179 protein-coding genes and 4 pseudogenes (1 of these 183 cut by a window edge) are annotated in these 230,686 nt (G+C 63.9%); 101 read left to right on the plus strand and 82 right to left on the minus strand.

The features are described from left to right. Positions 1–72: 72 nt before the first annotated feature. The 6 genes from AC07P1_RS14480 to AC07P1_RS14505 form a co-directional block, all read right to left on the minus strand. On the minus strand, positions 73–576 hold the full coding sequence (locus AC07P1_RS14480; protein WP_494696474.1) for a nucleotidyl transferase AbiEii/AbiGii toxin family protein: 504 nt from the start codon (positions 574–576) through the stop codon (positions 73–75). Beyond that, on the minus strand, positions 573–1,061 hold the full coding sequence (locus AC07P1_RS14485) for a helix-turn-helix transcriptional regulator (protein WP_494696475.1): 489 nt from the start codon (positions 1,059–1,061) through the stop codon (positions 573–575). The genes AC07P1_RS14480 and AC07P1_RS14485 overlap by 4 nt, the downstream gene beginning before the upstream one ends. 723 nt (positions 1,062–1,784) lie before the next feature. After that, complete coding sequence (locus tag AC07P1_RS14490; protein WP_494696476.1) at positions 1,785–2,279, minus strand: heme-degrading domain-containing protein; 495 nt, start codon at positions 2,277–2,279, stop codon at positions 1,785–1,787. Between the two features lie 10 nt (positions 2,280–2,289). After that, complete coding sequence (locus AC07P1_RS14495; RefSeq protein WP_494696477.1) at positions 2,290–3,213, minus strand: TolB family protein; 924 nt, start codon at positions 3,211–3,213, stop codon at positions 2,290–2,292. A gap of 38 nt (positions 3,214–3,251) precedes the next feature. Continuing rightward, on the minus strand, positions 3,252–4,421 hold the full coding sequence (locus tag AC07P1_RS14500) for a Gfo/Idh/MocA family protein (protein WP_494696478.1): 1,170 nt from the start codon (positions 4,419–4,421) through the stop codon (positions 3,252–3,254). A 508-nt stretch (positions 4,422–4,929) separates the two neighbouring features. Continuing rightward, on the minus strand, positions 4,930–6,558 hold the full coding sequence (locus AC07P1_RS14505; RefSeq protein WP_494696479.1) for an MFS transporter: 1,629 nt from the start codon (positions 6,556–6,558) through the stop codon (positions 4,930–4,932). 572 nt (positions 6,559–7,130) lie between these two features. Here AC07P1_RS14505 and AC07P1_RS14510 point away from each other — a divergent pair. The 4 genes from AC07P1_RS14510 to AC07P1_RS14525 all read left to right on the plus strand — a co-directional run bounded on the left by AC07P1_RS14510 (position 7,131) and on the right by AC07P1_RS14525 (position 11,853). After that, positions 7,131–9,110, plus strand: coding sequence for a flavin-containing monooxygenase (locus tag AC07P1_RS14510; RefSeq protein ID WP_494696480.1), 1,980 nt, complete (start codon positions 7,131–7,133; stop codon positions 9,108–9,110). 87 nt (positions 9,111–9,197) lie between these two features. Beyond that, the gene (locus tag AC07P1_RS14515; RefSeq protein WP_494696481.1) at positions 9,198–10,349 is read left to right on the plus strand and encodes a serine hydrolase domain-containing protein; all 1,152 of its coding nucleotides are present in this window, start codon (positions 9,198–9,200) and stop codon (positions 10,347–10,349) included. 18 nt (positions 10,350–10,367) lie between these two features. Continuing rightward, positions 10,368–10,931 carry a cupin domain-containing protein gene (locus AC07P1_RS14520; protein WP_494696482.1) on the plus strand — a complete coding sequence of 188 codons (564 nt, stop codon included), beginning with the start codon at positions 10,368–10,370 and terminating at the stop codon, positions 10,929–10,931. A 49-nt stretch (positions 10,932–10,980) separates the two neighbouring features. Beyond that, complete coding sequence (locus AC07P1_RS14525) at positions 10,981–11,853, plus strand: isocitrate lyase/PEP mutase family protein (RefSeq protein ID WP_494696483.1); 873 nt, start codon at positions 10,981–10,983, stop codon at positions 11,851–11,853. 53 nt (positions 11,854–11,906) lie between these two features. Here AC07P1_RS14525 and AC07P1_RS14530 read toward each other — a convergent pair whose 3' ends face one another. Then, positions 11,907–12,839, minus strand: a complete 933-nt coding sequence (locus AC07P1_RS14530; RefSeq protein ID WP_494696484.1) for a LysR family transcriptional regulator — start codon at positions 12,837–12,839, stop codon at positions 11,907–11,909. Positions 12,840–13,245: 406 nt separating this feature from the next. On the opposite strand from AC07P1_RS14530, the gene AC07P1_RS14535 reads away from it, so the two are divergent. From AC07P1_RS14535 to AC07P1_RS14575, 9 genes are all read left to right on the plus strand, one after another. Continuing rightward, positions 13,246–14,286, plus strand: coding sequence for an NAD-dependent epimerase/dehydratase family protein (locus AC07P1_RS14535; RefSeq protein WP_494696485.1), 1,041 nt, complete (start codon positions 13,246–13,248; stop codon positions 14,284–14,286). A 33-nt stretch (positions 14,287–14,319) separates the two neighbouring features. Continuing rightward, positions 14,320–15,744 (plus strand): MmgE/PrpD family protein, encoded by a 1,425-nt coding sequence (locus AC07P1_RS14540; RefSeq protein ID WP_494696486.1) that lies wholly within the window; start codon positions 14,320–14,322, stop codon positions 15,742–15,744. A 46-nt stretch (positions 15,745–15,790) separates the two neighbouring features. Beyond that, positions 15,791–16,558 (plus strand): glucose 1-dehydrogenase, encoded by a 768-nt coding sequence (locus AC07P1_RS14545; RefSeq protein WP_494696487.1) that lies wholly within the window; start codon positions 15,791–15,793, stop codon positions 16,556–16,558. Continuing rightward, positions 16,558–17,181: a carboxymuconolactone decarboxylase family protein gene (locus AC07P1_RS14550; protein WP_494696488.1), complete on the plus strand. Its 624-nt coding sequence runs from the start codon at positions 16,558–16,560 to the stop codon at positions 17,179–17,181. Before AC07P1_RS14545 ends, AC07P1_RS14550 begins: the two co-directional genes overlap by 1 nt. Then, positions 17,178–18,656, plus strand: coding sequence for an NAD-dependent succinate-semialdehyde dehydrogenase (locus tag AC07P1_RS14555; RefSeq protein WP_494696489.1), 1,479 nt, complete (start codon positions 17,178–17,180; stop codon positions 18,654–18,656). The genes AC07P1_RS14550 and AC07P1_RS14555 overlap by 4 nt, the downstream gene beginning before the upstream one ends. A gap of 369 nt (positions 18,657–19,025) precedes the next feature. Continuing rightward, positions 19,026–21,239, plus strand: a complete 2,214-nt coding sequence (locus AC07P1_RS14560) for a TonB-dependent receptor (RefSeq protein WP_494696490.1) — start codon at positions 19,026–19,028, stop codon at positions 21,237–21,239. 134 nt (positions 21,240–21,373) lie between these two features. Continuing rightward, on the plus strand, positions 21,374–23,500 hold the full coding sequence (locus AC07P1_RS14565; protein ID WP_494696491.1) for a beta-glucosidase family protein: 2,127 nt from the start codon (positions 21,374–21,376) through the stop codon (positions 23,498–23,500). A gap of 234 nt (positions 23,501–23,734) precedes the next feature. Next, complete coding sequence (locus tag AC07P1_RS14570) at positions 23,735–24,994, plus strand: MFS transporter (RefSeq protein ID WP_494696492.1); 1,260 nt, start codon at positions 23,735–23,737, stop codon at positions 24,992–24,994. 459 nt (positions 24,995–25,453) lie between these two features. Continuing rightward, entirely contained in the window at positions 25,454–25,915 is a 462-nt protein-coding gene (locus AC07P1_RS14575) for a cache domain-containing protein (RefSeq protein ID WP_494696493.1), read from the plus strand. 415 nt (positions 25,916–26,330) lie between these two features. Here AC07P1_RS14575 and AC07P1_RS14580 read toward each other — a convergent pair whose 3' ends face one another. Then, positions 26,331–27,275, minus strand: a complete 945-nt coding sequence (locus tag AC07P1_RS14580; RefSeq protein WP_494696494.1) for an AraC family transcriptional regulator — start codon at positions 27,273–27,275, stop codon at positions 26,331–26,333. Between the two features lie 228 nt (positions 27,276–27,503). Here AC07P1_RS14580 and AC07P1_RS14585 point away from each other — a divergent pair, with 228 nt between their 5' ends. The 4 genes from AC07P1_RS14585 to AC07P1_RS14600 all read left to right on the plus strand — a co-directional run bounded on the left by AC07P1_RS14585 (position 27,504) and on the right by AC07P1_RS14600 (position 30,959). Next, entirely contained in the window at positions 27,504–28,469 is a 966-nt protein-coding gene (locus AC07P1_RS14585) for an alpha/beta hydrolase (RefSeq protein ID WP_494696495.1), read from the plus strand. Positions 28,470–28,515: 46 nt separating this feature from the next. Then, positions 28,516–29,580, plus strand: coding sequence for an NAD(P)-dependent alcohol dehydrogenase (locus AC07P1_RS14590; RefSeq protein ID WP_494696496.1), 1,065 nt, complete (start codon positions 28,516–28,518; stop codon positions 29,578–29,580). 89 nt (positions 29,581–29,669) lie between these two features. Then, complete coding sequence (locus tag AC07P1_RS14595) at positions 29,670–30,221, plus strand: YbhB/YbcL family Raf kinase inhibitor-like protein (protein WP_494696497.1); 552 nt, start codon at positions 29,670–29,672, stop codon at positions 30,219–30,221. A gap of 78 nt (positions 30,222–30,299) precedes the next feature. Continuing rightward, positions 30,300–30,959: an NADPH-dependent F420 reductase gene (locus tag AC07P1_RS14600; protein WP_494696498.1), complete on the plus strand. Its 660-nt coding sequence runs from the start codon at positions 30,300–30,302 to the stop codon at positions 30,957–30,959. Positions 30,960–30,988: 29 nt separating this feature from the next. Here the strand turns inward: AC07P1_RS14600 and AC07P1_RS14605 are convergent, their stop codons facing one another. From AC07P1_RS14605 to AC07P1_RS14615, 3 genes are read right to left on the minus strand one after another with little or no spacing between them, the layout of a single operon-like run. Further along, a complete protein-coding gene (locus AC07P1_RS14605) occupies positions 30,989–31,879 on the minus strand; it encodes a haloalkane dehalogenase (protein WP_494696499.1) in 891 nt (296 codons plus the stop codon). Between the two features lie 39 nt (positions 31,880–31,918). Then, positions 31,919–32,659, minus strand: coding sequence for an SDR family NAD(P)-dependent oxidoreductase (locus tag AC07P1_RS14610; protein ID WP_494696500.1), 741 nt, complete (start codon positions 32,657–32,659; stop codon positions 31,919–31,921). A gap of 13 nt (positions 32,660–32,672) precedes the next feature. Next, entirely contained in the window at positions 32,673–33,083 is a 411-nt protein-coding gene (locus AC07P1_RS14615; protein ID WP_494696501.1) for a DoxX family protein, read from the minus strand. A 94-nt stretch (positions 33,084–33,177) separates the two neighbouring features. Between AC07P1_RS14615 and AC07P1_RS14620 the strand changes: the two genes are divergently transcribed. Continuing rightward, positions 33,178–33,564 carry a winged helix-turn-helix transcriptional regulator gene (locus tag AC07P1_RS14620; protein ID WP_494696502.1) on the plus strand — a complete coding sequence of 129 codons (387 nt, stop codon included), beginning with the start codon at positions 33,178–33,180 and terminating at the stop codon, positions 33,562–33,564. A 30-nt stretch (positions 33,565–33,594) separates the two neighbouring features. On the opposite strand, the gene AC07P1_RS14625 is transcribed toward AC07P1_RS14620, so the two are convergent. From AC07P1_RS14625 to AC07P1_RS14675, 11 genes are all read right to left on the minus strand, one after another. Next, a complete protein-coding gene (locus tag AC07P1_RS14625; protein ID WP_494696503.1) occupies positions 33,595–34,530 on the minus strand; it encodes a LysR family transcriptional regulator in 936 nt (311 codons plus the stop codon). Positions 34,531–34,592: 62 nt separating this feature from the next. Continuing rightward, a complete protein-coding gene (locus AC07P1_RS14630) occupies positions 34,593–35,081 on the minus strand; it encodes a cupin domain-containing protein (RefSeq protein WP_494696504.1) in 489 nt (162 codons plus the stop codon). A 120-nt stretch (positions 35,082–35,201) separates the two neighbouring features. Next, positions 35,202–36,173, minus strand: a complete 972-nt coding sequence (locus AC07P1_RS14635) for an ABC transporter permease (RefSeq protein ID WP_494696505.1) — start codon at positions 36,171–36,173, stop codon at positions 35,202–35,204. Between the two features lie 7 nt (positions 36,174–36,180). Then, entirely contained in the window at positions 36,181–37,254 is a 1,074-nt protein-coding gene (locus AC07P1_RS14640) for an ABC transporter permease (protein ID WP_494696506.1), read from the minus strand. After that, positions 37,251–38,780, minus strand: a complete 1,530-nt coding sequence (locus AC07P1_RS14645; protein ID WP_494696507.1) for an ABC transporter ATP-binding protein — start codon at positions 38,778–38,780, stop codon at positions 37,251–37,253. The genes AC07P1_RS14640 and AC07P1_RS14645 overlap by 4 nt, the downstream gene beginning before the upstream one ends. 2 nt (positions 38,781–38,782) lie before the next feature. Continuing rightward, the gene (gene xapA, locus AC07P1_RS14650) at positions 38,783–39,622 is read right to left on the minus strand and encodes a xanthosine phosphorylase (protein WP_494696508.1); all 840 of its coding nucleotides are present in this window, start codon (positions 39,620–39,622) and stop codon (positions 38,783–38,785) included. Positions 39,623–39,697: 75 nt separating this feature from the next. Further along, a complete protein-coding gene (locus tag AC07P1_RS14655) occupies positions 39,698–41,956 on the minus strand; it encodes a TonB-dependent receptor (RefSeq protein WP_494696509.1) in 2,259 nt (752 codons plus the stop codon). Between the two features lie 45 nt (positions 41,957–42,001). Beyond that, on the minus strand, positions 42,002–43,186 hold the full coding sequence (locus AC07P1_RS14660) for an adenosylhomocysteinase (protein WP_494696510.1): 1,185 nt from the start codon (positions 43,184–43,186) through the stop codon (positions 42,002–42,004). A 732-nt stretch (positions 43,187–43,918) separates the two neighbouring features. After that, on the minus strand, positions 43,919–45,319 hold the full coding sequence (cuyB, locus tag AC07P1_RS14665) for a cysteate racemase (protein ID WP_494696511.1): 1,401 nt from the start codon (positions 45,317–45,319) through the stop codon (positions 43,919–43,921). 586 nt (positions 45,320–45,905) lie between these two features. Continuing rightward, positions 45,906–47,066 carry a ThuA domain-containing protein gene (locus tag AC07P1_RS14670; RefSeq protein ID WP_494696512.1) on the minus strand — a complete coding sequence of 387 codons (1,161 nt, stop codon included), beginning with the start codon at positions 47,064–47,066 and terminating at the stop codon, positions 45,906–45,908. Positions 47,067–47,263: 197 nt separating this feature from the next. After that, on the minus strand, positions 47,264–47,968 hold the full coding sequence (locus tag AC07P1_RS14675) for a glycoside hydrolase family 3 C-terminal domain-containing protein (protein WP_494696513.1): 705 nt from the start codon (positions 47,966–47,968) through the stop codon (positions 47,264–47,266). 581 nt (positions 47,969–48,549) lie between these two features. Here AC07P1_RS14675 and AC07P1_RS14680 point away from each other — a divergent pair. Next, positions 48,550–48,896: pseudogene (locus AC07P1_RS14680) on the plus strand (nuclear transport factor 2 family protein). A gap of 101 nt (positions 48,897–48,997) precedes the next feature. Here AC07P1_RS14680 and AC07P1_RS14685 read toward each other — a convergent pair. After that, positions 48,998–49,417 carry a winged helix-turn-helix transcriptional regulator gene (locus AC07P1_RS14685; RefSeq protein WP_494696514.1) on the minus strand — a complete coding sequence of 140 codons (420 nt, stop codon included), beginning with the start codon at positions 49,415–49,417 and terminating at the stop codon, positions 48,998–49,000. A 133-nt stretch (positions 49,418–49,550) separates the two neighbouring features. Between AC07P1_RS14685 and AC07P1_RS14690 the strand changes: the two genes are divergently transcribed. The 5 genes from AC07P1_RS14690 to AC07P1_RS14710 all read left to right on the plus strand — a co-directional run bounded on the left by AC07P1_RS14690 (position 49,551) and on the right by AC07P1_RS14710 (position 52,747). Next, complete coding sequence (locus AC07P1_RS14690) at positions 49,551–50,399, plus strand: NAD(P)H-binding protein (protein WP_494696515.1); 849 nt, start codon at positions 49,551–49,553, stop codon at positions 50,397–50,399. Between the two features lie 14 nt (positions 50,400–50,413). Next, on the plus strand, positions 50,414–50,827 hold the full coding sequence (locus AC07P1_RS14695) for a DoxX family protein (protein WP_494696516.1): 414 nt from the start codon (positions 50,414–50,416) through the stop codon (positions 50,825–50,827). A gap of 87 nt (positions 50,828–50,914) precedes the next feature. After that, complete coding sequence (locus AC07P1_RS14700; protein WP_494696517.1) at positions 50,915–51,067, plus strand: hypothetical protein; 153 nt, start codon at positions 50,915–50,917, stop codon at positions 51,065–51,067. Next, positions 51,064–51,846: an NADP-dependent oxidoreductase gene (locus tag AC07P1_RS14705; protein WP_494696518.1), complete on the plus strand. Its 783-nt coding sequence runs from the start codon at positions 51,064–51,066 to the stop codon at positions 51,844–51,846. The genes AC07P1_RS14700 and AC07P1_RS14705 overlap by 4 nt, the downstream gene beginning before the upstream one ends. 4 nt (positions 51,847–51,850) lie before the next feature. Further along, positions 51,851–52,747, plus strand: a complete 897-nt coding sequence (locus tag AC07P1_RS14710; RefSeq protein ID WP_494696519.1) for an SDR family NAD(P)-dependent oxidoreductase — start codon at positions 51,851–51,853, stop codon at positions 52,745–52,747. Between the two features lie 392 nt (positions 52,748–53,139). On the opposite strand, the gene AC07P1_RS14715 is transcribed toward AC07P1_RS14710, so the two are convergent. Genes AC07P1_RS14715 through AC07P1_RS14725 form a run of 3 tightly spaced genes read right to left on the minus strand, consistent with a single transcriptional unit; the run spans position 53,140 to position 57,131 of the window. Then, positions 53,140–54,060 (minus strand): intradiol ring-cleavage dioxygenase, encoded by a 921-nt coding sequence (locus AC07P1_RS14715; RefSeq protein ID WP_494696520.1) that lies wholly within the window; start codon positions 54,058–54,060, stop codon positions 53,140–53,142. Continuing rightward, positions 54,047–54,913, minus strand: a complete 867-nt coding sequence (locus AC07P1_RS14720; protein WP_494696521.1) for an IclR family transcriptional regulator domain-containing protein — start codon at positions 54,911–54,913, stop codon at positions 54,047–54,049. Before AC07P1_RS14720 ends, AC07P1_RS14715 begins: the two co-directional genes overlap by 14 nt. Before the next feature lie 10 nt (positions 54,914–54,923). Further along, positions 54,924–57,131 (minus strand): beta-glucosidase family protein, encoded by a 2,208-nt coding sequence (locus AC07P1_RS14725; RefSeq protein WP_494696522.1) that lies wholly within the window; start codon positions 57,129–57,131, stop codon positions 54,924–54,926. Between the two features lie 133 nt (positions 57,132–57,264). On the opposite strand from AC07P1_RS14725, the gene AC07P1_RS14730 reads away from it, so the two are divergent. Further along, complete coding sequence (locus AC07P1_RS14730) at positions 57,265–59,427, plus strand: outer membrane protein assembly factor BamB family protein (RefSeq protein ID WP_494696523.1); 2,163 nt, start codon at positions 57,265–57,267, stop codon at positions 59,425–59,427. Positions 59,428–59,447: 20 nt separating this feature from the next. On the opposite strand, the gene AC07P1_RS14735 is transcribed toward AC07P1_RS14730, so the two are convergent. The 5 genes from AC07P1_RS14735 to AC07P1_RS14755 all read right to left on the minus strand — a co-directional run bounded on the left by AC07P1_RS14735 (position 59,448) and on the right by AC07P1_RS14755 (position 63,490). Continuing rightward, positions 59,448–59,609: a hypothetical protein gene (locus tag AC07P1_RS14735; RefSeq protein ID WP_494696524.1), complete on the minus strand. Its 162-nt coding sequence runs from the start codon at positions 59,607–59,609 to the stop codon at positions 59,448–59,450. Then, positions 59,606–59,926, minus strand: a complete 321-nt coding sequence (locus tag AC07P1_RS14740) for a hypothetical protein (protein WP_494696525.1) — start codon at positions 59,924–59,926, stop codon at positions 59,606–59,608. Before AC07P1_RS14740 ends, AC07P1_RS14735 begins: the two co-directional genes overlap by 4 nt. A gap of 136 nt (positions 59,927–60,062) precedes the next feature. Continuing rightward, positions 60,063–61,337, minus strand: a complete 1,275-nt coding sequence (locus AC07P1_RS14745) for an ABC transporter substrate-binding protein (RefSeq protein ID WP_494696526.1) — start codon at positions 61,335–61,337, stop codon at positions 60,063–60,065. After that, positions 61,334–62,752 (minus strand): sensor histidine kinase, encoded by a 1,419-nt coding sequence (locus AC07P1_RS14750; RefSeq protein WP_494696527.1) that lies wholly within the window; start codon positions 62,750–62,752, stop codon positions 61,334–61,336. Before AC07P1_RS14750 ends, AC07P1_RS14745 begins: the two co-directional genes overlap by 4 nt. Before the next feature lie 9 nt (positions 62,753–62,761). Beyond that, on the minus strand, positions 62,762–63,490 hold the full coding sequence (locus AC07P1_RS14755; protein ID WP_494696528.1) for a response regulator transcription factor: 729 nt from the start codon (positions 63,488–63,490) through the stop codon (positions 62,762–62,764). A 199-nt stretch (positions 63,491–63,689) separates the two neighbouring features. On the opposite strand from AC07P1_RS14755, the gene AC07P1_RS14760 reads away from it, so the two are divergent. From AC07P1_RS14760 to AC07P1_RS14790, 7 genes and pseudogenes are all read left to right on the plus strand, one after another. Beyond that, positions 63,690–64,988: a sugar MFS transporter gene (locus AC07P1_RS14760; RefSeq protein WP_494696529.1), complete on the plus strand. Its 1,299-nt coding sequence runs from the start codon at positions 63,690–63,692 to the stop codon at positions 64,986–64,988. A 148-nt stretch (positions 64,989–65,136) separates the two neighbouring features. Then, positions 65,137–67,368: a TonB-dependent receptor gene (locus AC07P1_RS14765; protein ID WP_494696530.1), complete on the plus strand. Its 2,232-nt coding sequence runs from the start codon at positions 65,137–65,139 to the stop codon at positions 67,366–67,368. After that, positions 67,368–69,131, plus strand: a complete 1,764-nt coding sequence (locus tag AC07P1_RS14770) for a tannase/feruloyl esterase family alpha/beta hydrolase (RefSeq protein ID WP_494696531.1) — start codon at positions 67,368–67,370, stop codon at positions 69,129–69,131. The genes AC07P1_RS14765 and AC07P1_RS14770 overlap by 1 nt, the downstream gene beginning before the upstream one ends. 71 nt (positions 69,132–69,202) lie before the next feature. Beyond that, complete coding sequence (locus AC07P1_RS14775; RefSeq protein WP_494696532.1) at positions 69,203–72,586, plus strand: glycosyl hydrolase; 3,384 nt, start codon at positions 69,203–69,205, stop codon at positions 72,584–72,586. Continuing rightward, entirely contained in the window at positions 72,587–74,692 is a 2,106-nt protein-coding gene (locus AC07P1_RS14780) for a beta-galactosidase (RefSeq protein WP_494696533.1), read from the plus strand. It begins immediately after the preceding gene. A 31-nt stretch (positions 74,693–74,723) separates the two neighbouring features. Then, a complete protein-coding gene (locus AC07P1_RS14785) occupies positions 74,724–75,227 on the plus strand; it encodes a nuclear transport factor 2 family protein (RefSeq protein ID WP_494696534.1) in 504 nt (167 codons plus the stop codon). 379 nt (positions 75,228–75,606) lie between these two features. After that, positions 75,607–75,798, plus strand: a pseudogene (locus AC07P1_RS14790) (hydroxymethylglutaryl-CoA lyase-like TIM-barrel protein); the annotation flags it as partial. A gap of 23 nt (positions 75,799–75,821) precedes the next feature. Here AC07P1_RS14790 and AC07P1_RS14795 read toward each other — a convergent pair. Together AC07P1_RS14795 and AC07P1_RS14800 are read right to left on the minus strand one after the other, a co-directional pair. Next, positions 75,822–76,025, minus strand: a complete 204-nt coding sequence (locus AC07P1_RS14795; protein ID WP_494696866.1) for a hypothetical protein — start codon at positions 76,023–76,025, stop codon at positions 75,822–75,824. Between the two features lie 200 nt (positions 76,026–76,225). Beyond that, positions 76,226–76,552: pseudogene (locus tag AC07P1_RS14800) on the minus strand (helix-turn-helix domain-containing protein); the annotation flags it as partial. Between the two features lie 92 nt (positions 76,553–76,644). On the opposite strand from AC07P1_RS14800, the gene AC07P1_RS14805 reads away from it, so the two are divergent. Both AC07P1_RS14805 and AC07P1_RS14810 read left to right on the plus strand, forming a co-directional pair. Then, positions 76,645–77,781, plus strand: coding sequence for a TonB-dependent receptor (locus tag AC07P1_RS14805; RefSeq protein WP_494696535.1), 1,137 nt, complete (start codon positions 76,645–76,647; stop codon positions 77,779–77,781). Between the two features lie 90 nt (positions 77,782–77,871). Beyond that, the gene (locus AC07P1_RS14810) at positions 77,872–79,422 is read left to right on the plus strand and encodes a DUF1593 domain-containing protein (protein WP_494696536.1); all 1,551 of its coding nucleotides are present in this window, start codon (positions 77,872–77,874) and stop codon (positions 79,420–79,422) included. Between the two features lie 78 nt (positions 79,423–79,500). Here AC07P1_RS14810 and AC07P1_RS14815 read toward each other — a convergent pair whose 3' ends face one another. Next, entirely contained in the window at positions 79,501–79,842 is a 342-nt protein-coding gene (locus tag AC07P1_RS14815; RefSeq protein ID WP_494696537.1) for a hypothetical protein, read from the minus strand. 199 nt (positions 79,843–80,041) lie between these two features. Here AC07P1_RS14815 and AC07P1_RS14820 point away from each other — a divergent pair, with 199 nt between their 5' ends. From AC07P1_RS14820 to paoC, 4 genes are all read left to right on the plus strand, one after another. After that, positions 80,042–81,427 carry an MFS transporter gene (locus AC07P1_RS14820; protein WP_494696538.1) on the plus strand — a complete coding sequence of 462 codons (1,386 nt, stop codon included), beginning with the start codon at positions 80,042–80,044 and terminating at the stop codon, positions 81,425–81,427. A 118-nt stretch (positions 81,428–81,545) separates the two neighbouring features. Beyond that, complete coding sequence (paoA, locus tag AC07P1_RS14825) at positions 81,546–82,184, plus strand: aldehyde dehydrogenase iron-sulfur subunit PaoA (RefSeq protein WP_494696539.1); 639 nt, start codon at positions 81,546–81,548, stop codon at positions 82,182–82,184. Beyond that, positions 82,181–83,134, plus strand: a complete 954-nt coding sequence (locus AC07P1_RS14830) for an FAD binding domain-containing protein (protein ID WP_494696540.1) — start codon at positions 82,181–82,183, stop codon at positions 83,132–83,134. Before paoA ends, AC07P1_RS14830 begins: the two co-directional genes overlap by 4 nt. A gap of 3 nt (positions 83,135–83,137) precedes the next feature. After that, entirely contained in the window at positions 83,138–85,369 is a 2,232-nt protein-coding gene (gene paoC, locus AC07P1_RS14835; protein WP_494696541.1) for an aldehyde oxidoreductase molybdenum-binding subunit PaoC, read from the plus strand. On the opposite strand, the gene AC07P1_RS14840 is transcribed toward paoC, so the two are convergent. After that, on the minus strand, positions 85,357–86,250 hold the full coding sequence (locus AC07P1_RS14840) for a LysR family transcriptional regulator (RefSeq protein ID WP_494696542.1): 894 nt from the start codon (positions 86,248–86,250) through the stop codon (positions 85,357–85,359). The genes paoC and AC07P1_RS14840 overlap by 13 nt on opposite strands. Before the next feature lie 112 nt (positions 86,251–86,362). On the opposite strand from AC07P1_RS14840, the gene AC07P1_RS14845 reads away from it, so the two are divergent. After that, the gene (locus AC07P1_RS14845; protein ID WP_494696543.1) at positions 86,363–86,839 is read left to right on the plus strand and encodes a (R)-mandelonitrile lyase; all 477 of its coding nucleotides are present in this window, start codon (positions 86,363–86,365) and stop codon (positions 86,837–86,839) included. Further along, on the plus strand, positions 86,817–87,584 hold the full coding sequence (locus tag AC07P1_RS14850) for a carboxymuconolactone decarboxylase family protein (protein WP_494696544.1): 768 nt from the start codon (positions 86,817–86,819) through the stop codon (positions 87,582–87,584). The genes AC07P1_RS14845 and AC07P1_RS14850 overlap by 23 nt, the downstream gene beginning before the upstream one ends. Positions 87,585–87,624: 40 nt before the next feature. Here AC07P1_RS14850 and AC07P1_RS14855 read toward each other — a convergent pair whose 3' ends face one another. Continuing rightward, on the minus strand, positions 87,625–88,650 hold the full coding sequence (locus AC07P1_RS14855; protein ID WP_494696545.1) for a glycoside hydrolase family 43 protein: 1,026 nt from the start codon (positions 88,648–88,650) through the stop codon (positions 87,625–87,627). A gap of 168 nt (positions 88,651–88,818) precedes the next feature. On the opposite strand from AC07P1_RS14855, the gene AC07P1_RS14860 reads away from it, so the two are divergent. The 10 genes from AC07P1_RS14860 (at position 88,819) to AC07P1_RS14905 (ending at position 105,779) form a co-directional block, all read left to right on the plus strand. Further along, positions 88,819–89,745, plus strand: coding sequence for an alpha/beta hydrolase (locus AC07P1_RS14860; RefSeq protein ID WP_494696546.1), 927 nt, complete (start codon positions 88,819–88,821; stop codon positions 89,743–89,745). Positions 89,746–90,069: 324 nt separating this feature from the next. Beyond that, the gene (locus tag AC07P1_RS14865; RefSeq protein WP_494696547.1) at positions 90,070–93,060 is read left to right on the plus strand and encodes a TonB-dependent receptor plug domain-containing protein; all 2,991 of its coding nucleotides are present in this window, start codon (positions 90,070–90,072) and stop codon (positions 93,058–93,060) included. 1 nt (position 93,061) lies between these two features. Beyond that, a complete protein-coding gene (locus AC07P1_RS14870) occupies positions 93,062–94,489 on the plus strand; it encodes a glycoside hydrolase family 43 protein (protein ID WP_494696548.1) in 1,428 nt (475 codons plus the stop codon). 155 nt (positions 94,490–94,644) lie between these two features. Beyond that, the gene (locus AC07P1_RS14875; RefSeq protein WP_494696549.1) at positions 94,645–96,903 is read left to right on the plus strand and encodes a TonB-dependent receptor; all 2,259 of its coding nucleotides are present in this window, start codon (positions 94,645–94,647) and stop codon (positions 96,901–96,903) included. Next, the gene (locus AC07P1_RS14880) at positions 96,903–98,798 is read left to right on the plus strand and encodes a serine hydrolase domain-containing protein (RefSeq protein WP_494696550.1); all 1,896 of its coding nucleotides are present in this window, start codon (positions 96,903–96,905) and stop codon (positions 98,796–98,798) included. Before AC07P1_RS14875 ends, AC07P1_RS14880 begins: the two co-directional genes overlap by 1 nt. Before the next feature lie 20 nt (positions 98,799–98,818). Further along, a complete protein-coding gene (locus AC07P1_RS14885; RefSeq protein WP_494696551.1) occupies positions 98,819–100,801 on the plus strand; it encodes a serine hydrolase domain-containing protein in 1,983 nt (660 codons plus the stop codon). A 28-nt stretch (positions 100,802–100,829) separates the two neighbouring features. Beyond that, positions 100,830–102,317: a M81 family metallopeptidase gene (locus AC07P1_RS14890; protein WP_494696552.1), complete on the plus strand. Its 1,488-nt coding sequence runs from the start codon at positions 100,830–100,832 to the stop codon at positions 102,315–102,317. 77 nt (positions 102,318–102,394) lie between these two features. Then, positions 102,395–103,093, plus strand: coding sequence for a helix-turn-helix domain-containing protein (locus AC07P1_RS14895; protein WP_363509066.1), 699 nt, complete (start codon positions 102,395–102,397; stop codon positions 103,091–103,093). A gap of 214 nt (positions 103,094–103,307) precedes the next feature. Beyond that, positions 103,308–104,441, plus strand: a complete 1,134-nt coding sequence (locus AC07P1_RS14900) for an NAD(P)/FAD-dependent oxidoreductase (protein ID WP_494696553.1) — start codon at positions 103,308–103,310, stop codon at positions 104,439–104,441. 39 nt (positions 104,442–104,480) lie between these two features. Then, positions 104,481–105,779, plus strand: a complete 1,299-nt coding sequence (locus tag AC07P1_RS14905) for a peptide MFS transporter (protein ID WP_494696554.1) — start codon at positions 104,481–104,483, stop codon at positions 105,777–105,779. 41 nt (positions 105,780–105,820) lie between these two features. Here AC07P1_RS14905 and AC07P1_RS14910 read toward each other — a convergent pair. Both AC07P1_RS14910 and AC07P1_RS14915 read right to left on the minus strand, forming a co-directional pair. Beyond that, positions 105,821–105,934: pseudogene (locus AC07P1_RS14910) on the minus strand (helix-turn-helix domain-containing transcriptional regulator); the annotation flags it as partial. 319 nt (positions 105,935–106,253) lie between these two features. Beyond that, the gene (locus AC07P1_RS14915; RefSeq protein ID WP_494696555.1) at positions 106,254–106,859 is read right to left on the minus strand and encodes an NAD(P)H-dependent oxidoreductase; all 606 of its coding nucleotides are present in this window, start codon (positions 106,857–106,859) and stop codon (positions 106,254–106,256) included. Between the two features lie 199 nt (positions 106,860–107,058). On the opposite strand from AC07P1_RS14915, the gene AC07P1_RS14920 reads away from it, so the two are divergent. Next, the gene (locus tag AC07P1_RS14920) at positions 107,059–107,964 is read left to right on the plus strand and encodes an AraC family transcriptional regulator (RefSeq protein WP_494696556.1); all 906 of its coding nucleotides are present in this window, start codon (positions 107,059–107,061) and stop codon (positions 107,962–107,964) included. Positions 107,965–107,973: 9 nt separating this feature from the next. Here AC07P1_RS14920 and AC07P1_RS14925 read toward each other — a convergent pair whose 3' ends face one another. Then, on the minus strand, positions 107,974–108,438 hold the full coding sequence (locus AC07P1_RS14925) for a cache domain-containing protein (RefSeq protein WP_494696557.1): 465 nt from the start codon (positions 108,436–108,438) through the stop codon (positions 107,974–107,976). Positions 108,439–108,726: 288 nt separating this feature from the next. On the opposite strand from AC07P1_RS14925, the gene AC07P1_RS14930 reads away from it, so the two are divergent. From AC07P1_RS14930 to AC07P1_RS14945, 4 genes are read left to right on the plus strand one after another with little or no spacing between them, the layout of a single operon-like run. Beyond that, on the plus strand, positions 108,727–109,935 hold the full coding sequence (locus AC07P1_RS14930) for an ABC transporter substrate-binding protein (RefSeq protein ID WP_494696558.1): 1,209 nt from the start codon (positions 108,727–108,729) through the stop codon (positions 109,933–109,935). Between the two features lie 37 nt (positions 109,936–109,972). Further along, positions 109,973–111,655 carry an AMP-binding protein gene (locus AC07P1_RS14935; RefSeq protein WP_494696559.1) on the plus strand — a complete coding sequence of 561 codons (1,683 nt, stop codon included), beginning with the start codon at positions 109,973–109,975 and terminating at the stop codon, positions 111,653–111,655. Next, positions 111,652–112,320 carry a glutathione S-transferase family protein gene (locus AC07P1_RS14940; protein ID WP_494696560.1) on the plus strand — a complete coding sequence of 223 codons (669 nt, stop codon included), beginning with the start codon at positions 111,652–111,654 and terminating at the stop codon, positions 112,318–112,320. The genes AC07P1_RS14935 and AC07P1_RS14940 overlap by 4 nt, the downstream gene beginning before the upstream one ends. Positions 112,321–112,343: 23 nt before the next feature. After that, positions 112,344–113,036, plus strand: coding sequence for a Crp/Fnr family transcriptional regulator (locus tag AC07P1_RS14945; RefSeq protein WP_494696561.1), 693 nt, complete (start codon positions 112,344–112,346; stop codon positions 113,034–113,036). Between the two features lie 135 nt (positions 113,037–113,171). Here AC07P1_RS14945 and AC07P1_RS14950 read toward each other — a convergent pair whose 3' ends face one another. The 3 genes from AC07P1_RS14950 to AC07P1_RS14960 all read right to left on the minus strand — a co-directional run bounded on the left by AC07P1_RS14950 (position 113,172) and on the right by AC07P1_RS14960 (position 116,304). Further along, entirely contained in the window at positions 113,172–114,755 is a 1,584-nt protein-coding gene (locus AC07P1_RS14950; protein ID WP_494696562.1) for a tannase/feruloyl esterase family alpha/beta hydrolase, read from the minus strand. 39 nt (positions 114,756–114,794) lie between these two features. Continuing rightward, on the minus strand, positions 114,795–115,880 hold the full coding sequence (locus tag AC07P1_RS14955; RefSeq protein ID WP_494696563.1) for a porin: 1,086 nt from the start codon (positions 115,878–115,880) through the stop codon (positions 114,795–114,797). A 217-nt stretch (positions 115,881–116,097) separates the two neighbouring features. After that, positions 116,098–116,304, minus strand: a complete 207-nt coding sequence (locus tag AC07P1_RS14960) for a hypothetical protein (protein WP_494696564.1) — start codon at positions 116,302–116,304, stop codon at positions 116,098–116,100. A 238-nt stretch (positions 116,305–116,542) separates the two neighbouring features. On the opposite strand from AC07P1_RS14960, the gene AC07P1_RS14965 reads away from it, so the two are divergent. The 10 genes from AC07P1_RS14965 (at position 116,543) to AC07P1_RS15010 (ending at position 128,846) form a co-directional block, all read left to right on the plus strand. After that, positions 116,543–117,388: an SDR family oxidoreductase gene (locus AC07P1_RS14965; RefSeq protein ID WP_494696565.1), complete on the plus strand. Its 846-nt coding sequence runs from the start codon at positions 116,543–116,545 to the stop codon at positions 117,386–117,388. Between the two features lie 116 nt (positions 117,389–117,504). After that, positions 117,505–117,978: a (2Fe-2S)-binding protein gene (locus AC07P1_RS14970; protein WP_494696566.1), complete on the plus strand. Its 474-nt coding sequence runs from the start codon at positions 117,505–117,507 to the stop codon at positions 117,976–117,978. Between the two features lie 10 nt (positions 117,979–117,988). Continuing rightward, complete coding sequence (locus AC07P1_RS14975) at positions 117,989–120,223, plus strand: xanthine dehydrogenase family protein molybdopterin-binding subunit (RefSeq protein ID WP_494696567.1); 2,235 nt, start codon at positions 117,989–117,991, stop codon at positions 120,221–120,223. Positions 120,224–120,406: 183 nt separating this feature from the next. After that, positions 120,407–121,558, plus strand: a complete 1,152-nt coding sequence (locus AC07P1_RS14980; RefSeq protein ID WP_494696568.1) for a DegT/DnrJ/EryC1/StrS family aminotransferase — start codon at positions 120,407–120,409, stop codon at positions 121,556–121,558. Positions 121,559–121,701: 143 nt separating this feature from the next. Beyond that, positions 121,702–123,345 carry a glycosyltransferase family 39 protein gene (locus AC07P1_RS14985; protein ID WP_494696852.1) on the plus strand — a complete coding sequence of 548 codons (1,644 nt, stop codon included), beginning with the start codon at positions 121,702–121,704 and terminating at the stop codon, positions 123,343–123,345. Continuing rightward, positions 123,342–124,355 carry a glycosyltransferase gene (locus AC07P1_RS14990; protein ID WP_494696569.1) on the plus strand — a complete coding sequence of 338 codons (1,014 nt, stop codon included), beginning with the start codon at positions 123,342–123,344 and terminating at the stop codon, positions 124,353–124,355. Before AC07P1_RS14985 ends, AC07P1_RS14990 begins: the two co-directional genes overlap by 4 nt. Then, on the plus strand, positions 124,352–125,305 hold the full coding sequence (locus tag AC07P1_RS14995; RefSeq protein ID WP_494696570.1) for a formyltransferase: 954 nt from the start codon (positions 124,352–124,354) through the stop codon (positions 125,303–125,305). Before AC07P1_RS14990 ends, AC07P1_RS14995 begins: the two co-directional genes overlap by 4 nt. Beyond that, positions 125,302–126,354, plus strand: a complete 1,053-nt coding sequence (locus tag AC07P1_RS15000; RefSeq protein ID WP_494696571.1) for a bifunctional UDP-4-keto-pentose/UDP-xylose synthase — start codon at positions 125,302–125,304, stop codon at positions 126,352–126,354. The genes AC07P1_RS14995 and AC07P1_RS15000 overlap by 4 nt, the downstream gene beginning before the upstream one ends. After that, positions 126,354–127,316 (plus strand): polysaccharide deacetylase family protein, encoded by a 963-nt coding sequence (locus AC07P1_RS15005; protein ID WP_494696572.1) that lies wholly within the window; start codon positions 126,354–126,356, stop codon positions 127,314–127,316. Before AC07P1_RS15000 ends, AC07P1_RS15005 begins: the two co-directional genes overlap by 1 nt. Positions 127,317–127,403: 87 nt before the next feature. Continuing rightward, a complete protein-coding gene (locus AC07P1_RS15010; protein ID WP_494696573.1) occupies positions 127,404–128,846 on the plus strand; it encodes a UDP-glucose dehydrogenase family protein in 1,443 nt (480 codons plus the stop codon). A 72-nt stretch (positions 128,847–128,918) separates the two neighbouring features. On the opposite strand, the gene AC07P1_RS15015 is transcribed toward AC07P1_RS15010, so the two are convergent. Genes AC07P1_RS15015 through AC07P1_RS15025 form a run of 3 tightly spaced genes read right to left on the minus strand, consistent with a single transcriptional unit; the run spans position 128,919 to position 131,765 of the window. After that, positions 128,919–130,304 carry a sensor histidine kinase gene (locus AC07P1_RS15015; protein WP_494696574.1) on the minus strand — a complete coding sequence of 462 codons (1,386 nt, stop codon included), beginning with the start codon at positions 130,302–130,304 and terminating at the stop codon, positions 128,919–128,921. Further along, on the minus strand, positions 130,273–130,959 hold the full coding sequence (locus AC07P1_RS15020; RefSeq protein WP_494696575.1) for a response regulator transcription factor: 687 nt from the start codon (positions 130,957–130,959) through the stop codon (positions 130,273–130,275). The genes AC07P1_RS15015 and AC07P1_RS15020 overlap by 32 nt, the downstream gene beginning before the upstream one ends. Beyond that, positions 130,959–131,765, minus strand: a complete 807-nt coding sequence (locus tag AC07P1_RS15025; protein ID WP_494696576.1) for a MipA/OmpV family protein — start codon at positions 131,763–131,765, stop codon at positions 130,959–130,961. The genes AC07P1_RS15020 and AC07P1_RS15025 overlap by 1 nt, the downstream gene beginning before the upstream one ends. A gap of 158 nt (positions 131,766–131,923) precedes the next feature. Between AC07P1_RS15025 and AC07P1_RS15030 the strand changes: the two genes are divergently transcribed. Genes AC07P1_RS15030 through AC07P1_RS15040 form a run of 3 tightly spaced genes read left to right on the plus strand, consistent with a single transcriptional unit; the run spans position 131,924 to position 137,734 of the window. Beyond that, a complete protein-coding gene (locus tag AC07P1_RS15030; RefSeq protein WP_494696577.1) occupies positions 131,924–133,453 on the plus strand; it encodes an efflux transporter outer membrane subunit in 1,530 nt (509 codons plus the stop codon). Next, a complete protein-coding gene (locus AC07P1_RS15035; protein ID WP_494696578.1) occupies positions 133,453–134,595 on the plus strand; it encodes an efflux RND transporter periplasmic adaptor subunit in 1,143 nt (380 codons plus the stop codon). The genes AC07P1_RS15030 and AC07P1_RS15035 overlap by 1 nt, the downstream gene beginning before the upstream one ends. A gap of 13 nt (positions 134,596–134,608) precedes the next feature. Beyond that, positions 134,609–137,734: an efflux RND transporter permease subunit gene (locus AC07P1_RS15040; protein WP_494696579.1), complete on the plus strand. Its 3,126-nt coding sequence runs from the start codon at positions 134,609–134,611 to the stop codon at positions 137,732–137,734. Between the two features lie 12 nt (positions 137,735–137,746). Here the strand turns inward: AC07P1_RS15040 and AC07P1_RS15045 are convergent, their stop codons facing one another. From AC07P1_RS15045 to AC07P1_RS15060, 4 genes are all read right to left on the minus strand, one after another. Continuing rightward, a complete protein-coding gene (locus AC07P1_RS15045) occupies positions 137,747–139,558 on the minus strand; it encodes a tannase/feruloyl esterase family alpha/beta hydrolase (protein ID WP_494696580.1) in 1,812 nt (603 codons plus the stop codon). 157 nt (positions 139,559–139,715) lie between these two features. After that, positions 139,716–142,235: a TonB-dependent receptor gene (locus tag AC07P1_RS15050; RefSeq protein ID WP_494696581.1), complete on the minus strand. Its 2,520-nt coding sequence runs from the start codon at positions 142,233–142,235 to the stop codon at positions 139,716–139,718. 86 nt (positions 142,236–142,321) lie between these two features. Beyond that, entirely contained in the window at positions 142,322–143,260 is a 939-nt protein-coding gene (locus tag AC07P1_RS15055; RefSeq protein WP_494696582.1) for a FecR domain-containing protein, read from the minus strand. 58 nt (positions 143,261–143,318) lie between these two features. Then, the gene (locus AC07P1_RS15060; RefSeq protein WP_494696583.1) at positions 143,319–143,816 is read right to left on the minus strand and encodes a sigma-70 family RNA polymerase sigma factor; all 498 of its coding nucleotides are present in this window, start codon (positions 143,814–143,816) and stop codon (positions 143,319–143,321) included. A 351-nt stretch (positions 143,817–144,167) separates the two neighbouring features. On the opposite strand from AC07P1_RS15060, the gene AC07P1_RS15065 reads away from it, so the two are divergent. Next, positions 144,168–146,672: a PAS domain S-box protein gene (locus tag AC07P1_RS15065; protein ID WP_494696584.1), complete on the plus strand. Its 2,505-nt coding sequence runs from the start codon at positions 144,168–144,170 to the stop codon at positions 146,670–146,672. 60 nt (positions 146,673–146,732) lie between these two features. On the opposite strand, the gene AC07P1_RS15070 is transcribed toward AC07P1_RS15065, so the two are convergent. The 3 genes from AC07P1_RS15070 to AC07P1_RS15080 form a co-directional block, all read right to left on the minus strand. Then, on the minus strand, positions 146,733–149,267 hold the full coding sequence (locus tag AC07P1_RS15070; protein WP_494696585.1) for an ATP-binding protein: 2,535 nt from the start codon (positions 149,265–149,267) through the stop codon (positions 146,733–146,735). A gap of 107 nt (positions 149,268–149,374) precedes the next feature. After that, positions 149,375–149,602: a 2-hydroxymuconate tautomerase family protein gene (locus tag AC07P1_RS15075; RefSeq protein WP_494696586.1), complete on the minus strand. Its 228-nt coding sequence runs from the start codon at positions 149,600–149,602 to the stop codon at positions 149,375–149,377. A gap of 35 nt (positions 149,603–149,637) precedes the next feature. Then, positions 149,638–150,378 (minus strand): SDR family NAD(P)-dependent oxidoreductase, encoded by a 741-nt coding sequence (locus AC07P1_RS15080; RefSeq protein WP_494696587.1) that lies wholly within the window; start codon positions 150,376–150,378, stop codon positions 149,638–149,640. Positions 150,379–150,659: 281 nt separating this feature from the next. On the opposite strand from AC07P1_RS15080, the gene AC07P1_RS15085 reads away from it, so the two are divergent. Next, positions 150,660–151,580, plus strand: coding sequence for a LysR family transcriptional regulator (locus tag AC07P1_RS15085; RefSeq protein WP_494696588.1), 921 nt, complete (start codon positions 150,660–150,662; stop codon positions 151,578–151,580). 317 nt (positions 151,581–151,897) lie between these two features. Here AC07P1_RS15085 and AC07P1_RS15090 read toward each other — a convergent pair whose 3' ends face one another. Beyond that, positions 151,898–152,023 carry a hypothetical protein gene (locus AC07P1_RS15090; protein ID WP_494696589.1) on the minus strand — a complete coding sequence of 42 codons (126 nt, stop codon included), beginning with the start codon at positions 152,021–152,023 and terminating at the stop codon, positions 151,898–151,900. 119 nt (positions 152,024–152,142) lie between these two features. Here AC07P1_RS15090 and AC07P1_RS15095 point away from each other — a divergent pair, with 119 nt between their 5' ends. From AC07P1_RS15095 to AC07P1_RS15110, 4 genes are read left to right on the plus strand one after another with little or no spacing between them, the layout of a single operon-like run. Beyond that, a complete protein-coding gene (locus AC07P1_RS15095) occupies positions 152,143–152,469 on the plus strand; it encodes a GntR family transcriptional regulator (RefSeq protein ID WP_494696590.1) in 327 nt (108 codons plus the stop codon). A 14-nt stretch (positions 152,470–152,483) separates the two neighbouring features. Beyond that, positions 152,484–153,395, plus strand: a complete 912-nt coding sequence (locus AC07P1_RS15100) for an ABC transporter ATP-binding protein (RefSeq protein WP_494696591.1) — start codon at positions 152,484–152,486, stop codon at positions 153,393–153,395. Further along, positions 153,392–154,081, plus strand: coding sequence for a hypothetical protein (locus tag AC07P1_RS15105; protein ID WP_494696592.1), 690 nt, complete (start codon positions 153,392–153,394; stop codon positions 154,079–154,081). Before AC07P1_RS15100 ends, AC07P1_RS15105 begins: the two co-directional genes overlap by 4 nt. A gap of 8 nt (positions 154,082–154,089) precedes the next feature. Beyond that, positions 154,090–155,160, plus strand: coding sequence for a serine hydrolase domain-containing protein (locus AC07P1_RS15110; protein WP_494696593.1), 1,071 nt, complete (start codon positions 154,090–154,092; stop codon positions 155,158–155,160). Positions 155,161–155,215: 55 nt separating this feature from the next. Here AC07P1_RS15110 and AC07P1_RS15115 read toward each other — a convergent pair whose 3' ends face one another. Next, positions 155,216–157,510, minus strand: coding sequence for a TonB-dependent receptor (locus AC07P1_RS15115; protein ID WP_494696594.1), 2,295 nt, complete (start codon positions 157,508–157,510; stop codon positions 155,216–155,218). Positions 157,511–157,676: 166 nt separating this feature from the next. Between AC07P1_RS15115 and AC07P1_RS15120 the strand changes: the two genes are divergently transcribed. Beyond that, the gene (locus tag AC07P1_RS15120) at positions 157,677–159,794 is read left to right on the plus strand and encodes a LamG-like jellyroll fold domain-containing protein (protein WP_494696595.1); all 2,118 of its coding nucleotides are present in this window, start codon (positions 157,677–157,679) and stop codon (positions 159,792–159,794) included. Positions 159,795–159,924: 130 nt separating this feature from the next. Here AC07P1_RS15120 and AC07P1_RS15125 read toward each other — a convergent pair whose 3' ends face one another. Next, the gene (locus tag AC07P1_RS15125) at positions 159,925–161,469 is read right to left on the minus strand and encodes a cryptochrome/photolyase family protein (protein WP_494696596.1); all 1,545 of its coding nucleotides are present in this window, start codon (positions 161,467–161,469) and stop codon (positions 159,925–159,927) included. A 134-nt stretch (positions 161,470–161,603) separates the two neighbouring features. On the opposite strand from AC07P1_RS15125, the gene AC07P1_RS15130 reads away from it, so the two are divergent. Then, positions 161,604–161,825, plus strand: a complete 222-nt coding sequence (locus tag AC07P1_RS15130; protein ID WP_494696853.1) for a TIGR02450 family Trp-rich protein — start codon at positions 161,604–161,606, stop codon at positions 161,823–161,825. 227 nt (positions 161,826–162,052) lie between these two features. Here the strand turns inward: AC07P1_RS15130 and AC07P1_RS15135 are convergent, their stop codons facing one another. The 3 genes from AC07P1_RS15135 to AC07P1_RS15145 form a co-directional block, all read right to left on the minus strand. Further along, positions 162,053–162,478, minus strand: a complete 426-nt coding sequence (locus tag AC07P1_RS15135) for a BLUF domain-containing protein (RefSeq protein WP_494696597.1) — start codon at positions 162,476–162,478, stop codon at positions 162,053–162,055. A 17-nt stretch (positions 162,479–162,495) separates the two neighbouring features. Next, the gene (folE, locus tag AC07P1_RS15140; RefSeq protein ID WP_090320107.1) at positions 162,496–163,203 is read right to left on the minus strand and encodes a GTP cyclohydrolase I; all 708 of its coding nucleotides are present in this window, start codon (positions 163,201–163,203) and stop codon (positions 162,496–162,498) included. 64 nt (positions 163,204–163,267) lie between these two features. Beyond that, positions 163,268–164,233, minus strand: coding sequence for a MerR family transcriptional regulator (locus tag AC07P1_RS15145; RefSeq protein ID WP_494696598.1), 966 nt, complete (start codon positions 164,231–164,233; stop codon positions 163,268–163,270). Between the two features lie 153 nt (positions 164,234–164,386). Here AC07P1_RS15145 and AC07P1_RS15150 point away from each other — a divergent pair, with 153 nt between their 5' ends. Next, entirely contained in the window at positions 164,387–165,379 is a 993-nt protein-coding gene (locus tag AC07P1_RS15150) for an NAD(P)/FAD-dependent oxidoreductase (protein WP_494696599.1), read from the plus strand. Here AC07P1_RS15150 and AC07P1_RS15155 read toward each other — a convergent pair. From AC07P1_RS15155 to AC07P1_RS15165, 3 genes are all read right to left on the minus strand, one after another. Further along, a complete protein-coding gene (locus AC07P1_RS15155; protein WP_494696600.1) occupies positions 165,357–167,519 on the minus strand; it encodes a TonB-dependent receptor in 2,163 nt (720 codons plus the stop codon). The two genes, AC07P1_RS15150 and AC07P1_RS15155, sit on opposite strands and share 23 nt — an antisense overlap. A gap of 78 nt (positions 167,520–167,597) precedes the next feature. Beyond that, positions 167,598–169,802: a hybrid sensor histidine kinase/response regulator gene (locus tag AC07P1_RS15160; RefSeq protein WP_494696601.1), complete on the minus strand. Its 2,205-nt coding sequence runs from the start codon at positions 169,800–169,802 to the stop codon at positions 167,598–167,600. A 6-nt stretch (positions 169,803–169,808) separates the two neighbouring features. Then, the gene (locus AC07P1_RS15165) at positions 169,809–170,960 is read right to left on the minus strand and encodes a pyridoxal phosphate-dependent aminotransferase (RefSeq protein WP_494696602.1); all 1,152 of its coding nucleotides are present in this window, start codon (positions 170,958–170,960) and stop codon (positions 169,809–169,811) included. 123 nt (positions 170,961–171,083) lie between these two features. Here AC07P1_RS15165 and AC07P1_RS15170 point away from each other — a divergent pair, with 123 nt between their 5' ends. Further along, a complete protein-coding gene (locus AC07P1_RS15170) occupies positions 171,084–172,259 on the plus strand; it encodes a branched-chain amino acid ABC transporter substrate-binding protein (protein WP_494696603.1) in 1,176 nt (391 codons plus the stop codon). Between the two features lie 89 nt (positions 172,260–172,348). Here the strand turns inward: AC07P1_RS15170 and AC07P1_RS15175 are convergent, their stop codons facing one another. Next, positions 172,349–174,634, minus strand: coding sequence for a TonB-dependent receptor domain-containing protein (locus AC07P1_RS15175; RefSeq protein WP_494696604.1), 2,286 nt, complete (start codon positions 174,632–174,634; stop codon positions 172,349–172,351). A gap of 238 nt (positions 174,635–174,872) precedes the next feature. Here AC07P1_RS15175 and AC07P1_RS15180 point away from each other — a divergent pair, with 238 nt between their 5' ends. The 4 genes from AC07P1_RS15180 (at position 174,873) to AC07P1_RS15195 (ending at position 178,945) form a co-directional block, all read left to right on the plus strand. Beyond that, positions 174,873–175,262 (plus strand): OsmC family protein, encoded by a 390-nt coding sequence (locus AC07P1_RS15180; protein ID WP_494696605.1) that lies wholly within the window; start codon positions 174,873–174,875, stop codon positions 175,260–175,262. Between the two features lie 152 nt (positions 175,263–175,414). Continuing rightward, positions 175,415–175,837 carry a post-PEP-CTERM-1 domain-containing protein gene (locus tag AC07P1_RS15185; protein WP_494696606.1) on the plus strand — a complete coding sequence of 141 codons (423 nt, stop codon included), beginning with the start codon at positions 175,415–175,417 and terminating at the stop codon, positions 175,835–175,837. Then, a complete protein-coding gene (locus AC07P1_RS15190; RefSeq protein ID WP_494696607.1) occupies positions 175,827–177,239 on the plus strand; it encodes a PA domain-containing protein in 1,413 nt (470 codons plus the stop codon). The genes AC07P1_RS15185 and AC07P1_RS15190 overlap by 11 nt, the downstream gene beginning before the upstream one ends. 125 nt (positions 177,240–177,364) lie before the next feature. Continuing rightward, the gene (locus AC07P1_RS15195; protein ID WP_494696608.1) at positions 177,365–178,945 is read left to right on the plus strand and encodes a RecQ family ATP-dependent DNA helicase; all 1,581 of its coding nucleotides are present in this window, start codon (positions 177,365–177,367) and stop codon (positions 178,943–178,945) included. On the opposite strand, the gene AC07P1_RS15200 is transcribed toward AC07P1_RS15195, so the two are convergent. From AC07P1_RS15200 to hmpA, 11 genes are all read right to left on the minus strand, one after another. Beyond that, entirely contained in the window at positions 178,911–180,077 is a 1,167-nt protein-coding gene (locus AC07P1_RS15200) for an esterase-like activity of phytase family protein (RefSeq protein WP_494696609.1), read from the minus strand. The two genes, AC07P1_RS15195 and AC07P1_RS15200, sit on opposite strands and share 35 nt — an antisense overlap. A gap of 47 nt (positions 180,078–180,124) precedes the next feature. Beyond that, the gene (locus AC07P1_RS15205; RefSeq protein WP_494696610.1) at positions 180,125–181,618 is read right to left on the minus strand and encodes a DUF3526 domain-containing protein; all 1,494 of its coding nucleotides are present in this window, start codon (positions 181,616–181,618) and stop codon (positions 180,125–180,127) included. Further along, positions 181,615–183,114, minus strand: coding sequence for a DUF3526 domain-containing protein (locus AC07P1_RS15210; RefSeq protein ID WP_494696611.1), 1,500 nt, complete (start codon positions 183,112–183,114; stop codon positions 181,615–181,617). Before AC07P1_RS15210 ends, AC07P1_RS15205 begins: the two co-directional genes overlap by 4 nt. Next, the gene (locus AC07P1_RS15215; protein WP_494696612.1) at positions 183,074–183,778 is read right to left on the minus strand and encodes an ABC transporter ATP-binding protein; all 705 of its coding nucleotides are present in this window, start codon (positions 183,776–183,778) and stop codon (positions 183,074–183,076) included. The genes AC07P1_RS15210 and AC07P1_RS15215 overlap by 41 nt, the downstream gene beginning before the upstream one ends. Before the next feature lie 19 nt (positions 183,779–183,797). Beyond that, complete coding sequence (locus AC07P1_RS15220) at positions 183,798–186,008, minus strand: TonB-dependent receptor (RefSeq protein WP_494696613.1); 2,211 nt, start codon at positions 186,006–186,008, stop codon at positions 183,798–183,800. Positions 186,009–186,126: 118 nt separating this feature from the next. Beyond that, positions 186,127–187,398, minus strand: a complete 1,272-nt coding sequence (locus AC07P1_RS15225; RefSeq protein WP_494696614.1) for a GTP-binding protein — start codon at positions 187,396–187,398, stop codon at positions 186,127–186,129. Positions 187,399–187,527: 129 nt separating this feature from the next. Further along, entirely contained in the window at positions 187,528–187,959 is a 432-nt protein-coding gene (locus AC07P1_RS15230) for a Fur family transcriptional regulator (RefSeq protein ID WP_494696615.1), read from the minus strand. A gap of 60 nt (positions 187,960–188,019) precedes the next feature. Beyond that, positions 188,020–188,760, minus strand: a complete 741-nt coding sequence (locus tag AC07P1_RS15235; protein ID WP_494696616.1) for an ABC transporter ATP-binding protein — start codon at positions 188,758–188,760, stop codon at positions 188,020–188,022. Continuing rightward, a complete protein-coding gene (locus AC07P1_RS15240) occupies positions 188,757–189,617 on the minus strand; it encodes an ABC transporter permease (protein ID WP_494696617.1) in 861 nt (286 codons plus the stop codon). Before AC07P1_RS15240 ends, AC07P1_RS15235 begins: the two co-directional genes overlap by 4 nt. A 13-nt stretch (positions 189,618–189,630) precedes the next feature. Next, positions 189,631–190,623, minus strand: a complete 993-nt coding sequence (locus AC07P1_RS15245; RefSeq protein WP_494696618.1) for an aliphatic sulfonate ABC transporter substrate-binding protein — start codon at positions 190,621–190,623, stop codon at positions 189,631–189,633. 93 nt (positions 190,624–190,716) lie between these two features. After that, entirely contained in the window at positions 190,717–191,898 is a 1,182-nt protein-coding gene (hmpA, locus tag AC07P1_RS15250) for an NO-inducible flavohemoprotein (RefSeq protein WP_494696619.1), read from the minus strand. Between the two features lie 150 nt (positions 191,899–192,048). Here hmpA and AC07P1_RS15255 point away from each other — a divergent pair, with 150 nt between their 5' ends. Beyond that, positions 192,049–194,148 carry a TonB-dependent receptor family protein gene (locus AC07P1_RS15255; protein ID WP_494696620.1) on the plus strand — a complete coding sequence of 700 codons (2,100 nt, stop codon included), beginning with the start codon at positions 192,049–192,051 and terminating at the stop codon, positions 194,146–194,148. Positions 194,149–194,511: 363 nt separating this feature from the next. Further along, a complete protein-coding gene (locus tag AC07P1_RS15260) occupies positions 194,512–195,285 on the plus strand; it encodes a Crp/Fnr family transcriptional regulator (RefSeq protein WP_494696621.1) in 774 nt (257 codons plus the stop codon). Between the two features lie 18 nt (positions 195,286–195,303). Here AC07P1_RS15260 and AC07P1_RS15265 read toward each other — a convergent pair whose 3' ends face one another. Then, complete coding sequence (locus tag AC07P1_RS15265; protein ID WP_494696622.1) at positions 195,304–195,531, minus strand: hypothetical protein; 228 nt, start codon at positions 195,529–195,531, stop codon at positions 195,304–195,306. A 204-nt stretch (positions 195,532–195,735) separates the two neighbouring features. On the opposite strand from AC07P1_RS15265, the gene AC07P1_RS15270 reads away from it, so the two are divergent. Continuing rightward, on the plus strand, positions 195,736–197,184 hold the full coding sequence (locus AC07P1_RS15270; protein ID WP_494696623.1) for a SulP family inorganic anion transporter: 1,449 nt from the start codon (positions 195,736–195,738) through the stop codon (positions 197,182–197,184). A 111-nt stretch (positions 197,185–197,295) separates the two neighbouring features. Here AC07P1_RS15270 and AC07P1_RS15275 read toward each other — a convergent pair whose 3' ends face one another. The 4 genes from AC07P1_RS15275 to AC07P1_RS15290 form a co-directional block, all read right to left on the minus strand. Next, complete coding sequence (locus tag AC07P1_RS15275; protein WP_494696624.1) at positions 197,296–198,735, minus strand: catalase; 1,440 nt, start codon at positions 198,733–198,735, stop codon at positions 197,296–197,298. 148 nt (positions 198,736–198,883) lie between these two features. Continuing rightward, positions 198,884–199,417 carry a peptidoglycan-associated lipoprotein Pal gene (gene pal, locus AC07P1_RS15280; RefSeq protein WP_494696625.1) on the minus strand — a complete coding sequence of 178 codons (534 nt, stop codon included), beginning with the start codon at positions 199,415–199,417 and terminating at the stop codon, positions 198,884–198,886. A gap of 113 nt (positions 199,418–199,530) precedes the next feature. Next, entirely contained in the window at positions 199,531–201,702 is a 2,172-nt protein-coding gene (locus tag AC07P1_RS15285; protein WP_494696626.1) for an ATP-dependent helicase, read from the minus strand. Positions 201,703–201,705: 3 nt separating this feature from the next. After that, on the minus strand, positions 201,706–202,854 hold the full coding sequence (locus tag AC07P1_RS15290) for a LacI family DNA-binding transcriptional regulator (RefSeq protein WP_494696627.1): 1,149 nt from the start codon (positions 202,852–202,854) through the stop codon (positions 201,706–201,708). A gap of 211 nt (positions 202,855–203,065) precedes the next feature. On the opposite strand from AC07P1_RS15290, the gene AC07P1_RS15295 reads away from it, so the two are divergent. From AC07P1_RS15295 to AC07P1_RS15305, 3 genes are all read left to right on the plus strand, one after another. Further along, positions 203,066–204,316, plus strand: coding sequence for an Hsp70 family protein (locus AC07P1_RS15295; RefSeq protein WP_494696628.1), 1,251 nt, complete (start codon positions 203,066–203,068; stop codon positions 204,314–204,316). A gap of 24 nt (positions 204,317–204,340) precedes the next feature. After that, the gene (locus tag AC07P1_RS15300; RefSeq protein ID WP_494696629.1) at positions 204,341–204,961 is read left to right on the plus strand and encodes a 3'-5' exonuclease; all 621 of its coding nucleotides are present in this window, start codon (positions 204,341–204,343) and stop codon (positions 204,959–204,961) included. A gap of 116 nt (positions 204,962–205,077) precedes the next feature. Next, entirely contained in the window at positions 205,078–206,475 is a 1,398-nt protein-coding gene (locus tag AC07P1_RS15305) for a tetratricopeptide repeat protein (protein WP_494696630.1), read from the plus strand. 15 nt (positions 206,476–206,490) lie between these two features. Here AC07P1_RS15305 and AC07P1_RS15310 read toward each other — a convergent pair whose 3' ends face one another. Continuing rightward, a complete protein-coding gene (locus tag AC07P1_RS15310) occupies positions 206,491–208,290 on the minus strand; it encodes a GGDEF domain-containing protein (RefSeq protein WP_494696854.1) in 1,800 nt (599 codons plus the stop codon). A gap of 241 nt (positions 208,291–208,531) precedes the next feature. Here AC07P1_RS15310 and AC07P1_RS15315 point away from each other — a divergent pair, with 241 nt between their 5' ends. The 6 genes from AC07P1_RS15315 to AC07P1_RS15340 all read left to right on the plus strand — a co-directional run bounded on the left by AC07P1_RS15315 (position 208,532) and on the right by AC07P1_RS15340 (position 219,063). After that, positions 208,532–209,140: a cupredoxin domain-containing protein gene (locus tag AC07P1_RS15315; RefSeq protein ID WP_494696855.1), complete on the plus strand. Its 609-nt coding sequence runs from the start codon at positions 208,532–208,534 to the stop codon at positions 209,138–209,140. A gap of 15 nt (positions 209,141–209,155) precedes the next feature. After that, positions 209,156–211,549, plus strand: coding sequence for a putative bifunctional diguanylate cyclase/phosphodiesterase (locus AC07P1_RS15320; protein WP_494696631.1), 2,394 nt, complete (start codon positions 209,156–209,158; stop codon positions 211,547–211,549). Between the two features lie 224 nt (positions 211,550–211,773). After that, complete coding sequence (locus AC07P1_RS15325) at positions 211,774–212,856, plus strand: DUF5694 domain-containing protein (protein ID WP_494696632.1); 1,083 nt, start codon at positions 211,774–211,776, stop codon at positions 212,854–212,856. Positions 212,857–212,945: 89 nt separating this feature from the next. After that, entirely contained in the window at positions 212,946–215,165 is a 2,220-nt protein-coding gene (locus tag AC07P1_RS15330; protein WP_494696633.1) for a prolyl oligopeptidase family serine peptidase, read from the plus strand. Further along, positions 215,162–217,666 carry a zinc-dependent metalloprotease gene (locus AC07P1_RS15335; RefSeq protein WP_494696634.1) on the plus strand — a complete coding sequence of 835 codons (2,505 nt, stop codon included), beginning with the start codon at positions 215,162–215,164 and terminating at the stop codon, positions 217,664–217,666. Before AC07P1_RS15330 ends, AC07P1_RS15335 begins: the two co-directional genes overlap by 4 nt. A 194-nt stretch (positions 217,667–217,860) precedes the next feature. Then, positions 217,861–219,063 carry an ammonium transporter gene (locus AC07P1_RS15340; RefSeq protein ID WP_494696635.1) on the plus strand — a complete coding sequence of 401 codons (1,203 nt, stop codon included), beginning with the start codon at positions 217,861–217,863 and terminating at the stop codon, positions 219,061–219,063. A 25-nt stretch (positions 219,064–219,088) separates the two neighbouring features. On the opposite strand, the gene AC07P1_RS15345 is transcribed toward AC07P1_RS15340, so the two are convergent. Then, positions 219,089–219,664 (minus strand): helix-turn-helix domain-containing protein, encoded by a 576-nt coding sequence (locus AC07P1_RS15345; protein ID WP_494696636.1) that lies wholly within the window; start codon positions 219,662–219,664, stop codon positions 219,089–219,091. Between the two features lie 191 nt (positions 219,665–219,855). On the opposite strand from AC07P1_RS15345, the gene AC07P1_RS15350 reads away from it, so the two are divergent. From AC07P1_RS15350 to AC07P1_RS15360, 3 genes are read left to right on the plus strand one after another with little or no spacing between them, the layout of a single operon-like run. After that, positions 219,856–221,061 (plus strand): glycine C-acetyltransferase, encoded by a 1,206-nt coding sequence (locus AC07P1_RS15350; RefSeq protein WP_494696637.1) that lies wholly within the window; start codon positions 219,856–219,858, stop codon positions 221,059–221,061. Positions 221,062–221,078: 17 nt separating this feature from the next. Then, positions 221,079–222,047 (plus strand): NAD-dependent epimerase/dehydratase family protein, encoded by a 969-nt coding sequence (locus tag AC07P1_RS15355; RefSeq protein WP_494696638.1) that lies wholly within the window; start codon positions 221,079–221,081, stop codon positions 222,045–222,047. Between the two features lie 43 nt (positions 222,048–222,090). Continuing rightward, positions 222,091–223,482, plus strand: coding sequence for an L-serine ammonia-lyase (locus AC07P1_RS15360; protein ID WP_494696639.1), 1,392 nt, complete (start codon positions 222,091–222,093; stop codon positions 223,480–223,482). A 9-nt stretch (positions 223,483–223,491) separates the two neighbouring features. On the opposite strand, the gene AC07P1_RS15365 is transcribed toward AC07P1_RS15360, so the two are convergent. After that, positions 223,492–226,635 carry a bifunctional diguanylate cyclase/phosphodiesterase gene (locus tag AC07P1_RS15365; protein WP_494696640.1) on the minus strand — a complete coding sequence of 1,048 codons (3,144 nt, stop codon included), beginning with the start codon at positions 226,633–226,635 and terminating at the stop codon, positions 223,492–223,494. Positions 226,636–226,901: 266 nt separating this feature from the next. On the opposite strand from AC07P1_RS15365, the gene thrC reads away from it, so the two are divergent. Genes thrC through moaD form a run of 3 tightly spaced genes read left to right on the plus strand, consistent with a single transcriptional unit; the run spans position 226,902 to position 229,875 of the window. Then, positions 226,902–228,380, plus strand: coding sequence for a threonine synthase (gene thrC, locus AC07P1_RS15370; protein WP_363509300.1), 1,479 nt, complete (start codon positions 226,902–226,904; stop codon positions 228,378–228,380). A 2-nt stretch (positions 228,381–228,382) separates the two neighbouring features. After that, complete coding sequence (locus AC07P1_RS15375) at positions 228,383–229,621, plus strand: molybdopterin molybdotransferase MoeA (RefSeq protein WP_494696641.1); 1,239 nt, start codon at positions 228,383–228,385, stop codon at positions 229,619–229,621. Then, positions 229,621–229,875 carry a molybdopterin converting factor subunit 1 gene (gene moaD, locus AC07P1_RS15380; RefSeq protein WP_315219077.1) on the plus strand — a complete coding sequence of 85 codons (255 nt, stop codon included), beginning with the start codon at positions 229,621–229,623 and terminating at the stop codon, positions 229,873–229,875. The genes AC07P1_RS15375 and moaD overlap by 1 nt, the downstream gene beginning before the upstream one ends. A gap of 41 nt (positions 229,876–229,916) precedes the next feature. On the opposite strand, the gene AC07P1_RS15385 is transcribed toward moaD, so the two are convergent. Beyond that, positions 229,917–230,135, minus strand: coding sequence for a hypothetical protein (locus tag AC07P1_RS15385; protein WP_494696642.1), 219 nt, complete (start codon positions 230,133–230,135; stop codon positions 229,917–229,919). 50 nt (positions 230,136–230,185) lie between these two features. Between AC07P1_RS15385 and AC07P1_RS15390 the strand changes: the two genes are divergently transcribed. Further along, positions 230,186–230,686 carry the 5' portion of a TIGR03862 family flavoprotein gene (locus AC07P1_RS15390; RefSeq protein WP_494696643.1) on the plus strand. 759 nt of this gene lie beyond the right edge of the window, so only the first 501 of its 1,260 coding nucleotides appear in the window; its start codon is at positions 230,186–230,188; its stop codon lies off the right edge, out of view.

Raw genomic sequence — 230,686 nt, forward strand, 5'->3', positions numbered from 1 at the left:
TCTTCATGCAGAACTTTCAAAAATCTGAGTTTGGAAAATTCTACTTTTAAACGCGATCATTTGGTGGGGGGATTACCGAAGGTCTTCGGGTGCGAATTCGAGGACCATCGCCAGATCGAAGAGGTCCCGAGCTGTGGCTTGCTCTCCTCGGTGATACATTTTTTTTGCGACGATTTCGCCGGCAGTTTCCACCTTCACTTCGCGCCCATAGAGGCTCCAGACCTCGAACGCGTGGGGCGCCGCTAAAAGGTTCGGTGACGCAACAAAGTCGATCTCGCCTTCGTCCAAGTGCAACTTAACGTACGAGTCGCCGGAAGTATATTGGTCGTTGCATATCTCGGCGGCGACGTCGCTGAGCCTCGGATTTACATAACCTAGGCTCTGGGGATCGGGAACAAAGATATCGATATCCTTGCTGAAGCGGTGCCGGTAGCGCAACATCAAGACGGTACCACCACCGAAGGTAAAAAAAGGTTCTGATACCCCGCCGTGCTTAGCGATCTCGTCCATCAAGGTCAAGGCGTGAGGAAATAACTTCTTCCATATACCGTCGGGTAACGTTTCCATGTCTGTCATGTCCACATCCCTTTTCGAGCATCGGCCAATTCTTCAGCAAGCTGTGCCACATGTTCCCAAATTTCGGATGGCGGGGTTTGTTTGGCTTCAGCTACTTCCTCGACGGCCATCACAATCAACTCGACAGGTGCTTCTTCGAGAAGATGACCAATATGTGCTTCGTACCCTGGGGGGGCTTTTCCGGTTGCGAGCGATTTTCCTAGCATGGCGCTGGTGAGCTCTCCCCGATAGCGTATGCTAGAGGTCTTTGCGGCCATCCATAGGCCTCTTTTTTTTGGGGAATCCACAGTTACCATCCCTAACTGCATGCCGAGCACATTGAGTAGCCGTGCGATCCGTCGAAAGCTAAGATCGCTAATCGTACCGGCTTCGAGCTTTTGCACGGTTTGACGAGACAATTCCGCAAACTTTGCGAGGCGGGCTTGAGTTAAGCCTACCTCGAGCCGGCGCATTTTGATCGCGTCTCCTAGCGTTAACATGTCCATAGGTATACCCGCACGATGTTGAGCAATCGATTTCTACTGAATGTACAAAATAGTGTACATGATTGGGTGAGGCATTGGATGTTCTGCATACATTCACGTGCCCTTGTACCCCTCAACAACCGTTCCGAACATTTATCTACCACTGCGCCCGCATTCTTCTTCTATATGGGACACAATTCACCTTGAGGGTATTCTGCGGCAATGTCGGCCGCTCTGCATAGCGATCATCTTCTCAAACTGGTGTTCGGTTTTCAATCGCAGCTGACTCTGGCGGTCTCGCCAGTGGAAAGTCTACATCTGTTGCAAGTGATTCTCTTACTGAAAAGACCGTTCAGGGAGGCGTGCAAATTGGCTCGTTGCATGTGGAGGTACGGGAACGCCAGCGGCTTTGTCACCATGTTCAGTAAAGCTGTCGCCATCCCGTCGGCGCGCTAACCTCGCCGATCGCATCGCTTCACCCGCCAATTTCAGAGCGGAACTGTCCGGTCGAGGTATCGACCATCAGCTCAGGCACTGTGTTTCGCTGCCCGACTGATTTCTCAGGATGGTGTCCGCTCACGTGAAACAGCCCCCCGCACGCCACCTCACCGGTGATGATGGATCGCCGGGCGGGAGCGGCCGTTCCAGTGGCGCGTCGTCGCGGTCGCGCGATGCGAACATCGAATAAATCGCGCCCGCGCGGAAAATCGCGCTGAGGCGACGCTAGCGGCAGAGATGGCTTGATCAATCCTTTAAATGAATTGATGGATCATCCACGCCCAGCATTTCGCAGAGCACATCAACAATCAGATTGTGATCCGCACGCGAGACCAAACCGGAGACCGTGACACAAGCAAGCATGCCGCTTCCCTGAACATTGATGGGAAAGGATCCGCCGCCCGCCGCATATTCGTCATAAGGAAGACCGTAGCGCTCAGCCAGCGTCGTATTCGCCATCCTCATTTCTTCTTCAATAAAATAACTGCTGCGGCCGAAGTGCACGACAACGTTTCGTTTTTTGCGGCACCAGTCCTGGTTGTCATAGCTCGCGCCAGGCATCGCAACGAAGAAGAGCTGTCGCTCAAGGCGAGTAATGTCGATCACAATCGGCAACTGTTCCTGTAAGGCTCGCCTCTGTAACGCATTCCCGAGCTCCCAAGCTTCCGATTCAGTAAACTTCGCAAAGCTTAGCGTTGCCTCTTGACGAGCGATCAGGTCTAGGTTTGTACTAGCATCCATTGGCATCCCCCTATATCGAAGTACCGGTTGCATCAATATGGACTCGATCGCTGGCAGCCATGGGATATGCAACGTAGGCCAGACTGCAATTGTCCGGCGACCAGCTGTTGACGTTCAGGGTGCCTTGGCCGCCAAAGACGGAAGCCAGCACCGTCGCTTTTCCGCCGGCTGCAGGCATGAGTTTGATAAGTACATCCACGTCAGCCGGGTGACCAACTGTTTCGGGCGGGAAGCTAATGAAGGACAGCCATTTGCCATCTGGAGAAATATGAGGGAACCAATTCGAGCGTTCGTCTGAAGTTAGTTGCTCCAACGCGCCATCGGCGAGTGAAAGGCGATAAATCTGATGTTTGGAATCACCAGCACTGGCGGCAGCCATATTGAAATATATCCATCGCCCATCCGGCGAATACTCTGGCCCATCCGCGAGGTTGTCCGCACCGGTGTAGAAACAGTCTGTATGTGTGTTCAAATCCAAAGTCGCGATCCGCCGGACTCCGAAGGCGTCCTGACCATCAGTTTCAACAGCAACATACGCAAGTTGCTTTTCATCCGGCGAGATTCCGTGCAAAAAATATTGGAAGGCGCGGCTGGGGTGGTGATCGTTGGAAACTTGACGGGCCACGCCCCCGAGGATGGGAAGCTGATAAATATGTCCGCTTGCGCTGCCATAAATATGCCGGCCGTCAGGGGATATGACATGGTCGTTGTTGAAGGTATATACGTTTTCCACCTGGATCTTGTCAGGTTTCCCTGGACGAGCGGCGCCGATTTTATACAGCGCTCCCTCGGAATTAAACACGAGGAAGTCTCCGTCCGGTGTCCAGTTAGGGGCTTCAATTAAGCCTGCGGTTTCGAAAAGGATGGTTGGTTCCGTCCCATCAATGCGGACGGTCGTCAGTTGCGAACGCTGATTTTTCTGAAGTTTTCTCATGGTCTTGAATAAAAATGTGAAGGTCGATGCAACCTGACTTAGGCGCCAAATACCGTCTGATCATGTCCGCGCGACAGTGGGGTCGGGCGCTCGACCTTTGTGGTAATGCGTTGAAGTTGGCCGTTTTCCGTAGCGCGCTCTATTGCGATGAGCACCTCCAAAACATGGAGTGCGAGTTCGGCACTGGCCCGGTGAGGTCGCCCAGCCTTTATGCTTGCTGCCATCTCGATCACACCGAGGCCCCGATGATAGGCAACCATCTCACCATTGGGCAGCTCATAATTCGCTTGCCCAAACGCCCATTGCTCGGTGGGGGCGTCGCTCCAAGACGAGGAGTCGGTGCAGACCTGAACCCTACCGTCAAAAAAATTGGGGGAGGGGCCTACCAGGCAACCCTCGGTTCCCAATAGTTCCAGGGACGGTCCCTCTTGGTGGGCAATGGCATCCCAGGAAGCCGAGAAATTAATCACCGCACCGGTTTGGAATCGCAGGACCGCATAGATGGTCGTCGGTACCCGGACCGCGATTGCTGCGCCTCGGTCAGGGCCACTTCCAATGGTCCGCGTCTTCCGCCCGATACGTCCCATCGCCACCACTTCGGCAACCGGCCCGAGCAAGTGAACTAACTGGGTAACGTAGTAAGGGCCCACATCGAGAATTGGGCCCCCGCCTGGCTCGAAAAAGAACTGCGGATTGGGATGCCAGGATTCCATCCCGTTGGAATATACCTGAACGCTTCCTCCTACTACCTCGCCAATCACCCCCGCATCTATTTCAGCGCGACAGGCTTGGTGCGAAGCGCCCAGGAAAGTGTCTGACGCGCATCCTATGCGTAAGCCAAGCCGATCCGCTTCCGCGATCAGCAATTTGGCATCATCAATGTTCGTGGCCAAAGGTTTTTCCTGATAGAGATGCTTCCCTGCACGAAGGATCTGCAACCCCACTTCCGCATGGGCGGCAGGCGGAGTGAGATTCACAATGATGTCGATGTTCGGGGAAGTGAGCAAATCCTGAATGGTCATATAACGCAGCCCATGCTTTTCTGCGAGGGCGCGCGCCGCTTCGACCTTGCGGTCGGCACACGCAACCAAGCGGATATGAGGCGAGTCACTCAGTCCTTTGCAGTATGTATCGCTGATTGCACCACATCCAAGAATGGCAACGTTGAGCGTGTGTTCTTGATCCAACGTCGATTCTTTTGTATTCATTCCGTCTCCTTGTTCGATATTGCAGCCGACCACGAGGTTTGACCTTCAAGATAAATTTACCGGAAAGATTTTCAAATCATCCATCGTAAAACTCCGGCGTGATTGCAGGTTGTTCTAGATTTCTTCGAATGCCGGCTCTCCCGCTCGCCCAATTTTCTGAAGCGTCTCGCGGGAGCGGGGCGATTGCTTTCGCGCTCAAGCGGGATAAGATGCAGCGTCAAAAGTCTATCATTTAGGATTTGGAATCGGGTCGCGAAGTGGCATGCGTACGTCGCAAATCATTTTTGCGATGGACGCGGTGTTCGCGGGAATGGTGGTACGTTACCGCTCAAATAGCGATTGCTATCGGCCACTCGAAAGCGGCGAATTGGCTTCCGCGAGCAGTGTTCATATAAGATGGATCGACTGCGCGCCAGTCAGGAAAATCGAAAATGGGAGCTCGATGAACGCCGATGATTTGAGGAGCGAAAATACGATGCGTTGACGGAATCACCGACTCGCAGTTTTTTCAGTTGGGTGCACCGAAACGTGCCGCAGACAACTCGTCGTCGTCGTCGTGCTGTAGCGTGCCTAGCGATCGTTCCACCATACGGCGGATGGGCGGGTCGCCCGGCGAGATGTACATATCTCTAAGGGCACTGAAATTGGCTTCGTCTGACTTGGTCCTCCTGTTGTTGAGGCGGAGGTAGTCGAGCCAAGTCGGGATGCTATATCTTTCGATCCAAAGCTCGGGCTCCTCCAGATCACGAAACAGGGACCAGCTGGACGCACCGTCACGTAGTCGGAGGCGCCGGCGTTCTTGCATGACCGTGAGGAACGCGGCGACGCTCCCTTCGGCGATTCGATGTTCGATGCTTATGGCGATTGGACCGCTGCGCATTCGGATCTGCACATTGGTGCTGGGCTCACGCCATGCATCGCTGGGCGCGAGGTTCTCACTGTTGAAGTCGGTCATGGGGAAAAGCACACCGGCAACGATTAGCACCATATCAAAACCCGCCGCAATCGACAGCGATGCCGACGCTCCCCACATGCCGGCCATGACACCGGCAATGCCGCTGCCTACGGCCATTCCCAAATAGACTGCAATTTGATAGGTCGCCAGTGCGCGGGCCGTTACCCAACGCGGCGACGCCAACTGGATGCTTACATTGAGCGTAGCAAAAGCCATCAACCAGCCTGCGCCGGCGAGCGCCAGTAGCGGTGCCATGAGCCATAGACTGTTGAGCCATGCCGCACCCACTCCGCCGGCCGCAGCAAAAATGGCGGTCAACTGCATCATCTGCGCCGGACTAAAACGTTTGCGCAGATGCTTCAGCAACAAGGCGCTCGCCACCGCTCCTGCCCCAAAGCTTCCGAGAAGCATGCCATAGGTAAATGGACCACCTCCGAGGTGATCGCGCGCCACGATCGGCAGCAACGCGAGCAGCGGACACATCGCCAAGCTGAAGAGTACCGTGCGAACCAGCGATGCGCGCAAATGCGGTGACATCGCGGTGTAGCGCAACCCGGCCGCCATGGCTTCCCCAAGCCGCTCTGGAGGCAGCCGACGTGTTGGCCGGCGGGGCCGCCAGCAAGCGAGTGCGGCTAGCAGTCCAATGGTGCACACGGCACTGATGGAAAAGGCAGCGGTACTCCCAGCCAACGCGACGATTATGCCACCCAACGCCGGTCCCACGCTTCGGGCAGCATTGATGGCCACGGCGTTGTATGCGACAGCGGCGGGCAGCACCGGCTGCGGCACCATGTCACCCACGGAAGCTTGCCACGCAGGACCGTTTAGCGCGTTGCCGCATCCCACCAAGAACGTGAAGGCGAGCAAGGTCCAAGGAGAGATCGGGCCTGTTGCGGAAAGTAGCGCCAGTATGCTGGAGACTATCAGCAGAAAGCCCTGCGCTATAAGGAGCACCGTGCGCCGATCGCGGTTGTCGGCGATGGCGCCGGAAGGCAGTCCCAGCAGGACAAAGGGCAGACTAGTCGAGGCCTGCACTAGCGCGATGATGTGCGGTGGCGCATGCGATGCAACCATGAGCCAGGAAGCACCGACAAGTTGAATCACCGAGCCGAAGTTCGATACGGCGTTGGCCATCCACATCGTGCGGAACACCGGATACGATAAAGGGTGAGAATTGTCCACTCGCTTACTCTACCCGAATACCGGCGGCAGGAACATCCCTCGAAACCACGCAATCGAGCAGGCGCCGAAGGCTGCGCCTGCGTGTGAATTCCTTGCTGCGATTGGGCTCGTTCAGCGCGGAACGATACACCATCCGCTACTTTTGATTACGACGCAAAACTCTATTGCGTATGGCAATCGCAGCGGCAAGTGGCGCTCTCATGAAGACGACATGCGTTACCCCTACTTCTGATTTTGACCACGAACCCGTTCGCCTAGCTGAGGATGGTCGAGGCAAGGTTGGACACGCTTGCCGAAACCCGGGTGGAACCTTCAGTTTTGCGCCCCACGCAAATGCGCTTGCACACTTTCGGCCGTTGTGGAGCCAATGATGTTTCCTATAGCATCGATCTGCGCCAATTGAATGACTTGCTTGACAGCTTTTGGCGTCATCAAGTTAGTGCTGCAAAACTTTGAACGGTTTGATTCATTTTTGGCGAATCTGCATAGTCGCATAGCCTTCCCCGTGGCAGACGTTTGCGTCCCACATTGGCGGGAGACAAACGGTACGGTGTACCGAACAAGAAAGATAGGTGAATACATTGAACATAGAATCTAAAGCCGTCGCTGATACCGGTTCTTCCGAACTTTTTAGACAGCGTATTGCACAAGCCCTGCCGTCAGCGAACATCCCGACGCTACTTTTGCTGCTCTACCAATTCACCGGCGACGATTACTGGATTAAAGCGCCGTTCGAACCCAAGAAAAGCCGTTGGGATGATAACGATTCTGGCGGGTTGTCACCCGAGCTTCAGGAAGAAATTCGTGAGGCCGCGCTAAAAGCCATCGTCGCATGGCGAGAGGGTACATCGATCGCCAAGGCGGACCTCACTTCTGAAGAATTGATTCAGATGATGACCGTGTCTGAAGCGGAGCCGATTCCTCCGGAGTATGGTGAGATGATTCTTCACAAGCTGCGGCGCTATTCAGGATCGGTGCCGGCCCCTGTCAACTTGCCGCCAGGGTTCAAGATCTTGATCGTTGGTGCCGGCATGTCTGGCATTGCCACAGCCGTCCGGCTGAAGCAACTTGGTGTGCCATATATTCATATCGAAAAGCAGGACAGGACTGGCGGGGTATGGCATTCGCACCATTTTCCCGGATGTGGCGTCGACACGCCCGGCCACCTGTATTCATATACGTTCGCAAGTGGGAACTGGACGAAATTCTTCCCGATGCAGCGCGAGCTCGACGATTACTTCAGCCGCGTGGCCCGTGATTTTGGCGTCGAGGATTCAATCCAATACGGTACCGAATGCATGGAAACCCGTTACGACGAAGCCGCCCACAAGTGGACTTCCGTGCTGCGCCATGCGGATGGCAAGGTCGAATCGATCGAATCCAACGTCGTAATTTCTTGTGTTGGAGGATTTACCACTCCCAAATGGCCGAATGTCGAAGGACTGATGGACTTCGATGGACCAGTGGTTCATACGTCGAATTGGGACCCTGCGGTGGTGATCGAAGGCAAACGCGTGGCTGTGCTCGGTAATGGCGCATCCGCGATGCAAGTTGTGCCGGCCATTGCGGGGATGGTATCGGAGATGACCGTTTTCCAACGCTCGCACCAGTGGGCCGCACCATTTCCCAAGTTGCGCATGCCTGTACCTGAGCCGGTTCGTGTTCTGTTGCGCGAGGTTCCGCACTACGAGTGGCTGTATCGCCTTCGCCTCAGCTGGATTTTTGACAGCCAGGTTCATGATGCCCTGCAGCGAGATCCTGATTGGCCGCATCCGGAACGCTCGGTTAACAAGGCAAATGATGGGCACCGGGAGGCCTATACAAAATACATTCAAACACAACTCGCCGACCGGCCTGATCTGATTGCCAAAGTCGTTCCTACCTATCCGCCGTTCGGCAAGCGAATGCTGTTGGATAACGGCTGGTATGAAACGTTGAAGAAGCATCATGTGTCATTGGTGGACAGCGCGGTCGAGCGGGTTGAAGGAAAGTCCATCATTGCTGCTAACGGTGAATCCCGCGAGGTCGATGTGTTGGTCGTCGCTTCGGGCTACGACGTCTCTCGCTTCCTGTTACCGATTAATGTGTATGGTCGCGGTGGCGTGAGTGTCCGCGAAGCTTGGAACGATGTGGACTGCCAAGCCTATTTAGGAACCGTTGTGCCAGGCTTCCCCAACTTCTTCATGCTCTATGGACCGAACACCGCCCTTGGTCATGGGGGCAGCTTCATCTTTACTGTCGAAAGTCAGATTGACTATATCTTGTCGGTGCTGCGCGAAATGGGCAACCAGAATCTCGCTGAAGTCGATTGTAAGCAGGATGTCTATGAGCGCTACAATCAGACCATCCAGGACATGCATAGCAAGATGATTTGGAGCCATCCCGGCATGTCGACGTATTTCCGGAACGACCATGGGCGCATCGTCACCAACAGCTCGTGGAGGTTGATCGATTATTGGAATATGACCAAGGACGTCAATTTGGATGACTATTCGGTCGTGCCTATGCGGACCAGCATTCGTGTAGCCAATGTGAGGATTGTTTCGAAATAATCGCTCCAAGGGGATCGGTAGGGGGGGCTTTGAGACGGGTAATGCCCGCCAAAGGCCTGGCGTCGTCATCGTAAGGGAAGGCAAGCAATGAATCTGGAAGACAGGGTTGACAAGGCGGTCGCCAGCGCAATCGCGAAGAATGCGATCGCGGGGGCGGTGACCATGGTCGCGAAAGACGGCAAGGTGGTATATAGAAAAGCCGCAGGGCACTTCGATCGGGAGGCGGGCGTTCCAATGTTTCCTGAGGCGATTTTTCGACTCGCATCAGTCACTAAGCCGATCGTGTCTGCCACCGCGCTGGCGATGGTCGATGCCGGCGTCTTGCATTTGACGGACGTGGTGTCCGAGCACATTCCCTGGTTCAAACCGAAGCTGCCGGACGGATCGCAGCCATCAATAACCATCCGGCATCTACTCAACCACACGTCTGGCCTCACCTACGCAATACCGCCCGAAACAGGCGTAACTGCGGGTCTGGTGGATTCAAACCTCTCATTGAAAGAGAATTTCTCTCTTTACAGCGAGCGCATTAACTTGTTGTTCAAACCCGGCGAGGGCTGGGAATACGGCGTAAGCACTGATGTTCTCGGCGCGGTGATCGAACACGCTTCGGATGGCTCCCTGCATGACGCGCTCCAAAAATATGTGGGTATCCCCTTGGGTTGGAACGACACGGGCTTCTTGGTCCGCGACCAAGACCGCAGCCGACTGGCAATACCGTACACCAACGACGCCGGGAATCTTCGGCCCATCACCGCTGATTCGGAATTGATTTTTGACATCGATGGGAGTCCGTTCTTTTTTGTGTCGCCGCGGCGCGCGTTCAACGCCAAAGCATTTCAGTCCGGCGGCGCCGGCGCCGTTGGCACCGCCGACGAGATCCTGGCGTTTCTCGAGACCATACGCCTTGGCGGTGCTCCGATCCTCCAGGCCGACACCGTCGCGGCAGCGGTCAGCAATCAAGTCGGTGGCCTGACTCTCGGCGGCCGCGATGCCGGCCAGTGTTTCGGCTATCTCTCGGCTATCATTGTTGACCCGAAACCCAGTGGCCGAGTGCTCCCCAAAGGCACTTTACGTTGGGGAGGCGCTTGGGGGCACGAGTGGTTCTTGGATATCGCAAACGGGATCAGCGCCGTCATGATGACCAACACAACCGTGGAAGGTGTGGTTGGCGCCTATACGCGAGACATTCCGGCAGCGATCTACGGGCTCGAGAGCCCTGAGCCCCAAAAACCATAAATGAGAATTGGAGGAACCATGCAGCATCCCAATGCGAGTCGCGTCATTCTTACGCGTAACGAAGAAGACGGCTCGTCAGATTTTGAGATCCTTAATGTCAAAGCAGAGACGCCGGTAGACGACGCAGGAAATCCAGTGTTCACGGTGACGCAACTCTGGGGGACGGCCGACGGCATTCCGCAGGTTGGCTCCGGGGTCAATCCGGCGCAAGTGATCGAGCCATGGTTTCCAGCTCCCGGCGGCGTTCGGTTTCGCCTTTTCACGTTTTTGCCTGACCCGGTCAAGCAAAAAACGGCTGAGCTGGGTACGTCAGTGTCGCTTGATAAGGCGCAAGGGGAGGGGCTGTCCAGTTTTTCCGAGGCCTTTGATCCGGAACGCCCTGGCATGCATATCTCTGATTCCGTCGACTTCGTTCTGGTGCTATCGGGGGAGGTCGTCATGGAACTGGAGCGGCGGGAAATCCTGTTGAAAGAGGGGGATGTTTTCATCATGCGCGGGGGATGGCACAACTTCCGCAACGAGACCGACAAACCATGCACTGTCGTTTCATGCATGGTCGGCGCACACCGCGAAAGTACTTGATTCCGATTGCCACGATTGTCTTTACCGGAGATTTCAAAAAATGCCCAGAATGACCACTCGCCTGCGAGCCTTGCTGGCAAGGCCGCATGCGCTTCTGGCGCCAGGTGCTTTCGGCCCGATGCCAGCCAAGCTCGCGCAACGCGCTGGCTTTGAAGCCGTCTACTTACCGGGAGGTGGCACCGCACTCAACCGGCTTGGCGTTGCCGATGTTGGCACTATCACCATGACGGAAATGGTCGATGCCGCAGCAGCCGTCGCGCAATGTTTGAATGTCCCCGTGATTTGCGACGCGGACAGCGGTTTTGGAAACCACCTTAACATGCAGCGCACGGTGCGCGAATACGAACGGGCCGGCGTTGCAGCGATACACGTGGAAGATCAGGCGTTTCCGAAAAAATCGGGACATTCGACGGGTAAAATCTTGCTGCCGCTGGAGGAGGCCGCCCAAAGGATCAGGGCGGCAGTGGATGCCAGGACGGATCCCGACTTTATGATTATCGCGCGTTGCGATGCGATGTCAGTCGGAGGGTTGGAAGAAGTCGTCCGGCGGTGCACCGCCTACAAGCGAGCCGGGGCGGATATGCTTTTTGTCGAAGCACCCAATTCGTTGGAAGCGGTTACAGCCATTCCTCAATTAATCCCGGGCCCACATTTATTCAATATGTCGGCCGGTGGCTCAACACCTGTGCTAACGATCGAAGAGGTGGGGCGGCTTGGATACCGGTTGATGATCATGCCCAACTTCTCCGCGCTCGTGGCGATCAAGGCAATGCGTGAGATGTATGCCGAAATATATCGCACCGGTTCTGTCGCGACGATTAAAACGCGTGGCGTGTCATTCCAGGAGCTTCAAGAGCTCGGGGAGCTTGCGGACTACGAGGCATTGGACCGCAAATATAGTGCCGCACGGGACGCCGGTTAGTTCGTCTGCACTCACACAGGACCAGCGAATCCCGGGTGGGAGGGCGCCGCGGCTCACTCGTCGGCGACCGACCCGGCGGGCACCTGCGTTGCTCCGTCTGCCGCTGTGAAGGAAAATAGCTCGACGAGGAAATCCACGAATACACGGACCTTGCGCGACATGCCTCGCGTCGAGGACCACACAGCAAAAAGATCCGCATCGCCAGGATGCGGATTGACTTCATGCTCTTTCAACACGTGCACAAGCTTGCCTTGCGCCAGTAGATCTCGCACCATCCATTCAAATACGACGACGACACCGATGCCCGACAGTGCCGCATTCAATAAGCTCGGACTGCTGTCGGAAGAGAAGTTTCCGCGGATATCGATTTCTTCAATTTCATCGCCTTTGGAGAATCGCCACCGATGGGCATTAATCGGCGTGTAGTAGAGGCAGTTATGGGCGCGCAAATCGCCGGGGGCGGCAGGTATGCCCATACGCTCGAAATAGCCGGGTGAGCCACACACGACCCGCTTGCTTTTGCAAAGGCGCCGCGCCACCACGCTTTCCGGTAGCGGGGCCAGCCAGACGGCGACATCAATGTTATTCGCTATAAGGTCACGGCGTTCATCCGTGACGATAAAGTTAATCTTCAAATCGGGATGGGCAGCTAGCAATTTGTGCATGCTGGGTAACAGAATCATTGCCGCCGACTGCCGCAACGTCACGCGCAGTTGCCCGCGCACATCGTGCTGCAATGACTTGACTTCGGACACTGCAGCATCGAGGTCGGTCGACAGTCCGATCATTCGATCATAGAATGCGCGCCCGATCTCCGTGAGTGACAACCCGCGCGTGTTCCTGTGCAAAAGTCGCACACCCAGATCCTCCTCCAGCATTTTAACGCGACGCGTCACGGCACTGATCGACATCCCTTTTGCCGCACGTGAAAAACTGCCAGCCTCTACAACCTCAATGAATGTTTTAATATTCGCGAAATTTTCCATCCTGCCTTACCTTTTGTCGCGCAAACGAGCTGTTCACCGACATGGGTGATTGGAAGATGTCGGTGCAAAACGCGCCAATCTTAGCAGACGTTTCCTCTTCTGACCGTTAACTTTTTAGAATTGCCCCTGCCGCCATCCGCTCATCCTTCAAAAGGCGAGGCTTGCGCTGATATTGCACGCAACGCAAAACTGCTTGGCGGCGCGCCCAGTGGTTAGTGGCATGGAAAAGCTCTACACTTGGTCGGCCATTCCTGCCTGAGCGGGAAACTTGCAATGGAAGTAACGATGGGATCGGTTGCCGTCATCGGCGGCGCGGCTGCAGCAATGGGGGCCGCGATTTCTTCGTTTGGCATGCAAACCACCCCATCGGGTGACCGTTCACTACGAAACGTAAGGAATCCAGACAATGACAATAATGGTAACTGGCATCGGCTTTGTGGGCGCATACATCGTGCGCCAGCTGGTTGCCTCGGGGGAGAAAGTTGTGGTCTATGGCTTGTTCGGCGGCAGGCCCGGGCAAGCAGAACCTTTTCCTGACATCGAAAACGCCCAATACATGCTGGGAGCGGAGGCCTGGGCCAAGGTTTCCGTTGTCGTCGGAGATATTACCGACATCACGCTGCTGAACGATACGATCCAGCGATTCGGCGTCACGCGCATCATCCATATGGCCGCAATGGTGGCAGTCGCCTCGGAAGCCAACCTGTCGGCCGCAGTGAATGTCAATGTCGGCGGATGCATTGCACTTTTTGAGGCCGCGCTAAAACAAGGCGTCCGGCGCGTGGTGTGGGCCAGTTCGATCAATGTCTTCGGGCCCAAGTCCGTCTCCGCGCGGGGAACCATTTGCGACGATAGTCCACTTGATCCGACGGGTGCATATGGCGCCACAAAGGCCTTCGTCGAGATGCTCGCCAAGCGATATTTTGTCAACCACGGCTTGTCGGTGGTTGGACTGCGGCTTGGAAAGGTTTATGGATTTGGCGAGCATGTCAAGGCTGGCCGCGGCGGTGGCAATATGTGGTTCAGCAATCTTCTCGAAAATCCGGCGCGTGGGCGTGGGCCCAACATCGTGCCCTTCGCCGAACAACGGCTCGATTTCCAGTATGCCGAAGATGTTGCCTCGGCCTTTATAACCGCCGTAAATTCGACCGACGGTGCAGGCGAAAGCTTCCTCAATTCAGGAGACTGCCGGTATATACGCGAAGCTTTCGATTTCGTGCAGTCAAGCCTTCCGGAAGCACGAATGCAGCTGGTGGAGGGTGCGGAAGCGGCCGGCCTCAAACCTGGGGCACCCACAACCTGGATGCAGCAGTTCGATGGATTCCGAGGCCAGCAGGTACTGAAGCTTGCGCCGCGCTACCGTATGGAAGATGGTCTGCTTGCAACCATCAACGCCTATCGGCGCCTTGACGGGTTGCCGGAAGTTGCCGATCCCCGCACCCGCTGAAGCGAATCTGTCAACAATAGTTTGGAAATGAATATGACACAATCAATAGCCCAACAACTGGCCGCATTCACCACGGCGCAACGTTATGAGGATACTCCCGGCGACGTCGTCCACGAAGCCAAGCGCATCCTGCTGGATTCCATCGGCTGTGCGATCGGTGGCATCGCGCTACATAAAAGTCGAATCGCGGTGGATTTTGCCCGCATCCAAGCCCCGGGTGACGCATCTTGCACAATTTATGGGTCGCCGGTACGGGCTTCACTTTTTGGCGCTGCCTTCGCCAATGGCGAAGCTATCAATGCCCTGGACTTCGACGCCATTTTGCCACCAGGCCATGTCTCGCCGTATGTCCTTCCCGCAATGCTGGGAGTTGCCGAGATAAATGGTGTTTCGGGCCGTGAACTCATCATGGCCACCGCAATCGCCCATGAAATGACCAACCGGTTCGGCAAGGCCATGGATTACATTCGCGATATCGCTGACGGCAAGCACCGCATGCCGGATATCCTCGGCTACACCAGCTCGGTGTTCGGCGCCACCGCGTCGGTGTTGCGCCTTTGGGGAGAAAGTGCGGAAACCACCACGCACGCCCTGTCGATCGCAGCCGCCATCACGCCCGTAAACTCGCATCGTTCCTGGCTTGAACATACGCCGGTTTCGACCATCAAATACACCATGGCGGGACCGATAACGCAGGCGTGCCTGACGGCGGCCCACATGGCCCAGCTCGGCCACCGGGGAGATCCGGCCGTGTTCGATGACGCGACGTATGGATACCGAAAATTTATAGGCTCCGCGCGCTGGGAGCCCGAGCGGATGTTGAAAGAGATCGGCCAACATTGGTATTTTTCGAAGGAGAATTCCTTCAAGGTCTACCCGCACTGCCGCGCGTTGCATGGGCTGTTGGACCTCCTTGTGGAAATCCTCGATGGCAACGACATTGCGACCGATGAAATTGAGGCGATCCGGGCCTGGGGCGAAGGGCACACGGAACGCGCTTGTTGGACGACGCGCGACATTGCTGACCCTGTCGACGGTCAATTCAGCGCCGCGCACGGCTTGGCGGTTGGCGCGCAACGTCTTCCGAAATCAAATATCTGGCAATCGCCGGAGGTGGTGTTGGCGCCCCATGTGCTAGACCTGATGGGTAAGATCACCTGCCTCGTTCACCCGGATTGGGCGCGCCTGGTCGCGACCGATCCGGCTGCCAGACCGTCCCGCGTGGAAGTCGATGCGCGTGGCAAGACCTTCGTTGCCGAGTTGATGTATCCGCGCGGCACACCAGGAAGCGCAGGCGGGATTGGCATGTCCGACAAGGAACTCGCGGACAAGTTCCGTCTGAACGCCGATGGAATACTGCAGCCCTCCGTCATTGAACGGGTGATCGAAGGATTCTTTACGCTCGAAGATGCGTCGAATGTGGCGAGTCTGCTCAAGGCATGCGCCGCGCCGCAATAGCACCAACCCTGTATAGACCAATATAAAACATGAAATGGAGAAGAGGATGAACCCGAGCTACGATTTCACTGACCAAGTCGCCCTTGTCACGGGCGCCGGTTCCGGCATTGGACTTGCTGCGGCCCGCCAGTTCGCCCAATCGGGGGCGGCGGTCGTTCTGGTGGACATTAACGAAGATCTGGTCAGGGCCAAAGTCAAGGAACTGGAAGCCGCCGGTTACAGGGCGATGGGCTTGCGCTGTGATGTCTCCAATGAGAGCGAAGTCGAGGCTATGGTACGAACGGTGGTCGACGTCTACGGTCGACTTGATATGGCTTTCAACAATGCCGGCATCATCGACCCGCCAGCGGAAATTGCCGATGTAACAGCCGAAAACTTTGACCGGGTAAGCCAGGTCAATACGCGCGGCACCTGGGCTTGCATGAAATACGAACTTCGCCAGATGCGAAAACAGGGCAGTGGCGCCATAGTCAATTGCTCCTCCATCAGTGGTCTGATCGGTGGCGCGGGCCGCTCGACTTACCATGCTTCGAAGCACGCAATCATTGGTCTGACGACCAGCGCCGCACTGGAATATGCCGATCGGGGAATCCGCGTGAACGTCATCTGCCCAGGCACGATCGACACGCCCATGGTCGATGCCATGGTGGAGAAGGGGGAGTTGGACCGGATCCAGGCGGTCTCAAAGATGCCGATCAAACGCATCGCAACGCCGGATGAAGTCGCTTCCGTGGTGCTGTTCTTGTGCAGTCCGGGCGCCAGCTTTATCGTCGGTGTCGCACTGCCGGTTGATGGCGGCTTCGTGGTGCAGTGATGGGCATGCCGATGCGATTAAGCAGCCTCCCGAAGTCGCGACTCGATGCCACGCAACGCGCACTTTTTGAAGTGATCGCCGAGGGCCCGCGCGCTAAAGGCAGACAGTTGTTCCCGCTCGTCGATGCCGATGGCGCCTTGACCGGACCTTTTGGCATCCTGGTGCATTTTCCAGCGTTGGGGCTGCCCCTGCAGGAGTTGGGTTCCGCCATTCGGTATCAAACGGGCCTGAGCGACCGCGCCCGGGAAATTGCGATCCTGTGTGTCGCCCAATACAGCGACAGCGCCTTCGAGCGCTATGCGCATGAGCGGGTGGGCCGGGCCGCCGGCCTGTCCGAGACCGAATTGGTTGCTCTTGCCTCTGGAAATTTTGCCAGCGCCGACGCGTCCGAAACGGCAACGTATGCGTTGGCCCAACGCCTGCTTGCTGGCGACTTGCCGGTTTCCGACACCGCATACGCCGAACTGCGTGATTGCCTGGGAGAGGCGGCGATCTTTGAAGTGACGATCTTGGTCGGCTATTACCGGACACTGGCGCAGCTACTCCATGTGTTCGACGTAGGTATTCCCGCAGAGCCGCCCGCCCATCTAAATCATTTTGTCGAAAATAGGAAGCTTCCATGAGAACCATTTCATCCCGCCCCTCTGAGGTCTTTGAAAAAACGGCCTATCCCCGCATCGGGATGTATATCGACGGCGCGTGGATCTATGATCGCGATCCTTTACATGTCGTCCGCAATCCAAGCACTGAAAACGAGCTCGGACCGGTGCCGGCCGCGACGCCGCAAGATCTTGAGAACGCTTTGCGGTCGGCGGAGGCGGGGTTCTTGATCTGGCGCGATACGTCAGCGACGGAACGTGCTCGGACGATACTGTCGGCGGCCAAGCTGTTACGCGAAAGATTGAAAGATATCGCGTGCATCATTTCCCTTGAAAACGGCAAGACACTGGCGGCATCGGAAAGCGAGATAGACCGATGCTGCAATTTTCTGGAGTGGGAAGCAGGCCAGGCTCAACGCGCTTATGGCTTGATTGTTCCGGGTGAACCCGGTGCGCAGAAGCTGCTGCTCCGGCAGCCGATCGGCCCGGTCTTGGCGATCACGCCATGGAATGTTCCGATGAGCTCTGCGGCGCGCAAAATTTCGGCCGCGCTTGCCGCTGGGTGTTCCGTGATCTTAAAGCCCGCAGAGGAAACGCCAGGCACCGCCTGCGCACTGGTAAAGTGCTTTGAGGATGCGGGCCTCCCGGCCGGCGTGCTGAATCTGGTGACCGGAAATCCTGGTTTGATTTCGAGTACGCTGATCGCTTCTCCAGTGATCCGTCTTGTCGCGTTCACCGGCTCCACGGGGGTAGGCAAACATCTCACCGAGCTTGCTGCCAGGGCAATGAAGCCGGTCTTGATGGAACTCGGCGGAAATGCACCGGTGATCATCGGGCCTGATGTCGATGTAGAAAGAGTGGCCATCTTGTCGGCAGAAGCCAAATCGCGAATGAGCGGATTGATGTGCACGTCGGCCTCGCGTTTTATTATCCATCAAGACATTTATCGTGACTTCGTTGATGCGTTTGCCGATGCGTTGTCAAAGTACCGGGTAGGCGACGGATTCGATCCCGCAGCACAAATGGGACCGCTCGCCAACCGCCGCCGCATCGAATCAGCGGAATCAATGGTCCATGACGCGACGCGGCGCGGTGCCCGCCTGGCAACAGGTGGGAAACGCATCGGCAATAGAGGCCATTACTTCGAGCCCACAGTATTGGCGGATGTCCCTCTCGATGCCGATGCGATGACAATCGAGCCGTTCAATCCCATCGCGGCGTGCGTGTCGGTACCCGATCTCGGAGCCGCGCTGAAAGTTGCCAATAGTGTCCATGTTGCACTTGCCGGTTATGCTTTCAGCAACTCCCTTGTCGACGTCGAGCGATTGCAGCGTGATCTCGAAGTCGGAATGCTCTCAATTAATCATTTCGGCACGCCAGATGCCGACACGCCGTTTGGAGGCAATAAGGACACGGGTATCGGACGCGAAGGCGGGCCGTCGTCGCTCGACGCCTTCCTCGTCCAGAAGACGGTGCTTTTGCACGCCCGGCCGGTTTAGACGCTCATCACATACGTGCGGACGTCGTTGGACGTTCCGCACCTAACCTGCGGATGCCTGGGTGAACAGGCGTCGCGCAGCGCCCCCGCCACGTGCATGGCCGATCCAACCCTGCCACCGCCCATTCCTTCGGCTGCCGCCGTCCTGGCGCATCCTGCACCACTGCCCCGATCTCCGCCCGGTCAACCCAGGCTGCCCACTTCTGCATCCCCTGTCACGGGGGCGGAGGTCGTCATTTTTACGATCAATTGCGTGAAACGCAAAAATGTTTGACTTCCAGGTCCATTTTTGAATGTCATGAAAGTGGGTAGTATCGGTCAAATAATTGATGGGGCAGATTGGCTGCCCTGAATATAAAGGAGGAGACGAATGAAAGCCATAATTCTGGCCACTGGGGGTGTGCTGTTTGCGGGAAGCGCCGTCACTGGGGCTGCGGCTGATAATCAGCAATCGAACGATGTCGAGCGCGTTGTGGTGACGGCCAACCGGACCGAGACACTGCTGTCGCAAACGCCACTGTCAATGAGCGTTTTGTCCGGCAAGGAGCTTGTTCACGCCGGCATCACCGACCCTACCGCGTTGGCAGTCGAAGTGCCCAGTTTGTCGATCGTGAGGAACAACGGCCTGCAAATTACCATCCGCGGCGTCACGTCGTCCGACAACACCGAAAAGGGCGATCCGTCAGCGGCGTTCATGTTAAATGGCATCTATATCGCGCGGCCCCAGGAGCAGGAAGTGAGCTTCTACGATGTCGAGCGCGTCGAGGTGCTGCGCGGGCCCCAAGGGACGCTGTACGGCCGCAATTCGACCGCCGGTGTCATCAACGTTCTCAGCGTTAAGCCAAAATTCGTGTTCGGAGGATCGGTCGATACCTCGTACGGCAATTTTGGCGACGCCAATGCGACGGCGGTCATTAACACGCCCGTCAGTGAGACGGTGGCTGTCCGCATGGCGGTGAATCGCAGCAAACGGGATAACTACATCATTCACGGGAATGCTTCGGACGGCGTCACCCTCGATCCATTCAAGGACGACCTGTCCGGGCGGCTGTCGGTACTGTTCAAACCGAACTCGGCATTTAACGCGTTGATCGTCGGCGACTACAGCAAGATGAAGGGTGTCTACGATTACACGGTACCAACGAGTAATTTTTACGCCGATGTGAACCCCGGGGGGACTAGCTTTTCCACGGCGACCCACTTAGATCAAAGCAGCCGTGCTTACCGCACGAATTCGACCCCTTATGCTCAGCAAGGCAGGCGTGACAACGACAATAAGGGATTGATGGCCGAACTCAATTTCGACGCCGGCTTCGGTAAGTTCACCTACCTGGGCTCCCACCGTCAATTTGATCGGGCGGAGATCCAGAACTTCGGGACCGGGGCGATCATGGCCGACTTTAATGCCGCCTATCGCGAGAATTCACACGAACTCCGCTTGGTGGCCGACGTAGGCCCGGTGCAAGTCCAATCGGGCGTCTATTACTTCCGCGAGAAGTCCGCGCTCCAGCTATCGTTGTTCAACCTGCTCGGTCCTGACACCGGCTACCAGTTCTTGCGCAACCCAACGATTTCGGAGAACAAGTCCGCATTTACCCAGGCGACTTACGAGGCGACGCCTGAGCTCAGGCTGACCTTCGGCGCGCGATATTCGGAGGATAGGAAGTCGCGCGTAGGTTCGTCCGTTCAGAATAACTATTCGGCTGTGCCCAACGCCTACAACCTCGGGACGCTGTTAAGCTCCACGACGCTGGAAACGACCTCGGCCGACCGCACCTTCAGCAAGGCGACCTGGCGGGCTGGCGTCGACTATGACACGTCGCTGGGTCTTGTCTATGGTTCTGTGGCCACGGGTTACAAGGCGGGTGGATTCAACGATGGGTGCGAGGTTGGTCAGGGTAGCGGATGTTCGATGACCGCGAACGCACTCTATTACACGCCGGAGTCCCTGACCGCATACGAGGTCGGCTTTAAGATCCGTCCCGCCGCCTGGCTCCAGCTCAACGGATCCGCATTCCGCTACGATTACAAGGATCTCCAACTTTCGCAGTCCGAAAATATCTGTGGGCCGAGCGGCAATCTCCCTTGCACGGTGACGAGGAACGCCGCGTCCGCCACGATCGATGGCGTTGAACTGGACGCCAAAGCGAAGCTTTCCCAGAATTTCACGCTGAAGCTGGGGGTCAACCACCTCAATGCGCGTTACGACGATTATAAGCCGAGACCTGGCATCGATCTTTCCGGGCGCAAGCTCGATCGCAGTCCTGGCTGGACGGGCGAGGCGGGCATTATTTATTCGACCGCTGTGGGGACCGGAAAGCTGGCCGCGAATCTGAGCACGCGCTATAGCGGCAGCTACGACCTCACGGATGGCGGTAGCTTGGTATTCTTCAACCAGCCAAGTTTCACAAAATCGGACGCGTCGTTGACCTACAGCGCCGCGCGGGACGCGTGGTATGTATCGGCGTTCGTCAAGAACATCGAGAACAAGGTGACGGTGACCAATGCGACCGCCGATGGCTTCAATGGCGTGACCTTTTCCGATCCGCGTCTGTTCGGGCTGCGTGCGGGCCTGAAGTTCTGACACCTCGGCGCGTACCGAACTTGAAGGCTTGATCCACGGGGGCACATGCGATGCGATGCACGCGTCCCCGCCGGCAAGTCGATATTCCTTTGCCGCTGTAGAGCAGCGCATAGCAGACTGAAAGATCACTCCCCATGGATAGAAATGTAGATGAACGCGCCGACGAAGTCGTTGGTCGGATGTCACCTGAAGAAAAGGTTATGCTCACCCACGGGGTTCTCGCCGTCCCCATCGGAGCGGTATCGAGCGAGATTCCGCCCGGCGCCGTCCTGGGGGCCGGGTTCGTACAAGGAATTCCCAGGCTCGGGATACCAAACCTGACTGAAACCGATGCCAGTCTTGGCGTCTCCTATGTCAAGGGATTACGCAATGACGTTTCCACGGCGCTGCCCTCGGCACTGTCGATGGCTTCCAGCTGGAACCCGGATCTGGTGCGCCGGGGAGGGGAAATCATCGGTGCAGAAGCGCACGCCAAGGGATTCAATGTCCTCCTCGGCGGCGGCGTCAACCTGATGCGCGATCCGCGCAACGGACGCACGTTCGAATACTATTCGGAAGATCCCCTGTTGTCGGCGGTCCTGGCCGGACATGCGATTGCGGGCGTACAGTCCAACCATGTCATGTGCACCATCAAGCACCTCGCGTTGAACGGCCAGGAGACGGGCAGAAAATTCGCCGATGTGAAGATCTCGGACGCCAACGCGCGCGAGAGTGACCTGCTTGCCTTTGAGATGGGAATTGAGATCGGCCAGCCCGGCGCCGTAATGGGGGCCTACAATCGGGTCAACGGGGAACAGGCGTGCGCGAGCCATTACCTGATGAATGACGTATTGAAAGGCGGCTGGAAATACAAGGGCTTCGTGATGTCGGATTGGGGCGCCGTGCCCGGGCCGGAGGCCGCGCTGGCCGGATTGGACCAGCAATCTGGAGAACAACTCGACGGGGGCGTGTATTTTGGCGCGATGCTGGCTGAATTGGCGCGTTCCGACGCCCGCTATGCGGCACGCATCGACGATATGAATCGCAGAATTCTTCGTTCGATCTACGCGTGCGGACTCGACGCGCATCCCGCGAAACCCGGAGGAGAAATCGACTATGAAGGACACGCCCAAGTGGCCGAAACTTTGGCGGCACAGGGCATCGTCCTGCTTCGGAACCGCCAAAACACCTTGCCATTGTGCGAGAAGGTGAAAACCGTGCTGGTCGTCGGAGGACACGCCGACACCGGCGTGCTCTCCGGCGGAGGATCCAGCCAGGTTCACGGGGCGGGAGGGCCGGCACTGAACCTGCCGATCGGCGGCTCTGGCCCGTTTGCGAGTTTTATCACCGAACAGTACCACCAGTCGGTTCCGATCGAGGCCATCCGCAAACGGGTTCCGAATGCCGAGGTTCGTTTCCGCAGCGGATATTATCCGTCCGAGGCGGCAGCCCAGGCGGCGCGTGCGGACGCCGTCATTGTATTTGCCAACGTCTGGTGCGCCGAGGGCGTTGACTTGCCTGATCTGACGCTGCCGCGCGGCCAGGATGAATTGATTCGTGCGATCACGGCGGTCAACCAGAACACGATTGTCGTGCTGCAGACGGGTGCGCCGGTTCTGATGCCCTGGCTCGAAGGTGCGGCCGCCGTCGTGCAGGCATGGTATCCGGGCTGTCGTGGCGCGGAGGCGATTGCAGCCGTCCTGTTCGGCGACGTGAATCCCTCTGGCCGCTTGCCGATCAGTTTTCCCGCGAGCGAGTCCGATCTGCCGCGACCGCGGGTCGACGGCTTCGACAAGTTCGAGCCCAATCTGGGGGGAGATGCGCCCAACAAAGAAGCTGAACTGCCGATCGACTACGACATTGAAGGCTCTGATGTCGGGTATCGGTGGTTCGCCCGTGAAGGGATCGCGCCGCTGTTCCCGTTCGGGTTCGGACTCTCGTACACGACATTTTCTGCGACGGAATTGCGCATCGACGGGCTGGCGGTGACGTTCCTGGTCACCAACACTGGAACCCGGGCGGGCGCAACGGTGGGTCAGCTCTATCTCGTCACGCGCGCAGGTGTTGCGAAGCGGCGCCTGGTTGGCTTTGAACGGGTCGAGCTCGAGCCCGGGGCGTCGCGCAGGGTCATGCTCAGCATCGATCCACGCCTGCTTGCCGATTGGAGCGGCACGGACTGGAACATGCCTGCGGGCGAATACGTCTTCGCGCTGGGAGATGACGCGGTCGCGTTGGGTGAACGTGCGACGGCCGAATTTTCCGGCTGCACATGGGGGAGTTGATCGTGCACGGCGCGGTCATAGCCAATATGGCCGCGCGTCCCGATTCGAGGCAACGCTGGCCGTCGAGGTGGCAAGGCGACGCGCCGCGCAAGCTTCCCCCGCCCGTCTCGGAGCGCTACCACGAGTTGTTTTACATTCGGTCCGCCAGCGATCCTGACAGCAGGCCAGCCGCGCGGCGTGCTACGCCGAACCACGCCCGCGCAAAAGCACAATGAGACATTACAAGGTTAAATAATGAATAGCAAAAGTATCGCAGAAGGAGGTCGACCGCGCGCGGGATGGCCGGTAATGCTTGCCTATTGGCTTGCGCAGTTCGCCGCCTGGCTAGGTTTGTTGACCCCGGTTGTCATGACCTTGGCCATCCGAGTCGGCGAGGTCGCCGACTCGTCCGAAAAGGCGCGCTGGCTAGGTCTGATTACCGGCATCGGCGCGGTGGCTGCGGTGGCTGCCTCGCCCATATGGGGGCGTATTTCCGACCGTTCGGACTTCCGTATTGGAAAACGAAAGTTCTGGATCATTGTGGGCTCGCTCTCGTTGCTTACCGGCCTGGTGATCATGGCATACGCTCCCAATCCATGGTGGCTGCTGTGTGGCTGGCTGGTGTGTCAGGTGGGATCGAACGCGGGGCAGGCGGCGTTAATGGCAGTGATGTCCGATGTCATACCCGAGGAGCAGCACGGCATCATGTCGGCGCTCTTGGGCGTCGCGCCGACAGCCGCCATCATGGTGGGCGTGTTCATTACCCAATTCACCTCGGGAAACCAGGTTGCGATGTTCCTGGTTCCCTGGTTGCTGTCGCCGATCGCCGTTGCCATCTTCGTGGCAATCGTGCCGGAAGGCACAGTGTCGATCCGGCGTTTGGATGGACCGGACATGGCAGTCTCCACCCCGAGTCCGGACTTGAAATCCTACGTTGATTTCAGTTGGGCGTTCGTCAGCAGGTTTCTGGTTCTGTGCTCATACGCATTCCCGTTGACCTACCAGGTCTATTTCATGACCGACCATCTTCACATTCCGCAAAACGAGATCGGCTATTACATGACCATCACGACCTCGGTTGGCGGTGCCTTGTCGTTGCTCGTCTCATTCTTGGGCGGATGGCTTTCGGACAGATTTTTGCGTCGTAAGCCGTTCGTTATTGTTGCCGCCGTGGCGTTGGCGGTAGGGTCTCTCGGCTTGGCCTTCGCAGACTCTTTCGCGCAGATGCTGGTAGCCATGGTCGCGATTAGTGTCGGACAGGGCCTTTACTACGCCGTGGACATGGCGCTGTGTGTCGAAGTATTGCCAAATCGTGATAATGCGGCACGCGACCTCGGCATTCTCAACGCGGCAAGTACCCTGCCACAATCCTTTGCCCCGGCGGTAGCGCCGTTTGTGTTGGCAATTGCTACTGGCGCTTCTGTTGGCGCGAATTATCCGCTGTTATTCATGGTTGGGTTCGCACTCGCCCTGGTGGGTGCGCTGGCCATTTTACCTATTCGTCATGTCCGCTAACAAACAGCAAAACTTTACGCAGAGCGGCATCTCGGCTATTGATGTGCGCTTCAAGAAGAGGTTCGCTACCATTTTTCGCGCGAGGGCAATTGTTACCCCAATCCCGATCGAGCGTTCCGTGTGGGCTTAGGTTCATTAAAAACTTGGGCACACCAATTTGCAACGATCCAATTGTATTTGGTCGCCCTGAACAGCCCAGCAAAGAACTATTGTTGGTGACTCGGGAATATTGCTTGAATAATGGTCCATTAGTGGTTTTTCGCCTTCTTGACACGTACGTCCAACCTAGTCATTATCAGTATCGAAGCGCTCAGTAACGTGTCACTTGATACTACCTTAACGTTATCGAGTTATTCATCATTTCCTGTGTTGTTAATGTTCTGCGTGGTGCAGCTTATGGCAGTTTGAGGCTGGTATGCATTTCAGTCAATGGTTTAATCAATTTGAAAGAGACCGAAAATGAAAAAGCCATTCTTTGTAATCTTGTTGGGATTTTTAGCTGCTACCTTCAACGCTACGGCGGGCGAGGGCGGCCGCGGTTCGGCCGAGGAGGCGATTGCCTTGACCAAGAAAGCGATAACTTATATCAAGGAAAATGGAAAAGAAAAGGCTTTCGCCGAATTTAATAACCCTAACGGAAAGTTCCGCGATCGGGATCTATATATCGTTGTTTATGATATTACCGGGGTCAAGCGAGCGCATGGCGCCAATCTAAAAATGATCGGGAAAAACAATCTCGAATTAAAAGATATGGATGGTAATTATTTGATCAAGGATTTTATTAAGCTTGCTAATGGTTCCGGAAAAGGATGGGTCGATTATCGATGGCCCAACCCTACCTCCAAGGTGATCGAATCAAAATCTACCTATGTGGAAAGAGTGGATGATCTGGTTGTGGGCTGCGGTATATATAAGGGCTAGTGGTGGCCTTTCCGGCGGTGGCTTACATGAAGAGGCCGCCGGACTTGGGTGAATTCTTGATCAGGTGACGGTGTGGGAACATTCGAAATGCCCACGGAGCCGACATCGGTTTGCTGCGCCGGTCTTCACCGGAAGTTCAACCCCATCAGCAGGGTCAAAATGATCTGCGAAGGCACAGAGCGCATCTCGATTTTAGATATAGCGTTCATCCGCCGAGCAAGATCGTCATGGAAATTGCTCTCCACGACTTGATCGTTCTTGAAACTGATACCCCTGGTGGAACGCCACCCCAAATGCAATAGCGCCTTCCACCTGCGATTGCAATACCACCGATTTTGTGCGTATTTTGCGCCGTCTTCTTTAGCGCCAGCCCGCTTGGATGATCGCATGAGCGGAGATGGGCCGCACCGCCATATCAGTCACTTTTATCGCTCTGTCCGTGCGCTCCTCTTAGCGCCGCGACGTCCCGTTTGGGGGGAAGGCCGAATAAACGGCTGTACTCCCGACTGAACTGCGACGGGCTTTCATAGCCGACTTTGAACGCCGCCCGCGACACATCCAGGTGTTCATTTAACATCAAACGCCTCGCCTCGGCTAACCGTAGCCACTTTTGATACTGCAACGGGCTCATCGCTGTCAGCTGTCGAAAGTGCTGGTTGAATGTCGGCGTGCTCATTTGCACGCGGGTGGCGAGTTCCTCAATGCGAAGTGGCGAAGCGTAGTTCAGTTTAAGCCAGTCGATTGCCTTTGCGATGCGGTAGCCTTGGCCGTCGACGGAAGCAATTTGACGAAGTCTGGCCTCCTGATCGCTACTCAAAAGTCGATAGTGGATTTCGCGCTGTATGAGCGGCGCAAGTACTGAAATGGCCTGCGGCTCGTCCAGTAGCGCGATCAGCCTGGCGAATGGTTCAATGATCGCCGCCGTCGCTTCGCCAATACCGACGCTCGTGCCACTGCTGCGATTGCGTCGGGATGGCAAGTCGCCGTGAGCAATGAGTTCTGCTACGACGCGCAGGTCAAGCTTGAGCGTGATGCCCAAGCATGGCGTCAGCGCGTTGGCCGTTACGACTTCCGAGTCGGCCGGGAGATCCAATGACGTAATGAGAAGGCGGGATGTGTCGTATCGATAGGCCTGTCCGCCAAGCCAGAGCTGCTTGGCGCCTTGAACGACCACAACGATGCTGGGTTCGACCATACAGATCGTCGGGGCAGCAGGGACGTCGCGGCGAAAAAATGTCAGCCCGGGGATCGCGGTGGCGAAGTCCCCCGGTCCGGTGGTACGGGCGCCGATTGCCCTTGTCAAGCGCGTCAAGAGCGCTCCAGTTCCAGCGATGCTAAGCGGTGTAGAAGATGTGGACATATATATTTTTTCCTTTCGAACCGTCACTCTAGTACTTCGCGGACCGTCTGAGTCGGACTTTAGCGAGGTTCCATCGGATTAGGCATGAAATGCATCGGAATGCATCACTTTGAATGACGGTCTGGCCGGAAAATGCATCCGTTGATCACTTTTAAAGGAACCTCCATGAGAAAACTAATGTTGGCCTTCGGGCTATTGATTGCATCCCTCACCGCTATAGGAGCTGACATGTCAAACGGCGCAGACAATTTCTACAAAAGCGACAAGGTAACGGCCCAAAAGGTAACCTTCAAGGATCAGTACCAGATGAAGGTCGTCGGGAATCTTTTTCTCCCCAAGGGCGTTGATACAAAAGCTAGGAATCCGGCGATTATCGTTGGCCATCCGATGGGCGCGGTGAAGGAGCAGACCTCCAATCTGTATGCTCAGAAGCTCGCCGAGCAAGGCTTCGTGACTCTGGCAATTGACTTGCCGTTTTGGGGTGAAAGCGAAGGCCAGCCGCGCAACGCCGTCTTGCCGGAAATGTATTCGGAAGCTTTTAATGCCGCAGTGGACTTCCTTGGCACGCGTCCATTCGTCGACCGCGAACGGATCGGCGTGTTGGGCATCTGTGGCAGCGGCAGTTTTGCCATCAGCGCAGCCAAAATTGACCCACGGATGAAGGCCGTCGCCACGGTCAGCATGTATGACATGGGATCTGTCACCCGTAACGGCCTGCGTAAGGGCCAATCGATCGAGCAGCGCAAGGCGATGATCGCAGCGGCGGCGGAGCAGCGATACGTCGAATTCACCGGCGGGCCAACCAAGTGGGTTGACTACCTCCCGGTGCAGTTGCCAGCCGATGCCGACGGGCCTCGTCGGGAGTTCTATGATTTCTACCGTACGCCACGTGGCCAGTCCGTTCCGGCGGGCCGCACCGTTGAGCAGACCCAGAACCGACCGATCTCGAGTGAGGTGAAGTTCGCAAACTTCTACCCGTTTGAAGATATTGAGACCATTTCGCCGCGTCCGATGCTGTTCATAACCGGGGCTGAAGCCCATTCGCGCGAATTCAGCGAGGACGCCTACAAACGCGCTGGACAACCCAAGGAACTGTTCGTCGTTCCAGGCGCCGGCCACGTCGATCTGTATGACCGCGTGAACCTCATCCCGTTCGGCAAACTGGCTGAATTTTTCAGAATCAACTTGAAGTAATTGCTGCGCGCCCCGCTGCGATTGGCGGGGATCACTTGGAGTCTTAATGAAAACTTACGCATATGCCGCAACTGCGGCCAATACACCGCTGGCACCGTTTTCCTTCGAACGCCGTGCATTGCGCCGAAACGATGTAGCCATCGAGATTCTTTACTGCGGCGTCTGTCACTCCGACTTACACACGGCCCGCAATGACTGGTCCTGGACCAATTACCCTATCGTTGTGGGGCATGAAATTGTAGGGCGGGTGATTGAGGTCGGTCCGGATGTTACACGCCACAAGGTCGGGGACCACGTAGCCGTTGGTACCATGGTCGACAGTTGCCAGCATTGCGACCAATGCCACAAGGGTGAAGAGCAGCTCTGCCGAGAGGGCAATACACAAACCTTCGCGGGCGTGGACAGGATTACCGGCGAGCCAACCATGGGAGGCTATGCGAAGCACATCGTGGTGCGCGAGGAGTTCGTGTTACGCGTGCCAGCCGGACTCGATCTTGCCAAAGCGGGCCCGCTGCTGTGTGCGGGCGCGACCACCTATTCGCCCATGCGAACCTGGAATGTCGGGCCTGGAAGTCGCGTCGGCGTCATCGGAATGGGTGGCCTCGGTCACATGGCCATCAAGCTTGCCGTCGCACTCGGCGCACGTGTCACAGTGTTGAGCCGCTCTGCCGGCAAGCAAACGGATGCAAGCGAACTTGGTGCAGATCATTTCCTTCTCTCGGGGGATGCTCTTGCTATGGAAAAGGCCGCCTCCTCATTCGATCTCATCATTGATACGGTGCCGACCAAGCACGATCTCACGCCATATCTGCCACTGCTCGATGTGGATGGAACCTTGTGCGTGGTCGGCCAGATCGGCGCGCTAGACGAGCTGGACAGCCTGCCGCTTTTATTGGGGCGCCGGCGGATCGCCGGATCGGCAATCGCTGGTATTGCGCAGACGCAGGAAATGCTGGACTTTTGTGCCCGTATGAACGTTCTGCCGGAGGTGGAGATGATCCGGATCGACCAGATCAACGAGGCCTTCGAGCGACTGGAGCGTTCGGACGTTCGCTACCGCTTCGTCATCAACATGGCAACGTTGACAGAGTCGAAAACGGTAGCGTCATAGTTGGCAAGGCGACTGCATCCCCGCGTCGCCACAAACAAAATCGGCAATCCTAGCCCTTTACATATTTTCTTTTAAGCGAGTCAACTCAAATGAATAGATTGATGCTTAGCGTTGCCGTGTCGGTTTTATCTTTGTCCGCTCAGGCGCAAGGGTTTCGACTGACAAGCACCGATATACAACATGGCGAACAGGTGAAGGACGCTTATGTCTTGAACGGGTCCGGCTGTTCCGGAAAGGACTTGTCGCCTGAACTGTCGTGGTCTGGAGAGCCGGAGTCAACCAAGAGCTTTGCGGTCACCATGTTCGATTCAGATGCGCCAACCGGTAGCGGCTGGTGGCACTGGACGATCGTTAATATTCCCAAGAACGTACACAGCCTCGTACTAGATGCAGGCAACAAAAGCGGTGCGAATGTTCCTTCTGGCGCGGTCCAGGGGCGTACAGATTTTGGCCGGCCAGGCTACGGAGGGCCATGTCCGCCAGCCGGGGACAAAACCCATCACTATCACTTCAAAGTCTGGGCCATCAAGGTCGAAAGGTTGCCGATTGATAGTGAATCCAGTGGCGCTCTAGTTGGTTACCTGCTTAACACCAACAGTACTGCAACTGCGGAATTGGTTCCTATCTCTACACGGCAGTAGTACAGTTTTCGACGTCGAGGAGCACGTGGGCGGGCGGCACATCGCAAGATGTGCCGCTTGTATCTAAAGGAGCTACTTATGAAAATCGGCATTCTTGGGTCTGGCCTGATGGGAGCGACAATCGGTAGGGTTTTCGCCCGCATGGGACACGAAGTCATCTTCAGTTACGCGCGCAGCGAACAGAAGTTGCAAAACTTGGCTGCTGCTGCGGGGCCTGGCGCGCGCGCCGGTGTTCCGCGCGAAGCCGCCGAACAGGCGGAGGCGGTCGTGCTCTCCGTCCATTGGTCGCGCCTGGACGACGTCCTGGCGCAGGCCGGCGATTTGGCAGGGAAAATTGTACTGAGCTGTACCAATCCGCTCGATATGTCCAATCGCGAACTTGTAGTTGGCCACACCGACTCTGGCGCCGAAACCATCGCGCGAATGCTGCCCGACTGCCGGGTCGTTGCGGCTTTCCAAGCAACGCCGAGCGAGGTACTCGAGGACGTGTTCAACGCGCGCGAGGAGTCTCCCCGTCCTAGTTTGGTGTACCGCGGCGACGAGCGATCAAGCAAGCTGCGCGTGCATCAATTGATCGATGCATTTGGCTTTGCACCGATCGATGCGGGCCCTTTACGGATAGCACGCTATATCGAGCCGTTTGCGATGCTCGCTACCGCCCTTGCTTATGGCACGGATCAGGGCCCGGAATGGATCTATCGGTTCGAAAGATTCCATCGATGTAACGACGCGCGTTGAAGCGCGTCGCTTGCGATACGACTGCCGGTTTAGCCGCGCAGACCCCGGACGAAATCGGCAATCGCTGCGCCGACTTCATCCGGTGTGGTCTCCTGGATATAGTGGCCGCCCTTGACAGTCACCTCTGTCTGCTTAGGCCAGGCCTTCGCAATGTCATACAGCCGGTTGGTCAGAAGGTAGCCGGGTTCGGCGCGAATGAGCAGCTTGGGTATGTCGCTTTGAGCCAGCCAACGTGAATACTCCTCGGCGATTTTCACAGTGTGCGCCGGCTGCCCCTCCAGCGGCAAATCGAACGAAATCATTGGGCGGCGATCCTCGCCAGGATTGATGAAGGGCGCGCGGTACGTGGCTTTCTCCGCCTCGGAGAAGTCACGTGAGCGCAGCAGGAAACCTTCCAGGAAATCCAGCCCCTGCAGACTCGCTTCGAGTGCCTCGGGCGTGATGTGTTTGAGCTGTTGCTGGACATATTCGGGAAAATCGGACACTAGCAGCGGGGCGACGATCGACTCCATGTAGGCGATGCCCTGAACGCGCCCCCGATGCTGGTGCGCCCAATCGAACCCGAACATCGATCCCGTATCGTGCAGCACGAGTATGACCTCATCGCCGAGATCGAGGGCGTCCCACAGACCATGCAGATACTTGCGCTGTTCGTTGAAGCTGTAACGTGACGGACCGAGCGATGGATCGAGTTTCTCGGAATCGCCCATTCCCATAAAATCAGCCGCGATCAATCGTCCAAGCCCTTTGAGGTGCGGCATCACGTTGCGCCAAAGATAGGAGGAGGTTGGGTTGCCGTGCTGGAAAAGGATGGGTGGGCCTTCGCCCTCATCGATGTAGGCCATCGTATGGCCGTGAATGTCGAGGTATTTCTTGGCGGCGAAAGGCAACTCCAAAGATTTATTTTCATGATGCGTCATGATTTCTCCATTGTTTGTGAGGTTATGCGTAGCCGCAGCTTATCGCGCGGAATCGATGATCATTCCACCATCGGGCGTAAGGCTGTAGCCTGTGATGAACTGCGCGTCTTTGGTTGCGAGGAATAGGACGACTGGCGCTACATCCTCCTCCGGCGATCCGTATCGGGAAAGTGCGTTGGCCGGTGGTGGCATACCGGATGCGCCCCACGTGTCTGCAATCGGCAAAATATTGTTTACAGTGATTTTATCGGCACCCCATTCGCGCGCTGCGGACCGGGTCAGCGCGCGCACGGCCTCTTTAGCCATGTTGTAGGGGCCGTAGTCCACCATGCCAAGTATTCCTGCCAACGAGGCGAAGTTAATGACGCGACCTTCGCCACTGGCCTTAAGGTAGGGATAGCAAGCTTGCATCGTCCGCAGGTAAGCGATTGGCCCCATATCAAAATTGCGTTGTAGTTGCTCGACCGAGAGATCGAGAATGGAGGATGAAACCGAAGACGGATCGAAAGCATTGTTCACGAGGATATCGATGCGGCCCCAGGTACTGGCCACAGTGTCCACCGCGCTCTGGATCTGGTCTGCATCGCTGACGTCGCAACGCACGCCGATCGCCGTCCCGCCGGCGGCTTCGATGTCGGCCACTACAGCATCGATGTTCGCTTGCGTCAACGATAGAACTGCTACCTTTGCTCCTTCGGCGGCGAACAGTTTAGCTGTCGCACGGCCAATTCCGCGTCCGGCGCCGACGATAATTGCTACTTTTTCATTCAGTCGAGTCATAGAATGTCTTCCTTTAGTTGACAGGTGTTTGGATAATTGTCGCGCCCGGAGCATAGGGCGACTGCGGTTCGCGAGCCGTGTTTTGCGTTGCGAAGGAGAGCACCAAAAAGACGAGTCCGGCGGCTGCTGGAATTGCGCCTTTCGGCTTGCGAACACCCAGATGAGCCAGCCCCGACAGGATCAGGTGATAGAACATGCCGGCATAGGCGAGATCACTGAGCGCTACATTGAAATGCAGGAGAATCGCAGCAGGGCCGAGAATCTTCACCACGATCATGAATGGCACGAGGTTTGGTGCGGTGTAACCTAATTCCGCTTGCGCTTGTCTAACGAAGTCGCGCTTGGTGAGGTACATAAAAGCGGAGGCGAAGTAGAGTAGTGACAGCAGGGTGGTACTGATCCAGTAGGTGTATGTGACAGTCATGAGAATTTCCTAATCAAGTGTTTTAATTCGACATGCATGCAGGTTATCGACTAAGATGAATACCTACAAGTAGGATGAAAAAATGGGGCTTAGTATGGAAAACCTGACTAATGAGGGAGTTCCGGTGAACATGCATGAGGAGATGCGTCGAGCATTCTCCTTGCTCTCCGGGAAATGGAAGCTTGAAATCATGTGGTTGCTGAATCAGCGTCTATATCGTTTTGGTGAGCTTCGCAAGGAGATCCCGGGAATCACTCAACATATGCTGACTGCTCAGCTGCGGGAGCTGGAGGCTGATGGCTTGGTGTTGCGCACGGTGTTCGCGGAAGTGCCACCGCGAGTCGAATACGAGATTACGCAAAAGGCCCGGGGGCTTGGGCCGACGATGGAGGCGCTTACTGCCTGGTGGAGCGAGTATGGCAGGACCGTGCCGGACAGATCTGCCATGCGTGGTCGCAAAGCCAAGGTGACGAGTTCTTAGATTAATTGACTCGGCCGCGATGCGGGACTGCTACCCGGGCACAAAGATCTGCTCCACTTTCCTGTGGAAACGTTCAAGATAGGGATTGAAATCCTGTTTTCGTGACACCATGGCCAATTTAAGCTCAGCAAGGCCGGGAACGGTGGGTCTGATTACCACGCTGGCTGGAAGGTCCAAAGTCCCTGGCGCCACCAGGCAAACTCCGGACCCTGTTGAAGCAAGACCAATTTGTCCGGAAACATTGGTAATTCTGGCTGGATGCAAGACCGGTTCCACGCCGATATCCCGAAAACCTTTCATCTGATGATCGTAATGCATGGGATGCTGTTCGCGCGGCAGCAAGATGATTGGTACACCTTTGAGCTGTTCCGGGAGAATTTCCGATTTGCCGGCCAAGGGATGTGATTCGGCCAGACACAACTGATAAGCGACCTGGTGGATAATCCGGATATCTACGTCCGGGGGCAACTCTCTTGGACTCGGAATCGATAAAAATGCTGTGGTTATTTCGCCGCTTGCCAAGGCCACACACATTTGCTGCGCTGTCATTTCATGGATTTGTAGATCGGCTCCGGGACACTCCTGCTGGAATTCCCTGATTAGCAGCTGGATCTGCGGATACGATTGGTAACTAGGGACCGCGATACACAGTTTGTGCGGCGATGCCCCATGCATGGACGCGATGGACGTGGTGATCGAATTCAGGATGTCGGTTACCGTCGCTTGCAGTTGCAGGCCGCAGGGTGTGAGCACGGCACCGCTGCTGTTGCGATCCAATAAAATAAGCTCCAGGTTCTGTTCCAGTTGTGTCATTTGCTGACTCAACGTGGGCTGGCTGATGTTTAAATCGGCCGCTGCTTTTCTAAAGTTGCGAAAGTAGGCAAGGCGTTCAAAGTAGATGAGCTGTCGCAGGCTAATTCGGCGCAACAAGTGCAAATACCGTTCATCATTGCGCCTGAGGTTCATTGTACTGTTCACAGTCCATAGTTTGGTGTGTGCCGATTTAAGATCGCAACAGGTGTCGCTAACTACTTTGGCGCTCCAGCGGGCGCGCTCGTCAGTACGTCATCGTCACTACTCCAGGCGGGCGACGTGATCGCATAAAACTCCAGCGGTACGCCCTTCGTCGCCCGGATGGAGCGCACGATGTCTGGTTGGATAACGACGTAGGAACCGGGGCGGACAGGCTGGGCCGTGCCATTCGTCCAGACTTCGCCTTCGCCGTTGAGCACAAAAAATGATTCCTCGCCAACCTTGTTGTGACTCCACGCACTGGCCTTGCCAGGCTCCAGGCGGAACAGTGCGACACTGACTTTGTCGCTGCGCGCGCCGACCGGGGCGCTCCTCCCACTGAGTTCACGCAACGTTACGCCAGGGGCGCTTGCGATGACCGGCAAGCTGTCTGGATGTAATACCGGTGGCAACTCGGCTGCCGAAGTAACGGCTGGCGCCACTGCTAAAAGCAAAACCTGCAAGTTCTTATTCATTTTATTGAAGCGATATGTAATGGATAACAAGCATCACTGGTTGAACAGTGACGCCCACCGGTTGATTCTATCGAGTATTTACGGACCAGCCAACCGCTTCCCGCGCCCGATCTGTTCGCAAACTGAAAAGCCGCAGCTTATCAACGGCCATTAACGCGATTTAATGAACGGCGTGCCCACTGCTTTGGGCGCCACCGACTTGGCCATCAAACCGGCCAGCACGATCACGGTCAGCACGTACGGCACCATCTGGATCATCGCGCCCGGCAGGCGGCCGATGCCCGGCAGTTCCACGCCTTCGATCTGGATTTGCACCGCGCCGAAGAAGCCGAACATCAGGCAGCCCAGGAAGGTGTACAGCGGACGCCAGTTACCGAACACCATGGCCGTCAACGCCAGATAGCCGGCGCCGGCCGACATGTCGCGCAGGAAGAAGCCGCTCTGCACGATCGACAGGTAGGCGCCCGCGAACGAGCACAGGAAACCGGCGATCAGCATCGCCATGTAGCGCTGGCGCTCGACGCTCACGCCCGCCGCGTCGGCCGCGTGCGGGTTCTCGCCGCAGGCGCGCAGGCGCAGGCCGAAGCGGCTGTGATAAACGATCCAGTGCACCAGCGGCACCAGCGCGAAGGCCATGTACACCAGCACCGAATGGCCGCCGATCAGGTGCGCGTACACCCAGCCGATGACGGGGATGCCCTCGACCGCCGCCGTCCCCGGTAGCACCACGTCGAACAGGCGCGCCGACCCGAGGTCCGGCGTGCGGCCGCCCTGCTGGAAGATGTACTGCGCCACCACGAAGGTCAGGCCGCTCATGGCGATGTTGATGGCGATGCCGGCCACCAGCTGGTTGCCCTTCTGGGTGATGGCGATGTAGGCCTGCAGGCTGGCCAGCAGCATCGATACCACGATGCCGGCCACCACGCCGTACCACGGATTCTGCGTGGTGAAGGCGACGGCTGCCGAGACGAAGGCCGACGCCAGGATCTTGCCTTCGAGGCCGATGTCGATCACGCCCGAGCGCTCGGCGAACAGGCCGGCCATGCCGGCGAAAATCAGCACCGGCGCGTTGCGCACGGTCGATACCAGGATACTGCCGATATGGAGGTCGTCAAAAGTCATAGTGTCCTCACTTCTTCAGTTTGAGCATTGTGGCGATCACCGGCGCGTACAGGTTTTCCATCGCGCCGCAGAACAGGATGATCAATCCCTGCACCAGGATCACCGTCTCCGGCGGGATGTTCTGCTTCTCCAGCGACAGGTCGAAGCCGCCCTGGGTCAATGCGCCGAACAGCACCGCCGACAGGAAGATGCCGACCGGATGCTGGCGGCCCATCAGCGCGATGGCGATGCCGATGAAGCCCGCGCCGCCGACGAAGTTGAGCGACAGGTAGTGGGTCGAGCCCATGATGGGGTTGACCGAACCGAGACCGGCCAGCGCCCCCGAGATCAGCATGACGATGATGATCATCTTGCTGATGCGGATGCCCGCGTAGTGGGCGGCGTGTTTATTGAGCCCCGTGGCGCGCAGCTTGAAGCCCCACGAGGAGCGCGACACCACCACGCCGTAGATCACCAGCGCGATGATCGCCAGGAAGAAGCTGATGTTGAGCGGCGTCTCGCCCAGCGCCGGGAACCATTGGTTCAGGCGCGGCATTTCGGCGGCGGCCGAGAAGGCGCGGCTGGCCGGATTTTGCTCGCCCGGCGGCACCAGTTTGACGATCACGGTGTTCATCAGTGCGGCGGCGATGTAGTTGAACATGATGGTGGTGACCACCACGTGGCTGCCGCGCTTCGCCTGCAGATAGCCGGGCACGAAGGCCCACAGTGCGCCGAACAGCGCCGCGCCGATCATGCCGACCGGGATCAGCACCAGCGCCGGCAGGGTGCTGTCGAAGGTCAGCATGGCCAAGGTCAGGCCAAGGCCGGCGAAGTACATCTGGCCTTCGGCGCCGATGTTGAACAGGCCCGCCTCCATGGCGATCGACACGGCCAGGCCGGTGAAGATGAAGGTCGAGGCGTAGAACAGCGTGTAGCTCAAGCCCTCCGGATTGACGACGGCGCTGTTGATCAGGATCGCCAGCGATTCGGTCGGGCTCTCGCCCAGCAGGTGGATCACCAGCGCGGTCACCAGCAGTGCCGACAGCAGGTTCAGTAGGGGCAGGGCAAACGCGGTCGCCCAGCGTGGCAGGTCTTTGTTCATGATTTGTGCATTCCGCCCATCAGCAAGCCGATACGGGTCGTGTCGAATTCTTCAATTTTCAGTTCGCCGGTGATGCGGCCGCCGCACATGACGAGGATGCGGTCCGCCAGCGCGCGCACCTCCTCCAGCTCCACCGACACCAGCAGGATCGCCACGCCGGAGTCGCGCAGGGCCAGCAGCTGTTTGTGGATGCTCTCGATGGTGCCGATGTCGACGCCGCGCGTGGGCTGGCCGACCAGCATCAGCTTGGGCTGCGCCAGCACTTCGCGCGCGATCACCACTTTTTGCTGGTTGCCGCCGGAGAGCAGGCCGATACGCAGGTCGTGGTTATCGGGACGCACGTCGAAGCTTTTCAGCAGCGCGTCGCAGCGCGCCGCGATGGCTTTGAAGTTGAGCAGGCCCCATTTGTTTTTCAGCTTGTCCTGGTAGCCGAGGATGGTGTTGTGCATGACCGAGAAGGCCTTGACGACGCCGTCGCGCAGGCGGTCCTCCGGCACGTGGGCGATGCCCAGTTCGCGGAAGGTGCGCGGCAGGCCGTCCGGGTCGGAGCGGCCGGCGTAGGGCAGGTCCTTGCCGAGGAATTCCAGCTTGCCGGACGTCGGCAGGCGCATGCCCGACAGGATTTCCATCAATTCGCTCTGGCCGTTGCCGGAGACGCCCGCGATGGCGACGATCTCGCCGGCGCGCAGGGTAAAGCCGATGTCGGCCAGCAGCTTGACCTGTTGGTCATCGCTGAGCTGCAGGTTCTCGACGCGCAGCACCGGCGCGCCCGGGTTGTACGGCGCGCGCGGCAGGTTGTTCTCGATCGGCCGGCCGACCATCATGTTGGCCAGGGCTTCCTTGGTGGTGCCGGCGGTCGGCACGGCGCCGATCACGCGGCCGCCGCGCATCACGGTGACGGTGTCGGTGATGTCGAGGATTTCCTGCAGCTTGTGGGTGATCAGGATGATGGTCTTGCCCTGTTCCTTGAACAGGCGCAGGATCTCGAACAGCGACGCGGTCTCCTGCGCCGTCAGCACGGCGGTCGGCTCGTCGAGGATCAGGATGTTGGCGCTGCGGTAGATCTGCTTGAGGATCTCGACGCGCTGCTGCGCGCCCACCGACAGGTCGTGGATGGTGGCCAGCGGATCGACGTCGAGCTGGTAGCGCGCGCAGATCTCGCGCAACTTCGCCTCGACGGCGGCGCGCTTGGATTGAAGCTTGAAACCGCCCTCGCTGCCTAGCATGACGTTGTCGAGCACCGTCATGTTCTCGACCAGCATGAAGTGCTGGTGCACCATGCCGATGCCGAGGGCGATCGCCTCCTGGCTGTTGTGGATGCGGCGCGCCTGGCCGTCGAGCAGGATCTCCCCGCCGTCGGCGCGGTAGTAGCCGTACAGGATACTCATCAGGGTCGATTTGCCGGCGCCGTTCTCGCCCACCAGGCCGTGGATCGATCCCTTGGCGATGGCGAAGCTGACGTCCGTGTTCGCTTTGACAGCTCCGAAATGCTTGGAGATGCCGCGAAATTCCACCACAGTCAGCATGCTTACCGCCCGCCAGGAATTTGCGACAACCGATACAGGACGGCCAAGATCAATTTGACCAAGTCGCGGGCACCGATGGAGGCATACTTCAGGGTCTGCTCGTGAGATAGTGTAAATGGTGACAGACCTTCTGCCAGGTTGGTCACCACGGACACACCAATCACCTTCAGGGAACAATGACGCGCCGAGATGACCTCGGGTACGACGGACATGCCGACGACATCAGCCCCTAACTGCTTCATCATGCGTATTTCGGCCGCCGTCTCGAAGTTTGGGCCGGTGCACGCGAGATACACGCCCTCATGCAGGGTGATGGCGATCGCGGCCGCCGTTTCCTTCACGAACTCGCGCAAGTCGGCATCGTAGGCGTTGGCCAAGCTGAAAAACCGTGGACCGAAGCGGTCATCGTTGGGGCCGATCATCGGCGTGCCTGGTAACAAATTTATGTGGTCCGTCAGCAGCAACAGGCTCCCCGCATCGACTTCCGTGCACAGCGATCCGGCGGCGTTCGTTACGAGCAGGATTTCGCAGCCGAGCAGCTTGACGGTTCGCACGGCGCTGGTCATGACGCCCGCGCCATAGCCCTCGTAAAAGTGCGCTCTGCCCCTGAAGCAAACGACTTGTACCGTGCCCAGTGTTCCGAGTATCAGTTCACCGGCGTGCCCGTGTACCGTGCTGATCGGGAACCCTGGTAGCGCATCGTAAGGGATGACGACTGCGTCCGTCATCTGCTCGGCCAACATGCCTAAGCCCGAACCGAGGATCAGTGCGACACGGGGGGTGAAGCCTGGTTTCTTTGCGCGGATAATATCCGCAGCCTGAAAGGGGGTATTGGTCAGCATGCGATGTCTCATTTGTCGCGGGGATGAACCGCCGTTGTGGCGGGCACCATGCCCGCCGTGGTTTGGCCAAGTGGCTTAAAACGATGCCTTGAGCTGCAAACCGAGGACGCGCGGATCGTTGACGAAGGCGGTGCGGTTCTGAAAATCTATACCACCGACCGCCACCACTTTGTCGGTAATGTTGCGACCAAACGCGGCAATTTCGTACCTGCCATTGCGCCATTTATAACCGATTCTCAGACCGCCTTCGAGCAGGGACTTGCCGGTGAATTCGGTCGAGTTATACAGGAAGAAGTTCACACTGCTGCGATACGACCAGTCGGTGGAGACGAAGAACTCATCGCTATTGGCCAGCGGCACGCGGTAGTCCAGCGAAGCGTTGGCAATCCAGCGTGGCGCTTGTGGCAGGCTGTTGCCATCGACGGAATACAGGCCGGGGCGGACCTGCGAGCTGAGCATTGTACAGGCGGCGCAGCCAGCAACGAGTAAGTTCGGATCTTGGATTTGGGTAAAGTTATAGCTGGTCCCGAGTGTTAGGCGGAGACCTGGCGCCAGTTGTGCGTCGAGATCCATTTCCACACCATGGCCGGCCGTTTTTGCCGCGTTGACCAGTTGAATAGCGTTCGAAGCGCCGCCCACCGCAGTCAATTGCTGGTTTTTCACGCGATATCGGTAAACGCTGAAGTTCGCCCTCGCGCGCTTGTCGAACAGGTCCGATTTGATCCCTGCCTCGTAGGAGGTCAGCGTCTCCGCGTCGGCTACCGTGATCGGTACCGATGCCGATGGCGCAGCGATGCTCGGTGCGCGGAACCCGGTGGCGATGCGCGCATAGACGTTGACGTTGGGGCTGAGAGTGTAGACTGCGTTGGTGTCCCAGTTGAACTTGGACTTGCTTTTGCTGATGCTACCTGGACCGGTGAAGCTGATATTTTCGGCGCGTTGCGTACTGAAGTCCTTGTTATCGCGCGTGTAGCGCATGCCTCCGCTCAGTTTGAGATTTTCTGTGAGGTCATAATTCAGCGCGCCGAACACGCCATATGCCTTGTTCTTCTGGTGGTTTTGGAGGTAACCGGTACGCTGGTTAGTGACGCTGTCGAAGTCAATGTTCTCCGCGCTTACATCCTCATCGAAGTAGTACGATCCAGCTTGCCAGTTGAGTGCGTCGTCGTTCTTCGACTCGATTCGAAATTCCTGCGTGAACTGTCTGTGATCGCCCACACCGGCGCCCGACTGGACCTGGAAAGGGATAAAGCCGGGGCCGCTTGGGGTGCCGCCATCAATGTCGCCAACGGTCAGGTATTTTGCGATGGTTTCATAGCCGGTGATGGAGTAGAGCTTATAGCGCTCGATGTTCCAGCTAAGGTTGACGCTGCCGCCGGCGCTGCGGAGGGTTTGCGTGTTTTCGCCATTGGTTGTGATGCGGGCGGGATCGAAACCATCAACCAGGTCATTCGAGCCGAGCTTGATGGCGTTGGCGCGGAATAGTTGGGAGCTACCGTTCGTGGCTCGGCTATGCAGGTTGAACAGCGCGCGGAAAGCGCGGTCTGGGCGGTAAAGTACCTGCAGGCGCTCGGCATGTTCGTTATAGCCTGCCATCCGGGGGGGAGGGCCGCCGCCATCATTGCGGACCCAGTCATCGCGATGCTGCGCCAGCGCTGAAAAGCGCAGCGCCCATTGATCGCTGAGCGGGAGATTGATCGCGCCTTCCAGATTGGCGGTGTTGTGCGTGCCATCGGACACGCTGACATAGCCAGATTGCTTGCCCAGTACTGGTTTGGCCGAGTCGAACTTGACCACCCCGGCTGGAGTGTTACGTCCGAAGAGACTACCTTGCGGTCCGCGCATGACCTCGACGCCGGCGAGGTCGAACATGGGGAAGCCCTTCAGAATGGCGTTTTCCTGCACCACGTCATCCAGGATCAGCGAAACAGGCTGCGAGGCGAAAATCGAGAAGTCGGTGTTGCCGTAACCTCGGAGGTAGAAACGTGGAAAAGTGCGACCATTCGACGATTCAATGTTTAGGCTCGGAATTTTGGCCGCAAGCACACGGATATCCTGCCCGCCAGAGGTCAAAGTGTTGATGGTTTCTGGGGTCACCACCGACACGGATACCGGGACGTCTTTGATCATTGCTTCGCGCCGCTGCGCCGTCACCATCACCGTCTGCAATTGTAGCGGGCTGGATGCCTGTTCCAGCGCCGGCTCCGCCACGGGGGAGCTCTGGTTGTCCGATTGGGCTTGTGCCAACGTGGCCCAGAAAGGCAGCGCGGCGCCGACACTGAATACGATGGCTCTGGCGCGTATGGTTGCGCGCGGTTTGACACTCCGGTTCATTTCTTTCTCCAGTGAATAGCGGGAATTTTCTGAAACCGTCCGGTATCAGGTCCAGGCCTGTAGCGCCAAAAGGGCGATGTCTTGCTCGATATTAGAGGCGACCGGGTGTACTCCGCTGGTCAGGCCCCGTCCTTTTAAAGCCATTTGTTCGAGGCTTAGTGACTGAAGGGCCAAACCTAAATCCATGATTTCGATCGGGTTTCCATCCCCTGCGGATAGGTTGACCAGATTCCCGTCCGCGATAACAAATACACGACGTCCATCGACGAACTGGTATTCCTTGACGAACGGACGCAGGACATTGACGGAAACAGCCGCAGTAGTTAAAGCGGGCAAATCGATCTCGGACGAAAAATGTCCCGCATTCGCTATGATGCAACCGTTTTTCAATCGATTGAGTGAGTCGAGCGTCAGGGCGTTGTCTCTGCCGGTCACAGTGATCAGGATTTCCGCCGACTCAAGGCAATCCTCTAACGCTGCCGTTCGAAAACCTTCGAGATGCGCCTCGAGCCGGCGCATCGGATCTGAGTCAACAACTATGACGTGGGCTCCCATTCCCCGGAACCGCTGCGCGACGCCTGATCCGCAGTATCCATACCCCACCACCACCACGGACTTCCCGTGTAGCATGACATTTGTAGCGCGCATGAATCCGTCGACGACCGAACTCCCGACGCCGTAGCGATTTTCGACGATTTGCTTAGCTTGAGTATCGTTAATAACCCAAGTGGCGAATTTAAAGCTGACATTGTCTTCCCGTAGGCGGAATCCACCGGTCGTCGTCTCTTCAGTGCTGCCGCAAATAGTGCCGGACAACGAAGCGAATTCCTGCTCCTGATATAGCATCATTAAAAGGTCAGCCCCATTGTCCGCGATAATATCCGGACTTGAGCGCAAGACTGCTCGGCAATGAGCATCGTGCTCCTTGCGTGTATCGCTCTTTTTCCCCAATACATTAATGAGGGGGTTTTCATTGAGGGCGGCGGCAACGTCGTCTTGAGTTGTTCCCGGGCTGCCTGTAATAACAATCTCAGCGCCACCTGCGGTCAACGCATCTAGCCAAACTCCAGTCTTTGCCTCGACGTGGAGACAAATGCCGATTTTAAAGCCATCGAAAGGCTTCTCGGTTAAAAACCGCTGACGGATGCTAGCTAATATAGGCATGTGGGCGCGGGCCCATTCGATCCGGTCATTGCCGGACTTGACTAAATCTATATTTGATATGTTCATGTTTTATGTTCTTGTAAATATTTTTAGGCTAATTTAGAAGCTTTAGATGGTCTGTTGGCATGAATGGCTTTCCGTTATTTTTAAATTGAAATTTCAAAAATATTGAAGGACACCTAGCGACATATTTTGGCAACAACGCATATTGAGTATTTTTGAAATCAGCATGGAGACGTCGAGTTGTGATTAATAATATATCCGGTAATGGAAGTGCTTTCCACTTGTTATTTCCTAATGCTGATAGCCGCTATCTATCGCTTATGCTCCTCGACGGTATTGCAAATGGTGAGGGTTAGTCGATCTTTTGGTGGAATCATCGAATTCAATTAAGAAATCAGCCACAACAGCGGTTTTGCGCACTGCACTGCGTGAAGGCGTGCAGGATCGCCGCACCCGTATTGAATTTCACGGCAGCGTGAAAGCGTGGCGTGCTTCAGAAGAAGTCCCCGGCCCGTTTCCGGCGACGGTACCGACTCCGACTTCGACGCCGCACGTCGTGAACGTGCCTAATCAGTCGCGCGTCGTGCGTGGCGACATCCGGAGCGTCCCAATGGCCCGACACCTTGGGGCCGCGTGTCATATGTACATCCTGAGATGTATCTCACATGGAGAGAGCGACGCCACCGCATTTGATAGCCGGCGAGGATTCCGTTGTGGCAGTGGCGCTGACGGCCAAGAGTAAGGTGGCAAACAACAGCGTAGCGCGGCGGGCCGCGCTAACGAGGCAGAAACCAGTCAGTGGTCTTTGCCCGCTACGGCAAGCTCCACGCAGCGGCGAGCGAGGAGGGGGGTGGGGTCTAGCAAGACCAAGGACCGTCCATCGACGGCGAAGTCGCTGCACTCCGGCAGCAATAGGGGGAGCTCGGTACAGCCAAGAATGACAACAGTGGCGCCGCTATCGGCAAGATGCCAGAGCGCGCGCAACAGATTCGCCTTGCACTGGCCTTCCACGAATCCCGCTTTGACTCCCTGCTCACCGTAGATCGATTCCATAACCAGTGCTTGGTGCGGCGCGTCGGGAACGATCAACTCGAAGGGCGCGCCCTGTGCTGCACGGTGATAGACCCTGCTCGCGATGGTGCCGGTTGTCGCGAGAAGGCCAACCCTTTGATGCCCGGGGTGGTTCGCGAGAATATGGCGCACCGTTTCCGAGAGCATATTGACAATCGGAATCGATAGCCCAGGTGCCAAGCGGTCTATATAGGCGTGTGCGGTATTACACGGCATGGCAATCAGCGTAGCACCATTACGTTCAAGCCGTTTGCAGGCGGCGTACAAGGCAAGCATCGGGTCCATTCCACCGGCGACGAGGTTTGCAGTCCTGTCCGGAATTTGCGGATTGTGATCAACGACCAGGCGAATATGATCTTGGTCGCGCGTGGCACGTGTGTTGTCGATTATCTTGCGCATGAAATCGATTGTAGCGGCAGGTCCAATTCCGCCGATGACGCCTACCCTGAAAGCGGGGGGCAGGCGTAGGGTGCCGGCGGCGACCACGTGCTCCGCATAGATTCGGTGGCTATCCAGCACCGGCAGCCCACGCTGGCTCAACGCTTCTGCCATGACGGCGATTTCGCTGATTCCCGGAACGATGATGTCGGCACCACGCGCTAGCAGGTCCTGGCAGGCATGTTCGAGCATGCTTGCGACAGCATCGTCGGCCTTGCCCGCCAGCACGCCGTCCGCGCCATAGACAGCGGGTGCTACATGGCGGTCGTATGTCGCAGTCGATACATAGATCAGACTGTTTGAAGGAAAATATGCTTCGAACAGCCTGTGTTTTTGGACATAAGGTGTGCACAGTACGCCGACCTTTTTTCCCTCAACCATGGGATGCGCCGCCAAGGCCTGCATCATATTGAAGATCGGAACACATACCTCCTGCTGTAGCGCCGGCAAGAAAGTATGGCTAATAAAACACGGAAGCAAAATCGCGTCTACGTCGGAATGCGAAAGCCGAACTGCCGTGTCATAGAGATAGTGCATGCGACCGTTCGCTGCCTCAGTTCCGGCATCGAGATGCGCATCACGACGATAGCTATGCGGATCGAGGGCAAGTTGAAAATCCTTCGCACCATGCCGCTCGATGGCAGCAAGCAATTTGTCATAGAGGTCCGCCCCGGCGAGGTGTCCCATTCCACCAACCACGGCCAAGCTACGGGGTAGCGCGCTATATGTCATGTCAAAATCTCAATGTAGAAGTCCCATAATCATATGGGCACTGGGCGAACGGATTATGCAAGTATGGGCTAACCTTATTCCACTAGCGCATAATCCCGGAAGTCCCCAGGTCGCACAATTCGGCGGCAAGTTTCAGCGATTGCAATACCTTGCCTATATCGCAATCTCGCATTGCGGGGGCGACGTGTAGCGCATACAGTGGCGTGCAGGCGGTCGGCGCACTCGCAAACCTGTGCGAAAGCGATCTCCCAACACTACTTAATACCGTGGTGCTTTATGGCACCCAAGAACTGAGGAGGTGTAATGATTGACGTAGATGACGAAGCCGGGGTGACGCGACCGGGTATTCGCGTGTTCCTTACCATCAATAGCGAAAGCCAATGCTGGAGAGGCTTGGTACACACTGCACCCGCAAAATGCCTCGATGTCCGCGAAGCATGAGGCGATGCAGGACTCGAATCGCAATGGATGTTCACGTTCGGTAAACCATCTGCGCGATGCTTTTTGTGGAGGAGCCGATTGTGGTTTAGGAGTCGGGCGATTATCGTTGATTGCGACAAGCGGACGGGTCGCCGTGTGCCGCCCAAGCGATTCCTTGGGATAGCAACCGCACCGCAGAGGGCTCAATATAGCTTGCTGGCAAATGTCCGATTGCGGTATAGAACGACCTACCCGTTCCAACGCAACGCGTCCAAGCAATCGGATGATCCCCCATTCGGAGATCGCCAGCATAGCCCATCGGCACATAGCTACCTTCATCAAGCGTAACGAGCACGTTAGCGCCAGACGTCCTGGGGTTTGAGAAAAAGGAATACCACTCCTCCGTCATAGTCCAGCCCTTGCCTAGTCCTGCGACGATCTGACCGCCTGCCTCGTTGACAATCAGGCGTCCCGGCTGGAACTGCGGACTCGGCGGCTGACCCTCGCGCGGCGCGGGATGCCCTTTGAACCGAGCGCCAATTAACGTATCCACGTACCAGTCCCAGTAAGTTAGCGGATCCCCGCCGCTACCATGAATTCCCACGAAACCGCCGCCTCGTTCGACGTATGCACGGAACGCAGCGCGTTGGCTTAATGAAAGCACATCGCCGCTGACGTTGTTCCAGATAACTGCGTCGAATTGTGCGAGGTCGCGGCTATTGAAGCTTGCGGGGCGGTCTGTGAAAACTAGCTGCCATCCGTGTTCCCTCGCCATTGACCTGAGGGCGGAGGCGGCGGCATCGACCGACGGAACGTCGCGGAAACCATTGCTCTTATCGAAGACCAAAATGGCTGGGTGCTTGAGCGCTTTTGGCAGCGCGGGCGGCGGTGCCGCGTCGTACCGCGAACAGCGTCTTCTGTCATCGGCCACGGTGGTAGGAATGGCGCGCAATTCCATATCAATCTGCGCTGACGTTGGGCTGCCGGCGCTCGCGATCAGTGGTCGAAGAGGAATAATAGCGGACAGCGCGGGAAGGGTAGTTCCGGTGACTTGAGATGGCAGCGATTCGATGATGCCAGGTGCCAGACGGGTCACGGTTTCGCGCGCTTTCGCGGTCGTCAAAATGTCGAATAATGAGGATTCTATCGAGAGCTGATGGCCGGCCAGCGGGCAGTCAGCGACCCAAAATTCCACGCTTTCCGCAGGCGCGGTAGGCGCATCGGAGGCAACGATGATGGCGGCCGCAGCGATGATAGCCGCGAGGATGGTTTTAGTATGCATTGGCGACGTATGAAAGCAGAGTTGTTCAACTATTTCAAGATGGGTCTGAAGCAAGCAGTCAAAAATCTGACTGGTTTTTCATGGCGCCACCTAATTATGATTTCTATGACGATGGAGGTTATGGCCCGAACGCATGCTTGGGGAGCTCATACATCGGTTTGCCGAACCGATAGTGGCTCATCGAGCCGCCGGTCCATCTACGGGCTAAACGTCTGGGCGACCAGCTTCAGGTTGAAGCTGACTGTCAGCGTCTCGCCGCCGGCCACTTGCAGGTCGGACACCGCGAAGCTGGTGTAGGACAAGCCGTAGCGGGAACAGCGCACGCGAGCCGGTCCTGGCGAACCTGCGGTAGCCGACGTCGGCGCCTTCGTTGAAGGTGATGTCGTAGCGGGTGTCCGGCGGCAGGCCGGCGCCGCGCAGGGCGGGGCCGCAGCAGCAGCGCCTCCGATTGCGGGAACGTCATCCGCAGGCGTCCGGACGGATTGACCTGCGGGGATAGCACGTTGGCGATGGCCTGGGCGCTGTACTGTCCGGGATACCATGTCTGCAGCACCGCGGCGCTTTGCGACCAGCCATAGCATGCGCACCGGACTCCCGGTTTGTAGATCCACCACTGAGTGTGGATTGGCCGCCGCCACAGCCGCGATCAGCGCTTCCTGGCCTTGCGGCAGGCTCATGCCTGGAACATCCTTGTTCTCACCGTTCCACTGCGTGGCGAACAGCAGCACCACGTCAGCGCGCGTTGCTGCTGCGGCGGCCGACGCCGGATGGCGGCCATCGTCGAAGATCACCTCGGCGTTGGGCACGCGCTTGCGGATCGCCGCCAGCGGGCCCGGCGCGAACCAGGTGGTGCGGGGAAATAGCGCGTCGAACGGCGTGATGCGGTCCGTCTTGTGGGCCACGGGCGGCTCCGCCAGCGTCACCGCCCAGCACAATTTATTCGTTCGACCCTGGACCATCTTCACCCTCTCGCGGTGTAGCTCATGGAGTCAAACATTAACATATTCATTAAAAATTATTAATCAACTTAATGATTTATTTATGTGCGCGTCTACCCGGCGTGAGGCGTCTGGATGGGGCACTGATTGGTCACGGTTTCGTCCATTTCACCAATCATCCAGCCACGGAAAGAACATATAGGTGCGTTACGAACGCCTCTGTGCGTTCTTGCAAATATCGACCGCTGCTTGCATATTGACCGGAACATTTTGTTCCTGACGTTGGAAACCCGGAGCTGTGAAACCGGTATGAACCACGCCTGTGGTCGAACAAGGAGCCGCGTGAAGCGTCGTTATCGACGGCGAGCGTCCGACAAAAAACAGCAGCGGAACAGCTATGAATACCTCAACGGCACCGAGCCCGTCTCTGGGCGGGCGGTGCGACGCGGCCAAGCGTTTCGGTTGAAGCCCTGGGACGCCGCAATCATCGAAGAACTTTATTTCCACTTACACAAAAGGAAGCACGATGAACGAAAAAATTCCCGATGGCGGACCCCGCTGCTCTAGTGCTAATCGCCGCCATTTGCGCTCACGCCTACAGCCGGCAAGAGGAGGCCAACCGGCAGGCCGTGCTCGCGTTTCGTGAAAGGGGCCTCAACTAGAAGATGCAAACGCGGCGCTGAAATCCGTCGGCGATCGCTACATCCCAGCACTATCCATCCGCTGCCGACGGTCGCGAGGGCTTTCGCCAGCTATCGCGTCCCTGCGTGAGAAGGCCCCATTCGCGCGCCTAATCAGACGCTTCTTAGTCGATGGAGACTACGTCGCTGAGCACTGCGATGCGGTACAAGCGATTCCAGAAACCCCCGCCAACGCGAACACCACGTTCTAAAGCTTTCGCCGCGGAGCGGGCCAAGCGCGCCGCCAACAGAGCCAAGACGGCGCCTGATGGGCATCGCTTGTCGCGTATATCCATGCGGGGCGACCTGCCGATCAAGGCGAGTGGTTCCCGTCCGCCTCCCGCTTATCGTCGTTCGCGGCGCGGGCCGCCTCAATGGCGGGGAAATTTGTCTCGGCCCAAAATGACAGCGCGCTCAAAGGCTCGATGAGGGAGTTGCCAATCTCGGTGAGGCGGTACTCGACCTTGGGCGGGACCGTCGGATACACTTTTCGATGAACCAAGCCATCTTGCTCCAAGCCGCGCAGTGTCAACGTCAACATCCGATGCGACACGCCGCCAACGGTTCGCAGCAGCGCGTTGAACCGCAACGGCCCCTTCGACAGCGCCCCGACAACCATGATGGTCCACTTGTCGCCAATCCGGTCGAGCACGCTGCCCAGCGCCCTGCAGCGCCCATGATCGTCGTGAGCGCTCTCAAGCGCCGCCTGTTCCGCCTGCTGGAGATTTGCCATAAATTTCCCTCCGTCTTTCGTCATTACGAACAAAAGTGTTCCTTAGGAACCTAATTGTTCATTCTTGTGAATTTAAGCGATTACACGCATATTCACAATAACATTTTGTTCCTAACGATAGAAAGGTTATCTCATGAAGATCGGTATCAGTGGTGTAAGTGGTCAGCTCGGCCAACTAGTCGTGTCGCGCCTGGCGCAGCGCGGCAGCATGCATCGTCTTGTCGGAATATCCCGCAGTCCGCGCATCGCCGATGCAGCGGTCGCGGGCCGTTTTGGCGACTACGACCAGCCGGACTCGCTGGTGCAAGCGTACCAAGGCCTGGACCGCCTGCTCATCATCCCGAGTGCAGACCTTGCCCCCGGCGTTCGCGGGCGCCAGCTCAAGGCCGCCGTTGATGCAGCCAAGCATGCCGGGGTAGCGCAGGTTTTCTTGATGTCGGCAGTCGGTACGCACGAAGCAGTTGCCCCGTCACTGGGCGAAGCCTACTGGGTGGGCGAGCAGACCCTCATCGCGACGATCGGGCAATGGACCATTCTGCGCATGAATTACTACGCAGAGTCCATGGCGGACGAGATCGGGATGGCGTTGGGCGGCGGTGTACTCCCGGGGTTGGGCGATGAACGTGTCGCTTACGTGTCCCGTGAGGATGTCGCGGCGGCGGCGGCGGGTGCGTTGTTGAGCGAAGGTCACGCGGGGGCAATCTACAATCTGACCGGGCCGGCCGCCATCACGGGGCCGCAACGTGCGGCCATTGTTTCTGAGATCGTCGGAAAGCCGGTCAGCTTCGCCCTCGTCACCGTGGACCATCTGCGCATTGGGCTCGCCCAAGCGGGGCTGCCTGAGGTGGTTCGGGACGCAATCACGGAGATCAAAACCTCGTTTGTCAAAGGCAAGTTCGACATCGTGACACGGGATGTCGAGCGGCTTTCCGGCACGTCCGCGCGGACGTTGCGCGAAGTGCTAATGGCCAAACTGGCGTGAGAGAGGACTAAGACATGACCCGCAAATACTCCTACTGGATCAGCACGGCGCTGCTCTGTTTGCTCTATCTCGCTTCCATCACGATGTACTTGACGATGGGCGATAAGGTCCACCAGTCGCTCGCCGCGCTCGGCTACCCGAGCTATTTGAGAGAGTTCCTCATCACCGTCAAGATTCTGGGTGTCGTCGCTGTTGTGTCCCGGCGCAGCGTTGCGCTGAGCGATCTTGCCTATGCGGGGATGTTCTTTCATCTGCTGCTCGCCTTCCTGGCGCATATGCACGCAGCGGACGGCGGCTTCGCACCGGCGCTCGTGGGGCTCATCGCGCTGTTCGTTTCCTTCTACACGCAGAACGCGGCACGAGCGAAGCAGTCACCATATTCGCCACCGTCGATAGCGCCCTCGCGCCACCATCTGAAAGGCGCCTAGACAAATGTCGAGCCGAATCAGACTGGCCGGCGGCCTTGAGAAAAACGCCGCCCGGCGAGCGCAACAAAGAATGCAGGAACTACGTCCATGAAACGCATTCATTACCACCGTTATGGCGGGCCAGAAACCATGCAACTCGAAGAGTTCGAGATCGACGGGCCGGGCGAGGGGCAGATCCTCGTGCGTCTCAAGGTGGCCTCCGCCAACCCCGTCGACTGGAAATACGAAACGGCGTCATGAAGTTCATGACCGGGCGCCGCTTCCCCAAAGGCATGGGTGGCGACTTTTCAGGGACCGTGGAGGCGGTCGGTCCATCCGTCACGCGGATAAAGGTCGGCGATGAAGTGTTGGGCACCGCGTCGATGAAGGCAGCTGGCGCGTTCGCCGACCAATTGATGGCGGAAGAAAATTTCGTTGTCGTGAAACCTGAGGGGCTGTCGTTCGCGCAAGCTGCCGCGTTGCCCATCGTTGGGGCGACAGCGTGGTGCGGCCTGGTCGTCAAGGCGCAACTCAAGCCTGGACAGTCGGTCTTCGTGCACGGCTGCCTGGGCGGTGTCGGCCGTGCCGCCGCACAACTGGCGATCACAATTGGCGCCACTGTGGCCGGTAGTTGTAGGGGGGCTGCAATGACCGAGGCACGTGCCTTGGGCCTGCGTCGCGTCGTCGACTACCAGCGATTCGATGTTCGTCCGCTCCAACATCAATTCGATGTTGTCTTTGATACGGCAGGCACGCTTTCACTCAAGGAGGGGCGCGCCTTGCTTAAGCCGGGCGGGGTCGTTCTCGACATCAATCCAACACCAGCCAAGCTATGCGGAATGCTGCTGTCGGGACGCCACGAGATGGTTGTGGCGAAGCCGAACCCGCATATCTTGACGGAACTGGCCAAGCTGGCGGCCGAGGGAAAGCTAATGCTATCGATAGGCAAAACCGTATCGCTTGACAATGCCATTCCTGCACTCGCGGCGCTCGAACAGCGCAACACCCCCAAGGGGAAACTTGTCGTCATCTGGAACTAAAAATATGAAAAATTCGTTTAACGCCCGCTCCACCACCGACGATGTGCTGCAAGGCGTCGATCTTACCGGCAAGACGGTGCTGCTGACCGGCTGCAACTCTGGCCTCGGATTCGAGACGCTGCGGCAAATGACGGCCCACGGCGCGCACGTCATCGCGGCCGCGCGCAATCTTCAGACGGCGCAGGAGGCGTGCGCGAAAGTCGGTGGCAGCACCACGCCGCTGGCCTGTGATCTGGCCGACTTTTCGTCGGTGAAGGCGGCCCTTGCCACACTTCGCGCTAGCGGCCGACAGGTGGACATTGTCATCGCCAACGCGGGCATCATGGCACTTCCAAAATTGGAGCAACTATACGGGCTGGAAAAGCAATTTGTTGTCAACTATCTTTCGCACTTCATGCTTGTCACGGGCGTCGTCGACTTGATGCCTCATCATGCAGGCGCGCGCATCGTGATTTTGGCCAGCAGCGCGCACGATAAAGCGTCAAAGGAAGGGATTGAATTCGACAATTTGTCCGGTGATCGGGGCTACAGTCCTTGGGTATTCTATGGACAATCGAACGTTGCGAGGATCCTGTTCGCCCGGACGTTGTCGCGCCGTTTGAGTGGTGTCGGCATCACCGTCAACACCTTGCATCCGGGTATTATCGCCGACACCAATTTGGCGCGTAACCTTGGCCTGCTGATGCGGGCACTCGCGCCGATCGCCCGCTACTTCACGAAGACCATTCCGCAGGGCGCGGCAACGCAGTGCTATCTCGCCGCGCATCCTGAACCGGCCGGCGTGACGGGCCAGTACTTCAGTGATTGCAAAATTGCAGACCTGAGTCCGGCCGCGCGCAACGATGAATTGGGCGAGCGTCTGTGGATCTTATCCGAACAACTCATCGCTGTTCATAAATGAAGCGCCGTCCTGCCGGTTCCTTGGACGGCAGGAGTTTCGGCGCGCCTTGCCGTATGAGGCCAACATTGGTCTAGTCGCGACATTGTGGATGTGGCCGTGAATGTGGGCATATTTCTTGGAGGTGAAGGCAGCTCCGAGCGTTTTTTGTCATCGTGCGTCATGGTTGCTTGTTTGAGGTGCGATGCTTGGCCGCAGCTCATCGTGCAGAATCGATGATTCCTCCACAATCGGGTCTAAGGCTGTAGCCTGTGATGAACTGGGCGTCTTTGGTGGCGAGGACAGGACTAAGGGTGCCACGTCCTGCTGCGGCGATCCATGGCGGAAAAGTGCGTTGGCCGGTGACGGTATGCTGGCCGCGCCCAACTGGGCCGCCTTGCGCCGCCTCCCCGTTCTCAGGCCACCACGCCTATCGTTAGCGTCGCCACATAGCCATCGATGACGTTACCTGTGATGCTGACCATTTGCTGTGCGAATCCATCGCGGAATACCATGTCGGTGGAGAGGCTGATCGCCGCCATGTTGTTCACGCTGCCGCTGTAACCCGGGGTGGCGTAGACCGCATCGCTGGCCACCTCGGGGAAGGTCAACTGCGACGTCAGGATGCGATTGGAAACATTTCCTGCGGCAGCCAACGAACGATATATTTCAAGGTGCACATGCGGTACTCGGCCGGGGTAGCAGCCTGGATATATAGTGGTGAAGGACATGCTGCCGTTACTGTCACTAACCTGTACGCCACGCAGGAAATTCTGGTCGCTGGTGCCCGGTGAGTAAAGCGAGTAGTTGCCATCGCGGTCGCATTGCCAGATGTAAATCGCATAGCCGTCAAGGGCCGCGCATCCGCCGTTGGTGTTGACGACCTGCAACCGGATGGTGAGCGGTACACCGGCAGCCACGCCGCGTGCACCATTGAAGCTGGACCGAATATCGCTACGCACCACGCCCGACTGATTGAGTACATTGACAATGCGTCCGGCGGTTGAATTGGTTCCGTCGGCCGGGAATGGGCCGACGATTTCCTCAGGGGTCGCGGAACACGAGGTCGGCGTGCTAATGAGAGGGGGCGTAATCGGTGTGGTAGCCGGCGGTGGTGCCGGCGTGGTCGATACCGGCGGCGCAATCGGCACTGGCGCTGGGACCGACGCACTGCCCGAATCGCCGGAACCTCCGCCACAGCCGACACCAGGCAGCGCGGTTACGCTCGCCAATAACCAGCGCAAGATTTGTCGGCGGTCCCGACTGAGCTGGAGCATCGCAGGCATGTCGGCCGCTAGTCCCCCATCATGGTCATGGTTCGTTTTAGTCGTATGCATGGTTTTCTCTCTGTATATATTGCCAACTGCTTCGTGCGCCAGCAACTTGCAACACCACACTTGGCGGCAACAGTTCCGACAGTTCCAATGCTGCTAGCCGAAGCAGGGGTAGGGACAGGGTCTTCAAGCGCTCTGCGCCGGTGCTAGTGGTCAGCGCGTCGATGTGCATCGCCGCTAACGCCGTGCCGTTCGCCGCTTGCCGAATCGGCACGGCGATCGAATACATTCCGATTTCTAGTTGCTCGTCGTCGAGCGCATAGCCGGTCTGCCTGACTTCCGCCAGCAGGTCGCGCAAGCGCCGCTCCGATACCACGGTACGGTCTGTCATCACGGTCAAGGTGGTGCGCGCGAAATAAGCGTCCAGCTGCGCGGGGGGCAAGTAGGCCAGCAGCACCCTGCCCGAGGCCGTGCAGTACGCCGGCAAGCGTTCGCCCACGCTCAACTGCGCCGCCACCATCGGCGATGCGCCCGCGCGCGCCAGATGCATGACACTGTCCCCCTCTAGTATCGCCACCGAACTCGATTCGTTCAGCACGCGGCTAAGGTGGTTCAGGTAGGGTTGGGCCAGCGCCGCCAATGGCGTCGATGACAGGTAGGAATATCCCAGCGTCATCATTCTGGGCTCCAGCATGAAGCCGTTCATTTCGCCGCGGAGGTAGCCGAGCTGGCGCAGCGTGTACAGGCAGCGCCGCGCGGCGGCGCGCGAAATGCCGGTCTTCTCGCTGATCATGGCGATGGTTTGCGGCTGGCGCGCGTCGCACAGGGCCTGGATGACGGCCATGCCACGCGCCAGCGAGCGCATGAATTCCGGGTCGCCATGGCTGTCGGCGTGGACCGCGATGTTCGATTCCATGTGGACCCCGTTACGGCTTGATGGTCCGGGCCGCCAGCCTGGCGCCCCCTTCCAGCGCGGCGTCGTCGGCGTGCCGGCCGACGCTGACGCGGTAGTCGCCGGCGGCGATCTTCCAGCCGTTGGCGGCGACGTCGTAGCTGGCCAGCAGGCGCGGATCGGCCGCCACGCTGACGCGTTGTTGCTCGCCCGGCGCCAGCGTGACCTTGTTCCAGCCGAGCAGGCGCGCCAGCGGCTGGCCCGCCGCCGAGCGCAGGTACACCTGCGGCACGTCGGCGCCGGCGCGCGCGCCGGTGTTCTTCAGGTTGAAGCTGACGGTCAGGGTCTCGCCGCCGGCCACTTGCAGGTCCGACACCGCGAAGCTGGTGTAGGACAGGCCGTAGCCGAACGGGAACAGCGCCCGCGCGCCGGTCCTGGCGAACCAGCGGTAGCCGACGTCGGCGCCTTCGTTGAAGGCGATGTCGTAGTGGCTGTCCGGCGGCAGGCCGGCGCCGGGCAGGGCGGGGCGCGGCAGCTGCGCCTCCGATTGCGGGAACGTCATCGGCAGGCGGCCGGACGGATTGACCTGCCCGAACAGCACGTCGGCGATGGCCTGGGCGCCGTACTGGCCGGGATACCAGGCCTGCAGCACGGCGGCGCTTTGCGCCAGCCACGGCATCCGCACCGGGTTGCCGGTCTGGAGCACGACCACCGTGCGCGGATTGGCCGCCGCCACGGCCGCGATTAGTGCGTCCTGGCCTTGCGGCAGGCTCATGTCGGGAACATCCTCGTTTTCGCCGTTCCACTGCGTGGCGAACAGCAGCACCACGTCGGCGCGCGCGGCGGCTGCCGCCGCCGACGCCGGATAGCGGCCGTCGTCGAAAATCACCTCGGCGTTGGGAGCGCGTTCGCGGATCGCCGCCAGCGGGCCCGGCGCGAACCAGGTCGTGCGGCGGAACAGCGCGTCGAACGGCGTGGTGCCGTCCATCTTGTGGACCACGGGCGGCTCGCCGTACGGCGTGACCTGCGAGGAACCCGCGCCCGACAGCACGCCCAGGCTGGCGTTGCCGCCGATGACGGCGATGCGCTTGACATCCGTATTCAGCGGCAGCATGGCGTTCTCGTTGCGCAGCAGGACCATGCCCTCGGCGGCGGCCCGGCGCGCCACCAGGCCGTGGGCGGCGTAGTCGATCTTGCCGCCGCCGGCCGGGTGTTCGAACAGGCCGTTGGCGAACATCGAGCGCAGCATCCGGCGCACCATGTCGGCGATGCGCGCCGGCGCCACCCGTCCGTCCGCCACCGCCTGCCTCAGCGGCTCGCCGAAATACACTTCCTTGTCGAGCTGTTCGCCCGACTGGTGGTCCAGCACCTTGACGGCGTCCAGCGAATGCACCGCGCCCCAGTCGGACATGACCCAGCCCGGGTAGCCCCAGTCGCCCTTGAGCACCTTGCCCAGCAAGGCCTCGTTCTCGCAGGCGTAAAAGGCGTTGACCTTGTTATACGCGCACATGACCGAGCCGGGACGGCCGCGCTCGATGGCCAGCTGGAAGGCCAGCAGGTCGCTTTCGCGCAGCGGCCCCTCGGCGATGACGGCGTTGTGGGTGTTGCGCGAGGTTTCATACGGATTCAGGGCGAAGTGTTTGATGGTCGAGACCACGTGCTCGCCCTGGATGCCGGCCACGGATTCGCCGGCCATCACGCCGGCCAGCAGCGGGTCCTCGCCCAGGTATTCGAAGTTGCGCCCGCCGCGCGGGTCGCGCGTCAGGTTGGCGCCGCCGGCCAGCAGCACGTTGAAGCCCTTGGCGTGGGCCTCGCGGCCGATGGCGGCGCCGGCGGCGCGCGCCAGGCGCGGGTCCCAGGTGGCCGCCAGCGCCAGGCCCGAGGGCAGGGCGGTGGCGCTGTCGCCGGGACGGGAATTGCCGGGATTGGTGACACCCAGGCTGGCGTCGCTCTCCTGCAGCGACGGCATGCCCAGCCGGGCGATGCCGGCCACGTAGCCGGCCGCCGAGATGGCGCCGGCCGGCTTTTTGAACGGGCCGAAGTCGACCGCCATCGGGCTGTGGACCAAGCTCAAGCGCTCGTCCATCGTCATTTCGCGCTCCAGCAATCTGGCCCGTTCATCCGGCGACAATTGCGTGTTCATCCAGGGGCGCTGGCCGGCATCGGCCGCCCCCGCCTGTGTGGCCAAGGCCAGCGCCAGCGTCAGCGCCAGCGTCCAGCGCAATGTCATCCGCAATGTCATTGTATGGTGCTCCAACATGCTCGTCCTTTTTATGTGGTTGTCTCTTGCGCTAAAGATTAACACCAATATTAATATTTGTTAATCATATTAATGATATATTTACACCGGCTACACAACAATGAAAATCAACATCATGATGAGCAAAACAACCATGACCACGTCGACGCTGGGGATGGCCGCGCTGCTGGTGCTGGCCGCCCCGTGCGCCGGCGCGGATGACGTCAGTGCCGGCAACGATTGGCCTTACTACCACGGCAATCCGGGCGGCACGCACTACTCGAGACTTAAACAGATCAATACCGCCAACGTCGGCAAGTTGCAGCCTGCCTGGAGCTACGATACGGGCGACGCCACCGGCAACCCGGTGCCGGGCGCCGATATGCAGGTCAATCCGCTGATCGTCGGTGGCAGGCTGTATTTCGTCTCGCCGAAGGGGCGGGTGATCGCCCTCGACGCCGCCACGGGGCGGGAAGTGTGGGTGTTCGATTCCGCAGGCGGGCAACCGGTCCTGACGCGCCAGCGGTTGCGCGGCGTGTCCTACTGGCGCGACGGCATGCAGGCGCGCATCCTCGCGACATTCGGAAACCATCTGTACGCCGTCGACGCGGCCAGCGGCCAACCGAAGACCGATTTCGGCACGGGCGGGCGCATCGATTTGCGCGAGGGCCTGGGGCGCGATCCCGCCACGTTGTCCGTCTCTAATGTCACGCCAGGGGTGGTGGTCAAGGATCTGATCGTGATGGGCAGCACCGGCAACACCCCGGGCCATATCCGCGCCTTCGATGTCCGCACCGGCAAGTTGCGCTGGGTGTTCCACACGATTCCGCATCCCGGGGAAGCTGGCTACGAAACCTGGCCGGCGGACGCGTGGAAAACCGCGATGGGCGTCAACAACTGGGCCGGCATGTCCGTCGATCCGAAGCGCGGCCTGGTGTTCGTGCCGCTGGCGTCGCCCGGCATGGGCGACAAGGATTTCTACGGCGCGGACCGCCACGGCGACAATTTGTTCGGCAATTCCCTGGTCGCGCTCGACGCGGCCACGGGCAGGCGCGTCTGGCATTTCCAGACCGTGCGGCACGATCTGTGGGACCGCGATCTGCCGGCGCAGCCGACCCTGGTCACCGTGGTGCGCAACGGCAAGCGCATCGACGCGGTGGCGCAAATTACCAAGTCCGGCTTCGTCTATGTCCTCGAGCGGGACAGCGGCAATCCATTGTTCCCTGTCGCTTCCCGGTCCTATCCTTCCTCCGACGTGCCGGGCGAACTGGCGGCAAGCACACAAATATTGCCGACGCGCCCGGCGCCGTTCGCGCGCCAGCAGGTCACCCGCGACATCCTGACCGATCGCACCCCGCAGGCCCATGCCGCCGCCGCGAAGGTGTTCGATGGCGTCAGCAGCAGGGGTCAATTCGATCCGCCCAGCGAAAAGGGCACGATCATCTTTCCGGGCCTCGACGGCGGCGGGGAGTGGGGCGGCGCCGCGTTCGATCCTGAAACGGGCAACCTGTACGTTAATTCCAACGAAATGGCGTGGGTATTGCGCTTGAAGCAGCGTCCGCCGCTGGTGGCCGGTAACAGCGGCAGTGCCGTTTACTTGAACAACTGCGCCGCATGCCATCGGGAAGATAGAAGCGGCAGCCCGCCTGAGTTTCCGTCGCTGCTGGACGTCGCCGCCCGCCTGCCGGAGGAAGCCATGCGGCGTATCGTCCGCAAAGGCAACGGCCGTATGCCGGCGTTCGGCGCGCTGGGCGACGACGACATCAAAGCGGTGGTGCATTATTTGCGCCACCCCGGCGAAGCCGCCATGCCGGCGCAGCCGTCCGGGCTGGCGAACAAGCCCGACCTGGGCGGCGGCTACGTGTTCGAAGGCTATACCCGCTTCCTCGACCCAGATGGCTATCCGGCGGTCAAGCCGCCCTGGGGCACGCTCAGCGCCATCAACTTGAACAGCGGGGAGTACGCCTGGAAGGTTCCGTTGGGCGAGTATCCCGAACTGGCCGCCGCCGGTCTGCGCGATACCGGCAGCGAAAACTACGGGGGTGCGGTGGTGACGGCAGGCGGCGTGCTGTTCATCGGCGCCACCGTCTTCGACAACCAGTTCCGCGCTTTCGACAAGCGCACCGGCAAGCTGCTGTGGCAAGTCACCTTGCCGGCGGCCGGTCTGGCGACGCCGGCGACCTACTATGCGGGAGGGCGGCAGTTCGTCGTCATCGCGGCCGGTGGCGGCAAGAATCCGAAAGGGGCGGCGGGCGGCAAGCTGGTGGCCTACGCGCTGCCGCCTCCACCGTCCAATTAATGGCTTGGGCCGATGGAAGACTACTTTTCGGACAACGCGGTTTTTCCCTCGGCGGCAGGTCCCGTTAATTTGCGCACGACGATGTTTTTGAGGAACGCCTCGGCGCCCTCGGACTGGATCGAGAATTTGCCGTGCGTCAGGGGAATCATTTTACCGTCCACCAGTTGGCGCGAGTTGGTCACGCGCAGTACCTCGTGGCTGTTGACGATGTGGACCAGCGTTTGCCGTCGTCGATCACTTCCATCGTGTTCCATTCGCCGCTCGGCTTTTCAAAATCGCCCTTTTTCAGGATGCGCGCCTTGATGTCTTTGCGCAGCGTCAGGGACGGCTCGTAGCGATAGAACTTCCAGTCGCCCTGGTTGGCGTCGCCGACGTGCTCCTCGACCGCCATGCCATCGAGGCCGTGGTAGTCGGCGTCTTCATTCCCTCGGTGGTGGGTTGCATGCTGACCTGGGTGCTCCAGCCGCAATGGTCTTTGCCGTTGAAAAGCGATTTCCACGGAGCGGTTTCGGCGGCCGGCGCCGCGCAGCTCAGCGCGAACAGGCCGCCCAGCAAGGCGGTTTTGGTGAACAGGTTTTTGGTAAAGCGGTGATTGCCGATTTCGTTATACAAATATCCGACTTCCGGCATGGACTTCACTTGGCGGCGTCGCGCGCCTTCGCCTGTTTTTTGGCGATGGTCGCCAGCGTGGCCATGGCGTCCCTCGCGCTCATCGCGTCAAGGTTCCAGAATTGGCTGATCGCCTCCGACATCGCCGTCACGGCGGCCGACGGCAATGCGCCCTGGAGGGTGCTGGGCATCAGCGTGCCCCGCGCGGCGCTTTGCTTGAAATCCTGGCTGGAGCGTTTGCCGCAGTCGTCGAAGCGGTCCATCCTGACGTCCAGGCGCACCGGTATCGAACCTTTGGCCAGATTGAACGTCTCTTGGAAATCCTTGCTCATGACCGCGCGCAGCAGGTCGCGCTGCGCCTGTTTGTTTTCGGCGCTGACCTGGAACATGACGAAGGAATCGATATTGAAGGTGAAGGCTTTGGCCGTTCCCGGCGCCGGCGCGCACAGCACGTCGATGCCCGGCCGCTTGCCGGCCGCCTGAATCTCGGCCTTGGCCCAATCGCCCATCAACTGCATGCCGGCCTGGCCTTTGGCCACCATGGTCGTGGCGCTGATCCAGTCGCGCGACGCGGCGTTGGCATCGGTGTAGCGTTTGATGCGCTTGTAGGTCTCCAGCGACTTTTCCATCTGCGGGCTGGTGAATGCCTCCGGGTCCAGGTCGACGAAGGCGCGCTTGTAAAGATCGGCGCCGCCGACGCCCAGCACCACGTTCTCGAAGGTGCCGAGATTGAGCCAGGTCTGGCCGACGTAGGCCACCGGGATGATGCCGGCGTTTTTCATCGCCTCGGCGACGGCGAAGAACTCGTCCCAGGTGGCGGGCGGTTTTGCGTTGGCCTTTTTCAGCGCATCGGCATTAATCCAAAGCCAGTTGACGCGGTGGACGTTGAGCGGCGCCGCGACATAGCGTCCCTTGTACTTCATGGTGTCGCTGACGGTCTTGGGCAGCAGTTCGTTCCACTTGTCCGCCTCGGCCACGTCCTCGATGCCGGCCAGCTTGCCGCCGCGTGCCCAGTCCTGGATCGAAATGCCTTTCATTTGCGCGGCGGTGGGCGGGTTGTGCGAGGCGACGCGCGAGCGCAGCATCACCATGGCCAGGCCGTCGCCGCCGCCGTTGACGGTGAAGTCCTTCCAGGTATGCCCCTGGGCGCGCAACGTCGTCTTGAGTTTGGCGACGGCGCCGGTTTCGCCGTCGCTGGTCCAGTAGTGCAGGACTTCGATTTCGCCGCCGGCGCCACGCGCCAGTGGAGTAAGGCAGGCCAGGGCCACGATCAGCGCGCAGGTTCGCGGGCGGACGTTCATGCAGCCTCCGTGGCGGCTGATGGCAAGCGGATGATGGCACGCAGGCCGCGCGGCTGCGCGTCCTCCAGTATCACGGCGCCGTTCTGGCGCTCGACGATCTCCTTGACGATCGCCAGTCCCAGGCCGCAGCCGTCGCCGGCGTCGGTGGCGCGCACGAAGCGTTCGAACACGCGCTCGCGGTCCGCCGCCGCGATGCCCGGTCCGTCGTCTTCGATGATCGCCAGCGCGTGGCGCCCGTCACCGTCCGGGCGCACCTGGACGGTGACCACCGCGCCATGGCCGGCGTACTGGATGGCGTTGTCGATCAGGTTGCTTAGCGCCTCACGCAGCAGCAGCGCGTTGGCGCGCACGGGTACGGCGGCATCGCCATCGTCGCCGAAACCCAGGTCGACGCCGGCCCGCAGCGCGCGCGGCACCAGTTGCGCGACCAGCTCCTGGGCGAAGCGGCGCAAGTCGAAGCGCTCCAGCGGCACCTCGGCCTGGCCCGGTTCTGCGCGCGCCAGCGTCAATAGTTGCGCCACCAGATGCGCGCTGCGCGTGGCGCTTTGATGCACCAGCGCCAGGCGGTGGCGCTGGTCGTCGTCGGTGGCCGCTTCCAGCGCCAGTTTGGTCTGGCTTTTCAAGCCGGCCAGCGGCGTGCGCAACTGGTGGGCGGCGTCGCTGATGAAGCGTTTTTGCGCGCCGATCTGATGCTGGACGGCCGCCAGCAGATGGTTCAGCGCCCCGGCCAGCGATTGCAGTTCGGCCGGCGCCAGCGCCAGCTTGACCGGCGTCAGGTCGTCGGGCGCGCGGCTCTCCACCTCGCGCCGCAGCCGCGCCAGCGGCGCCAGTCCGGCCTTGATGCCGGCCCAGACGATAAGGCTCATCAGGACGATCAACGCCGACAGCGGTAGCAGGGTGTCGGCCAGGATGGCGTGCGCCAGGTCCTCGCGGTTGGCGCTGCTGCGGGCCACCTGCACCAGCATCGTCTGCCTGGGCGAGGCGCCGTCGCCGAAGGGGACGTAGAGCGCGGCGATGCGCATGCGTTTGGGCGCCTCCGTGCTGCCGGGCTCCGGCGGAATGACGCGGTCGTAGAAGTAGGGCGTGTCGAACTGGTAGTGGCTCACGGCCGGCGGCGGCAGGTTGCGGTTGCCGAGTATGAATTTGCCCGGCGGCGTGCTGACCATGTACATCAGGCGGTCCTTGGGGTCCGCCTCCAGCACGTCCTGCGCGGCGCGCGGGAAGTCGATCAGCAAGCCCTGGTCGATGGGTTTGACCTGGCGCAGCAGGGTGCGGGAGGTTTGCGCCAGGCTGGCGTCGATCGCCAGGTTGGCGTAGCTGACGGCCAGCCGGAAGGTGGCCGCGCCGCCGCCCAGCCATAGCACCAGCTGCGGTAGCAATAGCCACAACAGCAATTTACGGTGCAGGGAGACCATGGAAGGCGCTTAGCCGGCGCGGGGGATGGCTTTGCCGCCGGCCTTGCCGTCGGCTTCGAGCAGGTAGCCCAGGCCGCGCACGGTGCGGATGTCGACGCCGGAGCCCTCCAGCCGGCGCCGCAGGCGGTGGATATACACCTCGGTGGCGTTGCCGGCCCCAAGGCCGCTGCCGTCGCTGGTCCATGCCTGGGCGATCTGCTCCTTGGTCACCACGTTGTCGCGGTTGATCAGCAGCAGTTCCAGCAAGGTCCACTCGCGCGGACTCAATTCGATCTGCTCGCCGGCCACGCTGGCGCGGCGCGTCCTTGGATCGAACGCGAGGTTGCCGAAGCCCAGTTCGGGGGCGGTGGAGCCGGTGGCGCTTGCCGCCGCGCCGGCCGTGGCGCGGCGTATCAGCGCGCGCACGCGCGCTTCCAGTTCGGGGAAATCGAAAGGCTTGGTGATGTAGTCGTCGGCGCCCGCGTTGAGTCCGTCCACGCGGCTTTCCAGGCCGTCGCGCGCGGTCAGTACGATCACCGGCGTGTGCTGGTTGGCGGCGCGCAGCTGGCGCAGCACGGTGAGCCCGTCGACCATCGGCAGGCCGAGGTCGAGGATGGCCATGTCGAAGGTTTGCCGCTGCAGCAGGTATTCGGCCACGGGGCCGTTGGGCGCGAGTTCGACGGAGTAACCGGCGCCGCGCAGCTGTGCGCCAAGCGCGTCGGCAAGGATGGTGTCGTCTTCGGCTAGGAGAATATGCATGCGGGAAGTTTAACAATAAATGAATGCAAGCGCCAGCGTGATCACAGCCGTGATTAATTTCGGCGGATGATGAGGAAATTATTTGCGGTAAATTAATGTGGTGCTATATTTCATTAAGCTTAGTTAATGTTGAGTTAATGAAGCGTCGCACCGACGGTCTTGCTATCGGTGTTCGATCAGTACAACCGAAAGGACTATCGTGGCAAATTTTTCCCCAGCCCTAGACGCGGGCGATCCTTCGGCTGCGGCGAAGGGCGCCAATAGAGCGCTAGCGGTCATCACCATGCTGTTCTTCATGTGGGGTCTGCTGACCGCGTTGAACGATGTGCTGATTCCCCATTTGAAGTCGGTGTACGCGCTCACCTACGTCCAGGCCATGCTGGTGCAGTCGTGTTTTTTCGGCGCCTATTTCCTGGTTTCGGTGCCGGCCGGCGCGCTAGTGCGCCGCATCGGTTACCAGCGCGGCGTGGTGGTCGGCCTGGTGCTGGCTGCCATCGGCTGCGCCTTGTTCTATCCGGCTTCGCTGGGCGGCTATCCCTTGTTCCTGTTCGCGCTGTTCGTGCTGGCCAGCGGGATCACCATCCTGCAGGTCGCCGCCAACCCCTATGTGACGATACTCGGGCCGGCGGCCGGCGCTTCGAGCCGCCTGACCCTGGCGCAGGCCTTCAACGCGCTCGGCACAACCGTCGCACCGCTGCTGGGCGGGATGCTGATCCTGTCGGGCGCCGCGCTTTCCGCCGCCGAACTGGCGGAGCTGCCGGCCGCCGAACAACTGGCGAGCATGGCGCGCGAGGCTGCCGCCGTGCAGGGGCCTTATCTGGCGCTGGGCGGGGCGCTGCTGGTGCTGGCCGTCGTGGCCGCCGCCGCGCGCCTGCCGCGCGTCGATCAATGGGGGATCGATGGCCTGCACGCCGGCGCTAGCGCTGGTGAACCCGGGCTACTGTCGCACCAGCATTTGAACCTCGGTGTGATCGCCATCTTCCTGTATGTTGGCGCCGAGGTGGCGATCGGCAGCTTCCTGATCAACTTCCTCGGCGAAGGCGATGTCGCCGCGCTGGCGCCGGCCGCCGCCGCGTCCTACGTCAGCTACTACTGGGGCGGGGCGATGGTCGGGCGCTTTGTCGGATTCGCAGTGATGCGCCGCGTCAGTCCGGGCAAGGCGCTGGCTTTCAACGGTGCCTGCTCGGTGTTGCTGATCGTGTTCGCCATCGTCGGACGCGGCGATGTGGCGATGTGGGCCATCCTGGCGGTCGGCCTGTGCAACTCCATCATGTTCCCGACCATCTTCAGCATGGCCCTGTACCGGCTTGGAAACGCGACAGGGCAGGGCTCCGGTTTGCTGTGCATGGCCATCGTGGGTGGCGCTATCGTGCCGCTCGGTCAGGGGCTGCTGGCCGACCGCGTGGGCGTCCAGCTGTCGTTCCTGCTGCCGGCGGCTTGCTACTTATTCATTGTCTATTTCGGCCTGAAATACGCCGGCCTATACACGGAGGATTAGGCCGACCGGCGTGGGATTTATGCAACATCAATGCGGCATCGAAGGGCTTTGTCTGTGTTCCGCCATAACTGACAATGGCTGAACGGGGTCGATGGCAGTAAAGCGCTGTATGCGCGGTCAGAAAACAACTAAAACAATTGGAGACAAAATGAACAAGAATGCGAACAAAAACGTGTGGAGTTATTCCGGACCCTTATTGAAGCTGAACCTCGCCCTAAACCTGGCGCTGGGCATTGCCTATGCGCCGGCCGCCGCCGAGGAGGGGCAGGCGCAGGCCGACCAAGCCGCGCCCGTGGCCAAGGACCAGGTAATCCAGGAAGTGATCGTGACCAGCCAGCGGCGCGCGACCAAGGTGCAGGACATTCCGATCGCCACCACCGTGCTGACCGGCGACCAGCTGCGCTCCCAGGCCGTGACGCGGCTGGCCGACCTGCAAACGGCGTCGCCGGCGCTGACCATCATCGACTCCGGCCTGGTGTCGTCGGTGAACATTCGCGGCATCGGCCTGGCGAGCGGCTCGCCCAACGTCGCCAACGGCGTGGCCACCTATATCGACGGCCTGTTCCAGCCGCCGCTGGTCAGCGCGGCGAGCTACTACGACGTCGCCAATATCGAGATCCTGCGCGGCCCGCAGGGCACCCTGGTGGGCAATAGCTCGACGGGCGGCGCTGTGCTGATCACGACCCAGAATCCTAAATTGAGCGGCATGGAAGGCTACCTGGAAGCGGGTATCGGGAGCTACAAGGCGCGCAACCTGCAGGGCTCCTTCAATATCCCCGTTTCCGAGACGCTGGCGCTGCGCTTCGCCGGCAACCACCGCACGCGCGACAGCTACTATACCGATCGCGGCCCGTTCCACAACACGCCCGGTAAGCTCGATGAAAACGCCGCCCGCCTCGGCGCCCTGTGGAAGTCCGGCCCGTGGCAGGCGCTGCTCAAGGTCGACGACGTGCGGCGCCAGACCGGCGGCCTGGCCGGCAAACCGATCCCCGGCAGCGCCAACGATGTCGGCGTGACCGGCGGCATATACGACCTCAATTACAACAGCCCGACCAAGTTCGACGAGCATGGCCGCATGAATTCGCTGGAAGTGAAATACGACCTGGCCAATGGCGTCGTGCTGCGCTCGCTCAGCGGCTATCAGGACAAGAAGATCAGCGGCACCTACGACATGGACGCGACGACCGGCCGCAACAACTTCATGGGTCAGGACGTGCGCGAGCGGCAGGCGTCGCAGGAGATCAACATCATCTCGCCGACCAGCGGCCGCTTCAACTGGATACTGGGCGCCTACTACCAAGCCACCACCATCGACGTCGGCGTGCTGCAGACCAGCGACGGCCCGCAGGTCAATGTCGACGGTATCAACAAAAAGCGCGTCAACGGCGTCTTCGCGCAGACCGGTTACAAGCTGACCGACGACCTCGAACTGCAGGTCGGCCTGCGCCGCTCCGGCTTCAAGGCCGAGGCCAGCGGCGGCGTCTTCATCGGCCGCGGCCTGCCGATTTTCCCGGCTGGCGGCCTGCAGGTGGTTGACTTGGGCGCCGACTATGACGACAGCAAGCCGACCGGCAAGGTGGCGTTGAACTGGAAGGCCGACCGTGACAACCTGGTCTACGTCTTCGCCGCGCGCGGCTACAAGCCCGGCAACGCCAATTCGGCCACCACCAGCTTCAGGCCGGAGACGGTGATGAACTACGAGCTGGGTTGGAAGTCGACCATGGCCGGCGGTCGCATCCGCACCCAGTTCGACATCTTCTACAACAACTACAAGGACTTCCAGCTCGACGTGCTCGATACGTCGACGGGCCAGAACAACCCGGCCAACCTGCCGCGCTCCATCATCAAGGGCGCCGAGGGTCAGATCCAGGCCAGGCTGGGCGACTTCCGCGTCGACGCCGGCTTCGCCTATGTCGATTCGAAGATGGGCGCCATTAGCCTGGTCGACACGATTTCGCTGCCGAGCGGCCTGTTGGGGCCGCAGTGCGCGGCGGGCGTGCCATCCAACGCGCCCATCTGCTTCGACTACGCGCCGTTCAGCTACACCAGCCAGGGTGGCCCGAACCTGCTGTCGCCCAAGCTCACCTACAACTTCGGCGTCGAATACAAACTGGCCTTCGAGAACGGCATGACCTTGACGCCAAGGCTGAACCTGTCGCATATTGGTAGCAGTTATTTCTACGCGACTTACCGTCCCAATGCGTATCTGCCGGCGCGTAACACGGTGTCCGGCCAGATCACGCTGCGCCACGACGACTGGTCGGCGGAGTTGTATGGGACCAACCTCACCGACAAGCGCTACATCGCCGGTTCGAATCAAAACAATCTGATGTACGGCGCGCCGCGCGAATTCGGTATCCGTGTGACGAAGGAGTTCTGATGACCAAGCAATCCATTTTCCGTAGCCAGATTCGTGCCCGGGTCTCCCTCTACGGGCTGGCCGCCACGCTCGCGGCTCTGTGGTCAATGACCGCGCACGCGACCGCGGCGACCGGTGACCAAGCCTCGTGCGAGGCCTTCCAAACCAGGGCACTGAAGTTCAACGACCGCTCCGTGCGGCTGGTGTCGAGCCGCTTTGTCGCCGCCGGACCTCTGGTCTTTCCACCCAACCCCGGCGGACCGGGGCGCACGGTGCAACTGCCGTCCCACTGTGAGATCTTTGGCGTGATGCAGGAACGCACCGGCGCGAACGGGGAGAAGTTCGCGATCCGCTTCCACATGCGCCTGCCGGCCAACTGGAACGAGCGCTTCTTCTTCCAGGGCGGCGGCGGCAGCAACGGCGAGGTGGGCGACGCGGTCGGCCAAGTGGGGCCGGCCTTCGCACCGGCGCTGGCGCAGGGCTACGCGGTGCTGACCCAGGACTCGGGCCACGACAACGCCACAAATACCGACCCTGCCAGGAACGGGCCGCTGGCGTTCGGCTTCGATCCGACCTCCCGTTCCAACTACGGCGACCTATCGTTGAAGGCGGTATCGCAGACCGGCAAGGAGGTGCTCAAGCACTACTACGGCAAGAAGGCGCGCTATTCATTCTTCGTCGGCTGCTCCAAGGGGGGCCAGGAAGGAATGGTCTTCGCCCAGCGCTATCCAGAGGAGTTCGACGGCATCGTGGCCGCCGCGCCCGGCTTCTCGCTGCCGCGCGCGGCCCTGGCCGAGGCTTGGGACACGCAGGTATTCGGTTCGCTGGTCAAGGCGCCGAGCGCGGCAACGTTCGATGTCACGCAGCTGCACAAGGCTTACACCAACGGCGACCTCGAGCTGGTGCGCTCGGCCATCCTGCTCGCCTGCGACAAGGACGATGGCTTGGAAGACGGAATCGTCGGCGATTTCACCCGCTGCACCGATGCCAAGGTGCTGCCGCGACTGAGCGCCAAGTTATGCCCGCAGGGCCAGGACAAGGTCGAAGGGTGCCTGACTCAAGCCCAGGTCGACGCTCTGCAACGCTCGCGCCAGGGGCCGCGCGACAGCCAGGGCCGTGCCTTGTACAGCGACTGGGGCTGGGCGCCCGGTATCTCCGACGCCGGCTGGCGCATGTGGAAGATCGGCATGCCCACCTGGACGGCGCTGAACGTGTCGCTGGGCGCGCGCTCTCTGGCGTCGGTTTTCACCACGCCGCCGACGGTGGTCAAGGATGGCGACCAGGCCGCGGCCGACTACCAGAGCGCGTTCGACTTCGACCGCGACGCCGGCAAGATCTACGCCACCAACGCCGTGTTCAAGCGCTCGGCGTGGCGCGATGTCGGCGCCCGTTCGCCGGACCTGACGGCGTTCCAGCGTCGTGGCGGCCGCATGATAGTGCCGCACGGTGATTCGGATGCGGTGTTCTCGCTTAACGATACCCTGAACTGGTATCGCGAGGTCGACGGACAGGCCAAGGGCAAGGCGGCCAGCTTCGTGCGGGTGTTCCCGGTGCCGGGCATGTGCCACTGCACCGGCGGCCCGGCTACCGATAACTACGACGCCTTCGGCACGCTGGTGAAGTGGGTCGAAAGCGGCAACGCGCCGGAACAGATGATCGCCACCGCCGGTCCGGCCTCGCCGTGGCCGGGACGCGAGCGGCCGCTGTGCGCCTACCCTCAGGTGGCGCGCTACAACGGCAGCGGCGATCCTGAGAAGGCGGCCAGTTTCTCCTGCCGGATCTGATCCGGCGTTGACGAACTGGTGATCGGGGCCGCCGCCGTGAGGGCGCGCCCACTCCATACTGGAAGCTATTAATGAAGCCTATGACTTTATATCGCCTCGGCGCGTGCCGAGGAGCGTTCGCCCTGCTGGCCGCCACCACTGTCGCCGTTCCCGGCGCGCAAGCGCAATCGGCGCCCACGCCTGAGCCGCGCGGGCAGGACCCTCTCGTTGCCGGCTTCGCCAGCCCGCCGAATTCGGCGCGGCCGCGCGTTTGGTGGCATTGGCTGAACGGGAACATCACCAAGACCGGCATCCGGCAGGATCTGGAATGGATGTCGCGGATCGGCATCGGCGGCATGCAGAACTTCGACGCCGCGCTGAAGACGCCGCAGGTGGTCGAGCGGCGCCTGGCCTACATGACGCCGGAATGGAAGGACGCGTTCAAATACAGCGCCACGTTGGCGTCTTCGCTGGACCTGGAGATGGGAATCGCTGCCTCGCCGGGATGGAGCGAGACCGGCGGGCCGTGGGTCAAGCCGGCCGATGGCATGAAAAAGCTGGTCTGGAGCGAGACCTTCATCGTCGGCGGCAAACCCTTCAAGGGCAAGCTGGCGCGTCCGCCGTCGGCCACCGGGCCATACCAGGACATTCCCCGCGCACCGGCGTTCATGGAAACGTCGCAGCCGAAGAAGCTGCCGCAAATGTATGCCGATGTCGGCGTGTATGCGATCCCCGAATCTTCGGACTCCGGTAGGGCGCCACTGCCGCGCGTCGCCGCCGCCGGCAAAGCGCTCAACGCTAGGCTGCTGGCCGACCACGACGTTTCGAAGACGCTCGTGGTCAACGGCGGCACGCCGGAGCGGCCAACGGTCATCCGCTACGCCTACGACCGGCCGCAAACCATCCGCTCGGCGACGCTTTATTTCCCCGGCGTGTCGTCGATCTTTTTCGGCGCGCCGATCGATCCGGTGCTCGAGGCGAGCCAGGACGGGGAGCGTTGGGCGGCGGTCACCGACATCACGCTGGCCGGTGTGCCCACCACGGTCAGCTTCGCGCCGGTTACGGCCAGGCATTTTCGCATCGTCCTGCGGGTCAAGGCGGCCAGCGTTCCTGATATGTTCATGCCGGGGCCTGGTATCGCCGGCATCGGCTTCGGCGGACCACCGGCGCCGACGATCGCGATCGCCGAGGCGCGGCTGTCGTCGCAGCCCAGAATCAACCGCGCCGAGGCCAAGGCTGGGTTCTCGATCGCCGAGGACTACTACGCGCTGGACAAGTACACGCCCGACGAACCCGGCCGCGCGCCGGACGCCGTCGTCGATTTGACAGGCAAGCTGGCGGCCGACGGCACGCTGGACTGGACACCACCGGCCGGCAACTGGAAGATCATCCGCATCGGCTATTCGCTCACCGGGACCGAGAATCATCCCGCCACCGCCGAAGCGACCGGCCTGGAGGTCGATAAATACGACGCCCGCGCCGTGCGCGACTACATGACGACCTACCTCGAAATGTACCAAAAGGCGGTCGGTCCCGACCTGATGGGAAAGACCGGCCTGCGCGCCATCGTCACCGACAGCACCGAGGTCGGCGCCTCCAACTGGACGCCGCAACTGGTGGCGCAGTTCAAGCGCCTGCGCGGCTACGATCCCGGCCCGTGGATGCCGGCGCTGACCGGCGAGATCGTCGGATCGCGCAAACGCAGCGACGCCTTCCTCTATGACTTCCGCCGCACCCTGGCCGAGCTGACGGCGTCCGAACATTACGGTGTGGTGGCGGAGGTGGCCCGCGAGCGCGGCCTGACCGTGTACTCGGAGGCGCTGGAGGGCGGCCGCGTGAGCCTGGGCGACGACATGGCGATGCGCCGCCACGCGGACATCCCGATGGCGGCAATGTGGTCCTTCAAGAGCGACGCGGCGATGAGCAAGGTCAATCTGGCCGACATGCGCGGCGCGGCATCGGTGGCGCACGTGTATGGACAAAAACTGGTGGCGGCCGAGTCGCTGACGTCGGCCTTCACGCCGTGGGCCTACGGGCCGGGGGACCTGCGGCCGATGATCGATCTGGAATTCGTCTCCGGCATCAACCGTCCTGTGATCCACACCTCGGTGCACCAGCCCAGCGACGACAAGAAGCCGGGCCTGTCGCTGGAGATGTTCGGCCAGTACTTCAACCGCCACGACACCTGGGCGGAGATGGCCAAGCCATGGGTCGACTACCTCGCGCGCAGTAGTTTCCTGCTGCAACAGGGACGCTTCGTCGCCGACGTCGCCTACTTCTACGGCGAGGACGCGCCGCTGGTGGGCCTGTATCAAACCAGTCCGGTGGCCGACGCGCCGACCCGCTACGCCTACGATTTCGTCAATGCCGATATCGTCATGGACAAGCTGTCGGTGGACGGCCAGCGCCTGGTCGCCGACAGCGGCGCATCCTACCGGGTGCTGTACCTGGGCGGCTCCAGCCATACGATGACCTTGGCGATGCTTCAACGCCTGAAGGCTCTGGCAACGGCCGGCGCGACCATCGTCGGCCCGGCGCCGACCGGTGCGCCCGGCCTGTTGGACGACGCGCAAACCTTCGCCGCGCTGGTGGGCGAATTGTGGGCGCCGGGTGGCGACACGGCCGTCGGCAAGGGCAGGGTGATCGACAGCCGCGACATCGAGAAGGCGCTGGCTTTGCTGGGCGTCGCGCCGGATTTCAGCCACTCCCCAACCGCGTCGAACATTCTGTTCCTGCACCGTCAGCTGGACGACGGCGAGTTGTATTTCCTGACCAACCGTGGCGCGCCAGCGGACAAGGCCGAGTTGCGCTTCCGTGTCGCTGGCAAGACCCCGGCGATCTGGCGCGCCGACACCGGCCGCATCGAGCCGGTGTCGTTCCGGGTCGAGGGCGGGCAGACCGTCGTCTCTACCGACGTCGCCGCGCACGATGCTTTCTTCGTCGTGTTCCGCGATCCGTTGAGCGCCACGTCGACCGTGGTGCCGGCCAAAGCGTTCACGCAGGCGGCGGCGCTGGACCAGGGCTGGGACGTGTCCTTCGACGGCTTGGCGGCGCCCGCGCCGCTGCGCCTTGAGCGCCTGCGTTCTCTGAGCGGTGACGCCGATCCGAAGGTCAAGTACTTTTCGGGCACAACGAGCTACCGCACCGGTTTCACCCTGGCGCAAGCGGACGGCAAGACGCCGATGGTACTGGACCTGGGCGCCCTGGCCGACGTCGCCCACGTCTTCGTCAACGGCAAGGACGCCGGCTACGCCTGGCGCGCGCCGTACACTTTGGATGTGACGTCGCTGGTGGCGCCCGGCCGCAACACTATCGAGATCAAGGTCGCCAACCTGTGGGTCAACCGGCTGATCGGTGACGCCCAGCCGGGCGCCGCCAAGGTGGCTTTCACCACGTTGCCGACCTACCTCGCCAACGCCGCCCTGCGTCCCGCCGGTTTGCTGGGACCTGTGACCATCAGCATTGAGGGCAAATAAATGACGACGATACGATGCCTGCGGGTCGTCGCCGCCGCCGTGTCCCTGGCCTTGTCGCACGCAGCGCCGGCGGCGCCGGCGCTGCCGGACACGATCCTGTTCGGCGTGGCTTACTACGACGAATACACGCCGGCCGACCGCATCGGCGAGGACGCGCGCCTGATGAAAGAGGCCGGTATCACCGTCGTGCGCATCGCCGAATCGACCTGGGCCACGCTGGAACGCAGCGAGGGGGTGTTCGACTTCACCCACGTCGACCGCATGCTGGCCGCCTTTCACGAGGTGGGCATCAAGGTCATCGTCGGCACGCCGACCTACGCGATTCCGACCTGGCTGGCGCGCAGCCATCCCGACATCCTGGTGGTCACGCCGAAGGGCCGCGCCGAGTACGGTCCCCGGCAGAACATGGACATCACCAACCCCGACTTCCGGCGCGCGGCCGAACGCGTGATCGTCAGGTTGATCGACCACGTCAAGGACCATCCCGCCGTCATCGGCTACCAGGTCGACAACGAGGCCAAGGCCTATCTCACCAGCGGCCCGAACGTGCAGGCCGCCTTCGTCGAGGCGATGCGCAAGAAATTTCCCGACCTGGAACAGCTCAACAAGGCCTTCGGCCTAGATTATTGGAGCAACCGCATCAACAGCTGGGAGGATTTCCCGTCCGTGAACGGTTCCATCAACGGCAGCCTGTCCAACGCCTTCGCCGACTTCCAGCGTGGCCTGGTGACCGAATACCTGGCCTGGCAGGCCGGGTTGGTGCGCGCCCGCGCCCGCGCCGACCAGTTCATCACCCACAACTTCGACTTCAGCTGGAAGGACGGCACGCACGGCCTGCAGCCGGAGGTCGACCACTGGCAGGCGGCTAAGCCGCTCGACATCGCTGGCGTCGACATCTACCACCCCGGCCAGGACAAGCTGACCGGGGCCGAGATCGCCTTCGGCGGCGATGTGACGCGCTCGCTGCGCGACGGCCAAAACTACCTGTTGCTGGAGACTCAGGCTCAGGGCATACCGCAGTGGACGCCGTATCCCGGCCAGCTGCGCCTGCAGGCCTTCAGCCATCTTGCGAGCGGCGCCAACATGGTCGCGTACTGGCACTGGGCGAGCACTGCCAACTCGTTCGAGACCTACTTTCGCGGCCTGCTATCGCAGGACTACCAGCCCAACGAGGTCTACGCGGAGGCCAAAACCATCGGCGCCGACCTGCAAAGGCTGGGGCCGAAGCTGGTCAACCTGCGCAAGAAGAACCAGGTTGCCTTCTATGTCAGCAATACCGCGCAAGCGGGCTTCGACGCCTTCAAGGTGCGCGCCGACGACAAGATGTTGAGCTATAACGAGGCGATGCGCCCCTACTACGATGCGCTGTACCGCATCAACGCCGAGGTCGACATCCTGTCGCCGTCGACCGGCGCGCGGCTGTCGGACTATAAGCTGATCGTGGTGCCGTCGCTGTACGCGGCCAGCGACGCCGAGATCGCGAAACTGAACGAATACGCCAAGGCCGGCGGCCATGTGCTCTACACCTTCCGCAGCGGCTATGCCGACGAGAACACCAAGGTGCGCTACGCGGTGCAGCCGGGCGCCATCGGCGAGGCGGCGGGTGTGCGCTACAGCCAGTACACGATCCCGGTCGATGTCACGCTGGACGGCGACCCGTTCAAGGTCGGCAAGGCCGCCAACAAGCCGCAATGGTGGATGGAATTCCTGACGCCGACTACCGCCAAGGTGCTCGCGCGCTATCGGCATTCTTCATGGCCGGGCTACGCCGCCGTCACGCGCAACAGTTACGGCAGCGGCGAAGTGACCTACGTCGGCTTCATGCCGACCGACGCCGTGATCGAGAAGATCGTCACCGGCGCGGTGGCGCGCGCCGGCGTGGCTTTGCCGAAGGCGCGCTTTCCGCTGATCGTGCGCGGTGGTACGTTGCGCACCGGCCGCCAGGTCCGCTACGTGCTGAACTATTCCGCCAAGCCGCAGCGGATGCTGTACGGCGACGCCCACGGCACCGAGCTGTTGTCCGGCCGGCCCGTGCGGCGCGGCCAAGCGCTCGATCTGAAGCCGTGGGGCGTCGCGATCGTCGAGGAACTGCCCCGTGAAAAATAACCCCAACCACCACCAACCGCAAGGAAAGCACATGATCAAGAAAATCTCGATGGCGGGTATCGCCACGCTAGCGTTGCTGGGCGCGCCGGCCGCGTCCTGGGCGTATGGACCCAGCCAGCATGAGCAGGCCAACCGCCATGGGCCCCGTGGACACACACCGCAGGAGGAGGCCAACCGCCATACGGTGCTGGCGTTCTACGAAGCGGGCCTGAACCAGAAGGACGCCGAAGCCGCGCTCCAGTACGTCGGCGATCGCTACATCCAGCACAATCCCTTCGCCGCGGACGGCCGCGAGGGCTTCCGGCAGTTCATCGAGTTCCTGCGCGCTAACGCGCCCAATTCGCGCAGCGAGATCAAGCGGTCTTTGGTTGACGGCGATTTCGTGACGCTGCATGTGTATGCGCCGGGGCCTCCGGGCACCAGGGGCAACGCGATCGTAGATATCTTCCGGCTCGAACGCGGCAAGATCGTCGAGCATTGGGACGTCTCGCAGCCGATCCCGGAGACGTCGGCCAATTCGAACACCATGTTTTAACGGTTCTGTTCTCTATCACGGCGGTGTGGCCACGCATGTTCAGTGCGTGGAGCGTTTCGCCGGCGCAGAATCTCGATGCCGTGAGCGCTTGGCTTTGCGGTGCTGGCGCGGTAGCATACGCAGGGACCCAGCCGAGGTCACATGATTGGCGCGGCTGGGGCGGGCAGGTCGATCACGTCTGTATTCGGCATTACTGTCAACCCTTTTGTCGGGTAGGCGAGAAGCATAATCCCGCGAACGCGGATGAGCTATGTAGCCTCACTTGCACAGTTCCACAGCATCATGGCGTGGGCGGCCGGCACGACGATGCGAGTGAAGGGCACCATTGCCACCGCCTGCGGCTGTCCATTCGACAGCGAGCAGCCGCTTGAGCCGTTTTGTGGCCGCCGACGAGTACCTTGCGTTGGGTATACACAGTCTGACGCTCGCCGATGCCACCGGTACGGTCCATCCGCTCCAAGTCGCGGACTTTTTCCGCGCTGTGGGAAAACGCCTCCCCAATGTTCCGTTGACTGTACATTTCCGTCGCACACGCGGCATGGGGTTCGCAAACGTGATCGCGGCAGGCGACGCTGGTATTTTCAGATTAATACCTCACTCGGCGGTATTAGTGATTGTTAGCTTGCTCTTGGCGCGACTGGCAACATTTACGCGGAGGACACCGCACACATGCTTGAGGCCTGCGGCATTAATACCGGCATTGATCTCGACGCGGCGCTCGTACTCGCCGCTGGCCTGCCGGATCTGCTTGGCCATACTGCGCCGGGCCATTTGTTGCAGGCCGGTAAGCGCGCTCAATTGCGCTCCCGCAATATGGCTGCCTAAATTCTCAAAAAGTAGGGCTGGTCTCTGCAGCTATTCGGCGCACGCACAGCTCCTGCTCGCTTAAGAAATTATTTTCATCTATCGTCAGCCGGAGCGTTACTCCACCATCCAATGTTGGTTGAAGACTCCCATGTTCGTTTGCTCGCAGAATTGACCCACTCCGTTTGACCCGCCTTCCACTGCCTGGCAAACGCTGCAACGCGGTCGTATGACCCTTCATAGCCTAGCTCTTTTAGGTCCTCGTGGATCTGCTTCAAATTGCGTCGCTGCTTACGCGGCTTCGTCGTCTCGGCCTTGAGCCACCCCGATAACTGCACCGAGTATTTGTCTAGTCCGCTGGTAGATCGCCGCTCCGCATAGGAGGGCTCAGTAGTTTCCGACCGTAGATAGCGTCGAACGGTATTGCGAGAGATATCCAATCGCCTGGCGATTTCTCGAATTGGGATCTGGTCACGAAGGTGCCAGCGTCGAATGATGCCGAGTAGAGCCACGTTGATCACTCCGATCTCCTGCCGATAAGACAGGTGGAATTGTGCTACTAACGTGGGTCAGATTCCGTTGCAAATTCGTGGGGAAAGTGGGTCAATTTTCAGTGCAACTTAACACCCCGAAAGACATCTCGCACGAGCTGCGCATGGTTTCCAAGGGCGACAGCCGGTGGAAATGGCAGTTCGGCGGCTATTATTTCCAGGAGAAGAACGACCTCCTGGTTTACTACCAACGCTACAACGTCATCAATTCGCCGTTGAACTTGTTTACCTTCAACTACAACGTGCTGGCCCGCTCGAAAGCGCTGTTCGGTCAAACCTCCTATGAGTTGTATGATGGCGTGACCGTCGATCTGGGCCTGCGCCGCTCGCTGGACAAGAAAGTCCGCGGCGGCTACCAGAATACCGGCTCCGGTGATATCCCCCAGGCTGGTGAAACCGGCAATTCCAAAAACACCTATCACCTCGGTCTGAACTGGCAGGCCACGCCGACCAATCTGCTGTATGCCAAGCTCAGCACCGGCTACAAGCCTGGCGGCTTCACTACCGTCATCAGCAGCCTGGCCAGCGGCTCGACCGTGGTGCAGCAAACCTATACCCCGGAAACCATCACCGCGTTCGAGGTGGGCTCGAAGAACCAGTTCTGGCAACGACGCTTGCAGTTGAACGCCAGCGCCTACAAATACAACTACAAGGATCAACAGGTTTCCGTCAATAACGGTGGTACTTCCTACACCATCAACGCCGGCAAGTCCGACATCCATGGCGGCGAGCTTGAACTGCAAGTGCGCCCGACGGCGGATGATCGCATCGATGCGTCGGTCGCGTATCTGAAGGGCCGCTTCAAGGAACTGTGCGTGGCCAAAACCACCGCCGGCGTCTGCACGCGCAACCTGGCCGGCAACACCCCGATCCAGGCGCCGAAATGGCAAATCGGTTTGGGTTACGAACATAGCTTCGAAGTCCTGCGCGGCACGCTGACGCCACGCATACAAACCCACTTTGAATCCGAGTCCTACCTGGGTATCGAAAACTACGAGCGTCAGCGCCAGCGTAGTTACAACCGCAGCGATGCCATGCTCACCTACGCCGACAACGGCGGCAAATGGAGTGTGCAAGCCTATGTCCGCAATATTGAAGACACCAAAGTGATCACGGTGGCCAACGCCAACTTCGGTGCCTACAACTATGCGTTTTCCGCGCCGCGTACTTTCGGCACCAAGCTCTCCGTCAACTGGTAAGCGGGTTCGCCCTCCGATCGACAACGCGACAGAACCGCCGCGCAAGCTTAAACTGGGCAGCCATCTGGAATAAACCAACACGGAGTTCAATTGAAGACATTGACCGCGCTGCTGTTGTTCGGCCTGGGCCTGTCCGGCGCCATGGCCGGCGCCGATCCCCGCCAGCCCGATGGCGCCGCCGAGCGCCAGCGGGTACTGGTGCTGACCGACATCGGCAACGAGCCGGACGACCAGATGTCGCTGGTACGCCTGCTGGTGTATGCCAACGCGCTCGACATCGAAGGGCTGGTGGCGACCACCTCGACCTGGCAAAAGGAGCGCACCCGCGCCGACACCATCGCCGAACTGGTCGACGCCTATGCCGAGGTTCGTCCCAACCTGCTGTTGCACGCGGCCGGTTGGCCCGAGGCCGCCGCGCTGAAGGCGGTGATTGCCGCCGGTCCGCCCGGCTACGGTATGGCGGCGGTGCGGGCGCAGCGGCCCTCGGCCGGCGCGCTGCGGCTGATCGAGGCGGCCGACCGCGCCGACGGCCGGCCGCTGTGGATCAGCGTCTGGGGCGGCGCCAACACGCTGGCCGAGGCGCTGGCCCATGTGCGCGCCAGCCGCCCGGCCGACGCGCTGGCGGCTTTCGTCGACAAGCTGCGCGTGTATTCGATCTCCGATCAGGACGACGCCGGCCCGTGGATACGGCGCGAGTTCCCGGCGCTGTGCTACATCGTCCAGCCGTCGACGCCGGACGGCGCGGAGTATGGCCGCGCCGCCTGGACCGGCATCAGCGGCGACCGCTACTACCGCAACGGCGAGGGCGCCGACTTCACCACCGTCACCAACGAGTGGCTGGACGCGAACATACGCGCCAAGGGCGCGCTGGGGCGGCACTATCCGCGCTACCTGTACATCATGGAGGGCGACACGCCGGCCTTCCTGAACCTGCTGCCGAACGGGCTGGAAAGCTATCGCCTTCCGTCGTGGGGCGGCTGGGGCGGGCGCTATGTGTACCGCCAGCCGTATGGCGAAACCAGGCCGGTGTGGACCCAGGGCGGCGATTTGTTCGGCCGGGTTAACTCGGGCGACACCGTCACCGGCATCGACGGCTTGCAGCACACCTCCGACCAGGCGACCATCTGGCGCTGGCGCGGCGCGTTCCAGAATGACTTCGCGGCACGCATGGACTGGACCCACAAACCCTACCGGCAGGCCAACCACCCGCCGGTGGCGCGGTTGGCGCGGTGGGAGGGGGCGAGCAGTGTGGACGGGCGCGGCGTGGTCGAGCTGGAGTTGGCGGCCGACGCCAGCGTGGCGCTCGATGCCGGCGACAGTTCGGACCCGGACGGCGATCGTCTCGACTACAACTGGTTCCTGTACGGCGAGGCGGGTGGTCCTCCGGCCGGCTCGGCCCGCAGCGCCGGCCGCGTCGGCATGGCCGATGTGCGGGTGATCGCGGACGGCGCGCGGGCCACGTTGAGGGCTGTCGCCACCTGCCGTCCGAGCTGGTTGGACGTCGCGCCTTGCCCCGCGACCGGTATCGCTCATGTGATACTGGCGGTTACCGACAACGGCCAACCGGCCTTGACCAGCTATCGGCGCGTGGTGGTGCGCGTCGCGGGGGCGGTGAGGGCGGTGGCGCCCGCCGCCCAATAGGCGGGTGGGCGGGCCGCCGGCGCGCCCTTTTTTGCCCGGACAATCCGCAGTAGCGGCTATCCGTCGAACTAGGTGGGACTAGTTGCTGAACAGCTTGAGGAGGGAAGGCAGCAACTGCGAAATGAAGATCGCCCCGACCACCCACAGGATGATCGAGGTCTTCGCTTCCGCAATATCCGTCTTTATGGCGGCCATCGTCTCGACAATCTCAGCCTTAATGACGGCCCTTAATTCTGCAAGGTCAGCCCTGATGGCGGCCCCTAATTCTGCGAGGTCGGCCTTGGTGGCGTACCTTAACTCTGCAATATCAGCCCTAAAGGCGGCTCTTGATTCTGCAATAGCCGCCCTGATTGCACAGCCCGCAACTTCGCCGGCTTCAAATTCGTTTTTTCGTTCATCCGGCAAGGGCTGGCAACTCATTTTCTAACCTCCGGCTAGTCGTGTGTTTGATCCATCTGACCGTAAAAAATTCCTTCTAGCCGTAAATACAATGCAAACCCGACGACAGGTTAACTTCATTAATCAGTCCACCTTATAAGTCCATCCCGATTCACCCCACTTATCGAACGAATGCGATTGCCCTACAGTGTCACACCGAGTCACTGTCAGGAAACACCGCATGCCCACACCTTCCACCACGCCGCACAAAGCGGCGATCCTCGGCATCATCCTGGTCAGCTACGTGATGATCGTGCTCGACACGTCCGTCGTGCTGACCGGGCTGCCCAGCATCCACCGCGAGTTGGGATTCACCGATAACGGGCTGGCCTGGGTGCAAAGCGCCTATACGTTGACGTTCGGCGGCTTCCTGCTGCTGGCGGCGCGCGCGGGCGACCTGATCGGCCGGCGCCGCATGCTGGTGCTGGGACTTGGCTTGTTCACGCTGGCCTCGCTGGCGATCGGCCTGGCGCCGACGCCGGCCTGGCTGGTCGGCGCGCGCGCGGTGCAGGGCTTGGGCGCCGCGATCCTGGCGCCGTCCACGCTGGCGTTGCTGCAAACGACGTTTGCCGAAGGCGCCGAGCGCGTCCGCGCCGTGTCCTACTACAGCGCCGTGGCCGGCATCGCCGCCAGCGTCGGCCTGGTGCTCGGCGGCGTGCTGGCCGAGTGGCTGTCCTGGCGCGTGGGCTTCTTCATCAACCTGCCGATCGGCGCCGCGATGGTCTGGGCGGCCTTGCGCTATATTCGGGAAACCCCGCGCGGCAGCGGCAAGTTCGACGTGATCGGCGCGCTCGCCTCCACGGCCGGCATGACCGCCCTCGTATTCGGCTTGATTCGTTCGGCCAGCGCCGGCTGGCTCGACACGGTCACCCAGGCGGCGGTCGCCTCGGGCCTGCTGTTGCTGGCGCTCTTCATCGTCAACGAGCGTTCCGCGCCGCAGCCCATCATGCCGCTGCGCCTGTTTGCCGATCCAGCGCGCGCGGCAGCCTACGGTGCCCGCATGCTCTTTCTGGGCGCCATGATCGGCTTCTTCTTTTTCACCACCCAGTATCTGCAAGTGGTGATGCGGTATCCGCCGGCCACCACCGGCCTGGCGTTCTTGCCGATGACTACCGTTAATTTTGCCGTGGCGTTGCTGGTGCCGCGCCTGACGTCCCGGTTCGGTAATGGCCGGTTGCTGGCGGCCGGACTGGCCGTCTGCCTGGTGGGCATGGCGTGGTTGAGCCAGGTCTCGGCGGCCGACGCCTACCTGCTCGGCGTGGCGCTGCCGATGGTTTTGATCGGCGCCGGCCAGGGCATGACGCTCAGTCCTTTGACGGCGGCCGGCATCGTCGGCGTAGCGCCGAGGGACGCCGGGGCGGCATCGGGCATAGTCAACGTGGCCCACCAGCTCGGCAATTCGCTGGGGCTGGCGGCGCTCGTCGCGGTGGCGGCCTATGGCGCCGACGCCGCCACCGGGGCGGCCTTGCTGATGCACCGCGTCAACACCGCACTGGCGTGTTCCGCCGGTTTTCTGGTGCTGGCGCTGCTGCTGGTGGCGTGCTTTATTCTCCGCCCAAAACGATGAGAAGCGCCGGCTCTCGCCGCTATTCATCAGCCTGGCTAATAAGACCATGCGCATTTCAACCGTAGCCGCACGTTAGCGCAGCGGCTACATTGTAAGCTCTACAAAACGAGGACACACGATGGACTTCAGCGATCTTAAACTTACCCGCCGCGACGTACTGAAGGCGGGCGCCGCTTCGGCCACGGCCGTCGCCGTGCCTTCGTTTTCCGGCGCCCAAACCACTGCGGTGGGCGCCTCCCCGCCGGTGCTGGCCAACGTGGCGTTCTCCGTCAACGGCCAGACGCACTGGCTGGAGCTCGACACCCGCACCACCTTGCTCGACGTGCTGCGCGAGCACCTGCACCTGACCGGCACCAAGAAGGGCTGCGACCATGGGCAGTGCGGCGCCTGCACCATCGTGCTCGATGGCAGGAGGGTCAACGCCTGCCTGACGCTGGCGGTCATGCATGAAGGCGCGGCCATCACCACCATCGAAGGCTTGGGAACGCCCGAGCGCCTGCATCCGATGCAGGCCGCGTTCATCAAACACGACGGCTACCAGTGCGGCTACTGCACACCGGGGCAGATCTGTTCCGCCGTCGCGGTGCTCGACGAAATCAAGCGCGGCATTCCCAGCCACGCGAGCGCCAGCCTCACCGAACGCCCGCTAATGAGCGCTGAGGAGATCCGCGAACGCATGAGCGGCAACATCTGCCGCTGCGGCGCGTACGCCAACATCCTCGATGCGATCGAGGAAGTCGCGCGGGGGGCCGCATGAAGGCCTTCACCTACCAGCGCGCCGCCAACCCGGCCGACGCCGCCGCGGCGGCGGCGCGCACGCCCGGCGCCAGATTCATCGCCGGTGGCACCAATCTGCTCGATCTGATGAAACTGGGCATCGAATCGCCGGCCCACCTGATCGACGTGAATGGCCTGGGCCTGGACCGCGTCGAACCCACGGCCGACGGCGGCCTGCGCATCGGTGCACTGGTGCGCAACGCGGACCTGGCAGCCGATGAGCGGGTGCGGCGCGATTACGCCGTGCTGTCGCGCGCCTTGCTCTCCGGCGCCTCGGGGCAGTTGCGCAACAAGGCCACCACCGCCGGCAATCTGCTGCAGCGCACGCGCTGCGCCTATTTCTATGACACCAACCAGCCGTGCAACAAACGGGTGCCCGGCAGTGGCTGCTCGGCCATCGGCGGCGTCAATCGCCAGCACGCGGTCATCGGCGCCAGCGCCGCCTGCATCGCCACCTATCCCGGCGACATGGCGGTGGCCATGCGCCTGCTGGACGCCACGGTCGAGACCGTGCGTCCCGGCGGCGCCACCCGCGCGATTCCGATCGCGGACCTGCATCGCCTGCCGGGGGAGACCCCGCATGTCGACACGGTGCTCGAACCGGGTGAATTGATCACGTCGGTCGTGCTGCCCACACCGCTCGGCGGGGTCCACGTCTACCGCAAGGTGCGCGACCGCGCCTCGTACGCGTTCGCGCTGGTCTCGGTGGCGGCGGTGATCCAGCCGGACGGCGGCGGGCGCGTCGCCATCGGCGGCGTGGCCCCCAAGCCGTGGCGGATCGAATCCGCCGAGGCCCGCCTGCCGCAGGGCGCCAAGGCGGTCGCCGACGCCTTGCTGGCCGGCGCCAGGCCCACCGAAGAGAACGCGTTCAAGATCGTCCTGGTCGAGCGCACCCTGAACGCCGTGCTGGCCGCGGCCAAGCGAGGATAAGCGATGAAATTTACGACACCGGCAACCACCAACCCGATCGACAGCCTGAAAGTGGTGGGCAAACCGACCGCGCGCATCGACGGCCCGCTTAAAACAACCGGTAGCGCGCCCTACGCCTACGAACACCGCGCGCCGTCCGCCGGCGCCGTCCACGGTTATGTGGTGGGCGCCGGCATCGCCAAGGGCCGCATCGTCTCGCTCGACCTGACGGCGGCCCGCGCGGCGCCGGGCGTGCTGACCGTCATCACGGCGCAGGATGCCGGCCCGCTCGACGTCGGCGGTTTCTATGTGGCGCGCGCGCTCGCCGGCCCCGAGGTGCAGCATTATCATCAAGCGGTGGCCCTGGTGGTGGCCGAGACGTTCGAGCAGGCGCGGGCCGCCGCGCAGCTGGTGCGGCCGCGCTACGCGGCGGCGCCGGGCGCCTTCGATCTTGAAGCGCAACGGGCAAAGTTGCCAGCGTCCGCGCCGACACCGCCGGGGAGGGCGTCGTCCATCGGCGACTTCGAGGGCGCGTTCGCGCAAGCGGAAGTGACGGTGGACCAGATGTACACCACGCCGTACCATTCGCACGCGATGCTGGAGCCGCACGCCACCATCGCCGCGTGGGACGGCGACAAGCTGACCTTGTGGACCGCGATTCAGCTGGTGGGTTGGGGCGTGCGCGACATCGCCAAGATCCTCGGCATGCCGAAGGAAAAGGTGCGCATCGTGGCGCCCTACATCGGCGGCGGTTTCGGTGGCAAGGGCTCGATCCTGTGCGACGCGGTGCTCGCCGCGCTGGCGGCGCGGCGCACCGGCCGGCCGGTCAAGGTGGCGCTGCCACGCCCGCTCATGTTCAACAACACCACGCACCGCTCGGCGACCATCCAGCGCATCCGCCTGGGCGCGGGCAAAGACGGACGCCTGACCGCGATCGGCCATGAAAGCTGGTCCGGCAACCTGGGCGACCGGCCGGAGGCGGCCACCGCGCCCACGCGCCTGCTGTACGCGGGCGCGAATCGCATGACGCGGCTGCGGGTGGCGCACCTGGATCTGCCGGAGGCCAGCGCGATGCGGGCGCCGGGCGAAATGCCGGGCATGATGACCCTGGAAATCGCGATGGACGAGCTGGCGGAAAAGCTGGGCATGGACCCGGTGGCGCTGCGCGTGCTCAACGACACCCAGGTCGATCCGGAGTCGCCGGACAAACCGTACTCGCAGCGTCAACTGGTGGCGTGCCTGCGGCGCGGCGCCGAGCAGTTCGGCTGGAGCCGGCGCAGTGCGCGGCCGGCCGCGCGCCGCGAGGGACGCTGGCTGATCGGCATGGGCATGGCCTCGGCCATCCGTGGCGCGCCGGTGGTCAAATCGGCCGCGCGCGTGCGGCTGGCGCGCGACGGCCGGCTGACGGTGGAAACCGACATGACCGACATCGGCACCGGCACCTACACCATCCTGGCGCAGACGGCGGCCGAAATGCTGGGCGTGGGCCTCGACCGCGTCGAGGTGCGGCTGGGTGATTCGCTCTTTCCGCAAGGCGCGGGGTCGGGCGGCCAGTTCGGCGCGGCCTCGTCGACGGCCGGCGTCTACGCGGCCTGCGTGAAGCTGCGCGAACTGGTGGCCGCCCGCCTGGGGCTGAGCGGCACCGACATCGAGTTCGTCAACGGCCGGGTACGGGCGGGCGGCAACAGCCGGCCGTTGCTCGACGCCGTGGCCGCAGGCGAGCTGGCCGGCGAGGACGCCATGGAGTACGGCGACCTGTCCAAGCGCTACGCGCAGCAGACGTTCGCGGCGCACTTCGTCGAGGTGGCGGTCGACGGCGACACCGGCGAGATCCGCGTCCGCCGCATGTTGGCGGTGTGCGCGGCCGGGCGCATCATCAACCCGCTGGCCGCTCGCAGCCAGATCATCGGTGCCATGACGATGGGCGCCGGCGCGGCGCTGATGGAGGATCTGGTGGTCGACAAGCGTGCCGGCTACTTCGTCAACCACGACCTGGCCGGCTACGAGGTGCCGGTCCACGCCGACATCCCGCGCCAAGAGGTGGTGTTCCTCGACGAGGTGGATGCGACCGCCGGGCCGCTCAAGGCCAAGGGCGTGGGCGAGCTGGGGATCACCGGCGTGCCGGCCGCGATCGCCAACGCGGTCTACAACGCCACCGGCATCCGGGTGCGGCACTACCCGATCACGCTCGACAAATTGCTGGCGCACCTGCCGGCGATGGACGGCGCCGGCGCGGCCGACGGTCAGCCGGGATAGCGCAGCGCGTCGACCAGCAGCGTAAAGGCGGAGGAGGGGTGGCGCCGGCTCGGGTAGTACAGCCGGTAGCCGGACGACATCGAACACCAGTCGTCGAGCACCGCCACCAGGCGGCCCTGGTCGATGTGCTCCCGGACCTGGTCCTCCGGCAGAAAAGCCAGTCCCAGTCCGTCGAGCGCGGACTGCAAGCGCAGGGCCAGGTTGTTGAAGGTTAGTTGGCCGTCGACCCTGACCTTGACGTCCTTGCCGTCCCGGCAGAAATCCCAGATGTAAAAGCCGCCGTGCGTCGGCATGCGCATGTTGATGCAATTGTGGTGCGTCAGGTCTTGCGGCGTCACCGGCGGCCGATGGCGTTCGAAGTAGGCCGGCGCGCCGACCACCAGCCACCGCAGGTCGCCGCTGATGCGCACCGCGATCATGTCCTTGGCGACCTGATCGCCAAGGCGCACGCCGGCGTCGTAGCGGTCCGCGACGATATCGGTCATGCGGTTTTCGGCGATCAGTTCGACATGGATATCGGGGTAGAGCGGCAGCAGCCGTGCCAGCGCCGGCTGCAGCACCGTCAGCGCCGGGTGCTCGCCGGCGCTGATGCGGATGGTGCCGGAGGGCTTCAGGCGGCGTTCGCGCAGCATCGCCAGCTCGGCTTCGATCTCGTCGAAGCGGGGCGCCACCGTGCGCAGCATATGCTCGCCCGCCTCGGTGGGCGAGACGCTGCGCGTGGTGCGCACCAGCAGGCGCAAGTCGAGCCGTTCTTCCAGCGTGCGGATGGTCTGGCTGAGCGCCGATTGCGAGACCCCCAGTTTCGCCGCCGCCTTGGTGAAGCTGCCTTCCTTCGCCACCGCGATGAACGCCAGGATCTCGTTGTAATTGGAGAATTGCATTAATCAGTTCCGCTAATAAGTTTATCCCGACTTTAGCACCTATTCGCACAATTGCGCAGCCGGTACATTAGCAGGGAATTACAAGTTTTAAGCAACGGCGAAAGGGCTGGTCATGAAAATTATTACGGGGTTGCTGCTGGCTGGCGCGTTGTCCGGCGCCGGCGCCGGCGCGGAGGAGGGCGGCGGGGCGCAGACCATCGTCAGGGCGGGAACGGTGGCGTCCACGCCCGGCCCGCCGGAGTATTTCACCGGCCAGGTCCGGGTCGACAGGCTGTCGCCGGCAACGGCCGACATCAACGCTTCCACCGCCTATGTGACGTTTGAACCGGGCGCGCGCTCGGCATGGCACACGCATCCGAAGGGGCAATATCTGATTGTCACGGCGGGAGCCGGCCTGACGGGGCAGTGGGGCAAGCCGGTCCAGCGGATACGGCCCGGCGACGTCGTGTGGTGCCCTCCCGGCGTCAAGCACTGGCACGGCGCCGCCCCGGACGCCGCGCTGACCCACATCGCGCTGACCGGCGCCGACAACGGCAAGAGCGTGGAATGGATGGAGAAAGTCAGCGATGAGCAGTATCAAGCCCGTTAAAGCGCCGCGCGCCGGCCGCCTTAAGGTCGCCGCAGCCTTGGCCGTGGGCCTGGCGCTGGCATATGCGCCGAGCGGCGCCGAACCAATCAAGGAGAAACCTTCCATGCAAAACGAACAGACACTATCCGCCAGCCGGCAGGCGATCGGGCCGATCGCGGCGTTCGCGGCGGCCGGCGACATCGGCAGGCTAAAGGGCGCCCTCGAGCACGGCCTGGACGCGGGCTTGACCGTCAGCGAATGCAAGGAGATCCTGGTCCAGCTGTATGCCTATGCCGGCTTTCCGCGCAGCCTGAATGCGTTGACCGGGCTGATGCAGGTGCTGGAAGAGCGCAAGCGGCGCGGCATCGTTGACGCGCCGGGCAGCGATCCCGCTCCGGCCCTGACCGGCGAGGCGCTGCTGGCTTCCGGCACGGCGAACCAGACCAAGTTGGTCGGCGCTCCGGTCAAGGGGCCGGTATTTGAATTCGCGCCGGCCATCGACCAGTTCCTCAAGACCCACCTGTTCGGCGACATCTTCAACCGTGACAACCTGGACTGGCACAGTCGCGAACTGGCGACCGTCGCCGCGCTGGCGTCGCTCAGCGGACTGGAGGCGCAGTTGCAATCGCACGTGAGGGTGAGCATGAACGTCGGCATCAGCGAGGCGCAACTGCGGCAATTCATTCAGGTGCTGGCGACGCGCGTCGATACCGCGACGGCTCAACGCGCCCAGGCCGCGCTGGACGAGCAACTGGCCAGCCGCTGAGGTAAGCAAATACGAGTGGGCGAGCTTCCTAGCGCCTCGCTCAACGCGCCGGTGGCGGCACGCTGACGCCGGCGTCGGTCTGCACCACCGGCTTCATGGTGCCGTCGGCGTTGTATTGCAAATGTTCGACGGTGACCGCGCGGCGTCCGATCGCGCCGTTCATGTCGCCGATCGCCAGCGTGGCATTGTGCAGGAACAGATACCAGTTGTCCTTGAACTGGACGATGCCCGGATGGATCGTGAAGCTGTACTTGCCGGAGCCGGTCAGCAGGCCGCGATAGGTCCACGGGCCGGTGATCGAAGGCGCCGTCGAATACGACACATGCTCGTCGCGCTGCGTGGCGCGGTCGAGCGAGGCGTAGGTCAGGTAATACAGGTCGCCGCGCTTGTGCAGCCACGGGCCTTCTTCGAAGTGCGGCGGCGTGATCTCCTGGATCGGGCCGTCGAGCTCCACCATGTTGGGTTTCAGCTTGGCGATGTAGCACTGGCGGTTGCCCCACGCCAGCCAAGTGGTGCCGTCGTCGTTGGTGAACACGGTGGGATCGATGTCCTCCCAGCTGTGCGTGCCCTTGGGCGTCATCTTGTTGGTGACCAGGGCCGACCCGCGCGCGTCGACGAAGGGGCCGGTCGGCTTGTCCGATACCGCCACCGCGATCGCCTTGCCCGGATTGGTGGCGTCATGCTCGACGGCGGCGTAGAAATAGAACTTGCCGTTCTTCTCGATGGTTTGCGACGCCCAGGCGTCGGCCTTGGCCCATTTGAAATCCTTCACGTTCATGATGGGCGCGTGGCTGGTCCAGGTGCGCATGTCCTTGGTCGAGTAGACCAGCCACTCGCGCATGTTGAACATTTCGTCGCGCTGCGCCTCGTCATGCCCGACGTACAGATACAACGTATCGCCGACCACCAGCGGGGCGGGATCGGCGGTGAATTTGTCGCGGATGATGGGATTCGAGCCGGCGGCGCCGGGCGCGGCTTGCGCCGACGCCGCCAACGCCATGGACAGGGCGCACAGCGCCATCCAACCCCGACTTTTTCGCGGGCGCACTTTACCTTTGTCTTGCATCGTCGTCTCCACTATTTTGTTTTGGCGCAACTGCGGTAATCATTCCCTAACAAAAAATGATATGCGCTAACATTGGCGTGCTTTTATGGTAACTTGTGGTGGCACAGGATGTCCAACAATATTTCCCGGTGGCGGATCGCGCTGTCCGGGACCCATATGGAGCGGCAAATGATCTTGGTAAAACAACTGAAAATCCGATTCGCGTTGACGATACTGGCCTGCTCGCTGGCCGCCAACGCGCTCGCTGGCGAGGACGGTATGACACCGATCCCGGCGCCAGCCCAGCCCGACGCGATCACGCTGGACACGGGCGTCCTTCCGGGCGCGACGGCGTCGGAAAGCTGGCACCGTCAATACGGCAGCGTGTTCGCCCGCAACGTCACGGTCGCCACGTTGACGCCGGTCCTGCCGCCGGCGGCGAAGGCGACCGGCGCCGCCGTCATCGTCGCTCCCGGCGGCGGTTTCCGCACGCTGTCGATGGAGAACGAGGGCTGGGCGGTCGCCAGGGCGCTGGCCGACAAGGGCGTGGCGGCGTTCGTGCTGAAGTACCGCCTGAACCAGACGCCGGCGGACATGGCCGGCTTCGAGCGCTCGATGGCGGAGATGTTCTCGTCCACGGCCAAGCGGCCGCCGGCCCCGCAAGATCCGGCCGCCGCCTATGCGCCGCAGATCGCCGACGCCCGCGCCGCGTTCGCGCTGGTGCGCGCGCGCGCCAAGGGATGGCATGTGGACGCGGACCGCGTCGGCATGCTCGGTTTCTCCGCCGGCGCGATGCTGACCATGGCAACCACATTGCACGGGCAGGACGCGAAGCCGGCCTTCATCGCCAACATCTACGGGCCGCTGTCGACAGTGACGGTGCCGGCCGGCGCGCCGCCGCTGTTCGTCGCGCTGGCCGCCGACGACCCGTTCTTCGCCAACGGCGGCTTCGGCCTGATCGACAGTTGGCGCGGCGCCAAGCGCCCCGTGGAGTTCCACCTGTACGAGCAGGGCGGCCATGGATTCGGCATGTACCAGAAGACCGCCACCAGCACCGGATGGTTCGACGGGTTCACACGTTGGCTCGGCATGCACGGCTACCTGAAGCCGCGTTGAAAACTTCCGGCGTGGCCGCCTGACCACAGTCGGCCCGGTCGCGAACCACCTGCGGCGCGATGTTAGCGCTTATCATTTTATCGATAACGTTCTATGGCAACCATAAGTGGCGATATCGGTTTGGATATCGCAGTCGAAAAAAAAGTTATTGGTTATTCGATAATCAGATGGCTACATTCAATTTGTTAGTAAGTTAATTTCGGTGTTTTACTAAACATCAACGTGCCACGGAGGTGACCAACAACGACCCCTGCAGTATGAAAGCAGGGCGGCCGAGACGACCGCCCGCACCACGACACACTAAAAAAAATAGATGGAGACCAAATGAAATCACCATGTCAACGCAGCTTGATGAACCTCGCCGTCGCCGGCGCCTGCGCGATGTTCGCGATGCCCGGCCAGGCCCAGCAGACGCCGAATGAACCGCAACCTCCTGTTAGCGCTACCACCGTTCCTGGCGAGGTCAAGCCTGCCGACGCCGCCGCAGGCGCACCGACCGCCGCACCCGAGCCGGCGGCCGCGACGCCGGAAAACACCGTGGTCGTGTCCGGTTCGCGCATCGCCGCGCGCGGTTTCAACCAGCCGACCCCGACCACCAGCCTGACCAGCGCCGACCTCGACAAGGCGGCCAAGCCGAACATCTTCGAAACGCTGACCGAATTGCCTGCGCTGCAGGGCAGCACCGGCCGCACTGTCAACACCTTCAGCACTTCGAGCGGCCTGCAGGGCCTGTCGTCGCTGTCGCTGCGCGGCCTCGGCACCAACCGCACCCTGACCCTGCTCGACGGCCAGCGCGTGGTCGGTGCCAACGTCACCGGCGTGACCGACGTCAGCCAGTTCCCGCAACTGCTGGTCAAGCGCGTCGACGTGGTCACCGGCGGCGCCTCGGCGTCCTACGGGTCGGACGCCATCGGCGGCGTGGTCAACTTCATCACCGACAAGAAATTCAGCGGCTTCAAGGCCCATGTCGGCGGCGGCATGACCACCTACGGCGACGACAAGAACGGCACCGTGCAAGCTGCCTGGGGCAAGGCCTTCGCCGGCGACCGCCTGCACGTGACCGTCAGCGGCGAGTTCACCAAGCAGGGCGGCATCGATTCGCCCGGCTTCGGCGAGGTCGGCCCGAACGGGCGCGACTGGTACAAGAATCCGGCCTTGCAGGAATCGACCAAGGACATGCAGGCCGCCGGCCTGCCGCGCTACACCAGCATCCTGCACGCCCAGCACCAGCAGTACGCCAAATACGGCCTGATCACCGGCGGCGCGCTGCGCGGCACGGCGTTCGCCGCCAACGGCTCGCCTTATCCGTTCCAGTACGGCACCAACTGCGTCGGCAACTTCTGCGTCGGCGGCGACCTCTCCGGCAGCGTCGGCGCCGGCACCAACCTGGCGATGAACTTCAAGCGCAAGGTGGCCTACACCCGCGTGTCGTGGGACCTGGACGCGGACAACGAGATCTACGTCACCGGCAACTGGGCCGAGGTGACGTCGGTGTTCTCGCCAAGCCCGGGCGCGGCCAAGCAAGGCAACCTGGCCATCAAGTGCGACAACGCCTTCCTGCCGGCCTCGGTGGCGGCCGGTTGCGCCTCGGGCTATCCGGGCGGCACCATGCCGGTCGGCACCGCCAACGCGCAGTTCCCGGAGTTCATCAACGTCCATCCGACCCGCACCCAGCGCCGCGTGGTGGTCGGCGCCAACGGCAAGTTCGGCCTGTTCGGCAAGGAATGGTCGTACGACGCCTACGCCGAGCACGGCGAGAACACCACCGTGCTGCGCGTGCAGGACATCACGCTCAACCCGCGCTACAACTTCGCCATCGACGGCGTGCGCGACGCCGCCACCGGGCAGATCGTTTGCCGCAGCGCGGCCGCGCGCGCGGCCGGCTGCCTGCCGATCAACATCTTCGGCAACAACCCGATCGACGCCGCGACCTGGAACTACATCGCGCCGTCCAACGGGCCAAGGCAACACACCGATTCGAGTCAAAATGTAGTTAGCGCTAACATCAACGGTACGGTGGCCGAGGGCTGGGCCGGTCCGATCTCGATGGCGTTCGGCGCCGAATGGCGGCGCGAGAAATACTCGGTCTATGGCGACCCGTACGGCGCGGGCGTGGCCTACGAATCGCCGTACAGCGCCAGCTATCCGCAGGACCCGACCTTGTCGGCCACTGGCGACAACTGGTTCGCGGGCAACTACCACAACGGCAAGGGCTCGTTCAACGTCAAGGAGGCGTATGTCGAGTTCAACATCCCGTTCCTGAAATCGGCCACCTGGGGCGAGGCCAACCTGAACCTGGCCGACCGCGAGGAGAAGTACAGCACCGCCGGCAAGGCGCGCGCCTGGAAGCTCGGCGCCACCTGGCAGACGCCGATCGACGGCCTGCGCCTGCGCGCGGTCAGTTCGGCAGACGTGCGCGCGCCCAACCTGAGCGAGCTGTTCGCCGCCACCACGGTCACCAACCAGGCGGTCAACAACAACCAGGGCCAGTCGATCCAGGTGCAGCAACGCAATGTCGGCAACCCGGACCTGAAACCGGAGAGCGCCCGCAACAACTCGTTCGGCGTGGTCCTCAGCCAGCCGAGCTGGGCGCGTAACTTCAACCTGTCGATCGACTACTACGACATCAAGGTCAAGAACGTGATCAGTTCGTTGGGCCCGCAACAGGAGGTCGACCTGTGCTACGCCGGCTTCCAGCAGGTATGCTCGGCCGTGTCGATCAACGGGCCGGCCGGCACCAACTTCGTGTTGGCGCAAGCGTTCAACTTCGCCTCGCTGCACACGCGCGGCATCGACTTCGAGGCCGCCTACCGCGCCAATCTGAGCGACTACGGCGTGCCGGGTACGGTCACCTTGCGCGGGCTCGCCAGCCGCATGATCCACTCTCTCTCGGACCCCGGCCTGCCGGGCACGATCCCGAGCGAGGGCGCCGGCAACATGTTCGGTAGCACGCCGAAGTGGAAGGCGCTGCTGCAGCAATCGTGGGACTACGGCAAGATCGGCCTGACGTTGTCGCAGCGCTGGATCGGCGCCGGCGTGTACAACAACGAGTACATCGAGTGCCAAACCAACTGCCCGCTGCCGACGGCGGCGCACCCGACCATCTACGACAACCACATCCCGGGCGCGGTCTACGTCGATTTCGGCGCGACCTACAAGTACTCGCCGCAAATCACCGTCTACGGCAAGATCGACAACCTGGCCGACCGCGCGCCTGTGCTGCTGCCGCAGACCAACCTGAGCTACGGCATCAACCCGGCCATTTATGACGTGGTGGGCCGCACCTACCGCGCCGGCGTGCGGATGGCGTTCTAACATGGAGCGAACCTCATCACAGCGCGCGATCCCGCAAGCGTGGCGGGCGGCGTTGCTCATGGCGCTGGCCATGGCGACGCCGCCCGCCACGGCCGCCAACCCCATCGTCCAGACCAAATTTACGGCCGATCCGGCGCCGCTGGTGCACGACGGCGTGGTGTACCTGTACGCCAGCCACGACGAGGACGATGCCGCCGACTTCAAGATGCTCGACTGGCTGTTGTACTCATCCACCGACATGGTCAACTGGACCGACCATGGCGTGGTCGCCTCGCTGGCCACGTTCCCGTGGGCCGTGCAGAGTAACGACGCCTGGGCGCCGCAAGTGATCGCGCGCAACGGCAAGTTCTACCTGTACGCGCCCGTCAGCGTGGCCGGCTGGCCCAAGAACGTCATCGGCGTGGCGGTCGCGGACAACCCGGCCGGCCCGTTCAAGGACGCGCTGGGCAAGCCATTGATCGATGTGGCCGAGGGCTACTTCGACCCGACCGTCGCCATCGACGACGACGGCCAGGCCTATCTGTACTGGGGCAATCCGCATCTGTGGTACGTCAAGCTCAACGAGGACATGGTGTCGTACTCAGGCCCCATCGTCAAAAGCGACAGCAAGCCGGCCGACTACCAGGAGGGGCCGTGGTTCTACAAGCGTGACAAGCATTACTACATGGCCTACGCGTCCACCTGCTGCCCGGAGGGCATCGGCTACGCGATGGCCACGTCGCCGACCGGCCCGTGGCAGTACAAGGGGCCGGTCATGCGGGCGAACGCGGCGTCCACCGGCAACCATCCCGGCATCATCGACTACAAGGGCAATTCCTATGTCTTCGGCTTCAACTACGAGCTGAACTTCGCCCAGTCGCCGGTGCACCGGGAGCGGCGCTCGGTCACGGTCGCCAAGTTCAGCTACAACGCCGACGGCACCATCCCGGCGCTGCCATGGTGGGACCGGGACGGCGTCGAGCAGCTCGGGCGCCTCGACCCGTACCGCCGGGTCGAGGCCGAGACCATCGCCTGGACTTCGCGCATCAAGCAGGACGTGGACCGCCCGTTCGACTGGGCGCCGGGCGTGCGCACCGCCAAGGGGCCTGGCGCCGGCATGCACGTGGCCGACATCGTCGACCGCACCTACATCAAGGTGGCGGGCGTCGATTTCGGCGCGGCGGGGCCGAAGCGCTTCGCCGCCAGCGTGGCCAGCGGCGGCAGGGGCGGGCAGATCGAGCTTCGCCTCGGCAACGTGCAAGGCCCGGTGCTGGGCACCTTGACGGTGCCGAACACCGGCGGCTGGCAGAGCTGGCGCACCGTCGAAACGTCGGTCGGTGGCGCCACCGGCGTGCACGACGTGTTCTTCGTCTTCAAGGGCAAGTACCGGGCGCCGCTGTTCAACTTCGACCACTGGAGGTTCTTCGCCGGCGCCGCGCCCGCCGGCTAGCAGACAAGCCCCGGGTCGGGAGCCTGGTGCGGGGGTCGCGTGTTAATTTTCCACAATAGAAAAAAATATTCATATTTTCCATTTGTTCAAATTATGGAAAATAATGTAATATTTGGAAAACGGATTGACCGCGGTCCCATCTCCAGGAGTGCATCATGTACCCAAGCGTATCGAAGTTGTCGAAGTCCACCCCACACGACGTTGCGCAAAGGAATGCCCTGGCAGGCGGTCCGCCGCGCCGCCGCGCGCTCTCCATGGCCATGGCCTCGGTCTTTTCGCTTGGCTGCGCGCAAGCGTCGGCCCAGGCCGATGTGGCCGCGGGGGCGGGGCCGGCCGCCGCCGGCGCCGGGATGGAGGTCGTCACCGTGAGCGCGACGCGCCGCCGCGAACCGGTGCGCGACGTGCCGCTGCGGGTCGAAACGCTGGGCGCCGAGACGCTGGAGCGTTCCGGCGCCGCCTCGCTGACCGATTACGTCGGCTCGCTGCCGGGCGTGTACGTCGCCAGCGACGGCGGCCCCGGGCGCGGGCAGGTCAATATCCGTGGCGTGTCGGTCGGCAGCATGGGGGCGCCGACGGTCGGCATCTATGTCGACGAGGTGGCCTTCGGTTCAAGCACCAGCTTCGTCGGCGAGGCGGTGTCGGCGCTGGATCTGTCGCTGCTGGACCTGCATCATGTCGAATTGCTGCGCGGCCCGCAGGGCACCTTGTACGGCGCCGGCGCCATGGGCGGCCTGCTCAAGTACGTCACCAACGAGCCGGACGCCACGGGCTTTTCCGGCAAGGCCGGCCTGGCGCTGCGCGAGAGCAAGGGCGGCGGACTTGGCCACACCGAAAACGCCGTGCTTAACATTCCGCTCAGCGAGGGCGTGGCGGCGTTGCGCGTGGCCGCCTTCAACCAGCGCGACGGCGGCTACGTCCGGGCGACCGGCCGCGTCACGGGTGAGCACGTCAACGACGGCACCACGCGCGGCGCGCGCGCCTCGCTGCAATTCGATCCGAGCCGCGCGCTGCGCGTGCGCCTGACCGCCACCCAGCAAAACATCGAACGCAACGGCACCAACCTGGTCCAGTACGACGCCGGCACCGGCCAGCCGCTGTACGGCGACCTGACGCATCGGCTCTACCGGCCCGAGCCTTACACCATCAAGACCGGCCTGCTGTCCGGCGACATCGAGTACGACCTCGGCTGGGCCAGGCTCAACGTGATCGGATCGAGCCAGCGCTTCAAGGGCGCCACCGCGCTCGACGCCACCGAGATCCTCGGCGGCGAGGGCCTGAACTTCGGCGCGCTCGACAACGCCATCGAACTGCGCAAGCGCACCGCCGAAGTACGGCTGACGTCGGCGCGCGGACCGCTGGAATGGCTGCTCGGCTACTACCACAACAAGGAAACCGGCAGCCGCGAGCAACGGCTGTGGGCGCAAATGGAGGACAACTCCGAGTCGACCCTGGTCACGTCGGGCCAGCCGTCCAATTTCATCGAAAACGCCGTCTACGGCGACCTGACGTGGAATCCGACGCCGGCCTGGTCGGTCACGGTCGGCGCGCGCGCCGCCCGCAACCGCCAGGTCTACGGCACCGTCACCAACGGCGTCAAGGACTTCGAGTCGCCCGGCAAGGACAGCTCCAAGACCTATCTGGCGACCGCGCGCTATTCGCTCGACAAGGTCAGCAGCGTGTACGCGCGCGCCGCCAGCGGCTATCGCCCCGGCGGCCCGAATCCGCCCGCCATCGACCAGAACGGCAACGTGGTGCCGGGCGCGCCGCTGTCGTTCGCCGCCGACACCTTGTGGAGCTACGAGCTCGGTTACAAGGCCGATCTGCTCGACAAGCGCCTGTCGGTCGAGTTGGCGCTGTTCGACATCCGCTGGAACAAGCTGCAGCAGCCGATCGCCGTCGGCGCCACCACGCTCACCGGCAACGCCGGCAAGGCTGAATCGCGCGGGCTGGAACTGGCGCTGCGCTACCAGTTGAACGAGCGGTTCAGTGTCGACGGCAGCCTGGCCTACACCGACGCCAAGCTCAAAGAGGATGCCCCGGCGCTGGGCGCCTCGGGTGAGCGGTTGCCGAACTCGGCCCGGCTGTCGACGATGCTGGGCGGGCGCTACAACTTCGCGCCGGCCGGCAAGCCGGCCTACGTCGGCGTGACCTTGCGCCAGGTCGGATCGCGCAACGCCGGCTTCGACGCACCCACCACGTCGATCCCGAATTTCCGCATGGCCGGCTACACCCTGGTCGACCTGCAGATGGGCGTCGACCTCGACGGCTGGGAGCTTGGCGCCTATGTCCGCAACCTGGCCGACAAGCGCGCGCTGAGCGGCGCCGACACCGCGCTGACGTCGTTCGGCGGGCCGTTGCGCGCCTTCCCGGTGCAGCCGCGCACCTTCGGCATGAACCTGTCGAGGGCCTTCTGATGGCGCGCCCTTTGGTGGTGAAATGGCTGGCCGCGCTGACCTTGGGCGCCTGCTGCTCGTACTTACCGGCGCAGACGCCGCCGGCCACGGCGCCAGCGCTGACGGCGGCCGACGCCGAAATCTGGCTCGACGGCATGATGCCGACCGCCCTGCGCGTCGCCGGCGTGCCCGGCGCGGTGGTGGTGCTGGTCAAGGATGGCAAGCCGCTGCTGCAAAAAGGCTACGGCTACGCCGACCGCGACAAAGCGGTGCCGGTGGATCCGGCCGCGACCCTGTTCCGGCCCGGCTCGATCTCCAAGTTGTTCACGTGGACGGCGGTGATGCAACTGGTGGAGCAAGGCAAGCTCGACCTGGACGTCGACCTCAACCGCTATCTCGACTTCAAGGTGCCCTCACGCAACGGCAAGGCGCTGACCTTGCGCCACGTGATGACCCACACCACCGGCCTGGAGGAGGCGGGCCGCGCGCTGATCGTCTACGACGCGCCCACGCCGGATACCGGCAAGGTGCTCAAGGACTACATTCCGCCTTATCTGTACGAGCCCGGCACCACCGCCGGCTATTCGAACTGGGCCACGTCGCTGGCCGGCTACATCGTCCAGCGCGTTTCAGGCAAGCCGTTCGACGACTACATCGAACAGCACGTCTTCGCGCCGCTGGCGATGAGTCATTCGACGTTCCGCCAGCCGCTGCCGGCCGCGCTGCAAGACATGATGTCGCGCGGTTATCCGAGCGCCGACGATGCGCCGAAGGGCTACGAGGTGGTCAACATGCCGCCGGCCGGCAGCCTGGCGGCCACCGGCGCCGACATGGCGCGCTTCATGCTGGCCTACCTGGGCAAGGGCGAGCTCGACGGCAAGCGCATCCTGCGGCCCGAGACGGTCGAGCTGATGCAGACCAACATCACGCGCGCCATGCCTGACCTCAACGGCATCGGCCTGGGCTTCTACCAGCAGGACATGAACGGCCACCGCGCGGTCGGCCACGGCGGCGACACCAATATGTTTCATTCGGACCTGATCCTGCTGCCGGACGACGGCGTCGGCCTGTATATCTCGGTCAACTCGCCCGGCCGCCACGATCAGGGCAAGTGGCTGCGCGAACACTTATACCGGGAGTTCGCCGACCGCTACCTGCCCGACACGCGTCCGTCGCCGGGACCCGGGGTCGACCTGGCCACGGCCGAGTCGCACGCCGCCATGCTGGCCGGCGCCTACCGCACCACGCGGCGCGAGGACTCGACCTTCCTGTCGATGTTGCAGCTGCTCAGTCCGCTGCGGGTGGAAGCTATCGATAACGGCCGCGTCGCGATCCAGATCGGCGGCAGCCGTGGCGTGTTCCGCGAGGTGCGCCCGTTCCTGTGGCAGGAGGAGCACGGCAAGCGGCGCCTGCAGGCCATCGTCAAGGACGGCAAGGTCGTGCGCTGGGGGCTGGAACCTTACGCGTTCGCCTTCGTGTTCGAGCCGGTGCCGTTCATGGCCGGCACCGGCGCGCTGGTGCTGCTGTTGGGCGCGCTCGGCGTGGCCGTAGTGACCGTGCTGGTGTGGCCGGTCGCCGCGCTGCTGCGCCGCCGCCATGGCGTGGCGCCGCCCGCGCGTCCGGCGACCTGGGTGCGGGTGGCCAGCTGCCTGGTGCTGGTTAGCATCGCCCTGTGGACCGCCACCATCGCCATGACCGAGGAACTCGACCCCAGCGTGCTGCTGAGCTTGGCGCAGGCCTGCACCTTCCTGGCCTTCGTCGGCGGCCTGTTGGCGGCGCTGTGGCACGCCCGCGCCACCTTCACCGGCGGCGGCAAGGCGGCGAAGGCGCTGGCCATCCTGTGGGTGCTGTCGTTCGCCGTGCTGGTGGCGATCGGCTGGTATCACCAATTGTTGAGCTTTAATCCAAACTACTGATCCGCGCGAAGGACCTTTCGATGAAACTACGCAGCATTTTCCCAGCCGCCGTCATGCTTTGCCTGTCGCTGGGCGCGGCCGCGCAGAAGCCGCCCGTCGATCCGCAAGTGCCGCCGGCGCCACAAGCGTCGGCGCCGGATGGTGGCGGAACGGGCGCCGCCGCCGGCCGGACGCTCGACGCGACCGACCTGTCCGCATGGCTAGATGGCAGGGTGCCGTACGCGCTCAAGAGCGGCGAGATCGCCGGCATGGTGATCAGCGTCGTCAAGGACGGCAAGGTGCTGCTGCAGAAGGGTTACGGCCTGGCCGACGTCGCCGCCGCCGTGCCGATGGACCCGGCCACCTCGCTGGTCCGGCCCGGCTCGACGTCCAAGCTGTTTACCTGGACGGCCGTCATGCAGCTGGTGGCGCAGGGCAAGATCGACCTCGACCGCAGCGTCAACGACTACCTGGACTTCAAGATCGAGGAGCGCTTCGGCAAGCCGGTGACGATGCGCCACCTGATGAGCCACCGCGCCGGCTTCGAGGAGGGCATCAAGGATCTGCTCGGTTTCGATCCGGCGCAGGCGCAGACGACCGAGCGCTACCTCAAGGAACATCCGCGCCCGATGCTGTTCGCGCCGGGCTCGGTGCCGGCGTATTCGAACTACGGCGTCGCGCTGGCCGGCTACATCGTCCAGCGCGTCTCGGGCGAGCCGTTCGAGACCTATGTCGAGCGCCACATCTTCCGTCCACTGGGCATGCTGCATTCGACCTTCGTCCAGCCGCTGCCCAAGGGTTTCCCGGGCCGGCTGTCGAAGGGTTACCGCACGAGCGGCGAGCCGCCGTCCGAATTCGAGCTGGTGATCACGGCGCCGGCGGGCTCGCTGACCACCACCGCCGCCGACATGTCACGCTTCATGCTGGCCCACCTTGGCCAGGGAGCGGTGGACGGCGCCCGCATCCTCGACGCGGCCACCACGGCGCGCATGCACAGCCCCAGCGAATCGGCCGCTCCCGGTTTCGGCGTGATGGCGCACGGCTTTTTCCGTGGCACGCAGAACGGCCGCGACGTCATCGGCCATGGCGGCGACACCATTGTCTACCACACCGAAATGAACCTGCTGCCGGGAGAGGGCGTGGGCATCTTCTTCACCTTCAACAGCCGTGGCAAGGACGACGCCGTGTACGGCGCGCGCAAGGAACTGTTCGACGGCTTCATGGACCGCTATTTCCCCGCCGCGCCGGCCGCCATGCCGCCCGCGCTCGGATCGGCGGTGGCCGACGCGCAGCGCATCGCAGGCAGCTACCAGAGTTCGCGCCGGGTCGAACACGGCTTCCTGAGCCTGCTCTATCTGCTGCAACAGAGCGCCATCACGGCCCATCCCGACGGCACCATCACGGCGCCCGAGGCGACCGGCGGCATCGCCACCTACCGCGAAATCGGCCCGCAGCGCTGGCGCAAGGTCGGCGGCCAGCAGACGCTGATGCTCACGGAAGTGGATGGCGTCAAAACCGTCATCGACAGCGAGAATCCGGTGTCGGTGCTGCAGGAGGGGCCGGCGACGCGTTCGGCGGCGCTCAATCTGGGAGTGCTGGTGTTTTCCGTGGCGACGCTGTTGTGCGCGCTGCTGGCATGGCCGCTGGGCGCCATGCTGCGTCGCGCCGACCGCGCCACCAGCGGCGCCACGCCCGAGGTGCGAAGGCTGCGCGCGCTGCAACGCGGCGCCGTCGCCGTGGCCTTGCTGTACCTGGGCGCGTGGTTCCTGCTGATCATGCCCTTGCTCAGTACCGAAGTCGGCGTCTACCGCACGGCGATCGACTGGGTGGTCGGCCTGCTGGAGGTGAGCGGCCTGCTCGCCGTGGCCGCGGCCGGTGTCGGCGTCTGGGTGGCCTGGCGCATGCCGCGCGCCGGCGCCACCCGGCTGACGCGCGTCTGGGCGGCGCTGGTGGCGCTGGCCTTGTTAGGTGTGGTCTGGATCGGCGTGGTTGGCCAGTTGATGACGTGGAACCTGAACTATTAAAACCCGCCGACAGGCACCGGAGCAGCGCATGAAATTCTTTATCGCCCATTTCGCCACCGAGACCAACACCTTCGCCGCCGCGCCGACCGGCCTGGGCGACTTCGAGGGGATCGGTATCTTCCACGGCGACGCCAGCCGCCGCGATCCAGAGGGCACGGGCTCGTTCCTGCGTTTCCTGCGCGGGCTGGTCGAGGCCGACGGCGGCGAGGTCGTCGAAAGCCTGTGCACGCTGGCCCAGCCGGGCGGGCGCACGGTGCGCCACGTGTACGAGGCGCTGCGCGACGAGATCCTGGCCGACCTGCGCGCGGCGCTGCCGGTCGACGCCGTGCAGTTGCTGCTGCACGGCGCCATGGCGGCCGAAGGCTACGACAACTGCGAGGGCGACCTGGTGGCGCGCATCCGCGACATCGTCGGTCCGGACGTGGCCGTCGGCGTCGAGCTCGACCTGCATTGCCACTTCACCCGGCAGCTGCACGCGGCGGCCGACGTCGTCATCGCGTTCAAGGAATATCCGCACACCGACACCGAGGAGCGCGGGCGCGAGTTGTACCGGCTGCTGTCGGACACGGTGGCGCGGCGCGTGCGGCCGGTCACCGCCGTGTTCGACTGCAAGATGATGGGCCTGTGGCACACCACGCGCGAGCCGATGCGCGGTTTCGTCGCGCGCATGGGCGAGGCCGAGCGCGAGCCCGGCGTGCTGTCGGTCTCGCTCGGCCACAGTTTTCCGTGGGGCGACGTGCCGGAGGCGGGCGCCAAGCTGTGGGTCGTCACCGACAACGATCCGGCGCTGGCGCGCGCGGTGGCCGAGCGGCTCGGGCGCGAGTTCTGGTCGCTGCGCGAGCGCAGCGGGCCGGAGGTGGTCGGTATCGATGACGCACTCGACCATGCGCTTGAAGATAGGCTCGGCGGCGCGGCGGGCTCCGGTCCGGTGGTACTGGCCGACATCTCGGACAATCCCGGGGGCGGCGCGGCCGGCGACAGCACCTTCATCCTGCGCCGGTTGATAGAACGCGGCATCGCCAACGTCGCCCTCGGCGCAATCTGGGACCTGGGCGCGGTGCACATTTGCAGAAGCGCGGGCGTCGGCGCGCAGCTCGACTTGCGCGTCGGGGGAAAGTGCGGACCGGCGTCCGGCCAGCCGGTCGACCTGCGCGTGACCGTGCGCGCCGTCGTCGCCAACCACAGCCAGGGCGCGCTGGGCGCGCGCGAGCGGCTGGGCGACTGCGTCTGGGTCGAGGCCGCCAACGGCCTGCACCTGCTGCTGTCGTCGATCCGCACCCAGACCTACGGCACCGACGCCTTCACCGGCATCGGCATCGGGCTGGCCGACAAGGCCATCGTCGTGGTGAAATCGACGCAGCACTTTTACGCGGATTTCGCGCCGCTGGCGCGCAAGGTGTACTACGTCAGCACGCCCGGCGCGATGGATTTCGACTTCGCCGCCATCCCGTATCGGCTGTTCCTGCTCGACCACTGGCCGAGGGTGGCGAATCCGCATGGCGCGGCAGGAATTTAGCATCCTGGAAAAGCGGCGCGCCGAGTTTTCAATCCGGGCAAGGGCGTCTATAATAAGCGCTCTTACAGGGAATACGCATGGCCACTAAACGCGCGAGCACGCACGGCACGGAACGGGACGGCGATTTGGGCGAATCGCTCAGGCGCATCCGCAAGGAGCGCGGCATGACCTTGATCGAGGCGGGCGCCCGCAGCGGCATGCCGATGTCGACGATCTCCAAGATCGAAAACAACAAGATGTCGCTCAGCTATGACAAGTTGCTGCGCATCTGCAACGCGCTGGAGGTCGATATCTCGCAGCTGTTCAGCGGCGCGGCGGCGGTCGGCAAACCGGCGGCACCGGCCGCCAGCGGGCGGCGCAGCATCAACCGGCGCGGCACCGGCTACGCCATCAACACGCCGAATTATTCGCACCTGTACCCGGCGGCGGACCTGCTCAACAAGCGCGCCGTGCCCATCATCGCAGAGATCCACACCCGCTCGCTGGCCGAGTTCGGCGAGATGATCAGCCATCCCGGCGAAGAGTTCGCCATGGTCCTCGAGGGCACGGTCGATCTGTACACCGACCTGTACGCGCCGGCGCGGCTCGAGACGGGCGACTCGATCTATTTCGACAGCGGCATGGCGCATGCCTACATCGCCGTCGGCGAAGGCTGCTGCCGCGTGCTGTCGGTCTGCACCTCGGACGAGCCGAACCAGGAAGCCATGTACACCGCGCTGATGGAAGCGCCGCCGGCCCAGGCGCCGGCGCCGGTGGTCAAAAAAGCGAAGAAGTAGCGCCTCCGGAACGGGCCGGACGCGCGCCCGTTCAACCTTTCCAATTCCAAAAAATTCACCCGCCCCGCGTTCGCCGGATGGCCGATCGTGCCTGTCCACGCGGCCGGTGCGGACCCGGTGCGCGAAATTCCAAAAAACGCTTGCGCGCTTACCCGTACTCGCCTATCTTTCGTATATAGAATAATTTTCTTATTTTGAAAACTTGGGGAGTCGTATGAGTCAGGAAACGGCGGACTTCATCGTCATCGGCGCCGGCATCGGCGGCGCGTCGGTCGCCTACTGGTTGTCGCGCCAGGCGCGCGTGATCGTGCTCGAGGCCGAAACGCAGCCGGGTTATCACAGCACGGGACGCTCGGCGGCGCTGTTCATGGAAAGCTACGGGCCCGACCAGGTGAGGGCACTGAGCCGTGCCGGCATCGACTTCTTCAAGAATCCGCCCGCCGGTTTCTGCGAGCATCCGCTGTTGTCGCCAAGGGGCGCCTTCGTGTTTGCCGGCCCCGGCCAGGAAGCCGAGCTCGACGCCCACGAGGCCTCGGTACGCGCCACCTCGTCGGCGGCCCGGCGCCTGGACGCACGGGAGGCGCTGGAGTTTCTGCCGGTGCTGCGTCCGGAGCACGTCATCGGCGGCGTGCTCGAGCAGGACGCCTCGGACATCGACGTCGACGCGCTGTTGCAGGGCTTCCTGCGCGGCACGCGCCAACACGGCGGGCTGACCCTCTACGACGCCGCCGTCACCGGGCTGCGCCGCAGCGACGGCCAGTGGACCGTCACCACCGCGGGCCGCGTTTACCAGGCGCCGGTGGTCGTCAACGCCGCCGGCGCCTGGGCCGACGCGGTTGCCCGGATGGCCGGCGCGGACCCGGTCGGCCTGGTGCCCAAACGCCGCTCGGCCTTCCTGTTCGCGCCGCCCGAGGGCATCGCCTCGTCGCACTGGCCGCTATTTCTCGATGTACAGGAATCGTTCTACATCAAGCCGGACGCCGGAATGCTGCTGGGCTCCCCCTGCAACGCCGATCCCGTCACGCCGCACGACGTGCAGGCCGAGGAACTCGACATCGCCATCGCCATCGACAACATCGAACGCATGACCACCTTGCGCATCCGCCGTCCCACGCACGTGTGGGCCGGACTGCGCAGCTTCGTCGCCGACGGCGAACTGGTGGGCGGATACGACCCCAAAGTCCCCGACTTTTTCTGGGCGGCGGGCCAGGGCGGCTACGGCATCCAGTCGGCGCCCGGCGCCGGCCGCTATTACGCCTCGGTGCTGTTGGGCGAGGACGCCGGCGCCTTGCCGGCCTTGTCCGGCTTCGATCCGGCCCGTATCAGTCCGGCGCGCTTCCCATGCTGACGCGCGCCGCCATGCCCATCCCGCCCACGGACGACGATCATGCGTGACAACGACACCTGGTTCGGCCAGCCCAAGGGTTTGACGATACTGTTCCTGACCGAGATGTGGGAGAAGTTCTCGTTCTTCGGCATGCGCGCGCTGCAAATCTATTACATGACCAAGGAACTGCACTACACGCAGGCGTTCTCCTCGGTCGTGTTCGGCGCGTACGCGGCCGGCGTCTACCTGACGCCGATCTTCGGCGGCCTGATCGCCGACCGCTGGCTGGGCCGCAGAAGGGCTGTCGTCGCCGGCGGCGCGCTGATGGCCGTCGGCCACTTCATGATGGCGTTCGAAGCCTTGTTTTTCCCGGCCATGGTCGTCATCGCGATCGGCAACGGACTGTTCCTGCCGAATCTGCCCAGCCAGGTGCCGCTGCTGTACCCCCAGGGCGATCCGCGCGCCGGCGCCGCGTTCAATGTCTATTATGTCGGCATTAATCTTGGTGCCTTCCTCGCGCCGCTGATTTGCGGCACGCTCGGCGAGGTGTACGGCTGGCATTACGGCTTCGGCGCGGCCGGTATCGGCATGTGCCTCGGCCTGGCGATCTATATTTTGGGCGGCAAGCATTTGCCCGCCGAGGTCTCCAGGACGGGCGAGCGGTTCGAGCCGGTGGCGGCCGGCGACGGCGGCGGCAACATCCGCATGCTGGTCGCCGTCGCGCTCGCCGTCATGCTGTTCCGCGTCGCCTACGAGCAGACCGGCAACACCTTCGCCATCTGGGCCGACGCGGCGGTGGAGCGCCAGGCGTTCGGGTTGACGATCCCCGTCACCTGGTTCCAGTCGCTCAATCCGATGTTCGTCTTTCTGCTTAGCCCGATATTGGTGCGCGTTTGGACGGGCCGCGCCGCCAGGGGCCGGGCCACGCCGGCGCTCGAGCGCATGAGCAAGGGCGCCATCGGCGTCGGCGCCGCCTATGCCATGCTGGCGGCGTTGATCGTCGTCAGCGGCGCCGGCGGCTACGCCATCAGCTGGCTGTGGCTGGTGGCCTTCTTTGGCATCTTCACGTTGGCCGAGCTGTACATCCTTCCCGTCGGGCTCGGCCTGTTCGCCAGCCTGGCGCCCAAGCGCTTCGCCGCCACCACCATCGCCGCCTGGTTCTTTTGTTCGTTCACCGGCAATCTGCTGTCGGGGTTCGCCGGCGCCCTGTGGGAGCTGGTCACGCCGCAAGGTTTCTTCATGCTGATGGCGGGCATTTGTACCGTAGCGGGTTTGGCGCTGTATGCGATCCACCGGGCGCATCGGTCAAGCGCGGTCGTGTCTGCTGCGGCCGCGATTCCAGTCGATAAGCCGGCGTAAGGGGTACGACGGCCCGGCCGCGTCGGAAGGGGAAGTTGGAGTTACAAGCTGACTACGCGATGCACGCCTAATTTCAGGCCCGCAGCAGTGAGCACGGCCAGCAGCGTTTTCACGGTTGGGTTGCCATTCGGGGACAGCGCGCGGTAAAGGGAAGGTTTCTTCATGCTGACGGCCGCCATCTGTACCGTGTCGGGTTTGGCGCTTCCGGTCGCCACGACCATTAAGTCCGCCTGGCATTGACAGTCCCGGGAGACACGTAGGGCGGATTAGGCGGAACGCCGTAATCGGCCATGTATGAGCCGCCGACGAAGCATGCATGGCCGATTACGCTTCGCTAATCCGCCCTACGTGTTTTAGATTAATTCGAATTGTTGTGGGCAGGGGCGCCGCCGGTTGCCGCTACGCCGCCGGCACCGCGGCGCTCTGCAAAGCCTTGGCGGTGGCTATTAGCCGTTGATTAACGGCGCTTCCGTATCAGAGATGGTAGTCGAACCCGAGCACGGCGAGATGCTTGCGCAGCCGCGCGACGTCTCCCTCGACATCGGGCTGCTTCACCACATCGTGGCAGGAGAAGGAGGGCAGGATCTCGGCGCCGCAGAACTTGTAGTTGGCGGTGTTGGCGACGAAGACATCATCGACGGTTTTGCCGTCGAACAGCGATTGCCGAGGGTCGCCGAAGGCAGCGGCGGGCGCGTTCCACGTCAGCGACAGCATGTATTTTTTGCCTTGCATCTTCCCGCCGCTGCCGTATTGCTTGCCCGGATCGTCGCGGGTGCGTCCATCATCCGTCAGCAAGCTCTGCTGCACCAGTCCGGCAGTGAACACCTCGTCCACATATTTCTTGTAGATCCACGGCGTGCCGAACCAGTAGACCGGCGTTTGCAGCACGATCAGGTCGGCATCCACGTGTTTTTGCACTTCGGCGGCGATATCGTAGCCGTCCTGTATCGTCGTTTCCATGACCTGGTAGCGCCTCTGCGCCATTTCTTCCTTGATGACCGAGGCCATTTTCTGGTTTAACTTGCCGGGGGCGAAGCCTTCATAAAACTGGTGCGCGTTAATAACTAGTACTTTTTTCATCGTTGATCCTGGTGATGGCCGCATTCGCATGCGGCGGTGAATTGTTGCTGAGTGCCGACATTGTGGTGCCGCGCTGGTCAAAACCGGTTGCCGGATCCGATGGGCTTTTTGCCTGATTTGACGAGTCGTCACGCGGGCCGGAAAACAAGCCGGCATGCCGTGCTACGCTGTGGGCTATTGGCTTGCACGCGGGGATGCGATGAATGTTGGAGTGGAAACGCCGTCGGCGGCGGAAGACGATCTGGCCGACTTGATCAGTGAGGTTGCCCAAACCGATGGCGATTACGCCACCCCGGTCCCGGAGCTGATGCTGTACCGGCGCAGCGCCGCCACCGCCCCCATGCCCTGCATCTACGGCGTGGGCCTGGGCATGACGGTGCGCGGTGAAAAGCGGGTGACCCTGGGCAGCGACATCCACGACTTCATGCCGGGACAAACCCTGGTGACATCGGTCGACCTGCCGGTGGTCACCTATGTGACGCGCGCCAGCCCCGCCGAGCCGTATCTGGGCCTGTGGCTGCAACTCGACGCCCGCGTCATCGGGCAGGTGGCCGCTACCATGGATTTCCCCACGCCGGCGACGAGCGGCTCGTCCCTGGGGCTGACGGTGGCCACGCCGGATGCCGGTTTGCGGCGCGCGTTGATCCAGCTGCTGCGCCTGCTGCGGGAGCCGGCCCTGGTGCCGTTGGTGGGACCGCTGGTGCGGCAGGAGATCGTCGTGCGTCTGCTCACCGGCGAACACGGACCGACGTTGCGCCGCCTCGTCATGGCCGGCTCGCCGAGCCAGCAGATCGCCAGGGTGATCGCCTGGCTGAAGCAGCACTTCACGAAGAATTTTCCGATGGACGACCTGGCCACGCAGGCGCACATGAGCCCGTCCACTTTCCGCCAACACTTCCGCGAGGTGGCCGGCATGAGCCCCTTGCAATACCTGAAGCAGCTGCGCCTGCAGGACGCGCGCCAGTTGATGCTCAACGAGGATATCGACGCCGGCAGCGCCGCCATGCGGGTGGGCTACGAGAGCGCCTCCCAGTTCAGCCGCGAATACACGCGCCTGTTCGGCGCGCCGCCGCTCAGGGACATCCGGCGCCTGCAGGAGTCGTGACGGCCCGCTTTATTGTTTATAGATGCCGCAGCCGATGACCAGGTCGTCCACCTTCTCGACATAGGTCGATTTCGGTTCGATCGCCTTGGTGACCGGATGCGGCCACTTGTAGTCGACCCAGCCCTTGCCCTTGGTCTTGGCGACGTCGAGCATCGTCTTGATGAAGAGCTTGTCGTCCGAGTCCTTCAGGTTGGTCAGGTCCTTGCCGATCAGCTTGGGATTGGCGCCGTGCGAGAGCATCTTGCCGTTCATATCCATGACGAAGACATACAGGTCGCGGTCCTTGAACTGGCCGGCCGTGTCGTTGAAGGCGGCGTAGGATTTGGCCGGGCCGTTAGCCTTCAGGTACTCGGCGGCGCGCTGGACCAGCGCGGTGGCTTCGGCGGCGGTGCCGCGGTCGTCGGCCGCCAACACCGGGATATGGAGGGCCAGCACGCAGGCCGCGACGGACATCGACTTCAGCAGTTGTTTCATTCTCGTCTCCTTGAAAGATTGTCTTTATGCTCTTCGCGCCCGCACGGCAGCGGCTTTCTTCAGCGCGTTTTTAGCACGCCCTCTTATCGTAGTCCGTACATCGGCGCGGAAACGTAACGGCATCGACAATTCGCATCGGGAACGGAAAAACGTTGCAGCAAAACAACTCGACAAAAAACCGTCCAATTGTCGCCGCGCGGACAATCCGGGCCAACCATCGGTGCTACGCTGATTGTTGACTTACGTTTACGTAAGCGTAAAAAATAGAAAATATAACGGAGACAAACCATGAAGCTTACGCAGATGTCGCTGGCCGCCGCCATGCTGACCGCCGTCACGGCCGGCGCCACCGCCCAGGTTAGCAATAACACCGTCAAAATCGGCGTGCTCACCGATCTGTCCGGCCTGTACTCGGACCTGTCGGGGCAGGGCTCGATCGTCGCCGCCCGCATGGCGATCGAGGACTTCGGCAAGACCGTGCTCGGCAAGCCGATCGAATTGATCTCGGCCGACAGCCACAACAAGGCCGACGTCGCCGCCAACAAGGCGCGCGAATGGATCGACCAGCAGAACGTCGACGTGCTGATGGACCTGGTGCCGACCAACGCCGCGTTGGCCGTGATGGACATCGCCCAGCAAAAGAACAAGCTCGCCATCGTTGTCGGCTCGGCCTCCAGCGTCATTTCCAACGAAAAATGCACCAGCACCAGCGTGCACTGGATGTACGACACCTATTCCAGCTCGGTGGGCACCGGCAAGGCACTCCTCAAGCGCGGCGGCGACAGCTGGTACTTCCTCACCGCCGACTACGCCTTCGGCAAGTCGCTGGAGAAGGACGTGTCCGACGTGGTCACGGCCGGCGGCGGCAAGGTGCTCGGTTCGGCCAGGCACCCGTTGAACAGCAACGATTTTTCCTCCTATCTGATGCAGGCGCAGGCGTCGAAGGCCAAGGTCATGGGCCTGGCCAACGCCGGCGGCGACGCCGTCAACGCCGTCAAGCAGGCGGGCGAGTTCGGCATCGCCGCCAAGGGCATGGTGGTGGCGCCGCTGCTGATGTTCATCAGCGACGTCCACGCCATCGGCCTCAAATACGCGCAGGACATGTACCTGACCGAGGGCTTCTACTGGGACTACAACGATGGCACGCGCGCGTGGTCCAAGCGCTTCTTCGCGATCCAAAAGAAGATGCCGACGATGGCGCAGGCCGGCATGTATTCGGCCGTGACGCACTATCTGAAAGCGGTCAAGGCGGCAGGCACCGACGACACGGCCGCCGTCATGAAAAAGATGCGCGAGCTGCCCGTCAACGACGTCATCATCCCGAAGGGCACCTTGCGTGCGGACGGCCGAATGGTGCACGACATGCTACTGTTACAAGTGAAGAAACCGGCCGAGTCGAAATCGCCTTGGGATTACTACAAGGTGGTCGACGTCATCCCGGGCAACGAGGCGTTCCGCCCGCTGGCGCAGTCGGGTTGCCCGCTGGTGAAAAAATAGTTGAGACAGCGCGTGGCGCTAGCCACAAGGAGATTTTATGCAGGAAAATTTGAGCTACGTTCACGGCGCCCACGACGTGCCGCTCATCGGTGTGACGATCGGCCCGTATCTGGCCTCGGTCGCCGCGCGCCACGGCGACAGCGACGCCGTGGTGGTGCCCCATCAAAACGTGCGCTGGACTTACCGCGAGTTCGACGAGCGCGTGACCCGCGTCGCCGCCGGCCTGCTCAAGCTCGGCCTAAAGCCGGGCGACCGGGTCGGCATCTGGTCGCAGAACTGCGCCGAGTGGGTGCTGGTGCAGTTCGCCACCGCGAGGGCCGGACTGATCATGGTGAACATCAATCCATCGTACCGGCGCTCCGAGCTCGAGTACGTGCTCGACAAAGTGCAATGCAGCGCGCTGATCCTGGCGCCGGCGTTCAAGTCGAGCGACTACATCGCCATCGTGCGCGACGTCGTGCCGGCCATCCACCACGCCAAGCCCGGCGCCTTGCAGTCCGACCGGCTGCCGCATCTGCGCCATGTGATCCGGCTGGGCGACGAGCGCACCGACGGCATGTTCAACTTCAGCGAGTTGCTGGCCCCGCCCACGGGCGACCAGCTCGCGCATCTGGCGCAGGTGGAGGAGGCGCTGCAGTTCGACGACCCGGTCAACATCCAGTTCACATCCGGCACCACCGGCGCGCCCAAGGGCGCGACCCTGACCCACCACAACATCCTCAACAACGGCTTCTTCATCGGCGAGGCGATGCGCCTGGACGCCGACGACCGGCTGTGCATCCCGGTGCCGCTATACCACTGCTTCGGCATGGTGCTGGGCAACCTGGCCTGCGTCACGCACGGCGCCGCGATGGTGTTCCCCGGCGAGGGCTTCGAGCCCAAGGCTGTGCTGGAGACGGTGCAGGCGGAACGCTGCACGGCCTTGCACGGCGTGCCGACGATGTTCATCGCCATCCTCGATCATCCTGAGTTCGGCAACTATGATTTGTCGACCTTGCGCACCGGCATCATGGCCGGCTCGCCTTGCCCAACCGAGGTGATGAACCGGGTCATCGGCACCATGCACATGAACGAGATCACCATCGCCTATGGCATGACCGAGACGTCGCCGGTCAGTTTCCAAAGTTCGACCGACGACCCGGTTGCGCTGCGCGTGTCCACCATCGGCCGCGTGCATCCGCATCTGGAGGTCAAGATCGTCGACGGCTCCGGGCGCATCGTGCCGCGCGGCGTCAAGGGCGAATTGCTCACGCGCGGCTACTCGGTCATGCTCGGTTACTGGGGCGACGACGAAAAGACCCGCGAAACCATCGACGCGGCGCGCTGGATGCATACCGGCGACCTGGCCGTCATCGACGAAGAGGGCTATGCCACCATCGTCGGCCGCTCCAAGGACATGGTCATTCGTGGCGGCGAGAATATCTACCCGCGCGAGGTCGAGGAATTCCTGTACCGGCACCCCAAGATCCAGGACGTGCAATGCGTCGGCGTGCCGGACAAGAAATACGGCGAGGAGCTCTGCGCCTGCGTCATCCTGCGCCCGGGCATGCAAGCCGACGCCGAGGAGATCCGCGCCTTCTGCCAGGGTCAGATCGCGTACTACAAGGTGCCGCGCTACGTCGTGTTCGTGGACGCCTTCCCGATGACGGTCACCGGGAAAATTCAAAAGTTCGTACTGCGCGAACAGGTCGCCGGCGACCTTGGGCTCGCTGCGGCATGATCAGCTTGTATCACTGCGTCGCCGCGCGCTCGTTCAGGCCCTTGTGGGCGCTGGAAGAGCTGTCGCTGGATTATGAGCTGAAGATGCTGGCCTTTCCGCCCCGCGCGATCGACAGAAGCTATCTTCAGCTCAATCCGCTCGGCACGGTGCCGCTGCTGTGCGACGGTGAGCTGCGCATGACGGAATCGGCCGCGATCTGCCACTATCTGGGCGTAAAGTACGGTCCCTCAAGCCTGGTCGTCGCGCCGGAGGAGGGCGATTACGGTCCGTTCCTGAACTGGCTGCACTTCGGCGAAGCCACGCTGACATTCCCGCAAACGATCGTGCTGCGTTATGAGCGGCTGGAAGCGGCCGAGCGCCGCCTGCCGCAGGCCGTGGCCGATTACCGCCGCTGGTTCCTCGGCAGGCTGAGGACCCTGGAGCCGCTGCTGGCGGAACGGGACTGGTTGTGCGCCGGCCGCTTCACGATGGCCGACATATCGGTCGGCTATGCGCTGTTGCTGGCCGAGTATCTCGGGCTGGAGGCCGAGTTTCCGCAATCGGTGCGGTATTATTGGCGGAGATTGAAGCAGCGGGATGGGTACGGCCGAGCCCGTGCTGCGGAAATCGCCGCCGCCACTGTACAAGGTGTCAGCGTCGTTCCCGCTCCATTGCAGTCGCCGTGAACAGTAACCTTGAATTGTAGACAATGGCGAGTGAGCAGATCGAAGAATTCATAGCATCGTCCTTGTGGGGCCGTGGTTTGACGGCGGAGCAGTTGCGGCGGGTACTCGGCGATACGTCGGAGCTGATGGCGGAGGGCGGACAGACGGTCTGCCATCGCGGCGTGCGCGCCGAATACTGGTACGGCGTGGTCGAAGGGCTGGTGAAGGTCTCCAACGTCACGCGCGAGGGACGGCCGACGTCGCTGATCGGCATCCCCACGGGCGGCTGGTTCGGCGAGGGCTCGGTGCTGAAGAACGAGAATCGTCCTTACGACGTGGTGGCGCTGCGCGCGAGCCATCTGGCGCAGGTGCCGGCGGCGACGTTCCACTGGCTGCTGGGGTGCAGCCTGCCGTTCAATCGCTTTTTGATCGAGCAGTTGAACGCCAGGCTGGCGCAGTTTGTAATTCGCGTGGAGCATTTCCGTTCATCGGCGCCGGAACGGCACGTGGCGCATTGTCTGGCCGAATTGTTCAACGCCGAGCTGTATCCGGGCACGGCGACGATGCTGCGGATTTCGCAGGAGGAGATTGCGCTGTTGGCCGGTGTGTCGCGCCAGTTGGTGAACCGCGCGCTGCACCGGCTTGAGGACGCGCAGCTGCTGCAAGCCAGCTACGGCACGATCCGGATACTCGACATCGCGGCGCTGCGCGCCTTCGCCTCGGAGGCGGAGGCGTGAATATGGAGGGGCCTGTGGCCCGGGACGTCCGCATTATCGGGGAGACACGTAGGGCGGATTAGGCGGAACGCCGTAATCCGCCATGTATGCGTCAACGCGGCGCATGCATGGCGGATTACGCTGCGCTAATCCGCCCTACGGCTGCGTGCAAGAATAATTCGCCGCTAATTTCCCCGCCTGCGCATCGTTCGCCGGCCCCGTATACCTCGGGTACTGCGGATACGGACACAGCGGCCGGCTCAATTCCACCTTGCCGTCGCCCGCCAGCCTGGACGCGCTCAGCGTCGCCGGCGCGGCGTTCTTGTCCACCCAGTTATCGAGCGCGGTGAGCAAGTCGCTATTGTCCGCGCCCGGCCCGCCGGCGCAGTGGTCGACCGCCGGCGCCAGATAATACCGCGCGAACTCGTCGACCGCGCCGGCGCCGCCTAACCGTGTCTGCAAACCCTGGTAATACTCGGTCGTTGACTGGTAGCTCAACGCCGAGTCGTTGGTGCCGTGCCACAGGATCAGCTTTCCGCCACTGTTTTTAAACGGCCGCAGATCGGTGCTGGTGGCCGAGTTCAGCGCCTCCAGCGCGTACAGCGCGGCCTGGTTCTGATCGAACGGCCCGTAGGTCAGCGAATCGGCGCCCGGATTGCGCGCCAGGTAGTTCTTCACCGTCGTGTCCTGGAAGAGGAACTGCAGCGCGCCCTGCACGTTGCCGTTTCCCGTGACCCAGGCCGGCCAAGCGCCCGGATCGTCCTCGTTGCCGCTGAGCTGCCAGCCGGCGTTGCGGTAGGTCGGGCTGCCGCTGAAGACGGCCGGCGTGGTCCACGACCCCACCACGGCCAGCTGCGCGTCCGACAGGCAGGCGTCGCCAGCGTCGCCGCCGCCGGCGCAACGCAGCGACGCCGGATTGAAATCGGTGGCGGTGCAGGCGGCGGGATTGGAGACCATGCCGTCGACGATGCCATCCTTGCCGTCGCAGGCGTTGCGCACCGATCGCGCCAGCAACGCCAGTTTCGCGCTGGTAAACTGTCCGCCCGGGGCCGCCAACGCCACGGCGGTGCGGTTGAACGCGCCCATGAAGCCGACCCAGTTATAGGCCGGCGCGCGCGCGATGATGCCGTCGAACAGGTTGGGGTAGCGTTGCGCCGTCATTAGGGCCTCGCGCCCGCCGTTCGAGCAGCCCTCGAAATAGGCGCGCTTCGGCGCCGCGCCGTAGGCCGTCCTGACCATGTCGAGCGCCGACGACATCACGGTCGGAATGGAGAGGCTGCCGAACAGTTGCGCGGCATTGGTATCGTTGAGCGCGAAGGAGGCGTCCAGCGGCGAGCCCTGGTGGCCCGAGTCGCTGTTGACCGTGGCGTAGCCTTGCAGCAGGGCGTTGAGATTGAAACCGCTGGCGTCCGGGATGACGCCGTTGTATCCGCCGCCGCCACCGTAGTAGAGCTTGCCGTTCCAGCTGTCCGGCAGGCGCAGCTCGAAGTTCAGACCGGGCTCGATTTTTGCCGAGATCCTGCAATAGGTTGGGATCGTCGCCGCCGGCGCCACAAGGACGGCGGAGCCTATCGTCGCGCCGCCGAGGGACTGGCCTTTGAGCGCGTCGCAGGCTTGGCGGGCGGTGGGTTGCCGCGTGTCGGGCGTGATGTTGGCGCCATCGTTGCCGCCGCAGCCGGCCATGAGCAGCGTCGCGCATGCGAGCGTCGGGTTGAAAATATGCTTGATGTACTGTTTCATTTGATGTCCCCTGATATTTTTATTGAGTCGATCCTGCGGTCAGAAGTTGTGGTGCACGCCGACCCCGTAGTAGGTATAGCTGCCCAACACGTTCGGGCTGCCCGTCGGCGGGGTTTTCTTATTCGACAGATCGGCGTACAGGTAGGTGCGGGTAGACAGGTTGTGCTCGTAGCCGACCGACGCCTGCTTCACGTGCGGCGCGCCGTCCGGTACCCGCTGGCCGTAGCCCAGCAGGATCTTGCCGACGCCCACGGTGTAGTTCGCGCCCAGCAGCCAGGCCCTGGTGTCGGGGTTGACCAGCATGGTATGGCTCTGGTCCTGCTTCTGATACGAACCCATTAGCTTCAGATCGGGCGTCGGCCGGAACGACGCCGCCACGGCCCATATCTTCGATTCGACCGCGTTGCGCTCGTAGGCGGCCATCGCGCCGAAGCGGCCCAGGCTATAGGTCGTGCTGACCGAGTAGGGGTTGGCCGAGGGCGCGCTGTTGGCGGGGTATTGCGGCGCCAGCGCGGTGCCGCGTCCAATCAGCGCCGGGTTGCCGTTGGCCTCCTTGGCGCCGACCGTGAGGTTGACCTGGAAGCCGCCAAACACCGGCGAGTTGTAGAACACCGCGTTGGAGAGACGGTTGCGCGAGTTGCCCGCCGGTCCGAGCGCGTCGCTGGTATAGCCGGCCACGTGCAGGTCGGACTGGAAGCCCGGGCCGATGGCGCCGCCGGGTGAGCCGGGCACCACGGTTGGCAGGCCGTTCCACGGCTCGAACGGGATGCTCGACTCCTGGTACGCCGTCAGGCCGCGCCCCAGCCGCACGGTGCCGAAGCCGCCCTGCAGGCCGACCCGGCTCTGGCCCTGGAACAACGGACGCGAGCCCGATTCGACGGTGCCGGTGTCCGATTCGAAGCGGATCTCCAGTTGGAACAGCGCCTTCAGGTTGTTGCCGAGATCCTCGACCCCGCGAAATCCCAGCTTGTTGTTGTCGCGTTTCGAGATTTGCGCCGTCGCCCCCGAGACCTTGGCGATCCCCGCGTCCAGGGTGCCGTAGATGGCGACCGACGATTGCGCGTGCGCCCCCGCCATGGTTCCGCATACGCCCAGCAAAGTCAGTGTCTCCAATATTTTTTTCATTTTATTTTCCATTGATTGAAAGATGGTGTCGATCCGACCTCCAGCGTGCGGCGGCCCGCGGATCGCATCCAGGCCGGTTTTTCCAGCGTATGCGAGAACCATCGCCGACTTTGTCATGCTGATGACAATGCCGATTTTTTACCGTTGGCGGACAACGGTGGGCAGGAGAGGGGGAGGGGACCGGCGGCCGCCGGCCGGTGGCGGACTGTTTTTCGGGCTATTTTTTTTTGCGGCGCTCTTGCACGCAGGCCTTGCACTCATAGCTCACGCCGCCGCCGGAGACGTTGTAGAACTCCAGGTCCATCGGCCAGGGTTCGTTGCATCGGCAGCATAACTGCTCTTGTCCCAGTTCCGACATCAGTATGCGGCGGAAGCCGCCGCCGATGCGCAGGAATTCGAATGCGGGAACGTTCGCTGAACGCAAGGTCCTTCACCTTTCTTTATCGTCAATGGTGGCTAGCCTAGCACCGATGTCGTCGCCGAACTGTCCACCTCGTTACATTGGCGCCGTCGCGGACGGGGTGGCCATGCCCGGCGTGGCGCGACGGCGCAGAACCGTCGAATCGGGCAAGGACCGCGTCGGTTCCGGCAACGTGAATCGGTACCGGCCGCTTTACACTGGCACCGTTTTTACCATCTTCCACCCACGCAAAGGAACCCACATGACCGAGAAAAAAACATGGCTGATCACGGGAGCCGGCCGCGGCCTCGGCCTCGAGCTCGCCAAGGCTGCGCTGGCGGCCGGACATTGCGTCGTGGCCACTGGACGCGATCCGCGCAAGGTGGCCCAGGCGCTGGGCGAACACGCCGGTTTGCTCACCGTCCGGCTCGACGTGACCAACCCCGGCGAGGCCCAAGTGGCGGTGCGCGAAGCGGTGGAAACGTTCGGCGGCATCGATGTCGTGGTCAACAACGCGGGTAACTTCCACGCCGGGTTCTTCGAGGAGCTGAGCGCCGGCCAAGTACGCAGCCAGTTCGAGACGCTGCTGTTCGGGCCGATGAACGTCGCCCGCGCCGTGCTGCCGCTGATGCGCGATCAGCGCTCCGGCCTGCTGATCTCGATCTCGTCCACCGCCGGCATCGTCGGCTTTCCCTTCTGTAGCGCGTATGCCGGCGCGAAATTCGCCGTCGAGGGCTGGATGGAGTCGCTGGGTCTTGAGGTGGCGCCGTTCGGCATCCGGACGATGCTGGTCGAACCGGGTTTCTTCCGGACCAGCCTGTTGACCGACGACTCGACCACGTTCGCCGCCACCTCCATCGCCGACTATGCCGAGCGCACCAAGGAGACCGTGGCGGCATGGAAAAAGATGGATGGCACGCAGCCCGGCGATCCGGCCAGGCTGGCTGGCGCGATCATGCAGGTCGCCGCGCTCGACGCGCCGCCGACGCGTTTCGCCGGCGGTATCGACGCCGTGCAGGCGTTCGAGGCGCGCGCGGACACCTTGTTGGAACAAGCGAACACCCACCGCGCCCTGTCGTCCTCGTTGTCCTACGGCGACGTGTGGTGAGTTTGTTCGGAAAGATCGGCGGTTTAGGCAAGATATCGATCGGATTCGGCAACCGGTATCAGGGCGGTCGAAGTCATACTTCCAGTGGATAAAATTTCACTGGAGATACGCTTACCATGACCACACTCAATGTCAACGGCAGCGCGCGCGCCATCGATGTCGACGCCGAGACGCCCATCCTGTGGGCGCTGCGTGACACGCTCGGGCTGACGGGCACCAAGTTCGGCTGCGGCGCGGCGCTGTGCGGCGCCTGCACCGTGCACCTCGACGGCCAGGCGATCCGCTCGTGCGTCACGCCGGTCTCCGCCGCCGACGGCAAGAAGATCACCACCATCGAAGCGGCCACCGACGGCAGCGACCGCGTCGGCAAGGCGGTGCACGCGGCGTGGGTCAAGCACGACGTCGCCCAGTGCGGCTACTGCCAGAGCGGCCAGATCATGAGCGCGATCGCCTTCCTCAAAACGCTGCCGCGCGGGAAGCAGCCGACCGTCGCCGAGATCGAGTCCGCCATGGCCGGCAATATTTGCCGTTGCGGCACCTACGCCCGCATCCGCGCCGCCGTCGCCGACGCCGCCCGCACCCTCGCTTAAAGGAATCACCATGCTGACCAACTTCAATCCCACAGAATTGCCGCGCGCGCTGCAAAACATGATCGAGCGCGAACAGGGCACCGTCGTGGCCACGGCCAGCCCGCCGCGCCGCGCCTTCCTCAAGGTGATGGGCTTGTCCGGCCTGGCGCTGGGAACGTTCCCGGGCATGGCGATGGCGCAGGAGTCCACCGGCCTCAAGCCGACCGAGCAGCCGCTGGCCTTCGTGCGGATCGCGCCCGACGGCGTCGTCACGGTGACCATCAACCGGCTCGAGTTCGGCCAGGGCGTGCAGACCGGGCTGCCGATGATCCTGGCCGAGGAGCTCGACGCCGACTGGTCGCTCGTCACCGCGCGGATGGGCACGGACGATCCGGCGTATATCGATCCGGTGTTCGGCCTGCACATGACCGGCGGCTCCGGCGCGATCAAGCACAGTTATATCCAGTACCGCGAACTGGGCGCGCGCGCCCGCGCCATGCTGCTGACGGCCGCCGCGCAGCGCTGGAACGTCGATGTGGCGACCTTGCAAACCCGCGCCGGCAAGGTGCTGGGGCCTGGCGGACGCCAGTTAAGTTATGGCGAACTGGCGCAGGCCGCCGCCGCGCTGCCGGTGCCGCAAAAGGTGGTGCTGAAGGACCCCAAGGACTTCCGCATCATCGGCCGCGCCACCGGCCGCATCGACGCCAAGGCCAAGAGCAGCGGCAAGCAGGCGTTCGGCATCGATACCCGTCTGGAAGGCCAACTGACGGCGGTGGTCGCGCGGCCGCCGGTGTTCGGCGCCCGCATTAAGACGGTCGACGACGGCGCCGCGCGCGCCATCAAGGGCGTGCGCGCCGTGCTGCGCGTGCCGCTCGACCGTGGCGCGGAAGGCGTGGCCGTGGTGGCCGATGGCTACTGGAACGCCAAGCGCGGGCGCGACGCCCTGAAACTGGAATGGAACACCGACGACGTCGAAAAGGTCGACAGCGAAAAGCAGCTCGCCCGGTACCGCGAGCTGGCCGGCCAGCCCGGCAACCGCAAGTTCGACGCCGACATGGCGCCGCTGGCCGGCGCGCCGTTGAGCATTAAGGCGGACTTCGTGTTCCCGTATCTCGCCCATGCGCCGATGGAGCCGTTGAACTGCACCGTCAAGCTCGACGACGGCGCCGCAGAGGTGTGGACCGGCACCCAGATGCCTGGCCTGGACGCCGCCGCCGCCGCCCGCGTGCTGGGCCTCAAGCAGGACAAGGTCAAGATGAACGTGGCGGTGGCCGGCGGCGGTTTCGGCCGCCGCGCCGTCCCCACCAACGACTTCGTGGTGGAGGCGTGCCAGATCGCCAAGGCCGCCCGCGCGGCCGGTGTGATCGCGCCTATCCGCACGGTGTGGAGCCGCGAGGACGACATCCGTGGCGGCTACTACCGTCCGATGCACCTGCACCGCGCCCACATCGGCTTCGACGCCAGCGGCAACGTGCTGGCGTGGGACCACGCCATCGTCGGCCAGTCGATCACGGCCGGCTCGCCATTCGAACCGTTCCAGGTAAAGAACGGCATCGACGGCACCGCCACCGAAGGCATGCGCGATCCGTATCCTTTCCCGATGCGCCTGACCGTGCATCATCCGAAGCAGAACGTGCCGGTCTTGTGGTGGCGCAGCGTAGGCTCCAACCACACGGCGTTCGTCATGGAGACGCTGGTCGACGAGATCGCGCGCATGACGAAGCAGGACCCGGTGGCGTACCGCATGAAGCTCCTCAGCCCGAAGCAGGCGCGCCACCGCGCGGCGCTGCAGTTGGCGGTCGACAAGAGCGGCTACGGCAAGCGCCGCCTTGCGGCTGGCCGCGCCTGGGGCGTGGCGGTGCACGAATCGTTCGACAGCGTGGTGGCGTATGTGGTCGAGGCGTCGGTCAAGGAGGGCGAGCCGGTGCTGCACCGCGTCACCGCCGGCGTGCACTGCAACCTGGCGGTCAATCCGCGCAGCATCGAGGCGCAGGTGCAGGGCGGGGCGCTGATGGGATTGTCGATGTGCCTGCCCGGCGCGGCGATCACGCTCAAGGACGGCGTGGTCGAGCAAAGCAATTTCGGCGACTTCGCGGTGCCCCGGATGACCAGCATGCCGGCCGTCGATGTGCACATCGTGCCGAGCGCCGAACCGCCGACCGGCATCGGCGAACCGGGCCTGCCGCCGCTGGCGCCGGCCTTCGCCAACGCGCTGGCGCGGGTGACCGGCAAGCCGGTGCGCGACATGCCGTTCAAACTAGCGTGAGGGACGGCCGGGGGATAGTCAATCACTTCCCCCGGTAAGTGTTCAGTAAGTGAACTAGCCTGATTATGATCTCCCAGCCTCGGCACTCGGAGAAACAATCATGCGGTTCCCGCGTATTTTCACCTCGACCAAACAAGTAACCTTCACACCGGAACGCGCGCCCCGCGTTGGTGGCTATCGCCCATGACGCGCGAGTTGCCTTTCCTGCCGTTCTCCCGACCCACCATCGACGAGGCCACCATCGCCGCCGTCGGCGACGTGCTGCGCTCCGGCTGGATCACCAGCGGCCCCAAAGTACGCGAGTTCGAGGAGCGCCTGTCCGCCTATTTTGGCGGGCGGCCCGTATTGACCTTCAGCTCCGGCACCTGCACCTTGGAGATTGCCCTGCGCGTGGCCGGCGTCGGTCACGGCGACGAGGTGATCACGACACCAATCTCGTGGCCGGCCACCGCCAATGTCATCCTCGCCGTCGGCGCGACGCCGGTGTTCGCCGATATCGACCCGGCCACCCGCAACATCGATCTCGATCGACTTGAAGCCGCCATCACGCCGCGCACGCGCGCGCTGATCCCGGTTCATTTATCCGGCCTGCCGGTGGACATGGAGCGCCTGTACGCGATCGCCGCGCGCCACCGGCTGCGCGTGGTCGAGGACGCCGCGCAGGCGTTCGGATCGCACTGGCGGGGCCGGCCCATCGGCGCCTTCGGCGATCTGGTGTCGTTCAGCTTTCAAGCCAATAAGAACCTGACCACGGGCGAGGGCGGCTGCCTGGTGCTGAACGAGGCGGACGAGGCGGCGCTGGCCGCCAGGCACCGCCTGCAGGGCGTCACCCGAAGCGGGATCGACGGCATCGATGTCGATCTCCCCGGCGGCAAGCACAACATGAGCGACATCATGGCGGCCATCGGCCTGGGCCAGTTCGCCAACATCGAGGCCGTCACCGCGCACCGGCGCGCGCTGGCGCGCCACTATTTCGCCCGCTTCGGCGCTGGCTTCGAAGCCGCCAGCGGCGCCCGGCTGCCGCTGGCCGATTTCGACCACACCAACTGGCATCTGTTCCAGATCATCCTGCCCGACCGGGGGCCGTCCACGCGCGCCGATTTCATGGAGGCGATGGCGCGCCGGGGGATCGGCACCGGTTTCCATTACGCGGCGATTCATTTGTTCAGCCTGTACCGCGCGCGCGGCTACGCGGAAGGCATGTTCCCGGTCGCCGAGCGCGTCGGCCGCCTGACGGTGACCTTGCCGATGTTCCACGCGATGACTTTCGACGATGTCGAGCGCGTGGTGGCGGCCGTCGAATCGATCCTGATCCACCAGCGGGTGCCCCAATGAACCTCGATGCCATGCATGATACGGCGCGTCGGCCGTTCACCGGAGGCGGCGACGCACTGCTCGACGACGCCCTGGCCGCGCGCCCGGCGCCGCCGTCCAGGCGCGCCGGCGCCACGCCACCGCTGTCGACGGCGCTGCTGTGGATGCTGTTCGGCGGCTTCGTCCTGATCACGCTGGGCGCGCTCGGTGTGCGCACCCTGGTGCCGCCCGACGAGGGCCGCTACGCCGAGATCGGCCGGGAGATGTTCGTCAGCGGCGACTGGATCACCACGCGCTTGAACGGCATTAAATATTTCGAGAAACCGCCGTTGCAAGCGTGGATGAACGCGCTGACCTTCACCCTGTTCGGCCTGGGCGAATGGCAGGCGCGGCTGTGGACCGGCGTCTGCGGCATCGTCGGCGTGGTCATGACCGCCTGGGCCGGACGCGTTGTGTTTCCCCCCCGCGTCGGGCTGTATGCTGGCCTGGTGCTGGCGTCGACCCTGTTCTGGCTGGCGTCGGGCCAGATCAATTCGCTCGACATGAGCTTGTCGGGCATGATGGCCACCTGCCTGGCCGCCGTGCTGATCGCCCAACGCGATGGCGCCACCGTCGGCCAGCGGCGCGCCTGGATGCTGGTCGCGTGGGCGGCGATGGCGCTGGCGGTGCTGGCCAAGGGCCTGGTCGGCGTGGTGCTGCCGGGCGCCGTGCTGGTGCTCTACGGCGCCGCCGCGCGCGATTGGCGCGTCTGGACCCGTCTGCACATCGGCAAGGGATTGCTGCTGTTTTTCGCCGTCGCCGCGCCCTGGTTCATCCTGGTCGCCCAGCGCAACCCCGAGCAGCCGTATTTCTTCTTCGTCCACGAGCATTTCGACCGCTTCCTGAGCCCTGGCCACCAGCGCGAGGGGCCATGGTACGCCTTCATCATGCTGCTGCTGCCTGGCATGTTGCCCTGGTTGGGCTGGCTGCCGCACGCGTTGGCGGCCGGCGCCAGGCGCGCGCCGGGCCGGTTCCAACCGCGATTGCTGTTGCTGATCTGGTTCGCCTTCATCTTTGTGTTTTTCAGCATGTCGAGCTCGAAGCTGCCCGGCTACATCGTGCCGGTGTTCCCCGCGCTGGCGTTGCTCACGGCGCTGTGCCTGGACGCCGCCGGCCGCCGCCCGCACATGGCCGCCGCCGCGCTGCTGGCGGTGGTGGGCGCGGTGCTGGTGGTCGCGGTGCCGGTGGCGCTGGCGACGGGCGCGGGCGCGGTCGGCTCTGCGCCGCACAGCCTGCGCAGCTACCAGCCGTGGCTGATGTTCGCCGGCTGCATCCTGTTGGTCGGCGGTTGCCTGGCGTGGTTCCACGCGGCGCGCGTCCGGCGCGATTCGACCGTCCTGACGATGGCGGTGGCCGGCTTTCTCGCCACCCACCTGATCGTCGCCGGTTTCGAGGTGTACGGCAAGGACCGCGCGGGCACCGCGCTGCTGCCGGCGATCCGGGCCGAACTGACGCCGTCCACCAAACTGTATGCGGTCGGCCGGTACGAGCAGTCGCTGACCTTCTACCTGGGCCGGCCGGCGATCCTGGTCGAATACGTGGACGAATTCGCCTTCGGGCTGCGACAGGAGCCGCGACTGGCGCTGTCCGGGCTGGACGAGTTCGTCGCCGAATGGCGGCGCGACGCCGCCGCCGGCCGGCCCTCGATGGCCATCGCCAGCCAGGCCCTGTACGACCGGCTGCGCCAGCGCGGCGTGCCGATGCGGCTGGTGGCACGCGACGGGCGCCGGCTGGTGATCTCCAATCAACTGGCGAAAGGATTGCCATGACGCCCGAATTGTCCATCGTCGTTCCGGTCTACAACGAGGAGGCGGGACTGCCCGGCCTGTTCGAGCGCCTGTACCCGGCGCTCGACGCGCTGTGCACCGGTTATGAGATCGTGTTCGTCAACGACGGCAGCCGCGACGCCTCGGCGTCGTTGCTGGCCGAGCAGTTCCGGCGGCGTCCCGACGTCACCCGGGTGGTGCTGTTCAACGGCAATTACGGCCAGCACATGGCGATCCTGGCCGGCTTCCAGTCCGCGCGCGGCGAGATCATGGTCACCCTCGACGCCGACCTGCAAAACCCGCCCGAGGAGATCGGCAAGCTGGTCGAGCGGATCCGCGCGGGCCACGACTACGTCGGTTCGATCCGGCGCGTGCGCCAGGATGCGGCCTGGCGCACGCTGGCGTCGAAGGCGATGAACCGGATGCGCGAACGCATCACCCACATCCGCATCACCGACCAGGGCAACATGCTGCGCGCCTACGGCCGCAATGTCATCGACCTGGTCAATCAATGCGCGGAGGTCAACACCTTCGTGCCGGCGCTGGCCTACACCTTCGCGCGCAATCCGGCCGAGGTCGTGGTCGAGCACGAGGAGCGCGCGGCCGGCGAGTCCAAGTATTCGTTCTACAGCCTGATACGGCTCAACTTCGACTTGGTGACCGGCTTCTCGCTGATTCCGCTGCAACTGTTCTCGATGCTGGGCATGGCGCTGTCGGGCGCCTCCGGCCTGTTGGTGCTGGTGCTGTTGACGCGCCGGCTGCTGCTCGGCGCCGAAGCCGAGGGGGCGTTCACCCTGTTCGCGCTGCTGTTCTTCCTGATGGGCGTGATCCTGTTCGGCATCGGCTTGTTGGGGGAGTACATCGGCCGCATTTACCAGCAGGTGCGCGCGCGGCCGCGTTATGTGGTGCAAACCATCCTCGAGGAGCTGGCGCCGGCGGCGCGGCGGCAGGTGGCAGACGCCGCCAACGCGGCGGCCATCATGCCGCTGGAACAGCGCGGGGTGGGGCGGTGACGGCGCCAGGCGCGGCTCCCCGCGCCGTGGTGTTCGCCTACCACGAGGTCGGCGTGCGTTGCCTGCGGGTGCTGCTGGCCGGCGGCGTGGACGTGCCGCTGGTGCTCACGCACGATGATGATCCGGCCGAGAACATCTGGTATGGCTCGGTGCGGGCGCTGTGCCGCGAGCACGGCATCGCCACCGCCGTCCATGCCGATCCGGCCGATCCGGCGTTGCTGGCCTCGGTGCGCGCGGCGCGCCCGGATTTCCTGTTCAGTTTTTACTACCGCCACATGCTGCCGGCCGCCGTGCTGGCGGTGGCGCCGGCCTACAACATGCATGGCTCGCTGCTGCCGAAATTCCGCGGCCGCGCGCCGGTCAACTGGGCGGTACTGCACGGCGCCGACCGCACCGGCGCCACCTTGCACGAGATGAGCGTCAAGCCCGACGCCGGCGCCATCGTGGCGCAGACGGCGGTGCCCATCCTGCCCGACGACACGGCCTTCGAGGTGTTCGGCAAAGTCACCGTGGCGGCCGAGCAGACCTTGTGGGGCGTGCTGCCGGCGTTGCTGGCGGGCGCCGCGCCGCGCCGCGACAACGACCTGCGGCAGGGCAGCTACTTCGGCGGGCGCACGCCGGCCGACGGCCGCATCGACTGGCGCGCCGACGCCCGAACCGTCTACAACCTGCACCGCGCGGTGGCGCCGCCTTATCCCGGCGCCCACACGGAGGTCGACGGCGTGTCGTTGACCTTGGCGCGCGCGCGCCTGCTGCCGGGATCTCCGGCCTCCGGCATGGCGCCCGGCCTGGCGGTGCTCGACGGCGGGATCGTCGGCGTGTGCGGCGACGGCCGCATGCTGGCCATCTCCTCCTTGCTGGACGGCGCGGCGGAAGTATCGCCACAACAGTTACAAACCATGCTGGCCAGTTCGGCGGCGCAGATCGACATCACCCGAGTAAATCCATGAAAAAAGTCCTTATCCTTGGCGTCAACGGCTTTATCGGCCACCACCTGTCCAAGCGCATCCTCGAAACCACCGACTGGGAGGTGTTCGGCATGGACATGCACACCGACCGCATCACGGCCCTGCTGGAGAACCCGGCCTACAAGTCGCGCATGCACTTCTACGAGGGCGACATCACGATCAACAAGGAGTGGATCGAATACCACGTCAAGAAATGCGACGTGATCGTGCCGCTGGTCGCCATCGCCACGCCGTCGACCTACGTCAAGGAGCCCCTGCGCGTGTTCGAACTCGATTTCGAGGCCAACCTGCCGATCGTGCGTTCGGCCGCCAAATACGGCAAGCACCTGGTGTTCCCGTCGACGTCGGAGGTGTACGGCATGTGCCACGACGAGGAGTTCGATCCCGAAAACTCCGAGCTGGTGTGCGGGCCGATCAACAAACCGCGCTGGATCTATTCCAACGCCAAGCAGTTGATGGACCGGGTGATCTGGGGCTATGGCATGGAGGGCCTGAACTTCACGCTGTTCCGTCCCTTTAACTGGATCGGCGCGGGGCTCGACTCGATCCACACCGCCAAGGAGGGGTCGTCGCGCGTGGTGACGCAGTTCTTCGGCCATATCGTGCGCGGCGAGGCCATCTCGCTGGTCGACGGCGGCGCGCAAAAACGCGCTTTCACCTACATCGACGACGGCATCGACGCGCTGGTGCGCATCATCGCCAACGCCGGCGGCGTCGCCACCGGCAAGATCTACAACATCGGCAATCCGGTCAACAATTATTCGATCCGCGAGCTGGCCCAGATGATGATGGCGTTGGCCGCCGACTACCCGGAGTACGCGGAGGCGGCGCGGCGGGTGAAGATCGTCGAGACCACCTCCGGCGCGTACTACGGCGAGGGTTACCAGGACGTGCAGAACCGCGTGCCGAAGATCAGCAACACCAGCGCGGACCTGGGCTGGAAGCCGGTCACCGGCATGGCCGACGCGCTGCGGCGCATCTTCGACGCCTATCGCGGCCATGTCGCGCAGGCGCGGGCGCTGATCGAATGATGGCGGCGACACCACCGCTGTTGACGCTCAAGATCGACGTCGACACCTTCCGCGGCACCCGGCTGGGCGTGGGCAACCTGGTGCGCATGCTGCGCACACACGGGGCCAGCGCCACGTTCCTGTTTTCGCTCGGCCCGGACCACACCGGCTGGGCCTTGCGGCGCGCGCTGCGGCCCGGTTTTTTCGACAAGGTCGCGCGCACGTCGGTGGTGGAGCACTACGGTTTGAAGACGCTGATGTACGGCACCTTGCTGCCGGGCCCCGACATCGGCCGGCGCTGCGCCGCGGAGCTGCGCGCGGTGCGCGACGCCGGTTTCGAATGCGGCATCCACACCTGGGACCACGTGCGGTGGCAGGACAACGTCGCCGCGCGCGGCGCCGACTGGACGCGCGAGATGATGCGCAAGGCCGCGCGCCGCCATGTCGACGTGTTCGGCGTGGCCACGCGCACGCACGGCGCGGCCGGCTGGCAGATGAACGCCGCCGCCTTCGCCGAACACGACGCGGCCGGCTACCGCTACGCCTCGGACGGCCGCGTTCCGCTCGACGCCCGGGGCGCGCTGCGCGACCCGGCCTGTGGACCGCACCGGGTGGTGGCCGGCGGCCGCCTGATCGACTGCGTCCAGTTGCCCACCACGCTGCCCACGCTCGACGAACTGCTCGGCCGCGCAATCGACGGCAGGACGATCACGGTGGACAACGTCGCGGCACACCTGTTGTCGCTGACCGCCGGCGCCCCGCGCGACCATGTCTACACGCTGCACGCCGAGCTGGAGGGGCAAAAGCTGGCGCCGGTGTTCGAGCAATTGCTGCTCGGCTGGCGCGCGCAGGGCTACCGGTTCGGCGCGATGGCCGACTACTACGACAAGGTCAGGCATGCGCCGCTGCCGGCGTCGCCGTTGGGCTGGGGCGAGCTGCCCGGGCGGTCCGGGCGCGTGATCATGCAGGGCGGGGCGTTGTAGCGTGAACTTTCCTTTCCTTCCCTTTATTTTGAGGAGTATCCCGATGTCGCAATTTCCCGATCCGTTCCAACCAAGCGGGGCGCCAGCATGAAAATCACCATCATCGGAACGGGCTACGTCGGCCTGGTGACGGGCGCCTGCCTGGCCGAACTGGGCAACGATGTCGTCTGCCTCGACCTCGACGAGGGCAAGATCGCGCTGCTCAATAGCGGCGGCATGCCGATCCACGAACCGGGGCTGGAGGAGATCGTCGAACGCAACCGTGACGCCGGGCGGCTGCGCTTTTGCACCGACGTCGCCGCCGCGGTGGAGCACGGCGACTTGCAGTTCATCGCGGTCGGCACGCCGGGCGACGAGGACGGCGCCGCCGACCTGCGGCACGTGCTGGCCGCCGCGCGCGCGATCGGGCGCCACATGCGGGGCTTCAAGGTGGTGGTCGACAAGTCGACCGTGCCGGTCGGCACCGGCGAGCGCGTAGCCGCCGCGCTGCGCGAGGAGCTGGGCAGACGCGCTTCGGACGCCGCTTTCTCGGTCGTCTCCAACCCCGAGTTCCTCAAGGAGGGCGCGGCGGTCGAGGATTTCATGCGGCCCGACCGCATCGTCATCGGCTGCGACGACACGCCCGACGGCGAGCGCGCGCGCGACCTGCTGCGCACGCTCTACAAGCCTTTCAACCGCAATCACGAGCGCACCCACTGGATGGACGTGCGCTCGGCGGAATTCACCAAGTATGCCGCCAACGCCATGCTGGCCACGCGCATCTCGTTGATGAACGAACTGGCCAATCTGGCCGATTGCGTCGGCGTCGATATCGAGGCGGTGCGCCGCGGCATCGGCTCCGATCCGCGCATCGGCCACGGCTTCCTGTACGCCGGCGCCGGCTACGGCGGGTCCTGCTTTCCCAAGGACGTGCGGGCGCTCGCGCGCACCGCCGGACGCTTCGGCCAGGAGCTGTTGATCCTGCGCGCGGTGGAGGCGGTCAACCAGCACCAGCAGCTGCTGCTGGGCCGCAAGATCCTGGGGCGCTACGGCGAAGATCTGGACGGCATGCATTTCGCCGTGTGGGGACTGGCGTTCAAGCCGAACACCGACGACATGCGGGAGGCGCCGGCGCGCTCGCTGCTGCGCCAGTTGCTGCGCGCGGGCGCGAGCGTGGCCGTGTACGACCCGGTCGCGATGGCCGAGGCCGCGCGGACGTTGGCGCTGGATCTGCGCGCCGATGAGCTGGCGCGGGTGCGCTTCGCCGCCACCCCGCTCGACGCCCTGGCGGGCGCCGACGCGCTGGCGATCGTCACCGAGTGGAAGGCGTTTCGCAGCCCCGATTTCGGCAAGATCAAGGCGGCGCTGAAACAGCCGGTCATTTTCGACGGACGCAATCTGTTCGAGCCGGAGGCGATGGACGAGTACGGATTTGAGTACCATGGCATCGGGCGCGGCTCCCTGCTCGCCAGGGACGCGCCGTCGAGCGCGCCGCGCGCCACGGCTCGGCGGGCGGTTTCGCAACACTGCGTTTCTTTAGTGCGCGCCTGATGGAACGCTGGATGGACCGCGCCGCGATGACAGGCAAGCTGGAACGCCGATGCGGCATCCGCCGCACCGGTTTTACGCCTCGGGCGCCGGTCGGGTCGTCAGCCGGAACAGCAGACCCGGCTCCATCCGCTGCGCCGCCAGTGTCCAGCCGTGCGCCCGCGCGATCTCCTGGCAGATCGAGAGGCCCAGCCCGGCGCCATGGTCGCGGCGATGCGCGCCGCGCCAGAAACGTTCGAACATTCGCGCCATCTGTTCGGGCGCCACCCCCGGGCCGCTATCGCGTACCGTCAGCGCCTCGGCGCCGATCGTCACGCACACTTCGGTGCCTTCGGGGGCATGCTGGATGGCGTTTTCCAGCAGGTTTTTCAGCAAGGTGAACAGCGTCGCCGGGTCTGCCTGCCATGGCGCCGCCGGGCCGTCGTCGCGCAAGGTCAGGCGCACGTTCGCCGCATCGGCCATGCGCCGCAGGTAGTCGACCGCCTCGGCGCCGACGTCGCGCGGATCGACCATGGCGAAAATGTAATTCTGCTCCTCGCTCGCTTCGGCCAGCAGCAGCAACTGCTGCACCTGGCGGGTCATGTGCTGGATGTCGCTGAGCAGCGACTCGCGCTCCTCGCCTTTGTCCGTCAGCTCGATTTGCGCGCGGATCAGGGCGAGCGGCGTTTTCAGCTCGTGCGCGGCCGTCGCCAGAAAACCTTGCTGGACGCGATAACCCTGTTCCAGGCGCTCGAGCACGCGGTTGAAACTGTCGACCAGCGGCGCGATCTCGGCCGGCACCGCGTTGACCCGCAGCCGCGCGTGCAGCGCGCGCGGGGAAATCGACGCGGCCGACTCCGACACCTCGCGCAGCGGCTTGAGCGTGTAGCGCAGCGTGATGAGCGCGCAGGCGCCGAAGGCGAACAGCATGACCAGACTGAACAACACGATGCCGGCGCCCATGAACGGCAGCGCGAACTCGGTTTGGAACAGCTCGACTATCCGCTTGCTGGCGGCGAACTGCACATACCAGCGCTTGCCGTCGTGTTCGACGGCGGCGGTGCCGGCGTACATCGGCACGCCGGCGAAATCGAAGGTGAAGGGGCCGGGTGTCAACCGGCGCGTCGCCGGTATCGACGGCCATGCCGTGCCGGGGCCGGTGGCGGACGCCAGCGCGACGTCGCCGGCCGCGTCCAGCACGCGGTACGAGATCTCGCGCCGGAGACTGTCGTAGGTCCAGGGATGACTGTCTTCGCTTTCCAGGAAGCCGACCGGCCGTCCGGCGCGATCGAAGAGCAGCGCCTCGGCCATTTCCTCCGCGCGTTCCGCCACGTCCATGCTGGGCAAAATCTCGCTTTTCGTCGTGATGAGGTAAAAAACGGCCGCCAGCAGCAGGGTGACGCTGAGCACCATGCCGGCCACGTAGGCGAGCAGGACTTTGACGCCCAGGCTATTGAGCCACGTCGGTTTCACGAAGCGCATAACCCAGTCCCCTCACATTGACGATCCGTTGGCGCGAGCCGATGGCCAGCAGTTTGCGGCGTATCCGGTGCAGCGCCACGTCCAGCGCGTTCGGCGTGACGGCCTCGCTCAGCCCCCAGGCGGCGGCCTCCAGCGCGCTGCGGCGCACCACCTCGGCATGGCGGTGCACCAGCATCAGCATGATCTGCATCTCCGCCGGGGCGAGGCTGACGCTTTCCTCCGCGCAGCAGACCAGGCCCTCGCCGGGGCGCAGGGTCAGGTCGTCGTGGCTGGGGTCTAGCGGGCGGAAATCGACGGGGCGGCGCAGCAAGGCCCGCGCGCGCGCGACCATCTCGTCCATGGCGAACGGCTTGGGCAGGTAGTCGTCGGCCCCCGCCTCGAGCCCCGCGACGCGGTCGTGCAGCGCGTCGCGCGCCGTCAGCACCAGGCAGGGCACGTGCAGCCCGGCGCCGCGCACGCGCTGCAACAGGGTCAGCCCGTCGCCGTCCGGCAAGCCCCGGTCGAGGATGATCGCCTGGTAGGGCAGTTGCTGGATGGCGGACCACGCGGTGTCGATGCGGTCGATGACGTCGACCGCGATGCCGGCGGCCGCCAGCGCCTTGCACATCAGCTGGGCAAGGCGGTCGTGGTCTTCGATTAGTAGAATGCGATTCATCAGAAGCGGTATAGGTATCCCAGGCCGACGCGGCTCTCGGTCGCGCGGTCGACCAGAGGGCTATCCTTGATCTTTTTGGCAAGCTTGCTCACCCCCAGATCAAGGAACATGGAGTGGTGCGCATCGAAAACGTAGGTGCTGCGCAGGCCCAGCTCGGCGTTGACGCCGGATTTGCCCTCGTAAGCGGCACGGCCGGCGCGCGCCTCGTCGGCGGCGACACCATAGTAGTAATCGACGTATTTCTTGTCGACCCAGCTGGCGCCTGCGCGGGGTGTCAATATAACATGCTGGCCGATGCGCCAGTTCTTTTCCAGGCCGAGGTTGAAGCGGCGGCCCTTGCTGTTGCCCGAGGCGTCGGCCAGCAGTTCGGCGCTGACATCGACCACGCCGGTCTGCCATTTCACCTTGCCGCCCGCCCAGAAGCCGCTTTTGCGCTCGCGCATGCCGTTCAGGATGGTCGCGTCGCCGGCCTCATAGCCGCTGAAGTCGTATTTGCCGATCACGCGCAGGTCGAGGCGCTGGCCGCCGCCGAGGTCGACGCTGTACGCCTTGAACTCGACGACGGGGCCGAACACGCGCACATATTGGTTCTCGTAGGAGATCAGCGGCAGCACGCGGTTTTCCCGGTCGATGCCGGTGTAGGGCTGCTGCTCGGTGAACGCGGCGACGCCCAGGCCCCAGGAGGAAGCCTCGTCGCCCGGAGCGGCGCTGGCCACGCAAGAGGCGCCCAACCCGAGTGCGAGGGCCGAGGCGACCGCCACGTGGTGGATAGTGGTGGCCGAGGTAAAGATGCGCGGAAACTGCATGGTGGTTTCTCCGAATGTTGAATGTGAAACCACATGGTCGGCGAAGTCGTCTTACTGAATACTTACCCGAAAAAAACATCAAAACCCGTCCTTCCCGGTAAGTATTCGGAAAGGCGCGCTGCCCGATAGTGACGCATTGTTAAAGCCGAGGGCATCGCATGCGTTCACCCGCCAACTTCCATTTACTCTTCCGCCGGCCGCTGTCGCACGCGCCGTGGCTGGCCGCCGCCGCGTTATTGGCCGGCTGCGCGACGCCCGCTCCCGGGCTGACACCGGGCGGTCCGGCGGCGCCGGTGGCCGCCCGATGGCACGCGCCGCTGCCGCACGGCGGTCGGCTTGCCGACCTGGGCCTCTGGTGGGGACAGTTCGACGACCCGCTCGTGCCGCGCCTGATCGCGGCCGGGCAGAAAGCCAGCCCGACGCTGGCTGAAGCCGTGGCCCGCATCGCCGACGCCCGCGCGGCCAGGGTGTCCAGCGGCGCCGCCTTGCTGCCCAACCTGGGCGCCAATGCCAGCGCCAGCCGGGGGCGCTCGGAGATCGCCGGGCCGGTCGGCAAGGCGGCGTCGGCCGGCTTGGAGGCCGGCTGGGAGCTGGACCTGTTCGGCGCCAATCGCGCCGGCGCCGGCGCCGCCCAGGCCGCGCTCGAGTCCAGCCAGGCCGGCTGGCATATGGCGCGGGTGTCGCTGGCCGCCGAGATCGCCACCGCCTACCTTGGCTTGCGCGCCTGCGAAGCGCAACTGGTGCAGACGGAGCTCGATGCCCGTTCGCGCACCCGGACCTCCGAATTGACCGATCTGGCGGCGGACGCCGGCTTCCGCGCGCCGGCCACGGCCGATCTGGCGCGCGCCAGCGCCGCGCAGGCGAACGCCGCGCTGATCCAGCAGCGCGCGCAATGCGATCTCTCGGTCAAGGCCCTGGTCGCGCTCACCGCGCTGGATGAGACGGCGCTGCGCGGCGAGCTCGCCGCCGGGGCCGCCCGCTTGCCGCTACCGGCCGAACTGGCCGTGGCCGCCGTGCCGGCCGCCGTGCTGGTGCAACGGCCCGATATTTACGCCGCCGCGCGCGACGTCGCGGCCGCCAGCGCGCGGGCAGACCAGGCGCAGGCGCGACGCTGGCCGCGCGTCACCCTGGCCGGCAGCATCGGCGCCAACCGCGTGAGCGGCGGCGGCATCAGCAGCAACGGCAGCGTCTGGAGCGTGGGGCCGGTCACCGTGACGTTGCCGCTGTTCGACGGCGGCGCGCTGCGCGCCAACGCGCAGGCGGCGCGCGTGCGCTACGAGACCGCCACCACGGTCTACGCGGCGCGCCTGCGCGAGGCGGTGCGCGACGTGGAAACGGCGTTGGTCACACTACAAAGCACGGCCGCGCGCGGCGCCGACACCGATGCGGCCGCCGCCGGATTCGAGCGCTCCTATCGTGCGACGGAGGCGAGCTACCAGGCCGGCACCGCCAGCTTGTTCGAGCTGGAGGACGCCCGCCGCAGCATGCTCGAGGCGCAGGCCGCGGTGATCGGGCTGCGCCGCGAGCGTGTGGCCGCCTGGATCGCCCTGTACCGCGAGCTCGGCGGCGGCTGGTCCGAAACCGGTGCGCCGGCGGTGCCTTCGACCGCCAGCGATACGCCCCAACCACCCATTGTCAACATCGGCACCCGCGCCGTGCCGGCCCGCCAGGAACAAGGAAACCAATGATGAAAAATATACGCCCCCATCTCTTCTATTTGGCAGCAGCCTTTGCCGCCGCGCTTGCCGTCGCCGCCATCGCGGTGGCCATGCCGGAGTCGGCCAAGCCGCCGGCGGCCGCCGCCAGGAGCGCGCTGACGGTCGAGGTCGCGACGCCGCGGCCGGTGGTGCTACCGATCCGGCTGGCCGCCAACGGCAATATCACCGCGTGGCAGGAAGCCAGCATCGGCGCCGAGGCCAACGGCCTGCGCCTGGCCGAGGTCAAGGTCAATGTCGGCGACGTGGTCCGGCGCGGCCAGGTGCTGGCCACCTTCGCCGCCGCCACCGTGGGCGCCGAGCTGGCGCAAAGCCGCGCCGCAGCCGCCGAGGCGGAGGCCGCGCTGGCCGAGGCCGGGGCCAACGCGCAGCGCGCCCGGCAACTGCAAACCACCGGCGCCATGTCGGCCCAGCAAATCCAGCAATACCTCACGGCCGAGCGCACCGCGCAGGCGCGCCTGGACGCGTTGCGGGCCGCCGAGAACACCCAGCAATTGCGCCTGGCGCAGACCCGCGTGCTGGCCCCGGACGATGGCGTGATCTCGGCGCGCAGCGCGACGGTGGGGGCGGTGCCGCCGGCCGGGCAGGAGCTGTTCCGGCTGATCCTGCGCGGCCGGCTCGAATGGCGCGCCGAGGTCGCGGCTTCGGACCTGGTCCGGCTCAAGCCCGGCCAGGCCGCGCTGGTGACGCCGGCCGGCGGCAAGCCGGTCAGGGGCCGCCTGCGGATGGTCGCGCCGGCGGTCGACACGCTCTCGCGCAACGGTCTGGTGTACGTGGACCTGCCGCCGGACGGCACCGCGCGCGCCGGCATGTTCGCGCGCGGCGAGTTCGAGACCGGCAGCGCGCGCATGGTGACCTTGCCGCAAAGCGCGGTGCTGATGCGCGACGGCTTCAGCTACGTACTGCGGGTGGGCGCCGATTCGCGCGTGGCGCAGACCAAGGTGAAAGTGGGGCGGCGCGCGGGCGACAGGATAGAGATCGTCGACGGCATCGCCGCGCCGGCGCGGGTGGTGGTGGCCGGCGGCGCCTTCCTCGGCCACGGCGACCTGGTCACGGTGGCGCCCGCGCCCGCAGCGGCAGCGGCGGCGGCCGCCGTCGTCGCCGATACCAACTAATCGAAAGAACGCGATGCATTTCAATATATCCTCCTGGTCGATTCGCAATCCGACCCCGGCCATCCTGTTGTTCATCCTGTTGACGATTGGGGGCCTGATGGGCTTCCGCGCGATGAAGGTGCAGAACTTTCCCGACATCGAGCTGCCGACGGTCACCGTCAGCGCCGAGTTGCCCGGCGCCTCGCCGGCGCAGCTGGAGACCGACGTCGCCCGCAAGATCGAGGACGCGCTGGCCACCGTGCAGGGCGTCAAGCACATCCGCAGCACCCTGACCGACGGCAACGCCAACATCGCGATCGAGTTCCACCTCGAAAAACCGGCGCAGCAGGCCGTCGAGGACGTGCGCGACGCCGTCTCCCGCGTCCGCGCCGACCTGCCGGCCGACCTGCGCGACCCGGTGATCCGCAAGATGGAACTGGCCGGCGCGCCCATCCTGACCTACACCGTCGCCTCCAGCCACATGGACGCGGAGGCGCTGTCCTGGTTCGTCGACAACGAGGTCGGCAAGACGCTGCTGGCGGTGCCCGGCGTGGGCGCCATCACGCGGGTCGGCGGCGTGGACCGGGAGGTGCGCGTGGCCCTGGACCCGGCGCGGCTGCTGGCGCTGAACACGACGGCGGTGGACCTGTCGCGCCAGCTGCGCCAGATCCAGCGCGAGTCGCCGGGCGGGCGCGTCAACCTGGGCGGCGCCGAGCAATCGGTGCGCACCATCGCCACGGTGCAATCGGCCGCCGAGGTGGCCATGCTGGACGTGACCCTGGGCGATGGCCGCCGGGTACGGCTCGACCGGGTGGCGACGGTCACCGACACCGTCGCCGAACCGCGCTCGGTCGCGCTATTGAACGGCGCGCCGGTGGTCGGCTTCGAGATCACGCGCTCGCGCGGCGCCGGCGAGATCGACGTCGCCGAGGGCGTCCAGCGCGCACTCGAGCGCCTCAAGGCCAAGCACGCGGACATCGTCGTCACCGAGGCCTTCAACTTCGTCGACCCGGTGCGCGAGAACTACGACGGCTCGATGCGGCTGCTGTACGAGGGCGCGGCGCTGGCGGTGCTGGTGGTGTTCCTGTTCCTGCGCGACTGGCGCGCCACCTTGATCGCGGCGGTGGCGCTGCCGCTGTCGGCCATCCCGACCTTCGCGCTGATGCACTGGATGGGCTTCACCGTCAACACGGTCAGCCTGCTGTCGCTGTCGCTGGTGATCGGCGTGCTGGTCGACGACGCCATCGTCGAGATCGAAAACATCGAGCGCCATCTGTTGATGGGAAAAACGCCGTTCCAGGCGGCGATGGAGGCGGCCGACGAGATCGGCCTGGCGGTGGTGGCCACCACCTTCACCTTGATCGCCGTGTTCCTGCCGACGGCCTTCATGGGCGGCACGGTCGGCAAGTTCTTCGTCCAGTTCGGCTGGACGGCGGCCATCGCGGTGTTCTTCTCGCTGGTGGTGGCGCGCATGCTCACGCCGATGATGTCGGCCTATCTCTTGCGCGCGCCCAAGGCCGAGCCTCGTCACGCGCCGCGCTGGCTGGACGCCTATCTGTCCTGCGCGCGCTGGTGCCTGCGCCACCGGGCGCTGACCGTGGCTGCCGCCGCCATGTTCTTCGCGGGCGGGCTGATGCTGGCGGCCACGCTGCCCGGTACCTTCATCCCGCCCGACGACGATTGGCAAACGCAGGTGACGGTGACCCTGGCTCCGGGCGCCAAGCTGGGCGACACGCTCGCGCTGGCCGAGCGGGCGCGCGGCATCGTCATGGGCAACCGGCACGTCAAGCTGGTGTATTCGGCCATCGGCGGCGGCAGCGCTGGCGCCGATCCGGCCGGCTCGTCCGGCGGCGCCGTCGCCGACGTGCGCACTGCCGTGCTTACGCTGAACCTGACGCATCGCGACGACCGCCCGGGCCTGACCAAGCAGGGAATCGAGTCGCAGCTGCGCGCGGCGCTGGCCGCCTTGCCCGGCGCCCGCGTCAAGGTCGGCATGGGGGAATCGGAAAACTATGTGCTGGTGCTCGCCGGCGAGGACGGCGCGGCGCTGGCCCGCCACGCCTTGCTGGTGGAAAACGAGCTGCGCGGCATCGCCGGCATCGGCGCGGTTACTTCCACCGCCAGCCTGCTGCGCCCCGAGTTGATCGTGCGCCCGGATTTCGACCGCGCCGCCGATCTCGGCGTGACCTCGGCGGCCATTGCCGACACGCTGCGGGTGGCCACCACCGGCGACTACGACCAGGAACTGGCCAAGCTCAACCTGAGCGAGCGCCAGGTGCCGGTCGTCGTGCGGCTGGCCGACGGCGCCCGCGACGACTTCGAAACGCTCAAGCGTCTGCCGGTGCCGGGCGCGCGCGGGCCGGTGTCGCTGGAGAACGTCGCCACGCTGACGATCGGCAGCGGGCCGTCGGAGATCGCGCGCTACGACCGTCTGCGCAACGTCAACTTCGAGATCGAGCTGAACGGCCAGCCGCTGGGCGACATCGAAGCGGCCGTCCTGGCGCTGCCGAGCCTGCAAAAGATGCCGTCGGGCGTGGTGCAGGCGACCATCGGCGACGCCGAGGCGATGGGCGAGCTGGCCGCCGGCTTCGGCGTGGCGATGCTGACTGGCGTGCTGTGCATCTACATCGTGCTGGTGCTGCTGCTGAAGGACTTCATGCAGCCGGTGACGATCCTGGCCGCGCTGGTGCTGTCGGTGCCCGGCGCCTTCCTGGCCTTGTTCGTCACGGGCACGGCACTGTCGATGCCGTCGATGATCGGCCTGATCATGCTGATGGGGATCGCCACCAAGAATTCGATCCTGCTGATCGACTACATCATCCTGGCGCGCCGCGACCACGGCCTGGCGCGCTGGGACGCGATTATCGACGCCTGCGGCAAGCGCGTGCGTCCGATCGTCATGACCACCATCGCCATGGGCGCGGGCATGCTGCCGATCGCGCTGGGCTGGGGCGCCGACCCCAGCTTCCGCGCGCCGATGGCGATTGTCGTCATCGGCGGGTTGATTACTTCGACGGTACTGAGCCTGCTTGTCATTCCTGTGGTGTTCACCTATGTCGACGACGCCGTGCAGTGGTTGGCCGCACGCGTGCGGAGAGCGGAGAGCGACGCGCGGATCGCGCCGGCGGACGCGGAGGCTCGCCTCCGGCCCCGCCCATAGCTTCTGTACGTGTCACATGCAGCTATAACTTGTGGCCTGGTTCGGATCGCCCGAGGTGAAGACGGCTTTTTGCGGATAGACGCACAGCGGCCTGGTCTTCGCGCCGGAACCGGCGGTGATGGTGCCCGGCGCGCTGCCTTTTTCGACCCAGTCCGTCAGCAACGCGTACAGCTGCGCATTGGTCGGCAACGGCGGCGTCGCCGTGGGGTTGGAGGTGCCGTTGTTGAACGAATGGCCCATGCCCGGAACCAGGTAAAACCGGTAGAAGCCCTGTACCGCCGCCATGCCGCCCATCTGCTCGGCCACGCGGTGGTAGTAGTTGATCGAGCCCTGCGGCGGGATCAGCACGTCGGCCAGGCCGTGATACATGATCAGCTTGCCGTTGCGCGCCTTGAACGCGGACAGGTCCGGGTTGTCGGTGTTGATGTTGCCGAAGGCCGGCTGCAGCGCGACGCCGCGCTCCCAGGCCATGGACAGGGCGGCATAGCCCAGGCTTTTCCAGCCATTGGCGCCGTTGCCGGTGGCGTTGCGGAACAGCGGGCTGGCCAACAGCGGGTTTTGCAGCGAGAGCGCGACCATCTCGCTGGCGATGGGAAACTGCGCCGCCCCCGCCAGCGCGGTCATGCTGGTGCCGCGCGCCAGTCCGTACCATTTCTGCGCGGCGGCTGTGGCGGTGCCGAAACCGTTGTCGAGCGCCGGATCCGGCACGGAGCCGTCGGTCGTCTGCCCGTACCACATCTTGTTGAGCGCGCCCGCCTGCGCCAGGTTGACGCAGCTGGGCAGTGCGCTGGCGCCGGTGACGCCGACACCGGCGACGCCGGCGCACAACACCTTGGCATCCTTGCGCGGATCGTAGCGGCATTGCGCGGGATCGGGGATATAGCCCAGGTGCTGGCCGCCGACGCTGTCGCAGGCGTCGATGGCGGCGTTGGACAGCAAGTCGAGCTGGTCGTTGCCCAGGTTGACGCCGGCCAGGTCGCGCTGCATGACGACCTGCGGATACAGCTCGGTGACGATGAACTTGCTCCAGTTGATGGCCGGCGCGCCGGCGAGGATGCCGTCGAAGTCGGCGGGGTTGGCCTGCGCCTCCTTCAAGCCCTGGCGGCCGCCGGTGGAAAAGCCGTTCCAATAGGCGTATTTGGCATCCTTGCCGTAGTAGGCCTTGGCCAGCGCCTTGGTCTTGACCGCCATTTCATGGATGCCGCGTTCGGCGAAGTCCTTCCACAGCGTGGTGTTGATGGTGCCGTCCGGGTTCATCGCGAACGAGGCGTCGAGGCTCGGCGGGGAACTGGTGTGGCCGGTATCCGTGCTGGCCGACACCGCGCCTTCCTCCATGGCGATAGCGGCGGGCGAGGGTGTGTCCACCGAGTCGCTCGCCAGCTGGGCGATATCGCCCTCGGCGCTGCCGGCCCAGCCGCCGCCGCCGCGCACGTGGATGCGGTTGTTCCAATTGCCCGGCGCGGGCAGCCAGACTTCGATGCCGATGCCCGGGGAGGTCGACGGCGCGCCGGCGGGGCCCGGATTGCCGGGGCCGACCAGCAGCTTGACCATGCAGACGTCGCTGGTGGCCGTCGGCGTGGCGGATGTCGCGGTGCCGCTAGCCAGCAACGGTTCGCCTTTCTTGAATGCCTTGACCAGCAGCACCTTGGTGTTGGCGTCGGGAGCAAAGCCCGTCTTCATGGTGTCGTTGCAGGCCAGTGTGGCCGGGGGCGCCGGGGTTTCGGGCGTGATCGGATCGCTGGAACCGCATGCGGCGAGGCCTAGGGCCGCCGCGCTTGCAAACAGGCGTGTCAACGCCGTTCCCGCTGGTGTGGATTTTTTCATTTCGGTCTCCGTGCTTTCTATTTTTAGGTTTGTGCTGTGGCATTCGTGGCACGAACTGAGAATAGAGAACAGGCCGGAGTGTGTCCAAGACCGAATTGGTTTGTCGTCGATACTCTGTGGGTATGACCCGGCGGCGGGCCCGCCGGGTCTACCTTTTTCACCAGCGGTGGTTGTAGCTGACGCTGAGCGCCGCGCCGGGCGCCGGCAGGCGGCTGGTGTTGTTGCTGTTTCGCATAAGCTGGCTGTAGGCCGGCAGGTAGTAGCGGTCCAGCAGGTTCTCGATGCCGGCCGTGATGGTGTCCCGCGCCGTCAGCTGGTAGCGGCCGATCAGGTCGAGCGTGGTGTAGCTGGACACGTCGCGTCGGCCGAATCCGGTCGCGCCGTTCAGACGCGAGTCGCGGGCGCCGAAGTACGTCGCCTGCAGGCGGCCGCTCCACTTGGCGTCCGGCTTGTACTGCACATAGGCCGTCACCTTGGTCGGCGGAATGCGATAGCCGCTCATGGTCTGGTCGCGGCTGCTGCCCTGCGGCGTTTCCCGGCCAGACATCATGGTCAAGGTCGCGCCGTAGCCCCACGGCTTCGCCTGCGGCAGATAGTCGAGCCCCGCCTCCAGGCCACGGATCTTCTCGGCGGTGCGGGTCAGGATCAGGCCGTTGTTAAAGCTTTGCACGTCGCCCAGTTTGGAGGTGGTGTAGAACACCGCCAGCGTGCCCTGGACGTCGCCGACGCCGCCGCGCCAGCCGAGTTCGTAGTTGTTGGTCTTGACCGGCTCCAGCGCGGAGGAGGCGAGATTGAAGGCCGGTGTGGCGTTGCGCACCTGCAGGCCCATGTCCGGCAGCTGGAAGCCCTGGCTGAACGCCGCGTATAGTTCCTGGCCCCGCACCGGCTTGTACACGGCGCCGATGTTGGACATCCAGGCGTCGTACGACAGCGCGCCGCCCCTGACCTGCTGCGGATTGGCGGCGCGCAGCTGCGACAGCGGCACGAAATTGTCGAAACGCGCGCGCGCGTGCTCGTAACGCAGGCCGCCCTCGATCGCCCATTCCTGGTTCAACTTGTACTGCAACTGTCCGAAGCCGCCGATGCTGCGTGTGGTCAGCGGCGGCATGTACAGCATCGTCCGGCTCAGCTCGAACACCTTGCCGCCGCTGGCGTCGTACGCGGCGGCGTTGAAGAAGTCGTCCGGCATGTCGCTGCGTTCCTGGTTGAAGTCCATGCCCCACAGCAGTTTTAGGTTGTTCGCCAGCGGCGTGTCGACGGTGACCCGTCCACCCCAAACCTCGGAGTTCTGCATGACCTGGTCGACGTTGTTGCCGCGCGTTGACACGGCGCGGGCGTCGAACGGCGTGAACCGGGTGAAGTAGTCGCGGTAGTAGAGCTGGGTCGACAGGGCGCTACCAGCGATATCCTTGTGCTGGTAGCTCGCGCTCAGCAGCGTGTTTCTGAGCTGGTTCTGCTTGTCCAGGCGCAGCCCATCGACCGGCCGGGCGACCGCCGACCCGGCCGGCAGGCGCGCCACCGAGGGATCGGAGCCGTAGTCGCTGTCCTGCTCGGCGACGTAGCGGCTGGCGGCGAACTGCACGCGCTGGTCGCGGTCGATGTGGAAGCCGATCTTGCCGCCGAAAGTGTAGTTGTCGCTGTCGAACAGGTCGCCCTGGCTGGGCTCGGGCGCGATGCGTTTGCCCTTGCCGTCGTAGGAGCCGCCGATATGCTGCAGGCCGACATTGAACGCATAGTCGACCGCGCCGTTGGCGCCGGACATGTAATGGCTGACTTCGCCGCCCAGGCCGTCGGTGCCGATGCGCGACAACGGCGAGCGCAGCGACACCGTGGTTTCCGCATACGGCGCGCCGCCGGCGGGGCGCGTGGTGATGGCGATGATGCCGCCGCTGGCGCCGGTGCCGTAGATCGCGCTGCTGCCGCGCAGCACTTCGACTTTCTCGATGCTGGCCAGGTTCAGCGACGCCATGTTGCGCGACGAATCGCGGTTGGTGTTGAGGGGAATGCCGTCGACCAGCACCAGCGCGCTGCGCCCGCGCAGCGTCTGGCCGTAGTCGGTGATGGTGCGGCTGGAGTCGGCCATGCCGGGCACGGCCTTGCCCAGCACGGTGGCCAGGCTGTCGGAGGCCTGGCGCAGTTCGTTCAATTCGTCGCGGTCGATGACGGTGCTTTGGCGGGTCGGACGGATCATGGTGCTGTTGGTGCGCTGCGCGGTCACCTCGACGGCCGGCAGTTCGGTGACGGGAATGTCGGTGCGGGCGGTTGGGGCGGGAGCCGCCACCGGAACGGCTGCGGCCGCCGGCGCCGCCGGTTTGAGCGTAAAGCCACCGTTGGTCAGGCGTTGCGCCTGCAAGCCGCTACCTTGCAGCAACTGGGAGAACCCGTCGTTGACCGACACGGTCGCCCGCAGGCCGTTACTGGTCTTGCCTTCCAATAGCGCGGCATCGAAGGACAGCGCCACGCCGGCGCGGGCGGCAAAGCGCGACAGCGCCTGGCCGAGCGGGCCGGCGGGAATGTCGTAGGACTGGACGGCGTCGGCCGCCGACTGCGCCCGGGCAAGCGGCGCCACGGCGGCGGCCGACAACACGGCGGCGGCATAGGTGATCGCCACCGACAATGCGGTGCGCCGGAAGACGGCCTTGCCGGCGGTGCGGGAGGTTTCCTGCTGATGACTCATTACTGGCCTTTCGCTGATCAAATGTGGTGTTCTTATCTGATATGTCGAACGAGATCGCGGAAAGGCTCAAGTTTTTTCAAGTATTTTCATGCTGGCCCGACAGTGGCCCAGAAACGGGTGACGTAGCGCAGCTTGACCGGCTGCGTTTGCTCGAGCAACGACAAGGTCAGGTTGGTGTCGGCCAGCGGAAACGCGCCCGACACCAACAGCCCGGCCACGGCGGGGTCGCAGCGCAGCGTGCCGGGCCGGTAGCGGTTCAGCTCGGCGACGAACAGCGCCATCGGCATGCGGTCGGCGATCAGCATGCCGTACTGCCAGGCGATGGCGGCCTCGTCGGCCTCGGAGGGCGGCTCGACGCGCGCGCGGGAAAACACCGCCTGGCGGCCGGCCGGAATCACGGTCGCGGCCGACGGCGTGTCGCGCGGCCGCAGCTCGACCGCACCCTCGAACACCGACACGCGGCTGCGCTGGTCGAGTTGGCGCACCGCGAAGCGGGTGCCGAGCGCGCGGATCGCGCCTTCGCCGACGCCCACCAGGAACGGGCGCGGCGGGTTGGCGCCGTCCCTGGCGGTGGTGATGAGGAGCTCGCCACGGCGCAAATGGACCATGCGGCGGGCGCGATCGAAGCTCACGTCGATGTGGGTATCGGTGTTCAGGGTCAGCCGGGTGCCGTCGTCGAGCACAATGTCGCGGCGTTCGCCGGTCGCCGTGCGGAAGGTGCCGGCGTCGGGCCACCGAGCGTTGCGGTAGGCCATCCAGCCGATCGGCCCGGCCACCAGCAGCGCCGCCGCCAGCTTGACGGCGCCGCGCCGCTCGCGCGTCGACATGGTCTTGAGCGCGGTGGCGCCGGAAGGCGGCAGGGCGTCGAACTTGCCCATCAACGCCGTCGCCTTTTCCCACGCCAGCGCGTGCTCGGCGCTACGCTGGCGCCACTCGTCGAACTGCGCGCGTTGGCGCTGGCTCAGCGGACCGTCGTGCAATTCCATCAGCCAGGTGGCCGCCTCGGTCAGGATCTGCTTTGACATCGCCGTCCCGTCGCCGTCGGGCCGGGCGAGCCGCGCGGCCGCGTTCACGCCACCCCCGTCACAGCGCCGCCAGGCAGCGGCGGAAGGCCAGCACCATGTGGCGCTTGACCGTGCTCAGCGACAAGTTCAGCAGCGTGCAGATCTCGGCGTAGCTCAAGCCGTCGAGCTGGGCCAGCAGGAACACCTGCCTGGCCTTGTCGGGCAGGCGGTCGAGGATGTTGTCGATTTCGGTCAGCGTCTCGAGTACGGCCAGGCGATCCTCGGGCGACGGCTGGACGGCCTCGGGCTGGGCGGCCAGTGCCTCCAGGTAAGCGTTTTCGAGTTTCCTGCGGCGCAGGTGGCTGACCATCAGCCCCTTGGCGACGGCGGTGAGATAGGCGCGCGGCTCGCGCAAATCCTGCGGCAGGCGCGCCGTCAGCAGCCGTAGAAAAGTATCCTGGGCCAACTCGGCGCCCAGATTGCGGCAATTCAGCTTATGGCCCAGCCAACTGGCCAGCCAGCCGTGATGCTCGTCGTAGAGCGTGCCTATTTGTCGATGCGCATCAGCGTTGGACATGCTTGTTTCCGTTCAGCGGAGGGCCGGACATCAAAATCTTAATGAGAATTATTCTCACTATAACGCGGGTTGTCGGGTTTGGCAACTTTCTGCGGGGGCCCACCCTCATGCCCGACGAAGCGATAATTGCCGTCCGGACGAAGCACTGTGCTATTGTGGGAGCAAGTTACAGGTCCCATCACCACACTTCGCGAAGTCCCGCCACCAGCCGCCACCGCCACCACGCGTGCGCTGCCTGCCCCGGCTCCCACCGCCTAGCTGTCGCTAGTAAAGCTCTTATTTCACGACACCCGCCGCGCTCCACCGCCTCCGGCGGGCGCTCGCCATTGCCCGTCCCGTTTGGAGAACATCTTGATCGTCGATCGCTCGTTATACGATGGGCAACTGTTATTGAAGGCCGGCGCGCTGCAGGACGCCATCTTCAATAGCGCCAATTTCTCCAGCATCGCCACCGACGCGCAGGGGGTCATCCAGATCTTCAACGTCGGCGCCGAACGCATGCTAGGCTACAAGGCGGCCGACGTCATGGACAAGATCACGCCGGCGGACATCTCCGATCCCCGCGAGCTGATCGCCCGCGCCGCCGCCCTCAGCCTCGAACTCGACACGCCGATCACGCCCGGCTTCGAGGCGCTGGTGTTCAAGGCCTCGCGCGGCATCGAGGACATTTATGAGCTGACCTACATCCGCCAGGACGGCAGCCGCTTCCCGGCCATGGTGTCGGTCACGGCGCTGCGCGACGACCGCGAAACCATCATCGGCTATCTGCTGATCGGCACCGACAACACGGCCCGCAAGCTCGCCGAGGAGGCCTTGAAGAAGGCCGGCGCGCTGCAGAACGCGATTTTCAACAGCGCCAATTTCTCCAGCATCGCCACCGACGCCGAGGGCGTGATCCAGATCTTCAATGTCGGCGCCGAGCGCATGCTGGGCTACAAGGCCGCCGACGTGGTCAACAAGATCACCCCGGCCGACATTTCCGATCCGCGCGAGGTCATCGCGCGCGCCGATACGCTGAGCATGGAGCTGGGCACGCCGATCACGCCCGGCTTCGAGGCGCTGGTGTTCAAGGCCTCGCGCGGCATCGAGGACATCTACGAGCTGACGTATATCCGCCAGGACGGCAGCCGTTTTCCCGCCATCGTCTCCGTCACCGCGCTGCGCGACGACCAGGAAAGCATCATCGGCTACCTGCTGATCGGCACCGACAACACGGCGCGCAAGCAGGTCGAGGCCGAACAGGCGGTGCTCGACCAGCGGCTGCGCAACCAGCAGTTCTATACCCGCTCGCTGATCGAGTCCAACATCGACGCGCTGATGGCGACCGACCCGCGCGGCATCATCACCGACGTCAACCAGCAAATGGAATCGCTGACCGGCTGCACCCGCGATGAATTGATCGGCGCGCCGTTCAAGGATTACTTCAGCGACCCCGAGCGGGCGCAGGCCGGCATCTCGCGCGTGCTGCGCGAAGGCAAGCTGACCAACTATGAGCTGACGGCGCTGTCGCGCGAGGGGGGCGAAACGGTGGTGTCGTTCAACGCCTCGACCTTCCACGACCGCGACCGCAAGTTGCAGGGCGTGTTCGCCGCCGCGCGCGACGTGACCGACCGCAAGCAGTTCGAACATCGCATGCAGGAAAACAACGTCGAACTGGAGAGCGCCAGGGCCGCCGCCGAAAAGGCCAACCTGGCCAAATCCGAGTTCTTGTCCAGCATGAGCCACGAATTGCGTACGCCGCTGAACGCCGTGCTGGGGTTCGCGCAGTTGATGGCGTCCGACTCTCCGCCGCCGTCGCCCGCGCAAAAGACCTCGATCGACCAGATCCTGCAGGCCGGCTGGTATTTGCTGCGCCTGATCAACGAGATCCTCGACCTGTCGATGATCGAGTCGGGCAAGGTGAGCCTGTCGAAGGAGGTGATGTCGTTGACCGAGGTGCTGCTCGACTGCAAGGCCATGATGGCGCCGCAGGCCGAGCAACGCGGCATCGCGCTGGGGTTCCCCAATTTTGAGCATATGTACTTCGTCCACGCGGACCGCACGCGTGTCAAGCAAGTCATCGTCAACCTGCTGTCGAACGCCATCAAGTACAACCGCGCCGGCGGCAGCGTGACGGTGGAATGCCGGTTCGGCGACGAGGGCCGCGTCCGCGTCGCCGTGGTCGACACCGGCGCCGGCCTGTCGCCCGAGAAGCTGGCCCATTTGTTCCAGCCGTTTAACCGGCTGGGACAGGAAGCCAGCGCCGAGGAGGGCACCGGCATCGGGCTGGTGGTGATCAAGAAGTTGATCGAGCTGATGGGCGGCAGCATGGGCGTCGAGAGCACCGTCGGCGTCGGCAGTGAATTCTGGTTCGACCTGGTGTCGACCGAGGCGCCGGAGCTGGCGGCGGACGCGGTCGATGACACGTTCCCCGGCGTCGGCGCAGACAGCCGTGGCGCGGGACCTGAGGGACTGCACCGCCGCACGCTGCTGTACGTGGAGGACAACCCGGCCAACCTGGCGTTGGTCGAGCAATTGATCGCGCGGCGTGACGACCTGCATCTGATGACGGCCGTCACCGGCCAGCTGGGGGTGATGCTTGCCAAGCAACAGCGGCCGGACCTGATACTGATGGATATCAACCTGCCCGGCATGAGCGGCTATGGCGCCTTGCAGATCCTGCGCGACGACCCTGCGACCCGCGACATACCGGTGATCGCGCTGTCGGCCAACGCCATGCCGCGCGACATCGAAAAGGGGATAGCGGCGGGGTTCTTCGGCTATTTGACCAAGCCCATCATGGTGCGCGAGTTCATGGACGCGCTGGACGCGGCGCTGCGGCACGCCAGCGGGCTGGACGCCGTCGTGGAGCACTGACGCGGCGGCCAGGCCGGGACGGTGTTCCGGCGGCCAGCCGCGCGCCTGGCTGCGGCGGGGCTAGCCGGCGGCAAGGGCGGGCTGTTCGACGATGGCCAACAGCCGTGCCGGGTCGACCGGCTTGATCAGGTGGATGTCGAAGCCGGCGTCGTTGCTGCGGGCGATGTCCGCCGGTTGGCCGTAGCCGGTCTGGGCAATCAGTCGGCAAGTGTTGTGGCCGAGGATGGTTTGTAGCTGCCGGGCCAACACATGCCCGCTCATGCCCGGCAGTCCGATATCCAGGATGGCGACGTCGGGACGGAAGTTTTCCACCCGCGACAGCGCCTGTTCCGGGGAAAAACAGATTTCCACCGCATGTCCGCGCACGGTCAGCAGGGCGCCGATGGTCTCGGCCGCGTCGAAATTGTCGTCGACGACGAGGATGTTGAGTGGCCGGTCGGCGGTGGCGCCGGCTGGACGCGCAGGAGTCGGCGCTTGCCGCGCCATCGTGTCGGAAGCGGGCAAATCCAGGGTGAACTCGCTGCCGAGCCCGGTTCCCGCGCTAAAGGCGGAGACCGTGCCACCGTGCAGCTGCACCAGCCGCCGCACCAGCGACAGGCCGATGCCCAGCCCGCCATCGGCCCGGTCGATGCCGCGCTGTCCCTGATAGAACAGATCGAAAACGTGTTGTTGTTCGGCCGCCGTCATGCCGCGTCCGTTGTCGGCGACGCCGATTCGTATGCGCCCGTCATGGCGACGGGCGCACAGGCGTATCTCGCCGCCGTTCGGGGTGTAGCGGGCGGCGTTGGTCAACAGGTTCGCCAGCGCCTGGGCCAGCCTGACGGGATCGGCCTTCAACACCAGGCCCGGTTCGGCGTCAACGCTCAGGCGGTGATCGCGCCCGCGGATGTCGGCGCTGGCCAGCTCGACCGCTTTCTCGATGATACGGTCGATGTCGATATGTTCCGGCTTCAACACGATCTTGTCTTGTGTGACGCGGGCGACATCGAGCAGGTCGTCGACCAGCCGCACCAGGTGGTCGACCTGGCGCTTGACCAGGCTGCGCTCCTTGCTGGTGGAGGCGTCGCCGCGCCGCTCCATCAATTCGAGCGCCATGACGATGGGCGCCAGCGGGTTGCGCAGTTCGTGGCCGAGCATCGCCAGGAACTCGTCCTTGTTGCGGTTGGTCGCCGTCAGCTCCTCGACCAGCTGTTGGCGTTCGTCGTGCGCCTTTTTCAGCACCTGGCGCGAGCGCACGTGTTCGGTGATGTCGACCACCACGGCGATGATGCTTTCGACCTTGTTGTCGGCGCCAAGCAGCGGTTCGAGGCTGAGTTTGAAATAGCGTTCGCCGCCGGACCGGGCGCCCTCGCGCAGGCATATTTCATCCGTCGAGAAGGCGACGCCGCTGTCGCGGACTTGTTGCAGCAGCTGATGGAACCTGCCGCCTACAAACTCCGGAAACGCCATGGCGTAGCTCAGGTCCTGCAAGTCGTCCCGTCCCATCAACTCCAGGTAGCGGCGGTTGACCAGGTCATGGCGAAACCCGGGACCCGCCAGCAGCGCGGCGGCCACCGGCGCCTGCAACAGCATCTGATCGCGTTGCCTGAGCGCCACGTCCCGTTCATGGCGCTCGCTGGCGTCGCGGGTGAAGCAGCGCGTGTAGCGCAGATGGCCTTCCTCGAAGCAGCCGTTCGAACTGATCATCACGTGCTTGATCGCGCCGTCCTTGCAGCGCAGCCGGGCCGGCTCGTCGTGCAATGTCAGGCCCCGCAGCAGCCGGTCGAGGATGCGGGCGATCACCGGCGCGTCGACATGGAACAGGGCGATGTGCTGGCCGACGTATTCCTCCCAGCGGTAGCCCAGCATATCGAGCTCGGCCTTGTTGGCCCACAGGATGATGCCGTCGCGCCCGACGCGGTGGATGCCCTCGGCCGCGTTGTCGAGGAAGTCGGCCAAGTCGTTGGCGCGGGCGGCGGCCGTCAGCTCCGCCTGCTTGCGCCGTTCGACCTCGACATCGAGCGCGAGCGCCTTGCGTTCCAGTTCCAGCACCCGTAGCGACGCGGTCGAGGAGGTGTCCACTTTCAGCGGATGCTGGTCCGAGCAGGCGTGCGCGTGGGCGCGGCAGACCTGGCCGAAGGCGTCGGCCAGCTCGACGGTGGGGAACAGGTCCCATTGATAGGCGCAAAACAAGGAGAATTCGACGGTGCGCGCCAGGTCGTTCCACAGTTTTTCCAGTTCGATGGCGGCGTTGTAAAGGCCCTGGGCGCACAGCAGGGAGACCATTTCGCCGTAGGCGAGGACCTGGCCGGACTGCCGGGCGGCTGCGCGGACCAGGTCGCCGACGACGGCGTCGAACAGGACGGGATCGGGCCGGTCGTTGACCATGAAGCGGCGCAGCGTCGCGGCGGCGTCGAGCGCGATCAGCCGGCCCGCCGGGAAGGGGCCGGTGCCCTCCAGCAGGGCTTGCACGGTTCGCAGCCGTTCCGGGGTGCCGATGATAATGGCGGTGCCCCCATCCCGCGCCTGGTCCAGGTACGCCGCCACCTCCGCGCTCAATGTCGCCTCGTCGTCCGAGAACCGGACGAAATGGTGGGGGTGGGGATGGCTATCCATGGAGTTGCCTGCGACCTTATAACTGAATGGTTGTAATTTACCATTGTATAGATGGGGCGCCGCGTCTGGTTGAAAGTTGGCGGACGGTGTCGCGGCGGGCGGCGGTGCTATGCGGTCGCCGCCGCCTTCCCGGCCTTTTCACGCCGGCGGCGCGTGGTGACGTTTTCCCGGTTCACGCCCCAGCTGTCGGTATCGACTTCGTCGATGATGACGAAGGTGGTGGCCGGATCTTTGTCCAGGACGCGCGACAGCAGATCGGTGGCGCCCTCGATCAGCGCCAGTTTCTGGGCCGGCGTGGCGCCTTCCCTGGTGATGCGGATATTTACGAATGGCATGGCGGATTCCTTTTTAGTGGGCTGTGGAGCGTGGATTACCAGGTGCCGGCGGTCGAGCCGCCGTCCACCACCATCACGGTGCCGGTGGTGAAGGAGGAGTTGGTCAGGTAGAGCACGGCATCCACGACATCGCGCGTGGTGCCGATCGCCCCGTTGGGCGCCAGCGTCTTGAGAAAGGCTTGCGTGCCCGCATCCTTGCTGTGCAGCGGCGTATCGATGCTGCCCGGCGCCACCGCGTTCACACGCACGTTCGACGCCGCCAGCTCGATCGCCAGGGCACGGGTGGCGTGGTTCAGGCCACCTTTGATCAGCACCGGCAGCAGCGCCGGCACCTTGACATTGGGTTGCATCGCGATGCTAGCCGTGATGGTGATGATATGGCCGTCGCGGTTGGCGCTCATGTGCCCGGCCGCCGCCTGCGACGGATAGAAGAAACCGTTCAGGTTGGTGCTGACGATGGCGTCGACGTCGGCCTGCGTGTAATCGGCCACTGGTTTTGCCAGGAAGATGCCGGCGTTGTTGATCAGGACATCGACCTTGCCGAAGGCGGCGATGGCCTGCTCGAACAGGGCGGTGGCGGTCGCGGGCAGCGCGATGTCGCCGGCGACCGGCAGGAAATTGTCCGGATTGCCCAGTTTGTCGGCGGCCAGTTGCAGCCGTTCGATGGTGCGCGCGTTGCCCACGACGTTGTAGCCGAGTTCCAGATAGGCTTCGGCCAGCGCGAAGCCGATGCCGCTCGACGCGCCGGTGATGATGACAGTCTTGTTCGATTTCATGGTCTTACTCCAATCCTAAGTAGTTGAGATGGTGCCGTCGACAGTGTGTTGCGGCGGCATGTGACCAATATACTTGTGCCAGGTGAGGCCATAAATGGCTCTGGAGGAAGATAACTTAATACATGATGTAATATATGATTCCGATACGAAACCGCCGATCACATCTAAAACACGTAGGGCGGATTAGCGAAGCGTAATCCGCCAAGCTCCGTCGTCGGCTCATGCCGATACCGCGCTCCGCCCAAAGAGAATGCACCGTAATTTGGCGTCAAGGACCCACGATGAAACGCAACTTCGACGACATGCAACTCGGCAGCATCGATCTATTCTGTCAAGCGGCGGAACTGAGCAGTTTTACGGCCGCAGCCAACGCCGCGGGCGTCACTCCGGCGGCGGTCAGCAGATCGATCGCGCGGCTGGAGGAGCGGCTGGGCGTGCGGCTATTCGTCCGCACCACGCGGCAGATCCGTCTGACGGAGGGAGGCCTGCGCTACTACAAGCAATGCCGCGAGGCACTGTCGCAATTGCTCGAAGCGGAGCGCGAGGTGACCGGCGAGCAGATCGCGCCGGCCGGCTCGCTACGCATCAGCGTGCCGACGCCGTACGGGCATTACCGGTTGCTGCCATTGCTGCCACGCTTCCGCGCGCTGTACCCGAACGTCAAGATCGAAGTCCACCTCAGCAACCGCAATATCGATTTTTCCGAAGAGAGTTTCGACATGGCGATACGCGGCCGCGATCCTGCCGATTCGTCGCTCATTGCGCGCAAACTGGAGGATGCGGAACTGGTGCTGGTCGCGGCGCCGTCGTATCTCAAGCGCATGGGAACACCCGTGTCCATCGAGGCGCTGCAAGCGCACGAGTGCATCCAGTTCGACTTGCCAAGCACTGGGCGCAAGATACCGTGGCCTTTCATGGTCGACGGCGAACGGATCGATGTGGTGACGACCGGCGGCTATACCTGCGCCGGGGACGTGTTGGGTATCGTCACCTTGGCGCGCAGCGGCGCCGGCATCGTGCAGACCTACCGCTACATCGTCGAACGCGATCTGGCCGACGGCACGCTGGTGGAGTTGTTGCCGCAGCACGGCGGCACGTCGCGGCCGTTCATTCTGCTGTACCCCCATGCCCGCCATCTATCGCTGCGGGTGCGCAGCTTCGTCGATTTCCTCGCGCAGCAACTTGGACGACGCCGTGACTAGTCGAAAGGCTGCCACCGGTAAACGCAAGTGAAAAGATATCATTCGCATCCATTAATAATGGCAGTCGTGGCTTTGGTTTCATCGCGCCGGCTGATCCGCGCACCACACCATTAAGCTGGGCGCTTTCCTCCCGACTTTGGAGGCGGTGGGCTAGGTGCCTGTGCACACTGTCGCCGCTACCGGCCTGAACAACGATGCAGGTGAGCGCACACGGGACGCTGCGTGACAGTCACCACCGGGCAGGCCTTGCACGTCGCGGTCAGGTGCGCATATCGGGGCGCAACTTCCTGGGGAATCTCTAGCGCCAAGCCGCTATATCAAGGGGCGACTACGCGCGCGGCGACGCCGCCGCCGTCTACCGGCGTTTCGCCCAGGTCGGCGGGGTCGAGCGACGGCCCGTCTATCCGCAAATGTTCGAACCACTTGGCGCGGTGGTCAAGCAACGACGCCAGTCCTGCCTTGGGCCGCTGTGAAACGAATTCTGTTGCCGGCTACCGCTTAAACTGTATATACTTGGTATATGAGCTACGCATTTGTATTTTCCCATACTGACAACCGCCCTATGTACCAGCAGATTATGGAGCAGGTTACGCAGCGCATCACCGTGGGCGATTGGCCGCCTGGCTCGCCGCTTCCATCGGTACGCGAACTCGCCGCCGACATAAAGGTCAGCGTAATCACCGTCAAACGGGCCTACCTGGAGCTGGCGCGCGACGGCGTCATAGTCACCCAGCAGGGCAAGGGCAGCTGGGTCAGCGAAGCGCTCGACCTGAAGCGGGTACAAAGGGAAGAGTTGAAACAACATTTGGTACATGCGGCAAGGCTGGCCAGGTCGCTTGGGATACGGGAAGAGAAAGTGCTGCAAATGTTGCAGCAATTCATGGAGTGATAAGGAGAACGGTCGTGGATCAGCCTCTGGCAATCGAGTGTCGTGGTATCACCAAGGAGTATTCGAATTTCCGCTTGCATGGCGTGGACCTGGTGCTCGAGCAGGGTTGCGTGATGGGACTTGTCGGGCCCAATGGCGCGGGCAAATCGACGGTCATGCGGCTCGTCATGGGCCTGCTGCAACCGGATAGCGGAACGATCCGGGTACTGGGCCATGCCATGCCCCATCAGCAGATCGCCGCCAAGCGCGACATCGGCTTCGTCGCCGAGGATATGCGGCTGTACGAGAGTGAAACCATCGCCTTCCACATGCAGTTCGTCCGCTCGATCTACGATTCCTGGGACGAAGGCCATGCGCAGGCGCTGCTGCGCCGTTTTGATCTGAGTTCCGGCCAGAAGGTCAAGGGTTTATCGCATGGGCAGCGCGTCAAGGCCACGTTGCTCCTGGCGCTGGCGCGCCGCCCACGCCTACTCGTTTTCGACGAGCCGACGACCGGGTTGGACCCGTCCGTGCGCAGGGAAGTACTGGACGAGATGATGAACGCGCTGGCCGACGAGACGCGATCGATCCTGTTTTCGTCACATAATACCCACGACGTTGAACAGATCGCCGACGCCATTACCTTTCTGTACGGCGGCCGCGTCGTCGAATCGCTCGACAAGGAAGCCTTCCTCGACAGTTGGCGGCGCCTGCGACTCACCGGCGCCCAGGAAGCACGCCTGCCCGAGCTGTCGAATACCAGGGAAGTGCACCGTAACGGCAGCATCGCGGCCGTCATCGTCGACCGCTACGACGAGTCGATTCCCGCGCGGTTTGCCCAGGCGGGCTTCACGGTCAATGGCGTCGAGCGCCTGAACCTCGAGGAAATCTTCCTCGGCATCGTCACCAGCGCAAAAGCGCAAGCAACGACAGGAGTCCAGGCATGAGCCGGTCGATCGTTCGCCAGCTAATCAGGAAAGACATCCACATCATGCGCGGCCCTATCGCTGGACACGTCGTGGTGGCGCTTGCCGCCATCGCGGTGCTAGCGGCGCTGGTCGGGCGGATCCCGCACTGGGTCATTTTGAATCTAGGCCTGATCCTCGTGGTGGGGCCTGCAGTCACCTGCGGGATTGTTTTGCTGATGAAGACCAACGTGTTCGAGAAGGAGAAGTCGACCCAGTCGTTCATCCTCAGCCTTCCTTTGACAGTCCGCGAGTTCACCTGCGCCAAGTTGCTCGCGAACCTGCTCGTCTTCACCCCGTTCTGGGCAGTGGCCAGTGGCGCCGGCTTTTATTTCGCTTTCGGGCTGGGATTGCTTCCGCATGGCGCCGTTCCCTTCCTTACGATCTTGTTCGCCGGCGTGTTCGTCGCCTACATCTGCATCCTCGGCGTAAGCCTTGCCTTCCAGTCGCTCGGCGTCACGGTGTTGGCGATCACGCTGTTCGAGATGGCGACATCCGGCTACCTATGGGTGATTGTGTTTCTGGAACCGATCCGCCGGCATGTACTCGGTCCTGCCGCAGTCTGGAACGAGACCGCCGTTGCGATCGTCGGCGCCCAAGTCCTTGTTACGATTGCGGCACTGACGCTCACGGTGTTCGTGCAGGGGAGAAAGCGCGATTTCATATGAGCGGAACGATGCCCGCTATCTTGTCACGGGTGTTGTCACGCCGGCGTGTCGTGCTGTTTGCGGTGCTTGCGATAAGCGGCTGCTTCATTCCATGGGAAGTCGGGTACGCCTACCTCAAGCCGTTGCCTGCGACAGTCGGGCAAGCCGTCAAGGACGCGCCAAGCCAAAATATGGACGGGATCATCGTCTATGTCGACCAGGCAGGACACGAGCCCACGCTATACGCGGCCGGGTGGCGTGACAAGCGCGCCGGACTGCCCGCGGATCCGGAGGCACTCTTCAAAATCGCCAGCATCAGCAAACTGTACATCGCAGCGGCGACGGCCAAGCTGGTGCAAGCCGGACGGTTGTCGCTCGACGACACGCTCGCCAGCCGGCTGCCCGCCCTTGCCACGCGTATCGCGAACGCCGACCGTATCATCGTCAGGATGCTACTGCGGCACCGCAGTGGGATCCCGGATTTTATCGCTGTACGCGGGTTCGACTGGAGCAAGGCGCAGGACAGCGCATTGCAACTGGCGCTGGTTGCGCACCGTCCGGCCGAATTCGAGCCTGACCGGCGGCATCGCTATTCGAATACGAACTACCTGCTCGTCGGCGCCATACTCGATGCGGTCCTGCGTTACAGCCACCGCGATTACATCCAGGCGTCAATCGTTGCACCGCTGGGACTTACGCACACTTATGGACGGCTCGCGGACGCTGACCTGGATAAGCTTGTTAGCGGACGCGCGATCGGCTACGAGGGCGAACTGAAAACGCTCGACTATGGCGTGCCGGGAGGATCGATGGTCGCGACGGCGAAGGACGTCGGCGTGTTCCTCCGCGCACTCGTTGACGGAACGCTGCTCGGGCGCGAAGAGCAGGCGATCTATGCATCGGTGGCCGCGTACGATCACACAGGCCTGCTTCCAGGCTATCAGAGTATCGCCCGTTACCACCAGGACCTGGACGTTGTGGTCGTCCAGTTCGTCAATACGAGCGGTGGCAACACCTGGATGAATTCAGAAGCGATCTATAGCCGCATCCTTCGAATCTTACGGAAGCGGACGGCATCCAGCGCACAAGAAACGCCTTGACACAGGCTTGCGTTGGAGGAGGTTGAGTGAATTTAACCGCCTCGACCGAATAAGCTCAAAATTCGTACTTCACGCGCAGCCCCAAGTAGCGCTGCGAGTTGCGCGGCAGTGTTTGCGTCATCACGTGCGCGCCCCGATAAAAGTTGAAGTTGTCGCCGATGAAGGTCGCATAGCTTTTGTCGAACAGGTTGTTGACATACAAGGTGACCTTGAAGCCGCGCGCGGCGTCGTTCAGCGCGATGCTGCCGTTGACGACGCCATAGCTTTTCTGCACCGTCAGTGGATTGTTGCCCAGGTCGAAGTTGACCGCCGACTGGTGCTGGTAGTTGAGGTTGGCGACGCCGTTGTAACTGTCGAACAGCGGGAAGTTGTAGGTCGCGCCGAGCCCGATCTTGAGCTTCGGCGCGTTGGCCAAGCGTTTGCCGGCAAGGTCCTGCACCGACGCGGTGCCCATTTGCCGGCAGCCCTCGGCCAGCGTCTGGCCCGGATAGCAGTTCGCCAGCGCGAATTCCTTGACGATGGCGTCGACCCAGGCGAGCGAGCCTTCCAGCAGCAGCGTGTTGATCGGCTTGCCGGCCAGTTCCAGTTCCACGCCGCGCGTGCGCAGCGCGCCGACGTTCATGACGGCGTTTTGCGTCAGGTTGGTGACCGGATCGATGCGGTTGGACTGTGCCTGGAAATCGTCGTAATCGGTGTGGAAGGCGGTGGCGTTGACTTGCAGCCGGTTTTGCAGGAAGCGGCTTTTCAGGCCGATCTCGTAAGCCTTCGACGTTTCCGGCGCGACCGGCAGCCGTACCCGCGATTGGTCGAAGCCGGTGGAGATGTCGTAGCCCGCGCCCTTGTAGCCGGTGGCGTAGGAGCCATACACCATCACGTTCCTGGCCACGTCGTGTTGCAGCGCCAGCTTGCCGGTGACGACGCTGTCGGTGTTCTTGCCGGTGAAGCGCGTCGGCGTGGCCGGTATGCGGTTGGTGAAGTCGACGTCGATGGTTTCGCGGTTGTAGCGCAAGCCGGCGTTGAGCCGCGTGGACGGCGTGAGCTTGTAGTCGGCCTGCGTGAAGGCGGCCAGCGTGCGGTTGCCGGCGTTGGCCTCCCAGCGCGCCGGCGACAAGGTCGGCGCGCGGGTGAAGGCGCGGTCGTTGTCCGAATCGGAGAAGTACAAGCCGCCGAGATAGTTGAAGCGGCCGTCGCCGTTGGACGTGAGGCGTAGCTCCTGCGTCAGCATCTTCGAGCGGTAGGGCCCGCCTTGCGTGACGCCGCCGTGGCTGGCGCCGCGCGTGAGCGCGCCAACCAGATCGGTTTCGCTGCCATCGTAGTCGGCGAGGAATTCATATTTCCAGTCCTGCCACGTGGTCACCGAGGTCAAGGTGTGCAGGTCGCGCTTCCAGCTCAGCGTGCCGCTGACGCTGGCGTTGCGGTTGTCCGCGTAGCCTGGGTCGTCCATGCGCACATCGCGGTTCTCCGGTCCCGGCGTCACACCGGAAAGGGCCGGGGCCAGCGGCGCCACGTTCTGCTGGCTGGCGCCCGGAGGCACCGCGCGCAGCGTGGTCACCGGCCCCTCGACCCGGCGGGTGTTGTAGTCGGCGATGAGTTTGCCTTCCAGTCCGTCCGCGCCCTTGAAGTCCAGCCGCGCGCGCATCCCCTTGGCGCGGTCGCCGTTGAGGTCGGTACCGTGGGTCAGGTTGCGGATCTCGCCGTCGCGCTGCGCCGTGTAGGCGTTCAGGCGGAAGCCGAGGCGCTCGCCCAGTGGACCGGAGACGCCGGCGTCGATCCGCCGCTCGTGGTCGCTGGTGACGGCGATCTGCCCGTGCCCCTCGAGTAGCTCGGCCGACGGCTTGGTGACGACGTTGATGACGCCGGCCGACGAGTTTTTGCCGAACAGCGTGCCCTGCGGCCCCCGCAGCACCTCGATGCGCTCGATATCGCTCAGGTTGGAGAACGCCTGTGCCTGCTGGATGACGGGTACGTCGTCGACGATGACGGACACCGCCGACTCGATGCCGATGCTGTAGGCGAAGGTGCCGATGCCGCGCAGCGCGATGGTGCTGTTGTTCGGATTCTGATTCAAGGTCATCGACGGCGCGACCCGGGTCAGGTCGCTGAAGTCGACGATTTGCTGGTTTTCGATGGCGCGCGCGTCGACCGTGTTGACCGCGACCGGCACGTCCTGCATCGACTGGGGGCGTTTTTGCGCGGTGACCACTACGCTTTGCAAGCCCGTTTCGGCTTGCGCCGGGGCCGTCTGCGCCAGCGCCGGCAGAGGGCAGCACGTGCTGAAGACCGCCGTCGCGACTGCCCGGGCGATGGGTTTTAGCAGCGGCAACGCCGCCGGGTATGCAGCTGATTTCATGTCATCTCCTGATTTATTATGTTCTGATGTTCTAATATATCAGTGTGAAAGACGCGAAATTGCTCAATCGGATGACTGGATTGGATAGGTGACTTGCATGTTGTCATGAACACGTCACGCTTCAGAAATAGACTTGGCGCTCCACTATTTCTTGAGCACGAGTCACATGAGCGAACAAGGCAACAGTAAATCCCCGGTCACCACCAAATCGGGCGTCGCACCAAGGCCGCAGCGCCGCACCTTGCTGAAAATGGGGTTGGCCTCGGCGTCGGGCCTGTCCGTCGGCGGCTTGCTGGCGGGTTGCGGCGGCGGCAATGGCGAGGTCGGCAACACCGGCAACGGCGGTGGCACCACCCCCGTTGTCGTTCCGCCGAGCACGCTGATCTCCAGCTTCGCCCTGGCCGTTTTGCCGGACACGCAGTTCTATTCGCGCTACGCGACTTCGTCTGAAAGCAATCAATACCAGCGCCACTACGGCAACGAGCCGTTCGCCGCGCAGACCAACTGGGTGGCGCGCAACGCCGCCGCGCTGAACATCCCGTTCCTGATCCACCTGGGCGACGTGGTCGACCAGGTCGGCAAGCCGGAGCAGTGGAAGGTGGCCGATAGCGCCATGCAAGTGCTGGAAGTGAACAAAGTGCCGTACTCCATCCTGGCCGGCAACCACGACGTCGTGAACGACCTGGACTACGCCGGCGACCAGACCAAGGGCACCGACACCCAGCGCGTACTGGCCAACGAGCCGTACCTGCAATGGTTCGGCACCCGCCGCGCGCAGCGCCAGGCCACTTTTGGCGGGCGCGACAGCACCGGCTTCCACGAGTACCACATCTTCACCGCGCAGGAACAAAAGTTCATGGTGCTGTCGCTGTCGTGGCGCATTTCCGACGCCGGCATCGCCTGGGCGCGCAAGGTCATGGCCGACAATCCGACCTTGCCGGTGATCCTGGTCAACCACCAGTTGCTCAACATCGCGGCCGACGCGCTCAGCCCGCTGGAGACCGACTACGGAAAGATGCTGTGGGAAAAACTGATCCGCGACAACGATCAGATCTTCATGACCCTGAACGGCCATCATCACGGCGCCGCGCGTCTGACCAAGACCAACAACTTCGGCAATGCGGTCGAGGAAATGGTGGTCGACTACCAGATGGACTACCAGGGCGGCAACGGTTTGATGCGCCTGTACGAATTCGACCTGACCAACAACCAGATCAAGGTGCTGTCGTTCTCGCCGTGGGTGCCGATGAAGCCGGCCGACACGCTCAACGCCTTCGACCGCGCCGTGCTCACCGAGCCGAACGAGGCGTTCACCATCAACATCAACTTCGCCAAGCGCTTCGCGCGCTTCAACGCCACCTTCGGCACCGGCAAGGCGACGGTGGCGTCGTCGCTGGTCGACCAGGCCAAGGCGCTGGTCCTCAAGGGCTACACGGAACCGGCGGTTGTCGTACCGGTCGCGCCGAAGGACGCGGACGATTATCCGAAAGTGGCATCGACCGTGGCGCACTGGCGCTTCTACGGCGGCGCCGAGGGCGCGGCGGTGGCCCCGGGCACGCGCATCGCCGACGTCACCGGCGCCAATCCGCTGACGCGAGACGCGCTCAACAAGGGCGGCATCGTCGGCGCCGAAGCGGGCGATATCGTCTGGAGCAGCGACCGTCACCGCCTGTCGTCGGCGCCGGGTTCGGTCAGCTTCATCAACACCGACAAGAACACGCCGCGCCTGAGTTATTTCGTCACCGACCCGGCGGCCGCGATCAACGCCCAAACCTTCGCCAAGACCGGTTACACGATCGAAGCCTTCGTCAAGATCAACCAGGCGTGGGACAAGTCCAAGCACGCGTGGATGAATATCATGACGCGCGACGGCAAACGCGGCGACCTGGCCGGCTTCGACGGCGGCGATCCGGAATCGCCGCCGCTGCTGTTCGCCATCTCCAGCCTGCGCGAGGTGCAGTGGGAAGTGGTGCCGGACGTGGTGGGCGCGCGTGGCGGCCTGGCCAGCTGGTCGGGCGAGATCATCGCCGGCACGTGGGTGCACATCGCCATCGTCAACGACCCGGTCACGCACGACACGGTGATGTACGTGGAAGGCGCGCCGGTGCTGCGCAACAGCAGCAACGTGGTCGGCCTGGCGACGTTGTCGGCGACGTCGCAATGGGTGGTGGGCGGCGGCTCGTGGGATGGGGCGCGCGCCGACGGCTTCTTCGGCAACATCGGCGAGGTGAGGGTGGCGGCTGCGGCGCTGCCGGCCGCGCAGTGGCTGACCGCGCGGCGTTGATTAGGTAAACTAAATGATGTTCTAAACCACGTAGGGCGGATTAGCGAAGCGTAATCCGCCATGCACGCGCCGTCGGCGGCTCATAAATGGCGGATTACGGCGTTCCGCCTAATCCGCCCTACGTGTTTTCTCACAAATCCGCCAATGTGGCGCGCGTGTGCGCGGCCTGTGCGCGCAACGCCTTCAGCGCCGGCGCGTCCATGCGCTTGATCTGCTGATACACCATGTTAAGCCGGTGGTTCTTTCCCAGCGAATCCCGATTACGCTCGAAAAAATCCCAGTACATCGCGTTGTAGGGACAAGCCCTGTCGCCAACACGCGCCTTCTTATCGTAGTGACAGCCCTTGCAATAGTCGCTCATGCGATCTATGTACGCCGCGCTCGATACATACGGCTTGGTAGCCAGCAAACCGCCGTCGGCATACTGACTCATGCCCAAAGTATTCGGCAATTCCACCCACTCGAAGGCGTCGATGTAAACGCCCAGGTACCACTGATGCAGTTCGTATGGCGACAGCCCCGCCAACAGCGAGAAATTCCCGATCACCATCAACCGGTTGATATGGTGGCTATGCGCATGCTCCAGCGACTGGCCGATCGCGGCCGCCATGCAGCGCATGCGCGTCTCGCCCGACCAGAACCAGTGCGGCAGCGGCGTCGTATGATTAAAGGCGTTGAGCTGGTCGTAGCCGGGCATGCGGTGCCAGTAAACACCGCGCACGTATTCTCGCCAGCCCAGTATCTGACGTATATAGCCCTCGGCCGACGCCAGCGGCACTGCGCCGTCCCGCCACGCAGCCTCGACCCGCCCGACCACGGTGCGCGGATCGAGCATCTTGCTGTTCATCGCGAACGACAGCAGCGAATGGAACAGGCGCCAAGCCTTGAAGCTCATCGCGTCCTGGAACTGGCCGAAATGCGGCAGGGCGTGTTTGACGAAGCGATCGAGCTGTTCCAGCGCCTCGTCCCGATTCAGCGGCCAGCCGAAATCGTCGGCGTTCGGCTGGCCGAAGCTGCTGGCTCCGGATGCTTGTATCGTGTTCCATAGTTCGCTGTGGTCGTGGCGGCCGCGCGGATCCCCCGGCTCCCATGGCATGCCTTTCCAGGCTTCGCGGTTGTCGTGGTCGAAGTTCCACTGGCCGCCGGCTGGCTTGCCGGTCTCCGACACCAGCACCTCGTGGCGCAGGCGCATGTGGCGATAGAAGCGCTCCATCAGCCAGTTGTCGTGGCCTTCGAACAGCGCTGCCGCCTCGTCGCGGTCGGTGTAGAAATGCTCGGTGTCGTCCATCGACGATGGGATGGACAGGCCGGCGGCGTAGTCGGTCAACTGGCGGTCCAGCCGGTACTCGTCCGGCGCTTGCCAGCGGAAGGCCGCGGCGTCGTAGTGCGCGATCAGGCGATCGAGGTTGGCGGGGAGGGATTGACGGTTGTCCGGATCGTCGATGGCCAGGTAGTGGACGCGGTGGCCGTCTTCCCGCAGCCGTCGCGCCAGATCGCGCATGGCCGCGAAGATGGCGATGATCTTTTGTGCGTGGTGCAGCACGTAGTCGGTTTCCTGACGCACTTCCATCATGACAAAGACCACGTCATTGCGCGTTTCGGCGAACCAGCTGTGCTGGCAGTTGAGTTGATCGCCCAGGATGAGCTTGAGTGTGGGTTTGCTGGTGCGGTTCATGCGGACACCTTAGAGGAAGAAAAATCCTCCGTCCAGCGTGCGCATTGCGATCCGGCCGCAAAAATGGTTCAATGGCGGTTCAACCAGTTTTGACGAGGGTGATGATGGATGCGGTGACAACAAAGCCGGCGCCGATGCGGCGCTTGAGTCCTCAAAAACTCAGACTGAGCAAGTGGACGGCGGTCACGCCGCGCAACAAGGAAAAGCATTTCATGGTGGTGGAGCTGGTCGAGCCGGCGCAGGAGGGCGGGGCGGTGGAAGAGATTGTGCTGGAGGCGGTATATTCGCGCCGCCGGCAAACAATGCCGTGGCGGGTGCTGGCCGATGGCGCCAATTGGCGCCAGGGCTGGTGTTAAGTTGAATGGCGAACAGTTCTAAAACACGTAGGGCGGATTAGCGGGCGAGGCCCGCCAATCCGCCCCGGGGGCCCACCGAAGGAGGCGGCCTACCTGCCGGTAGGCCTTAAGAGGCGGAACGCCGTAATCGGCCAGCGATGCGCCGTCGGCGGCTCGCCGATGGCCGATTACGCTGCGCTAATCCGCCCTACGTGTTTCCGCAGTGAGCATGGGCCGCAGGCCGCCCTTTAAGCGCGGCCCAGCACCGCCGCCGCCGCCATCAGCTCATCGATCAACGCCAGCGAGCTTTTCCCCGACAGCGAGTGCGGGTCGAACTCCGCCGTCGCCGAGTAGCGCAGCAACGTGCCCGGGTTGAGCTTGTTCAAATTGGTCTGCCCCATGGTCCAGCCGGAGTAGCGGCGTTCGCAGATTTCCTCGTAGTGCAAAAGCACCACGTCGGTATGGCGCGTGTCGCGCAAAATCTTCCCGTACAGGCGGTTGACCTGGTCGCGCCCGCCCTCGATCACCTGCAGGTAGGCGCGCTCGCTGTGGCATAGCACGCCGGTGATGCCGTGTTTGGGATTGTAGGCATGCGAGTGCTGCATGATGGCCGTGACCGCGCCCGTTTGGGTGTCGGCGGCCGCGCGGCTGGCGTACAAAAGTCGGACGAGCATTCGTATTCTCCGTGATATCAGCGTTTGATCAGCGACAGGAATTCGCGCCGCAGGGCCGGGTCCTTGAGGAAGGAGCCGTGCATGACGCTATTGATCATGCGCGCATCCATGTCCTTGACGCCGCGCCACTGCATGCAAAAGTGGTCCGCCTCCATGATAACGGCCAGGCCGTCAGGCTGCATTTTCTCCTGCAGCAGATCGGCCAATTGAACCACCGCCTCTTCCTGGATCTGCGGCCGGCTCATGATCCAGCTGGCCAGGCGCGCATACTTGGACAGGCCGATCAGATTCGAGTGCTGGTTCGGCATCACGCCGATCCAGACCTTGCCGATCACCGGGCACAGATGGTGCGAGCAGGCGCTGCGCACCGTGATCGGGCCGATGATCATCAACTCGTTCAGGTTGGCGGCGTTGGGGAATTCGGTCACCGGCGGCATGTCGACGTAGCGGCCGCCGAACACCTCGTTCATGTACATCTTGGCGACGCGGCGTGCCGTGTCCTGCGTGTTATGGTCGCTGACGGTGTCGATGACCAGGCTCTCCAGCACCTTCTGCATATGGCCGCTGACTTCGTCCAGCAGCTGGTCCAGCTCACCGGGTTCGATGTAGGCGGCGATATTGTCGTTGGCATGAAAGCGCGTGTTGCTGGCGATCAGGCGCGCGCGGATGCGCTCGGAGGCGGTGGTGGTGGCAGGGCGATATGCCGGAAGCTGCTCGGTGGTCATGCGGTAGTCCAATCAGAAATTCAAATAATGAGTACAACTGCGGGTGCGGTGGGGCTACTCCCTGCTACTGCCTGTCGGGCAGGGGCAGGCCTTCGGCGTACGCCAGTCGTTCCAGCGCCTGCTCCATCATCACGCGCGCGTGGCCGGCGCTGCGGCCCAGGTCCTCGTGCAGCGCGGCGTCGCTGGCGTTGCGATTTTGGCACTGGTAGCTGTAGCGCTCGAAGCTCGCCAGCATCATCAGTATATCCGCCAGATGACGCGGACACTCGCAATTGATGCTGGAAGAGGCCGACGACAGCGCCGCCAGCGCCTGGTCGTCGAGTCGGCGCGGCTGCGGCGCCGTGGCCGGACCTGGCGGCGGACGCGCCGCGCCGGTCAGCGCCGTGCTGCATAACACCGCCACTTCGGCGGCGTCCGACGGCGCGCGCGCCACCAGGCAGCCATGTTCGCGCAGGCGGCGCACGGTGGCGCTGTCGCAGAAGCGGTACAGCACCACCACGGTGCGTACCTGCATCGCGCGGCGCGCGGCCTGGATTTGCGGCAGCGCGTCGGCGCTCATCTCGGACGATTCGATCAGCAGCACGTCGGCCGACACCCCCGCCATGGCCTCGGCCGCGCCTTCGAGCTGGAAGCAGCTGGCGACGATGTCGAGTTCGGGCGAGGTGCGGATGGCGCCAAGGCGGCGCGCCAGCGCGGCGCCGGCGACGGCGATCTTCAGCGTCTGCGTGGCGGCGCCGGGAATGGATGGCGAGGGCGCGGCGCCGGCCAGCGCGATCAATTCATCGGCCGCCAGCCGGGCCACGGTGCCGATCGCGTGTCCCTGGTCGACCACGCGCTTCAGGAGGCCAAGCCGGCGGACCTGGTCGGCCGAGTACAGGCGCTGGCCGTGCGGCGAGCGGTCGACATCGGAGACGCCGTAGCGGCGCTCCCACACGCGCAGCGTTTCCACCGGCAGGCCCGCGAGGCGCGCGGCCACGCCGCTGCGATAGCCGGTGGGCTTCGATTCTGGTTTTGGTTCGGCTTTCGACATGTTGTTCCTCATTCATCTATTTTTCGCATTCTAGCAGTTTGCGGGTCATGGCGTCGTATGACCCGAAATTGAACCGCCGAAAGCCAGCCAAGCCTTCTGCCGCCGCATTGTTCTCTTTATACTTTGGACTTTATCTCGAAGGGACTCATCGCCATGCCTGAAACACGTCTTAATGTGGCGGTGGTCGGGGCCGGGTTGGCCGGGCTGTCGTGCGGACGGCATTTGCAGAACGCGGGTTGCCGCGTCACGCTGTTCGAGAAGGCGCGCGGTCCCGGCGGCCGCATGAGCACCCGGCGCGCCGACGGCTGGCAGTGCGACCACGGCGCCCAATACTTCACTGTGCGGGACAACGCCTTTCGCGAGGAGGTCGCGCGCTGGGAGGCGGCCGGCGTGGCCGCGCCGTGGGAGCCCAGGATCGCCGTCATCGGCGGCGGCAAGGCCGAGCCGGACGGTGTCGTGCGCTTTGTCGGCATGCCGCGCATGAGCGCTCCGGCCGCGTGGCTCGCCGGCGGCCTGCAGGTGCACAGCGGCGTCACCATCGATGATATGCGCCATGAGGCGGAAGGATGGCGCCTGCATTCGAAGGAGCAGGGCTTGCACGCCGAGCGTTACGACGCGCTGGTGCTCGCGGTGCCGGCGCCGCAGGCGGCCGTGCTGCTGGAGCCCTTGCTGCCATTGACGGCGATGCAGTCGAACGCCGTCGCCATGCTGCCCAGCTGGACCTTGATGCTGCGTCTCGCGCTGCCATACAAGCCGGGCTACGACGCGGCCTTCATCAAAGACGGGCCGCTGCGCTGGATCGCGCGCGACAGTTCAAAACCCGGCCGTGCCGGTAGCGAGGTGTGGGTGCTGCAGGCCAGCGCGGAGTGGAGCGCCGCCCACATCGAGGATGACGAGGCGGTTGTGACTGCGCTGCTGCTGGACGCCTTCGCGAAGCTTGGCGGACCCGCGCCGCTAGGTGTCACCGCGCACCGCTGGCGTTACGCCAAGGCCGGCACGGGGTCCTCGCGGCAGGCCGTGTGGCTGCCGGCGGTGCAGGTAGGCCTGTGCGGCGACTGGCTGGGCGGCGGCCGGGTGGAGGACGCTTGGCTGAGTGGCCTGGCGCTGGCCGCCAAGGTGTTGGCTAGAACTCCGTGCTTGCCGTGAGCGCGAAACTGCGCGGCGCCCCCAGTACCAGATAACCGGTGCCCTGCGAGCCGCCGGCCGAGGCCCAGTAGCTCTTGTCGGTCAGGTTGTCGACGCGCACGCGCAGCGTGTAGGTTCGGCCATCCAGATCGAGCTGGAAGCGCGCGCTGGCGTCGAGCCGGTTCCACGACGGCAGTTCCTGGGTGTTGGCCGCGTTGACCGCCTGCGACGCCGTGTGCAGCGCGCGCGCCGACAGGCTCAGGCCCGGCATGCCCGGCACATCCCAATCGACGCCGATATTGACCTGCGACTTGGGCACGCCGATGACGTCCTTGCCATCGGTCGCACCACCGGCAGTGCGCTCCTGTGTGGCGTCGAGCAGGGTCACGCCGCCCAACACGCGCAGTCCGCGCAGCGGCTCGCCGAAGGCCGAGAATTCCGCGCCACGGTTGCGCTGCTCGCCGTCGATGCCGAATACCCTGCTTGCCGGGTTCAGCACGCCCTGCGGCTGGGTGGTGGTGAACAGCGCGACATTGGCGCCGAAGCGGCCGCCGTCGTACTTCGCGCCCACTTCCTTCTGGCGCGATTTGTACGGCGCGAAAATCTGGCCGACGTTGACGGCGGTGGATCCGGCCACCGCGCCTTGCTGCAGACTCTCGATATAGTTCGCGTACAACGACACCTGTTTCGACGCCTTGTACACCAGCGCCGCGATCGGCGTGTTGGCGCTCTCGCTGTAATCGGCGTTCTGTTTACCCGTGTTGTAGGCGTAGCCGGTCTGCCTGATTCTTTGATGGCGCACGCCGACCGTCAGCAGCACTCTGTCGTCGAGGAAGCCCATGCTGTCGGCCGCCGCGCCGCTGGCCAGCTTGACCTTGTTGGTGGTGCGGGGATCGGACAGCGCGTTGCCGAAGGTGGTGAAGACCGGCAGGGCCATCACCGCCGGGTTGTACAGCGACGTCGCCTGGTAGGCCGATGTGGCGTAGGCGTTGCGCGAGTCCAGATCGAAGCCGGTCGCCGTCACCGCCAGCTTGTGGCTTACGGGGCCGGTGCGCAGCGCGGCGCGCAATCCCAGTTCGCCGGTGTGGATATGGTCTTCGCGGGCGTTGTCGAAGCGGCGCAGGTTGCCGGCGCCTGAACTCGAGGTCAGGTTCAGGGTGCTGGCCAGCCGATTGAGTTCATGGCCGCGCCGTCCGCCGAACGAGGCCCACGCCACCACGTCCCTGGCGACATCCCACTCGCCGCGCAGGGTGCCGAAGACATCGCGCTCGCTGGAGTAGTCCCAAGGCTGGCCGTAGTTGGCGCTGCCGTCCGGCGCCGCTGGAATGGGCAGTCCGGCGGCGACGTTGACGGCCGGCCGGGCGTTGCTTAGCTTGCTGTCCTGCCAACCCAGATCCGCCGACAGCCGGAAGCCGCGTCCGCGATAGTCGGCCCCCAGCGCGGCCAGTCGCAGCTCGCGGTGTTCGTCGTCGATGGCGGTGCCGCCTTTGCGCTGCACGGCGTTGAAACGCAGGCCGGCGCGGTTGTCGTCGCCGAAGCGGCGCGCGATGTCGGCCGCCAGGTGGGTTTGCCCGCCCGATTGCAGGCCGGCGCTGATTTCGGTCAGCGGCACGTTGGGCGCCCGCTTGGGCAGCAGGTTGATGGCGCCGCCGATGCCACCGCCGGACGGCGAAGCGCCGTTGAGGAAGGTGTTGGCGCCCCTGAACACTTCCACGCGTTCCAGCAGTTCGGCCGCGATGTACTGGCGCGGCAGCACGCCGTACAAGCCGTTGTAGGCCAGGTCGTCCGAAGCGACCGGAAAGCCGCGAATGATGTACATCTCCTGGTAATTGCCGAAACCGCGCGCCACCCGCACCGAGGGATCGCTTTGCAGCACGTCGGCCACGCTGCGCGCCTGCTGGTCCTGGATGAACTGCTGCGTGTAGTTGGTGCTGTTGAACGGCGTGTCCATGTTGTCCATGTTGCCGAGCAGGCCAACGCGCCCACCCCTGGCGACCTGCCCGCCGGCGAAGGCCTTCGACAGGCCGGCGGCCGAGGCGTCGGCGCTGGCGCTGATGACGACTGTTTGCAGTTCCGTTTCAGTTTGGGCCTGCGAGGGCAGGCAGTGGAGGGCGGTGAGGACGGCGACGGCGAGACGCTTGCGCGCGGGAAGACGAATCATGATGACCATGGCAAATGAGAATGAGAGTAATTATCATTTGGATGGGCGTGTTTGTACAGTCTCCCTAAAGGAATAGGCTTACTTCAGCGTCGCGATCACCGCCAGCAAACCATCGACATCGACCGGCTTGACGAAATAATGATCGAAGCCCGCGTCCCTGGCCAGCTCGCGGTCCTCGCGGCGTCCGTACCCGGTCACCGCCACCAGCGTGGCGTTGGTGGTCTGCGGCAGCTTGCGCAGCCCGCGCGCCAGGTCGTTGCCGCTGAGGTCAGGCAGACCGATGTCGAGCAGGCACAGTTGCGGCGCGACGGCCTGCGCGATCTCCAACCCCGCGTGCGCGGTATGGGCCAGGAAGACCTCGTGGCCGACGGTTTCCAGCAACAGCTGCAAGGTCTGCGCGGCGTCGATGTTATCGTCGACCACCAGCACGCGCAGCTTGGTTTGCGGCGCGGCCACCGGCTTGGCCGCCACCGGCGCCTGCGCGCCCGCCGTGCCGGGCAGCCTGATGGTGAAGGTGCTGCCTTTCTGGTCGCCGCCGCTGTCGACCACCACCGTGCCACCATGCAGTTCCACCAGCGTCTTGACCAGCGCCAGTCCCAGTCCCAGGCCGCCTTGCGAACGGTCGGAATTGCGGTCGGCCTGCGCGAACAGTTCGAACACGCGGCCACGCAATTCGTCCGACATGCCGATGCCGTTGTCGCTGATGACCATCTTGACTTCGCCCGCCTCGGCGCGTACCAGCAATCGGATAGCGCCGCCGGCCGGCGTGTATTTGGCCGCGTTGTTGAGCACATTGACCAGCACCTGCACCAGTCGTTTATGGTCGCCCATCACCTGCAACGGGGTCTCGGGCAGCACCAGGTCGAAGCGGTGCTGCTTGGCGCGCATCATCGGGTCGGCCTGTTCGATCGCGGCGGCGACGACGTCGGCCACGTTCAGCGGCACCCGCGTCAACGTCACCAGGCCGCGCGTCACGCGCGAGACGTCGAGCAGGTCGTCGACCAGCCGCGTCATGTGCGTGACCTGGCGCACGATGATGCCGGCGGTGCGTTCTACCGCCTGCGGGCTGGCGTTGCCGCTCTGGAGCAGCTGGGCCCCGGCGCTGATCGGCGCCAGCGGATTACGCAGTTCGTGCGCCAGCATCGCCAGGAATTCGTCCTTGCGCTGGTCGGCCTGGCGCAGCTGGGTCTCGGCCAGCAGGTGCTGCCGCTCTTTTTCCTGCAGCGCGGCCGCCATGGCGTCGAGCGCGCGCGCCAGTTCGCTGATCTCCTCGTTGCCGTAGGTGATGCCGCTGCGCGCGCCCAGCGTGCCTGACGCGATGCTGTTGGCGGTGGTGGCGAGCCGCTTGACCCGGCGCAGCACCAGCACGTCGCCGACGAACCATGCGGCCAGCAGCGCCAGGATCAGGGTGGCCGCCAACGCCAGCAGGTCGAGTTTCTGGTCGCGGCGGGCGACGGCGGTGATGTCGTCGGCGGGAATGCCGATCGTGACGGTGTAGTCGGACAGTCCGTTGTTGCCAACCCGGGCGAAGCGGTGCAGCCGTTCGACGCCGTCCGGGCCGGTCAGCAGCACGGGTTTTCCGGGCTCGCCGGCCATGGCCGCGCGCATCTCCGGCCACACCTGTTTGCCGTACCACTGCTCGGGGTGCGGCTTGCGGGCGATGATGTTGCCTTCGGAATCGGCGGTCATCAGCAGGGAGCCGGGCGGCAGCTGGATGTCGGCGACGAAGCGATCGAGCTTGGTCAGGTCCAGCGCGGCGAACAACACGGCCTGCACCTGCTGGCCCTCGTCGAGCAGCGGATAGGTGAGGTTGACGGTGTGCTTCTGGATCACCCGGCCGAAGACGTAGCCGCCGGCGACAAACCGGCGCAAGTGAACGGCGCGGCGGAAATGCGTGCGGTCGCCCAGATTGACCATGGTCTTGGACGGGACGGCGGTGCAGGTGACATCGCCGTTCAGCTGGATCAGGCCGAAGTTGGCGTAGTCCGGATTCTGCTTGTGGATGTTGGCCAGCAGGCCGCTGCAATGGGCCTGGTCGCCCATCAGATCGGGCACGCTGGCCAGGTCGCGCAGGATCTGGCGCGCGCTTTCGATCGATTGCGCCTCGTTGGCGGCGGCCAGGTTGGTCAGCTGCTGCAGGTTTTCCTCGGCCACGCGGATGGCGTGTTCGCGTTCGCGCACGCCGCTGACGATGGTCATCACCGCGATCGGCGCGATCGCCAGCGCCACCAGTAAAATCAGCCGGCTGCGCAGGCTATTGAGTTGGAAAAGGAGAAAGGCCACAGCGGGTCAGCGGGCGCGGTACAGTGCGTTGCCGAAGTCGACGATGGCCTTGACGCCGCGCCGCAGCGTGGCCACGTCGTCCGAGATATAGCCGATGCGGATGTAACCGGGCACGCCCAGCGCCTCGCCCGGCATCACCGCCACCGAGCGCTCGGCCAGCAGCCGCTCGGACAGCGCGTTGGTGTCCATCGTCAGCGGCGAGACGTCGGCCCACAGATATGGCCCGGAGGCCGGGCATCGCATCGTCAGCCACGGCAGGCCGGCGGTCAGGTCGAGCACCAGATCGCGGCGGGCGCGGTAGTCGGCCAGCATCGCGCGCGGTTCGCCCGATTCGAAGGCGGCGGCCAGCGCCAGTTGGATCAGCATCGGCGCGGCGGCGGTGATCGGGCCTTGCAGCGTTTCCATCGCCGACACGAGGCTGGCCGGCGCCACCGCGAAGCCGGCGCGCCAGCCCATCATGGCATAGCTTTGCGAGGCCGAAAACAGTGTGACGACGCCGATCTCGCGCCAGTCCGGGCGCGAGGCCAGGCTGATATGGGCGCCGTCGAAAATCAGCTTCTCGTAGCTCTCGTCGACGATGGCGTGGGTGCCGGTGCGTTTGAGCCAGGCGCCGATGCAGCCGATTTCGCCGGCCGTGAGCACGGCGCCGGTCGGGTTGTGCGGGTTGTTGATGATCAGGACCTTGGCCGGCGGCAGGCTGTCCATCAGTTCGGCGGTGATTACGACGGGCAGGTCGACCAGCACCGGTTCAAGTCCAAGCAGTTTGCTGGTCGCCACATAGGCCGGCCAGTGCGGCTTGAAGATGATCACGCGGTCGCCAGGATCGGCCATGACATATAAAGCCTGATACAGCGCCTGCTTGGCGCCGTTGGTGACGAGGATGTCGGCCGGGGTGGCGTCGATGCCATTTTCCTTGACGATCCTGGCGGCGAGCCGGGCGCGGATCGCCGCGTCGCCGACGACGGCGGTGTAGGCCAGCGACGGCTGGCGCAGGCCCGCGCGCGTCGCTTCGAGCACCGCCTCGGGCGCCTGGAAATGGGAGATGGCGATGGAAAAATCGATCACGTCCTCGCCGCGCGCCTTCATAGCGTCGACGCGGCCGTGCATGGCCGTGGTGGCCAAAGGCTTTGAACGCGCGATGCGTTGGGAAATTGCCATATTGATATCCCTAAGGCAAATGTTTCGATTAATTATTTTACTTCAGTTATACCAGCAGCAACGCACGCAATGCAGAGTCTGGTGTCGGATGGTATCCTTGCCAAGTTAACCAACGAGGATTGTATGAAGTTCCCAACAAAAGCAACTGTAGTAAGGACGACGATCGCCGGCGCCGTGGCGCTGGTTCTGGCCGCCGGCGCCACCGACGCGCAGGCCGAAGACACCATCAAGATTGGTCATGTGGCGGCCACTTCCGGCCCCATCGCCCACCTGGGCAAGGACAACGAAAACGGCGCCCGCATGGCGGTCGATGAGCTCAACGCCAAGGGCGTGGTCATCGGCGGCAAAAAATACAAGATCGTGCTGCAGGCGGAGGACGACGCCGCCGATCCGAAGCAGGCCACGGCCGCCGCGCAGAAACTGGTGGACGCCAGGGTGCAGGGCGTGATCGGGCACGAGACGTCCGGAACCTCGATTCCGGCCTCGCGGATTTACTACGACGCCGGCATCCCGCAGATATCGCCGTCGGCCAGCAACCCGCAGTACACGCGCCAGCGCTACAACACCACCTTCCGCAATGTCGCCAACGACGAGCAGCTGGGCGCCGCGCTGGCCCGCTACGCGATGCAGCAGGTGAAGGCCAAGCGCATCGCCGTCATCGATGACCGCACCGCCTACGGCAAAGGCCTGGTCGATGAATTCGTCAAGAACGTCAAGCGCGGCGGGGCGGCGTCCGGGTCGAGCATCGTGTCGACCCAGTTCACCAACGACAAGGCCACCGACTTCAGCGCCATCCTGACGGCGGTCAAGGCGACCAAGCCGGATATGATTTTCTTCGGCGGCATGGACGCCGTGGCCGGCCCGATGCTGCGCCAGATGAAGCAGTTGGCGATCCCGATCAAATTCATGGGCGGCGACGGCATGTGTTCGGACTCGGTGCCGCGCCTGGCGGGTAACGCCATGAGCGACGGGCAGGTGATCTGCGCGGAGGCGGGCGGGGTGGAGCCGTCGCAGGAAAAGGGCATGGCCGATTTCCGCCTGGCGTACAAGAAGCGGTACGGAATCGACGTGCAGACGTACGCGCCGTACACCTATGACGCGCTGATGACGATGGTGGCGGCGATGCGCAAGGCGGGTTCGCCCGATCCGGCCAGGTATCTGCCGGAGCTGGCGAAGATCCAGTACAAGGGAGTGACCGGCAATATTTCGTTCGATGCGCGTGGCGATGTGAAGGATGGCGTGCTGACCATCTACACGTTCAAGAATGCGACGCGGGAGAAGCTGGCGGTGGTGAAGTAAATCGGTACGGGGTCACTTGAATGACCTCGGAGACACGTAGGGCGGATTACGGCGTTCCGCCTAATCCGCCCTACGTGTTTTAGAACATATCAAGCGCCCGGTGGACCGCCGCCTGGTCCTGGCCCGCCTGGCCCGCCAGGCCCCATGCGCGGACCGAAGCCGCCGCCTTCGCGCTCCGACGATGTGCCGCCGGCGCCGCCGAAACGGTACGACAATCCCACATAAAACACCCGTCCATCGAACCGCCTCGTGCTGGTCTCGCGCAAGGTGCTGCTGTTGATGACGGTCTCCATCTTGTTCTTGTCCAGCACATCGGTGACGTTGGCCACCAGGCTCAGTTGCGACGTCAGCGCGTGGCGCGCGCTCAGATTGAGCGTGCGGTTCGGCGAGCGGTAACCCTGGCCCGACAAGGTCTTGCCCATCATCTGCAGCGCCATCTGCATCTGCGTGGCGGCGCTGTATTGGTAGTTCAACCGCAGCCGGCCGCTCAGCGAATTGGCGGTGCGCGTGCTATACGCGCCGGTGTCGTCCTGCGACCGCTGCTGGCTGCGCGCCAGGTTGCCGCTGGTGTTGATCGTCAAATTGGGCAGCAGCTTGCCGCTGACGGTGAATTCCAGACCGCTCGAGTGGCTGCCTTCGCCGTTTTGCTTGGTGGTCAGCAGCACGTTGTTGGCGATGAAGTAGCGGTAGTCGACGATGGCGTCCGAATCCTCGCGGTAGTAGGCGCGCAGGTTGGTCTCCAGGCCGGCGACCTTGGTCTCGTAGCCCACTTCGAACGAATCGGTCTTGGTCGGCATCAGCTGCGGATTGCCGGCCGAGACGTTGAATTCATCGCGGTAGACCTGATAGGGATTGAGGTCGTTGGCGCCCGGGCGGCGGATGCGGCGGGCATAGGCGAAGCGCATATTGGCCGTGTCGTTGACTTTATAGGTCGCGAACAGGCTGGGAATGAAGTTGACGTAGCTGTTCTTGTCCTCGGTTCCGCTGGTGATCTGGCGCATGTCCATGTCGGTGTACTCGGTGCGCAGGCCGGCCAGCGCGCCCCAGTTCTCGCTCAGGCGCATCTGGTAGGAGCCGTACAACGCCAGCACCGTCTCGTCGACTTCGAAGCGGTTGGTGCGCGCCGGATTGACGATGGCGACGGAAGTCAGCGGATCGATATCGGTGTACAAGGTGTCGAAGGTGCTCTTGGTGCTGGCCGCCTTGTAGCCGGCTTTGGCCGAGCCGCCCCACAGCGGACGCTCGTAGTCGCCGGTGAAGTCGACCACCTTGATGGTGGTGTCGCTGTGCTGGAAGGCGCGCGTATCGGCAAAGCCCGGGGTGGCGTAATCGTTGGCGTAGTTGCTGTCGTTTTCGTTGTCCGACGAGGACACGCGCAGGTCGATCTTCAGCGATTCGCCCGGCAGCTCCCCTTTGTGGTCGTAGCGGCCGCCCCAGCTGTAGTTGCGGCTGTCGCCTTCGCGCGCGGTCGAGCGCACGTAGTCGCTGGCCGGGCTGAACGAGGTGGCGCCGTTGATGTAGCGGTCGGTGCCGCGCTGGTCGTTGGTGCGGCCGTTGTAGGAGGCGCTGGCGGTCAGCGTGTCCGTCTGGTTGAGATTGTAGCTGACGGTGCCGTTGGCGCCGACCATGTCGTTGAGGCCCTTGCCGACCGACGACTGGCTGCTGTGGACGAACTCGCCGGTGGACCGGTCGAGGCGGTCGCGGCTGACCTCGGCGGTGGAATTGCGGCCGTCGTGGCGCACGTTGAGGCCGCCCTGGAAGCCCCAGGCGCCTTCGTTGTAGCTGCCGTTGACGGCGCTGTTGTAGCGGCCGTCCTTGCCGGCGTTGGCGTTGACGGTGCCGAAGCCGCCCGGCTTGCGGTTGCGGCGCATCACCAGATTGAGGATGGGCCCGCCGCCGCCTTCGTTGCCGAACTGCGCGCCGGGGTTGTTGATGACCTCGACCGACTCGATATCGTCGGCGCCCATGGCCTGCAGCGCGGCGCCGCGGTTCTCGCCCTGGAGCATGGCCGACGGTTTGCCATCGACCAGGATCTGTACATTGCTGCTGCCGCGCAGGGTGACGGTGCCATCCGGATCGACGGCGACCGACGGCACGTTGTTGAGCGCGTCGGCGGCGGTGCCGTTGGTGCTCGAGACGTCGGATTTGACGTCGTAGACCTGGCGGTCGATGCGGTTGGTCGGGCGCTCGCCGGCGACGGTGACGGACGGCACGACGGCGGTCTCCTTCGGGGGCGTGGCGGTGGTCGAGTTCGGCTTCGCGGCGGGTTTTTCAACAGTGTTTTGGGCCAGGGCGCCGAGCGGGGCGGCCAACAGCACGCCGAGCGAGCCGCCGGTGAGGCACTGGGACAGGAGTTTCTTTTGCTTCTTTTGCATGAGGCTGGCGGGCCGCCGGGCGGCGCCGTCTTATTTGACGTTGGAAGCCTGCTATTTTACAGAAGGCCCATGCCAATTATTGCCATTTACAAATCTTTACCAATATGAAGCTTGCGGAAACAAGCAAACCGTTGTTTCCCGGAGTACCCGCCAAAACCCCCGCTCTGTCTTTTGGTGGAGTCGAATCGTGTCGCTGGCGCAAGGTGGGCGCGATAAAATGGCGGCAAGGAGAATGACCATGGCACAAGGCGTCGCACGCATCGGCAGGGATATTTATAAGACATCGATCGAGGTCGGCGGCCACGCGCTGACCGGCGACGAGCCGCCGCGCAACGGCGGCGCCAACGCCGGGCCGGCGCCGTACGATTTCATCCTCGCCGGGCTCGCCTCGTGCACCGCGATCACCTTGCGCATGTACGCCGATCGCAAGCAGTGGCCGATGGAAGCGGTCGACGTGGCGCTGCACCTGGCGCCCGCCGCCGACGGCGCCTTGCTGATCAAGCGCGTGCTGACTTTCCACGGCGCGCTCGACGCCGATCAAAAAGCCCGCATGGCGGAAATCGCCGAGAAGACCCCGGTGACCCTGACCCTGAAAAGCGGCGTGCGCATCGATACCAGCGTCGCCTGACGGCCCCGGCCCTCCATCCCGTCTTGAACTAGATCAGCAAATCCCGTCAGCCTGAAGTGGAACCAAATCGAGCTGTGCCTCGTCTAACTGAGGCAAGTTGAACCATACCCATGGTTTTTGTTCGATTCGATGTTCTTACCAAAGGGCTTGATATGAACCTGACTAAACTTCTGGCGGGACTGCTTGGCGCGGCCGCCGGTTGCAGCGCCACCGCCTCGCCGCCCGCCGCCAACGGCGTCATGGAATTTCCCAACGTAAGTGTTGTCGCGCAGCCGACGCCGGGCGACCGCGCGGTGTCGCCGCGCGCCGGCATGATGGGATACAAGGACCCGGCGACCGGCAAGCTGACCGGGCCGACGGCCCAGCAGGCGGCCGCGCTGACCGCGCCGCCCACGGGCGCCGCCACCACCGGCGCCGCCTCCAAACCCGTGCCGACCCGGCCGCCACACGGCGGCGTCGCCGTGATGCTCGAGCAGCGCCACGAGCGCTACGCCCTGGCGCGCAAGGATGCCGCCGGCAAGGTCACCGAGACGTGCGAAGCGGACAGCAAGCCGGGAGAACATCATGAAAAATAAACTCATCGCCCTCTGCGGCGCGCTCGCCATGCTGTGCTCGGCCGGCAGCTGGGCCGCCGCCACCATCGCCATCGTCAACGGCGATCCGGCCGGCGTCGGCTTCAACGACCCCACGCCGGTGGCGCCGGTGGGCGGCAACACCGGCACCACCCTGGGCGCGCAGCGCATCAACGCTTTCCAGAAGGCAGCAAGCATCTGGGGCGCGACGCTCGACAGCAGCGTGCCGATCCGCGTGCTGGCGACCTGGGAGGCCTTGCCCTGCAACGACACCGGCGCCGTGCTCGGGTCCGCCGGCGCCTTGCAGGTGTTCGCCAACTTCCCCGGCGCGCCGCGGACCAACGCCTGGTACGGCGAGGCCGAGACCAACAAGCTGGTCGGCTTCGACGCCGATCCCGACCTGCCCGAGATCCGCGCGCGCTTCAACGTCAATCTGGGCGAGCCCGGCTGCTTCACCGGCTCGCCGTTCTATCTGGGACTGGACAACAACCACGGGCCGCTGACGGATCTGGTGGCCGTGCTGCTGCACGAGTTCGCGCACGGCCTGGGCTTCCAGACCTACACCGACGACGCCACCGGCGAGCTGCTGGCGGGCATCCCCAGCATCTGGGATTATTTCCTGCTGGATACCGCGACCAACAAGTTGTGGAAGGATATGACCGACGCCGAGCGCGCCGTGTCGGCCAGGCGCGCCGGACGGCTGGTGTGGAACGGCCCCGTCGTCATCGAGGCGGCGCGGATCGTGTTGCGGCCAGGCACGCCGCTGTTGACGATCCTGTCGCCGTCGCGGGTGGCGGGCATCCGGCGGGTCGGGGTGGCCCAGTTCGGCCCTCCGCTCGGCAGTCCGGGCGTCACCGGCGAGGTGATGCCGGTCATCGATACGCCGCCCGACACCGGCTTGGCGTGCGCGCCGTTGTCGGCGCCTAACGCCCGCGCCGTCCGGGGCAAGATCGCGCTGATCGACCGCGGCGCGTGCACGTTCGCCGAGAAGGTCGGGAATGTGCAGGACGCCGGGGCCGTGGGCGCCATCATCGTCGACAACGCCCCGGGCACGCCGCCGCCCGACCTGGCCGGCGACGATCCGTCCATCGTCATTCCCGCGGTGAGGATTTCGCTGGAGGACGGCGCCGTGCTGAAGCAGGTGCTGGCCACGCGCTCGCGGACCAATTCTGGCCTGTTCGTCAACCTCGGCGTCAATCTGGCGGTGCGCGCCGGTGCCGATCCATCGGGCAGGGTGCTGATGTACGCGACCAATCCCAATCTGCCCGGATCGTCCGTGTCGCACTACGACATCAGCGCCATCCCCAACCAGTTGATGGAGCCGTCTATCAACGACGACCTGTCGCACGAGGTCAAGCCGCCGCGCGACCTGACGTATCCCTTGCTCAGGGATATAGGCTGGTAGACAGGCGCCAAGTTCCCGCGAACACGCCGCAGGATCGAACACGCCCGGGCGGTGCGTTGGCGTACATACCAAGGTGGCGTCCTTGTCTACTCTTTCCCCAGTCCCGCTGAATAGAAAGAGCGTCCATGGCAGCCCCCAAGAACAAGCAAATCAACGACCTTCTGCGCAAGGTCTTCGGCATCGAAGCGCTGCGCGACGGCCAGCGCCACGTCATCGACAGCGTGCTGGCCGGCCAGGATACACTGGCCGTCATGCCGACCGGCAGCGGCAAGTCGTTGTGCTACCAGCTGCCGGCGCGCCTGCTGAAGGGCGTGACGGTGGTGGTGTCGCCGCTGATTTCGCTGATGAAGGACCAGGCCGAGAAGCTGGAGGAGGCGGGCATCGCCAGCGCCGCGCAGATCAACAGCAGCCTGTCGCGCGGCGACGAGCTGGCCGCGCTGGAAGGCATCGAAAGCGCCGACAAGGACATCGTCTTCTGCACGCCGGAGCGGCTGGTGACGCCGGAGTTCCTGGCGCTGCTGAAGAATACCGAGATCGCGCTGATGGTCATCGACGAGGCGCACTGCATTTCCCAGTGGGGCCACGATTTCCGTCCGGCCTATCTGGAGATCGGCGCCGCGCTCAATGCGCTGGGCCGCCCATTGGTGCTGGCGCTGACCGCGACCGCCACCGACGGCGTGATCGCCGATATCCGCGCCCAGTTGGGCAGGCCGCGCATGGCGGTCATCAACACCGGCATCTACCGCCCCAATCTGCATTACCGCGTGCGCCAGGTGACCAATCCGGGTGAAAAGGACGCGCAGGCGCTGCAACTGGTGCGCGAGACCGCCGGCGTGGGCATCATCTACGCCGCCACCGTCAAGGCGGCCGAGGAAATGCACGAGATGCTGCGCAACGCCGGCGAGAGCGTGACGCTTTATCACGGCAAGTTGAAGGCGGCCGAGCGCAGCGAAAACCAGAACCTGTTCATGAGCGGGGAGCGCCGGGTGATGGTGGCGACCAACGCCTTCGGCATGGGCATCGACAAGAGCGACACGCGTTTCGTCATCCACCTGCAAGTGCCCGCCAACCTTGAGGCCTACTATCAGGAGTCCGGCCGCGCCGGCCGCGATGGCCTCGACGCGGAGTGCACGCTGTTGTACTACCACGCGGACAAGCGCCTGCAGCAGTTCTTCCTGATCAAACACTATCCGTCGGCCGAGGAACTGCGGGCGGTGTACGAGGCGGCGGTGGCGTCGGAACAGATGACCTTCACCGACGCGGATCTGAAACCGCGCCTGGAGCAGCTGCCCGCGAGCCAGTTGAAGATCTGCCTGAAGATGCTCAAGGACGGCAAGCTGCTGAAGCGGAACAGCAAACTGGCCTATCTGCTGACCAAACAGCCGAAAGGTCCGCCCAAGATGGCGGAGTTCGAGCGCATGGCGCAAGTCTACGTCGACAAGCATGAGCGCGACCGCGAAGGGCTGGAGCAGATGGTGGGGTATGCGCAGAGCGGCTACTGCCGCTGGAAGCTGCTGCTGGATTATTTCGGCGACCTGTCTCCGGGCTTCGAGCGGTGCTGCAAGTGCGACAACTGCCTGTCGCCGCCGTCGATACAGGACGGCGGGCCGCCGCTGGCGGCCGGCGCCGACGCTGCTTTGCCGTCCGCTCCGATCCCGGCGCGGCTGAACGCTATGGGATCAGCTCAAACAGCAGCAGCTGCGTAACCTGGTCCTTGCCGAAATTGTCGTCCGAGACCAGCACCAGGCTGGCGTGGCCGTTCGGCAGCACCGGGCCGAGGGAAATGCCTTCCAGGTTGTCCACCCTTGGCAGCTTGAGTTCGTTCACGTCCAGCACCAGGCGTTTTTTCAGCAGCGTGTAGGCGGCGCCGTTGAGCGTCGCCAGGTTCTGGATATCGCTGGCGCCGTCGGTGGTGATTTCGTAGATGCGGACGAAATCCTGATAGGTGCCGTCGTCGGCCTGCACGCCGGAGCGCTCCATCACCAACACCCGGGTGCCGCTGAGGGCGAGGATCTCGGAGATGCCGTTGTCGGCGAACTTGCCTTTGCCTGGCGAAGCGGGAATCGCATCGAGCGGGTAGGCGTATTGCCCGAGCACCTTGCCGTCGCGGCCGAAGTGCGTGATGCGGTTGACGGCGCCGGTGCGCGGGTCCGGCAGCGCGCCATCCTGGATCATCGGTCCCTCCATCGACACCCACAGCGAATTACCGTCCGGCGCAAAACTCAAACCCTCGAAGCTCTGGTTGTTGCGCGGTCCGGCCTTGCCGTCGGCGGGAACGCCGAACATCGCCGGCAACGGCAGCTCCGACAGGAATGTGCCATCGGCTTTGGCGTGGCGCACGAACGGCGGCAGGCCGGCGGGCACGTCGCCCTCGCTGGTGTACCAGATGCTGCCGTCGCGCGGGTCGACGCGGGCGGACTCGAAATCGGGCACCACGCCGCCGTGCCGCTTGAAGTTTTCCTTCGACGGATAGGCCTTGCCATCCGGCTGCAGCAGCGTGACGACGCTGGTCAACTCGACGGACTTGAACGATTTGTCATCGTACGCGAACCGCGCGCGGTAGTAGCGCGCCGGATTGTGCTCGGAGCGGTCGTCGGAGATCATCACCCAGTCGCCACGGGCGGCGTCGTAGTCGATGCCGGACAGGCCGCCCACCATCGTGCCCTGGAACTGCACGCGCCAAGGCAGCCGTTGCTCGCCGATCAACCGCATCGACGAGACGGTGTCCGGCGTGGTTTTGGTCGCCGGCAGCTGGGCGCAGCCGCCCAGCGCCAGAAGCAGGGAGAGCGCGCCGGCGAGGTTGCGGCCGGTCCGGTGCGATAAGTTCTTAGCCTTCATATTCTCTTGTCGTGAGCAGCAAACCCAGCAGTATAACGGAGCCGGTGCTACCCCCGCCGAATGCGCATCATCAGGCCGGCCGCGAGGGCCAGCAGCGCGGCGATCCACAGCGGCAGCGCCGCCAGTTGCGGCGGCCCGGCCGGGGCCTGCGCCAACGCCTTGGAGGCGCTGAAGCGCGGTACCTGGTCGAAGTCGCGGAAGCCGTAGCCGCCAAGGCAGGTGGCGGGACAGGGCTTGCGTTCGTCGCCCAGCGCCGCCAGCTGGATCGCGCGCTGGAAGTAGTCGCGCAGCCGCACCTGGTGGCGCTGCACCTCCGCCATGAACAACTGGTGGCGCGCGCCGTCGTTGCCGGCGATGCCCGACAGGGTTTGATACACCAAGGTCACCGGACTAAATGCGATCGCCTGCTCGAACAGCTGCTGCTGGCGCATCCTTGCCCGTTCAAACTGGCGGTCGACGCCGGACATGATGCGTTCCAGTTCTTGGGCGCGCTGCAGCCGCGACACGCTGGACGAGACCTTGGAGAGCGGCGTGACGGACGGCTTCCATTCCGGGTGGCTGTCGTAGAAGCGTGCCAGGCTGCCCAGTTTATCGGCGTTGACCTGGTCGCCGGCGTCGCGCAGCGCCTGGACATAGCGTTCCCGCACCGGCACCGGTGCCCCCATCTGGATCGCGGCCGTCATCGCGCCCGGCAGCAGCACCGCCAGCATCAGCCATGCGCCGAAGCCGGCGAAAGCGGCTGTCATGCGGTTGCCGCACACGGCGCAAATGACGATGGTGACGGCCGCCCAGAACATCGAATACAGCAGCACCACGCCGGCCCATGACGCCAGGGCGGCCATGCCGGCGCCATCGGCCGGGATGATGCCGGCGGCGAGCGACCCGATGCCCACGGCCAGCACCAGCAACATGCTCGCGGCCATCGCGCGTGCAGTCACTTGCGCCGCCAGCATGCGGCCCAGGCGCACACCTTGCAACTGCAAGGCGCGCAGGCGGTGACTCTCGCGGTCCTGCGTCAGCACGGAGGTGCTTAGCGCGAGCAGAATCAGCGGCCATAGATAAACCACAAAGAACATCAGATCGAAACGGCCGACCGCCAGGCGCCCCGGATGCTCGATCTCCAGCGCGGTGCGCGCCAGCTCCATCGATTCCGCGCGCACGCGGACGTAGGCGGGCAGAAGATCGGCCTGGCCTATCGCCAGCGCCGCGCCGGGGACCTCCGGTTTGCCGGCGAAGCCGACATGCGCGCGAAAGGCGTAGCCGCGCACGTCGACCGGCGTCTTGTACCATTGCTGGGCGCTGAACTCGCGCGCCGCCGGATCGGCGAAGTAGCGCCGCGCCAGCGCGTTGGCATCGGCGCGCGCGGTGACTTCCTGCGCGGCGGCGTCGGCCACCGCGCGTCGCTGGTCGCGCTCGAAGCGCGCGCCTTCGAACAGGCCGAATCCGGCCAGCGCCAGGGCGACCAGCACCAGCGCGATCGTGCCGCGCTCGCGCAACTGGCTGCGCAAGTCGTAGGCGATCAATGTGTACATCTGTTTCATCGTAAGTTTCCGCTACGTAGATGGCGCAAGCCGGCGCCGCACAGCAGCAGGCTTGCGATGAAGAGGGCGAACAGGGGCAAGACCTGGCGCAGCGCCAGCGCCTTCAGGTCGAGCGCCTCGAAGGTGAATCTGAACGGCGGTATCTTGTCCCATAGCGCCTGGTCGCCGTCGTGGCGCACGCCGTTGTGTTCCGGGTGATCGGTGATCGCCTGGTTCAACACATCCTGCATGCGGCGCCGCTGCCGTTCCGCGCCATCGATGAACTGCAGGTGGTGGTGGGTGTCGCTGCCCGCCGCCGCGCTGGACAGCCCGGCCATCGCCACCGCCGGCGACAGCCACCCGGCCAGCGATGCGGCGTCGCTTTGCCGGCGCATCGCGTCGAACAGGCGCCCGTAATGGTCGTCGAAAATGCGGTCGCCGTGCTGTTCGCCGCGTTGCAGGCTGATGCCGGCCCAGTTGACCGGCAGATCCTTGACGTCCTTGACACCGTATTCGCGCAGCAGTTGCTGCTTGTCGCGTTCCGCCTGTTCGGGATCGTCCGGCATGCCGAGTTCCGCGTCCATGCCGGCGCGAAACTGCTGCATGGTCGGCAGCGGCGCCGCCATCCGCGACAGTTCGACCGCCGCGCGCGGAACCACCAAGGTGGTCGCGGCCCACACCCCGATCAAAATCGCGAGGCTGGCGCGCAGTGTGGAGGCGCGCGCCGACACGGCCGCGATCAAGGCCGCCCAGGTGCACAGGTAGACCAGATAGCCGGCGCCAAACAGCAACGCGCGTGGCAAGCCGTCGCTGAACGGACTGCGCGCCTGCAGCGTCCATTCCAGCACGCCGACCGCGATGCAGGCCGGCAGCACCAGCACCATCGCCAGGCAAAGCAGCACCGCGCCGCGCGCCAGCGCCAGCGCCCCCAGCGGCGCGGCGTTGATGCGCAGCGCGGCCAGCGTGCCGCGTTCGCGCTCCGCCGCGAACATGCCGAAGCCGAGGAATATCATCGCCATCGGCGCCAGCACCTGCAGCACGAAGGCGGGGTTCAGCCGGAACTGGCGCGTGACACCAGGTTCGTCGTTGGCCGGACGGTAGACCAGTTCATTCTGTTTGTGCGCCTCCAGCCACACGCTGGCGCCGACGTAGTGCTCGATGCCCGGGTCGAGCGCCGCCAGCGCCGACAGCGGCTTGAAGACGTAGACGCCATAGTGGGCCGCCGAATGCGGGTACTTTTTGCCCTGCTGCGACCAGCGTTGTTGCTCCGCCTGTTGGGCGATGGCGCGGCCTTCCAGCGTGGCGCGCAGCTCCATCGACGACAACAGCGCCGCGCACGCGGCCAGCGCCAGGCCGACGCCGATCACCAGCCACACGCGCCAGTCGCGCCGGCGCTCGCGCCAGTCGGCCTGCCAGGCGCCATGCAGCGCCCGCAGCCACCGTTGGCGGTTCGACCGGGCGTCCCGCGCGTCCACTTCAGGCGCGGCCGGCGAGGATGCCAAGGTAGTTGCGTTCAAGTTCGCCTGCATTCAGATCTCCCAATTTCCATTCACCGGCCAAACGGCCTCCCACCAGCATGCCGCAGCGGTCCGCCAGCTCCTGCGCGCGAAACAGATCGTGCGTCGCCATCAGGACGGCGGCGCCGTCGTCGGCCAGCGTCCGCACCAGCTCGCCGAAGGTCACGCTGGCTTCCGGATCGAGGCCGGACGTGGGCTCGTCGAGCACCAGGACCTGCGCGCCCTTGGCCAGCGCCATGACGATGCCGACTTTTTGCCGCATGCCTTTCGAATAGCCGGAGGCCATGCGGTGCCAAGCGTGTTCCGGCAGGCCGGCGCGTTCCAGCAGCGCTTCGATCTCCTCGCGGCGCGGCTTCCTGCCCAACAGGCGCATGAAAAACTCTACGTTCTCGACGCCGGTGAGGCGTTCATAGAGCGCGACGTTCTCCGCGATGTAGGCGGCGTGCCGCACCGCCGCCCGCGCCGGCGGCAGGTTGGAGCCGGCCAGGCGGATGCTGCCGGCGTCGGCGTCGACGAATCCCAGCAGGCAGCCGATGGTGGTGGACTTGCCGGCGCCGTTGGGGCCGAGTAGCGCGTAGATTTCGCCGCCCCGCACATGCAGGTCGAGGCCATCGACCACGGTTCTGCCTTCGTAGCTTTTGCTTAGTTTTTCGATGTGTATCATCCGTTCTCCGTGCTGAATCCTAAAAAAGGTAACGCATCTCCGCGAACAGCGTGCGGCCCGGGTAGGGATGCATCTGGTAGGCGTGATTGTTGTTAAGGTTGTCGATGCCGACGGCCAGTTCGGTACCGGCGAGAGGCTTGAACAATAGCCGCATATCGACCTGGCTGACACGCGAGATGGCGCCGTAGACATCGGTGTTGTAGTCGGAGTTGTTCATTTCGTTGTACTGCCGGCCGGAATAACGGTAGGTCGCCGAGGCGCTCCATTTCGCGCCGGGCGCGTAGGTCAGCGTGGTGGCGCCGCGCACGCGCGGCACCCGCGTCCAATCCTTGCCCACCGACGGCTGGTAGTTGGCGTTTTCCAGTACCGTCGATTTGCCGAAGGCGATGTTGGCATCGGCGCTGAGCCCGCGCACGCCCAGTTGGTCGATTTGCGCCACCAGCTCCAGCCCGCGCGTGCGTACCCGGCCCACGTTGGTGACATTGGTCACGTTCGGGAATACGTTCAGATTGAGCTGGCTCCAGATGGCGTCGCGCACGTCGTCCTGGAACAGCGAAGCGCGCAGGGTGCCGAAGAACTGCCGCTGTTCGGCCATGAGCTCGAGCGCGTTCGACCGTTCCGGCTTCAGATCGGGATCGTTGACGACGATGGCGCTGCCCACGGCCGTACCCTGGAACAGTTCCGCGACGGTGGCGAAGCGCGTGCCACGCCCGGCCGACAGGCGCAAGGTGGTATCTGCCGCCACGTCCCAGCCCAGCGACAGCTTCGGCGACCAGGCCTGGTCGCTGCGGCGCGGGTAGTTTTGGGTGGCGCCGGGGAGGCGTTGCGCGCCGTTCCTGGCCTGCCACGATTCCGCGCGCAGGCCGAGGATGGCTTGCCATTGGGGGGCGAAGCGCCAAGCATCCTGGCCATAAAGCGCCACGATGCGCGTCTGGCCGCCGATGAACTGCGTCTCCGGTCCGACCGCGTTGCGCCAGTCGGCGGTGGCGCGGGTGGATTGTTCGAGTGTGTAGTCGTCCGCGTGCAGTCCGACGGTCAGCGCGTGGGCGCCGCCGGTCCAGTCGCCGGCGGCGGGCGAGTAGGTGGCTTGCAGGTCGAGCGAATTGAAGCCGCTGCCATCGCGTACCACCGCGTTGCCGGTGCCGCCGCTAGCGGCGAACGGATCGGCGCTGCCGGCGTTGCGCTGCACGTCCTCCAGGATGCGGTAGGCGCTGGCCGACACGCTGGCGTTCCAGCCGTTGCCGTTGCGGGTCTTGACGGTCACGCCGGTCTGCGCGTGGCGTTCATCCCGCGTGTAGGGCGCGAAGGCGCCAACGGGAATGACGAAGATGTTGGCGCCATCGCTGACCCGCCCGGACCAAACGGTATTGCCGGCGGCGTCGCGCAGGAAGCTTTGATTGCGCGTTACGCTCTCGTTGCTCCACCAGGCGACGAAGCCCTCGGCGCTCACGGTGCGATTGAAGTCGTAGCCGAAAGTGGCCTTGACGGTGTTCTGCTTCGTATGGTCGATGGCGCCGGCATTGGCGCCGAAAATCGCCCGCCTCGTGCCGAACGGGCCGGTGTCGTAGCGGATGCCGGTGACCGGCGTCGCCGCGCCAGCGCCGGACGGCGCCGCGAAGACCCCGGCGGCGTTGGCGGTCGCCGTGTAGTAGCCCATCGGCTGGCTGGTCGAGTCCTGGTGGTTGACCATCAGCTTGTACCATAGGCCCGACGCCAGCCTGTCGCCGATCAGCGCCGACCCTTGGTAGTTGCGGTAGTGGTCTTTTAGGCCGTACTGATCGAAGGACTGGTCCTGCACCGCCACCCGCACCGAGCCTTCGAATTTGGTCGGACGGCTGGTGGTGACGGCGATCGTGGTGCCGATGGAGTTGCCCGGGTAGAGCGCCGAGAAGGGGCCGTATAGCACATCGACCCGCGTCATTTCCTCGGGCGCGATCATGTTCCAGCGGGGCGCGTCGAAGCGGCCGAGGAAGTTAGACAGCAGGTAGCCGTCCATCGTGACCAGCGCGCGCGGCGCCTGCGTGGTGGAGAAACTGCGCCCGCCGACCAGCGCGTTGCGGTCGCCGCTATAGCGCTTGCGGATGGTCATGCTGGGCATATTGCGCAGCGCGTCCTCGGGATTGAAGATGTTCTGCTGCCGCCGCAGCTCTTCCTGGGTCTTGGTGACGCTGGTGGTCGGCAAATCGGGGTCGAGTGCGCCGCGGGTGCTGTTGATGGTGACCGTCTGCATTGCCGCGTCCGCGGTGGTGTCATCCGCGTAAGCGCAAGCGCCGGTGGAAAGCGCGAGCGAGATGGCGGCGGCCAGCGGCCTTGTTGTTGTTTTCATTGAGTGGAGGGTAATAAAGGAATCAGGCGTGCGCGGGTTCTGCTTGTTCTTCGTCTTCTTCGCGGCTCCAGTCCGGGAAGGGATCGCTATAGCCTCGCCAAGTGAGCATGCCGGCGGCGAATTCGACGTCGGTCAGCACGCAGGCATTGAAGGCCGCTTCGATCGCCGCGCGGCTCATGCCGCGGCCGATGAATACCAGCTCGTTGAGACGGTCGCCGTACGGCTCCTCCCAGATCGCCTCGATCGCCTGCCGGTCCGGATCACCCGGCGATGGCCATTGCGCCTTGTCGCTGGCGGCCCACCATTGGCCGACCGGTTCCACTGCGGCGATGCGGCCGGCGCGCGAGTACGCGACCGCCCAATCGGGCCGGCTGGCGAGCCAGATGTAGCCCTTGGCGCGGATCAGGCCGGGCAGAGCCTCGTCGAGGAAGGCGTTGAAGCGGTCCGGGTGCAGCGGTTTACGATGGCGCAGTACGAAGCTGTCGATGCCGTATTCCTCGGTCTCCGGCATGTGATCGCCGGCCAGTTCGCGCGCCCAGCCGGCCATCTGGCTGGCCTGCTCCAGATCGAATTTTCCGGTGCCCAGTATCGTATGCAGCGGCACGTTGCCTTTTTCGGCATGGACGATGGTCGCCGTTGGATTGAGCGCCTTGATAACGGCGCGCACCTCCGCCAGATGGGCGGGACCGACCAGGTCCGATTTGCTGACGACGATGACGTTGGCGAATTCGATTTGCTCGGACAGTAGCGCCGCCAATGTGCGGTCGTCGCCTTCACCGGCGGTCTCGCCGCGTTGGGCCAGGAAATCGGTGCCGTGGTAGTCCTTCAGCAGGTTGAGCGCGTCGACCACGGTGACCATGGTATCGATGCGGGAGACGTGGTTCAGCGAGTCGCCGTTTTCATCCTCGAAATCGAAGGTGGCCGCCACCGGCATCGGTTCGCCGACGCCGGTCGACTCGATCAGCAAATAGTCGAAGCGGTTTTCGGCCGCCAGCTTGCGCACCTCCAGCAGCAGGTCCTCGCGCAGGGTACAGCAGATGCAGCCGTTGCTCATCTCGACCATTTTCTCCTCGGTGCGGGACAGCGCGGCGCCGGCGTTCTCCGCGCCCTTGCGCAGCAGGGAGGCATCGATATTCACCTCGCTCATGTCGTTGACGATGACGGCGACGCGCAAACCCTCCCGGTTGGCCAGCACGTGGTTGAGAAGGGTGGTTTTGCCGGCGCCGAGGAAGCCGGAAAGCACGGTGACGGGGAGCCGGTAGTCCGGACGGGCGGCGGGGGAAGTGATAGACATGGGACAGCTCGCTGAAAAGGCGCGGACGCGCAGGATCGATTTATGCAACGGATTAATGCAATTGAGTTGCATCATAAATCCGTTCGGGAGTTAATGCAACTATGTTGCGTTAACTATTTTGTCGTCTTGTTACTTTTTCGGCGCGCAGTGTGGGCAGGTGCCCTTGATCAGGAAGTCGATTTCCTGGCTTTGGAAGCCGTCCGGCAGTTTGATTTTGCGGGGCAGGGCGACATCGGTGAAGCATGTCACTTCCTCGCATTTGGTGCACTGGAAGTGCGCGTGTTCGTGCGAATGGTGTCCGGCCCCGGCGCTGAAGCGCCAGACCTGGTCGGCGCCGGCGATGCGGTGCACCAGTTCATTTTCGGTCAGCCATTCGAGCACGCGGTACAGCGTGACCGAATCGAGCGCCTCGTCCGACAGGTGATCCTGGATTTCATGGTGGGTCAGGGATTTTCCCTGGCCCAGCAGGAAGTCGAGCACCGTCACACGCTGCCGCGTGACGCGCGCGCCGGTGGCGCGTATCAGCGTTTCTGCCTGGTCTGTGGTGGAGGTTTGCATCATGAACGGGATTTTACCAGTTCTGACAGCGCGCCGCATATCCGGCGGAAGTAGACTTTTTGATCAGATCGCGTGCACCGCGTGCAATCGATCGATAATCGACGACTTCAACGCCGCCAGCGCGACATCGCCGCGTCCGCGCGGTCGCGGCGGCGGCTGGAACTCCGTCACGGCCGGCGATCCCACGCCATCGAGCAGGATGATCCGGTCGCTCAGATACAGCGCCTCGTCGATATCGTGCGTTACCAGCAGCACGGTCAGTTCGCGCTGGCGTGCCACCTTGAGCAGCAGATCCTGCAGTTTCATGCGCGTGAAGGCATCGACGGCGGAGAATGGCTCGTCGAGCAACAATACCCTTGGATGGCTGAATAGTCCGCGCGCGATAGCGGCGCGTTGCGCCTGGCCGCCGGAGAGTTGTTTGGGCAGTGCTTGCGCTTGTTCGTGCAAGCCGACCTCCGTCAACAGGCGCGTCGCCAGCTTTTGGGCGGCGGCGTCGTTGTCGCTGTCGAAGGCGACGTTTTGCGCCACCGTCAACCAGGGGAAAAGGCGCGGTTCCTGGAAAATGAAGCCTATATCGCGGTGCACGCCGTCGAGGGGCTGGCCGTGAAGCTTGATCTGTCCTTGAAAATTCCTATCGAGGCCAGAGGCGATCGACAACAGGCTGCTTTTTCCGCAGCCGCTGGCGCCGATCAGGCTGACCACTTCCCCTTGCCGCAGACCGATGCCGACATCGCGCAGCACTGTGCGGTCGCCGTAGCGTTTTTCGGCGATGTGTATGTCGAGCGCGGGACTGATGTGCTTCATGCGCCACCCGCGCTGGAAAAGCTGTCGCGCCAGGCCAGGCCGCGCCGTTCGATGGCGGCCATCAGGCTGTCGCTGATTTTTCCCAGTATCGCCAACAGCACGATCGCCGCCAGCACGATGTCGGCGCGGCTGGTTTCGCGGCCGTCCGACAGCAGGTAGCCCAGGCCCTTGCTGGCGGCGATCAGCTCCGCCGCCACCATGAACATCCACGCCAGACTCAATCCGTTGCGCAGGCCGGTGAGGATGGACGGCATGGCTGCCGGCAGCAGCACGCGCCGTGTCAGCGCCACGCCGCCCAGGCGATACAAGCGCGCCACTTCGATCAGTTTGCGGTCCACGCCCCGTATGCCGGACGACACGCCCATATACACCGGGAAGAAGGCGCCGATGGCGATCAGCACCACCTTGGGCGCCTCGTCGATGCCCAGCCACAGCAGCAGCAGCGGCACCCAGGCCAGCGAGGGAATGGCGCGCAGCGCCTGGAAGGTCGGATCGAGTATCGCCTCGGCACGCCGATTGAGGCCGACGGCGGCACCCAGCAACACCGCCAGCGCGGCGCCGACGCCGAAGCCGGCCGCCACGCGCACGGTGCTGGCGCCGATGTGGCCCAGCAGGCCGCGCGCGCCGAGATCGGCCAGGGTCTGCAGTATCTGCGTCGGGGCGGGTAGCAGATTGGATGGAATCCAGCCGGCGCGCGCGCCAACTTCCGCGGTGATCAATACCGTCGATGGCAGCAATAGCCCAAGCAGGCCACGCGGGATCTGTCGCGGGCGCCGCTCGCGGGGCTTGCGCGGGGAGGGCGCCGTGGCGGATACATCGAAATCGGTTTGCGCACGCGCCGCCAGTTGGCTGCTCATATCCAGTCAGCTCCTAGACGCGGGCGATGAACGGTTGTGCGAAGCGCGTGTCGACCAGATCGAGTATGGTGCGGTCCAGATCCGTGCCGCTCTTGACCAGCGCCTCGTCGCGCAGGATGGGCGCGGCGACCTGCAATGCCTTCACATGCTCGCTGCCCGGCTGGGGATTGGTGAAATCCGTCCTCAGCTTGATTTGCAACAGCGCCACCGGCAGCGACACCTTGGCTTCCTCAGACAGTATTTTCGCCGCCTCGGAAGGGTTGGCGCGTATCCACGCGCGCGCCTTCTCGTAGGCCTTGATCACACGGCCCAGTTCCGCCGGATGCGCGGCCAGGAAGTCTTCGCGCACGTTGAGGAAGCCATAGGTGTTGAAGGCGACGTTGCGGTAGATAAGACGCGAACCGCTTTCCAGTTCACTGGCCGCCATGTGCGGGTCCAGCCCCGCCCATGCATCGACTTTGCCTTGCTCCAGCGCCGCGCGGCCGTCGGCATGCTGAAGGCCGACGTGTTCGATATCACTGCGTTTCAGGCCCGCCGTCCGCAAAGAGCGCAGCAGGAACAGATAGGGATCGGTGCCCTTGGTGGCGGCGATCTTTTTACCCTTCAAATCCGCCAGGGTGCGCAGGTTCGAATCTTTGCGCACCACTAGCGCCGTCCACTCGGGTCGGGAGAATATGTACGGCGTTTTGATCGGGTTGCCGTTGGCCTTGGCCAGCAACGCGGCCAGGCCGGCGCTGGAGCCGATGTCGATGCTGTTCGCGTTCAGGTATTCGAGCGCGCGGTTGCTGCCGGCGCTGAGCACCCAGCGCACGCTGGTGCCGTCGGCCTTGAATTCATCTTCGAGCCAGCCGAAGCGGCGCAGCACCAGGCTGGCCGGCGAGTAGTAGGCGTAGTCCAGGCGCAGCTCCTTGAGCGGCGCGGCGCCGAACACCAACGGAGAGCTGCCACCAAGGGTGGCAAGGGCGGCGCCATTGGCCGCCAACTTCAGTACAGTCCTGCGCTTCATGGTTTCCTTCGGATAGGCGTGATGCAAGCAGTATTGCATCGGCGCCTTCCGTCGTACACGAAGATATCCGGCTTTACATATCCGGAAAACGCATCAGGCCAGCGCCTCGGCGGGGCCGAAGAACTCATAGTGCGTCTGTGCCTGCGGCACGCCCAATTCCAGCAGATGCGATTTGACGGCCTTCATGAACGGCGTCGGTCCGAGGAAGTAGGCGTCGACGTCGCGCGTCGCCGGCAGCCATTCGCCGAGGCGCTGCCGATCCAGATAGCCGGTGGCATGCGGCTGCGGGCCGGTATCGGTGGCGGTTTCGTAGCAGTAGAAGCGTTGGAGCTGCGGATATTCGCTCGCCAGGGCGTCGATCTGGTCGCGGAAGGCGTGCACGCCGGCGTGGCGCGCGGCGTGGATGAAGTGGATGGCGCGGCCGGTGGACAGGGCGCTCGTCAGCATCGCCAGCGTTGGCGTGATGCCGACGCCGCCGCTGATCAGCACCAGCGGTTTGTCGCCGTCCTTCAGCACGAATTCGCCGGAGGGCGGGAACAGTTCGATGCTGTCGCCGACGTTGACTCGATCATGCAGGAAGTTCGACACGGCGCCACCGGCCTCGCGCTTGACGCTGATGCGGTAGTTGGCGCCATTGGCGGCCGCCGACAGCGAGTATTGGCGGCGCGCCTCCTCGCCGTCGATGTCGACGGACATGCCGATGTACTGGCCCGGCTTATGGGCGACAACGGCGCGGCCGTCGGCCGGTTCCAGCACAAAGGAGGTGATTTCGTCGCTTTCGGCCTTTTTGGAGACGACCTTGAATGCGCGGGCGCCGCTCCAGCCGCCCGGCGCGCGGGCGTTTTCATCGTAGACGTTTTGTTCGGCGCCGGCCAGGATGTCGGCCAGCTGGCCGTAGGCCGCCGCCCAGGCGTCGATCACGGCGTCGGTCGCGGTTTCAGCGCCGAGCACTTCGCGGATCGCCTTGAGCAGCGAGGCGCCGACCAGCGGATAGTGCTCGCGCTGGATCTGCAGCGAGACGTGCTTGTTGACGATGGTCGAGACCAGCGGTCCGAGTTGTTCCAGGCGATCGATATTGCGGGCGTACATCAGCACCGCGTTGGCCAGCGCGCGCTGCTGGTTGCCGTCCTGCTGGTTGGCCTGGTTGAAAAACGGCTTCACCTGCGGGAAGTCCCGAAACAGCGTCAGATAGAAATGGCGCGTCAACGCTTCGCCGCCTTGCTCCAGGATGGGTACGGTCGCGGTGATGATGGCTTTTTGTTCTACGCTCAGCATGATGGTCTCTCGTCGTTGGGAAGGGGTGATGTAAAGAAGTATAGCGTATGCATCTTTAAAATGGTTGAGTCATTTTGTCCAACCGGTCGCTAGCCGATGAGAATGAGAAGTGTTATCATCTAGCGCTTTAACGCCAACCACACCACGTCCATGTCCGATTTCGCCTTGTCCGCACCGCGCCCTGCGCATTTTCCCCTGACCGCGATGGCCGCCGCCATCTCCCTGCTGGTGGCGTCGTCCGCGCTGCACGCCCAGGAGGGCGGGTCCGCCGCGCCGATCGAATCGATCCAGGTGACGGGCAGCTGGCTTGGCTCGGGCTTGCAGAACAGCGTGAAGAACTTCCCCGGCGCGCGCACCGTCGTCGGCAAGGAGGAGATCGAGAATTCCGGCGCCCTGGACATCGGCGACGTGCTGCGCCGCATTCCGGGCGTGCAGGCGACCGACAACTCCGGCACGGCCGGCAGCGCCATTTCGCTCAACATCGGCGTGCGCGGGCTGACCGGGCGCTACTCGCCGCGTTCGACCATCCTGCTCGACGGCATCCCGCTGGCGGTGGCGCCTTACGGCCAGCCGCAGCTGTCGTTCGCGCCGGTGAGCCTGAACAACATCGAGTCGATCGACGTCGTGCGCGGCGGCGGCGCGGTGCGCTACGGCCCGCAGAACGTCGGCGGCATCATCAACTTCCGCAGCCGCGCGATTCCGGAAGCTCCGGGCATCAGCGGCGACGTTTCGGTGCGCTACAACGACTTCAGCGAAACCGGCCACAGCCGCCAGTACAGCGCTTTCGTCGGCAGCACGCTCGACAACGGCCTCGGCCTGGCGCTGATGTACTCGGGCATGGACGGCTCGGGCTGGCGCGTGGGCAGCGACGAAAAGGTCAACGACGTCGCGCTCAAGTTCCGCTATAAAATCGATCCGCAGAGCGAGGTGTACGGCAAGCTGACGTACTTCGATGTCAACTCGCGCACGCCGGGCGGCCTGACGGTGGCGCAGTACAACGCCAACCCGTTCCAGAACACCCGTCCGACGGACTTCTGGAGCGGCGACCGCAAGGGTGCCGACGTCGGCTACCTGAACACCTTGTCGGCCACGCAGGAGGTCGAAATCAAGGCCTACTACAACGAAAGCTTCCGCCAGAGCGCGTTGATCAACGCCGCCCGCACGCAGCTGACCTACCAGCCGCGCAACTACCAGGTGCTGGGCATCGAGCCGCGCTATACGCAACGCTTCGCCGTGTCGGGCGTGACGCACGACGTCACGGTCGGCTACCGTTTCCTGCGCGAGCGTGGCGACGACAATAACTATGTGCAGACCGTCGCCACCGGCGCTAACGGCGCGACCGCGACCTTCGTCAACAGCACCGACGCGCACGCGGTGTATATCGACGACCGCATCGCGCTGGGGGCGTGGCGCATCACGCCTGGCGTGCGCTACGAGCGCATTCGTTCGGAGCGCGACGACATCGTCGGCCGCAATACCTTCGAATCGAACAACAACAAGGCCCTGCCGTCGCTCAACGTCGCCTATCTGGTGAACAAGGCGCTGACGGTGTTCGCCAACTACACGACCTCGTTCGGACCGGTGCAGAACACGCAACTGAACTCGCAAGCCCCGGCCAATCCGCTCAAGCCAGAGCTGGCGAAGACGGCCGAAGTGGGCGCGCGCTGGAAGACCGGCGCCGTCGGCGCCGAACTGACGGCGTTCAAGCTCAAGTTCGACAACCAGATCATCCAGGTGCCGGGCATCATGCCGGCGACGTTCCAGAACATCGGCGCGACCGACCACGAAGGCATCGAAACGGCGGCCGACTACACCTTCGGCGAGACGAGCGCTCTGGCCGGGCTGAACGTCTACGCCAACTACACGTACACCAAGGCGATCCAGGAATCGGGCGTGACGTCGGGCATGGACGTGCCGTTCTACTCGCGCAATACGGACACGGTGGGCGCGCGCTACCGCTTGGGCGCCTTCACGGCCAATTTGTCCAGCACGCATCAAGGCAAGCAATACTCGGACGCCGCCAACACGGTGGCCGAGTCCGCCAACGGCGGCGTGGGGCAGATCCCCGGTTTCCGCCTGTGGAACGCGCAACTGGGCTGGAAGCTGCCCGGCAAGCCGGGCTACGAGGTAATGGCCGGCATCAACAATCTGTCGGACAAGCGCTACTACACGCGCAACGTCGACGGCAACGCCGGCCGCATGGTCGGCGCCCCGCGCACCGCCTACCTCCAGCTGCGCGCGACTTATTGAGCAGCTGCGTAAAGCAACTCCGGGGTCAGGTCCACCATTTCTACACGATCTCCGCCGTATCGACGCTTCGTGGCCGCGTGTTCCAGTTTTTTACGGCGCGGCTCGCCGTTGTGGGTGAGACGTACTAAAGCAACTGAGGCAATTCCACATCCTCTTTTTTGCCCCGGATGTGCGGTGACCCGCTTTGCGTAGGACAAAGATGACATTTTGCAATGTTCACAACCTACATAGGACTACAAGGTGGTCCTATACCGCCGAGTTAGCCCCCTGGATATAGTGTCATCAACGGTGAAGCACAAATAGACCACCGCGATCCACACGACATTATTCGAAGGATCAACACGATTTCCAGGGGTACAGACCATGAACGCATTTAACACCACCACCTCCGCAACCCGCTCCATCAACGTTGGCGCCGCCGCACAACCGATCAGTTTGATCGGCGCGCAACAGAACGATTTGCTGCGCGCCTTGTCGCGTGACGATTTGCTGGCGTTGTTCGGCGATCTGGAGTTGGTGGCGTTGCCGGCAGGTAAGCACTTGTTCGACTACGGCGACAAGGTCGAGTACACCTACTTCCCGACCAACGCGATCGTTTCGCTGCAATACGTGATGGAAGACGGCGCGACCACCGAGATCGCTGTTGTCGGGCGCGAAGGCGTGGTCGGCGTCGCCCTGTATCCAACCGAGCGCGCCAGCTACTCGGCGGTCGTCGAGGCTGATGGCTATGGTTACCGCCTGCGCACCGAGGTGCTGCGTGAAGCGTTCTACGCAGGCGGCCCGCTGGCCCAGCAGCTGATGCGCTACACCAGCGCGATGTTCGCCCAGTTGGCGCAAAGCGTGGCCGGCAGCCGCCACACCAGCATCGAGCAGAAGCTGTGCCGCTGGTTGCTGGAGCGTCTGGACCGCTCGATGACCAGCGAACTGAAGGTAACTCAGGAAATGATCGCCAACATGCTGGGCGTGCGCCGCGAGAGCGTCACCGGCGCGGCAGGCAAGCTGGCCGAAGAAGGTTTGATCATGTACCGCCGTGGTTGCGTGACGGTGCTGGATCGCGCGGCAATGGAACGCCGCGCCGGCAGCTACTACCAGGCCAGCCGCAACAAAACGGCCCAAACCGAACAGCGGGCGGCGTAAAAAATCAGGAAAAGGGAATTAGTGCAGGACGCGGGAGACGGGCGGCGTCATGATAAAGCCGCTAAAGTCGACCCGCGACGCAGGACGGGCAGCCAGGTGATCCAACTTGCGCTGTACCAATTTATGCCAGGCGCTGGCCCAACGGGCGGCCAGTTGCGATTCCTCGGCCGAACGGGCATACAGCGTCCGCTCCACGGCGATTTTCTGGCGGTTCAAGGCGCGGGTGGCAGAGGTCAGAGTAGTCATGGCGATATGTCGTGCGGGCAAGTGGTTGAGAAGTTCGCAAGGTTATTTTGCCGCGCTCGCCGCTTTTTGAATGTGCGCCAGTTCACCCATAACGATGAGAAAACGAACGCGGCCGTGTAAAATACGCGCACTGTTGCGTTTTTGCCTCGCCCGCGGCTGCTTTATTGCCGCCGGTAGGCACCTTCCCACTCCTTCTTCTCTCCTATGTGGTCATCCAATTTTTCTAAAAATGTATTAGCCGGTCTGACCACGTCCTTCGCTTTAGTTCCTGAGTGCATCGCTTTCGCGCTGGTTGCGCACCTCAATCCGCTGACCGGCCTGTATGGCGCCTTCTTTATTTGTACGCTGACGGCCATCTTCGGCGGCCGTCCCGGCATGATTTCGGGAGCCGCCGGCTCGATGGCGGTGGTGATTGTCGCCCTGGTGGCCCAGCACGGCTTGCAGTATTTCCTGGCGACGGTGGTGCTTAGCGGCCTCATCATGCTGTTGTTCGGCGTCCTCAGGATGGGCAAACTGGTCAGCATGGTGCCGCATCCGGTCATGCTCGGCTTCGTCAACGGCTTGGCCATCGTCATCGCGTGGTCGCAGCTGCAGCACTTCAGGGCCGGCGGCCAGTGGCTGCAGGGCGCTGCGCTGGCGTGGATGTGCGCGCTGGTGGCGCTGACGATGTTGGTCGTTTATTTACTTCCCCGCTTGACCAAGGCCGTGCCGCCCGCGCTGGTGGCGATCGTCGGCGTGGGCCTGTTGTCCGAGGGTTTGCAGCTGCCGGCCCGCACCCTGGGCGACATGGCCCAAATCGCCGGCGGCCTGCCGGTGTTCCACATTCCCGAGTTGCCCATGACGATGGAGACCTTGCGCATCGTGCTGCCGTACGCGCTGCTGATGGCGGTGGTGGGCCTGCTGGAGACGCTGCTGACCTTTAACCTGACCGACGAAATCACCGAAACGCGCGGCTTGCCGAACCGCGAGTGCGTGGCGCTGGGCGCCGCCAACGTGACCTCCGGCCTGTTCGGCGGCATGGGCGGCTGCGCGATGATCGGCCAGACCATGATCAACCTGAGTTCCGGCGGCCGCACGCGCGTCTCCGGCGCCGTCAGCGGCGTCATGATTTTATTGTTTATACTGTTTTTGTCGCCGCTGATCGAGCGCATTCCGCTGGCGGCGTTGGTCGGTGTGATGTTCGTGGTGGCGCAGCAGACCTTCGCCTGGGGTTCGCTGAGGGTGCTGGGCAAGGTGCCCAAGCATGACGCGCTGCTGATCGTGGTCGTCACCTGCATCACCGTGGCCACCGACCTGGCGGTGGCGGTGCTGTGCGGGATCGTGATCGCTGCGCTCAGCTTCGCCTGGCGCCATGCCCGCGAAATCCGCGCCGACGTGGTGGAGGGCGCCGACGGCGTTAAACACTACACGCCGCACGGCACGCTGTTCTTCGCGTCCATCGCGCATTTCAACGATTTGTTCGATCCGCAGGGCGATCCGCGGGAAGTGGTGCTCGATTGCCGGTATTTGCGACTGGCTGATCATTCGGCGGTGGTCGCGGTGTCGACCCTGAGCGAGCGCTACGCCAAAGCCGGCAAGACGCTGCAGGTTCAGCACCTGTCCAAACGGTGCGAACAACTGCTGGTGCGGGCCGGCGTGACTGTCACCGCGTAACCCGCACGGCCAACCGGGGTCGGACCCCGCTGGGTCCGCCCGCTAGGTGGCAGGGCATGCGCATCGCTAAAAGCATGATGGGTTGCTTTGCGATCCGCCTGCCTCCTATTTTTACTTCGCTTCCAGCGCGTTGATCGCCGCCGCCACGCCCGCGCCGTAGGCCGGATCGGCCTGCGTACAGTTGAAAATGTGGCGTTCCTGCACCGGCTTCGATACGCCGTGGATCGCGCGCGCCGTGTTCTCGAACAGCAGCCGCTTCTTCTCGTCCGTCAGCAACCGGAACAGGTTGCCGGGCTGCGAGTAGTAGTCGGTGTCGACCCGGTGGTCCCAGTGCGCGGCCGCGCCTTCGAGCGACAGCGGCGGTTCGGCGAACTGCGGCTGCTGCAGCCATTCGCCACGGCTGTTAGGTTCATACGAGGTGCCGGCGCCGTGGTTGCCGTCGGTGCGCATGGCGCCGTCGCGGTGGTAGCTGTGGAACGGGCATTTGGGCGCGTTGACGGGGATCGCGTGGTGGTTCACGCCAAGGCGGTAGCGGGCCGCGTCGCCATACGAGAACAGGCGCGATTGCAGCATCTTGTCCGGCGAGAAGCTGACACCCGGGACCACGTTGGCCGGCGAGAAGGCCGACTGCTCGACGTCGGCGAAGTAGTTCTCGGCGTTGCGGTTCAATTCCAGGATGCCGACGTCGATCAGCGGGTAGTCCTTGTGCGGCCAGACCTTGGTCAGGTCGAACGGGTTGTATGGGACCTTGGACGCCTCGTTCTCCGGCATGATCTGCACCGCCAGCTTCCAGCGCGGGAAGTCGCCGTTCTCGATGGCGTCGAACAGGTCGCGCTGCGAGCTTTCACGGTCGTTGGCGACCACCGCCGCCGCTTCCGCGTCGCTGAAGTTGGCGATGCCCTGCTGGCAGACGAAGTGGAACTTGACCCAGAAGCGTTCATTGGTAGGGCTGATGAAGCTGAAGGTATGGCTGCCGAAACCGTGCATGTGGCGGTAACCCTTGGGGATGCCGCGATCGCTCATGACGATCGTGATCTGGTGCAGCGCCTCCGGCAGCAGGGTCCAGAAGTCCCAGTTGTTCTCGGCGCTGCGCAAATTGGTCTTCGGGTCGCGCTTGACGACGTGGTTCAGGTCCGGGAACTTGAGCGGGTCGCGGAAGAAGAACACGGGCGTGTTGTTGCCGACCACGTCCCAGTTGCTTTGCTCGGTATAGAACTTGACGGCGAAGCCGCGAATATCGCGTTCGGCGTCGGCCGCGCCGCGCTCGCCGGCGACGGTGGAAAAGCGCATGAAGATGTCGGTCTTCTTGCCGATCTCGGAGAACAGCGCCGCGCGCGTGTACTTGCCGATGTCGTGGGTGACGGTGAAGGTGCCGAAGGCGCCCGAGCCCTTGGCGTGCATGCGCCGCTCGGGGATCACTTCGCGCGCGAAGTGGGCCAGCTTTTCAAGGTGCCAGACATCCTGCAGCAGCACCGGGCCGTGCGGGCCGGCGGTCTGCGTGTTCTGGTTGTCGACGACCGGCGCGCCGGCGGCGGTGGTGAGGTTTTTCATGGAAGTCCTTCAATGATTCGAAGTTGGATGGAGACTTCCAGCATAACCAACGCGTTGCCTCCGCGCAGCTCTCTTTCGGGAGAGCCCAAAGCAAAAAAGCCCGGCTTTTCAGCCGGGCTTTCATCACGCTACTGGTACTTCAAGCAGATTACTTGCTTGGGTAGGCCAGGTCGGCGCGACGGTTCTGGGCGCGCGAGTCCGCGTCGGTGCCCGATGCTTTTGGCTTCTCTTTACCGAAGCTGACGGCTTCCATCTGGCTGTCTTTCACGCCTTGGGTTTTCAGGGCGGTGATGACGGCTTGGGCGCGCTTCTGGCCCAGGGCCAGGTTGTACTCGGCGCTGCCCTGGTCATCGGTGTTGCCTTCGACTTTGATCGACACGTTCGGGTTCGCGGCCAGGAATTTACCGTGGTCGGCGACAACGGCGTCGAACTCCGGCTTGACGGTGTACTTGTCGAAGTCGAAGTAGACGCTACGGTTTTTGTAGATCGAGCTGTTTGGGTCCAGGTACGCTGGCAGGGTGGCTGCCGCTGGAGCGGCCACTGGCGCCGCGGCAGGAGCTGGTGCCGGTGCCGGGGCTGGCGCAGGGGCTGGTGCCGGTGCTGGGGCTGGAGCAGGGGTCGAGCAGGCGCTCAGCAGGGCTACGGTGCAGGCTGCCAGCAGGGTGTTGATTTTTACGTTCATGGAAATACTCCCGAATTGTATTTTGTTATTGACACATTGGTGTAGTGAGGCTGTTCAGCCAGCCGCGAGCGGTATTATATAAGCATTTCCCTACTAGAAATTGGCGCAATGCATTATTTTTTCAGCCAACGTGAGAATGGTGACATATCCCGGCCCGATTCGACGTACCAGGCGCGCCGCGCGATGTCGAATTGCGCTCCCAGCGCCTTGACTTCGTCCTTTTCGTGGAAGCTTGCGGTCAGATAGTGGCGGCCGGGCGCGGCGGCTGGCTGGGCCTGGTTGCGGGCGATGGCCGCCTCGGCGGCGGCCGCCGATTGCTGCAAACGCATATCGGCGATGAAGCCGCTGCGCAGCGCCGGGTCGGCCGGCGACAGCAGGGTCAGGCGGGCGCGGGCGCGGGTGGCGCCGACGTAGAACAGGTTTTCCTCGTCGCGTTTGGGCTGCATCGGATGCGGGAACTCGTCGGCCTGCAAAAACGGCAGGATCACGTGCTCGAACTCCTTGCCCTTGGCGTTGGCCACGCATTCGATCAACACCGCCTTGCGTTCGCGCCTGCGGCGGATGAAGGCTTCGCGCGCGTTCATCGCGCTCCAGAACTCGCGCAGGCTCTGGCCGGAGGCGGCGGCCGATGCCAGCAGGCCGGCCACCGATTTATTGACCACGCCCGCTTCGTACGGCCGCACGAAGATGCGGCGGGCGGTCGCCACCAGCTTGACCCGCTCGCACAGCTCCGCCAGCACGGCCGCCGCCGGCGTGGCCGGATCGAGCGCCGACAGCCAGGCGATGGCGTCGATGACGGCCTTCTTGGTGGCCTGGCTGGCGACGTCGCGGTAGCTGATTTGCTCGCCGTCGCGGCGGTCGTCCTCGATCATGAACAATTCGCCCAGCAGCGCCGGGTCCTTGATGATCTGCGCCTTGAAGTTGTCCATGCGCCGGGCCGAAAACTTCATTTCGCTGAAAGCCGTCATGGCGTCGACGATGGCGGCGCGCACCTGTTCCGATTTGACGGCGGCGAAGTCCTTGAGGGCGATGGCCAGCATGCCGCGCAAGAACAGGATCTCGTCGCGCTGCAGGTAGCCGGCCATGGCGGGGGTGCGGTAGTCGATGTCGGCCTCGATCAGCGCGTTCTCGATCGCCATCGACTGGTGGCGGTCGCGGATCAGGATGGCGCAGCCGTCGAAGGCGTGGCCGTCGGCCTTCCACTGGCGGATCGCGGCGATCGCCTGTTGCGCGCATTCGTCGGGGGAGGCGTAGTGCGCCTGGCGGATCTGGGTGTGCACCGGCAGGCTCGATTCGACCGCCTTGTGCTTGAATTCGGCCATCGCGTAGGCCAGGTGGGGGCCGTGGCGGTAGCTGTGGGTCAGCGGATAACGCACCAGCCTGGGATGGCGTTCGGCGAAGCGGCGGTTCAGGTATTCCTCGCTGGCGCCCAGTTTGGCGTGGATAACCTGGTCCTTGTCGCCGGCGCCGACGAAAAAGCACTGCGGGCGGCCGATCAAGGCGTCGAGGATGCGGAACGCCGCTTCATTGAGATCGTGCAGTTCGTCGCACAGCACCAGCCGGTAGTCGGGAAAGTGCTCGGCCAGGCGCGCGCCGGCGTCCAGATTGCAGGCCAGGTCGTAGGTGGCGTCGAACGGGCCGCGGAACACCGCGCCGGCGCCGCCGTCGAGGCGCAGGGTTTCGTACTCCACCGTGGTCAGGTAGTCGGCCAGCGGCACGCCGAGCAGCTCGGCGATCTCCTCCAGGCCCATGAAGTCGACGTCGGCGGCCAGCGCCATCGTCGCCTTCAATCCCAGTTGGGCGTCGAGGAACTGGCTTAGCGCGATGCTGTGGGTGTGCAGTTCCAGGCCGTCCAGCCGGCCGGCGTAGCGCGCGCCGACCCGGTCAACGGCGGCCAGCGCATATTCCTTCAGCTGGCGCGCCTCGGCGCAGCGGCGCAGGTTGTCGCCGTCGATGGCGTCCAGCTGCCAGGCGGCGAAGTCCTCGAACGTCATCACGGCCAGGCGCGCCACCAGCGCCTGCGGCACGCCGACATCGATCAGGCGCTGGCGCATGACGTCGCGCGCCTCCGGTGTGAAGGTCAGCGCGAGGATCTGTTCAGGGGGGAGCTTGCGGGCCAGCGCTTCGCCGATGCGGATCGCCAGGGTGGTGGTCTTGGCCGCGCCGGCGTTGGCGTCGACCAGCACCACCTTGTTCTGGGACAGCTGGATGGCCGTTTGTTCCGGCGTCGGGATCAGGCCATGCGGCGTAAATCGGATGGAATTTGGAGGTTGGGCTGCGTTCATCCGCTACATTATAGCGACCAGCGTCCGCCTGCCGGTTCCCAATGTGCCGCCGAGCGCCGGCGCCGGCGTCAATCTGGCCGTCGCGCCCTCGATGAACTGGGCGCTGAAGACGCGGCGCTCAGGCTGGGAGTTGCGGCCGTGTTCGCGGCCGTGTTCGTGGGCGTCGATGACGGCGCACAGCAGGTCGGCCGCCGCCGTGGCCATTTTCGGCATCGGCTGGCGCAGGGTGGTGAGGTTGTAGCTCAACCAGTTGGACGGTTCGACGGCGTCGAATCCGGCCACCGACAGCTGTCCCGGCACGTCGATGCCCAGTTCGTGGCGGGCGCAATCGAGGCAGCCGATGGCCATCACGTCGCTGCCGCAGATGATCGCGTCGGGCACCTCGCCCATTTGCGCGATGATGGCCTTGAGGCCGGCCCCGCCGCTGCGGTAGTCCGATTGACCGGGCACCACCACCGGCGGCGGCAGGCCCAGTTCGGCCAGGCGTTCGCTGGTGCCGCGCCGGCGCTCGTTGGCGACCGAGGAGTCTTCGGTGCCGGCGATGATGCCGAAGCGGCGGTGGCCGGCGGCGGCCAGGCGCGAGACCAGCATGCGGCCCGCCTCCAGATGGTCGCAGGTGACGGTGTTGACGACGCGCTCGCGCAAGGTGCGGTTGAACAGCACCAGCGGCATGTGGCGCCGCTCGAATTCGGCGATATGCCCGTCGCTGAGGCGGGCGGCGGCGATCACGCCGTCGACCTGGTACTGCCAGACGTCGGCCAGCACGCGGTCGACATCGGTCTCGCGCGCCAGGGTGAACAGCAGCACGCGCTTGCCGCGCGCGGTGATCTGGTGGCTCAACTCGGCGAGCAGCTCCGGGTAGTGCAGATTGGCCTGGTTGGTGATGATCACCGCGACCATGTTGGAGCGGCGCGTGATCAGGCTGCGGGCGGCGGCGTTGGGGATGTAGTCGAGCAGCGAGGCCGCCTTCATCACCCGCGCGTGGGTCTCCTTGGAGACGCTGGCGCCCGGCTTGAAGCAGCGCGAGACGGCGGACTGCGAGACCCCGGCGACCAGCGCGACGTCGTACGAGGTGACGCGGCGGGCTTCGCGGGCGATGGTGGCTATGTGTTCCGTGGCGCTGATCTCAACTGTCGGCTTGGATTTCGTCATTGTCTCGTTATCGTCTTGGGGACCCGGGTATGGCTGGCTGCGCTGCTCCCACGGCGGTCACGTCGAGGATAATCAAAAACTTACTATAGGGCAACAATTATCGTATTTCCTTGTGGAAATTACTTATGCGGTGTGGCGGTACAGCAATTTTCCCTGACGAGGGCGTTTTTCTGATAGCATGACGCCCCTTTATTACGTGTGAAGGGTCGACATGGCCAATGCTTGCGGCGTCGATTTCGGCACGTCAAATTCCACGGTCGGTTGGGTGCGTCCCGGCCAGGCCGTGATGTTGGGACTTGAGGACGGCAAGACCACCTTGCCGTCGGTCGTCTTCTTCAACGCGGAAGACGAGCAGGTCACCTTTGGACGTGCGGCGCTGGCCGAATATCTGGCCGGCTACGAGGGGCGCTTGATGCGTTCGTTGAAGAGTTTGCTCGGGACCAGTCTGATCGACGGTCAGACCGAGGTGGGCGGCCGCGCGCTGCCGTTCCGTATGTTGCTGGCCCAGTTCATCGGCGAGGTCAAGCACCGCGCCGAGCAGTCGGCCGGGCGTGAATTCACGTCCGCCGTGTTCGGGCGGCCGGTGCATTTCATCGACGACAGCAAGGAAAACGACCAGGTGGCCGAGGATACCTTGGCCGAGGTCGCCCGTTCGGTCGGCTTCAAGGACATCGCCTTCCAGTTCGAGCCGATCGCCGCGGCGTTCGACTACGAGTCGCAAATCGACCGCGAGGAACTGGTGTTGATCGCCGACATCGGCGGCGGCACGTCGGACTTTTCGCTGGTGCGCCTGTCGCCCGAGCGTGCGAAGAAAACCGAGCGGCGCGACGACATCCTGGCCAACGGCGGCGTGCACATCGGTGGGACAGACTTCGATAAATACCTGAGCCTGTCCTCGGTCATGCCTTTGCTGGGCTACGGCAGCCGCCTGCGCAACAACAGTGAAGTGCCGTCGAGCTACTTCTTCAACCTGGCGACCTGGCACACGATCAACCAGGCCTACACCAAGAAGATGTGGACCCAGCTGTCGGACCTGCTGCGCGACTCGGCCGAGCAGGAAAAGCTGGGCCGCCTGCAGCGCCTGATCGACGAACGCGCCGGCCACTGGCTGGCGATGAAGGTGGAGGAGGGCAAGATCGCCTTGTCCGACGACGTCAAGGTGCGGCTGGAGCTGGACCGGCTGGCGCCGGCGGTGAGCCTGGAGCTCGACCGCGCCCAGTTCGACGCCTCGATCGACCACCTGGTCGGCTCGGTCGAGAATACGGTGCTGAGCCTGTTGCGCGACGCCGGCGTGGGGCCGGCCGATGTCGATACGGTATTCTTCACCGGCGGTTCGAGCGGCGTGCGCATGTTGCGCGAGCGCATAGGCGCGCTGGTGCCGGCCGCGCGCAAGGTCGAAGGCGACCTGTTCGGCAGCATCGGCGCCGGGCTGGCGCTCGACGCGGTGCGCAAATTCGGCTAACACTTATATTAGGCAGGGAAGCAAATGCTCGACAAATCCATCGTCATGCTCGACTTCGAGACCACCGGCCTGTCGCCCGACATGGGCGACCGCATCACCGAGGTGGCGGCGTTGCGCATCGTCGGCGGGCGCATCGTCGAGCGTTACGTCTCCCTGATCAACTGCAATGTGCGCATTCCTTCGTTTATCACCGGCCTGACCGGCATCACCCAGGCCATGGTCGACAACGCGCCGCCGGTCTCGCGCGTGGTGCCCGACCTGCTCGATTTCATCGGCGGCGACGCGCTGTCGGCCCACAACGCCAGTTTCGATGAAAAGTTCCTGCGCGCCGAGGCGGCCCGGCTCAACCTGACGCCCGGACATCAGGCGCTGGTGTGCTCGCTCAAGCTGTCGCGCCGGGTGTTCCCGAACCTGGCCAGCTACAAGCTCGGCAATCTGTCCGGGCAACTGGGCATCCGTTTTAAAAGCGCGGCCCACCGGGCCGAGTCCGATGCCGAGGTGGCGGCCGAAGTGCTGATACACATCGGTAAGCACATCGGTTCGACCTACGGCATCGCCGGCGTCGATCCTGCTCTGCTCGTCTCGGTAAACAAGCTGGCGGCTGCCAAAGTGCACCAATTCCTGCAAAAACAGTCCCCCCAGTAAGTTCAGGCTTAAACGATAGCATTTCATCATCACTCGTTTGACGACGCTCAAATCTGAAGTCACTACGAGGCTTACACTTTAGTCAACATAGTTGCAGTGTTGGCAAGGGGTGCGCGATGAAAAACCAGAGCTCCGCCAGAGATGGCTACGACAGTTATCTGTGGTACAAGGAGGCGGCCGAGCGGGGTAATCCCTACGCGCAATTCAACCTTGCCATGGTCTATAAAAAAGGCCAGGGCGTGGCGCGGGACGACACCCGGGCCTTCCACTGGATGCACAAGGCCGCGGAGCAGGGCCTGGCGTTCGCCCAGAACCATCTTGGCGCGATGTACTACAACGGCCGAGGCGTCGCCAACAACGACAAGGAGGCCGTGCGCTGGTTTCGCGCCGCCGCCCAGCAGGGCGACGCCTCGGCCCAGCAAAATCTCGGACAAATGTACAAAAAGGGGCGCGGCGTCGCGCGCAGCGACGAAATAGCGCTGTCATGGTTCTACCGCGCCTCGGAGCAGGGTATCGCCAGCGCGCAGACCTTGCTGGGCGAAGCCTATGTGCATGGCACCGGCGTGCGCCGCAATTACCCGTTGGCGCTGGCGTGGTTCCGCAAGGCCGCGCTGCAAAACGACGCCAACGCCCAGCTCAATCTCGGACTGATGTACAAGCATGGCCACGGCGTCACGCGCAGCGATACGCAGGCGCTGGCGTGGTTCCGGCAGGCTGCCGCGCAGGGGGACGCGGTGGCCCAGCGCCTGGTCGGCGTGGCGTATTCGGAAGGCCTGGGCGTGCCCGCCGACCAGTTGCGCGCTTACGCCTGGCTGTCGCGCGCGGCCGAACAGGAGGACGCCGACGCCCAGTTCAATCTCGGCATCATGCTGGCCAACGGCAAGGGCGTCGACCGCGACGACGAGCTGGCCTTTTCCTGGTATCGGCGCGCGGCCGAGTCCGGTCACGTGCTGGCGCAGTACAACCTGGGCGGCATGTATGCGCGCGGGCGCGGCGTCGGCCGCGACGAGCAGCGCGCGCTGGAGTGGTACCGGATGGCGGCCGAGCAGGGCGCGCCGAACGCGCAGTTCAACGTCGGCGTGATGTACGCCAACGGCCACGGCGTGACCAAGGACGAGGCGCGCGCCGTGGCCTGGTATCGCAGCGCCGCCGACCAGGGCGACGCCAGCGCGCAGAACAACCTCGGCGTGATGTACGCCAACGGCCTGGGCGTGGCGCAGGACGATGTGCAGGCGGTCAAATGGTACAACAAGGCGGCCGAGCAGGGCCATGCCTTGGCCCAGTTCAATCTGGGCGGCATGTATGGCAGCGGGCGCGGCGTCAAGCGCGACGAGTTGCGCTCCTTCATGTGGCTGACGTTGGCGGCCGACGGCGGCGATGTCGCGGCCGCCAGCAACCGCAAGAAGGTGGCGCTCGACATGACACCGGAAGCGATGGCCGAGGCGCAGGAACTGGTGCGCCGCTGGCGCGCCCAGCACCGCAGGATGGTGCCGCTGCGCGCGCGGCCGCGATGATGTGATTGCTTTTAGCTAGCTCTGCGGCTGCTGCCGGCGGTCGAGGAACAGGCTGTTGCCGTGGATTTTCTTGGCTTGCCGCTTGGATTCGGCGGCGGCCGTGGCGATCTGGTGGTGCGAGTAATACTGGCGCGGATCGACGCGGATCACGCCGATCGACAGACTCATCAACGAATAAAACACCTTCTTCCCCTGCCGGTCCTCGCTCAGGTAGCCGCCGCGCTCGCGGTCCTCGATGCTGTAAAACTCCTGCACGTTCTGCTCGAAGTCGGCCAGGATGCCTGCGCAGCGGGCCTCCCAATCCTCGCTCTGGAATAACACCATGAAATCGTCGCCGCCGATATGGCCGACGAAATCGCGGTTGGCGTCGCAGCGCTCGCTAAGCAGGTTGCCGGTCAGCTGGATGACGTCGTCGCCCCGGCGGTAGCCGTAGACGTCGTTGAACGGCTTGAAATGGTCGAGGTCGACATAACAGGCCCAGAAACGCGCACCGCTCTCCAGCAGCCGGTCGATGTGCTCGTTGATCGGCACATTGCCCGGCAACTGCGTCAGCGGATTGGCGTAGCGCGCCGCGTTGATCTGCAGCTGCGTGATCTCGCGCATCAGGTCGTGGCCGGTGCCCAGGCCCAGATAGCGGCCCTGGTCGGTGATGATGAAGCCGTTGAACAGGTGGTGGGCGTCGGCCTGCACCATGCGGAAGCTCAGCTCTTGCAAGGTGGTGTCCTGCTCGGCGATCAAAGGCTTGGCGTCCATGAATTGCCGGCATGACTTCTTGCCGTACAACTCGCGCTGGTAGGGCCGGGCGAAATGGTCGATCATCTCGAAGCGGCTGATCAGGCCCAGCGGCTGGTCGCCGTCGACCACCGGAATGATCAGCAGCTTCGGCTCCTTCAGGAAGATCTCGTAGACCTCGTTGTTCGTCATTTTGGACGGAACGGTCTGCACCTCGTTCAGCAGCTTGACGATGGTGGCGGCGTTCTTTTCCACGTTGCGCCGCGGGTACACGGCGACGCCGGTGCGCGCCAGCGCCTTGACCACCTCGGCCGGGGCCGCGCGCGCCGGCTGCGGGTGCGGCCGGCCCAGATGGTAGCCCTGGCCATAGGCGACGCCGATGTCGCGTATCACCAGCAGCTCGGCCTGGGTCTCGATGCCCTCGGCGATGACCAAGGTGTTCGATTTTTCGGCGATCTCCTGGATCGAGCGGACGAATTGCAGCTTCACCGGGTCGTTGTTGATACCCTGGATGAAATGCATGTCGATCTTGACATACTCGGGCCGCAACTCCGACCACAGGCGCAGGCTGGAGAAGCCCTCGCCCAGATCGTCGATGGCGATCTGGAAGCCCATGTCGCGGTAGTGCCGCACCGCCTCACGCATCAGCTCGTAGTCATAGGTCGGCTGGTTCTCGGTCAGCTCGATGATCACCCGGTCCGGGTTGATGCCGACGTGGTGGATGAATTCCAGCGTTTCGCCATGGCGCGCGTCGTGCTGCAGCAGGCATTCCGGGCTGACGTTGAGAAACAGCTTGCCGGGCAGCTCCAGCTCGGCGAAGCGCTCGAGGATCACCCGGCGGCACAGGTGTTCGACCTGCACCGTCAGCCCGCTGGCGCGCGCCACCTTGAACAGGTTCATCGGCGCGTGCAGGGGGCTGTCGGACGGCCCCCGTATCAAACCTTCGTAGGCGATGATGTCGCCGTTCTGCATGTTGACGATCGGCTGGAACAGCGCGCCGAGCTGGCGGCGCGCAAGGATGTCGTACAAATGGGCGCGCAACACTGCCTCCTCGTCCTCGAGTTCGGGCCTGATGTATGTCACCGCGGCGGGTGCGGCGTTGCTACGGTGCAGCGGTTTGCTGGCAGTTTTCACGATTATCGCTTGCGAAATGTGGGTTTAACTGTACGATTCTATGACGCGTTTGTGACGGCATCATGAATTCAGTCCCCTGTCGCAATAAGTATTTCCACGCCACATTGTTGTCGCGCTACAATAGTAAGACCACGTGCTCCCCGGGCCCACCATGTATTGTTTTAGCAGCCGCCGCCTCGTTTTCAGCCTGATGTGTTTGAGCGCCGCTTCGGCGGGCGCCACCGGGGCCACTGTGCAGGTGCAAGTGCAGGACGCCGCTGGCAATGCGCTGGCCGACACGGTGGTCTACATCGAAGCCGAAACCGCCCCGGCCGCCGGCAAGTCGCCGGCCAACGGGCAGATCGAGCAGAAGGGCTTGAAGTTCCTGCCGCTGGTGACCGTGGTGCAAACCGGCAGCAAGTTGTTCTTCCCGAATAACGACAAGGTCCGTCATCACATCTACTCGTTCTCGGCCGCCCATAAATTCGACCAGAAGCTGTATTCGGGCGAGTCGGCCGCGCCGCAGGTGTTCGACAAGGCCGGCACCGTGGTCCTGGGCTGTAACATCCATGACAAGATGCTTGCCTACGTCAAGATCGTCGACACGCCTTACTTCGCCAAGACCGACGGCGCCGGCGCCGCACGCATCGCGCTGCCGGCGGGCGGCAAGTACGTGGTCAAGGCCTGGCACTACAACACCGTCGGCGGCGCCACACAAGAACAGGTGTTGACGGTGAAGGCGGGCGACGCGCCGTCGACGGCCGTCTTCAAACTGCCGATGAAGCCGGCGGTGGTCGACGCCACTTCGTCGCTCAATTAAAGGACCGTCCCGAGCATGCGTATGCGTTTTCGCAGCCTGGAAAGCCGGATCGTCGCGCTGTTCCTGGTCCTGATCGTCGCCGTGCAGTTGGTCGGCCTGGTGGTGATCCAGCGTGGCATCGATAACAACGCGCGCCTGTCCATCGGCGGGGAGCTCAATAACGGCACCAAGGTGTTCCGCCGCCTGCTCGATCAAAACGCCCAGAGCCTGCGCTTCGGCGCCCGGCTGCTGGCGCGCGACACGGCTTTTCTGGAGGCCATCGGCAACAACGACGAAGGCGACCGCGCCACCATCGAATCGGCACTGGCCAACAGCGGCCGCCGCATCAAGGCGTCGCTAACGATGCTGATCAGCGCCGAGCGCAAGATCAGCGTATCGACCAACACCACCCAGGCCGCCGGCCTGGAGAAAATGGCCGTCAGCATGCTCGACGCGGCCGAAGCGGCCGACGGCGCCAACGGCATCGCCATCATCGAGCGCCGCCCGTACCAGATCGTCGTCATGCCGGTCAAGGCGCCGATCACCATCGGCTGGATCGTGATGACCTTCCCGATCGACCGCCAACTGGCCAACGAGATGCGCGACGTCAGTTCGCTGCACACCACCGTGCTGACGCGCGACCCGCGGGGCAAATGGATGTCGGCCGGCTCCACGTATGTGGGCGCGTCGGCGCAATCGGTGGTCGAGCAGTTGCAGGCCTTGCCGGCCGCGCCCGCCGGGCCGTTCGACATCGAGGTGGAAACCGGCCGCTATAGCGCGCGGTTGATGTCGATCGGCCAGGACGACGGCCAGACCGCCAGCGTGCTGCTGGCGCGCTCGATCGACGAGGCCACCGCCGAATACGCGCGCCTGGAGCGCTCGCTGATATTCCTCACCGCCGGCGGCATCGCCATCTCGGCGCTGGCCATCATCTTCACCGCCAAGCGCATCGCCCAGCCGATCAGCGAGCTGGCCGACACCGCCAAACGCCTGGAGCAGGGCGACTACAAAGGCCAGATCGACACCAGCCGCGAGGACGAAATCGGCGCGCTGGCCCATGCCTTCGATTCGATGCGGGAAGGGATCGCCAAGCGCGAACAGGAAATCCGCCGCCTGGCGTACTGGGACACGCTGACCAATCTGCCCAACCGCGCCCAGTTCCTGCTGCTGCTGAACGACGCGATGGAGGACGCCCGCAAGCGCGAGGAGGCGGTGTTCGTGCTGATGATGGACCTGGACCGCTTCAAGCACGTCAACGATGTCATGGGCCACAGCTTCGGCGACGCGCTGCTGCGCCAGGTGGCCGGCCGCCTGCAACTGCTGCTGGCCAACCGGCGGCAGTCGTCGGCGCAGGTGGCGCGGCTGGGCGGCGACGAATTCGCGGTGCTGCTGCCGGCGTCGGACGTCGAGGCGGCCCAGCGCATGGCGGCCGAAATCCTGCAGGCGCTGGAGACGCCGTTGTCGCTGGAGGAGCAGATGGTCGACATCGGCGCCGGCCTGGGGATCGCCGGTTATCCCATCCACGGCAGCGACGGCGAAGCCCTGCTCAGCATGGCCGAGGTGGCGATGTACGCGGCCAAGCAGCGCAACGACGGCGCCGTGGTCTACGACGCGGCGATGGACAAGTCCAGCGAAAAGAGCCTGTCGCTGCTGACGGAGCTGCGCAACGCCATCGAGCGCAACGAGTTCCGCCTCCACGTGCAGCCGAAGATCATGCTCGATACCGGCAAGGTGGTCGGCATGGAGGCGCTGGTGCGCTGGGTGCATCCGGAGCGCGGCAACGTGTTCCCGGACGAATTCATTCCGTTCGCCGAGCAGACCGGGTTTATCCGCGTGCTCACGCGCTGGGTGATGGAGCGCTCGGCGGAGCTGTGCCAGGAGCTGGCGGCGAGGGGGCATCATCTGAAGGTGTCGGTCAACCTGTCCACGCGCGACCTGCTGGACCAGGACCTGCCGGCCAAATTCTCCGACCTGCTGGTGCGCCACGATCTGTCGGCCGGCTCGTTCTGCCTGGAGATCACCGAGAGCGCCATCATGGACGATCCGGTGCGGGCGCAAACCACGCTCGAGCGCCTCAGCGCCATGGGCTTCGATTTGTCGATCGACGATTTCGGCACCGGTTATTCGTCGCTGGCGTATCTGAAACGGCTGCCGGTCAATGAGCTCAAGATCGACAAGTCCTTCGTGCTCAATATGGAGCACGACGAAGGCGACACCAAGATCGTGCGCTCGACCATCGACCTGGGTCACAACATGGGACTGCGCGTGGTGGCCGAGGGCATCGAGAGCGAAGCCGTATGGCGCTTGCTGGCCGGCCTGGGGTGCGACCAGGGGCAGGGCTACTTCATGAGCCGTCCGATCCCGGGCGACCAACTGGTCGCCTGGCTGGAAAAGTGGCAGGCGCCGATCAGCGCCGACAGCGTGGTCTGAAACACGTAGGGCGGATTAGGCGGAACGCCGTAATCGGCCATGTATGTGCCGTCGACGAATCACGCATGGCCGATTACGCTTCGCTAATCCGCCCTACGAAAATGGCCACCGCTCCATCGCCGTTATTTGCATTTCACACAACCCATTCCGCCGTACGTCGCAACCTCATCCATAGCGCCACCGCTCCCCGCGTACAATCCTGACACCCCACCTCAGGAGCCCGTATGCACCGCCTGCTTGCCACTATCACCGTCGCGGCCGTCTGTCACGCCCCCGCGATCGCCGCCGACACGCCACCGCCAGCTTTCGCGCCTGGCGCCCACAAGCTGCAAAATGGCCAGCCCAACGAGCTGATGGTGCTCGGATCCCCGCACCTGTCGCAGATGCCGAAGTCCTTCGACCTCGCCAAACTGAGCCTGCTGAACGAGCGGCTGGCGGAGTGGCAACCGCAGGCCGTCGCCATCGAAGAGATGTCCGGACTGCGGTGCGCGTTTATGCGCAGCTATCCGCAGCGCTATGCCAACACCACCAAGACGTATTGCTGGGACCCGGCCGTTGCCAAAGCGGCGACCGGCTTGGATGTGCCGGAGGCGAACGCGCAGGCCGAACGCTTGCTGGCTGCTTGGCCGGCGGCGCCCTCGCCGGCCGAGCGCCGCAAGCTGGCGGCGTTGCTTTTAGCCGCCGGCGAGCGGGCGTCCGCCCTGGTGCAATGGCTGCGGTTGCCGGTCGGCGAACGGCGCGCCGGTGACGGCCTGGCGGACAGCTTGACGGCGGTGTTGAATGGATTGGCGCAGCGGCGGGACGAGAGCTACCAGATCGCCGCGGTGGTCGCCGCGCGCGGCGGGCATGATCGGGTCTATCCGATCGATGACCAAACGGCGGCGTCGCCCGATGGTGATATGAAGGCCTACTCCGCCGCGATCGGTAAGGCTTGGGACAATCCGTACACCGCCGCGCGCACGCGGCAATCGAAGGAACTCGAAAACCGCCTCGATACGCCGGCCGGCGTGGTGGCCATGTACCGGGCGTATAACGACGCCGGAGCCGCCGAGCAGGCCTTCCGCAGCGATTTCGGCGCCGCGCTGGAAGAACCATCGCCGCAGCACTTCGGGCGCGGATACGTCGGCTATTGGGAGACGCGCAATCTGCGCATGGCATCGAACATTCGCGACGCGATGACCGCGCGGCCCGGTATGCGCATGCTGGTGGTGGTGGGCGCCTCCCACAAAGCATACCTGGAAGCTTACCTCGATCAAATGCACGACGTCCGTATCGTCCCCACGGACCGGGTACTGCGCGCCGAATAAAACACGACGGGAGCGCTTGCCTAACGTTGCTTATTTGTTACAAGGCAAGCTATCATCGACATATCACCCTACGACCCACGGAACCACGCATGAAGCAATTGAAACGCGCCGCACTGGCGGCCGCCGTCCTGTTGGCGCAAGGCGCCACGGCGCAGACCTGCGCCACCAGCGGCACCGCGCTGACCTACCCGACCACCCGCACGGTCGACCAGACCGACGATTACCACGGCGTCAAAGTGGCCGATCCGTACCGCTGGCTGGAGGACGCCAACAGCGCCGACACCAAGGACTGGGTCGACGCCCAGAACAAACTCACGCAAGGCTACCTGTCGCAGATCCCCGGCCGCGACGCGATCAAAACGCGCCTGACCAAGCTATGGAACTTCGAGCGCTTCAGCGTGCCGTTCAAGGAAGGCGGGCGCTATTTCTACAGCCGTAACGATGGCCTGCAGAACCAGTCCGTGCTCTATACGATGAAAACGCTGGCCGACGTGCCGCGCATGCTGCTCGATCCGAACAAGCTGGCCGCCGACGGCACCGTCGCCCTGGCCGGACTGGCCGTGAGCCCGAACGGTAAACACCTCGCCTACAGCACCGCCGCCTCGGGCTCGGACTGGAACGAAATCAGGGTGCGCGACATCGAGAGCGGCAAGGACGTCGAAGACCATATCAAGTGGGTCAAGTTCTCCAACACCGCGTGGCTGCACGACGGTTCCGGTTTCTTCTACAGCCGCTACGACGAGCCGAAGGAAGCGACCAAGCTGGCGGACGTCAACTACTTCCAGAAGCTGTACTTCCACAAACTGGGCACGCCGCAAAGCGCCGATACGCTGGTCTACGACCGTCCGGACCACAAGGACTGGGGCTTCAGCGCCGACGTCACCCAGGACGGCCGCTACCTGATCATCACGGCGTCGCAGGGCACCGAGAACAAGAACCGCGTGTTCTACAAGGACTTGAGCCGCAAGGATTCCAAGGTGGTCGGCTTGCTGGAGGACTTCGACGCCGTCTATAACTTCGTCGGCAACGAAGGTCCGGTGTTCTGGTTCCATACGGAGCGCAACGCGCCGCGCGGCCGCATCGTCAGCATCGATACGCGCAAGCCGGCGGTGCTGAACTGGAAGCAGATCGTGCCGGAAAGCTCCAACACGCTGGTGTCGGCGTCCATCGTCAACCATCAGCTGCTGGTGGACTACCTGACCGACGCGCATAGCCTGGTCAAGGTGTTCGACCTCAAAGGCAAACCGCTGCACGATATCGAACTGCCGGGCCTCGGCACGGCCGGCGGCTTTAGCGGCAAACGCGCCGACACCGAGACCTTCTACTCGTACACCAGCTTCACCACGCCGACCACGATTTACCGCTACGACCTGAAGGCCAACAAGAGCAGCGTGTACCGCCAGCCGAAGGTGGACTTCGATTCGGCCGGCTTCGAGACGCGCCAGGAGTTCTTCACCAGCCGTGACGGCACCAAGGTGCCGATGTTCATCGTCGCCAAGAAGGGCCTGAAGCTGGACGGCGGCAATCCGACCTACCTGTATGGCTATGGCGGTTTCAATGTCTCGCTGACGCCGGCGTTCTCGGTCGCCAATCTGGCGTGGCTGGAGATGGGCGGCGTCTACGTCATGGCCAATCTGCGCGGAGGCGGCGAGTACGGCGAATCGTGGCACGAGGCGGGCACAAAGCTGCAAAAGCAGAACGTGTTCGACGACTTTATCGGCGCGGCCGAATGGCTGATCGCGCACAAGGTCACGTCGCCGGCCAAACTGGCCATCGGCGGCGGCAGCAACGGCGGCCTGCTGGTCGGCGCGGCGATGACGCAGCGTCCGGAATTGTTCGCCGCCGCGATCCCGCAGGTTGGCGTGCTCGATATGCTGCGCTTCCATAAATTCACCATCGGCTGGGCGTGGACATCGGACTACGGTTCGTCCGACAACCCGGAGGAGTTCAAGGCGCTGGTCAAGTACTCGCCGCTGCACAACCTGAAAAAGGGCACCTGCTATCCGGCGACGATGATCACCACCGCCGACCATGACGACCGCGTCGTGCCGGCGCACAGCTTCAAGTTCGCCGCCGCCGCGCAGGCCGACCAGGCCGGCGCCGCGCCCATCCTGATCCGGATCGACACCAAGGCCGGCCACGGCGCCGGCAAGCCGACCACCAAGCAGATCGAGGAAGTGGCGGATCGCTGGGGCTTCCTGAGCCGCGCGCTGCAAATGGACGGCGCGACGCCGGCGGTGCAAGCCACTGGGGCCCAAACCACTCCTGCGCCGGCGACGGCGGCTGTCAAGGCGGCGGGGCCGCAATGAGGGCCGCGCCAGCCGCCGGGCCACTGCTGCTCGCTCTTCTGATGATGGGCGCTGTGCCGGTGGCGCCGGCGCTGGCGCAATCGAACACTCCCGCAGGCGCGTCGGCGTCCGCCAAATCGGTGGCGGATGTCACGCGCGGCCTGCAATCGCAGCCGGGCTTCATCGACGTCTGGCGCGACGCGGCCAAGGGCAGGGTGCTGCTGTCGGTGGCGTCGCTGGAGCAGCCCTTCCTGCTACTGAGTTCCCTGCCATACGCACTGGGCTCGAACGACGTCGGCCTCGATCGCGGCCAGGCCGGCGACATGCGCATGGTCCATTTCGAAAAACACGGCGCCAAGCTGTTTCTGGTGCAGGACAACACGGCCTACATCGCCGCGTCGGCGGACAAGGATGAACGGGCCGCCGTCAAGGAATCGTTCGCCAACGCCGTGCTGTGGTCGGGCGACATCCTGGCCAGCGACGGCGGCGCGCACCTGGTCGACTTCTCCAGCTTCCTGCTGGCCGACCGCCACGGCATCGCGGCCCGGTTGGCGGCCGCCAAGCAAGGCGCCTACCAGGTCGATCCGGCGCGCAGCGCGGTGCTGGCCGAACAGGCCAAAGCCTTCCCCGACAATGTGGAACTCGAATCGCTGCTGACCTTCGCAGGACCGGGCCAGGCGGAATATGTGCGGCAAGTCGCCGCCGACCCGGCCAGCCTGTCGATGCGCCAGCGCATCAGCATGGTGCGCCTGCCACGTATCGACGACCAGGCGGGTTGGCGGCCGCGCAGCTATCATCCGTTCTCCGGCGGCTTCGATGTCAACTACTTCGACTTCGCCACGCCGCTCGCCAGCAGCATCGACGTGCACTGGCAGGTGCGGCACCGGCTCGAAAAGACCGATCCGTCGGCGGCCGTCAGCACCGTCAAGAAACCGATCGTGTACTACGTCGACCGGGGCGCGCCGGAGCCGGTGCGCAGCGCGCTACTGCAGGGCGCTTCGTGGTGGGCCAGCGCCTTCGAGAAGGCCGGCTTCAAGGATGCCTACCGGGTCGAATTGCTGCCCGAGGGTGTCGACGCCATGGACATCCGCTACAACGTGATCCACTGGGTGCACCGCGCCACGCGCGGCTGGTCCTACGGTAACGCGCTGGCCGATCCACGCACCGGCGAGATCATACGCGGCGCCGTCACGCTGGGATCGCAGCGCGTTCGGCAGGACATCCTCATCGCCGAAAGCCTGCTCGCGCCTTACGGTAAAAATGCGCCGGCGGATAAACACAAGCTGGCCGAGGAGATGGCATTGGCGCGCCTGCGCCAATTGTCGGCGCACGAAGTCGGTCACACCCTGGGCTTCGCGCACAACTTCGCCGCCAGCCGCGCGGGCAATGGCAACGGCTCGGTGATGGACTATCCGCATCCGATCCTGAAGCTCAACGCCCAGGGCGAGGTCGATCTGGCCGAAGCGTATGGCGTCGGCGTCGGGCCGTGGGATGACTACATCGTCAAATACGTCTACGGCGATTTCGGCGGTGGAGCGCGGGAGCAGGCCGCGCTGGCCAAGCTGCGCGCCGACGCCAAGGCCGCCGGCCTGTTGTACTCCAGCGACCAGGACGACCGCACACCCGGCGCCAGCCACCCGGACGGCCTGTTGTGGGACTTCGGCCCGGACACGATCAAGACCTGGGATCAACTTGGCGCCGTGCGCCAGCGCGCGCTGCAAACCTTCTCGGTCGACGTGCTGCCGGATGCGCGCCAGATCGGCGAACTCGAAGCGCGGCTGGTGCCGGTCTATCTGCTGCAACGCTACCAGGGCGAAGCGGTGGCGCGCCTGATCGGCGGCGGCGATTTCGATTACACCACCAGCGGCGACGTCAAGGCCGGCATCGGCAAGGCGGGTGTCAAAATCACCCCGGCGACCGTGCAGCGCCAGGCGCTGAACCGGCTGGCCGACAGCCTGCGGGCGGAGTATCTTGCTCTGCCAGCCAACGTGCTCGATGTTCTGACGCCGCCTGCTGCGGGGCATGATCGTGGCCGCGAATACTTCGCCACCCGCATGGGCTCCGTGTTCGACGCCTTCTCGATCGCCGAGGCGGGCGCCGCGCAAACGGCCGGCTTCCTGCTGGACGCGGGCCGCATCAACCGCCTCGCGTGGCAGCATGCGCGCGACGCGCAGCAGCCCGGCGTGGGGGAAGTGCTGTCGCTGCTGCTGCAAAAGACCTGGAAGCGCGAACCCGTGCCGGCATCGGTGGTCGGCGGCGAGGCGGTGCAGCTGGCGGCCAACTGGGTGCTGGTCGACGGGGTGCTCAATTTGCTCGATGGCGGCAAACTGCATCCGAACGTCGCGGCCGAAGTCACGCAATCGGCGCGCGAACTGGCGCAGTGGCTGCAAAAAAATCCGGGCAAGGGCGTCACTGCCACCAGCCGCAAAGAGGCGGCGGAACTGATTGCCGCCTATTTGAAGGACCCGCGCAGCGTCAAATTGCGCGCCGCGCCGCCGGTTCCGCCAGGAGCACCGATCTAAAACAGGCACCGGTCATAACACGCGGGCGCACCAAAATGATGCCATTTTTCGGTGCGCCCGTAGATGGTGCGCTAACCCGCACCAAAACAAAATACAGTCAAATCATGCACTTAAAATTTGCACCAATCTGGAACAAATATTGCTTATAGGCGTATTGGTTTTCAGATCATGCATTATTTTGGGGAGTGATTTTGATGGGTTTACACAAAGACGGCGCCGACGCATTGTTCATTTTGCTCGGCGCCATCATGATTTTGGCGATGCACGCCGGCTTCGCGTTCCTGGAGTTGGGCACCGTGCGCAAGAAGAACCAGGTCAACGCGCTGGTGAAAATCCTGGTGGATTTCGCGGTATCGACCATCGCCTACTTTTTCGTCGGTTACAGCATCGCCTACGGCGTCAATTTCTTCTCCTCGGCCGACGTGCTGGCGGCCAAAAACGGCTATGAGCTGGTCAAGTTCTTCTTCCTGCTGACGTTCGCGGCGGCCATCCCGGCCATCATCTCCGGCGGCATCGCCGAGCGGGCGCGCTTTCATCCGCAGTTGATTGCCACCGCGCTGCTGGTCGGCTTCGTATATCCGTTCTTCGAGGGCATCGTCTGGAATCGCCGCTTCGGCATCCAGGAGTGGCTGCTGCAGGCCTTCGGCGCCGAGTTCCATGACTTCGCCGGTTCGGTGGTGGTGCACGCGGTGGGCGGCTGGATCGCGCTGCCGGCGGTGCTTTTACTTGGCGCGCGGCGCGGGCGCTATATGAAGAACGGCGCGATCGCCGCCCATCCGCCGTCGTCGATTCCGTTCCTGGCGCTGGGTGCGTGGATTCTCACGGTGGGCTGGTTCGGCTTCAACGTCATGAGCGCGCAGTCGCTCGACAAGATGAACGGCCTGGTGGCGGTCAACTCGCTGATGGCGATGGTGGGCGGAACGCTGGTCGCGCTGCTGATGGGGAAAAACGATCCCGGTTTCGCTTATAACGGGCCGTTGGCGGGGCTGGTGGCGGTATGCGCGGGCTCGGATTTGATGCATCCGATGGGGGCGCTGGTCACCGGCGGTATCGCGGGCGGCATTTTCGTCTGGATGTTCACGCTGGCGCAGAACAAATGGAAGATCGACGATGTGCTGGGCGTGTGGCCGCTGCATGGCCTGTGCGGCGCCTGGGGCGGGATCGCGGCGGGTATCTTCGGGTTGAAGGCGCTGGGCGGAATGGGGGGCGTGTCGTTCGCGGCGCAATTGGCGGGGACGGTGTTGGGCGTGGTGATCGCGCTGGTTGGCGGTTTCGCCATCTATGGCGTGTTGAAAGCCACGATGGGCCTGCGCCTCGATCCCGAAGACGAATTCCAGGGCGCCGATCTCGCCATTCACCGCATCAGCTCCACGCCGGAGCGCGAGTCGAACTGGTAGTGGAGCCGCCGCTGGCCCGCCCGGGTCAGCGGTGTATCACCACCAGCAGCGCCTTCGCCTCGGTCTTGCCGACGTTGCGTATGGTGTGCTGCTGGTCGCCCGGGTAGCGCGCCGTGCCGCCCAGCTTGACCTTCTTCTTGGTATTGCCGACCTCCACCTCCACCGATCCATGCAGCAAGGTGACATGCTCCTGCGCTCCCGGATCATGTCCCTGCGACGCCAGCTCCCCACCGGGCGACAAGGTCAGCTCATACCATTCATACTTACCTGCCAGCTCCATCGGCCCGAGGATGCGCAGCACGTAGCCGGCGTGGTTGCCGGGCAGGGTGGGGGTCTCGTGGGCGTCCAGCACGCGGATGGTCTCGGACTCCTTCTCCGCCGTCGCCAGCAGCTCGCCGATCTGCACGCCCAGCGCGTTGGCTAGCCGCCAGGTGATGGCGATGGTCGGATTGGCCTTCTCGCGCTCGATCTGCGACAGCATCGATTTGGAGACGCCGGCGATGCGCGACAGGTCTTCCAGGGTCAGGCCGCGCCCCAGGCGCAGACGTTGCAGGGCGGCGCCGACCTCGGGTGGTGCGTTCGTCGAAACAGGTGTTTTCATTGTTTTATTCGGCGGATAGGCTAAATTCTAAGTAAATCTGTCGGAAAAACGCGGCCAGAACCGCATGCTTCCGTCTTGCGCAGTTCACTGGTTCTCTGTAAGATTCGATATATTGAATTTGAGTTCGACATAACGGATTTCTCATAACGCAGTGAAAATCTGCTGAAATCGTACCACATACAAGGACCATCATGAGCGACCAAGCAAAAAGCACCTTCTTCAGCGGCCTGCAGCAAAACCTGGATCAATTGCGCGATCAGGGCCTGTACAAGCCGGAGCGCGTGCTCGCTTCGCGCCAGGGTTCCGAAGTGGTGGCCCAGGATGGCCGCACCCTGATCAATATGTGCGCCAATAATTACCTCGGCCTGTCCGGCGAGGAGTGGGTGGCCAAGGCATCGATCGAGGCGACCGAAAAATACGGTTACGGCCTGTCGTCGGTGCGCTTCATCTGCGGCACCCAGACCGTGCACAAACAACTGGAACAGGCGATCTCCAATTTCCTCGGCACCGAGGACACGATCCTGTACGCGGCCGCCTTCGACGCCAACGGCGGCGTGTTCGAGCCGCTGTTCGACGAGAACGACGCCATCATTTCCGACGCGTTGAACCATGCCTCCATCATCGACGGCATCCGCCTGTGCAAGGCCGCGCGCTTCCGCTACGCCCACAACGACATGGCCGACCTGGAAGCGCAGCTGCAAGCGGCCGCCGGCAAGCGCCATAAAGTCATCGTCACCGACGGCGTGTTCTCGATGGACGGCACCATCGCCCAGCTTGACAAAATTTGCGACCTGGCCGACCAATACGGCGCGCTGGTGATGATCGACGAATGCCACGCTTCCGGCTTCATGGGCGCGACCGGCCGTGGCACCCACGAGCACCACAACGTCATGGGCCGCGTCGACATCATCACCGGCACCCTGGGCAAGGCCCTGGGCGGCGCGATGGGCGGCTTCACCTCCGCCCGCAAGGAAGTGATCGACATGCTGCGCCAGAAGTCGCGCCCCTACCTGTTCTCCAATACCTTGGCGCCGTCGATCGCCGGCGCCTCGCTGGCGGTGCTGGAGCGCCTGTCGCAGTCGACCGAACTGCGCGACCGCCTGCACGAGAACACCGCCCACTTCCGCAAGGAGATCGAGCGTATCGGCTTCACCATCAAGCCCGGTACGCACCCTGTGGTTCCTGTCATGTTGTTCGATGCGCCCGTCGCGCAGAAATTCGCGGCACGAATGTATGAGCTGGGCGTTTTGCTCAGCGGCTTCTTCTACCCGGTGGTCCCGATGGGCCAGGCGCGCGTGCGTGTCCAACTGTCTGCCGCGCATACCCGCGAACAGCTGGACACCGTGCTCAAAGCATTCGAACAGGCGGGCACAGAGCTTGGCCTGCTTAAAAAATAAAATAGTCAGGAATCAAAATGGAACAACAACGGATCCTCGTCATCGGCGCCAACGGCCAAATCGGCAGTGAACTGGTGGAGGCGCTGGCCGCCAAACACGGCGCGCAAAACGTCATCGCCAGCGACATCAGCCCGACCAATCTGTATCACGCTGCGCGCTACACGCCGCTCAACGTGCTGGACAAGCAGGCGCTGTCCACCTTGGTGACGGAGGAGGGCATCACCCAGGTGTACCAACTGGCGGCGATGCTGTCGGCCACCGGCGAGGCGGCGCCGCTCAAGGCGTGGACCTTGAACATGGACGGCTTGCTCAATATCCTGGAAGTGGCGCGCGAGCGCGGCATCATCGGCAAACCGCTGAAGGTCTTCTGGCCGTCGTCGATCGCCGCCTTCGGCCCGAACACGCCGGCCGTGAACACGCCGCAAACCACGGTGATGGACCCGACCACGATCTACGGCATCAGCAAACTGGCCGGCGAGCGCCTGTGCGAGTACTACTTCATCAAGTACGGCGTCGATGTCCGCAGCATCCGTTACCCCGGCATCATCAGCTACAAATCGCCACCGGGCGGCGGCACCACCGATTACGCGATCGCGATCTTCCATTCGGCGCTGCGCGGCGAGCGCTATGAATGCTTCCTCGGCCCACAGACCACGCTGCCGATGATCTATATGCCCGATGCGATCCGCGCCACCATCGAATTGATGGAAGCGCCGGCCGAACAGGTCAAGGTGCGCTCGGCTTACAACGTCGCCGGCGTGTCGTTCAACCCGGAGCAACTGGCCGCCGCCATCACGCGCGCCGTGCCGGACTTCAAGATCGCCTACAAGCCCGATAGCCGCCAGGCCATCGCCGACACCTGGCCGCAAAGCCTGGACGACGCCACCGCGACGGCCGACTGGGGCTGGAAGGCCCGCATCGGCATCGAAGAGATGGTGACCGACATGCTGGCCAACGTCGACGTCCGCCTGAGCAAAGCGGCGTAAAGCGGCGGCGCAGTACCTACACTATAAAAAAGAGAGACATCTGATGGACATGAGCGTTTTCGATTTATTCAAGATCGGCATCGGGCCGTCGAGTTCCCACACGGTGGGACCGATGGTGGCGGCCCGCCGTTTTCTGCTCGACTGCGCTCCGCTCGACGATGTCACCGAGGTGAGCGCCGAGCTGTATGGCTCGCTGGCGCTCACCGGCATCGGCCACGCGACCGACAAGGCGGTGATCCTCGGTTTGATGGGCGAGACGCCGCAGGACGTGGTGCCGACCCGGGTCGACACGCAGCTGGCCGACGCCGAAGCGGCGGGGGAACTGAAGCTGCTGGGAACCCACGCGGTGCCGTTCAAACGCGGCAGGAACCTGATCTTCCACATGGCCGAGTCGCTGGCCGAACACCCGAACGGCATGCGCTTCACGCTGACCCGCGCCGGTGGCGCCATCGTCAGCAAAGTCTATTATTCGGTTGGCGGTGGCTTCATCAAGGAGGAGGGCGAGGCGCCGCAGATGCCCTCGAGCGGTGACGGCGCCGCCCCCGCGATTCCGTACCCGTTCGATACGATGGACCAGCTGCTGGCCCATGGCGAAGCGAGCGGCCTGACGATCCCGCAAATGCTGCGCGCGAACGAGCGCCGCAAGCGCAGCGAGGATGAGCTGAACGCCGGCATCGACAAGATCTGGCAGGTCATGCGCGACTGCATCGCCCATGGCTTGGACACGTCCGGCCGGCTGCCGGGCGGCTTGAACGTCAAGCGGCGCGCGGCCGACTTGTGGACGCAATCGCAATCCAGCGCCAGCCAGGCGAACCAGCTGCCGCACGATGCGCTGCACCAGGTCAGCCTGTACGCGATGGCCGTCAACGAGGAAAACGCGGCCGGCGGGCGCGTGGTCACGGCGCCGACCAACGGCGCGGCGGGCATCATTCCGGCGGTGCTGCGCTACTACGCGGAGGACTGCAAGCCGAGCGACCCTGTCACCGGCATCCGCGACTTCATGCTGACGGCTGCGGCCATCGGCATGCTGTGCAAGCGCAATGCATCGATCTCGGGGGCGGAAATCGGTTGCCAGGGCGAGGTTGGCGTGGCGTGCGCGATGGCGGCCGCCGGTTTGGTGGCGGCGCTGGGCGGCTCCAACAACCAGATCGAGAACGCCGCCGAAATCGGCATCGAGCATCATCTGGGCATGACCTGCGATCCGATCGGCGGTCTGGTGCAGATTCCATGCATCGAGCGTAACGGCATGGGCGCGGTCAAGGCGATTACGGCGGCGTCGCTGGCGTTGAAGGGCGACGGCACGCATTTCGTCAGCCTCGATGAAGTCATCGAAACCATGCGGCAGACCGGCGCCGACATGCAGGCCAAGTACAAGGAAACCTCGCTCGGCGGCCTGGCGATCCACGTCATCACCGTCAACCACGCCGCCTGCTGACGCGGGAACCTACGACACCACCTCCAGCATCAACTGCCGGAACGCCTGTTCCGGCACCGGTTTGCTGAAATAGTAGCCCTGCATCTCGTTGCAATGCTGCTGCTGGAGGAATTCGAGCTGCTCGGCCGTCTCCACGCCTTCCGCGATCGTCTTCAGCCCCAGGCTGCGCGCCATGTTGATGATGGCGCTGACGATCGCCTTGTCCTCGGCGTCGGTGCTGATATCGCGCACGAATGACTTGTCGATCTTCAGCTTGTACACCTTGAACTTCTTCAAATGGCTAAGCGACGAATAGCCGGTGCCGAAATCGTCGATCGACATCCTGATCCCGCGCTCGTGCAGATTGTTCATCATGGCGATCGCGCCTTGCGGGTCGTTCAGCGCCACGCCCTCGGTCAGCTCCAGCTCCAGGTACTCCGGCGGCAAGCCTTCCTCCTGTAGTATCTGCGTGATCAGCTCCGGCAGATCGGTGTTGCGGAACTGCGTGGCCGACAGGTTGACCGCCATGACCAGCGGCGGCAGGCCGTCGTCGAGCCACGCGCGCGCCTGCCGCACGGCCTGGCGCAACACCCACGCGCCGATCGACAATATCAGTCCGCTCTCCTCGGCGGCGGGAATGAATTCGGCGGGTGATACCACGCCCAGTTCCGGCGTCGACCAGCGCAGCAGCGCCTCGGCGCCGATGATGCGCTGGTCCGGCAGCGACACCTGCGGCTGATACACCACCTGCATCTGGTCGCGCTCCAGCGCATAGCGCAGCGCGTTGATCAGCTGCAGATGGCGCGCCGCGCGCTGCTGCATGGCCGCCGTGAAGAAGCGGAAGTCGTGCCGGCCGGCGTGCTTGACCTGGTACATGGCGGCGTCGGCGCGTTGCAGCAGCGTTTCCATGTCGGCGCCGTCGGCCGGATACATGGCGATGCCGATCGACGCCGTCACCTTCAGGTCGTGCGTGCCGACGCGGAACGGCTGGGCTATCAGTTCCATCAGCTTGCGCGCCACTTCGGCGGCGTCCTTCGACTCCGCCTTTTGCAGCACGAAGATGAATTCGTCGCCGCCGAGGCGCGCCACGATGTCCTCCTCGCGCAGGCCCTGGCGCAGGCGCTTGGCCAGTTCGCACAGCAGGCCGTCGCCGACGCTGTGGCCGAGCGAATCGTTGATGTCCTTGAAGTGGTCCAGGTCCAGCATCATCAGTGCCATCGGTTCGCGGTTGCGGCGCGCCAGCGCCAGCGAGTGCAGCGTGTGCTCCTGCAGCTGCGCGCGGTTCGGCAGGCCGGTCAGCGGATCGAAATGCGCCAGATACTGAATCCGCTCGTCGGCCAGCTTGCGGTCTGTGATGTCGCGCGTGATCCCGAGCAGCATGCGCTGCTCGCCGTCGGCGCCGTTCATCGGCGCTGCATGGGTCTCGAGCCAGCGCTGGCCGCCCTTCAGGCCTTGGACCCGGAATTCCAGGTGGCCGTTCTCGCCGTTGACGACGCGCTGGTGCAGCGCGATGAAGGCGTCGCGGTACTCCGGCAGGATCAGGTCCGTCAGCACGTGCTTCTGCAGCTCCTCCAGCGACTCCGCCTCGAGGATCTTCAGGCCCGCAGCGTTCATCTCCAGCAGCCGGCCGTGGGCGTCCACCACCTTGATGCATTCCGGCTCGGTCTCGATGATGGTGCGCAGATGCTGCTCGCTTTTGCGCAGCGAGGCCTCGGTCAGCTCGCGTTTGCGGTCGTGGTCGAAGTTTTTCAGCGCGAACTCGATGTCGAGCGCCATCTCGACGAACAGGTCGCGCACCTCGGCGTCGAACACCCCGGTGGTGGTGGAGTAGGCGGAGAAGAAGCCGACGATCCGGCCTTTGCGGCGCAGCGGCAGCGACGCCGACGCCGCCCAGCCATAGCGCGCCGCGCGCGCGTGCCACGGCGCGGTTTCGGGCGCCTGCAGGAAGTCCTGGCACCAGTACGGCTCCCCGCTGCGGTAGCAGACGCCGATCGGCCCGCGCCCCTCCGGCAGTTGTTCATCCAGCGAGATAACCAGATTGTTCAGGTATTCGGTGCCGTCGCCGGCGCTGGCGGCCGGCGATACCGTATCCGCCTGGCCGTCGACGGTCGCATCGATCATGCCCACCCAGGCCATGGACATGCCGCCATAAGCGACCACCGCGCCGCAGATGTCGTCGAACAGTTCCTGCTCGCTGGTGCTGCGCACGATGGACTGGTTGCACTGGCTCAGGGCCGCATATAGCCGGCCGACGCGCTGCGAGCGCGCCAGCGCCAGTCCCCGCTCGCCATCCAGCCTGGCCAGGTTTTTCTGCATGCCGGCCAGCCAGGTCCAGACGCTCTCCCTGGCGCCGTCCCGCACCGCCAGCGGCTCGGTGACATCGCCCCGGCCCAGCCGCTCGATGGCGGTCTGCAGCTGCTCGACCGAGCAGCCCAGCGCCGCGTCGAGGTTGCGCTTCGCGCGCCACAACAACGCCAGCAGCACCAGCGCGACCAGCATGAAGCCGGCCCTGGCCAGGTTGGCCTCTGCCGACGTCGAGCGGATCGCCTCCAGGCTGCGCCGCTCGACGCTCTCGTTCACCTGCGCGATCGGTTCCATGATGGCCGCCTTGGCGTGGTGATAGTTGTCGTCGAAGAGCAGGGCCAGGGCGGCGGCGACGGCCAGCGGATCGTCGCCGCCGAAGTCGCGCATCGCCAGCGCCTTGTTCTCGATCGCCGTCAGGCGGTCCGATTCGTCCTTGGCCCTGGTGAGCAGCGACAGCTCGGCCGGTGTGAACGGGGTGTTTTGAATGAGCTCCATCAGCGCGACGGGTTGGCCGTCGCGCCTGGGCCGCTGCTGCTGTTCCAGCACCAGGTCCCAGTACACGTTGTCGTAACTTTGCGGGCGCGCCTGCCGGCCGTCGCGGATGTCGATAATTTCCTGATAATTTTTCCGATAGCGGGCATCGCCGGTGGCCACGTAGGTGCGCGCCATGCGCGTCAGGTCGTCCGAGGATTGACGCAGTTCCTCCACCAGGCCGCGCGAGACATAACGCAGCTCGTTGGCGCGATCGATGCGTTTCTCGGTCCAGACATAGAGCAGAAAAGCGATGGTGACAATGAACAAGGCGCTAAAGCACGCCCACAGCATGCGGGCGAAAGGGGCGGCCTTGCGGGGTTCGGGGGACTTCATCATCATCGGTTGCGGCGGCTGCAAAAAAGGAAACGGCGAGGTAACGGCGAGGAAACGGCACGCGGGGTAGCGCTTCCAGTATATTGCCGGAATGACAGACAAACCAGTGCGCGACAACCGAACGCGCCCGCCGGGGGGGCGCCCATAGCCATAAAACAACGGCAATCGCCCCCGAAACGGCGAGGCGCACTATAATATCCGCTCGCTTTGTAACGTTCTGCCAATAGCTGCCAGCCAACCTTGTCAGCCCAACCGGACTTTTCTAATCTATGCAATACGTGTCTACCCGCGCCGCCGCATCGGCCGCTTCGTCGTCTCCCCAACAATTTTCGGACATTCTGCTCGGCGGCCTGGCCGCCGACGGCGGCCTGTTCCTGCCGTCGGCCTACCCGCAGGTCAGCGGCGCGGAGCTGGACGCGTGGCGCCAGCTGTCCTATGCCGACCTGGCGTTCGAGATCCTGAAGAAGTTCGCCACCGACATCCCGGAAGCGGACCTGCGCGCGCTGACCGCCAAGACCTACACCAAGGAAGTCTATCGCAACGCCCGCGCCGGCGAGAAGGCCAGCCAGATCACGCCTTTGCGCGTGCTGGAAGAGGGCGACAACGGCACCAAACTGGTGCTGCAGGCCTTGTCGAACGGGCCGACCCTGGCCTTCAAGGACATGGCGATGCAGTTGCTGGGCAATCTGTTCGAGTACACCCTGGCCAAGCAGAACGCGGAACTGAACATCTTCGGCGCCACCTCCGGCGACACCGGCAGCGCCGCCGAATACGCGATGCGCGGCAAGAAGGGCATCCGTGTCTTCATGCTGTCGCCGCATCAGAAGATGAGCGCCTTCCAGACCGCGCAGATGTTCAGCCTCCAGGACCCGAACATCTTCAACATCGCCATCGAGGGCGTGTTCGACGACGCCCAGGACATGGTCAAGGCGGTGTCGAACGACCTGCCGTTCAAGACCAAACAAAAAATCGGCACCGTCAATTCGATCAACTGGGCGCGCGTCGTGGCGCAGGTGGTGTACTACTTCCGCGGCTACCTGTCGGCCACCACGTCGAACGACCAGAAGGTCTCGTTCACCGTCCCGTCGGGTAACTTCGGCAACATCTGCGCCGGCCACATCGCCCGCATGATGGGACTGCCGATCGACAAGCTGATCGCCGCCACCAACGAAAACGACGTGCTCGACGAATTCTTCCGCACCGGCGTGTACCGCGTGCGCAAGTCGGCCGAGACCTACCACACCAGCAGCCCGTCGATGGACATCTCCAAGGCGTCGAACTTCGAGCGTTTCATCTACGACCTGGTCGGCCGCGACGGCGAGCGCACCCGCGCGCTGTTCCACAAGGTGGAGACGCAGGGCGGTTTCGACCTGTCGGGCAAGCCCGGCAGCGACGGCGATGAATTCAAGCTGGTGTCCAAGTACGGTTTCAAGTCCGGCAAGTCGACCCATGACGACCGCCTGAACACCATCCGCGACGTCGCCGACGACTACGGCATCGTCATCGACACCCACACCGCCGACGGCATCAAGGTCGCGCGCGAGAACCTGGAGCCCGGCGTGACGATGATCGTGCTGGAAACCGCGCTGGCGGCCAAGTTCAACGAAACCATCCTCGACGCGCTGGGCGAGGACGCGGAACGTCCGGAAGGCTTCGAGAACATCGAGGACCTGCCGCAGAAATTCGTGGTCATGAAGCCCGACGTCGAGAAGATGAAGGCTTACATCGCCGCCAACACCGGCCTGTGATCATGAGCGCGCCGCCGTCTCCACCCAAACCGCAACCGAGGCCGATGCTGGCCGTCGCCGAGGCGCGGGCCTTGATGCTGGCCGCCGCGCGTCCCGTGGCCGGAATCGAAACGGCGCCGACGCTGAACGCCAACGGCCGCGTCCTGGCCCACGCGCAGGTGTCGGGCATGAACGTGCCGGGCATGGACAACACGCAGATGGACGGCTACGCGGTGCGCGCCGCCGATTGCGCCAGCGGCGACGCGGTGTTGACGGTGTCGCAGCGGATACCGGCCGGCCATGTCGGCCAGCCTTTGCTGCCGGGGACCGCCGCGCGCATCTTCACCGGCGCCCACATACCCGAGGGCGCGGACGCCGTCGTCATGCAGGAGCAGTGCGAGTTGGTGGGTAACCTGGTCACCATCAGGCACGCGCCCAAGCCCGGTGAATGGATACGCCGCGCCGGCGAGGACATCACCAACGGCAGCGTGATCCTGCCGGCCGGCGCGCGCCTGCGCAGCCAGGAACTGGGTCTGGCGGCGTCGGTCGGCCTGGCGGAATTGCCGGTCAAGCGCAAGCTGCGCGTGGCCGTGTTCTTCACCGGCGACGAGCTGACCATGCCGGGCGAGCCGCTGGCGCCCGGCGCGATCTACAATTCCAACCGCTTCACCCTGCGCGCGCTGCTGGAGAACCTGGGCTGCGAGATCACCGACTTCGGCATCGTGCCCGATTCGCTCGATGCCACGCGTTCGGTGCTGCGCGAAAGCGCCCGGGCGCATGATCTGATCATCACCTCCGGCGGCGTGTCCGTCGGCGAGGAAGACCATATCAAGCCGGCGGTAGAGGCGGAGGGCAAGCTCAATATGTGGTTGATCGCCGTCAAACCGGGCAAACCGCTGGCGTTCGGCGAGGTCAAGGACGCTTTCTTCCTTGGCCTGCCGGGCAATCCGGTGGCCAGCTTCATCACCTTCCTGATGTTTGTTCGTCCGTTCATCCTGCGTCTGCAGGGTGTGTCCGGCGAGATCGCGCCGCGCGCGTTCACGATGCGCGCCGATTTCGACCTGCCCAAGGCCGACAAGCGCAACGAGTTCCTGCGCGCGCGTATCAACGACGTTGGCGGTCTTGAGTTGTTCAGCAACCAGAGCTCCGGCGTGCTGACATCGACCGTCTGGGGCGATGGCGTGATCGACAACCCGCCCGGCACCACCATCTCCGCCGGAGATATGGTGCGGTTTATTCCGTTTAACGAGTTAATGTACTGATGGCAGTCACCGTAAAATTTTTCGCCAGCGTGCGCGAGGCGGTTGGCGCCTCGTCGGAGACGCTGGACCTGCCGGCATCCGTGACAACGGTCGGCGAGCTGCGCGCCCATCTGGCCGCGCGTGGCGACGCGTGGCAGCAGGCGTTGGGCAGTCCGGCTTTGCGCATGGCCTGCAACCAGGTCATGTGCGGCGCGGATAGCGCCGTCGTCGACGGCGCCGAAGTGGCGTTCTTCCCGCCGGTGACCGGCGGCTGAGTCAACCGGCCGTCGGGGAAGCCCGCGCCGCCAACCGGGGTTCAGGGTTTGCGGGTTTGCGCCGCGGCGGCGCGCTCGGCTTCGCGATAGCGGCGCCACGCGCTCCACGTGAACACAGCGGCCGCCAACAACGCCCAGGCTGCGGCGCTCAGATAGTCGTTGCGCGAGGTCGAGCCCTTGAACCACTCGACGGCGGCCAGTATCGCGAACAACGGCACGGCGGCCAGCAGATAGCGTTTAATCCAAAAAGCAGTACCCATCATGTCTCCATTAATATTGTTTTACATCTCGATCGTATCGGACCGAATGCATGCAGTCTAGTTTGACACCTTTTCGCGTCGCCGTCATCGGTGGCGGGCCCGCCGGCCTGATGGCCGCGCAAACGCTGGCGCGGGGCGGGGCGCAGGTGGACGTTTATGACGCGATGGCGTCGGTCGGCCGCAAGTTCCTGCTGGCCGGGCGGGGAGGGATGAACATCACGCACGCGGAGCCGTATGCGGACTTCGTGCCGCGCTATGCCGGCGCCGCCGCCGCGTTGCGGCCGATGCTGGACGCTTTCGGCCCGCGGGACGTGCGCGAGTGGGTGCATGGCCTGGGCGTGGAGACGTTTGTCGGCACTTCCGGCCGCGTTTTTCCGGCCGATATGAAGGCGGCACCGTTGTTGCGCGCGTGGCTGCACCGGCTGCGGGAGGGCGGCGTGCGGTTTCATATGCGGCATCGCTGGCTGGGCTGGCGCGACGGCGCCTTGCTGCTGCAAACGCCCGACGGCGAGTTGGCGGTGCGCGTCGACGCGGTGGTGCTGGCGTTGGGC

This window comes from Duganella sp. GW821-FHT07F09, assembly GCF_059418705.1.

Bases quoted from the DNA above. Each gene is read 5' to 3' on its own strand.
- AC07P1_RS14830 (WP_494696540.1), top strand. From the start codon at position 82,181: ATGAAGGCCTTCACCTACCAGCGCGCCGCCAACCCGGCCGACGCCGCC.
- AC07P1_RS15110 (WP_494696593.1), top strand. From the start codon at position 154,090: ATGCCCGCTATCTTGTCACGGGTGTTGTCACGCCGGCGTGTCGTGCTG.
- AC07P1_RS14530 (WP_494696484.1), bottom strand. From the start codon at position 12,839: ATGGAAAATTTCGCGAATATTAAAACATTCATTGAGGTTGTAGAGGCT.
- AC07P1_RS14750 (WP_494696527.1), bottom strand. From the start codon at position 62,752: ATGGTCTCCCTGCACCGTAAATTGCTGTTGTGGCTATTGCTACCGCAG.
- AC07P1_RS14765 (WP_494696530.1), top strand. From the start codon at position 65,137: ATGAACAAGAATGCGAACAAAAACGTGTGGAGTTATTCCGGACCCTTA.
- AC07P1_RS15220 (WP_494696613.1), bottom strand. From the start codon at position 186,008: ATGCAGACGGTCACCATCAACAGCACCCGCGGCGCACTCGACCCCGAT.
- AC07P1_RS14580 (WP_494696494.1), bottom strand. From the start codon at position 27,275: ATGTCCACATCTTCTACACCGCTTAGCATCGCTGGAACTGGAGCGCTC.
- AC07P1_RS15175 (WP_494696604.1), bottom strand. From the start codon at position 174,634: ATGCAAAAGAAGCAAAAGAAACTCCTGTCCCAGTGCCTCACCGGCGGC.
- AC07P1_RS14565 (WP_494696491.1), top strand. From the start codon at position 21,374: ATGGATAGAAATGTAGATGAACGCGCCGACGAAGTCGTTGGTCGGATG.
- AC07P1_RS15145 (WP_494696598.1), bottom strand. From the start codon at position 164,233: ATGTCGAAAGCCGAACCAAAACCAGAATCGAAGCCCACCGGCTATCGC.
- AC07P1_RS14500 (WP_494696478.1), bottom strand. From the start codon at position 4,421: ATGAATACAAAAGAATCGACGTTGGATCAAGAACACACGCTCAACGTT.
- AC07P1_RS14705 (WP_494696518.1), top strand. From the start codon at position 51,064: ATGAAGTTCATGACCGGGCGCCGCTTCCCCAAAGGCATGGGTGGCGAC.
- AC07P1_RS14855 (WP_494696545.1), bottom strand. From the start codon at position 88,650: ATGCAAGACAAAGGTAAAGTGCGCCCGCGAAAAAGTCGGGGTTGGATG.
- AC07P1_RS15015 (WP_494696574.1), bottom strand. From the start codon at position 130,304: ATGCGCTTCGTGAAACCGACGTGGCTCAATAGCCTGGGCGTCAAAGTC.
- AC07P1_RS15120 (WP_494696595.1), top strand. From the start codon at position 157,677: ATGAGCGAACAAGGCAACAGTAAATCCCCGGTCACCACCAAATCGGGC.
- AC07P1_RS15340 (WP_494696635.1), top strand. From the start codon at position 217,861: ATGGGTTTACACAAAGACGGCGCCGACGCATTGTTCATTTTGCTCGGC.
- AC07P1_RS15305 (WP_494696630.1), top strand. From the start codon at position 205,078: ATGAAAAACCAGAGCTCCGCCAGAGATGGCTACGACAGTTATCTGTGG.
- AC07P1_RS15300 (WP_494696629.1), top strand. From the start codon at position 204,341: ATGCTCGACAAATCCATCGTCATGCTCGACTTCGAGACCACCGGCCTG.
- AC07P1_RS15000 (WP_494696571.1), top strand. From the start codon at position 125,302: ATGAAAAAAGTCCTTATCCTTGGCGTCAACGGCTTTATCGGCCACCAC.
- AC07P1_RS14560 (WP_494696490.1), top strand. From the start codon at position 19,026: ATGAAAGCCATAATTCTGGCCACTGGGGGTGTGCTGTTTGCGGGAAGC.
- AC07P1_RS14555 (WP_494696489.1), top strand. From the start codon at position 17,178: ATGAGAACCATTTCATCCCGCCCCTCTGAGGTCTTTGAAAAAACGGCC.
- AC07P1_RS14820 (WP_494696538.1), top strand. From the start codon at position 80,042: ATGCCCACACCTTCCACCACGCCGCACAAAGCGGCGATCCTCGGCATC.
- AC07P1_RS14870 (WP_494696548.1), top strand. From the start codon at position 93,062: ATGGAGCGAACCTCATCACAGCGCGCGATCCCGCAAGCGTGGCGGGCG.
- AC07P1_RS14895 (WP_363509066.1), top strand. From the start codon at position 102,395: ATGGCCACTAAACGCGCGAGCACGCACGGCACGGAACGGGACGGCGAT.
- AC07P1_RS14690 (WP_494696515.1), top strand. From the start codon at position 49,551: ATGAAGATCGGTATCAGTGGTGTAAGTGGTCAGCTCGGCCAACTAGTC.
- AC07P1_RS14535 (WP_494696485.1), top strand. From the start codon at position 13,246: ATGACAATAATGGTAACTGGCATCGGCTTTGTGGGCGCATACATCGTG.
- AC07P1_RS15215 (WP_494696612.1), bottom strand. From the start codon at position 183,778: ATGATACACATCGAAAAACTAAGCAAAAGCTACGAAGGCAGAACCGTG.
- AC07P1_RS14710 (WP_494696519.1), top strand. From the start codon at position 51,851: ATGAAAAATTCGTTTAACGCCCGCTCCACCACCGACGATGTGCTGCAA.
- AC07P1_RS15295 (WP_494696628.1), top strand. From the start codon at position 203,066: ATGGCCAATGCTTGCGGCGTCGATTTCGGCACGTCAAATTCCACGGTC.
- AC07P1_RS15225 (WP_494696614.1), bottom strand. From the start codon at position 187,398: ATGTCTATCACTTCCCCCGCCGCCCGTCCGGACTACCGGCTCCCCGTC.
- AC07P1_RS14970 (WP_494696566.1), top strand. From the start codon at position 117,505: ATGACCACACTCAATGTCAACGGCAGCGCGCGCGCCATCGATGTCGAC.
- AC07P1_RS15345 (WP_494696636.1), bottom strand. From the start codon at position 219,664: ATGAAAACACCTGTTTCGACGAACGCACCACCCGAGGTCGGCGCCGCC.
- AC07P1_RS14700 (WP_494696517.1), top strand. From the start codon at position 50,915: ATGAAACGCATTCATTACCACCGTTATGGCGGGCCAGAAACCATGCAA.
- AC07P1_RS14720 (WP_494696521.1), bottom strand. From the start codon at position 54,913: ATGGAATCGAACATCGCGGTCCACGCCGACAGCCATGGCGACCCGGAA.
- AC07P1_RS15070 (WP_494696585.1), bottom strand. From the start codon at position 149,267: ATGGATAGCCATCCCCACCCCCACCATTTCGTCCGGTTCTCGGACGAC.
- AC07P1_RS15040 (WP_494696579.1), top strand. From the start codon at position 134,609: ATGCATTTCAATATATCCTCCTGGTCGATTCGCAATCCGACCCCGGCC.
- moaD (WP_315219077.1), top strand. From the start codon at position 229,621: ATGGCAGTCACCGTAAAATTTTTCGCCAGCGTGCGCGAGGCGGTTGGC.
- AC07P1_RS15085 (WP_494696588.1), top strand. From the start codon at position 150,660: ATGAAACGCAACTTCGACGACATGCAACTCGGCAGCATCGATCTATTC.
- AC07P1_RS14890 (WP_494696552.1), top strand. From the start codon at position 100,830: ATGAAATTCTTTATCGCCCATTTCGCCACCGAGACCAACACCTTCGCC.
- AC07P1_RS15385 (WP_494696642.1), bottom strand. From the start codon at position 230,135: ATGGGTACTGCTTTTTGGATTAAACGCTATCTGCTGGCCGCCGTGCCG.
- AC07P1_RS15105 (WP_494696592.1), top strand. From the start codon at position 153,392: ATGAGCCGGTCGATCGTTCGCCAGCTAATCAGGAAAGACATCCACATC.
- AC07P1_RS14715 (WP_494696520.1), bottom strand. From the start codon at position 54,060: ATGCATACGACTAAAACGAACCATGACCATGATGGGGGACTAGCGGCC.
- AC07P1_RS15030 (WP_494696577.1), top strand. From the start codon at position 131,924: ATGCGTTCACCCGCCAACTTCCATTTACTCTTCCGCCGGCCGCTGTCG.
- AC07P1_RS15080 (WP_494696587.1), bottom strand. From the start codon at position 150,378: ATGAAATCGAACAAGACTGTCATCATCACCGGCGCGTCGAGCGGCATC.
- AC07P1_RS14625 (WP_494696503.1), bottom strand. From the start codon at position 34,530: ATGAACCTCAGGCGCAATGATGAACGGTATTTGCACTTGTTGCGCCGA.
- AC07P1_RS14815 (WP_494696537.1), bottom strand. From the start codon at position 79,842: ATGAGTTGCCAGCCCTTGCCGGATGAACGAAAAAACGAATTTGAAGCC.
- AC07P1_RS15335 (WP_494696634.1), top strand. From the start codon at position 215,162: ATGAGGGCCGCGCCAGCCGCCGGGCCACTGCTGCTCGCTCTTCTGATG.
- AC07P1_RS15150 (WP_494696599.1), top strand. From the start codon at position 164,387: ATGCCTGAAACACGTCTTAATGTGGCGGTGGTCGGGGCCGGGTTGGCC.
- AC07P1_RS14980 (WP_494696568.1), top strand. From the start codon at position 120,407: ATGACGCGCGAGTTGCCTTTCCTGCCGTTCTCCCGACCCACCATCGAC.
- thrC (WP_363509300.1), top strand. From the start codon at position 226,902: ATGCAATACGTGTCTACCCGCGCCGCCGCATCGGCCGCTTCGTCGTCT.
- AC07P1_RS14780 (WP_494696533.1), top strand. From the start codon at position 72,587: ATGACGACGATACGATGCCTGCGGGTCGTCGCCGCCGCCGTGTCCCTG.
- AC07P1_RS14600 (WP_494696498.1), top strand. From the start codon at position 30,300: ATGAAAATCGGCATTCTTGGGTCTGGCCTGATGGGAGCGACAATCGGT.
- AC07P1_RS14485 (WP_494696475.1), bottom strand. From the start codon at position 1,061: ATGGACATGTTAACGCTAGGAGACGCGATCAAAATGCGCCGGCTCGAG.
- AC07P1_RS15010 (WP_494696573.1), top strand. From the start codon at position 127,404: ATGAAAATCACCATCATCGGAACGGGCTACGTCGGCCTGGTGACGGGC.
- AC07P1_RS15290 (WP_494696627.1), bottom strand. From the start codon at position 202,854: ATGACGAAATCCAAGCCGACAGTTGAGATCAGCGCCACGGAACACATA.
- AC07P1_RS14930 (WP_494696558.1), top strand. From the start codon at position 108,727: ATGAAGCTTACGCAGATGTCGCTGGCCGCCGCCATGCTGACCGCCGTC.
- AC07P1_RS14575 (WP_494696493.1), top strand. From the start codon at position 25,454: ATGAAAAAGCCATTCTTTGTAATCTTGTTGGGATTTTTAGCTGCTACC.
- AC07P1_RS14920 (WP_494696556.1), top strand. From the start codon at position 107,059: ATGAATGTTGGAGTGGAAACGCCGTCGGCGGCGGAAGACGATCTGGCC.
- AC07P1_RS15025 (WP_494696576.1), bottom strand. From the start codon at position 131,765: ATGCAGTTTCCGCGCATCTTTACCTCGGCCACCACTATCCACCACGTG.
- AC07P1_RS15325 (WP_494696632.1), top strand. From the start codon at position 211,774: ATGCACCGCCTGCTTGCCACTATCACCGTCGCGGCCGTCTGTCACGCC.
- AC07P1_RS15200 (WP_494696609.1), bottom strand. From the start codon at position 180,077: ATGAAGGCTAAGAACTTATCGCACCGGACCGGCCGCAACCTCGCCGGC.
- AC07P1_RS14490 (WP_494696476.1), bottom strand. From the start codon at position 2,279: ATGGATGCTAGTACAAACCTAGACCTGATCGCTCGTCAAGAGGCAACG.
- AC07P1_RS15365 (WP_494696640.1), bottom strand. From the start codon at position 226,635: ATGATGAAGTCCCCCGAACCCCGCAAGGCCGCCCCTTTCGCCCGCATG.
- AC07P1_RS15170 (WP_494696603.1), top strand. From the start codon at position 171,084: ATGAAGTTCCCAACAAAAGCAACTGTAGTAAGGACGACGATCGCCGGC.
- AC07P1_RS14480 (WP_494696474.1), bottom strand. From the start codon at position 576: ATGACAGACATGGAAACGTTACCCGACGGTATATGGAAGAAGTTATTT.
- AC07P1_RS14595 (WP_494696497.1), top strand. From the start codon at position 29,670: ATGAATAGATTGATGCTTAGCGTTGCCGTGTCGGTTTTATCTTTGTCC.
- AC07P1_RS15360 (WP_494696639.1), top strand. From the start codon at position 222,091: ATGGACATGAGCGTTTTCGATTTATTCAAGATCGGCATCGGGCCGTCG.
- AC07P1_RS14635 (WP_494696505.1), bottom strand. From the start codon at position 36,173: ATGACTTTTGACGACCTCCATATCGGCAGTATCCTGGTATCGACCGTG.
- AC07P1_RS14685 (WP_494696514.1), bottom strand. From the start codon at position 49,417: ATGGCAAATCTCCAGCAGGCGGAACAGGCGGCGCTTGAGAGCGCTCAC.
- AC07P1_RS14605 (WP_494696499.1), bottom strand. From the start codon at position 31,879: ATGACGCATCATGAAAATAAATCTTTGGAGTTGCCTTTCGCCGCCAAG.
- AC07P1_RS14545 (WP_494696487.1), top strand. From the start codon at position 15,791: ATGAACCCGAGCTACGATTTCACTGACCAAGTCGCCCTTGTCACGGGC.
- AC07P1_RS15185 (WP_494696606.1), top strand. From the start codon at position 175,415: ATGAACCTGACTAAACTTCTGGCGGGACTGCTTGGCGCGGCCGCCGGT.
- AC07P1_RS15265 (WP_494696622.1), bottom strand. From the start codon at position 195,531: ATGACTACTCTGACCTCTGCCACCCGCGCCTTGAACCGCCAGAAAATC.
- AC07P1_RS15055 (WP_494696582.1), bottom strand. From the start codon at position 143,260: ATGTCAAAGCAGATCCTGACCGAGGCGGCCACCTGGCTGATGGAATTG.
- AC07P1_RS14670 (WP_494696512.1), bottom strand. From the start codon at position 47,066: ATGCATACTAAAACCATCCTCGCGGCTATCATCGCTGCGGCCGCCATC.
- folE (WP_090320107.1), bottom strand. From the start codon at position 163,203: ATGACCACCGAGCAGCTTCCGGCATATCGCCCTGCCACCACCACCGCC.
- AC07P1_RS14925 (WP_494696557.1), bottom strand. From the start codon at position 108,438: ATGAAACAACTGCTGAAGTCGATGTCCGTCGCGGCCTGCGTGCTGGCC.
- AC07P1_RS14585 (WP_494696495.1), top strand. From the start codon at position 27,504: ATGTCAAACGGCGCAGACAATTTCTACAAAAGCGACAAGGTAACGGCC.
- paoA (WP_494696539.1), top strand. From the start codon at position 81,546: ATGGACTTCAGCGATCTTAAACTTACCCGCCGCGACGTACTGAAGGCG.
- AC07P1_RS14875 (WP_494696549.1), top strand. From the start codon at position 94,645: ATGTACCCAAGCGTATCGAAGTTGTCGAAGTCCACCCCACACGACGTT.
- pal (WP_494696625.1), bottom strand. From the start codon at position 199,417: ATGAACGTAAAAATCAACACCCTGCTGGCAGCCTGCACCGTAGCCCTG.
- AC07P1_RS14695 (WP_494696516.1), top strand. From the start codon at position 50,414: ATGACCCGCAAATACTCCTACTGGATCAGCACGGCGCTGCTCTGTTTG.
- AC07P1_RS15320 (WP_494696631.1), top strand. From the start codon at position 209,156: ATGCGTATGCGTTTTCGCAGCCTGGAAAGCCGGATCGTCGCGCTGTTC.
- AC07P1_RS14515 (WP_494696481.1), top strand. From the start codon at position 9,198: ATGAATCTGGAAGACAGGGTTGACAAGGCGGTCGCCAGCGCAATCGCG.
- AC07P1_RS14620 (WP_494696502.1), top strand. From the start codon at position 33,178: ATGGAAAACCTGACTAATGAGGGAGTTCCGGTGAACATGCATGAGGAG.
- AC07P1_RS15245 (WP_494696618.1), bottom strand. From the start codon at position 190,623: ATGAAGCGCAGGACTGTACTGAAGTTGGCGGCCAATGGCGCCGCCCTT.
- AC07P1_RS15075 (WP_494696586.1), bottom strand. From the start codon at position 149,602: ATGCCATTCGTAAATATCCGCATCACCAGGGAAGGCGCCACGCCGGCC.
- AC07P1_RS14905 (WP_494696554.1), top strand. From the start codon at position 104,481: ATGCGTGACAACGACACCTGGTTCGGCCAGCCCAAGGGTTTGACGATA.
- AC07P1_RS15180 (WP_494696605.1), top strand. From the start codon at position 174,873: ATGGCACAAGGCGTCGCACGCATCGGCAGGGATATTTATAAGACATCG.
- AC07P1_RS14935 (WP_494696559.1), top strand. From the start codon at position 109,973: ATGCAGGAAAATTTGAGCTACGTTCACGGCGCCCACGACGTGCCGCTC.
- AC07P1_RS15130 (WP_494696853.1), top strand. From the start codon at position 161,604: ATGCGGCGCTTGAGTCCTCAAAAACTCAGACTGAGCAAGTGGACGGCG.
- AC07P1_RS15020 (WP_494696575.1), bottom strand. From the start codon at position 130,959: ATGAATCGCATTCTACTAATCGAAGACCACGACCGCCTTGCCCAGCTG.
- AC07P1_RS14570 (WP_494696492.1), top strand. From the start codon at position 23,735: ATGAATAGCAAAAGTATCGCAGAAGGAGGTCGACCGCGCGCGGGATGG.
- AC07P1_RS15355 (WP_494696638.1), top strand. From the start codon at position 221,079: ATGGAACAACAACGGATCCTCGTCATCGGCGCCAACGGCCAAATCGGC.
- AC07P1_RS14990 (WP_494696569.1), top strand. From the start codon at position 123,342: ATGACGCCCGAATTGTCCATCGTCGTTCCGGTCTACAACGAGGAGGCG.
- AC07P1_RS14945 (WP_494696561.1), top strand. From the start codon at position 112,344: ATGGCGAGTGAGCAGATCGAAGAATTCATAGCATCGTCCTTGTGGGGC.
- AC07P1_RS14955 (WP_494696563.1), bottom strand. From the start codon at position 115,880: ATGAAAAAAATATTGGAGACACTGACTTTGCTGGGCGTATGCGGAACC.
- AC07P1_RS15350 (WP_494696637.1), top strand. From the start codon at position 219,856: ATGAGCGACCAAGCAAAAAGCACCTTCTTCAGCGGCCTGCAGCAAAAC.
- AC07P1_RS15125 (WP_494696596.1), bottom strand. From the start codon at position 161,469: ATGAACCGCACCAGCAAACCCACACTCAAGCTCATCCTGGGCGATCAA.
- AC07P1_RS14770 (WP_494696531.1), top strand. From the start codon at position 67,368: ATGACCAAGCAATCCATTTTCCGTAGCCAGATTCGTGCCCGGGTCTCC.
- AC07P1_RS14540 (WP_494696486.1), top strand. From the start codon at position 14,320: ATGACACAATCAATAGCCCAACAACTGGCCGCATTCACCACGGCGCAA.
- AC07P1_RS14610 (WP_494696500.1), bottom strand. From the start codon at position 32,659: ATGACTCGACTGAATGAAAAAGTAGCAATTATCGTCGGCGCCGGACGC.
- AC07P1_RS15330 (WP_494696633.1), top strand. From the start codon at position 212,946: ATGAAGCAATTGAAACGCGCCGCACTGGCGGCCGCCGTCCTGTTGGCG.
- AC07P1_RS14640 (WP_494696506.1), bottom strand. From the start codon at position 37,254: ATGAACAAAGACCTGCCACGCTGGGCGACCGCGTTTGCCCTGCCCCTA.
- AC07P1_RS14840 (WP_494696542.1), bottom strand. From the start codon at position 86,250: ATGCAATTCTCCAATTACAACGAGATCCTGGCGTTCATCGCGGTGGCG.
- AC07P1_RS14660 (WP_494696510.1), bottom strand. From the start codon at position 43,186: ATGAACATATCAAATATAGATTTAGTCAAGTCCGGCAATGACCGGATC.
- AC07P1_RS15155 (WP_494696600.1), bottom strand. From the start codon at position 167,519: ATGATTCGTCTTCCCGCGCGCAAGCGTCTCGCCGTCGCCGTCCTCACC.
- AC07P1_RS15095 (WP_494696590.1), top strand. From the start codon at position 152,143: ATGTACCAGCAGATTATGGAGCAGGTTACGCAGCGCATCACCGTGGGC.
- xapA (WP_494696508.1), bottom strand. From the start codon at position 39,622: ATGCTGACCAATACCCCCTTTCAGGCTGCGGATATTATCCGCGCAAAG.
- AC07P1_RS14785 (WP_494696534.1), top strand. From the start codon at position 74,724: ATGATCAAGAAAATCTCGATGGCGGGTATCGCCACGCTAGCGTTGCTG.
- AC07P1_RS14865 (WP_494696547.1), top strand. From the start codon at position 90,070: ATGAAATCACCATGTCAACGCAGCTTGATGAACCTCGCCGTCGCCGGC.
- AC07P1_RS15315 (WP_494696855.1), top strand. From the start codon at position 208,532: ATGTGTTTGAGCGCCGCTTCGGCGGGCGCCACCGGGGCCACTGTGCAG.
- AC07P1_RS14755 (WP_494696528.1), bottom strand. From the start codon at position 63,490: ATGCATATTCTCCTAGCCGAAGACGACACCATCCTTGCCGACGCGCTT.
- AC07P1_RS14975 (WP_494696567.1), top strand. From the start codon at position 117,989: ATGCTGACCAACTTCAATCCCACAGAATTGCCGCGCGCGCTGCAAAAC.
- AC07P1_RS14985 (WP_494696852.1), top strand. From the start codon at position 121,702: ATGCTGTTCGGCGGCTTCGTCCTGATCACGCTGGGCGCGCTCGGTGTG.
- AC07P1_RS14615 (WP_494696501.1), bottom strand. From the start codon at position 33,083: ATGACTGTCACATACACCTACTGGATCAGTACCACCCTGCTGTCACTA.
- AC07P1_RS15205 (WP_494696610.1), bottom strand. From the start codon at position 181,618: ATGAAACAGATGTACACATTGATCGCCTACGACTTGCGCAGCCAGTTG.
- AC07P1_RS15285 (WP_494696626.1), bottom strand. From the start codon at position 201,702: ATGAACGCAGCCCAACCTCCAAATTCCATCCGATTTACGCCGCATGGC.
- hmpA (WP_494696619.1), bottom strand. From the start codon at position 191,898: ATGCTGAGCGTAGAACAAAAAGCCATCATCACCGCGACCGTACCCATC.
- AC07P1_RS14940 (WP_494696560.1), top strand. From the start codon at position 111,652: ATGATCAGCTTGTATCACTGCGTCGCCGCGCGCTCGTTCAGGCCCTTG.
- AC07P1_RS14775 (WP_494696532.1), top strand. From the start codon at position 69,203: ATGAAGCCTATGACTTTATATCGCCTCGGCGCGTGCCGAGGAGCGTTC.
- AC07P1_RS15050 (WP_494696581.1), bottom strand. From the start codon at position 142,235: ATGAGTCATCAGCAGGAAACCTCCCGCACCGCCGGCAAGGCCGTCTTC.
- AC07P1_RS15230 (WP_494696615.1), bottom strand. From the start codon at position 187,959: ATGATGCAAACCTCCACCACAGACCAGGCAGAAACGCTGATACGCGCC.
- AC07P1_RS14495 (WP_494696477.1), bottom strand. From the start codon at position 3,213: ATGAGAAAACTTCAGAAAAATCAGCGTTCGCAACTGACGACCGTCCGC.
- AC07P1_RS15235 (WP_494696616.1), bottom strand. From the start codon at position 188,760: ATGAAGCACATCAGTCCCGCGCTCGACATACACATCGCCGAAAAACGC.
- AC07P1_RS15195 (WP_494696608.1), top strand. From the start codon at position 177,365: ATGGCAGCCCCCAAGAACAAGCAAATCAACGACCTTCTGCGCAAGGTC.
- AC07P1_RS15035 (WP_494696578.1), top strand. From the start codon at position 133,453: ATGAAAAATATACGCCCCCATCTCTTCTATTTGGCAGCAGCCTTTGCC.
- AC07P1_RS15275 (WP_494696624.1), bottom strand. From the start codon at position 198,735: ATGAAAAACCTCACCACCGCCGCCGGCGCGCCGGTCGTCGACAACCAG.
- AC07P1_RS15270 (WP_494696623.1), top strand. From the start codon at position 195,736: ATGTGGTCATCCAATTTTTCTAAAAATGTATTAGCCGGTCTGACCACG.
- AC07P1_RS15260 (WP_494696621.1), top strand. From the start codon at position 194,512: ATGAACGCATTTAACACCACCACCTCCGCAACCCGCTCCATCAACGTT.
- AC07P1_RS14885 (WP_494696551.1), top strand. From the start codon at position 98,819: ATGAAACTACGCAGCATTTTCCCAGCCGCCGTCATGCTTTGCCTGTCG.
- AC07P1_RS15135 (WP_494696597.1), bottom strand. From the start codon at position 162,478: ATGCTCGTCCGACTTTTGTACGCCAGCCGCGCGGCCGCCGACACCCAA.
- AC07P1_RS14745 (WP_494696526.1), bottom strand. From the start codon at position 61,337: ATGAACGTCCGCCCGCGAACCTGCGCGCTGATCGTGGCCCTGGCCTGC.
- AC07P1_RS14950 (WP_494696562.1), bottom strand. From the start codon at position 114,755: ATGAAACAGTACATCAAGCATATTTTCAACCCGACGCTCGCATGCGCG.
- AC07P1_RS15045 (WP_494696580.1), bottom strand. From the start codon at position 139,558: ATGAAAAAATCCACACCAGCGGGAACGGCGTTGACACGCCTGTTTGCA.
- AC07P1_RS14725 (WP_494696522.1), bottom strand. From the start codon at position 57,131: ATGACATTGCGGATGACATTGCGCTGGACGCTGGCGCTGACGCTGGCG.
- cuyB (WP_494696511.1), bottom strand. From the start codon at position 45,319: ATGGGACACCTCGCCGGGGCGGACCTCTATGACAAATTGCTTGCTGCC.
- AC07P1_RS15375 (WP_494696641.1), top strand. From the start codon at position 228,383: ATGAGCGCGCCGCCGTCTCCACCCAAACCGCAACCGAGGCCGATGCTG.
- AC07P1_RS14550 (WP_494696488.1), top strand. From the start codon at position 16,558: ATGGGCATGCCGATGCGATTAAGCAGCCTCCCGAAGTCGCGACTCGAT.
- AC07P1_RS14900 (WP_494696553.1), top strand. From the start codon at position 103,308: ATGAGTCAGGAAACGGCGGACTTCATCGTCATCGGCGCCGGCATCGGC.
- AC07P1_RS15255 (WP_494696620.1), top strand. From the start codon at position 192,049: ATGTCCGATTTCGCCTTGTCCGCACCGCGCCCTGCGCATTTTCCCCTG.
- AC07P1_RS15190 (WP_494696607.1), top strand. From the start codon at position 175,827: ATGAAAAATAAACTCATCGCCCTCTGCGGCGCGCTCGCCATGCTGTGC.
- AC07P1_RS15115 (WP_494696594.1), bottom strand. From the start codon at position 157,510: ATGAAATCAGCTGCATACCCGGCGGCGTTGCCGCTGCTAAAACCCATC.
- AC07P1_RS14520 (WP_494696482.1), top strand. From the start codon at position 10,368: ATGCAGCATCCCAATGCGAGTCGCGTCATTCTTACGCGTAACGAAGAA.
- AC07P1_RS14590 (WP_494696496.1), top strand. From the start codon at position 28,516: ATGAAAACTTACGCATATGCCGCAACTGCGGCCAATACACCGCTGGCA.
- AC07P1_RS14915 (WP_494696555.1), bottom strand. From the start codon at position 106,859: ATGAAAAAAGTACTAGTTATTAACGCGCACCAGTTTTATGAAGGCTTC.
- AC07P1_RS14880 (WP_494696550.1), top strand. From the start codon at position 96,903: ATGGCGCGCCCTTTGGTGGTGAAATGGCTGGCCGCGCTGACCTTGGGC.
- AC07P1_RS15240 (WP_494696617.1), bottom strand. From the start codon at position 189,617: ATGAGCAGCCAACTGGCGGCGCGTGCGCAAACCGATTTCGATGTATCC.
- AC07P1_RS14860 (WP_494696546.1), top strand. From the start codon at position 88,819: ATGATCTTGGTAAAACAACTGAAAATCCGATTCGCGTTGACGATACTG.
- paoC (WP_494696541.1), top strand. From the start codon at position 83,138: ATGAAATTTACGACACCGGCAACCACCAACCCGATCGACAGCCTGAAA.
- AC07P1_RS15005 (WP_494696572.1), top strand. From the start codon at position 126,354: ATGGCGGCGACACCACCGCTGTTGACGCTCAAGATCGACGTCGACACC.
- AC07P1_RS14525 (WP_494696483.1), top strand. From the start codon at position 10,981: ATGACCACTCGCCTGCGAGCCTTGCTGGCAAGGCCGCATGCGCTTCTG.
- AC07P1_RS14850 (WP_494696544.1), top strand. From the start codon at position 86,817: ATGAGCAGTATCAAGCCCGTTAAAGCGCCGCGCGCCGGCCGCCTTAAG.
- AC07P1_RS14655 (WP_494696509.1), bottom strand. From the start codon at position 41,956: ATGAACCGGAGTGTCAAACCGCGCGCAACCATACGCGCCAGAGCCATC.
- AC07P1_RS15165 (WP_494696602.1), bottom strand. From the start codon at position 170,960: ATGGCAATTTCCCAACGCATCGCGCGTTCAAAGCCTTTGGCCACCACG.
- AC07P1_RS14965 (WP_494696565.1), top strand. From the start codon at position 116,543: ATGACCGAGAAAAAAACATGGCTGATCACGGGAGCCGGCCGCGGCCTC.
- AC07P1_RS15060 (WP_494696583.1), bottom strand. From the start codon at position 143,816: ATGTCCAACGCTGATGCGCATCGACAAATAGGCACGCTCTACGACGAG.
- AC07P1_RS14645 (WP_494696507.1), bottom strand. From the start codon at position 38,780: ATGCTGACTGTGGTGGAATTTCGCGGCATCTCCAAGCATTTCGGAGCT.
- AC07P1_RS14730 (WP_494696523.1), top strand. From the start codon at position 57,265: ATGATGAGCAAAACAACCATGACCACGTCGACGCTGGGGATGGCCGCG.
- AC07P1_RS14845 (WP_494696543.1), top strand. From the start codon at position 86,363: ATGAAAATTATTACGGGGTTGCTGCTGGCTGGCGCGTTGTCCGGCGCC.